The sequence below is a fragment of the Peribacillus sedimenti genome (genome assembly GCF_046237635.1).
Classification (GTDB): domain Bacteria; phylum Bacillota; class Bacilli; order Bacillales; family DSM-1321; genus Peribacillus; species Peribacillus sedimenti.
Genome location: NZ_CP143547.1, coordinates 700,001 through 930,686 on the forward strand (window position 1 = coordinate 700,001; position 230,686 = coordinate 930,686).

General features: G+C 42.6%; 214 protein-coding genes, 17 tRNA genes, 3 rRNA genes, 2 pseudogenes, 2 riboswitches and 1 other annotated feature (2 of these 239 cut by a window edge). Of the genes and pseudogenes, 171 read left to right on the forward strand and 65 right to left on the reverse strand.

What is annotated here, in order from left to right; all coding sequences use genetic code 11:
• From V1500_RS03560 to V1500_RS03590, 7 genes are all read left to right on the forward strand, one after another.
• Positions 1 to 1,128, forward strand: partial view of an MATE family efflux transporter gene (locus V1500_RS03560; RefSeq protein ID WP_409304232.1) — the 3' portion only. 276 nt of this gene lie to the left of the window's left edge; the window shows 1,128 of its 1,404 coding nt (coding positions 277–1,404); its start codon lies beyond the left edge, outside the window; the stop codon is at positions 1,126 to 1,128.
• A 180-nt stretch (positions 1,129 to 1,308) separates the two neighbouring features.
• Entirely contained in the window at positions 1,309 to 2,343 is a 1,035-nt protein-coding gene (locus tag V1500_RS03565) for a LacI family DNA-binding transcriptional regulator (protein WP_409304233.1), read from the forward strand.
• Positions 2,344 to 2,641: 298 nt separating this feature from the next.
• Positions 2,642 to 4,738, forward strand: coding sequence for a glycogen debranching N-terminal domain-containing protein (locus tag V1500_RS03570; RefSeq protein WP_409304234.1), 2,097 nt, complete (start codon positions 2,642 to 2,644; stop codon positions 4,736 to 4,738).
• A gap of 72 nt (positions 4,739 to 4,810) precedes the next feature.
• Entirely contained in the window at positions 4,811 to 6,070 is a 1,260-nt protein-coding gene (locus tag V1500_RS03575) for an ABC transporter substrate-binding protein (protein WP_409304235.1), read from the forward strand.
• 163 nt (positions 6,071 to 6,233) lie between these two features.
• The gene (locus V1500_RS03580; RefSeq protein ID WP_409304236.1) at positions 6,234 to 7,133 is read left to right on the forward strand and encodes a carbohydrate ABC transporter permease; all 900 of its coding nucleotides are present in this window, start codon (positions 6,234 to 6,236) and stop codon (positions 7,131 to 7,133) included.
• A 17-nt stretch (positions 7,134 to 7,150) separates the two neighbouring features.
• The gene (locus V1500_RS03585) at positions 7,151 to 7,978 is read left to right on the forward strand and encodes a carbohydrate ABC transporter permease (protein ID WP_409304237.1); all 828 of its coding nucleotides are present in this window, start codon (positions 7,151 to 7,153) and stop codon (positions 7,976 to 7,978) included.
• 269 nt (positions 7,979 to 8,247) lie between these two features.
• Positions 8,248 to 9,804: a glycosyl hydrolase family 28-related protein gene (locus V1500_RS03590; protein WP_409304238.1), complete on the forward strand. Its 1,557-nt coding sequence runs from the start codon at positions 8,248 to 8,250 to the stop codon at positions 9,802 to 9,804.
• 152 nt (positions 9,805 to 9,956) lie between these two features.
• Here the strand turns inward: V1500_RS03590 and cspD are convergent, their stop codons facing one another.
• Complete coding sequence (gene cspD, locus V1500_RS03595) at positions 9,957 to 10,157, reverse strand: cold-shock protein CspD (protein WP_409304239.1); 201 nt, start codon at positions 10,155 to 10,157, stop codon at positions 9,957 to 9,959.
• A gap of 166 nt (positions 10,158 to 10,323) precedes the next feature.
• Positions 10,324 to 11,775 carry a DHA2 family efflux MFS transporter permease subunit gene (locus tag V1500_RS03600; protein WP_409305906.1) on the reverse strand — a complete coding sequence of 484 codons (1,452 nt, stop codon included), beginning with the start codon at positions 11,773 to 11,775 and terminating at the stop codon, positions 10,324 to 10,326.
• A gap of 421 nt (positions 11,776 to 12,196) precedes the next feature.
• Here V1500_RS03600 and V1500_RS03605 point away from each other — a divergent pair, with 421 nt between their 5' ends.
• The 14 genes from V1500_RS03605 (at position 12,197) to V1500_RS03670 (ending at position 26,648) form a co-directional block, all read left to right on the forward strand.
• A complete protein-coding gene (locus V1500_RS03605; protein ID WP_409304240.1) occupies positions 12,197 to 12,949 on the forward strand; it encodes a nucleoside phosphorylase in 753 nt (250 codons plus the stop codon).
• A gap of 17 nt (positions 12,950 to 12,966) precedes the next feature.
• On the forward strand, positions 12,967 to 13,572 hold the full coding sequence (locus V1500_RS03610) for an ECF transporter S component (RefSeq protein WP_409304241.1): 606 nt from the start codon (positions 12,967 to 12,969) through the stop codon (positions 13,570 to 13,572).
• A gap of 74 nt (positions 13,573 to 13,646) precedes the next feature.
• Positions 13,647 to 14,414, forward strand: a complete 768-nt coding sequence (locus tag V1500_RS03615; protein WP_409304242.1) for an energy-coupling factor transporter transmembrane component T family protein — start codon at positions 13,647 to 13,649, stop codon at positions 14,412 to 14,414.
• Positions 14,411 to 15,253 (forward strand): energy-coupling factor ABC transporter ATP-binding protein, encoded by an 843-nt coding sequence (locus tag V1500_RS03620; RefSeq protein WP_409304243.1) that lies wholly within the window; start codon positions 14,411 to 14,413, stop codon positions 15,251 to 15,253. The genes V1500_RS03615 and V1500_RS03620 overlap by 4 nt, the downstream gene beginning before the upstream one ends.
• Complete coding sequence (locus V1500_RS03625) at positions 15,250 to 16,047, forward strand: energy-coupling factor ABC transporter ATP-binding protein (RefSeq protein ID WP_409304244.1); 798 nt, start codon at positions 15,250 to 15,252, stop codon at positions 16,045 to 16,047. The genes V1500_RS03620 and V1500_RS03625 overlap by 4 nt, the downstream gene beginning before the upstream one ends.
• Positions 16,048 to 16,206: 159 nt before the next feature.
• Positions 16,207 to 17,157, forward strand: a complete 951-nt coding sequence (locus tag V1500_RS03630; RefSeq protein WP_409304245.1) for a heme-dependent oxidative N-demethylase family protein — start codon at positions 16,207 to 16,209, stop codon at positions 17,155 to 17,157.
• Positions 17,154 to 17,630, forward strand: coding sequence for a dimethylamine monooxygenase subunit DmmA family protein (locus V1500_RS03635; RefSeq protein ID WP_409305907.1), 477 nt, complete (start codon positions 17,154 to 17,156; stop codon positions 17,628 to 17,630). The genes V1500_RS03630 and V1500_RS03635 overlap by 4 nt, the downstream gene beginning before the upstream one ends.
• A 14-nt stretch (positions 17,631 to 17,644) precedes the next feature.
• Positions 17,645 to 18,607 carry a PDR/VanB family oxidoreductase gene (locus V1500_RS03640; RefSeq protein WP_409304246.1) on the forward strand — a complete coding sequence of 321 codons (963 nt, stop codon included), beginning with the start codon at positions 17,645 to 17,647 and terminating at the stop codon, positions 18,605 to 18,607.
• A 1,236-nt stretch (positions 18,608 to 19,843) separates the two neighbouring features.
• Positions 19,844 to 21,211 (forward strand): N-acetylglucosamine-specific PTS transporter subunit IIBC, encoded by a 1,368-nt coding sequence (gene nagE / locus V1500_RS03645; protein ID WP_409304247.1) that lies wholly within the window; start codon positions 19,844 to 19,846, stop codon positions 21,209 to 21,211.
• 171 nt (positions 21,212 to 21,382) lie between these two features.
• The gene (locus V1500_RS03650) at positions 21,383 to 22,297 is read left to right on the forward strand and encodes a haloacid dehalogenase-like hydrolase (protein ID WP_409304248.1); all 915 of its coding nucleotides are present in this window, start codon (positions 21,383 to 21,385) and stop codon (positions 22,295 to 22,297) included.
• Between the two features lie 206 nt (positions 22,298 to 22,503).
• Complete coding sequence (gene pepF / locus V1500_RS03655) at positions 22,504 to 24,318, forward strand: oligoendopeptidase F (protein ID WP_409304249.1); 1,815 nt, start codon at positions 22,504 to 22,506, stop codon at positions 24,316 to 24,318.
• A gap of 202 nt (positions 24,319 to 24,520) precedes the next feature.
• Positions 24,521 to 24,994 carry a MarR family winged helix-turn-helix transcriptional regulator gene (locus V1500_RS03660; RefSeq protein WP_409304250.1) on the forward strand — a complete coding sequence of 158 codons (474 nt, stop codon included), beginning with the start codon at positions 24,521 to 24,523 and terminating at the stop codon, positions 24,992 to 24,994.
• 77 nt (positions 24,995 to 25,071) lie between these two features.
• On the forward strand, positions 25,072 to 25,830 hold the full coding sequence (locus V1500_RS03665) for a hypothetical protein (RefSeq protein ID WP_409304251.1): 759 nt from the start codon (positions 25,072 to 25,074) through the stop codon (positions 25,828 to 25,830).
• Between the two features lie 20 nt (positions 25,831 to 25,850).
• On the forward strand, positions 25,851 to 26,648 hold the full coding sequence (locus V1500_RS03670) for a CPBP family intramembrane glutamic endopeptidase (RefSeq protein WP_409304252.1): 798 nt from the start codon (positions 25,851 to 25,853) through the stop codon (positions 26,646 to 26,648).
• A 55-nt stretch (positions 26,649 to 26,703) separates the two neighbouring features.
• Here the strand turns inward: V1500_RS03670 and V1500_RS03675 are convergent, their stop codons facing one another.
• Both V1500_RS03675 and V1500_RS03680 read right to left on the reverse strand, forming a co-directional pair.
• Positions 26,704 to 26,808: a methionine/alanine import family NSS transporter small subunit gene (locus V1500_RS03675; protein WP_409304253.1), complete on the reverse strand. Its 105-nt coding sequence runs from the start codon at positions 26,806 to 26,808 to the stop codon at positions 26,704 to 26,706.
• Positions 26,805 to 28,319 (reverse strand): sodium-dependent transporter, encoded by a 1,515-nt coding sequence (locus V1500_RS03680; protein WP_409304254.1) that lies wholly within the window; start codon positions 28,317 to 28,319, stop codon positions 26,805 to 26,807. The genes V1500_RS03675 and V1500_RS03680 overlap by 4 nt, the downstream gene beginning before the upstream one ends.
• A gap of 270 nt (positions 28,320 to 28,589) precedes the next feature.
• Here V1500_RS03680 and V1500_RS03685 point away from each other — a divergent pair, with 270 nt between their 5' ends.
• From V1500_RS03685 to V1500_RS03700, 4 genes are all read left to right on the forward strand, one after another.
• Positions 28,590 to 29,339 (forward strand): sugar phosphate isomerase/epimerase family protein, encoded by a 750-nt coding sequence (locus V1500_RS03685; RefSeq protein ID WP_409304255.1) that lies wholly within the window; start codon positions 28,590 to 28,592, stop codon positions 29,337 to 29,339.
• A gap of 182 nt (positions 29,340 to 29,521) precedes the next feature.
• The gene (locus V1500_RS03690) at positions 29,522 to 29,728 is read left to right on the forward strand and encodes a hypothetical protein (protein ID WP_409304256.1); all 207 of its coding nucleotides are present in this window, start codon (positions 29,522 to 29,524) and stop codon (positions 29,726 to 29,728) included.
• 250 nt (positions 29,729 to 29,978) lie between these two features.
• Positions 29,979 to 30,905, forward strand: a complete 927-nt coding sequence (locus tag V1500_RS03695; protein WP_409304257.1) for a lysylphosphatidylglycerol synthase domain-containing protein — start codon at positions 29,979 to 29,981, stop codon at positions 30,903 to 30,905.
• Between the two features lie 43 nt (positions 30,906 to 30,948).
• Entirely contained in the window at positions 30,949 to 31,803 is an 855-nt protein-coding gene (locus V1500_RS03700; RefSeq protein WP_409304258.1) for an amidohydrolase family protein, read from the forward strand.
• A gap of 180 nt (positions 31,804 to 31,983) precedes the next feature.
• Here V1500_RS03700 and V1500_RS03705 read toward each other — a convergent pair.
• From V1500_RS03705 to V1500_RS03720, 4 genes and pseudogenes are all read right to left on the reverse strand, one after another.
• Positions 31,984 to 32,907: pseudogene (locus tag V1500_RS03705) on the reverse strand (S8 family peptidase); the annotation flags it as partial.
• 201 nt (positions 32,908 to 33,108) lie between these two features.
• Entirely contained in the window at positions 33,109 to 33,951 is an 843-nt protein-coding gene (locus tag V1500_RS03710) for a DUF1206 domain-containing protein (RefSeq protein ID WP_409304259.1), read from the reverse strand.
• A 467-nt stretch (positions 33,952 to 34,418) separates the two neighbouring features.
• Positions 34,419 to 34,925, reverse strand: a complete 507-nt coding sequence (locus tag V1500_RS03715) for a YndM family protein (RefSeq protein WP_409304260.1) — start codon at positions 34,923 to 34,925, stop codon at positions 34,419 to 34,421.
• A 178-nt stretch (positions 34,926 to 35,103) separates the two neighbouring features.
• Positions 35,104 to 35,442 carry a DUF3862 domain-containing protein gene (locus tag V1500_RS03720; RefSeq protein WP_409304261.1) on the reverse strand — a complete coding sequence of 113 codons (339 nt, stop codon included), beginning with the start codon at positions 35,440 to 35,442 and terminating at the stop codon, positions 35,104 to 35,106.
• A gap of 291 nt (positions 35,443 to 35,733) precedes the next feature.
• Here V1500_RS03720 and galT point away from each other — a divergent pair, with 291 nt between their 5' ends.
• From galT to galE, 3 genes are all read left to right on the forward strand, one after another.
• On the forward strand, positions 35,734 to 37,251 hold the full coding sequence (gene galT / locus V1500_RS03725; RefSeq protein WP_409304262.1) for a UDP-glucose--hexose-1-phosphate uridylyltransferase: 1,518 nt from the start codon (positions 35,734 to 35,736) through the stop codon (positions 37,249 to 37,251).
• Between the two features lie 162 nt (positions 37,252 to 37,413).
• Entirely contained in the window at positions 37,414 to 38,592 is a 1,179-nt protein-coding gene (locus V1500_RS03730) for a galactokinase (protein ID WP_409304263.1), read from the forward strand.
• Between the two features lie 12 nt (positions 38,593 to 38,604).
• On the forward strand, positions 38,605 to 39,594 hold the full coding sequence (gene galE, locus V1500_RS03735) for a UDP-glucose 4-epimerase GalE (protein WP_409304264.1): 990 nt from the start codon (positions 38,605 to 38,607) through the stop codon (positions 39,592 to 39,594).
• Between the two features lie 195 nt (positions 39,595 to 39,789).
• On the opposite strand, the gene V1500_RS03740 is transcribed toward galE, so the two are convergent.
• The gene (locus V1500_RS03740) at positions 39,790 to 40,824 is read right to left on the reverse strand and encodes a family 43 glycosylhydrolase (protein WP_409304265.1); all 1,035 of its coding nucleotides are present in this window, start codon (positions 40,822 to 40,824) and stop codon (positions 39,790 to 39,792) included.
• Positions 40,825 to 41,226: 402 nt separating this feature from the next.
• Here V1500_RS03740 and V1500_RS03745 point away from each other — a divergent pair, with 402 nt between their 5' ends.
• From V1500_RS03745 to V1500_RS03760, 4 genes are all read left to right on the forward strand, one after another.
• The gene (locus V1500_RS03745; protein ID WP_409304266.1) at positions 41,227 to 42,501 is read left to right on the forward strand and encodes an ABC transporter substrate-binding protein; all 1,275 of its coding nucleotides are present in this window, start codon (positions 41,227 to 41,229) and stop codon (positions 42,499 to 42,501) included.
• Positions 42,502 to 42,596: 95 nt separating this feature from the next.
• Positions 42,597 to 43,484, forward strand: coding sequence for a carbohydrate ABC transporter permease (locus tag V1500_RS03750; RefSeq protein WP_409304267.1), 888 nt, complete (start codon positions 42,597 to 42,599; stop codon positions 43,482 to 43,484).
• A 6-nt stretch (positions 43,485 to 43,490) separates the two neighbouring features.
• Complete coding sequence (locus V1500_RS03755) at positions 43,491 to 44,321, forward strand: carbohydrate ABC transporter permease (RefSeq protein ID WP_409304268.1); 831 nt, start codon at positions 43,491 to 43,493, stop codon at positions 44,319 to 44,321.
• A gap of 24 nt (positions 44,322 to 44,345) precedes the next feature.
• Positions 44,346 to 46,109 (forward strand): glycoside hydrolase family 2 protein, encoded by a 1,764-nt coding sequence (locus V1500_RS03760; RefSeq protein WP_409304269.1) that lies wholly within the window; start codon positions 44,346 to 44,348, stop codon positions 46,107 to 46,109.
• Between the two features lie 87 nt (positions 46,110 to 46,196).
• Here V1500_RS03760 and V1500_RS03765 read toward each other — a convergent pair whose 3' ends face one another.
• Positions 46,197 to 47,435, reverse strand: coding sequence for an ROK family transcriptional regulator (locus V1500_RS03765; protein WP_409304270.1), 1,239 nt, complete (start codon positions 47,433 to 47,435; stop codon positions 46,197 to 46,199).
• 214 nt (positions 47,436 to 47,649) lie between these two features.
• Between V1500_RS03765 and V1500_RS03770 the strand changes: the two genes are divergently transcribed.
• Positions 47,650 to 47,802 carry a hypothetical protein gene (locus V1500_RS03770; protein ID WP_409304271.1) on the forward strand — a complete coding sequence of 51 codons (153 nt, stop codon included), beginning with the start codon at positions 47,650 to 47,652 and terminating at the stop codon, positions 47,800 to 47,802.
• A 32-nt stretch (positions 47,803 to 47,834) separates the two neighbouring features.
• Here the strand turns inward: V1500_RS03770 and V1500_RS03775 are convergent, their stop codons facing one another.
• Complete coding sequence (locus V1500_RS03775; RefSeq protein ID WP_409304272.1) at positions 47,835 to 48,956, reverse strand: NAD(P)/FAD-dependent oxidoreductase; 1,122 nt, start codon at positions 48,954 to 48,956, stop codon at positions 47,835 to 47,837.
• Positions 48,957 to 49,115: 159 nt separating this feature from the next.
• Between V1500_RS03775 and V1500_RS03780 the strand changes: the two genes are divergently transcribed.
• On the forward strand, positions 49,116 to 49,577 hold the full coding sequence (locus tag V1500_RS03780) for a GNAT family N-acetyltransferase (RefSeq protein ID WP_409305908.1): 462 nt from the start codon (positions 49,116 to 49,118) through the stop codon (positions 49,575 to 49,577).
• A 56-nt stretch (positions 49,578 to 49,633) separates the two neighbouring features.
• On the opposite strand, the gene pssA is transcribed toward V1500_RS03780, so the two are convergent.
• Complete coding sequence (pssA, locus tag V1500_RS03785; RefSeq protein ID WP_409304273.1) at positions 49,634 to 50,374, reverse strand: CDP-diacylglycerol--serine O-phosphatidyltransferase; 741 nt, start codon at positions 50,372 to 50,374, stop codon at positions 49,634 to 49,636.
• 736 nt (positions 50,375 to 51,110) lie between these two features.
• On the opposite strand from pssA, the gene V1500_RS03790 reads away from it, so the two are divergent.
• The 8 genes from V1500_RS03790 to V1500_RS03825 all read left to right on the forward strand — a co-directional run bounded on the left by V1500_RS03790 (position 51,111) and on the right by V1500_RS03825 (position 59,129).
• Entirely contained in the window at positions 51,111 to 52,523 is a 1,413-nt protein-coding gene (locus V1500_RS03790) for a M20/M25/M40 family metallo-hydrolase (RefSeq protein WP_409304274.1), read from the forward strand.
• 222 nt (positions 52,524 to 52,745) lie between these two features.
• On the forward strand, positions 52,746 to 53,600 hold the full coding sequence (locus V1500_RS03795; protein ID WP_409304275.1) for an S-adenosyl-l-methionine hydroxide adenosyltransferase family protein: 855 nt from the start codon (positions 52,746 to 52,748) through the stop codon (positions 53,598 to 53,600).
• A 118-nt stretch (positions 53,601 to 53,718) separates the two neighbouring features.
• A riboswitch (SAM riboswitch) is annotated at positions 53,719 to 53,824 on the forward strand.
• Between the two features lie 105 nt (positions 53,825 to 53,929).
• Complete coding sequence (locus tag V1500_RS03800) at positions 53,930 to 54,943, forward strand: methionine ABC transporter ATP-binding protein (RefSeq protein ID WP_409304276.1); 1,014 nt, start codon at positions 53,930 to 53,932, stop codon at positions 54,941 to 54,943.
• Positions 54,933 to 55,598: a methionine ABC transporter permease gene (locus V1500_RS03805; RefSeq protein WP_409304277.1), complete on the forward strand. Its 666-nt coding sequence runs from the start codon at positions 54,933 to 54,935 to the stop codon at positions 55,596 to 55,598. Before V1500_RS03800 ends, V1500_RS03805 begins: the two co-directional genes overlap by 11 nt.
• Positions 55,599 to 55,674: 76 nt before the next feature.
• Complete coding sequence (locus V1500_RS03810; protein WP_409304278.1) at positions 55,675 to 56,499, forward strand: MetQ/NlpA family ABC transporter substrate-binding protein; 825 nt, start codon at positions 55,675 to 55,677, stop codon at positions 56,497 to 56,499.
• A gap of 360 nt (positions 56,500 to 56,859) precedes the next feature.
• Complete coding sequence (locus V1500_RS03815) at positions 56,860 to 57,690, forward strand: transporter substrate-binding domain-containing protein (RefSeq protein WP_409304279.1); 831 nt, start codon at positions 56,860 to 56,862, stop codon at positions 57,688 to 57,690.
• Between the two features lie 63 nt (positions 57,691 to 57,753).
• Positions 57,754 to 58,410: an amino acid ABC transporter permease gene (locus tag V1500_RS03820; RefSeq protein WP_409304280.1), complete on the forward strand. Its 657-nt coding sequence runs from the start codon at positions 57,754 to 57,756 to the stop codon at positions 58,408 to 58,410.
• A complete protein-coding gene (locus tag V1500_RS03825; protein WP_409304281.1) occupies positions 58,407 to 59,129 on the forward strand; it encodes an amino acid ABC transporter ATP-binding protein in 723 nt (240 codons plus the stop codon). The genes V1500_RS03820 and V1500_RS03825 overlap by 4 nt, the downstream gene beginning before the upstream one ends.
• Positions 59,130 to 59,199: 70 nt before the next feature.
• Here V1500_RS03825 and brnQ read toward each other — a convergent pair whose 3' ends face one another.
• A complete protein-coding gene (gene brnQ, locus V1500_RS03830; protein ID WP_409304282.1) occupies positions 59,200 to 60,522 on the reverse strand; it encodes a branched-chain amino acid transport system II carrier protein in 1,323 nt (440 codons plus the stop codon).
• Positions 60,523 to 60,618: 96 nt separating this feature from the next.
• Positions 60,619 to 60,864: a binding site (T-box leader), on the reverse strand.
• Between the two features lie 203 nt (positions 60,865 to 61,067).
• Positions 61,068 to 61,328, reverse strand: coding sequence for a DUF3892 domain-containing protein (locus V1500_RS03835; RefSeq protein ID WP_409305909.1), 261 nt, complete (start codon positions 61,326 to 61,328; stop codon positions 61,068 to 61,070).
• A gap of 230 nt (positions 61,329 to 61,558) precedes the next feature.
• Here V1500_RS03835 and V1500_RS03840 point away from each other — a divergent pair, with 230 nt between their 5' ends.
• The 5 genes from V1500_RS03840 (at position 61,559) to V1500_RS03860 (ending at position 67,147) form a co-directional block, all read left to right on the forward strand.
• Positions 61,559 to 62,716 (forward strand): acyltransferase family protein, encoded by a 1,158-nt coding sequence (locus tag V1500_RS03840; protein WP_409304283.1) that lies wholly within the window; start codon positions 61,559 to 61,561, stop codon positions 62,714 to 62,716.
• Between the two features lie 268 nt (positions 62,717 to 62,984).
• Positions 62,985 to 63,605 carry an exonuclease domain-containing protein gene (locus V1500_RS03845; RefSeq protein WP_409304284.1) on the forward strand — a complete coding sequence of 207 codons (621 nt, stop codon included), beginning with the start codon at positions 62,985 to 62,987 and terminating at the stop codon, positions 63,603 to 63,605.
• A gap of 67 nt (positions 63,606 to 63,672) precedes the next feature.
• Positions 63,673 to 63,903, forward strand: coding sequence for an excisionase family DNA-binding protein (locus tag V1500_RS03850; RefSeq protein WP_409304285.1), 231 nt, complete (start codon positions 63,673 to 63,675; stop codon positions 63,901 to 63,903).
• 79 nt (positions 63,904 to 63,982) lie between these two features.
• Positions 63,983 to 64,150, forward strand: coding sequence for a hypothetical protein (locus tag V1500_RS03855; RefSeq protein WP_409304286.1), 168 nt, complete (start codon positions 63,983 to 63,985; stop codon positions 64,148 to 64,150).
• A 276-nt stretch (positions 64,151 to 64,426) separates the two neighbouring features.
• On the forward strand, positions 64,427 to 67,147 hold the full coding sequence (locus V1500_RS03860) for a dynamin family protein (protein ID WP_409304287.1): 2,721 nt from the start codon (positions 64,427 to 64,429) through the stop codon (positions 67,145 to 67,147).
• A gap of 82 nt (positions 67,148 to 67,229) precedes the next feature.
• Here V1500_RS03860 and V1500_RS03865 read toward each other — a convergent pair whose 3' ends face one another.
• Positions 67,230 to 67,595 (reverse strand): hydrolase, encoded by a 366-nt coding sequence (locus V1500_RS03865; protein WP_409304288.1) that lies wholly within the window; start codon positions 67,593 to 67,595, stop codon positions 67,230 to 67,232.
• 418 nt (positions 67,596 to 68,013) lie between these two features.
• On the opposite strand from V1500_RS03865, the gene V1500_RS03870 reads away from it, so the two are divergent.
• A complete protein-coding gene (locus V1500_RS03870) occupies positions 68,014 to 68,169 on the forward strand; it encodes a hypothetical protein (protein ID WP_409304289.1) in 156 nt (51 codons plus the stop codon).
• A gap of 44 nt (positions 68,170 to 68,213) precedes the next feature.
• On the opposite strand, the gene V1500_RS03875 is transcribed toward V1500_RS03870, so the two are convergent.
• Positions 68,214 to 68,411, reverse strand: a complete 198-nt coding sequence (locus V1500_RS03875) for a ChaB family protein (RefSeq protein ID WP_409304290.1) — start codon at positions 68,409 to 68,411, stop codon at positions 68,214 to 68,216.
• 186 nt (positions 68,412 to 68,597) lie between these two features.
• A complete protein-coding gene (locus V1500_RS03880; protein ID WP_409304291.1) occupies positions 68,598 to 69,944 on the reverse strand; it encodes an amino acid permease in 1,347 nt (448 codons plus the stop codon).
• Between the two features lie 226 nt (positions 69,945 to 70,170).
• Between V1500_RS03880 and V1500_RS03885 the strand changes: the two genes are divergently transcribed.
• A complete protein-coding gene (locus V1500_RS03885; RefSeq protein WP_409304292.1) occupies positions 70,171 to 70,443 on the forward strand; it encodes an IDEAL domain-containing protein in 273 nt (90 codons plus the stop codon).
• A gap of 91 nt (positions 70,444 to 70,534) precedes the next feature.
• Here the strand turns inward: V1500_RS03885 and V1500_RS03890 are convergent, their stop codons facing one another.
• Entirely contained in the window at positions 70,535 to 71,125 is a 591-nt protein-coding gene (locus tag V1500_RS03890) for a YdcF family protein (protein ID WP_409305910.1), read from the reverse strand.
• A 320-nt stretch (positions 71,126 to 71,445) separates the two neighbouring features.
• Between V1500_RS03890 and V1500_RS03895 the strand changes: the two genes are divergently transcribed.
• On the forward strand, positions 71,446 to 71,703 hold the full coding sequence (locus V1500_RS03895; protein WP_409304293.1) for a hypothetical protein: 258 nt from the start codon (positions 71,446 to 71,448) through the stop codon (positions 71,701 to 71,703).
• Between the two features lie 75 nt (positions 71,704 to 71,778).
• Here V1500_RS03895 and qoxD read toward each other — a convergent pair whose 3' ends face one another.
• The 5 genes from qoxD to V1500_RS03920 form a co-directional block, all read right to left on the reverse strand.
• On the reverse strand, positions 71,779 to 72,063 hold the full coding sequence (qoxD, locus tag V1500_RS03900) for a cytochrome aa3 quinol oxidase subunit IV (RefSeq protein WP_409304294.1): 285 nt from the start codon (positions 72,061 to 72,063) through the stop codon (positions 71,779 to 71,781).
• Positions 72,064 to 72,066: 3 nt separating this feature from the next.
• Positions 72,067 to 72,663: a cytochrome aa3 quinol oxidase subunit III gene (gene qoxC, locus V1500_RS03905; RefSeq protein WP_409304295.1), complete on the reverse strand. Its 597-nt coding sequence runs from the start codon at positions 72,661 to 72,663 to the stop codon at positions 72,067 to 72,069.
• A complete protein-coding gene (gene qoxB, locus V1500_RS03910; protein ID WP_409304296.1) occupies positions 72,663 to 74,609 on the reverse strand; it encodes a cytochrome aa3 quinol oxidase subunit I in 1,947 nt (648 codons plus the stop codon). The genes qoxC and qoxB overlap by 1 nt, the downstream gene beginning before the upstream one ends.
• Before the next feature lie 69 nt (positions 74,610 to 74,678).
• Positions 74,679 to 75,593 carry a cytochrome aa3 quinol oxidase subunit II gene (gene qoxA, locus V1500_RS03915; RefSeq protein ID WP_409304297.1) on the reverse strand — a complete coding sequence of 305 codons (915 nt, stop codon included), beginning with the start codon at positions 75,591 to 75,593 and terminating at the stop codon, positions 74,679 to 74,681.
• Between the two features lie 502 nt (positions 75,594 to 76,095).
• A complete protein-coding gene (locus tag V1500_RS03920; protein WP_409304298.1) occupies positions 76,096 to 76,227 on the reverse strand; it encodes a BA3454 family stress response protein in 132 nt (43 codons plus the stop codon).
• A gap of 225 nt (positions 76,228 to 76,452) precedes the next feature.
• Between V1500_RS03920 and V1500_RS03925 the strand changes: the two genes are divergently transcribed.
• From V1500_RS03925 to V1500_RS03940, 4 genes are all read left to right on the forward strand, one after another.
• A complete protein-coding gene (locus tag V1500_RS03925) occupies positions 76,453 to 77,397 on the forward strand; it encodes an ABC transporter permease subunit (protein ID WP_409304299.1) in 945 nt (314 codons plus the stop codon).
• Positions 77,394 to 78,347: a hypothetical protein gene (locus V1500_RS03930; protein ID WP_409304300.1), complete on the forward strand. Its 954-nt coding sequence runs from the start codon at positions 77,394 to 77,396 to the stop codon at positions 78,345 to 78,347. Before V1500_RS03925 ends, V1500_RS03930 begins: the two co-directional genes overlap by 4 nt.
• A 274-nt stretch (positions 78,348 to 78,621) precedes the next feature.
• Positions 78,622 to 79,563, forward strand: coding sequence for an ABC transporter permease subunit (locus V1500_RS03935; RefSeq protein WP_409304301.1), 942 nt, complete (start codon positions 78,622 to 78,624; stop codon positions 79,561 to 79,563).
• Positions 79,560 to 80,540 (forward strand): hypothetical protein, encoded by a 981-nt coding sequence (locus V1500_RS03940; protein WP_409304302.1) that lies wholly within the window; start codon positions 79,560 to 79,562, stop codon positions 80,538 to 80,540. Before V1500_RS03935 ends, V1500_RS03940 begins: the two co-directional genes overlap by 4 nt.
• Before the next feature lie 35 nt (positions 80,541 to 80,575).
• Here the strand turns inward: V1500_RS03940 and V1500_RS03945 are convergent, their stop codons facing one another.
• The 3 genes from V1500_RS03945 to V1500_RS03955 are packed head-to-tail and all read right to left on the reverse strand — an operon-like array spanning position 80,576 to position 82,845.
• On the reverse strand, positions 80,576 to 81,322 hold the full coding sequence (locus tag V1500_RS03945) for an amino acid ABC transporter ATP-binding protein (protein WP_409304303.1): 747 nt from the start codon (positions 81,320 to 81,322) through the stop codon (positions 80,576 to 80,578).
• 12 nt (positions 81,323 to 81,334) lie between these two features.
• Positions 81,335 to 82,015 carry an amino acid ABC transporter permease gene (locus V1500_RS03950; RefSeq protein WP_409304304.1) on the reverse strand — a complete coding sequence of 227 codons (681 nt, stop codon included), beginning with the start codon at positions 82,013 to 82,015 and terminating at the stop codon, positions 81,335 to 81,337.
• 14 nt (positions 82,016 to 82,029) lie between these two features.
• A complete protein-coding gene (locus V1500_RS03955; RefSeq protein WP_409304305.1) occupies positions 82,030 to 82,845 on the reverse strand; it encodes an amino acid ABC transporter substrate-binding protein in 816 nt (271 codons plus the stop codon).
• 423 nt (positions 82,846 to 83,268) lie between these two features.
• Between V1500_RS03955 and queF the strand changes: the two genes are divergently transcribed.
• Positions 83,269 to 83,766: a preQ(1) synthase gene (gene queF, locus V1500_RS03960; RefSeq protein ID WP_409304306.1), complete on the forward strand. Its 498-nt coding sequence runs from the start codon at positions 83,269 to 83,271 to the stop codon at positions 83,764 to 83,766.
• 133 nt (positions 83,767 to 83,899) lie between these two features.
• Here queF and V1500_RS03965 read toward each other — a convergent pair whose 3' ends face one another.
• Entirely contained in the window at positions 83,900 to 85,396 is a 1,497-nt protein-coding gene (locus V1500_RS03965; RefSeq protein WP_409304307.1) for a LuxR C-terminal-related transcriptional regulator, read from the reverse strand.
• Positions 85,397 to 85,628: 232 nt separating this feature from the next.
• Between V1500_RS03965 and V1500_RS03970 the strand changes: the two genes are divergently transcribed.
• The 17 genes and pseudogenes from V1500_RS03970 to V1500_RS04050 all read left to right on the forward strand — a co-directional run bounded on the left by V1500_RS03970 (position 85,629) and on the right by V1500_RS04050 (position 103,058).
• On the forward strand, positions 85,629 to 86,207 hold the full coding sequence (locus tag V1500_RS03970) for a DUF6230 family protein (RefSeq protein ID WP_409304308.1): 579 nt from the start codon (positions 85,629 to 85,631) through the stop codon (positions 86,205 to 86,207).
• A gap of 19 nt (positions 86,208 to 86,226) precedes the next feature.
• Positions 86,227 to 86,610 (forward strand): DUF6114 domain-containing protein, encoded by a 384-nt coding sequence (locus V1500_RS03975; protein WP_409304309.1) that lies wholly within the window; start codon positions 86,227 to 86,229, stop codon positions 86,608 to 86,610.
• A 15-nt stretch (positions 86,611 to 86,625) separates the two neighbouring features.
• Positions 86,626 to 88,110, forward strand: a complete 1,485-nt coding sequence (locus tag V1500_RS03980; RefSeq protein ID WP_409304310.1) for a hypothetical protein — start codon at positions 86,626 to 86,628, stop codon at positions 88,108 to 88,110.
• A gap of 483 nt (positions 88,111 to 88,593) precedes the next feature.
• Positions 88,594 to 89,580, forward strand: coding sequence for a BMP family protein (locus tag V1500_RS03985; protein ID WP_409304311.1), 987 nt, complete (start codon positions 88,594 to 88,596; stop codon positions 89,578 to 89,580).
• Positions 89,581 to 89,594: 14 nt separating this feature from the next.
• Positions 89,595 to 91,247, forward strand: coding sequence for a methyl-accepting chemotaxis protein (locus V1500_RS03990; RefSeq protein ID WP_409304312.1), 1,653 nt, complete (start codon positions 89,595 to 89,597; stop codon positions 91,245 to 91,247).
• Positions 91,248 to 91,469: 222 nt separating this feature from the next.
• Positions 91,470 to 92,873 carry an aspartate kinase gene (locus tag V1500_RS03995; protein WP_409304313.1) on the forward strand — a complete coding sequence of 468 codons (1,404 nt, stop codon included), beginning with the start codon at positions 91,470 to 91,472 and terminating at the stop codon, positions 92,871 to 92,873.
• 266 nt (positions 92,874 to 93,139) lie between these two features.
• The gene (locus V1500_RS04000; RefSeq protein ID WP_409304314.1) at positions 93,140 to 94,888 is read left to right on the forward strand and encodes an ABC transporter ATP-binding protein; all 1,749 of its coding nucleotides are present in this window, start codon (positions 93,140 to 93,142) and stop codon (positions 94,886 to 94,888) included.
• On the forward strand, positions 94,863 to 96,680 hold the full coding sequence (locus V1500_RS04005) for an ABC transporter ATP-binding protein (protein ID WP_409304315.1): 1,818 nt from the start codon (positions 94,863 to 94,865) through the stop codon (positions 96,678 to 96,680). The genes V1500_RS04000 and V1500_RS04005 overlap by 26 nt, the downstream gene beginning before the upstream one ends.
• 111 nt (positions 96,681 to 96,791) lie before the next feature.
• A pseudogene (gene rpmE / locus V1500_RS04010) lies at positions 96,792 to 97,036 on the forward strand (50S ribosomal protein L31).
• A 255-nt stretch (positions 97,037 to 97,291) separates the two neighbouring features.
• Positions 97,292 to 99,343, forward strand: coding sequence for a carbon starvation CstA family protein (locus V1500_RS04015; protein WP_409304316.1), 2,052 nt, complete (start codon positions 97,292 to 97,294; stop codon positions 99,341 to 99,343).
• Between the two features lie 45 nt (positions 99,344 to 99,388).
• Complete coding sequence (locus V1500_RS04020) at positions 99,389 to 99,592, forward strand: YbdD/YjiX family protein (protein ID WP_409304317.1); 204 nt, start codon at positions 99,389 to 99,391, stop codon at positions 99,590 to 99,592.
• Positions 99,593 to 99,807: 215 nt separating this feature from the next.
• Positions 99,808 to 101,031, forward strand: coding sequence for an ammonium transporter (locus V1500_RS04025; RefSeq protein ID WP_409304318.1), 1,224 nt, complete (start codon positions 99,808 to 99,810; stop codon positions 101,029 to 101,031).
• An 11-nt stretch (positions 101,032 to 101,042) separates the two neighbouring features.
• A complete protein-coding gene (locus V1500_RS04030) occupies positions 101,043 to 101,405 on the forward strand; it encodes a P-II family nitrogen regulator (protein WP_409304319.1) in 363 nt (120 codons plus the stop codon).
• A gap of 33 nt (positions 101,406 to 101,438) precedes the next feature.
• Complete coding sequence (locus V1500_RS04035; protein WP_409304320.1) at positions 101,439 to 101,609, forward strand: hypothetical protein; 171 nt, start codon at positions 101,439 to 101,441, stop codon at positions 101,607 to 101,609.
• 154 nt (positions 101,610 to 101,763) lie between these two features.
• Positions 101,764 to 101,889 carry a hypothetical protein gene (locus V1500_RS04040; protein WP_409304321.1) on the forward strand — a complete coding sequence of 42 codons (126 nt, stop codon included), beginning with the start codon at positions 101,764 to 101,766 and terminating at the stop codon, positions 101,887 to 101,889.
• A gap of 48 nt (positions 101,890 to 101,937) precedes the next feature.
• Positions 101,938 to 102,201 carry a CD3324 family protein gene (locus tag V1500_RS04045; RefSeq protein ID WP_409304322.1) on the forward strand — a complete coding sequence of 88 codons (264 nt, stop codon included), beginning with the start codon at positions 101,938 to 101,940 and terminating at the stop codon, positions 102,199 to 102,201.
• Positions 102,202 to 102,407: 206 nt separating this feature from the next.
• The gene (locus tag V1500_RS04050) at positions 102,408 to 103,058 is read left to right on the forward strand and encodes a FusB/FusC family EF-G-binding protein (RefSeq protein ID WP_409304323.1); all 651 of its coding nucleotides are present in this window, start codon (positions 102,408 to 102,410) and stop codon (positions 103,056 to 103,058) included.
• Positions 103,059 to 103,188: 130 nt separating this feature from the next.
• On the opposite strand, the gene V1500_RS04055 is transcribed toward V1500_RS04050, so the two are convergent.
• Positions 103,189 to 104,604 carry an NAD-dependent succinate-semialdehyde dehydrogenase gene (locus V1500_RS04055; RefSeq protein ID WP_409304324.1) on the reverse strand — a complete coding sequence of 472 codons (1,416 nt, stop codon included), beginning with the start codon at positions 104,602 to 104,604 and terminating at the stop codon, positions 103,189 to 103,191.
• Positions 104,605 to 105,319: 715 nt separating this feature from the next.
• Between V1500_RS04055 and V1500_RS04060 the strand changes: the two genes are divergently transcribed.
• Positions 105,320 to 106,204, forward strand: a complete 885-nt coding sequence (locus tag V1500_RS04060) for a hypothetical protein (RefSeq protein WP_409304325.1) — start codon at positions 105,320 to 105,322, stop codon at positions 106,202 to 106,204.
• A gap of 30 nt (positions 106,205 to 106,234) precedes the next feature.
• On the opposite strand, the gene V1500_RS04065 is transcribed toward V1500_RS04060, so the two are convergent.
• Complete coding sequence (locus V1500_RS04065; RefSeq protein WP_409304326.1) at positions 106,235 to 106,807, reverse strand: 3D domain-containing protein; 573 nt, start codon at positions 106,805 to 106,807, stop codon at positions 106,235 to 106,237.
• A 319-nt stretch (positions 106,808 to 107,126) separates the two neighbouring features.
• Positions 107,127 to 108,200 (reverse strand): M20 family metallopeptidase, encoded by a 1,074-nt coding sequence (locus V1500_RS04070; RefSeq protein ID WP_409304327.1) that lies wholly within the window; start codon positions 108,198 to 108,200, stop codon positions 107,127 to 107,129.
• Between the two features lie 296 nt (positions 108,201 to 108,496).
• Here V1500_RS04070 and treP point away from each other — a divergent pair, with 296 nt between their 5' ends.
• From treP to treR, 3 genes are all read left to right on the forward strand, one after another.
• Positions 108,497 to 109,921 (forward strand): PTS system trehalose-specific EIIBC component, encoded by a 1,425-nt coding sequence (gene treP / locus V1500_RS04075; RefSeq protein WP_409304328.1) that lies wholly within the window; start codon positions 108,497 to 108,499, stop codon positions 109,919 to 109,921.
• 313 nt (positions 109,922 to 110,234) lie between these two features.
• Positions 110,235 to 111,917 (forward strand): alpha,alpha-phosphotrehalase, encoded by a 1,683-nt coding sequence (treC, locus tag V1500_RS04080; protein WP_409304329.1) that lies wholly within the window; start codon positions 110,235 to 110,237, stop codon positions 111,915 to 111,917.
• Positions 111,918 to 112,132: 215 nt separating this feature from the next.
• The gene (gene treR / locus V1500_RS04085; RefSeq protein WP_409304330.1) at positions 112,133 to 112,843 is read left to right on the forward strand and encodes a trehalose operon repressor; all 711 of its coding nucleotides are present in this window, start codon (positions 112,133 to 112,135) and stop codon (positions 112,841 to 112,843) included.
• 86 nt (positions 112,844 to 112,929) lie between these two features.
• On the opposite strand, the gene V1500_RS04090 is transcribed toward treR, so the two are convergent.
• On the reverse strand, positions 112,930 to 113,934 hold the full coding sequence (locus V1500_RS04090; RefSeq protein WP_409304331.1) for an N-acetylmuramoyl-L-alanine amidase: 1,005 nt from the start codon (positions 113,932 to 113,934) through the stop codon (positions 112,930 to 112,932).
• A gap of 427 nt (positions 113,935 to 114,361) precedes the next feature.
• Here V1500_RS04090 and V1500_RS04095 point away from each other — a divergent pair, with 427 nt between their 5' ends.
• Positions 114,362 to 114,730, forward strand: coding sequence for a VOC family protein (locus tag V1500_RS04095; RefSeq protein ID WP_409304332.1), 369 nt, complete (start codon positions 114,362 to 114,364; stop codon positions 114,728 to 114,730).
• 162 nt (positions 114,731 to 114,892) lie between these two features.
• Complete coding sequence (locus V1500_RS04100) at positions 114,893 to 115,507, forward strand: general stress protein (RefSeq protein WP_409304333.1); 615 nt, start codon at positions 114,893 to 114,895, stop codon at positions 115,505 to 115,507.
• A 514-nt stretch (positions 115,508 to 116,021) separates the two neighbouring features.
• Here V1500_RS04100 and V1500_RS04105 read toward each other — a convergent pair.
• A complete protein-coding gene (locus V1500_RS04105) occupies positions 116,022 to 118,103 on the reverse strand; it encodes a molybdopterin oxidoreductase family protein (RefSeq protein ID WP_409304334.1) in 2,082 nt (693 codons plus the stop codon).
• A 416-nt stretch (positions 118,104 to 118,519) separates the two neighbouring features.
• Here V1500_RS04105 and putP point away from each other — a divergent pair, with 416 nt between their 5' ends.
• The 6 genes from putP (at position 118,520) to ribE (V1500_RS04135) (ending at position 126,402) form a co-directional block, all read left to right on the forward strand.
• Positions 118,520 to 119,992 (forward strand): sodium/proline symporter PutP, encoded by a 1,473-nt coding sequence (putP, locus tag V1500_RS04110; RefSeq protein ID WP_409304335.1) that lies wholly within the window; start codon positions 118,520 to 118,522, stop codon positions 119,990 to 119,992.
• A 213-nt stretch (positions 119,993 to 120,205) separates the two neighbouring features.
• Complete coding sequence (locus tag V1500_RS04115) at positions 120,206 to 121,342, forward strand: DEAD/DEAH box helicase (protein ID WP_409304336.1); 1,137 nt, start codon at positions 120,206 to 120,208, stop codon at positions 121,340 to 121,342.
• A gap of 250 nt (positions 121,343 to 121,592) precedes the next feature.
• The gene (megL, locus tag V1500_RS04120; protein WP_409304337.1) at positions 121,593 to 122,792 is read left to right on the forward strand and encodes a methionine gamma-lyase; all 1,200 of its coding nucleotides are present in this window, start codon (positions 121,593 to 121,595) and stop codon (positions 122,790 to 122,792) included.
• 851 nt (positions 122,793 to 123,643) lie between these two features.
• Positions 123,644 to 123,779, forward strand: a riboswitch (FMN riboswitch).
• A 317-nt stretch (positions 123,780 to 124,096) separates the two neighbouring features.
• The gene (gene ribE, locus V1500_RS04125; protein ID WP_409304338.1) at positions 124,097 to 124,735 is read left to right on the forward strand and encodes a riboflavin synthase; all 639 of its coding nucleotides are present in this window, start codon (positions 124,097 to 124,099) and stop codon (positions 124,733 to 124,735) included.
• Between the two features lie 17 nt (positions 124,736 to 124,752).
• The gene (gene ribB / locus V1500_RS04130; protein WP_409304339.1) at positions 124,753 to 125,922 is read left to right on the forward strand and encodes a 3,4-dihydroxy-2-butanone-4-phosphate synthase; all 1,170 of its coding nucleotides are present in this window, start codon (positions 124,753 to 124,755) and stop codon (positions 125,920 to 125,922) included.
• Between the two features lie 12 nt (positions 125,923 to 125,934).
• Entirely contained in the window at positions 125,935 to 126,402 is a 468-nt protein-coding gene (ribE, locus tag V1500_RS04135) for a 6,7-dimethyl-8-ribityllumazine synthase (RefSeq protein WP_409304340.1), read from the forward strand.
• A gap of 286 nt (positions 126,403 to 126,688) precedes the next feature.
• Here ribE (V1500_RS04135) and V1500_RS04140 read toward each other — a convergent pair whose 3' ends face one another.
• Positions 126,689 to 126,958: a hypothetical protein gene (locus V1500_RS04140; RefSeq protein WP_409304341.1), complete on the reverse strand. Its 270-nt coding sequence runs from the start codon at positions 126,956 to 126,958 to the stop codon at positions 126,689 to 126,691.
• Positions 126,959 to 127,136: 178 nt separating this feature from the next.
• Between V1500_RS04140 and V1500_RS04145 the strand changes: the two genes are divergently transcribed.
• Positions 127,137 to 128,324, forward strand: coding sequence for a DHH family phosphoesterase (locus tag V1500_RS04145; protein WP_409304342.1), 1,188 nt, complete (start codon positions 127,137 to 127,139; stop codon positions 128,322 to 128,324).
• Positions 128,325 to 128,359: 35 nt separating this feature from the next.
• Here V1500_RS04145 and V1500_RS04150 read toward each other — a convergent pair whose 3' ends face one another.
• The 4 genes from V1500_RS04150 to V1500_RS04165 form a co-directional block, all read right to left on the reverse strand.
• Entirely contained in the window at positions 128,360 to 129,220 is an 861-nt protein-coding gene (locus tag V1500_RS04150) for a YihY/virulence factor BrkB family protein (RefSeq protein ID WP_409304343.1), read from the reverse strand.
• 216 nt (positions 129,221 to 129,436) lie between these two features.
• Positions 129,437 to 129,991, reverse strand: a complete 555-nt coding sequence (locus V1500_RS04155) for a thioredoxin family protein (RefSeq protein WP_409304344.1) — start codon at positions 129,989 to 129,991, stop codon at positions 129,437 to 129,439.
• Positions 129,992 to 130,308: 317 nt separating this feature from the next.
• Entirely contained in the window at positions 130,309 to 131,316 is a 1,008-nt protein-coding gene (gene mreBH, locus V1500_RS04160) for a rod-share determining protein MreBH (protein WP_409304345.1), read from the reverse strand.
• A 141-nt stretch (positions 131,317 to 131,457) separates the two neighbouring features.
• Positions 131,458 to 132,738, reverse strand: a complete 1,281-nt coding sequence (locus V1500_RS04165) for an MDR family MFS transporter (protein WP_409304346.1) — start codon at positions 132,736 to 132,738, stop codon at positions 131,458 to 131,460.
• 269 nt (positions 132,739 to 133,007) lie between these two features.
• Between V1500_RS04165 and V1500_RS04170 the strand changes: the two genes are divergently transcribed.
• Positions 133,008 to 134,102, forward strand: coding sequence for an AbrB family transcriptional regulator (locus tag V1500_RS04170; protein WP_409304347.1), 1,095 nt, complete (start codon positions 133,008 to 133,010; stop codon positions 134,100 to 134,102).
• Between the two features lie 156 nt (positions 134,103 to 134,258).
• Positions 134,259 to 135,902, forward strand: coding sequence for a M20/M25/M40 family metallo-hydrolase (locus tag V1500_RS04175; protein WP_409304348.1), 1,644 nt, complete (start codon positions 134,259 to 134,261; stop codon positions 135,900 to 135,902).
• Between the two features lie 124 nt (positions 135,903 to 136,026).
• Here the strand turns inward: V1500_RS04175 and V1500_RS04180 are convergent, their stop codons facing one another.
• On the reverse strand, positions 136,027 to 136,476 hold the full coding sequence (locus tag V1500_RS04180; protein WP_409304349.1) for a C40 family peptidase: 450 nt from the start codon (positions 136,474 to 136,476) through the stop codon (positions 136,027 to 136,029).
• Between the two features lie 317 nt (positions 136,477 to 136,793).
• Between V1500_RS04180 and V1500_RS04185 the strand changes: the two genes are divergently transcribed.
• The 8 genes from V1500_RS04185 (at position 136,794) to map (ending at position 143,834) form a co-directional block, all read left to right on the forward strand.
• Complete coding sequence (locus tag V1500_RS04185) at positions 136,794 to 137,162, forward strand: DUF1992 domain-containing protein (RefSeq protein ID WP_409304350.1); 369 nt, start codon at positions 136,794 to 136,796, stop codon at positions 137,160 to 137,162.
• A gap of 208 nt (positions 137,163 to 137,370) precedes the next feature.
• Complete coding sequence (gene motA / locus V1500_RS04190; RefSeq protein ID WP_409304351.1) at positions 137,371 to 138,162, forward strand: flagellar motor stator protein MotA; 792 nt, start codon at positions 137,371 to 137,373, stop codon at positions 138,160 to 138,162.
• Positions 138,155 to 138,913, forward strand: a complete 759-nt coding sequence (gene motB, locus V1500_RS04195) for a flagellar motor protein MotB (protein ID WP_409304352.1) — start codon at positions 138,155 to 138,157, stop codon at positions 138,911 to 138,913. Before motA ends, motB begins: the two co-directional genes overlap by 8 nt.
• Positions 138,914 to 139,228: 315 nt before the next feature.
• Positions 139,229 to 139,516 carry a late competence development ComFB family protein gene (locus V1500_RS04200; RefSeq protein ID WP_409304353.1) on the forward strand — a complete coding sequence of 96 codons (288 nt, stop codon included), beginning with the start codon at positions 139,229 to 139,231 and terminating at the stop codon, positions 139,514 to 139,516.
• Positions 139,517 to 139,851: 335 nt separating this feature from the next.
• Positions 139,852 to 141,189 (forward strand): FAD-dependent oxidoreductase, encoded by a 1,338-nt coding sequence (locus V1500_RS04205; RefSeq protein WP_409304354.1) that lies wholly within the window; start codon positions 139,852 to 139,854, stop codon positions 141,187 to 141,189.
• On the forward strand, positions 141,186 to 142,175 hold the full coding sequence (locus tag V1500_RS04210; RefSeq protein ID WP_409304355.1) for a class I SAM-dependent methyltransferase: 990 nt from the start codon (positions 141,186 to 141,188) through the stop codon (positions 142,173 to 142,175). The genes V1500_RS04205 and V1500_RS04210 overlap by 4 nt, the downstream gene beginning before the upstream one ends.
• An 82-nt stretch (positions 142,176 to 142,257) precedes the next feature.
• Entirely contained in the window at positions 142,258 to 142,773 is a 516-nt protein-coding gene (locus V1500_RS04215) for a type 1 glutamine amidotransferase domain-containing protein (protein ID WP_409304356.1), read from the forward strand.
• Between the two features lie 314 nt (positions 142,774 to 143,087).
• The gene (gene map / locus V1500_RS04220) at positions 143,088 to 143,834 is read left to right on the forward strand and encodes a type I methionyl aminopeptidase (RefSeq protein ID WP_409304357.1); all 747 of its coding nucleotides are present in this window, start codon (positions 143,088 to 143,090) and stop codon (positions 143,832 to 143,834) included.
• 136 nt (positions 143,835 to 143,970) lie between these two features.
• On the opposite strand, the gene V1500_RS04225 is transcribed toward map, so the two are convergent.
• The 4 genes from V1500_RS04225 to V1500_RS04240 form a co-directional block, all read right to left on the reverse strand.
• Positions 143,971 to 144,174: a DUF2164 domain-containing protein gene (locus tag V1500_RS04225; protein WP_409304358.1), complete on the reverse strand. Its 204-nt coding sequence runs from the start codon at positions 144,172 to 144,174 to the stop codon at positions 143,971 to 143,973.
• Positions 144,175 to 144,241: 67 nt separating this feature from the next.
• The gene (gene mobB, locus V1500_RS04230; protein ID WP_409304359.1) at positions 144,242 to 144,772 is read right to left on the reverse strand and encodes a molybdopterin-guanine dinucleotide biosynthesis protein B; all 531 of its coding nucleotides are present in this window, start codon (positions 144,770 to 144,772) and stop codon (positions 144,242 to 144,244) included.
• Positions 144,760 to 146,025 carry a gephyrin-like molybdotransferase Glp gene (gene glp, locus V1500_RS04235; RefSeq protein WP_409304360.1) on the reverse strand — a complete coding sequence of 422 codons (1,266 nt, stop codon included), beginning with the start codon at positions 146,023 to 146,025 and terminating at the stop codon, positions 144,760 to 144,762. Before glp ends, mobB begins: the two co-directional genes overlap by 13 nt.
• Before the next feature lie 169 nt (positions 146,026 to 146,194).
• Positions 146,195 to 146,419, reverse strand: coding sequence for a DUF1128 domain-containing protein (locus V1500_RS04240; protein WP_409304361.1), 225 nt, complete (start codon positions 146,417 to 146,419; stop codon positions 146,195 to 146,197).
• 233 nt (positions 146,420 to 146,652) lie between these two features.
• Between V1500_RS04240 and V1500_RS04245 the strand changes: the two genes are divergently transcribed.
• On the forward strand, positions 146,653 to 147,036 hold the full coding sequence (locus V1500_RS04245; protein WP_409304362.1) for a YtxH domain-containing protein: 384 nt from the start codon (positions 146,653 to 146,655) through the stop codon (positions 147,034 to 147,036).
• Between the two features lie 51 nt (positions 147,037 to 147,087).
• Positions 147,088 to 147,921, forward strand: coding sequence for a YihY/virulence factor BrkB family protein (locus V1500_RS04250; RefSeq protein WP_409304363.1), 834 nt, complete (start codon positions 147,088 to 147,090; stop codon positions 147,919 to 147,921).
• Positions 147,922 to 147,992: 71 nt separating this feature from the next.
• Here V1500_RS04250 and V1500_RS04255 read toward each other — a convergent pair whose 3' ends face one another.
• From V1500_RS04255 to V1500_RS04265, 3 genes are all read right to left on the reverse strand, one after another.
• Complete coding sequence (locus V1500_RS04255) at positions 147,993 to 148,490, reverse strand: hypothetical protein (RefSeq protein WP_409304364.1); 498 nt, start codon at positions 148,488 to 148,490, stop codon at positions 147,993 to 147,995.
• 218 nt (positions 148,491 to 148,708) lie between these two features.
• Positions 148,709 to 150,634, reverse strand: coding sequence for a heavy metal translocating P-type ATPase (locus V1500_RS04260; protein ID WP_409304365.1), 1,926 nt, complete (start codon positions 150,632 to 150,634; stop codon positions 148,709 to 148,711).
• Between the two features lie 210 nt (positions 150,635 to 150,844).
• Positions 150,845 to 152,035 carry an MFS transporter gene (locus tag V1500_RS04265; RefSeq protein WP_409304366.1) on the reverse strand — a complete coding sequence of 397 codons (1,191 nt, stop codon included), beginning with the start codon at positions 152,033 to 152,035 and terminating at the stop codon, positions 150,845 to 150,847.
• A gap of 188 nt (positions 152,036 to 152,223) precedes the next feature.
• Between V1500_RS04265 and cax the strand changes: the two genes are divergently transcribed.
• Together cax and V1500_RS04275 are read left to right on the forward strand one after the other, a co-directional pair.
• A complete protein-coding gene (cax, locus tag V1500_RS04270) occupies positions 152,224 to 153,291 on the forward strand; it encodes a calcium/proton exchanger (RefSeq protein ID WP_409304367.1) in 1,068 nt (355 codons plus the stop codon).
• Between the two features lie 437 nt (positions 153,292 to 153,728).
• Positions 153,729 to 154,514, forward strand: coding sequence for a YfkD family protein (locus tag V1500_RS04275; protein WP_409304368.1), 786 nt, complete (start codon positions 153,729 to 153,731; stop codon positions 154,512 to 154,514).
• 30 nt (positions 154,515 to 154,544) lie between these two features.
• Here the strand turns inward: V1500_RS04275 and yfkAB are convergent, their stop codons facing one another.
• Positions 154,545 to 155,669: a radical SAM/CxCxxxxC motif protein YfkAB gene (gene yfkAB, locus V1500_RS04280; RefSeq protein ID WP_409304369.1), complete on the reverse strand. Its 1,125-nt coding sequence runs from the start codon at positions 155,667 to 155,669 to the stop codon at positions 154,545 to 154,547.
• Between the two features lie 263 nt (positions 155,670 to 155,932).
• Here yfkAB and V1500_RS04285 point away from each other — a divergent pair, with 263 nt between their 5' ends.
• From V1500_RS04285 to V1500_RS04320, 8 genes are all read left to right on the forward strand, one after another.
• On the forward strand, positions 155,933 to 156,121 hold the full coding sequence (locus V1500_RS04285) for an SE1561 family protein (protein WP_409304370.1): 189 nt from the start codon (positions 155,933 to 155,935) through the stop codon (positions 156,119 to 156,121).
• Between the two features lie 343 nt (positions 156,122 to 156,464).
• Positions 156,465 to 158,045 (forward strand): fumarate hydratase, encoded by a 1,581-nt coding sequence (locus tag V1500_RS04290; protein WP_409304371.1) that lies wholly within the window; start codon positions 156,465 to 156,467, stop codon positions 158,043 to 158,045.
• A 462-nt stretch (positions 158,046 to 158,507) separates the two neighbouring features.
• Positions 158,508 to 158,705 carry a hypothetical protein gene (locus tag V1500_RS04295; protein ID WP_409304372.1) on the forward strand — a complete coding sequence of 66 codons (198 nt, stop codon included), beginning with the start codon at positions 158,508 to 158,510 and terminating at the stop codon, positions 158,703 to 158,705.
• Between the two features lie 96 nt (positions 158,706 to 158,801).
• Positions 158,802 to 159,596, forward strand: a complete 795-nt coding sequence (pdaA, locus tag V1500_RS04300) for a delta-lactam-biosynthetic de-N-acetylase (protein ID WP_409304373.1) — start codon at positions 158,802 to 158,804, stop codon at positions 159,594 to 159,596.
• Between the two features lie 114 nt (positions 159,597 to 159,710).
• On the forward strand, positions 159,711 to 160,589 hold the full coding sequence (locus tag V1500_RS04305; RefSeq protein WP_409304374.1) for a DNA-3-methyladenine glycosylase family protein: 879 nt from the start codon (positions 159,711 to 159,713) through the stop codon (positions 160,587 to 160,589).
• A 2-nt stretch (positions 160,590 to 160,591) separates the two neighbouring features.
• The gene (rlmD, locus tag V1500_RS04310; protein ID WP_409304375.1) at positions 160,592 to 161,971 is read left to right on the forward strand and encodes a 23S rRNA (uracil(1939)-C(5))-methyltransferase RlmD; all 1,380 of its coding nucleotides are present in this window, start codon (positions 160,592 to 160,594) and stop codon (positions 161,969 to 161,971) included.
• 85 nt (positions 161,972 to 162,056) lie between these two features.
• Positions 162,057 to 162,257: a hypothetical protein gene (locus tag V1500_RS04315; RefSeq protein ID WP_409304376.1), complete on the forward strand. Its 201-nt coding sequence runs from the start codon at positions 162,057 to 162,059 to the stop codon at positions 162,255 to 162,257.
• An 87-nt stretch (positions 162,258 to 162,344) separates the two neighbouring features.
• The gene (locus tag V1500_RS04320; protein ID WP_409304377.1) at positions 162,345 to 162,509 is read left to right on the forward strand and encodes a hypothetical protein; all 165 of its coding nucleotides are present in this window, start codon (positions 162,345 to 162,347) and stop codon (positions 162,507 to 162,509) included.
• A gap of 76 nt (positions 162,510 to 162,585) precedes the next feature.
• Here V1500_RS04320 and V1500_RS04325 read toward each other — a convergent pair whose 3' ends face one another.
• Positions 162,586 to 163,752: a trans-sulfuration enzyme family protein gene (locus tag V1500_RS04325; RefSeq protein WP_409304378.1), complete on the reverse strand. Its 1,167-nt coding sequence runs from the start codon at positions 163,750 to 163,752 to the stop codon at positions 162,586 to 162,588.
• 195 nt (positions 163,753 to 163,947) lie between these two features.
• On the opposite strand from V1500_RS04325, the gene V1500_RS04330 reads away from it, so the two are divergent.
• From V1500_RS04330 to V1500_RS04390, 13 genes are all read left to right on the forward strand, one after another.
• Positions 163,948 to 164,883, forward strand: a complete 936-nt coding sequence (locus V1500_RS04330; protein ID WP_409305911.1) for an aldo/keto reductase — start codon at positions 163,948 to 163,950, stop codon at positions 164,881 to 164,883.
• Between the two features lie 338 nt (positions 164,884 to 165,221).
• Positions 165,222 to 165,863 carry a protein kinase family protein gene (locus V1500_RS04335; protein ID WP_409304379.1) on the forward strand — a complete coding sequence of 214 codons (642 nt, stop codon included), beginning with the start codon at positions 165,222 to 165,224 and terminating at the stop codon, positions 165,861 to 165,863.
• 55 nt (positions 165,864 to 165,918) lie between these two features.
• Complete coding sequence (locus V1500_RS04340) at positions 165,919 to 166,368, forward strand: DUF6376 family protein (RefSeq protein WP_409304380.1); 450 nt, start codon at positions 165,919 to 165,921, stop codon at positions 166,366 to 166,368.
• A 218-nt stretch (positions 166,369 to 166,586) separates the two neighbouring features.
• Positions 166,587 to 168,266 (forward strand): acyl-CoA dehydrogenase family protein, encoded by a 1,680-nt coding sequence (locus V1500_RS04345; protein WP_409304381.1) that lies wholly within the window; start codon positions 166,587 to 166,589, stop codon positions 168,264 to 168,266.
• Positions 168,267 to 168,518: 252 nt separating this feature from the next.
• Positions 168,519 to 169,091 carry a hypothetical protein gene (locus tag V1500_RS04350; protein WP_409304382.1) on the forward strand — a complete coding sequence of 191 codons (573 nt, stop codon included), beginning with the start codon at positions 168,519 to 168,521 and terminating at the stop codon, positions 169,089 to 169,091.
• 202 nt (positions 169,092 to 169,293) lie between these two features.
• The gene (locus V1500_RS04355) at positions 169,294 to 170,100 is read left to right on the forward strand and encodes an HD domain-containing phosphohydrolase (protein ID WP_409304383.1); all 807 of its coding nucleotides are present in this window, start codon (positions 169,294 to 169,296) and stop codon (positions 170,098 to 170,100) included.
• A gap of 166 nt (positions 170,101 to 170,266) precedes the next feature.
• Complete coding sequence (locus tag V1500_RS04360) at positions 170,267 to 171,034, forward strand: 3-hydroxyacyl-CoA dehydrogenase (protein ID WP_409304384.1); 768 nt, start codon at positions 170,267 to 170,269, stop codon at positions 171,032 to 171,034.
• A gap of 117 nt (positions 171,035 to 171,151) precedes the next feature.
• Positions 171,152 to 172,675 (forward strand): class I adenylate-forming enzyme family protein, encoded by a 1,524-nt coding sequence (locus V1500_RS04365; RefSeq protein WP_409304385.1) that lies wholly within the window; start codon positions 171,152 to 171,154, stop codon positions 172,673 to 172,675.
• Between the two features lie 30 nt (positions 172,676 to 172,705).
• Positions 172,706 to 173,851, forward strand: a complete 1,146-nt coding sequence (locus tag V1500_RS04370; protein ID WP_409304386.1) for an acyl-CoA dehydrogenase family protein — start codon at positions 172,706 to 172,708, stop codon at positions 173,849 to 173,851.
• Between the two features lie 49 nt (positions 173,852 to 173,900).
• Positions 173,901 to 175,049 (forward strand): thiolase family protein, encoded by a 1,149-nt coding sequence (locus V1500_RS04375; protein ID WP_409304387.1) that lies wholly within the window; start codon positions 173,901 to 173,903, stop codon positions 175,047 to 175,049.
• A 27-nt stretch (positions 175,050 to 175,076) separates the two neighbouring features.
• The gene (locus V1500_RS04380; protein WP_409304388.1) at positions 175,077 to 176,633 is read left to right on the forward strand and encodes a fatty acid--CoA ligase; all 1,557 of its coding nucleotides are present in this window, start codon (positions 175,077 to 175,079) and stop codon (positions 176,631 to 176,633) included.
• A 191-nt stretch (positions 176,634 to 176,824) separates the two neighbouring features.
• The gene (locus tag V1500_RS04385; protein ID WP_409304389.1) at positions 176,825 to 177,016 is read left to right on the forward strand and encodes a hypothetical protein; all 192 of its coding nucleotides are present in this window, start codon (positions 176,825 to 176,827) and stop codon (positions 177,014 to 177,016) included.
• A 506-nt stretch (positions 177,017 to 177,522) separates the two neighbouring features.
• Complete coding sequence (locus tag V1500_RS04390; RefSeq protein WP_409304390.1) at positions 177,523 to 177,975, forward strand: Crp/Fnr family transcriptional regulator; 453 nt, start codon at positions 177,523 to 177,525, stop codon at positions 177,973 to 177,975.
• Positions 177,976 to 178,017: 42 nt separating this feature from the next.
• Here V1500_RS04390 and V1500_RS04395 read toward each other — a convergent pair whose 3' ends face one another.
• The 3 genes from V1500_RS04395 to V1500_RS04405 form a co-directional block, all read right to left on the reverse strand.
• Positions 178,018 to 178,191, reverse strand: a complete 174-nt coding sequence (locus tag V1500_RS04395) for a YfhD family protein (RefSeq protein ID WP_409304391.1) — start codon at positions 178,189 to 178,191, stop codon at positions 178,018 to 178,020.
• A 92-nt stretch (positions 178,192 to 178,283) separates the two neighbouring features.
• Entirely contained in the window at positions 178,284 to 178,409 is a 126-nt protein-coding gene (locus V1500_RS04400) for a YfhE family protein (RefSeq protein WP_409304392.1), read from the reverse strand.
• A gap of 83 nt (positions 178,410 to 178,492) precedes the next feature.
• On the reverse strand, positions 178,493 to 179,410 hold the full coding sequence (locus V1500_RS04405; RefSeq protein WP_409304393.1) for a TIGR01777 family oxidoreductase: 918 nt from the start codon (positions 179,408 to 179,410) through the stop codon (positions 178,493 to 178,495).
• 68 nt (positions 179,411 to 179,478) lie between these two features.
• Between V1500_RS04405 and recX the strand changes: the two genes are divergently transcribed.
• The gene (gene recX / locus V1500_RS04410; RefSeq protein ID WP_409304394.1) at positions 179,479 to 180,285 is read left to right on the forward strand and encodes a recombination regulator RecX; all 807 of its coding nucleotides are present in this window, start codon (positions 179,479 to 179,481) and stop codon (positions 180,283 to 180,285) included.
• Here recX and V1500_RS04415 read toward each other — a convergent pair.
• Complete coding sequence (locus V1500_RS04415) at positions 180,282 to 180,509, reverse strand: hypothetical protein (protein ID WP_409304395.1); 228 nt, start codon at positions 180,507 to 180,509, stop codon at positions 180,282 to 180,284. The two genes, recX and V1500_RS04415, sit on opposite strands and share 4 nt — an antisense overlap.
• Before the next feature lie 168 nt (positions 180,510 to 180,677).
• Here V1500_RS04415 and V1500_RS04420 point away from each other — a divergent pair, with 168 nt between their 5' ends.
• Entirely contained in the window at positions 180,678 to 181,016 is a 339-nt protein-coding gene (locus V1500_RS04420; protein ID WP_409304396.1) for a YfhH family protein, read from the forward strand.
• A 32-nt stretch (positions 181,017 to 181,048) separates the two neighbouring features.
• On the opposite strand, the gene V1500_RS04425 is transcribed toward V1500_RS04420, so the two are convergent.
• Positions 181,049 to 181,210, reverse strand: a complete 162-nt coding sequence (locus tag V1500_RS04425; protein WP_409304397.1) for a small, acid-soluble spore protein K — start codon at positions 181,208 to 181,210, stop codon at positions 181,049 to 181,051.
• Positions 181,211 to 181,331: 121 nt separating this feature from the next.
• Between V1500_RS04425 and V1500_RS04430 the strand changes: the two genes are divergently transcribed.
• Positions 181,332 to 181,598, forward strand: a complete 267-nt coding sequence (locus V1500_RS04430; RefSeq protein ID WP_409304398.1) for a YfhJ family protein — start codon at positions 181,332 to 181,334, stop codon at positions 181,596 to 181,598.
• A gap of 60 nt (positions 181,599 to 181,658) precedes the next feature.
• Here V1500_RS04430 and V1500_RS04435 read toward each other — a convergent pair whose 3' ends face one another.
• Complete coding sequence (locus V1500_RS04435; RefSeq protein WP_409304399.1) at positions 181,659 to 182,639, reverse strand: metal-dependent hydrolase; 981 nt, start codon at positions 182,637 to 182,639, stop codon at positions 181,659 to 181,661.
• A gap of 162 nt (positions 182,640 to 182,801) precedes the next feature.
• Here V1500_RS04435 and mutY point away from each other — a divergent pair, with 162 nt between their 5' ends.
• Positions 182,802 to 183,875, forward strand: a complete 1,074-nt coding sequence (mutY, locus tag V1500_RS04440; RefSeq protein ID WP_409305912.1) for an A/G-specific adenine glycosylase — start codon at positions 182,802 to 182,804, stop codon at positions 183,873 to 183,875.
• 28 nt (positions 183,876 to 183,903) lie between these two features.
• Here the strand turns inward: mutY and V1500_RS04445 are convergent, their stop codons facing one another.
• On the reverse strand, positions 183,904 to 184,128 hold the full coding sequence (locus tag V1500_RS04445; RefSeq protein ID WP_409304400.1) for a hypothetical protein: 225 nt from the start codon (positions 184,126 to 184,128) through the stop codon (positions 183,904 to 183,906).
• A 92-nt stretch (positions 184,129 to 184,220) separates the two neighbouring features.
• Here V1500_RS04445 and fabL point away from each other — a divergent pair, with 92 nt between their 5' ends.
• From fabL to V1500_RS04475, 6 genes are all read left to right on the forward strand, one after another.
• On the forward strand, positions 184,221 to 184,970 hold the full coding sequence (fabL, locus tag V1500_RS04450) for an enoyl-[acyl-carrier-protein] reductase FabL (protein WP_409304401.1): 750 nt from the start codon (positions 184,221 to 184,223) through the stop codon (positions 184,968 to 184,970).
• 81 nt (positions 184,971 to 185,051) lie between these two features.
• Entirely contained in the window at positions 185,052 to 187,055 is a 2,004-nt protein-coding gene (locus tag V1500_RS04455; RefSeq protein ID WP_409304402.1) for a gamma-type small acid-soluble spore protein, read from the forward strand.
• A gap of 274 nt (positions 187,056 to 187,329) precedes the next feature.
• The gene (locus tag V1500_RS04460) at positions 187,330 to 187,584 is read left to right on the forward strand and encodes a YgaB family protein (RefSeq protein ID WP_409304403.1); all 255 of its coding nucleotides are present in this window, start codon (positions 187,330 to 187,332) and stop codon (positions 187,582 to 187,584) included.
• Positions 187,585 to 187,939: 355 nt separating this feature from the next.
• The gene (locus V1500_RS04465; RefSeq protein WP_409304404.1) at positions 187,940 to 188,467 is read left to right on the forward strand and encodes a DUF402 domain-containing protein; all 528 of its coding nucleotides are present in this window, start codon (positions 187,940 to 187,942) and stop codon (positions 188,465 to 188,467) included.
• A 99-nt stretch (positions 188,468 to 188,566) separates the two neighbouring features.
• A complete protein-coding gene (locus V1500_RS04470; protein WP_409304405.1) occupies positions 188,567 to 190,315 on the forward strand; it encodes an ABC transporter ATP-binding protein in 1,749 nt (582 codons plus the stop codon).
• An 83-nt stretch (positions 190,316 to 190,398) separates the two neighbouring features.
• Complete coding sequence (locus V1500_RS04475; RefSeq protein ID WP_409304406.1) at positions 190,399 to 190,866, forward strand: MarR family winged helix-turn-helix transcriptional regulator; 468 nt, start codon at positions 190,399 to 190,401, stop codon at positions 190,864 to 190,866.
• A gap of 61 nt (positions 190,867 to 190,927) precedes the next feature.
• Here the strand turns inward: V1500_RS04475 and V1500_RS04480 are convergent, their stop codons facing one another.
• From V1500_RS04480 to V1500_RS04490, 3 genes are all read right to left on the reverse strand, one after another.
• On the reverse strand, positions 190,928 to 192,004 hold the full coding sequence (locus V1500_RS04480) for an FUSC family protein (RefSeq protein WP_409304407.1): 1,077 nt from the start codon (positions 192,002 to 192,004) through the stop codon (positions 190,928 to 190,930).
• Positions 192,005 to 192,388: 384 nt separating this feature from the next.
• On the reverse strand, positions 192,389 to 196,861 hold the full coding sequence (locus tag V1500_RS04485; RefSeq protein ID WP_409304408.1) for a glutamate synthase-related protein: 4,473 nt from the start codon (positions 196,859 to 196,861) through the stop codon (positions 192,389 to 192,391).
• Positions 196,862 to 197,211: 350 nt separating this feature from the next.
• Positions 197,212 to 198,513, reverse strand: coding sequence for a glutamate-1-semialdehyde 2,1-aminomutase (locus tag V1500_RS04490; RefSeq protein WP_409304409.1), 1,302 nt, complete (start codon positions 198,511 to 198,513; stop codon positions 197,212 to 197,214).
• Positions 198,514 to 198,647: 134 nt separating this feature from the next.
• On the opposite strand from V1500_RS04490, the gene V1500_RS04495 reads away from it, so the two are divergent.
• From V1500_RS04495 to perR, 9 genes are all read left to right on the forward strand, one after another.
• Positions 198,648 to 199,655: an ATP-binding cassette domain-containing protein gene (locus V1500_RS04495; protein ID WP_409304410.1), complete on the forward strand. Its 1,008-nt coding sequence runs from the start codon at positions 198,648 to 198,650 to the stop codon at positions 199,653 to 199,655.
• Positions 199,656 to 199,703: 48 nt separating this feature from the next.
• Entirely contained in the window at positions 199,704 to 200,495 is a 792-nt protein-coding gene (locus V1500_RS04500) for an ABC transporter permease (RefSeq protein ID WP_409304411.1), read from the forward strand.
• 4 nt (positions 200,496 to 200,499) lie between these two features.
• Positions 200,500 to 201,285 (forward strand): ABC transporter permease, encoded by a 786-nt coding sequence (locus V1500_RS04505; RefSeq protein ID WP_409304412.1) that lies wholly within the window; start codon positions 200,500 to 200,502, stop codon positions 201,283 to 201,285.
• A gap of 76 nt (positions 201,286 to 201,361) precedes the next feature.
• Entirely contained in the window at positions 201,362 to 201,496 is a 135-nt protein-coding gene (locus V1500_RS04510; protein ID WP_409304413.1) for a hypothetical protein, read from the forward strand.
• A gap of 17 nt (positions 201,497 to 201,513) precedes the next feature.
• Positions 201,514 to 202,362 carry an aldo/keto reductase gene (locus tag V1500_RS04515; RefSeq protein ID WP_409304414.1) on the forward strand — a complete coding sequence of 283 codons (849 nt, stop codon included), beginning with the start codon at positions 201,514 to 201,516 and terminating at the stop codon, positions 202,360 to 202,362.
• A gap of 76 nt (positions 202,363 to 202,438) precedes the next feature.
• A complete protein-coding gene (locus tag V1500_RS04520) occupies positions 202,439 to 202,852 on the forward strand; it encodes a potassium channel family protein (protein WP_409304415.1) in 414 nt (137 codons plus the stop codon).
• A 61-nt stretch (positions 202,853 to 202,913) separates the two neighbouring features.
• Complete coding sequence (bcp, locus tag V1500_RS04525) at positions 202,914 to 203,378, forward strand: thioredoxin-dependent thiol peroxidase (protein ID WP_409304416.1); 465 nt, start codon at positions 202,914 to 202,916, stop codon at positions 203,376 to 203,378.
• Between the two features lie 216 nt (positions 203,379 to 203,594).
• On the forward strand, positions 203,595 to 204,554 hold the full coding sequence (locus V1500_RS04530; protein ID WP_409304417.1) for a D-2-hydroxyacid dehydrogenase: 960 nt from the start codon (positions 203,595 to 203,597) through the stop codon (positions 204,552 to 204,554).
• A 141-nt stretch (positions 204,555 to 204,695) separates the two neighbouring features.
• Positions 204,696 to 205,139 (forward strand): peroxide-responsive transcriptional repressor PerR, encoded by a 444-nt coding sequence (gene perR / locus V1500_RS04535; protein ID WP_409304418.1) that lies wholly within the window; start codon positions 204,696 to 204,698, stop codon positions 205,137 to 205,139.
• Between the two features lie 44 nt (positions 205,140 to 205,183).
• Here perR and V1500_RS04540 read toward each other — a convergent pair whose 3' ends face one another.
• The gene (locus tag V1500_RS04540) at positions 205,184 to 205,531 is read right to left on the reverse strand and encodes a YgzB family protein (protein ID WP_409304419.1); all 348 of its coding nucleotides are present in this window, start codon (positions 205,529 to 205,531) and stop codon (positions 205,184 to 205,186) included.
• A 152-nt stretch (positions 205,532 to 205,683) separates the two neighbouring features.
• Here V1500_RS04540 and V1500_RS04545 point away from each other — a divergent pair, with 152 nt between their 5' ends.
• The 19 genes from V1500_RS04545 to V1500_RS04635 all read left to right on the forward strand — a co-directional run bounded on the left by V1500_RS04545 (position 205,684) and on the right by V1500_RS04635 (position 213,669).
• Complete coding sequence (locus V1500_RS04545; protein ID WP_409304420.1) at positions 205,684 to 206,547, forward strand: nucleotidyltransferase-like protein; 864 nt, start codon at positions 205,684 to 205,686, stop codon at positions 206,545 to 206,547.
• A 347-nt stretch (positions 206,548 to 206,894) separates the two neighbouring features.
• Positions 206,895 to 208,444, forward strand: a 16S ribosomal RNA gene (locus V1500_RS04550).
• Between the two features lie 391 nt (positions 208,445 to 208,835).
• Positions 208,836 to 211,781 (forward strand): 23S ribosomal RNA (locus tag V1500_RS04555).
• A 301-nt stretch (positions 211,782 to 212,082) separates the two neighbouring features.
• Positions 212,083 to 212,199, forward strand: a 5S ribosomal RNA gene (gene rrf, locus V1500_RS04560).
• The 16S, 23S and 5S rRNA genes sit together here with 15 tRNA genes alongside, the layout of an rRNA operon.
• Positions 212,200 to 212,208: 9 nt before the next feature.
• Positions 212,209 to 212,283 (forward strand) — tRNA-Asn (locus V1500_RS04565).
• A gap of 4 nt (positions 212,284 to 212,287) precedes the next feature.
• Positions 212,288 to 212,379 (forward strand) — tRNA-Ser (locus V1500_RS04570).
• 8 nt (positions 212,380 to 212,387) lie between these two features.
• Positions 212,388 to 212,462, forward strand: a tRNA-Glu gene (locus tag V1500_RS04575).
• 13 nt (positions 212,463 to 212,475) lie between these two features.
• A tRNA-Val gene (locus V1500_RS04580) sits at positions 212,476 to 212,551 on the forward strand.
• A 160-nt stretch (positions 212,552 to 212,711) separates the two neighbouring features.
• A tRNA-Met gene (locus tag V1500_RS04585) sits at positions 212,712 to 212,785 on the forward strand.
• A gap of 3 nt (positions 212,786 to 212,788) precedes the next feature.
• Positions 212,789 to 212,864, forward strand: a tRNA-Asp gene (locus tag V1500_RS04590).
• Positions 212,865 to 212,873: 9 nt separating this feature from the next.
• Positions 212,874 to 212,949, forward strand: a tRNA-Phe gene (locus V1500_RS04595).
• Between the two features lie 11 nt (positions 212,950 to 212,960).
• A tRNA-Thr gene (locus V1500_RS04600) sits at positions 212,961 to 213,036 on the forward strand.
• A gap of 20 nt (positions 213,037 to 213,056) precedes the next feature.
• Positions 213,057 to 213,141 (forward strand) — tRNA-Tyr (locus V1500_RS04605).
• Positions 213,142 to 213,148: 7 nt separating this feature from the next.
• Positions 213,149 to 213,222: transfer RNA gene (locus V1500_RS04610), tRNA-Trp, on the forward strand.
• 15 nt (positions 213,223 to 213,237) lie between these two features.
• A tRNA-His gene (locus V1500_RS04615) sits at positions 213,238 to 213,313 on the forward strand.
• A gap of 29 nt (positions 213,314 to 213,342) precedes the next feature.
• Positions 213,343 to 213,417 (forward strand) — tRNA-Gln (locus tag V1500_RS04620).
• A gap of 4 nt (positions 213,418 to 213,421) precedes the next feature.
• Positions 213,422 to 213,496 (forward strand) — tRNA-Gly (locus tag V1500_RS04625).
• A 6-nt stretch (positions 213,497 to 213,502) separates the two neighbouring features.
• Positions 213,503 to 213,577 (forward strand) — tRNA-Cys (locus V1500_RS04630).
• Positions 213,578 to 213,587: 10 nt separating this feature from the next.
• Positions 213,588 to 213,669 (forward strand) — tRNA-Leu (locus V1500_RS04635).
• Positions 213,670 to 213,799: 130 nt separating this feature from the next.
• On the opposite strand, the gene V1500_RS04640 is transcribed toward V1500_RS04635, so the two are convergent.
• From V1500_RS04640 to V1500_RS04650, 3 genes are all read right to left on the reverse strand, one after another.
• Entirely contained in the window at positions 213,800 to 214,153 is a 354-nt protein-coding gene (locus tag V1500_RS04640; RefSeq protein ID WP_409304421.1) for a spore coat protein, read from the reverse strand.
• A 26-nt stretch (positions 214,154 to 214,179) separates the two neighbouring features.
• Positions 214,180 to 214,449 (reverse strand): ferritin-like domain-containing protein, encoded by a 270-nt coding sequence (locus V1500_RS04645; RefSeq protein ID WP_409304422.1) that lies wholly within the window; start codon positions 214,447 to 214,449, stop codon positions 214,180 to 214,182.
• Between the two features lie 97 nt (positions 214,450 to 214,546).
• A complete protein-coding gene (locus V1500_RS04650; protein WP_409304423.1) occupies positions 214,547 to 215,212 on the reverse strand; it encodes a YitT family protein in 666 nt (221 codons plus the stop codon).
• 214 nt (positions 215,213 to 215,426) lie between these two features.
• Here V1500_RS04650 and V1500_RS04655 point away from each other — a divergent pair.
• The 3 genes from V1500_RS04655 (at position 215,427) to V1500_RS04665 (ending at position 217,813) form a co-directional block, all read left to right on the forward strand.
• A tRNA-Leu gene (locus tag V1500_RS04655) sits at positions 215,427 to 215,508 on the forward strand.
• 340 nt (positions 215,509 to 215,848) lie between these two features.
• Positions 215,849 to 215,922: transfer RNA gene (locus V1500_RS04660), tRNA-Gly, on the forward strand.
• 139 nt (positions 215,923 to 216,061) lie between these two features.
• The gene (locus V1500_RS04665) at positions 216,062 to 217,813 is read left to right on the forward strand and encodes an ABC transporter ATP-binding protein (protein WP_409304424.1); all 1,752 of its coding nucleotides are present in this window, start codon (positions 216,062 to 216,064) and stop codon (positions 217,811 to 217,813) included.
• 38 nt (positions 217,814 to 217,851) lie between these two features.
• Here V1500_RS04665 and V1500_RS04670 read toward each other — a convergent pair whose 3' ends face one another.
• The gene (locus V1500_RS04670) at positions 217,852 to 218,514 is read right to left on the reverse strand and encodes a B3/4 domain-containing protein (protein WP_409304425.1); all 663 of its coding nucleotides are present in this window, start codon (positions 218,512 to 218,514) and stop codon (positions 217,852 to 217,854) included.
• A 133-nt stretch (positions 218,515 to 218,647) separates the two neighbouring features.
• Between V1500_RS04670 and queG the strand changes: the two genes are divergently transcribed.
• The 6 genes from queG to V1500_RS04700 all read left to right on the forward strand — a co-directional run bounded on the left by queG (position 218,648) and on the right by V1500_RS04700 (position 224,759).
• Complete coding sequence (gene queG, locus V1500_RS04675) at positions 218,648 to 219,793, forward strand: tRNA epoxyqueuosine(34) reductase QueG (protein ID WP_409304426.1); 1,146 nt, start codon at positions 218,648 to 218,650, stop codon at positions 219,791 to 219,793.
• A 125-nt stretch (positions 219,794 to 219,918) separates the two neighbouring features.
• Positions 219,919 to 220,797 carry an amidase domain-containing protein gene (locus tag V1500_RS04680; RefSeq protein ID WP_409304427.1) on the forward strand — a complete coding sequence of 293 codons (879 nt, stop codon included), beginning with the start codon at positions 219,919 to 219,921 and terminating at the stop codon, positions 220,795 to 220,797.
• 64 nt (positions 220,798 to 220,861) lie between these two features.
• Positions 220,862 to 221,353, forward strand: coding sequence for a tRNA (uridine(34)/cytosine(34)/5-carboxymethylaminomethyluridine(34)-2'-O)-methyltransferase TrmL (gene trmL / locus V1500_RS04685; RefSeq protein ID WP_409304428.1), 492 nt, complete (start codon positions 220,862 to 220,864; stop codon positions 221,351 to 221,353).
• Between the two features lie 97 nt (positions 221,354 to 221,450).
• Positions 221,451 to 222,200, forward strand: coding sequence for an oxygen-insensitive NADPH nitroreductase (gene nfsA, locus V1500_RS04690; RefSeq protein ID WP_409304429.1), 750 nt, complete (start codon positions 221,451 to 221,453; stop codon positions 222,198 to 222,200).
• A gap of 402 nt (positions 222,201 to 222,602) precedes the next feature.
• The gene (locus V1500_RS04695; protein ID WP_409304430.1) at positions 222,603 to 224,501 is read left to right on the forward strand and encodes a PrkA family serine protein kinase; all 1,899 of its coding nucleotides are present in this window, start codon (positions 222,603 to 222,605) and stop codon (positions 224,499 to 224,501) included.
• Between the two features lie 102 nt (positions 224,502 to 224,603).
• Positions 224,604 to 224,759 (forward strand): hypothetical protein, encoded by a 156-nt coding sequence (locus V1500_RS04700; protein WP_409304431.1) that lies wholly within the window; start codon positions 224,604 to 224,606, stop codon positions 224,757 to 224,759.
• 113 nt (positions 224,760 to 224,872) lie between these two features.
• On the opposite strand, the gene V1500_RS04705 is transcribed toward V1500_RS04700, so the two are convergent.
• A complete protein-coding gene (locus V1500_RS04705; RefSeq protein WP_409304432.1) occupies positions 224,873 to 225,082 on the reverse strand; it encodes a heavy-metal-associated domain-containing protein in 210 nt (69 codons plus the stop codon).
• Between the two features lie 130 nt (positions 225,083 to 225,212).
• Here V1500_RS04705 and V1500_RS04710 point away from each other — a divergent pair, with 130 nt between their 5' ends.
• From V1500_RS04710 to V1500_RS04720, 3 genes are all read left to right on the forward strand, one after another.
• A complete protein-coding gene (locus V1500_RS04710) occupies positions 225,213 to 225,386 on the forward strand; it encodes a hypothetical protein (RefSeq protein ID WP_409304433.1) in 174 nt (57 codons plus the stop codon).
• Between the two features lie 300 nt (positions 225,387 to 225,686).
• Complete coding sequence (gene yhbH / locus V1500_RS04715; RefSeq protein WP_409304434.1) at positions 225,687 to 226,859, forward strand: sporulation protein YhbH; 1,173 nt, start codon at positions 225,687 to 225,689, stop codon at positions 226,857 to 226,859.
• 281 nt (positions 226,860 to 227,140) lie between these two features.
• Entirely contained in the window at positions 227,141 to 227,752 is a 612-nt protein-coding gene (locus V1500_RS04720) for a YitT family protein (RefSeq protein WP_409304435.1), read from the forward strand.
• A gap of 26 nt (positions 227,753 to 227,778) precedes the next feature.
• On the opposite strand, the gene V1500_RS04725 is transcribed toward V1500_RS04720, so the two are convergent.
• Both V1500_RS04725 and V1500_RS04730 read right to left on the reverse strand, forming a co-directional pair.
• Positions 227,779 to 229,020 carry an MFS transporter gene (locus V1500_RS04725; RefSeq protein WP_409304436.1) on the reverse strand — a complete coding sequence of 414 codons (1,242 nt, stop codon included), beginning with the start codon at positions 229,018 to 229,020 and terminating at the stop codon, positions 227,779 to 227,781.
• 48 nt (positions 229,021 to 229,068) lie between these two features.
• Positions 229,069 to 229,569 carry a DUF3231 family protein gene (locus V1500_RS04730; protein WP_409304437.1) on the reverse strand — a complete coding sequence of 167 codons (501 nt, stop codon included), beginning with the start codon at positions 229,567 to 229,569 and terminating at the stop codon, positions 229,069 to 229,071.
• A 152-nt stretch (positions 229,570 to 229,721) separates the two neighbouring features.
• Here V1500_RS04730 and V1500_RS04735 point away from each other — a divergent pair, with 152 nt between their 5' ends.
• Positions 229,722 to 230,686, forward strand: partial view of a sulfonate ABC transporter substrate-binding protein gene (locus V1500_RS04735; RefSeq protein ID WP_409304438.1) — the 5' portion only. 34 nt of this gene lie beyond the right edge of the window; only the first 965 of its 999 coding nucleotides appear in the window; the start codon lies at positions 229,722 to 229,724; its stop codon lies beyond the right edge, outside the window.

Here is a 230,686-nt window from a genome sequence, read left to right on the forward strand (position 1 = left end):
GCTGCAAAAATATCAGCTCTTTCAGTAATACTTAATTTAATTGTCGGTTTAGTGATGAGTGCTGTGTTTTTAATTTTCTGTGGACGTATGTTAGAGGCGCTAAATCTTCAGGGAGAGATTCTCACTCATGCCCAAAATTATCTTACTATAGTTGGCGGTGCCATCTTCCTGCAAGCTATTATTAATTCACTTGCTGCTATCATACGTGTGCACGGGTTTACTAAAGAAGCAATGCTTGTTTCTTTAGGTATGAACGTTATTCATGTGATCGGAAATTATGCCCTGATATTTGGTAAATTTGGGCTTCCGGAGATGGGTGTCCAAGGTGCTGCTATATCAACGGTGGTTAGCCGATTCTTAGCATTGCTCGTATTTTTCTGGCTTCTATACAGGGTGTTGGAGGTAAAAGTCAGAGTCAAATATTACTTCTCTTTATCAAAGGAATATGTCGGGAAAGTATTAAAAATCGGCATACCTTCTGCTTTTGAACAGGTGATGTATCAGGCGTGCCAGATTGTATTCTTGTACTATGCTACGTTTCTGGGTGCTTCCTCCTTGGCAGCAAGGCAGTATGCCCAGAATATATCCATGTTTATCTTCTTGTTCGCGATAGCTATAGGAGTAGGAACCTCGATTATCGTAGGCCGCCTGGTTGGCGCAAATCGAAGTGATGAAGCATATCAAAGGGTCTGGAAAAGTTTATACGCGGCTATTAGTGTTACTGTAGCAATGGTAATGGCAGTCATTATTTTCCGAAAGCCTTTAATGGAGCTGTTTACAAACGATCCGGAAATCATCCATCTGGGAACAAGTGTATTGCTGCTGAGTGTCCTTTTGGAAACGGGCCGTACGTTTAATATTGTTCTTATCAATTCATTACGTGCCTCGGGCGATGCTAAATATCCCCTTTGGATCGGTATTTTCTCAATGGTATGCATGAGCTTGCCATTAGGATATTTTCTCGTATTTCATTTGGATTTGGGACTCCCGGGAATTTGGATGGCCATTGCGGCGGACGAATGGACACGTGCCGTAATCATGGCTTTCCGGTGGAGGAGCAGGAAGTGGGAAAAATATGCCCTGGTAAAGGATGGTATGGCAGAGGAAGGCTTGGAAGTGCAGGCATAGGTTTATATGTGGAAACAATAGCAGACAAAAGGTTGGCTTTGCCTAAGGGCAAAGCTCTTTTTTTATTAATCGGTAAATTTAATACGTTTTTATTTTTTTAATATAATGATTGAAATCGTTTTCATTTTAAGTTATGATGTTTTCATAAAGGTATCGGAAACGTTTCGGGAGGACATAAATATGGTAACAATCAAAGATATTGCTAGAGTTGCTAATGTTTCAGTCACTACCGTTTCCAGAGCGCTAAATGGCTATTCTGACGTAAATGAAAAGACACGCCAGAAGATTGTCAGGATTGCTAAAGAGATGAATTACAGCCCTAATACCCTTGCAAGAGGACTTGTAACAAATAAATCACAAACGATAGGGTTTCTGGTTTCAGGCATGAATCGTTCCGCCAATAAGGACAACTTTACATTTGAAGTACTTTCAGGAGCGAATGAATGTATCTCGAAAAGAGGGTATGATTTAGTGCTGTTCAACACCACCACCTCTAAACAGAGGGAGAAGACATACTCTCAGCTGTGCAGGGAAAGGCGCGTTGACGGGGTGATCATGCAAGGGATGAAGATTGATGACCCCTACTTGAAAGAGGTTATTGAAAGTGATATTCCCTGTATGCTTATCGATATACCAATACAATCGAAAACTGTAGGGTATGTTACAACTGACAATGTCCTCGGTGCAAAAACAGCAGTAAACTATCTGATCGGGCTCGGACATAAAAAAATAGCCCTGATTAATGGCCATGATGATGCCTATGTCAGCTTGAAAAGGAAAGAAGGATATGTAAAAGCCCTAAAAGAAGCCAATCTTCCAATACATAAAGAGTGGATCCTGGATGGGGGATTCTTGGAGGAACAAGCTCAGCTTGCGGCTGCAAAACTGTTAAAAAGCCATCCTGATATAACAGCAGTCTTTTGTGCAAGCGATTTAATGGCGCTCGGAACTATTAAAGCGGCAAGGGCAATGGGGCTGGATGTCCCGCGGCAGCTTTCTGTAGTTGGCTACGATAATATATTGCTGGCTTCCTATTCGGCTCCTGCAATTACAACGATAGCTCAGGATAAGTTCCAGCTTGGGTATCAGGCGGCCGACCATCTAGTAGACATGCTGGAGGGGAAGGATGTCTCACATGTTTCGACATTAACAACGGATTTAATTATCCGTGAATCAGCTTGCCCGCCACCCATAACGGTTGCTTATAAAAAATAGACGAAGCGTCTGAATTTTTCTTTAAGTATTTTTACATAAAACCGAAACGTTTTGGAATGGGAACTAATTCTAAATTAAATATAAATGCAGCGTGAAACAGCCCAAGGAAAATAGGAATGTTTTTGGAATAAAAAGGCCTGCTTTTTTGAAGTGTGTTGAAGTACAGGTGTGTTTTCCAAAACGTTTTGGATGTTTAAAGGGTAAATAAAAGAAAGAAATTTCCGAAACGTTTTGAAATATGTTATCGCTTTTATTCGAAACGTTTTGGTTACCCGCTGGATTTGATAGGAGGAACAACATGGATTACCGTGTTATTAAAGAGAATGATTTATTTCTATTAACAGATGATAAAGGGAATATACCGGAAAATCATTCATATGGATTGGGGCTTTATACAAAGGATACCAGATTTTTAAGCAAGCTGGATCTGCGCATTAATGGCCAGGAACCAATTTTGCTATCATCGGATGCAGAAGAAAACTATATGGCCAAGATTTTATTGACAAACCCGCATATGGAAAAAGACAGCGAGCTTATCCTTTGGCGTGAGTCGGTTGAAATAGAGCGTACTAGATTTATTTTTGAAGGCGCTTTATTTGAAACTATTAAAGTAAAAAACTATTTTCCTAAGCCCGTCCAATTTGAACTGAGTGTACATATGGATGTAGATTTCACAGACATGTTCATCGTCCGTGGATTCCAGAGCGGCACGATCGGCAGGCGTACAGGCCAGACAATAGATGGTTCATCCCTTGCATTCCATTATGAAGGCGCTGACAATGTGGAACGCTCAACAACAGTTTCCTGGGACAGAGAAGCAAAATCGGTTACGGAGCATGGAGATATTACTTTTGATTTTAGCCTGTCCAACGCAGAACAAAATGAAGTCACCTTTGTAATCAAGCCTCATATCGGTACCGAAGAAATGAAGGCGGTTCCAGGCAAAGAAGAGGCACTGGCAAAATTAAAAGCGTCTTATCAGGAATGGAGTGAAAAAACAACCAAAGTGCAAACGGATTTTGAGCCGCTGCAGCGCCTGGTTGATCGAGGTATAGATGACTTAAGGGTATTGCTGACAGATGTGGGCTATGGAAAATTTCCAGTTGCCGGATTGCCATGGTTCGGAGTTCCATTTGGACGCGACAGCTTAATTGCGGCTCTTCAAATGATGGCATTTAACCCGGAAGTGGCGAAGGGCACACTTTTGACAATGGCTGCTAACCAGGGACAAAATGTCGATCCTTGGCGAGATGAACAGCCTGGCAAAATCATGCATGAAATTCGCTATGGAGAATTGGCTACAACAGGTCAAATTCCGTTCACACCATACTATGGAACAATCGATGCAACACCTTTGTTCCTGATGCTGCTTACCGAATATGTGAAATGGACTGGAGATCTTGATATTGCCACAGAGCTTGCAAACAATATCGAAGCTGCACTTGACTGGATTGACCAGTATGGCGACCGGGATGGCGACCTTTTCGTTGAATATCATCAGGAATCAAGCAAAGGGATTGCCAACCAGGGATGGAAGGATTCAGGAGATTCCGTTGTCCATCGAAACGGGGACTATGCAAAGACTCCAATTGCTTTAGCGGAAGTTCAAGGTTATGTATACCAGGCAAAAATGGGAATTGCCGGTATCTTCGACAAACTGAAAAAGCCTGAACAGGCAGCAAAACTGAGGGAGCAGGCTTCTCAATTAAAGGCTAAGTTTGATGAAGAATTTTGGATGGAAGACGTCAATTTCTATGCGATTGCACTGGATGAAAACAAAAATCAGGTTGGCACAGTCACATCTAATCCAGGACATATCCTTTTCTCTGAGATGTTGGATGAGGATAAAGCAACTGCCGTCATTGACACTCTTTTATCGCCAAAAATGAATTCCGGCTATGGGATTCGTACGATGGGTGAAGGAGAAGCGGGCTATAACCCTATGAGCTACCATGATGGAAGCATCTGGCCACATGATAACAGCATGATCCTGCTTGGAATGAGCAAGCTTGGACAACAGGGATCTGCCAATGTAGTGATAGATGGACTGATTGAAGCAGCAGCCTACTTTGAATATGACCGGCTTCCAGAATTGTTCTGCGGATATTCCAAAACATTGGGCAAAGCAGTCAAATATCCGGTCGCATGTTCGCCACAGGCTTGGGCTGCAGGAACACCGCTCGTATTTATCCAAACTTTGCTGGGCCTTTTCCCTGACAGTCTGGAAAAGCAGATTGTCCTTTCACCGTCATTGTTAGATGGAATGAATGAACTGAGAGTTCAAAATATCTCCATCGGAGACGGCGTGCTATCTGTTTCTGTATCCCGCAAAGAAGGAAGCCTTGACGTAAGCATTCTAGAAAACACAACAGGCTTTGAAATCGTTCAGAAGTAATATTATTCCTGGTCTCTAGGAGTTTACCTCCTTCAGATATATAAAATGTAAACATTGAAAGGGGATTTTTCGATGAAATCAAAAAAATGGTTGGCATCACTTGGAGTTACTTCTTTGTTGGCTGCTAGCATTTTGTCAGGCTGCAGCAGTGATGATGCAAGTAAAGGGGACTCATCATCAAGCGGCGACAAAAAGGTAACAGTAACTCTTGCTGGCTGGGGCGGCAATCCAACTGAGGAAAAGCTGTTGAAGCAGACGCTGGAAGACTTTGAAGCAAAGCATAAAAATATTGACGTTAAGTATGAAGTGATCTCTGAGCAATATATGGATGTCATGAAAACTCGCTTGATTGGCGGAAAAGGTCCGGATGTATTTTATCTGGATGCATTCGAAGCCCCTGCTTTAATCGAAACAGGAGTAGTTGAACCGCTTAATGATTATGTGACTGATGATTTTGATGTAGAAGATTTTGAAAAACCTTTGTTGGATGCTTTCCAGGTAGATGGAAAAACTTATGGTTTCCCGAAAGATTATTCCACACTAGCACTTTTCTATAACAAGAAAATGTTGGCTGATGCAGGTGTTGAAGTTCCGAAAACATGGGATGAATTCCAGGCAGCTGCAAAGAAGCTTACTAAAAATGGAGTATACGGCTATGGTGTTGCTCCAGAGCTTGCCCGTATGTATTGGCTTGCACAGTCCAACGGTGGAGATGTAGTTAAAGACGATAAAGCGAACTTTGCTTCTAAAGAAGTGGTAGACTCCTTGCAGCCTATCATCGACATGCACAACAAAGACAAATCAGCTGTTGAACCAAAAGAAGTTGGCGTTACATGGGGCGGAGAAATCTTCGGCCAGGAAAAAGCTGCAATGGTTATCGAAGGAAACTGGGCAATCCCTTTCTTGAAGGATACATTCCCTGGTGTGGATTACGGTACAGCTGAACTTCCTACAGTCAATGGAAAGAAATCAACAATGGCTTACTCTGTGGCATATGTTATGAATGCAGCATCCGAGAAAAAGGAAGCAGCATGGGAATTGCTATCTTACCTGACTGGCAAAGAAGGAATGGAAACTTGGACAAGCAAGGGATATGCGCTTCCGACACGTAAGAGCGTAGCAGAAAAACTTGGCTTTGATAAAGATGAATTGCGCGGTCCGCTTGTTGCTGGTGCATCTTATGCGACAGTATGGTCTGAAGGTACAAACCTGCCAATCATCACAAATAACTTCAACAACCAATTCTTAAGTGCTTTCTTGGGAGACCGCCCGCTTGACGAGGCGCTAAAAGAAGCTGAAAAGCAGGCCAATTCCGAGATTCAGTCTAAATAAGCAAATTGATTTTGGTTTGGGAAGGGACTTGGTCCCTTTCCTGCCGTTTCAAGTAATATCCTGTAGAACTCGTTGTGCCTAAGTGTAAAGAACGACTTCAGCAGAACGAGTTCTGACAGCATAGAACCAACATAATTTGATTTTCAATGGGGAGTGAATACAGATGAAGAGCAGATTTTCCAGAAAGGCTCTGCGTGAAGCTGGCCAGGGATATACCTTTATGAGTCCAGCTATTTTTGTATTATTAGTTTTCATAATCGGCCCGATCTTTTATACTATTTTCCTTTCCTTTCATAAAGTACAGCTCCTTGGAAATGCGAGCTTTGATTTTGTCGCTTTTGATAACTTTACTAGAATCCTGGACGATACCAGAGCAAAAATCGCCTTATGGAATACCTTAAAATATGTAATTATAGTTGTTCCCTGCCAGACTCTTTTGGCGTTGATATTGGCAGCAACGCTTAATGCGGGATTAAAAGGGCAAACTTTTTTCCGGATCGTATACTTTTTGCCGACCCTGACATCGTCTGCTGTGTTAACACTAATATTTATGTGGATGTATAACAAGGAGGGGCTTATCAACCAGGTGTTGGATGTGATCGGGCTGCCTACATACAACTTCCTTGGCGATCCTGACATTGCCCTGAATGCAATTATGTTCATGAATATTTGGGCTACTGCTCCATTCTTCATGGTTATATATTTGGCAGCTCTCCAGGATATACCGGATTCTCTGTACGAAGCAGCAGAGCTTGATGGAGCAAACGTATTTCAAAAGTTTTGGCAGATTACCGTGCCTAATTTGCGTCCTGTTACCTCATTCGTTGTTATCATGGGCCTTATCGGGACTTTCCAGTTGTTTGATCAGTCATATATCTTCTCCGCTGGATCCGGCGGTCCGGATAATTCTACGTTAACTATCGTTCTCTTAGTGTACCAGTATGCGTTTAAAACCTTGGGAACCATGGGCTATGCAGCAGCGCTTGCCTTCTTGCTTGCACTTGTTATCCTGGTTGCAACCCTGATTCAACGCAAATTCTCTAAGGAAGAGTCCTTGTACTAATTAAGGAGGGGAATCAAGTGAAGAAAAAACACAGCATCGGAAAGGTTTTTCTATACGCCATCCTGGTGATATACGCAATTACAACCCTTATCCCATTTTTATGGGCACTGTCATCGTCATTTAAAACCTTGCAGGAAATTGTGGGCGGTACTATAAGCCTTTTCCCGAAGAACTTTACACTCGATAACTATAAACAGATTTTCATAGAGCAGGAGCATTTTCCAAGATGGATGTTTAACAGCTTGTTTATCGCGGTAGTCGGTACTGTCTTAAATCTGCTATTTAACTCTATGGCCGGATATGCTCTAGCCAGATTGACGTTTCCGGGCAAAAAAGCGATGTTCATTATTATCCTTGGTGTATTAATGATTCCGGTTCAAGTAACGATGATTCCTAATTATTTAATCTTGAAGGAATTAGGCTGGCTCAACTCCTATCAGGGGATGATCGTGCCGGGCATGATCAATGCAACATACATCTTTATGATGCGCCAGTTCTTCATTAACTTTCCGAAGGAATTGGAAGAAGCAGCTGAAATTGACGGGCTTAGCCGTTTCGGAACCTTCTTTAGGGTTGTACTGCCGCTCGCAAGGCCAGCCTTGGCTGCACAATCAATTTTCATATTTATGGGATTCTGGAACGATTTCATGAGACCATTAATTGTTATGACCGATATGGAAATGTTCACTCTGCCGCTCGGATTGAACACTTTCAAAGGACAATTCGTCAGCTATTGGAACTATATCATGGCAGCTTCCATGGTATTCACGCTTCCAGTTCTATTGATTTACGCTTTCTTTAATCGCTATTTCATTAAAGGAATATCGTTTACGGGCGGAAAATAATTGGACAATCCATAATAAGCAGCCAGTACGAAAGGAGTAACTTTCACAGAACTGGCTGCTTTTTTTGTGTCGTTTATTTTTGTAACACACAGCGTTTATAAACGCACAGAAATTGTCAATCATTTAAGGAAACCTATGTCCTGCGCCAGCCTTTTTAGATGAAGCCGAGTAAATTTAAGATTCGATTGTGAGTCTCTAAAGGTCAGGTTACTTCATTGCTGGACAGGGAATAATACCATAAATACAAACATCCTGTCTGAGGTGGTCAAATGTTATATCTTGATAGACAACACAATCCGGAAATTAATGGAAAATTTATTACGGAGCTTCTAGATCATCGAATGGATTTGAGAGAGGCAATCAGGGAGACTGATTCCCTTTTTCGCCAAAATGCTTCAAAATGGGAAGCCGTTGATCACAGCCTGCCGGGCTCTTTTTTAGAAAATATGGTGATGGCTGTTCCCCGGCTGATACTATCGAAAAAGGCATTTGGGGTATTTGACCTGCCGGATACGCTTCTTGATCAGAGGTCCAATGTGTTTCCGGACTGGATGCCAGTGTTAGATGAACAGTATGATAAATTGCATGATAAGATTGATAGAATTGTGAATGTTAAGGATTTCGGTGCTGCCGGCGATGGGGTGACCGATGACACTCGGGCATTCGCAAAGGCTATTGGGAATGGGAGGGTAAAGGTGCTCGTTCCGGAAGGTGTGTATATTACAAAGGGCATCAGGCTGCCGTCCTGGACTTGCCTTGTGGGCGAGGGAAAAGGTGTGACGGTGATCCGGCTTCATGAGCAGGCGCCAAGGGGAACCAGGCTGGTTTCGAATAGAAATTATAGGCGGGGAAACCGCAATATCCTTGTGGAAGGCATGACATTGGACTGGAATGTCGAAAGGCTGGGAGATGTTCCAAAAACCAGTACATGGGGCAATCACTCCAGCTGTTTGCTTTTTGCCAATGTAAAATATGGCTGGGTGAGGAATGTGGAGGGGATCAACCCGGGACTGCATTGCTTCGATATTTCCTCAACCCTTTATGATTATTCCGGCGACGGATACAGGGCCAAAGGCGGAAGCAATTATATATGGCTGGACAAGCTGAATGGGTATGGGTTTGGGGATGATGGAATTACCACCCATCACAGCGACAATATTTTCATTTCCCATTGCCATATGTGCGACCCGAGCGGCCGAGCCCATAAAGAAGGGTTTTCAAATTCAAACGGGATAGAGGTGGATGATGGTTCACGGAGCGTATTGCTGGTCAACAACTCGACGACCAGATGCTTCGGGGGGGTGGAAATTAAAGCACACCACAATTCTTCCGCTGCCAACAATGTACAAATCATCGGGCATATTTCTGTTAATGATAATCGTTCTTTTAATTTTCGGCATATCGGGCATCACAAAGTCAATGACCCAGAATCTCGCACTGCCCACAACATAAGGGCAACAAACCTTGTGGCAATCGCTCCTGTCCACACTTCCCTGTACGAACATTCATCGCCCCGCGGCATGGTAGTCTCTGCATACAAAAATGTGGTGATCAACAATTTTACTCTAATCGGCGATCCAGAATATGATTTCGGTGAAAACCCGGTCATCGCCATCCAGTATCGAGCAAGAAACGTGATTCTACGAAATGTCTCGATAAGGGACTTCAAGAACGCTAACAGCAATATTAAGGTATTTGGCGGTGAACAATGCGCCGATGATATCCAGATTAGAAATGTAAGGGTGAAGAATGCCGCAGCAAAAGCTGTGGATGTAGGAAATGGTATACAAAATATAAAAATAGATAATGTGGATGCACTGGCATAAGGCAGTCAGTTGGGGCTGTCGTATTTCAGCCGGAACCTAGAGCCAAAATTAATCCAGGAATGCTGCATTCAATTTAGCCTGCACGAGCAGGGATGAAATGAAAAAGAATCCGCTGAATAAAAGCGGATTCTCCCTAAATTTTTACGATTAAATTAAAGCTTCTGGACATTAGCAGCTTGTGGTCCCCGCTGGCCTTCCACTATTTCAAAGGATACTTCCTGGCCTTCTTCCAAAGATTTGAAGCCTTCGCCCTGGATCTCCGAAAAATGGACGAATACATCATCTCCGCCTTCACGTCCGATAAATCCAAAGCCTTTTTCTGCATTAAACCATTTTACCTTGCCTTGTTCCATTTTGTTTTCCTCCCTGTAGCTGTTAGTTCGATTCTTGCTCACGTTTTTCAATCGGAAGCATTGTTTTCACTTACGGACACTACAATTTTTCCAGCGAATTTTGTAATGTATTACAGTAGCACTAAAGTTTTATCCATTCCTGCAGTTTTTCATTACATATGGCTATTTAACGGGTTGGAATCAGCTTTGCCGGACGGTCTTTGGCACCTCCGGGAATCTTGTCCCCGGCAGGATTTGCGGGTGTGATAAAAAAAGATAAAAAGAACGCTGCAATGGATAAATATGTGGCTACCATAAAAGCATCATTGACTCCCATGGCAGTGCCCTCGTTGATAGCGGCAGCCATTTGTTCCTGATCTGCAGGCGATATGTGGAGCTGATGTATGATATTCTGCACGTATTCCGCCCCGTTATTCGTCATAATTGTTACGAAGAATGCCATTCCAACCGCTCCAGACACCATTCTCAGAGTATTGACCATGGCTGTACCATGCGTGTTAAGGGCCAGTCCCAAAGCATTCAGCCCTGCGGTAAAGATGGGCATCATGATCAGGGACATGCCTAACATTCGAATTGTATAAATCCATAAGACATATTGGAAGCTGGTATGTGTTCCAAGCTGGGTCAATCCGTATGTAGTGACAATTGTAATGCCAAGCCCAATAATGGTCAGCCATCTTGCACCAAACTTGTCAAATAGGCGTCCTGTGATAGGGGACATAATGCCCATCAGGATTCCGCCAGGCAATAACAGCAGGCCCGACATTAATGGAGAAAAACCGCGTACGTTCTGCATGTATATTGGCATCAATATCATCCCTGAGAACATGGCCATCGTTACAATTACATTGATGATAGTGGTTAACGTAAATATCCGGTTTTGAAAAATGCGAAATTCGAGAATTGGTTCATCAATGGCCAGCTGGCGCCATACAAAAAGAAATATACTGATGATTCCGCCGATTAAGCTAATGATCACCTGGAGATTGCTCCAGCCGGCTGTCCCAGCTGTTGCAAAACCGTATAAAATGCCTCCAAATCCGAATGTGGATAATATGACACCTAAAACATCCAACTTGGGTCTTGAGGTCTCAGTCACATTTTTGACCAATACAGTGGCAAGCAGTAAGTCTATTAATGCAACAGGAAAGATGATAAAGAATAGGACGCGCCAGGAGTAGGACTGGACCACCCATCCGGACAAGGTAGGACCGATCGCCGGAGCGAAATTCATGGCGATGCCGAATATCCCCATTGCATACCCGCGGCGTTCAGGAGGAAATAAAGTGAAAATGACATTCGTAATTAGCGGAAACAATATTCCGGCTCCCGCGGCTTGAATAACTCTTCCTATTAAGATGACCGAAAAACTAGGGGCTATGCCACAAATGATGGTGCCTAATGTGAACAATCCCATTGAGGTCAAATAGAGCTGTCTGGTTGTAAACCTATTCATCAGAAAAGCGGTGATTGGAATCACAATTCCATTTACGAGCATAAAAATCGTTGTAAGCCAGTTTGCTGTTGCTGCGGTAATCTCAAATGTCTTCATGATCTGGGGCAATGCTATGTTAATCAGAGTCTGATTCAGGAAAGCCACGACCGCCCCTGCAAGCATAACGCCGAAGATAGGCCGAATACGTATAGAGCTACCGGATGGATTAGTTGTCAATGAGCACTTGCCTCCCTTTAGAACATTAGATGGAAGTCTCCATTCTACCCCCTATATTGTTTACATTGGAGCTTGGATTATTCCCATATTGGTTGCGACCAGAACCATACTCTAGCTCGTACGCATATTTTGCTGCTTGTACTTTTCTATATTTAAATTGTTAATTTTTCAAAATAATCCATTTTCAGGAACTTAGTTTTTGTGTATAGTAATGAATAGAAGGTATATGTTTTTAAAAAAGTTAATTAATTTGTGAAATAATGCACATACTTTTCGCCGTGTGCAATTATGTAATTTTTTTAACCAAAAATGAGAGCACTTACATATTGTTGCGTATCAATAAATTCTTTGTAAAGGAAGTTGCCAAATGCATGACAGCCTGCAGCCGCATTTAAGAATAACAGCCAATTTTCATACCAGGTATGCGCTTCTGCCGGGTGACCCGGCGAGGGTGGAAGAGGTGGCGAAATATTTGGAGCAGCCAAAGCACCTTGCTTTTAATCGTGAATTTAAAACGATATCCGGCAGATACAAAGGAATTCCTCTTTTAGTCACTTCGACAGGTATAGGGGGCGCATCTACCGGTATTGCTGTTGAAGAACTGAAAAATGCCGGAGTCAATGTAATGATTCGGATCGGAAGCTGCGGAAGCCTGCAGGAGGACATACATATAGGTGAACTGGTGATTGCATCGGGTGCGGTCCGTAATGATGGAGCGTCGGATGCCTATATCGAAAGGGCCTATCCTGCCATACCTGATGCCGAATTGCTGTTCCACTTAATCCACGCCGCAAAGAGTGCTGACTATAAGCATTATATTGGCAGGATCCGGAGCCATGACAGCTTTTATACTGACCGGGAGAACGAGATCGATGCATACTGGTCCAAGAAGGGCATATTGGCAGCCGATATGGAAACGGCGGCACTGTTTGTGATTGGTGGATTGCGCGGTATAAAGACCGCTTCCATATTGAATGTTGTCGTTGAAAAAGAAGGCAGTCTGGAAGGGGGGATCAATGACTATACAGACCAAAGAACAGAAAGCAAACAGGGGGAACATAAAGAAATCCATACGGCATTGGAAGCGATAGCATCCTATCATGATTCAATTAACAGGTAAGGGGAGGATATATTTTTATGGAAAAACAAAGTATGTGGTCATTGCGTTTTTCTACTTCTGCTTTGGTATTAATACCTACTGCGGTAGGGATTAATTACATCGGAAAACTATTGGCAGGTGTCTTGAAACTGCCGCTCTGGCTTGATTCAATCGGTACCATTTTGGCAAGTATGCTTGCAGGTCCTATTATTGGGGCACTGGCAGGCGCTGTGAATAACATTATTTATGGGCTCACTGCAGACCCCATTTCCTTTGTATATGCGATCACCAGTGTGGCAATCGGCCTTGCTGCGGGGATTTTATTTAACAAAGGCTGGGTTTCGAGCTGGAGTAAGGCGGTCATGGCTGGTTTGATCATTGGCCTGGTAGCGACAGTGGTATCCACGCCGCTCAATATCCAATTCTGGGGAGGCCAGACGGGGAACGTCTGGGGTGATGCGTTGTTTGCAACGGTACTTGCCAAGACCGATTCAGTCTGGCTGGCATCCTTTCTTGACGAAGTGGTAGTGGATGTGCCGGATAAGCTCCTGGTTACCTTGATTAGCTTTGGAATTTTTAAAGGATTGCCAAAGAATATTACCCATTTGTACGACAACAGCAGCAAAGTGGAAACCCTCGATTAGCCTATAGAACCGAAATCTGAAATTAAGCATCCAAGACCATGGCGTAAGCTTTGAAAGAAAGCTGGTGAACTAGCGTGAATTCAATCAGTCTCTATACGGAAAGAAAATCTTTCGTACATGACATAGACCCTATAACTAAGCTATTTTATATTCTTTTTTCTATATTGATACCCATCATTTTGCCCTCGTTCACCATCTCTTTCATATGTATGGGGATTAGTATTGTATTGCTTGCCCTTGCTAAGGTATTCAGGAAATCGCTGCCGATTTTTGGATTTGTGTTTCTGGTGCTCGTTACCATAGTCATCATTCAAGGGCTTTTTATGCCGGGAAATAAAACAGCTGTATTCGGGGCCGGACCTTTTACCTTGTACAGAGAAGGTCTGTTATATGGATTCCGGATTACTCTGCGGGTGATTGGCATAGTGGCTGCCTTCATGATTCTGGTACTAACAACGAAGCCGTCTGAACTGGTTGAATCGCTTGTCAGGCGCGGCATGTCACCAAGAATTGGATATGTGGTCATATCCGTATTCCAAATCGTCCCCGAAATGATGGCTGCAATGGGGACGATCACAGATGCACAAAGGGCACGCGGCATGGAAACCGAAGGAAGGCTATTAGTGCGGATCAAAGCGTTCCTGCCTTTACTTGGGCCCGTTATTCTGGGGTCTCTCATAAATACGAAGGAAAGAGCCATGGCCTTGGAGGTACGGGGCTTTAATGCGCGCACCCCCAAAACGTTTTTATATGAAGAAAAGAAGTTTCGCCACAGCAAAATGCTGCAATCGCTTTTAGTCCTGCTTATATTGAGTGCGGCGGCCTGGAGGATATTTGCATGAGGAAGATAACCGTAGAAAATCTTAAATACAAGTACCCAATGTCCGACAGGCTGGCGCTTGATGGGGTGTCATTTGCAGTGGAGGAAGGCGAGTTTATTGGTATAATCGGCAGGAATTCTGCCGGAAAATCCACCTTATGTCAATCCATCGTGGGCCTGGTCCCCCATTTTTATAAAGGGGCATACGGGGGAAAGGTAATTGTTGATGGGATGGAAGTAAAAGAGCATACAATCAGCGATATATCTGCCAAGGCGGGGATTGTATTCCAGAACCCATTTACACAGGTAACCGGATCAAAAGTGACCGTATATGAAGAAATTGCTTTTGGCCTTGAGAATACAGGGGTCCCGAGGGAAGAGATGAAGGAGAGGATTGACCAGGTGCTGCAGCTGTTGCAGATCCAAACGCTGGAAGACCGGAATCCTTTTGAATTGTCAGGAGGGCAAATGCAAAGAATGGCGCTTGCCAGCGTCATAGCCATGAATCCAGAAGTCCTTGTATTGGACGAGCCGACATCCCAGCTTGATCCGGCGGGTTCCGAAGATGTATTTCAAGCCATACGGACACTGAGCAGGCAGGGGATCACGATCATGCTGGCAGAGCACAATATGGAGAAGATGGCAGAATATTGTGATCGCCTGATTTTATTGGATGAGGGAAGGATCATCGATTTCGATGTTCCGGAAAAAATCTTCTCGCGCGATGATCTGGAGTCATACGGAGTGGCTCCCCCTGTCTATACGAGGGTATGTAAATCACTGAAGCTAAAAATGCCTGGCACAGATTATTATCCCATTACACTTGCACAGGCAGCCCAGGTGCTGGGAGGAGAATCATGATAAACATCAAAAACCTGGCATTCTCCTATGGGGAGGGTGCATCTGCGCTGTCTGGCATCACGCTGGATTTTGACGAGCGGACAACAGCCATCATAGGCCAGAATGGGGCCGGTAAAACGACTTTTGTCAAACTGCTTAAGGGATTGCTGAAGCCATATTCCGGTCAGATCCTCATTAATGGCAAAGATGTGAAAAACCATACCGCGGCCCAGCTGTCTAAGGAAATAGGGCTTGTTTTTCAAAATCCCAATCATCAAATTTTTAAGAGCAAGGTGTTGGACGAGGTCTTATTTGGCCCCCGAACCATTAAGATGAATGAGGCAACAGCCAAAATGAAAGCACTGGAGGCAATTGAATTAGTGGGACTTTCAGACAGACTGGATGAAAATCCCCAGGATTTAAGCCTCTCTGAAAAAAAGCTCCTGTGTATAGCTGCAGTACTTGCGATGGATACGAGTATCGTCATCTTTGATGAGCCCACCATTGCCCAGGACTATTCCGGCAAGCAGAAGATCAGGAGAATCATACAAGAGTTAAAACAAAGAAATAAACTTGTATTGACCATCATTCACGATATGGATTTTGCAGCGGAGAATTTTGAGAGAATCATAGTGTTTAATGAAGGAAAGGCTATTCTGGATGGGACGGCACGAGAGGTTTTCAGCCAGTCTGTAATCCTCGAAAAAGCCTATGTCGAAGCTCCCTCTATTACAAAACTCGGAGAAGAACTGGGATATTCAGAAACCTTCCTGACAGTAGAAGAGTTTATTCGAAGGAAAGAGCAGAAACGATAAATTTTCAACAGGGCCCGATCAAGTGCGGCTGTGGTTTTACAGCAGCTGCTATTTGGGGCCCCTTTATTATTCGGCCGGATTTTCGAGTTGTTCTTTTCAATAATTCAGATATATCTTACAATTTTGATAGAAACTATATTTGGAAAAAAGGATGATCATATGACCGGGCTTCTTACTGATTTCCCCTATCCATTTAAAGAGGATGTATACCGCTATTCCAATAATTCCATTCCGTTAGAAACATCAAATAGTATCGAGATCACCCAAGGCTATAAGGCAGATATACAATTAAAACGAAGACTTCTCACTCATAGCCGGGAGAGGTGTTATCAGTCCCTGCCGCATACGCTGGCGGGCCAGTGGGAAATTGTCGAGCTGGTAATCGAGCATTTGACGGTCCATTATCCGGAATATTTTACTGTGAATAAAAACGGCAGCAGCTGGACTTTTGCTAACCGTATTCTGGGAGAAGAACAGAGTTTTATCTTTGGTGACGAATCGACTCTCCCATGTGAGCCTCTGGAATTTATCGGAAAGCATGTACAGGAAGATGTCATTTACATGAAGCAGAGGGATGGGGATTTATTTTTGGATGCAGGCCAGCTATGCTTCCCGGCAAACTGGTCACTCGCATTTGATTTAGGCATGAGCTTTAAAGAGATTCATAGCCCAATCCCCGGCTTTAAAGAGGAGGGATTGGACGACCGGATTCTTAGATTTCTTCTAAAGCTGGAGTCTGGCAGCCCTTGGTGGAGGAAGAACTGGTCTTTAATGGCGGGCAATCGGATGGATACCTCTCTGGAAACCTTCGATGTTTGGGGACAGGAGAGAAAAAAAGTAACGAAAGAAAATGCGGGGAAGCTTGTCCATTTGCGGGTGGAGGTACAGAAGCTGTTTCGCCTGCCTCGTACCATGGGGATTCTTTTTACCATTCATACACATTTACTTCCGCTAGAAGAATTGTGTTCAAAGCCGGAGTGGCTTTTCCAATTTTATGAGATTCTTAGAGGACTTCCTCCTCATATAACAGAATACAAAGGATTATCTTTATTTAAGGATCAGGTAATAGAGTATTTGCAAGACAGAATAGGAGAGCGGAATTGGCAATGACAAACATAAAACAACCTGCTTTCATCGAAGGAAAAAGAAAGTATCTGTTTTGCGCCGACGAGAAGGGGATTGGGCGGTTACAGCAGGTCATTCAACAGGCGGTGAATAATAATGCTTCTTTTGAGCTGGTTTATGCCGGGGGCGACGTCGATATGGAAAGGATTTCCTGCTGGCTGCACGGACAAAAGATGGGCACCTATCTATATATTGCAGCCGCATGGGGTACGCAAAAATTAATAAGAGAGCTCGCGGAAGAAATAGGTTTTACTGATGAAGAAATACAGGGCATCAACCTTGGCGATAAGCCTCAAAGGGTTTATTGCTGCCGATGCCATTATATAAGCGAAACTCAGCAGCCTGCAGCAGAGCCACCCTCGCTTGCTGCCTGTTCTAGCTGCGGCCTGATGCTTGAAATTTCGGATCACTATTCATCGCTGCATGATGCCTATCTCGGCCATGTGGCAAAACTGTGAAAAGAGAGGGCGCTATGTATAAAGAACAAACATTATCTGTATTTGTGAAATCGATCCATCAGGAAACTAAGACAGTCAAGCGATTCATCCTTGCACCTGCTGATGGTGAGGTCCTTCCTGCGTTCAGCGCTGGTTCTCACATCACAACCTATTTAAAAGGGCTGAACGGCCCAATCCAAAGGCAGTACTCATTGATAAATCATTCCGAAACCAGGGATGAGTATCATATTGCTGTCCAGCTGCATCCGTCGTCAACAGGCGGGTCCGAATGCTGGCATAAGACAATGCGTGCTGGCGATTTACTTAATATCAGCTATCCGAACAATCATTTTCCCCTTAGCTTTGCGGCAAAACGCCATGTATTTTATGCGGCTGGAATTGGAATCACTCCGATCCTATCAATGATGGCAGAATTAAAGGGAAATAAAACCCCATTTGAACTGCATTATGCGGCAAAGTCTAAGGATGACTGTGCATTTTATGAATATTTACGAAAACAATATCCTGGACATTGTACATTCTATTTTTCTAGAGAAGAAGGATCACGCCGGCTCGACGCCGCGTTACTTCTTCAGCATCCGATTGGGACACATGTATATTTCTGTGGTCCTGGATCATTCATTTCCACTTTCACTGAAACGGCAAAAGGCTATGGCTATCCGAATGGAAGCATACATTATGAACGTTTTTCGGCACCAAGGCCCTTCAATCCGAAACCGTTTGAAGTCAGGCTTACAGATGGGAATACCATAAATGTTACTGCAGAACAGACTTTACTTGAGGCACTGCAAAAAGCCGGCATCAAGGCGCCATATTCATGCAGGGTGGGCCGCTGCGGCACCTGTGAGCTAAAGGTTTTGGAGGGTAAAATCATTCACTACGATTCATTCCTGACCGAGGAACAAAAGTCATCACAAAACTGTATACTCACTTGCGTGTCCCGTGCAGAATCCGAAAGGCTAACCATTTCCTATTAAAATGAAAGGGCGTACCTGCGCAGTACGTCCTTTATCAGGTTGTCATCTGCTAAATAAAGCGAGTAGGTGTGCACATTTTGGCCTGGAAAATAACAAACCTTAAGAAAATACTACAAGATAAATGATACCTGTAGCGGGACTTAGAACAAAGTAGGCCAAATTATTTCGCGGCGGGAAACAGAATAAAAAAGTTTGGCGCTGTATCACTGCTCACGCCGTAAAAATAACACATCAGAGTTTAAGACCGAGTTCGCTGAGGACAACAGGTCAGAGTTTAAGGTAGGTTCGAGTGTGCTTAAAACAACAGGTGAGAATTTAAGAATGAATGACGGTGCAAAATCACCGCATCAGTCATTAAGAACCGCGTAAAAAAGAACAGCAGGCAGTTCGGGACAAACCGATTGAACCCATTTATCATCTGAGCAAGCAAATACTAGAGATATGCAGTTGTGGGACCTGGGCGATTTTGATGATTAGATTAGCAATACTACAAAAGAATTAAGCGGAAAAATAGGTTTTTTTATCAAAACTAATAAAAACAATAATCAAAGTATGCATTATAACAGATTCAGCACTTCATGCTCGAAATCTATAAACTTATGCTCGATAAATCGGATTTTAGGAGCGAAATCCGTAATTTTTGAGCGCTATTCCAGATTTATGATCGAAAGCCTTAATTTATGCTCGACTACATTTTTAAATTTCCTATTAACTGGTATTTCTCTGCACATCATATAAAGTATAATTTTGAATTTTCAATCGAATGATCAGGGTTAGTTCAGCATACGACCACGAGAAAAAATATCTATTATCCCCCAGAACCAGATTATGGACCTATATTTAATGTAATGGACTGTACACGTTCAGCCATCAGATATAAAACTTCCAAACAAAAATTCCTTACAAAACCAACTATAATCTACCTTTCACGCAAGTAACGTAAAAAAGGAAACAAAAAAGTATGGATTTTTGAAGATAAATATAATGAACTTTTATTGATTGGGGGCCATACATAGCTTCCAGTTCTTTATTAGTGCATGTCAACGCTTAATATATAACTTGGTCTAACTATGAAAATACATACATATCATATTACGGGCAGGCTATATGTAATGTAATTAGATTGGGAATTTTGTTACTTTTTTACAGTTTGTAGTTTAAAATTAAAATAGCTTGTCTTTCTGTCATTTTTTTCTATATTTTTTTATCCACTATTAAGAAAAGAGAGGTGTTAACATGTTAGGGTTTTTGCAACGCATTGGGAAAGCGCTGATGCTTCCGATCGCCGTCATGCCTGCTGCAGCGTTATTGCTTCGTTTGGGGGACTTGTGGAAGATTGATTTCATGGTGGCAACAGGTGAAGCGGTCATTGGAAACCTGGCCATCCTATTTGCAATTGGTGTAGCCATCGGCTTGGCAAAAGACAGCCACGGGGCAGCGGCCATTGCTGGTGTCGTCGCTTATTTTGTGCTGAAAAATGGAACCGCTGCCATTAATGAAACGATCGACATGAAGGTTCTGGGTGGTATTATTGCGGGGATTGTGGCGGGATTGCTTTACAACAAGTACCACTATACCAAACTTCCCGATTGGCTCGGTTTCTTTGGGGGAAGGCGCTTTGTGCCAATCATAACAGCGTTTGTAACATTGGTGCTTGCCTTAATCTTTGGCTATGTATGGCCGCCGATTCAAGAAGCAATTAATAATGTCGGTGAATGGATCATCGGTGCAGGTGCAGCGGGTGTGGGTATTTTTGGATTCCTGAACAGGCTCCTCTTGCCGTTGGGATTGCACCATATTCTGAATACGATGGTGTGGTTTGATTTCGGCAGCTTTACAAATGCTGCAGGCGATGTGATTAAAGGGGATCTGTCCCGCTTCCTGGCGAAGGATCCATCCGCGGGGATTTTCATGGCTGGATTCTTCCCGGTCATGATGTTTGGTCTCCCGGGAGCGGCGCTCGCGATGATTATGACTGCGAAAAAAGAAAGAAGAAAGGCTACAGCCGGAGCATTGATCGGGGTTGCATTTACGTCATTCCTGACAGGGATTACGGAACCGATTGAATTTTTATTCATGTTCCTTTCGCCTGCACTGTATTTTATTCATGCAGTGCTGACAGGTGTATCAATGTCCATTGCGTACGTTTTGGATATCCATCATGGTTTTGGGTTTTCTGCAGGAGCCATCGACTATTTCCTGAATTATAGTATCGCTCAAAAACCGCTGCTGCTGGCAGGAATTGGGGTCATTTACTTCCTGTTATATTTCGTAATCTTTTACTTCCTGATTAAAAAGCTCGACTTAAAGACGCCAGGACGCGAAGACGAAGTGGAAGGAGAATTTGATAAACCTGCCTCGAACGGCAATTATACTGAACTGGCGAGCGGTTATCTAGCGGCTCTTGGAGGCAAGGAGAACCTGGCAAATATCGATAACTGTGTTACGCGGCTTCGATTGAAGGTGAAAGATACAGACCAGGTTGACGAAGCGCAATTAAAGAGACTGGGAGCGAAAGCTGTACTCAAGCTCAGCAAGACCGATTTACAAGTAGTTGTTGGAACAGATGTAGAATTTGTAGCCAATGAGCTGAAGAAAAAATAAAAATGATAAATACCTGGCGGAAAAGTTTTTGCCGGGTATTTTTTTATGGACACCGTACATTATGCGTTTTTGCGTGAACATTAATTAATAAAACCTGGATAAGTTTTCAATTATTTTCATCAGCCTATTGCCTTGATTTCAGGGTTTTCATTATGTAGAGGAGGATGGCAAGTGAAACGATTATTGGATTGTACAGCATCTGATTTTGATCAAATGAATGGCCAGCAATTAAAACAAGCGATCATGGCATCGGAAGGAAGGACCATACTCGCGGAGGTTATATGCAGTCATCAGCCGTTTTATCCTGCTGTAACAAATGCAGAGTTGGCAGCGGCGTTTGGGGCGGACATGATTTTGCTCAATCTGTTTGATGTGGACCATCCCCGCGTCGAAGGGGTGAAATCAGAAGGCGGGGAAGCGATCAGGAAACTGAAGCAATTAGTGGGACGGCCGATCGGCTTGAATCTTGAACCAGTAGACACGGAAGCCCTCCATTTGGAACAACTCCAAAGTCTGCCGCAGGGGAGGATTGCAACCAAAGAAACACTTAGAAAAGCCAAAAACCTGGGGTTTGACTTTGTTTGCCTGACCGGGAACCCAAAAACCGGGGTATCCAATCGGGAGATTACAAAAGCCATAGGGATGGCACGCAGCGTATTTGGACAGGAGGGACTCATCCTGGCAGGGAAGATGCATGGTGCCGGAGTGAAGGGAGAGACTGGAAGCAGCATGATGTCGGAAGAAGTTATATCCTCGTTTGTTGAGGCAGGGGCAGATGTCATTTTAATCCCTTCTCCCGGTACAATACCGGGTTTCACTGTTGAAGTTGCAGCAGCGCTCGTTGACAGGGTCCACGCTAACGGGGCAATTGCCATCCTAACGACAGGCACGAGCCAGGAGGGAGCTGATGAACAGACGATTAAGCAGATTGCATTAAACAGCAAAATGGCTGGTGCAGATGTGTATCATATTGGCGATGCAGGCTTTACCGGCATTGCGATTCCCGAAAACATAATGGCCTATTCCATTGCGGTAAGAGGAAAGAGGCATACATATGTCAGGATGGCCACTTCAATCAGGAGATGACTGTAAATGGGCATGGAGCAATGGCTTCGGCCTATTTTTAGCTGGAATCACCCTTCTGGAAAATAGACAAAACGTATAAAATCGAGTTGACAAAATTTTCTCATAATATAAAATAAACCGTACAGTCTGTTTTATTTTCAACCTAAAAGTATTAAGGAAGCATACATAATTTACTCGCAGGTAGGCCCATATAAGGAGGATATCAAATGCAAAAAACAATTGAGAAACGCTTGACTCGCGCTGAAGTGCCTTTGGAATTGACCTGGAACCTGAAGGATCTGTTTGAGACGGACCAGGCATGGGAAGCAGAGTTGGAGGCAATTTCTGCCGAAGTGGAGAAATTCACCGAGTTCAAAGGAACATTGGATACCGGTTCAAAGGCATTACTGGCATGCTTGACTGCTCAGGAAAAATTGTATGAAAAGCTTGTAAGAGCCGGTTCCTATGCTTCATTAAGAAGATCTGGAGATGGCACGGACCCTGTTAATCAGGCTGACGCCTCCAAGTTTTCCTCATTGCAGACAAAGGTGAGCGCTGCGCTTTCCTTCATTGATTCTGAAATCCTTGCGCTGCCAGAGGGAAAAGTGGAAAGTTATTTACAGGAAGAGGCAGAGCTTAAGCCGTTCAAAAAGAATCTTATGGAGTTATTGGAATCCAAAAAGCATAAGCTTTCACCGGAAACAGAAGAAGCACTTGCCGCACTTGGCGAGGTCCATGGGGCTCCTTATAAAATTTATGAATTTAGCAAGCTTGCTGATATGCAATTTGACCCTATCCACGATGCTGAAGGAAATGAACTTCCGGTTTCCTTTGCTTTATTTGAGGACCGTTATGAGTTTTCTACAGATACAGACGTGCGCCACAAAGCCTACGACTCTTTTGTGAACACCCTGCAGCAGTATAAGAACACATTTGCCGCAACTTATTCAACAGAAGTTACAAAGCAAGTCGCACTTTCGCGCCTGCGCAGCTATGAATCTGTGACCCATGCGTTATTGGATTCCCAGCAGGTAACGGTTGAAATGTATAATAATCAATTGGATATCATCCAGGAAGAATTAGCGCCTCATATGCGCCGTTTTGCACAGCTTAAGAAAAAAGTGCTGGGCCTTGAAAAAATGCGTTTCTGTGATTTAAAAGCGCCTTTAGATCCTGATTTTAATCCAAAAACAACCTATGAAGAGGCCAGCAAGGTTATCCTTGAAGCACTGAAGGTCATGGGACCGGAATATAGCGAAATTATGAAAAAAGGCTTGACGGAAAGATGGGTCGATCTGGCCGATAATGTGGGTAAAGCGACCGGAGCTTTCTGTGCAAGCCCATACGGTTCACATCCATACATTTTGATTACATGGCAGGATACAATGCGCGGCGCGTTCATTCTGGCACATGAATTGGGACATGCAGGCCATTTCTACCTGGCAAACAAAAATCAAAGGGTCATCAACACAAGGCCTTCGACTTATTTTGTAGAAGCTCCGTCGACGTTAAATGAGCTTCTTTTAGGCCAGCATTTGCTTGCAGGTACGGATGATAAGCAGATGCGCCGCTGGGTGGTACTTCAATTGCTTGGAACATACTATCATAATTTCGTCACTCACCTGCTTGAAGGGGAATTCCAACGGAGAGTTTACAGTCTTGCAGAAGCCGGAAAGGCCTTGACTGCCAAGTCGCTATCTGAGGTGAAAGGAGCCGTCCTTTCTGATTTCTGGGGAGATTCAGTTGAATTGGATGAGGCAGCCAGCCTTACTTGGATGCGCCAGCCGCATTATTATATGGGACTTTACCCATATACTTACTCAGCAGGCCTTACTGCATCAACCGCAATGGCACAGAAAATCCAGGAGGAAGGGCAGCCGGCAGTTGACAGATGGCTTGAGGTATTGCGTGCGGGCGGGACTATGAAGCCGCAGGAGCTGTTGAATCATGCGGGAGTTGATATGACAAATCCGGATACGATCCGCAAAGCTGTAGCCTATGTTGGTTCACTGGTTGATGAATTGGAACGGTCTTACGAATAAGTAGATGAGACACGAAACGGCTGAAGATATTTCAGCCGTTTTTTTGTGGCATTTTTGTGAAAAAGGCAAAATAACAGTTCAAAAACTGGGATGGTTTTCCTGTATGTAACCCAGATTATGGTATAATATAGTTAAGTTAACTGAAGTGTTTCTAGTGCTTAATATTTAAGGTGAATTAATTGCTGAAAAGGGATGATCATACATGGACTTGATGCAGAAATTAATCGAGGCTCAACAATATTCCGAGGTTATAAGGTCTGTGTTTGTACAGGATTATAAAAATCTGTTTGACGAGCATGAGTTAACATCGAAACAGACCCTTGTGTTGGATGTGCTGGAAAAAAGAAAGCTGCTCAATATGCATGAGATAGCCGAAATTATCTGCGCTACGCCAAGTGCTGCCAGCCAATTTGTTGCAAAGCTGGAGAAAAAAAACTATGTAAAAAGGGAAATTAATCCAAATAACCGAAGAGAAATTCTTGTGACCGCCGATATAAAAGCGCAGCAATTTTTTCAGCAGCTGGAACAACTGGAGAAAGAATTGTTTGAAAAATATTATATGCAGCTCCCTGAACGGGATATCCTGGATTACCATAGAGTCCTTAAGAAGCTAGCTGAAATCGTGACACGCAGCACAGCTCAAAATCCACATATTGATAGCAGGGATGGTCAATGATCGTAAGTAAACCGCATTCTAGCACAGGATCCGGATTGAAGGGCGGTATGCTTTAATTATTGAAAGGAGTGGGGACAATGGGCATTCAGTTCCAATGGTTACTCATATTGGAAGGGATTTTGATCTTTTTTGCAGGATGGAGGATATTGCGGTTTATAAACCATTACAGACAGACCGACAAAACAAAGGATTTCGGGGATAGGCTGGCATATGCCGTAAAACAAGAAATCAAAAATAGGATTCTCTCCACTTTAATAATCAGGGAAATCATGATGTACCATATTCTCTTTTTAAAGGATAAGCAAACAGGAAATGAAAACGCTTACTCATACCATAAAAAAATAGGATATGGAGGGATTCTCGGAGCGTTCATTTTTGTTTTGGCTCTTGAAGGAACAGGGGTCTCCATGCTGCTCCATAACTGGAATACACCAATTGCCATCATCCATCTTGTCCTCAGTATTTATATGATTGTATATCTAATTGCCGATTATAAAGCGATCAAAAAGAATCCTGTGCAGCTGGATGACGAGCGAATCATCATTAACTTCGGCTTGCGGCTGAAGGCAAATGTCATGCTCCAAAATATTGCTGCCATCCGCAGCGGGAAATTGCATTATGAAAATGATAAACGAAGAAGGGATATACTGGATCTCACACTGCTTGGGCTATTTGACCCGCCGGACTTTGAAATCGTTTTGGAAGAACCTGTAATTGTCACAGATTTTTTAGGTAGAGAAACGCCTGTCACCAAGATATATCTTTCCATTGACGACAGTATCCGTTTTTTAAACGAAGTAAATAGCTTGTTAGAAAAAAGAACGCTGTGCTCATAATGTAATAAAAGGAGAGATACATGATGTTTTTCGGTATTTGGATAGTGATCATCTTCACTTTATTATACGAGCCGGTTTTTGGATACATGGGTTTCCAAAAGTTCAAGAACAGGGCTGTTTCAGGGGAACTGGAAGCAAGGCTGAATTATTATAAGGACTCCATTATTGGATTATGGATACCGGTGATTTTCATCCTTCTGCTTGCGGTATTTACTGATATGACCTTCAAATACATAGGATTGCAATCCTTGTCCATAAATACAGAGACCTTGGGATCGGTCATTACTTACACGGCAATCGGGCTGGGCTGCGGGTTTTTGCTTCTGTTGTGTGTATACACGGCCGGATATAAATGGAATGATCGAATAAGAAAGCAAATCGATGAAGCAAGGAGCAAAGAACTAGTTCAATCAGGATACCAGGCATTTTTATTGCCAAAAACGAACAAAGAGAAAAAGCGTTGGACCTATGTATCTGTAACAGCAGGGATTACCGAAGAAATTATTTATAGGGGATTTCTCTTATTCGCACTAGGATATATATTCCCGGGCCTTTCTGTTTGGGCAACAATCATAATTGCCAGTATGATATTCGGCCTTGCCCACACGTACCAGGGGATAAGCGGTGTTATTAAAACTACGATTATCGGCATTTGGCTGTGCCTGATTTATATCGGAACCGGCTCCCTCATTCCTTTAATCGTGTTCCACGCGTTTATTGATTATTTTGGAAAGCTTGGAATTGCTTCAGCGGAAGATGAAAAAGTGGGCAGCAAGTCAATTCCTGAGATGTTTCAGAGTAAGGATGTTTCATACTGATTTATGCCGTTGACTTGCCGCACAGAAAAAGGGCCGCCGGCAGGCAGCCCTTGTGTCAGCTTCTTTTACTCTTAAAAACGGCATTTACGATGCTTGCTGCAAGTCCTCCCCATATCAGAAGCATGCCGACGATCATCATAGTTATAGCACTTGCACTCATAGACGTACACCCTCCTTGCTGTCACCCTTTAGATCAACGCTTTTGTGCCATTTGACTGCAATAAAAACAAAAGCCAGAACCAGCGCTAACAAAGCTACTCCCCAGCCGGAGAAAAGAAGGAATTGCGTTGGATAACCTTCATAATTGCTTTTTGTATTGCTGATAAAGTTCTGGATCGTCATGTACCCTAATATGGCTGGTGTCACTACTCCCAGACAAAATCTCCACCATGCTCCAAGCTTTATATCAGACATACTGTCAGCATGATTCTGCAATGACTTCAATTCTCTTGCAATCCAAGCAACCAAAACAACCTCAACCAAGCCTGCCAGTACAATCCCGAATTGATTGATGAAGTTATCCGCTGCATCCAGAAGGTAAAGGCCGCCCTTTGTCGCAAATATGATGGAAATTAATGCAGCCAGACCTCCACCGACAGTAACAGCCTTACTCCGCGAAACATTAAATTTATCCTGCACACCGGCAACGAAGGTTTCTACGATTGAAATCAAGGAGGTTAACCCTGCAAGTACAAGGCATCCAAAAAAGGCGAAGCCAAATAGTCCATTAAATGCAGGAAATTCACTGATGATTTTCGGGAATACAATAAATGCAAGCCCGATTCCTGAGCTGACTACATCTTTTACTTCCACTCCCTGTTGGGCAGCCATGAACCCTAGTGCCGCAAATACACCAATTCCCGCAAGCAGTTCAAAGCCGGAATTAGCAAACCCTGTGATAAACGCATTATTTGTTATATCAGTCTTCTTTGGAAGATAGCTTGAATAGGTAATCATTATTGCAAACCCGATGGATAGGCTAAAGAAAATCTGGCCATAGGCCGCTATCCATACTTTGCTGTTACCAATTTGCGACCAATTAGGTTTAAAGAATGCTTCCAGCCCCTGGGCTGCCCCATCAAGTGTAAGTGCCCTAACCACGATGACCAGGAAAAGAGCGACCAGGGTTGGGATCATGATTCTGTTAGCTCTTTCAATCCCCTTTTTTATCCCCCGAAGCAAAACACCAAGTGTTACGATCCACACGATGATGATCGGAATCAATACACCTGGAACAAATCCTCCCAATTCTCCAGGCTTTCCTGCAATATGCAAATAATCATTAAAGAAGAAGCTTTCGGGATCTTTTCCCCACGATTGCTTAAGCGAAAAGAAAGCGTAAGATGAAGCCCATGCAATTATTGCCGCATAATAAGTAGCTATCACAAATGATATTGCAACCTGCCACCAGCCTAGCCATTCCGATGTTCTCCTAAATCGGGCAAAGGTTAAAGGAGACGAACCCCTGAACTTGTGCCCCAGCGTGAATTCCAGTATTAATAATGGAATACCTGCTGTAAGCAGTGCGAATAAATAAGGAAAGAAGAATGCCCCGCCGCCATTTTCATATGCCACAGCAGGAAAACGCCATATATTTCCCAGACCGATTGCGGAACCTACGGCGGCTAAAATAAACCCGGCCCTTGTTCCCCATTGTTGTCGATTTTCCATGAAAGCCACCTCGAAAAATTATTTGTGAATATTTTTTAATTTTCTGTAAATATGAAAAATATTATATCTGCAAAATAAAATCTTGTCAAAGTAATTTTCGGCAAACTCGTTGAATTTCATTGAATGGTATACACGGTGTAAGATGCTTGAAGCTTCCCCCACATTTTGTTAATAAATATCTAAACAGGGATTATAGAAGGGAAATCAGAAGCTTTAAACGAATACCTTAAGAGAAATACGGCATAAGTACATATAAAAAGGAGAGTAGCTATGAAAAAGCTTCCTATTGCACTACAGATGTATACACTTAGGGAACAGGCTTCTAAAGATTTTGCCGGGACTTTAAATGAGGTGGCACGCTTGGGTTATGATGGTGTAGAATTTGCCGGCTTTGGAGGGTTGTCTGCTTCCGAAGTCCGGAAGGTACTGGATGACGTCGGTTTGCGTGCAGCATCAAGCCATATTCCAATCCCAGTATTGGAAAGTGACCTGGAGCAAGTCATCGAGGAACAATTATTAGTGGGGAGCAAATATATAGTGTGCCCTTATGTGCCAGAAGAAGATCGTAATGAAAAATACTATATCCGGCTGATCAGTCTACTGAATAAGGCTGGAGAGAGATGCAGCCGCACAGGGATTACCCTTTGTTATCATAACCATGACTTCGAGCTTGACAGGATGAGTGATGGGCGAACGGCACTTCAGATGATATTGGAGGAAACAAATCCTGACTGGGTCAAAGCTGAATTTGATGTCTACTGGCTCACGTATGCGAATGAAAATCCGACAGAATGGCTGCAGAAATATGGCAGCAGGACACCGATCGTCCATCTGAAAGACATGACGACGGATGGGGAACGGTTCTTTGCTGAATTGGGAACCGGTGGCGTCGACATCGAATCAGTCCTGCAACAGGGAGTTGGCTCAAACATCGAATGGTGGATTATAGAACAGGATGAGTGCAGAAAAAATCCTATCCAGAGTGTGGCAGAAAGTCTACAGTACTTAAAAGGAAAATAGATCCAGCTAGATATACGACATACTTTGTTATTTGTTGATTTTTATCAATATCACTTTAGAAACCTGCCATTAAAAGTATTTGCCCGTACAAATTTTTCTTCCAAAACAGATGGACTTTCCATTTAATCTTGGTATAATAATGGCTGTTACAATACATTATAATGTTAAAAAGGTGGGCAAATATGGGGAAGTCATCGTGCAGATATGTAGTAAACGCTGTTGGAAAAGGCGGAGAGACATATTTAACCCATTGTCAGGATAAACAGGAATTAAACAAATGGATTTGTGAACACCGTGAACGCCTCCACATGAACCAAATCAAGATTGTGGATAAGAAAAGGCATCCTTTTTTGAACTGGCTTTTCAATCTTATATTATATAAAAAATAATATAGGCTCTACACATAGACGTCATAACCATGGCGTTTTTTTATTGCATTTTTGTGTCAGCCGTTTTTTATCATAAGCTGAAATGAGTTTTAAGCATTCAGGTTTTTAGGGCAATTCCAGGAGTGCCGCTGTTTAAAGAAAGATATGGGAAATCATCAATCAGAGTGTATTTGTGGGATATGCCGATATGATATGATTAGAAAGGGTTTTACAATAGAAGATGCTCAAGCATCACTGAGGTGTGCCGTACTTGAAAATACAGCGGGAATGGTTTATGAAGTCTTTGAGGATCATACTGCCTTTGCTGATCCTATTTTTTATTTTTTATAAATCAAATGATTATTTTCAGAAGTTAGATTGGTCATTGGCAATCAGTCAAATTCCGAAGATAGGATTTTGGGATCTATCCATTATATTGCTTCTTGGTTTCATTGCGGCGAGCTTTATGATCTACTATGATATTTTATTTAATAATAGGTTAAGCTTGAACATTCCAATAAAAAAGCTGGTCAAATACTCGTTGATTGCGAATACTTTCAACAATGTGCTTGGATTTGGAGGATTAGCGGGCGCCAGCATCAGAAGTACTTTCTTCAAAAAGCACCATGCCAATTTTAAACAGCTGCTAAAGACAATTGCGTGGGCCACGCCGCTTATGTTTGCTGGAGTTTCTGCATTGCTGATTTTTGTTGTGATGTCTGATATTCATACGTTTATTGACTTTAAAGGTGATCATTTGTTAAAACCGGTGCTATGGGGCATCGTGCTTTTTTTGCCTGTCTATCTCCTTATTCTATTTGCAAAAAATAAGTTAACAAATAAGACAGATAGGGAATTTATCATTAAAATGCTTGCCGTTTCAGTTGTAGAATGGTTTTTATGCTTTTTTGTATTTTACGCTATCAGCGAGCTTTTGAACGTATCTGTATCATTTCCTTTTTTATATGGACTTTTCTTCGTGGGTAAATTCATTTCTGTGGTCAGTATGACTCCCGGTGGTATAGGAACTTTTGACCTTGTGCTCCTGGAAGGGTTTGACCAGCACGGGGTTGTCAAGGAAACCGGCCTGCTAATTGTCGTGCTGTACCGCATTTCTTACTATGCGCTTCCATGGCTCATAGGCATCGTATTGGCTATTTCGGAAATGGTGCCTGCTTCCTTAAGGAAAAGGGCGTAGGGACTGCAGCTGAAACTTTTGTTATCTGCTGAAAGGAGACTTTATGAAAATCATTGATGCGCATATGCACTTATCCAACATCCAATCATTTCGTGAAACAGCAGCTTCTTTGTCCCATGTGGATTATTCGAATTCGGGCATCATACAAGAATACCGGCATAGTGGAGTTGTGTTGGGGATTGGCATGGGGCTTACAGAGACAGCTCAAATGGGATTCCCTGACTATCATGCAACAACACCAATGTGCTTGGATTTAGAGAGTGCAATCCCTCCAATGATTGTATATTGTGCAGGGGTAAATCCATTTGATTTGAATAAGGAGTCATTAAAACGGCTTGAAGCCGAAGTACAAAAGCCCAATGTGGCAGGCATCAAGATTTATTTGGGCTATTATCCTTTTTATGCTTATGATGATGTTTATGAACCGGTGTACGGCCTTGCAGCGGAATATGGGCTTCCGGTAGTTTTCCATACAGGGGATACTTATTCTGAACGCGGATTGTTAAAGTATTCGCATCCTCTTGCAATCGATGAAGTGGCTGTGAAACACAGGCAGGTCAATTTCATAATGGCCCACTTTGGCGATCCGTGGACATTGACCGGGGCGGAAATCATTTATAAAAATCCTAATGTGTTTGCGGATCTGTCCGGTCTGGTAGTTGGAACAGAAAAGGAGCTGGAGCAGCGAAGCGAAGGTATATTTCTGGACCATCTGCGGCATGCCCTGGTATTTGCCGACTCCTATGATAAATTGATCTTCGGTACAGACTGGCCGCTGGTTCCAGTCGGTCCCTATATAAGGTTTATTAAAAGTCTTATACCTCCAGCCTTCCATGAGCAGGTATTCTTTTGCAATGCATTAAGGGTCTTTCCAAAAATTCAGAGATATATAGAATAGCAGAGAAAATGGCTATCCGATAATAGATAGCCATCTTTTATATCTTCGCATATCCATGCTTTGTAAAAACTGATTGGTTTTTTCTTAGCTGAATTAAAGCAAGTCCCTCTTTAACAAATCCAGTCCAGACAAATCCCTTCCCAGCAAATCCCGAAGGCGTGAGTGCAGCAATTCGCGACGTTCGCGATTTAGCCTTAGCAATCCTTCCCCTTCAAGAGTTTCAGGATAGCCTAAGGACACTGTATTATCAATCAGCTCTCTATAGATTTGCGGCTCTGATAATCGGCGTTTTCGCAGTGTTTCATGTTTATTTATAAGAAGTGCCACAGCACCCGAGACATGAGGGGCGGCCATAGAGGTACCGGAAAGGAGGGCATACTGGTTTATGGGAAAGGTAGAAACAATATGTTCCCCTGGAGCCAATAAGTCGATTTGGCTGTTCGAATTGCTGAACCTGGAAATCCGCCTAAGCAAATTTACCGATCCTACCTCGACTACTTCTGGATAAGCACCCGGATAGCTTAGCTCGGTGGTATCTGGATTGCCATCACCTAAATTGCCTGCTGCACAAACGACAGAAATATCATTCCGGACAGCATGAATAATTGCGGAGTGCATGAGCGGGTCGTCTTCAGCGGCGCCTAAGGACATCGATATAACCCTAACCTTCTCTCCGTCAGGGCCTGTCCAATCCACAGCATAATTTATAGCATGAATGATACTCTCTGTCGTTCCTTCCCCGGAACCATTCAATACCTTCAGCACCAGTAACTTGGCCTCAGGGGCGACGCCTATTACACCTGAACCATTTTCTGCTGCAGCAATAATCCCGCTCACATGGGTGCCGTGACCGTGATTGTCACGAAAATCCTTAACTTTTCCATTAAAGTCACTGGTAAAGTTACAGCCTCCAATAATTTGTCCCCTTAAATCAGGATGGTCGGGCTGGCAGCCGGTGTCAAGCACTGCTACGACTACATTCTTACCTTTAAAGCCCTCTCTCCATAGAGATCTTGCCCCAATCATTCTTACCCCTGGAGGTGTTTCGAATAAGCTCTCTTTAATACGAATTAAAGAGAAAGGAGTTAGATGAACCTTTGGCAACTATGTCATCTCCCATCATTACATACAGCATTCGACAATCCACTAATTTCTCCATAGTGAATTTAGAAAATGCGATTACTACATGTTATGAAGAGAGACAGGCAATTGATATGATTGTTTGTCCCATTTAAATAAATGAAACGTTTTTCAATCGAATATATGCTGTAAACAAATAAAAAACCTCCCGGACATGGAGGAGCATTATATAATGATGTTCTTATTCTTTCCTTTCAATATTTCATACAATCCATAAAATGCCAGACCGATCGATACGGCTCCCAGTAGCCAGGCACCATACCGCTGCTCCAGGATCTTTTCAAGCGCTCCATCAAGGCTCAAGGGGTTATTTGGATTTACAGTGATGGCCATTCGAACAATGAAATACCCAAGAATGATAAACACTACTCCTCGTGACATCAGCCCAATTCTGCCGGCACTTATGGCCGCCTGTACTTCGGGTTCGCTCATTTCAGCTGTTCTGAATTCAGAAATGAAGGAACCTGTCAATCCCTCATATATATGATAAACTCCAACGCCCAAAACAATCGCACCTACAATCCCCACGACCCATGGTCCATAAGAAGCGGCTAACAGTCTGGCGGTCCAAGTCTCTTTTGAATTGCCGGACTGTCCCGCATGTATAGCAATTGAAAGCGCATTGGCAGCCAAACCGATGTAAATCGCACATTTGATGATGCTGGCAACTTTCCTTCCATACCTTTTCAATGGTTTATCTTTCGTTGATGGTCCCCTGAAAAACTCTAAAAGCAGCCAAAGGATATAGCCGATCAATCCAATTCCGATGATCCAAAGCAGAACCTCACCAAAAGGTTTGGCAGCCACCGAGTGAAATGCTCCGTTTGTGCCCTTTGCCTTGCTGCCGTAGCCGCATGCAGTTAATAAAGAAAAGATACCGACGAGAATGAAAATTGTCCCTTTAGCCATGAATCCAAATCTTGCATATTTCCTTACCCATGGTTTTAGCTGAGAGGAAGCTTGATGGACGTTTTCTTTCATCTCTTTATTGGGGGAATGTGGAAGCATATAGATTCTCCTTTCCTGCTTACTCAATTAATTCCCGTTTACAGGCTTTGGGAAACTAAATTGAGTTACATGGCAATAGTGACTATATATGGGTAAATTAGTTGATTTCATAGGGCTGGCTTGGGCATAAGGGCGACTATGAAAATCTGATTTTCGAAAAAAAAACGTCCCTATATAATTGGAATGCAGGGGAGAAACCAGTAGAAGCGCGGCAATGGAGACTTTAAAAAATTACACTGAGGACATAAATTTCAGTCGCTAAAGTTTTTCGCAACATAATAAAGCACAAAACTTAGTAAGTAAGAGCTAGAGGATTGCAAGGCTGAGTTTGCGGCTGAGTGAGGGGAAAGCGGGGCTTCATTAAGATATGCCAATTTGTTTTATTCCCCAAGCTGTTATTAAGTGTTATCTTGATTGGAAGCGGGGCAGAGTAATGCATACGCTTTATGACCTGCCCATTTTTCAGATTAGTTGTTATTTTTTCTGTTCTTATTTTTGTTTTTGTTGCGTTCGTTAGTTACAGGATCTTTTGGACTTCTGACATCCTGTCTAACAGGTGCTAACTCTTCTGAAGCCTCGGTCTGAAATTGAGCACGATTTGTACGGTTATTCTGACCGGCTTCTTCTCTAAGCCCAGGAATCAATCTGGAGATGAATGAATGATAGAAGTATTCGGTAAAGGCTATGGCTGCCGCAGAAAGGAAGGACGCAGTGAACAGTCCATTAGCAAAAGCCATATTCCTGCTTAGCAGGTAAATGATAATCAAGGCCAAACCAAAGTCCGCCAGAGAAGCCGATAGATTATTGGTTCGCCTTAATATGAATAAATCACCCAGTATATAGCCGGCCAGAGTTAACACCACTGCAATCATCAACACCTCGGTGAAGGCCAGATTGTAAAATAAACCCAGGATTATTCCGAGAACAACAAGAGTTGAAATAAATTTAATCGAAAGCGCTAATCCGTGTCTCAATGGCTCCATCTCCTTTTTCCTATTTTGTTTGTTTTACATAGGAAATATTCGTTGAAGGAGGGCCATTGAAAGAGGGAACTGCCAAATATTTATTCGGCGTTATCCGCAAAGTAAACAAACATCTATACCGTTCTTTTTACCAAAAGAAAACCCGGAGAGATTTTCTCCGAGGTTCGGTTTATTCTAAGCCTTCCTGTTCTTTGCCTTCTACCTTACCGTCCTTAAAATAAATGTGTACATCAGCTCCAGCCTTACCGGCACCTTCAAATCTGTATACCTCCGCTTTTGTATCAGGTTCATCCTGATCTGTAGCTTCCACACCCTTAGAGCCGATAATTTCCGTGACCTCTTCATATGTCATTCCATTTTTGATCTTCTCATATTCCGCTTTTGTTATTCTCTGTTCTGTGTCGCCTGCTCCAGTTGTTTTGGAATCGCCTGTAGAATCAGAAGAGCAGCCGCTAATAAATCCAATCAAAGACATTGCAAGGATACAAGATGACAATTTATTACCCATTTCTGCGGGATCTCCTTTCTGGAAGATGCTTACATTTGGCATTTACCCGATTATTGAAAGGAAAACCCCTATCGTTTATAAGAATTTACATGAAATGGAGTTAGGGTGGCAGGAAAATGGTATATATAAATATACAATTAAAGTCAGAGAAATGAAGACATAGCATTAAAAAGCGTTGTAAAACCTTTTCTAAAGTTTTATGATAATTTTGGTAATTAATTAAATTAATTAAGTTTTAATTCTCTTATCCTATGGAGAAATGACTAAAAAATACGAGCCGAGGTGTTGATTGTGACTTCCATATTTGAAAACATTCAAAGGTTACTCAACTACGGAGTCCAGGAAAAATTGTTAAGGCAAGAAGACGTGCTATATTCACGGAATCGCATTTTGGCTGTGCTCGGCATATATGAATGGAAAGAGGTGAACGAAGAACAACCAGCGGGGGCCCTTGCAGAAATCCTGGAAGAAATACTGGATTGGGCATTCGATAACCAAGTGATTACAAACAATACCATTACGGAACGTGATATTTTCGACACAGAAATTATGAATTGTTTGATGCCGCGCCCCTCAGAAGTAATCGATGTATTTAACCAGAAATTCAGCAAAAAACCTAAAAACGGCACGGATTATTTTTATCACTTGTCCCTGGCATCCAACTATATTCGCCAAGACCGAATTGAAAAAAATATTCAATGGAAGACCAATACCCCTTTTGGAAACATTGATATTACCATTAATCTTTCAAAACCGGAAAAAGACCCCAAAGAGATCGCACTTTTAAAAAATGCACCGGCAGCCTCGTACCCAATCTGTCTTTTATGTAAGGAAAATGAGGGCTATAAAGGGAATCTTAGACATCCGGCAAGAGCGACCCATCGCATTATACCGCTATATCTGAACAAGGAAGACTGGTATCTTCAATATTCACCTTATGTCTATTACAACGAGCATTCCATCATTTTTAGAAGAGAACATATCCCAATGAAAATATCCAGAGAAACATTTATACGTCTTCTGGATTTTACTGAACAGTTCCCCCATTATTTTATAGGCTCTAACGCGGATTTGCCGATTGTAGGGGGATCCATCCTGTCGCATGACCATTTCCAGGGCGGACGATATCAATTTGCCATAGAAAAGGCTGAAATAGAGGAAACAATTACCCTATTAAACTATCCATCTGTATCGATAGGCATAGTAAGATGGCCTATGTCTGTTTTGCGTGTTTGCGGCCCTAAGCATGACGTAGCGGAGGTTTCGCAATTTATATGGAATATTTGGAAGGGGTACACGGATGAACATGCAGGCATCTTCGCCTTTAGCGGAGATACTCCCCATAATACGGTGACCCCCATATCGAGAAGGAACGGTGAGCTTTTTGAGATGGATATCGTATTGAGAAATAACCGCACATCCGAAGAGTTTCCAGAAGGAATTTTCCATCCTCATCGGGAGTTGCATCACATTAAAAAAGAGAACATTGGCCTTATAGAAGTAATGGGACTGGCTGTATTGCCGGGAAGGTTGGGGGACGAGCTTAAAAGAGTCGCTGAAAATATAATAACTGCAAGGCCAAAAGAAGAATGGGAAGAGATGATCTTAAAACACTGGGAGTGGGCTCAAAAGATAATAGTTAAGAGAAAGAATATCCACAGGGATAATGTAATGAGTATTATTCAAGAAGAAGTAGGCTATACCTATTTGACCGTCCTGGAGCACGCGGGCGTTTTCAAGAGGACAGCAGAAGGAAAGCAGGCATTCCTGCGATTTCTCGAAGCACTGCAAGGGCAGGGAGTGACATAACGGTCTTGTAAAAGAGGATGCAGGAATTTACGGGAGTGGTTCTATCATATGGTATGTCCTGACTATTCTTTCGATTATTCACTATAGTCACAAGATAGCTGTTTAATAAACAGTTTTTTTAATAATGTTTTACCAGATTAAACGTGAAAGCAGGTAAAATATATGAATAGCTCTGAACTAAAACATTTATTCCGTGAATATTTCGGATATGACGATGGAGTAAGGGTCTTTTTTTCTCCCGGACGTGTCAATTTGATAGGAGAACATACGGACTATAACGGTGGTTATGTATTTCCGGCCGCACTGACATACGGTACGTGGGCTGCGGCAGCCCCCAGGGACGACAGCACCTACAACTTTGCATCCGCTAATTTTCCAACACGTGTTTCGGTTTCGTCATCAGAAAAACTGACTTGCAAGAAAGAAGATGATTGGGCTAATTACCCTAAGGGTGTACTGAGCGAATTATTGGCTCTCTCAGAAAAGGATGCTCCGATGTACACTGGAGCTGATATCCTGTTTTACGGCAATATTCCTAACGGGGCAGGATTGTCTTCTTCAGCTTCTCTAGAGCTGGTCACAGGCCTTGCATTTAGCAGTTTGGCCGGTCTGGAAATTCCGATGATTGAGCTTGTGAAGCTTGGACAGCGTGCCGAAAATAACTTTATTGGAGTCAATTGCGGGATCATGGACCAGTTCGCGGTAGGGATGGGCAAAGAAAATCATGCCATGATGCTTAAGTGCGATACGCTGGATTTTCAATATGTACCGGTGAATATCGAAGGATATAAGCTGGTTATCACAAACACAAATAAACGCCGCGGCCTGGCTGATTCAAAGTATAACGAACGGAGAAGCGAATGTGAGGCCGGGCTTAAAATCATTCAGCAACATCTGCCTCATGTTCGCTCGCTTGGAGATGTGAGCTATGAGGAATGGATGGGTGTCAGCCGGTTCATAGAAAATGAAACCATTCGCAGGCGTGTTAAGCATGTGATCGCAGAAAATGAACGGGTCCTGGCTGCCGCTAAGCATTTAAAGGAAAATGACCTGCTGGCCTTCGGCAAAATGATGAAGCAATCACACGAATCCTTAAGGGATTTATACGAGGTAACAGGATTTGAGTTAGATACTTTGTATGAAGCAGCCTCAAAAGTTAAGGGCTGTATCGGTACCCGTATGACAGGTGCCGGATTTGGAGGCTGCAATGTCAGTCTTGTAAAGGAAGAGGAAGTAGAGAATTTTAAGCGGGAAGTATTTGAAAAGTATGTTGAAAAGACCAGTTTACATCCAGTCTTTTATGTGTGTGAAATTGGCGATGGAGCGAAAGAATTGATCTAAGGAGGAATGGACATGGCGATATTGGTAACCGGAGGAGCGGGATATATCGGAAGCCACACAGTGGCAGAGCTTCTCGTACGGGGAGAAGAGGTTGTTGTCATAGATAATCTTAAAACTGGACATACAGGCTCTGTAACAGGCGGTATCTACTATAACGGAGACCTTCGCGACAGCAGCTACCTGGATCAAGTTTTTACAAAGCATGACATTGAGGCAGTTATTCACTTTGCAGCCAGCTCCCTTGTCGGTGAGAGTGTTAAGAACCCGCTGGAATACTATGAAAATAATTTAATAGCTTCTCATACCCTTGTATCAGCTATGCTGGCCCATGATGTTAAAAAAATAGTCTTCTCCTCAACGGCTGCAACATATGGAGAACCAGAACAAATCCCTATCCAGGAAGAGGACCCTACAAATCCAACAAGTCCTTACGGAGAAACGAAACTTGCCATGGAAAAAATGTTTCGTTGGTGTGATGTTGCTTACGGGCTGAAATCAATTTCCTTACGGTATTTTAATGCAGCCGGAGCACATCCCGACGGCATGATAGGTGAAGACCATAGTCCAGAAAGCCATCTTATACCCATTATTCTCCAAGTGGCATTGGGGCAAAGGGAGTCCATTGCGATTTTTGGGGATGATTATCCGACAGATGATGGAACTTGTATACGTGATTATATCCATGTTATGGATTTGGCAAATGCGCACTGGCTGGCACTTGAACATTTACGGAACAATAATGTCAGTGATTTGTTTAACCTTGGCAACGGATTAGGGTTCTCTGTTAAGGAAGTCATTAACACCAGCCGAAAGGTGACTGGACATCCGATTCCCGAAATTGTCGAACAAAGGCGCGCTGGAGATCCTGCCGTGCTGATTGCGAGTTCGGAAAAAGCCCAACAGGTATTAGGCTGGAAACCAAAGTACAACGATTTGCAGACAATCATTGAAACTGCATGGAAATGGCATAAAGCTAATCCGAAAGGATACAGTGATAAATGAAGAAAAAGCGTTCCGGCATCTCCCGCAAAGGCTTATTAAAGGGAATTTCTCAGAAGTGCTCATTGGCCGGGATTTTTTCGCACGCAGATGCATTAGAACAAGAGGGAAAGAGCAGCACTGTCATGATATATTAATATGGCAAACAAAGAAAGCGCATGGAAGGCATGCGCCTTCTTGTATTTCTTTGGATTTGTCCTAAAGCTCAGGCGCCGCCTGAGCCGCCTCGCCTGGCTGCAGATCCTTGATTATTGGCCATCCATCTTTCCATTCAATTGGATCTATCATGAGCGGCCTGCGGGTTGCCCCGCTGTTTAACTTAGGCTTATTTCTTTCAATGGCATGATATACGATCCAGTCGGTTCCATTTTTATCTGTGATGATTGCATTATGTCCCGGACCGGCAAATTTCTTGCTGCCTGTAAGGATAACGGTACCATTGCTTGAGATGATGTCGTTCCCGTTCCTATCGAGGTAAGGGCCAGTAATCTTCTCTGAGCGTGCCACTGCTACATGATAGGTGCTGTTTTCCCCATCACAGCAGGATCCCGATGATAAAAACATATAATAATAGCCAGTTCTTTTTACTACGTAGGGCGCTTCGAATGCGTTGCCGGCAACCTGAAAAGGCTTGCCTGCTGTCTTGAATCCATCCTTGGTCAGCTCTATCCCAAATATGCCATGAAAGCTGCCCCAAAAAAGATAAGGTGTGCCATTGTCATTGTAGAATTCCGGGTCGATCGAGTTTTCTACGCCGATGCTTTTGCTTCTAAAGAGCGGTCCCATATCTTTAAATGGGACATCGGGCTCACTGCTTGTAGCAACACCTATGCTTGGATCCTGGTCTCCCCAGGTCGAAATAGAATAGTAGAGATAATAAGCATTATTATAATAATTAATATCGGGAGCCCAAATGCCGCCTTCCTTCCAATTTGGCTTATCAACAGCCTCAAAAGCCTCCCCAAAATAATCCCATTCAGTCAGATTTTTGGAACGTATGACTGGCACATATCGGGGACCATTGCCGTCACCCCAATTTTCTTCCGTTCCATACACATAATAGTAACCATCCTTGCCTTTGATAATTGAAGGATCTGCTATGACTGGTTCGAATACCGGATTCTGATATTCTGATGTGCCTGCTTCATGGGGTTTAGATAACTTATCCGCGGAAGAACATCCAGGTAGAGCCAATATTCCGATTAATAGTGGAATCAAGGAGAATTTAGGCATGTTTTTTCATCCTCTTTCTCTGGGAATTGGGATAATAACAGCACACTTCGTTAAATAATTTAATTTAGGTAATTAAATTTTATCTTATGCCTTTGTACAATTCAATTAATGACCCCAGGCTGAAGGAGAGATATTAGTGGGTTCGGATAGTGGTAAAACCTACCCTCCATGCAGTGTAGGTTCTTGAAAATATAGTGTGGTATTTCTAAATTTTGAAATACTGATAGAATATGAAACCGGAAAGTGTAAGCGTTGACAAAAGTGGGTAAATCAAACTATCATGAATTTACAAAATAAATTAATTTAATTAACTCCCATGAATAGCTAAAAGGATTGCAAATAACAAAAAGTCAAAAAGTGGGTCATGTTGTCTTTTTATTTCTAATCCAGGGAGGAATATTCATGAAGAAGAAAAAATGGCTTGGCATTGCAATGACAGCATTGCTTGCAGCTGGCTCTTTGGCTGCATGCTCCAGTGATGAGTCGAGCAGTTCTGACGGCGGCGGAAGCGGAGATGGTGAGAAGATTACTTATTGGGCGCCTTTCTCAGGTGCTGATGGCCCGCGGATGAAGAAAATAGTGGAAAACTATAACAAGTCTCAATCAAAGTATAACGTAAACCTCCAGATTGTTCCCCAAACTGATTATTACAAAACAATTGATCTTGCATTTTCTGGACAGAAAAATGCACCGGACCTCATGATTGCACATACGGACCAGCTTGTGAACTATGCTGAGAAAAATCTATTGAAAGATTTAACAGACACAATAGAGGAAACAGGTGTGAAAGAAGAAGATTATTCAGAAACTGCCTGGCAAGCTGGGTCGATCGATGGAAAGCAATACTCCATTCCTTTGGATATCCACCCACTGATTCTGTATTACAATAAAGACATGTTTAAAGACGCTGGTCTTGATCCCGAAAAACCCCCTACCAATCGTGATGAATTCGTAGCGGCAGCTAAGAAGCTTACCGATTCTTCCAAGAACCAATATGGCTTTGTAGTTCCAACACTATGGCCAAACCAATTCATCTATCCTACGGTGTTTTTCCAAAACGGGGGAGAATTGCTTAAGGATGGAAATCCCAACTACAACAGTCCGGAAGGTGTAGAAGCCTTAACCTTTCTCAGGGATTTAATAGAAAAAGAAAAAGTATCACCGGCCAATGTTCAACAGGATGGCGAAGTCACTCTGTTCCTTCAAGGCAAGAATGCAATGCAGCTAAACGGGCCCTGGATGATGGAACAATGGGACAAGGCGGGAATTAACTACGGAGTGGCGGAAGTTCCAATGCTGGGGACGGAAAAGCAAGCGGTATATGCTAACGGACATAATTTCGTAATACCGGCCTCCGTTAAAGACGAAAAAAAATTGGCGGGAATCTCTGATTTCCTGAAATACGTTGCCGAGAACACAATGGAATGGGCCAAGTCGGGCCAAGCACCAGCCTCAAAGGCCATATATGAACAAAACGAAGAATTTAAGAAGATGACTCAGCAGCCAAAAGTGGCAAAAGAATTTGAATACGCCCAGTTCGCACCCCGCGTACCTAACTGGGGCCAGTTATCCGAGCCATTATGGGCGGAAGTGAACCTCGCTTTGTTAGGTAAAAAGGATCCTCAAAAAGCATTGGACGACGCTACTAAAAAAGCGGAACAAATAATGAATAAATAACAAATCGAGAAGACGGGACAGATGTTAAACTTCATCTGCTCGTCTTGTTTTGATGGCTGTTATTCCTTTTAATTCTTGGGAAGGTGGAGGCGGGAATGAATACAAGCTGGAAATCAAAACTCACATCGAGTCTGTTTGTACTTCCGTATTTGCTGCTGTTTACGATTTTTCTCTTGGTGCCCATCATATATGGGGCATGGATGAGCTTGAATAACTGGGATTTGCTCAATCCTGTTCATGAATTCGTGGGATTGAAGAACTATGTAAAGATTTTTGATACCGATTCTTATATTAGTAAGCTTTTTCTTGAAGGGCTGCAAAACACACTGCAGTTTGTTCTTTACAGTGTCCCTTTATTAGTGGCTGTAGGGCTGGCGTTGGCACTGTTGATTAACAGCCTTCCGGGAAAGTTCAAGGGATTTTTCAGAACGGTTTATTTTATACCGTACTCTGTATCGGTGTCCGTTGTAGCGATCGTCTGGCTCTGGCTGCTAGACACCAACAGCGGGCTTATCAACCAGTATCTTCTTAAGGCAGGCATATCAGGAATCCCTTGGCTGACTGATTTGCCCTGGGCGTGGATTTCGCTTGTTATCGCTACATTATGGTGGACGATTGGCTTTAATATGGTGATTTTCATCAATGCACTAAACGATGTTCCTGAAGAATTATATGAAGCGGGCGCACTTGACGGGGCATCACGCTGGCAGCGCTTCGTCCACATTACCCTGCCCAGTATCAGACCTACCATGCTTTTTGTATTGATTACATCTACGATTGCTTCCTTTAATATCTATGGCCAGCCATTCTTGATGACAAGGGGTGGTCCTGGGACAGAAACAAAAGTGCTGTTAATGAATATAGTTGATGAAGCTTTTGAGCAGCGGCAGTTAGGAAATGCGGCAGCCATGTCCCTGATGATGGCGTTAATTATGATCATAATTTCCATTATTCAATTACGAATCACAAATAGAAGGGAGTAGCGCCGGATGAAGAATAGGGGATTCAACATTCTCATGGTCATAATAGCAGTCATTATTGCTTTGATATTCATCATACCAATTTTTTGGATGCTTGCTACATCCTTTAAAACGGATCAAGAAGCCTTTACCGCAGGCTTAAAATGGCTCCCGGAAGTATTCACAGGTGAAAATTATCAATATGCCATGAACGGTGAAGGGGAAACCCCTGTATTGAAATGGATGAGCAATTCCCTTTTTGTAGGCATAACTGGAACATTGATCGTTCTTGTGGTGGATACACTTGCAGCATATGGCCTGGCGAGGCTGGACGTCCCGTTTAAAAAGCTGCTTATCGCCATTTTCATCGGTTCATTGACCATCCCGTGGGTTATAACCTTCCTGCCGCTGTACATGGAATTTAACAAGATGGGTCTGCTTGATACCTATGCTGTTTTGATACTTCCATACTCCGCAAACGCGTTTGGTGTATTTCTTTTGTATCAATATTTCAGGGGGTTCCCAAAGGAACTGGAAGAGGCTGCTTATCTTGATGGCGCTAATAAATGGCAGGTATTCACGAAGGTTGTCCTGCCCGCGGCCCGCCCGGTCATTTGGACATTGGCAATCTTCACGTTTATGGGTATCTATAATGATTTCCTCTGGCCTCTCGTAACGACGAGTTCACCTGAGATGAGGACCATTACAACTGGGATCGCCATCATGCAGCAGGGCAGCTTTGTATCCTCGCCAGCAAAGCTTATGGCATTAACCTCCATTGCTACCATTCCTGCCGTGCTCCTTTTCATCTTGGGTCAGCGCTCATTTATTAAAGGCGTGACACAATCAGGGATAAAATAGATTCGTAAGGAAGGATTTGAGAGAATGCCGGTACCTCGCAATGAATATCCCAGACCTCAACTTATCCGGAATGAATGGCTGAATTTAAACGGTCAGTGGGATTTTGCATTTGATGATGACAATCAGGGATTGAATAAAAAATGGTATGAAAATTTTCCGGAAGCCCTGACTATTACAGTTCCTTTTGCATTTCAGACGGAGATGAGCGGAATACATGATCCTGGCTTCCATGATATCATTTGGTATCACAGGAAGGTGAGTATTCCGCAAGAATGGGAAGGCAGGCAAATAATCCTCCATTTTGGTGCCGTCGATTACCGATCGTGGGTATACATTAATGGAAACCTCTGTTTTCAGCATGAAGGCGGAAATACCCCTTTTTCAGTAAATATTTCGCATTTACTGAATCAGGGGGGACAAGAGGATGAAATCACTGTACGTGTTGAAGATCCATCCGAGGATGTCACGATTCCAAGGGGAAAACAATACTGGCATGAACAATCAGAATCCATATTCTATACAAGAACCACAGGTATTTGGCAGACCGTCTGGCTTGAGCCTATCTCGGAGACAGCGTTAACTTCGATCCGGTGGACTCCTCAAATTGACAGAGGGGATATTGAACTGGAATTTGAAGTGGACGGCAAACGAACCCAAGAAATGACTTTGTCAGTGGATATTTCATTTAATGGCCATCCGGTTATTGATGACCATTCAAGCAGGCTGGAACAGTACAATAAACGCAGTTATCACCTAAGGAACCGTTTTACGGATCGGAGCAACATCCACGGACCGGGATGGTATTGGTCACCGGAACACCCCAATCTTTTTGACGTGACTTTGACTCTGAGAGAGGGAGAGAAGGTTGTTGACCAGGTCCAGTCGTATTTTGGGATGAGGAAGGTTTCTATTGAGACTGGCATCTTTATGCTGAATAATATGCCATTCTATCAAAAGCTCATTTTAGATCAAGGGTATTTTCCAAAATCTCTTCTTACTGCGCCTACTGATGATGCCTTGAAGCAGGATATCGAACTCGCAAAGCAAATGGGGTTTAATGGGGCAAGGAAGCATCAGAAGGTTGAAGATCCTCGATTTCTGTATTGGGCAGATAAGCTGGGCTTCTTAGTCTGGGGAGAGATGGCAAATGCATCGGAATATAGTGAAGAAGCGGCACGCCGCCTCGCGACTGAGTGGTTCGATGTAGTAAAGCGTGATTATAGCCATCCTTCTGTTGTCGTCTGGCTGCCGCTTAACGAGAGCTGGGGCATTTCAAGGGTAGCCTATGACAAGCAGCAGCAAGCACATGCTACATCAATGTATTGGCAAACAAAATCAATCGACCAAACGAGGCCTGTCCTGTCTAATGATGGATGGGAGCATACCATTTCAGACATTTGCGGCATTCATAACTACCGCAGTGCAAAAGAGATCGAGCAGGCTTATAAGGATGTGGAAACGGCTATCACTGCCACACCTGCAAATCGAGTTATTTATGCACAAGGATTTTCCTACCGGGGCGAGCCCATTTTAATCACGGAATTTGGCGGGATTGCCTACAAAGCGGATCAAACGGAGGGATGGGGATATTCCGCCGTCAAGTCTGGCGAGGAATTGGTGGAAGAATATCGGAAAGTAACAGAGGCTGTCATAAAAAGCCCTGTTGTCCAAGGATTTTGTTACACTCAACTGACAGATGTAGAGCAAGAAATAAACGGATTATTAACATATGATCGCACTCCTAAATGTGAGCTGGACAAGATAAGAGAAATCAACAGCCAAAGGTAAATCTACGCTTAAGGAATCTGGTGTTATTTCCTGCATGCTGGCCGATCAGGAAAAGGTTCAAAGTGAAAAGAAAAAACAGCTGCCATTTCAATAATTGGCAGCTGTTTCTGTTCCCCTGGATGTAAATAATTCTGCCAGGATTAGGGCTACGGCTCCCATTGAAGTCGCATCCGAGCCGAATTTTGATATTATAATGTCGGTCTGCTTTGCGGCCTCTGTGAGTGCCCGCTGGTTTATCGTCTGTATCAAGCTGTGCAGCAAAAGGTCTCCTGCATTTGATACTCCTCCGCCAAGAATGATTCTTTTTGGATTTATCGTATGGATTAGATTTGTAAGTCCTACTCCAAGGTAACGTCCCGCTTGTTCCAGAGCAGCTTTGGATAATTCGTCACCATCCAGGGCAGCACGATGAATCAATCCCCCTGTAATAAGTTCAAGATTATTTCCTGTCATTTCAGAAAGCTTGCTTGGATGTCCAAGGCGGATTTCTTTTTTTACGGTGTCAACCAGCGCTGGCCCTGAAGCAAATGTCTGCAGACAGCCATAATTTCCACAAGTGCATTGAGGCCCGTTGATGTCTATAACCATATGGCCGATTTCACCAGAAATGTAATTGTTGCCATGAAATAGCTTTCGGTTGATGATGATTCCTGCCCCTATACCGTAGCCTACATTGATACAAACAAAGCTGTCCACTCCTGCACCATTCCCAAACCATAATTCCCCGAGGCTCATTGCCCTTGCGTCATTTTCCAGTTTAACAATCATATTGAACTGTTTTTCTAGTACTTCCTTAATCGGGATATTATGAAGGTTTAAATTAGGCGCGAATATTGAAACTCCGCTTTTAACATCTACAATTCCGTGCATGCCAATGCCGATGCCCACTATCTTTTCTTCATCCACTTCTTCGTTTTCCAGTAACAGGCTGATGGATTCAATGATCAACGCAAGCAGTGTTTCATTCGTAATATCTTTTGGAATAGGTAGAGCATTCCTTTTAATGATTTTTCCCATGATACTTGTAAGAATGAGTTTTATATCATGCGAGCCGATATCAACCCCGATTACATGGAACATCTCGCCATTCAGGGTAAGCAGTGTAGGCTTTCGTCCACCGCTTGATTCCCCAAGGTTCCTTTCGATGACAATTTCCGCTCTCAACAATTCTTTCACAAGATTGCTTACTGTGGGTGGCGTAAGATTCGTTAACTTCGCTATATCCGCCCTTGAAATAGGCCCCTTTTCACGAATCAAATTCAATATTAAGGATCGATTGATCGATTTCATCAATTGAAAGCTGCCTGTCATCAGTTGATTGCCCATTGTTATTCCTCCTGCTGGAAGTAACTTAATTAAATTTAATTATAAACTAAATAACGAAACGATAAAACCGCGTTTTATGCGGTATGCTTTCTCACTGGCGTTACGGAGGAGAGGTTTTGTAGTCCCAGCTTTGTGACATTTTCTGGTACAAAAAAACAAAATTTACCTGTTTCAATCGGCTGACTTTCATAAATGCTAATATTGGGAGGTGGCTATGATGCGCTATACAAATCAAACAGAGTACGGGAATCTGGACAAGAGAAACGATCTCACTGGCCCGGGGGAAAGGAACAGGCGAGGCTATCCTAAAATACCCCACGATGTTTCTATCGAGCAGAAGAACTCCTCTCAGAACAAGTCAAAATGAGGTATCCCGAAAGGGAAAAGCAATGGGGCGGCTCACCCCATTGCTCCTCGAACATCATAAAGATTCAGATCTATATCCAACTGGCATCCCAGGGCAAGCTTTGCCATCTGCAAGCCAATATAGGGGCCCATTGTTAAGCCGGAAGCCCCCAGTCCATTTGCAACAATGATGCCATCCCAATCTGGAATTGTACCCATAACCGGAAGAAAGCCGGGGGTAAATGGGCGGAAGCCTACACGCGCCTCGATAAATGTGCTGTCTGCCAGGCCTGGAGCAATGCCAAGGCCTTTATTAAGTACTTCCTGCATGCCGCTGGCTGTCGCACGAATATCGTAACCATCCACTTCGTTTTCATGGGTAGCCCCGATTACGATCCGCTGATCCGTAAATGCCAAAAGATATTGGTCAGTAGGAGGCATGACAACAGGCCAAATGCTTGTATCTGCTTCGTCGGGAATCTGTAAATGAACGATTTGCGCCTTTTGGAAGCTTACTTGGAAATGTATGCCCAGTGGCTCGAGGAGTTCGTTTGCCCAGGCACCTGCACAAACCACGACCTGGTCGGCTTTAATAATTTTGTCTCCTACAGCTACCCCGTTAACTCGCTTCGCATCATAGTGAAGGCTGGCATCTCCGTAAATTAAAGTCGCTCCGTTTCTTACAGCGGACCTCAATAAACAATCCCTCAAAGCACGTCCATCCACCCGTGCAGCGCCACTTATATGAATGGAATGGTATCCTTCTGCCAAAGGAGGGAATAAGTCTCTCGTTTTTCTGTCATCCAGTTTGGATATTTGGCCTATTTCAGGAGCAAGGTCCTTGCGAGCTTCAGCACGTTCTTGCATTTTATCAATTTTATCCAGATCATTATGAATGCTGATTGCACCAACCTGGCCGTAACCGGTTTCCGTTTCTCCTTCCCGCTCAAGTTCAGCTATCAAAGCAGGATAAAATCGTGCTCCTTCTTTGGCCAGATGATACCATGCCTGATTTCTCCGCTGCGACAGCCAGGGGCATATAATGCCAGCTGCTGCATCTGTTGCCTGTCCTTGATCTTTGCGGTCCACAATGACTACTTCGGCGCCCATCTTTGCCAGTTGGTAAGCCGTGGAAGCCCCAAGAATACCCGCGCCAATTACGATAATCTTTTTCATGTACGTGACCCTTTCAACATTTCTTATTACCTTATTATAACTTGAACAAGGAGGTTATAAATGCAAACAGAATAAAATATATAAGAACAGCGGTCTTTGGAAAAGGCACCATTACATTTTGCTCGTGTTAATAATTTTAAATGAGAAGGGGGAGGGATGATGGGCGTTGAGCTGAGACCAGTAACAAGGGAAAATTGGCAGGAAGCGATGGAAATGCGGGTTAACAAAGAACAAAAGAAGTTTGTCCCGGAGGTTGTAGTCTCCTTGGCTAAAATTTACATCAAGCCGGATGGGGATCATGTTACCTATATTCCATATGCCATTTATGACAATGAACAAATGGTTGGCTTTATCATGCATGCATACGAAAGCAACACTACAAATATGTACTGGATAAACGGCTTCCTGATTGATGTGAGATACCAGGGTAAAGGTTACGGCAGGAAGGCTCTAATGCAAATGGTTAACTTGATTACAAGCACATTCCCGAAATGTGAGGAAATCCGGCTAACAGTTCACAAAGAGAATCGTGTTGCTTCAAAGATGTACCTAAGCTTGGGTTTTATTTCATTGGAAGAAGATCTTGGGGAAGAAAGTGTTTTAACTTTGAGAGTCAAATAAGAAAATACATGAAAAGACCGTGTGGCAGTACACGGTCTTTTTCATGGCAGCAGTTGTCACCTTTTTCTTCTGTAAAACAGGCGCTTTGGCAATCTGAAGTTTCTTCTTCTAATTTTGGTCCGGGGTTCCTTCTCGTTAAAGTATCTGACTATTATAAAAATAATATAAGCAACCAAGGCAATGTAAAAGAATTCCGGTACATTTTCAAAGCGGGACCTGGCAACAAGATAAAACATATAGAATAGAAACAAGGTTATGAGGACGCTGTGTTTTGGCAGTCCAAATTTTTTGAAGCTGGGAATCTTTATGGTGCTTACCATGAAAAAGCAAAGGGCATAGAATAGCAGGATGAATAGCCAGAGCGTGATGCTGGCATGAAATAGCGTAAGAAACGTAACAATCCCTCCGGCCAGTGTGATCGGGATCCCTTTAAAATGCTTGAGCGACTCGGCTTGTGATGTAATATTGAAGCGTGCCAGGCGGTAAGCGCCAAACAATGGGAATAACCCGGCAGCATATATGCCGTACATATCAAAATCAATGAAATAAGTATAAGCAACAAGGAATGCAGGAGCCACCCCAAAAGAAACTATATCAGCAAGGGAATCGAGCTCCATCCCAATTCTGCTAGAGACGCCAAGGATCCGGGCAACCCTTCCGTCAACCACATCCAACATGATTGCAATAAATATCAGAATCGTGGCGTTTCTTAAATCTCCATTAATCACATATGATATCGATAAAAAACCGCAAAATAAATTTCCAAATGTGAATAAATTGGGTATATGCCTTTTCATATTACACGTCCCTTTAGAATCGAAATTGGTGTAGTAAGTATATCTTGTGTTTATATACCCTGTTTATTTTATCATAGGCATTAAAATGTTGCCCGTTTACAATATGTATATTCTGTTGCCCGCTTTCCGGCTCTTTGTCCTGTGTCACGGTCTGTCTATTATATACGTTTCCTGATTATAAATTGTTTCAACGCCTAAAAACTTTTTTTATTTCACATGAAACATTTTCAGTCAAACTACCCTAAAATAAGCTGTCTCGTATGGGCAGTCTTATTTTTTTGGCTTTGAAAAAAAGCAACTGTCTCTTTTGGCAGAATTACATGTAAGCCTGTTCCTTCAATGAAAGTGTTGTTTACAGCCCGTATACTTTTTTGACGCTTCATCATATTTCGTCCGCGCTGATCCATCTTTGTGTCCTTCATTGACATCATGAAAGATCACTTTGCCAGCTCCATCATGGCTTTGTAACCTTTATTGTCCCGATGAAGATTATTTGTCCAGCTCCGGGCCGGCTTTGTGACCTTCAGTACCTTAAGAAGGTAAACACTATTACTTGGGCGCCATGCTAAGAACCCGGTCTGAAATATGTAGTCTGTAATCTTCAGGTTTGTTACGTATATAAAGAAGAAAATCCAAAAAGGGACATAAAACTATTAAAAAAATTTCTCGAATGTAGAGGAATTTTCTTTCGTATGTCGAAATACCTCTACATTAACTGATAAAGGGGTTTTGTTACATGACAGGTTCCAATCTGCAGGAGTTAAAAAACTATGCAAAGGAATTGCTTCCATCTGCAATCGACACGTTAAAGGAGTACTTGCGTTTTCCGACTATTTCGGCACAGGGGACTGCTATCCCTGAAACGGTACAATATGTAGAAAAGATGATTTCAGAGGCGGGAGGGCACTCCACCGTCCTTGATGATCTGGGCGGGAATCCTGTTGTCTATGGTTTTTTTGCTGCCGGACCAAAGGGTGATTCATCGAAGACATTGCTGTTCTACAATCACTATGATGTACAGCCGCCTGAACCATTGGATGAATGGAATTCAGAGCCTTTTAATCCATCTGTCATTGACGGGAAGCTTTTTGCAAGAGGGGTTGCGGATAATAAAGGAGACCTCGTGGCAAGGCTTACAGCAATAAACGTGCTGAAGCAAGCGGAAGGCGGTCTTCCTTGCAATATTAAGTTTTTGATTGAAGGCGAAGAAGAAATAGGAAGCCCAAATCTTGCTCCTTATTTGAAAAAGTATAAAGAACTTTTCCAGGCCGATGCCTGCATCTGGGAATTTGGCGGAAAAGACGAGGAAGAAAGGATCAGCATGGTGGCGGGAATAAAGGGAATGGCTTATTTAGAGCTTACCTGTGTGGGAGCGGATATCGACATGCATTCCTCTGTGGGAGCATATGTAGACAATGCTGCATGGAGGCTTGTCCAGGCCCTTGCCACAATGAAAAATCAGGATAACGAGATATTAGTGGAAGGTTTCTACGATGGAATTCAGGAGCCGAAGGAATCTGAGAAGCAGGCTGTAAAAGCACTGCCTTTCAGCGAAGAGGCAGTGTCGAGAATCTATGGCCTTAAGCGCCCGCTGATTACAGCAGCAAGAGGCTCGGACCCAAGAGACGCCATGGTATTTGAACCAACCATGACAATCTGCGGGCTTGTAAGCGGCTATACAGGACCCGGGGCAAAAACGGTGCTTCCAAAGTCTGCGAGCGCAAAAGTAGATTGCCGCCTGGTACCGGGACAGGATCCAGATCACATCCTTGAGTCGGTGAAAAAACATTTAAAAAAGCATGGCTTTGATGATATTGAAGTCTCCATGGTAAACGGACAAAAAGCATATCGTTCGGATTATAACCATCCATTTGTTGCCCATGTGATGCAAACGGCAAGGGATGTATACGAAAAAGAGGGGATCCTTGCGCCGAATTCTGCTGGAACAGGGCCAATGTATGATTTTGGTGAACAGCTGGAGCTTCCAATTGTAAGTACGGGCGTGGGCTGGGTGGAATCAAAGGCGCATGCTCCAAATGAATCCATTCGCCTTCAGGACTTTGAACAGGGCATTGTTCATATGGCATATATGCTTTCCGGCTTTCCGGCTGCCCTGAAATCTGCAGAGGAAGAAACGAATGCTATTTAAACCGTGTCGCAAAATGAATTTTCCAAACACCCCATTTGCAGTATTGGCTGCAGTGCTCCATGGTGGGATCACGAAATAATTATTAATCCGCCTGTTCTAAAAATCAGGTGCCGGTGTAATACCCCATCCTTATAAATCTAAGGATGGGTGTTTTATATATCAATCCATTCCAATTACGAGAAGGCATATGATCCTTCTAAAAACCAGAATAGGAGGCATAAAGTGGCTGGCTCTTTAGTTATACAATCTGACTTCGGTATTAGCGATGGTGCAGTAAGTGCAATGTATGGCGTGGCCATTTCTGTGGACCCGCTGCTTCGGGTATTCGATCTGACCCATGATATCCCTCCTTACAATATTCGGGAGGCATCCTACCGTCTTATCCAGACCATTTCTTATTGGCCGGAAGGAACCGTTTTTGTCTCCGTAGTAGATCCGGGTGTCGGTTCAGAACGGAGGAGCATTGCGGTAAAAACGGCAGGCAACAGATACGTCATTACTCCTGATAATGGAACGTTGACCCATGTGAATGAAAAGATGGGAATCAGCGAAGTGAGGATAATTGACGAAACTGTAAATAGGCTCCCGAATTCCGGAGAATCCTATACTTTTCACGGAAGAGATATATATGCATACACAGGTGCAAGACTTGCTTCCGGTATTATTTCTTTTGAAGGGATTGGACCTGAAGTTCCTGTAGATTCATTGACTGCACTGCCTCTTCACAAAGCTTGCATTGTCAAGGAGAATGTCATTGGAATGATCGAAGTCCTGGATGTCAGGTTCGGGAATTTATGGACTAATATTCCAAGGACCCTATTTAAGGATTTTGAAGTGAAATACGGCGATACAATCCAAGTCACGATCATGCATGATGCATCAAGGATTTATAAGAATATCATGACGTTTGGCCGTTCATTTGCTGACAGCCGTGTGGGAGAGCCCCTTGTGTATGTCAATTCTCTAGACTGCCTGGGAATTGCAATCAATCAAGGTTCATTTGCGAATGCTTATAAAATTGGAACAGGTACTGCCTGGAAAATCATGATATGCAAGGCTCCTAAAATAGTGTATTAGAGATTCCTGCATGACGGTGAAAATATAAACAATGAAATAGTAAAAAAGTAATGATTTAGGTTGACAAATAATTTGTCGAAATATATTATATTATTTATTGAATTCGAAAAATAACATATGCTTATCAAGAGTGACTGAGGGATCAGGCCCAAAGACGTCCGGCAACCTCCCCGAAAGGGAACGGTGCTACTTCCTGCAGAATCTTGCATTCTGGAAGATAAGTCGATGATAGATTTGGCTTCTTTCTGGATGAAAGAGCCTTTTTTATTGTGTAAAACAGAAACTGGCCGCATATAGCGCAGGCAGCGCATCATCAAGGGGGTGGACTTATGATTGAAATACGATCATTAACAAAAGAGTATAAAACAAAAAAAGGCACTGTCATCGGTGTCGATGATGTCAGCCTTACGATCAAGAGGGGAGAGGTTTATGGAATAGTCGGGTATAGTGGAGCAGGAAAGAGCACCCTGCTGCGCTGCCTGAACCTAATAGAAAGGCCAACCAGCGGCAGTGTCCGTATTAATGATGCTGATTTAACGACATTGTCCGAGAAGGAGCTACGCAAAGCAAGGCAGAAGATCGGGATGATATTCCAGCATTTTTCTCTGGTAAGCTCGAAAACTGTCTTCGAAAATGTGGCTTTTGCTTTAAAGGCTGCGGGACAGACAAGAGAATTCATTCAAAAGCGTGTAGGCGAGCTGCTGGAGCTGGTAGGCCTTGAAGATAAAAAAGACGTTTATCCAGCCCAGTTAAGCGGCGGGCAAAAACAACGGGTCGGGATTGCGAGGGCACTGGCAAATGATCCAACTGTCCTGTTATGTGATGAAGCAACTTCGGCATTGGACCCGACGACCACAAAATCAATTCTTCAGCTGCTGAAAAAGATTAATCATGAGCTCGGTATAACCATTGTTCTGATCACGCATGAAATGGAAGTGGTGAAAGAGTTGTGCCACCGGGTGGCTGTTATGCAGCATGGGAAAGTAATAGAAGAAGCCCCGGTATATACGATATTTTCCAATCCGCAGCAAGAGCTTACGAAACAATTTATCAGCAGTATCCTGCAATTTGATCTTCCTGGGCAGCTGATCACACAGAGCAAAGGGTCAATCATCAAAATCCAGTTTGAAGGCGATAGGGCGGGAGAAGCAGTGATATCCGACACGCTTCAAAAGTTCAAGATAAAAGGCAATATTCTGCATGGAAAGATAGAATATATACAGAACGACCCACTAGGCATTCTTGTGATCGAGATCATTGGGGAACCCGGCGAGACTGCGGCGGCCATTCAATATATCAAGGAACGGACTGGTTCTTTGGAGGTGATAGCAAATGGTTCTTAATACAATTACATCCCTGCTTCCAGACCTTAATAAAGCATTTTTTGAAACGATTTATATGGTTGCTATTTCGTTGTTCATCGCGGTGCTTTTTGGTCTGCCGATAGGAATCATTTTGTTTATTACTGGAAGAAATCTAATGTTGGAAAATACCCTTTTGCATTCTGTTCTTGGTTTTATCGTAAATATGGTACGTTCGATTCCCTTCATCATTTTAATGGTAGCGCTGATTCCATTGACTAAGCTCATTGCCAGTACTACCATTGGGCCTGCTGCAGCATCTGTTTCGCTTTCAGTAGCAGCGATTCCGTTTTTTGCAAGACTGGTAGAAACATCTTTAAGGGAAATAGATAAGGGCGTTATTGAAGCTGCAGTTGCAGTGGGAGCTTCCAGGTGGATGATCATCAAAGATGTACTGATTCCCGAAGCACGCCCAGGCATTCTTCAGGGCCTGACAATTACGACTATTTCATTGATTGGCTTTTCGGCAATGGCGGGCATTATTGGCGGAGGCGGCATTGGCGACCTCGCTATCCGCTTTGGTTACTATCGATATGATAATACGGTCATGATCGTCACGGTAATCATTCTCATCTGCCTGGTACAAATCATTCAATTAGTTGGAGACAAGCTGTCCCATCTAGTAGACAAGAGGTAGAATTATTGCTATTTGGCATTAATTATAAAAAGCATTACAACAATCGTACATAGCTGTACAACATAGGGGGATAACAATGAAGAAACTAGTATTATTGGCTTTAACACTCGTACTTGCTCTTGGATTAGCTGCATGCGGCAAGGAGAGCAGCTCTGGTTCAGCTTCAAAGGAAAAGAAGGAAATCAAGATTGGGGCAACAAGCGGTCCATACGCTGACATGGTGAAAAAGGCCATTGCGCCACAGCTGGAAAAAGACGGATACAAAGTAGAAATAGTAGAATTCAGTGATTATGTACAGCCTAACATTTCTTTAGGGAATGGATCCATAGATGCTAACCTGTTCCAGCATAAGATTTATATGGAAAACTTTGCGAAAGAAAATAATCTTGAACTATCAGAATTAATCAGCGTTCCTACTGCTCCGATGGGAATCTACTCCAATAAGTTGAAAGATTTAAAGGAAATTAAGAAAGGCACTACTCTTGCTCTGCCCAATGATCCAACAAATATGGCAAGGGCGTTAAAAATTTTGGATGCTGAAGGAATTATCAAGCTTGACCCTGCAGCCAATCCGCTGACTGTTTCAGAAAAGGATGTTAAAGAAAACCCTCATGGAATTCAGTTTAAGCCCCTTGAGGCAGCCCAGCTTCCAAGAGCTGTGGAGAGCGTAGATTTATCAGCAGTTCCCGGAAACTTTGCACTTGCGGCAAAAATGGACCTTCTTGATGCGCTTAAGCTTGAAGAAATGGAGGATGAATATAGAAACCGTGTGGTAATAAATACAAAGGATCTGGATAAGGATTTTGCAAAAGCCATTAAAAAAGCAGTTGAGTCGGATGAGTTTGAAAAGACAATTGACAGCGAATTTAAAGGCTTTGGAAAACCTGAGTGGATGAAGTAAGGTTTTTCATTGGAATGCCGTATCGACTTATTGTCGATATGGCATTTTTTTTGGGATAAAAACATCCTTGGCCACGTATTAAAAATCCGCCAGTTTTAAAAAGCGTACAGAGCCAGCATACATTCGAATTCTTTATCTATCTATCTTTGTTTTTGAGTTAATACTGAGCAAGCAACCAACCCATACAATGCCCCATATTATTTGTGAATTCTAGTAAAGCAGTTCAAGGGATATAATTTAGTACGTTATTTAACGAAAGTTTTTTAATAAACTATTGCATGAAAAAATAGCTTACTGATAATATAAATATATTAGAAAATTTGAATAGTTTAAAAAATAAAAGACGAAGGGGTCGTAAATATGAAGAAGCTCACTGTTATACTGTCAGCGTTTTTGATGATCATGTTGCTGGCGGCATGTGGTTCGGAAGCCGGTAAAGAAGAAAAGGCCAATGGTTCGGCAACTGATTCGGAAGGAGGGGACAAAAAGTCAATACGGGTTGTGACGGATGCTGCCTACGCACCATTTGAATACCTGGAAGGAGATAAAATCGTCGGTTTTGATGTCAACTTCCTGAATGCCGTTGCTAAGGAAGCCGGCTATGAGGTGAAATTGGAGCACGTAGGCTGGGATCCATTGTTCGTTGAGTTAAAAAGCAAACGTGCTGATGCAGGAATCTCCGCAATAACAATAGATGAAGACAGAAAGCAAACGTACGATTTTTCCTCCCCTTATTTTCTATCTATCAACAAAATCCTTGTTCCCGAAGGAAGCGATATTAAAACTGCAGAAGACCTGAAAGGCAAGGTCGTTGCAGTACAAAGCGGCACAACCGGACAGGCGGCAGTTGAAAAGCTTTTAGGCAAAAACAATAAAAATATCAAAAAATTTGAAAACAACAACCTCGCCATTATGGAGCTGATCAGTAAAGGTGCGGACGCTGTTGTTGCTGATAATGCGGTTGTGGAAGAATACGCAAAGAACAATCCGCAGCAAAAGCTTAAGGTGGTAGATGACCCTGATACATTCGATGCAGAGTTTTACGGGATTATGTTCCCGAAGGGCAGTGAGTTGAAAGCGGATTTTGATAAGGCGATTGAGACCATCCTGGATAACGGCACCTATGCAAAAATCTATAAGGAAAGGTTTGGGACAGACCCGGATATTGAAAAGCTAAAGCAAGCAAAGTAATACTTGATAAATTGCGCAGCACCCCATAGTGTTGCGCAATTTTACCTATACGGAGGAATTTAGATGGATTTTCGTTTTGACATTATTATGGATTATGCACCCTATTTGTTACAGGGGACCCTGATTACAATAGGATTATCGCTGGCTGGCATAGTTATTGGAACTATTCTTGGCTTATTTATTGGCTTGGGGAAAATGATGCGCAATAAATATCTCGCCTTTCCTTTTACGGTCTATATCACTATATTCCGGGGTACACCGCTGCTTGTTCAAGTATTATTGATTCACTTTGGAGTAGTGCCATTATTTATAGGGGAAACAAATGCTGTGGCGGCAACTATTATAGCACTGTCGTTAAATGCTGCTGCATATATTGCGGAAATCTTCAGGGCGGGGATTGCGTCGATTGATAAGGGACAGATGGAAGGGGCAAGGTCCCTTGGACTGAGCCATGTGCAGTCGATGAGATATATCATATTGCCGCAGGCTTTTAAACGAATGATTCCTCCGCTGGGAAATGAATTCATCGTACTGCTCAAGGACTCGTCACTTGCTTCAGTGATTGCTGCTCCGGAATTAATGTATTGGGGCCGGGCCATGAGCAGCCAATATTTCAGAACTTGGGAGCCCTATCTTTCCGCTGCAGCGATCTACCTGGTTTTGACCCTGGTCATAAGCATATTATTACATCGTTTAGAAAGAAGGCTGACAACTGAATGATACAAGTCCAATCTTTAAGAAAATCGTTCGGGTCACACGAGGTTCTAAAGGATATCAATGTCAGCATTAAGCCCCAGGAGGTAGTAGTAGTCATTGGCCCGTCAGGATCGGGAAAATCGACCTTCCTGCGCTGCATCAATTTATTGGAATCCATTACCGCCGGCCATATAATGATCGAAGGAAAAGATATTACGGATAAACAAACAGACATAAATAAAATAAGGGCTGAAGTAGGAATGGTGTTTCAGCATTTTAATCTGTTCCCGCATAAAACGGTCCTCGAAAATATCATGCTGGCTCCTTTGAAAGTAAAGAAAGCGGACAAGGATCAGGCCAGGGAAAAGGCATTGCGGCTTTTGAAAAAAGTAGGGCTGGAAGACAAGGCCAATGTATATCCCGACTCCTTATCAGGCGGCCAGAAACAACGCGTAGCGATTGCCAGGGCTCTGGCGATGGAGCCAAAGATCATGCTTTTCGACGAGCCGACATCAGCGCTTGATCCGGAAATGGTTGGAGAAGTTCTGGAAGTAATGAAGGAGCTTGCCAGAGAGGGCATGACAATGGTTGTAGTGACTCATGAAATGGGTTTTGCACGTGAAGTGGGCGAACGAGTCCTGTTCATGGATGGAGGCTATATCGTCGAAGAAAACACACCAAACCTGTTATTCGAGTCACCACAGCAAGAACGGACAAAAGCCTTTCTCAGCAAAGTGTTATAAGGAAGAAAAGAAGCAGGCGTGTGCTGCCTGCTTCTTTTTTTGCTTTATTAGGTTAAAGGAGGACTGACCCTTAAGCTGATTGTTCAGTTTGGGCCGCGCTTTTGCCAAATTGGCTTAGCGATAGGCCGATCGCTGCTCCGGCTACTGCAGGAACAATCCATTCGAGGCCAACCGATGCGAATGGAAGTACTTCTTTAAACGCCTGAACCGGACCAAGGTTAAGTCCAAAGGTTTGAAGTCCGCTGATCGCTGCGAACACCCCTGTAAAAAGGATCGTGCTTCCATAAACGATACGGGAATTCTTGAAGTATCGGTTAAAGAAAGTTAATACAATCAGTACAATCGTTAGCGGGTATGCCGTTACAAGGAACGGAACAGATACCTTAAGAATCTGGGCCAAGCCTAAATTAGAGAGTGTGAATCCGATCAGGGTTACCGCCAGGACCACCATTTTATAGCTGGCACGCGGAATCAAGTTAGAGAAATATTGGCCGCAGGCAGTTGTCAAACCAACCACGGTAGTAAAACATGCAAGAGTGAAGATAAAGCCAAGCAATGTAACTCCACTTTGTCCCAATAGCATTGTAGATGCAGCTGTCAGGATTTCAGTTCCGTTTGTGAAACTGCCTTCCCCGGCCATTTTTCCGCCAATCAAGCCTAGGCTTACATACACAAGAGCAAGTAAGGCACCAGCGATTAGGCCGGCCTTTAAAGTATAGCTCGTCAGTTGTTTTCTCTCCTTAATTCCTCGCTGCTGGATCGCCGTAAGAATGACAATTCCAAAAGCTAATGCAGCCAGTGCATCCATCGTGTTATAGCCTTCAAGGAATCCTTTGGAGAAAGCCCCGGCTTGATATGCTTCGGTTGGTGCCTGAAGCGGCGCATCCAGCTTCAAAAATCCTGCAGCGCACAAAACGACCATTGCCAGTAACAGAGCCGGAGTGATCCAGCGTCCCATGTACTTTTCCATCTTGTTTGGGTTTAAGCTGATAACAAAAACGAGTGCAAAGAATACAACTGTGAATATAAATAAAGCCACTGATACATTCGTTGATTGATGTAAGAATGGTTTGACTCCCATTTCAAAAGCAACATTCGCATTTCTTGGAATGGCTAGGAAAGGTCCGATGCTAAGATAGATAACGACCATGAAAATAGTGCTGAAGACAGGATGAACTCGATTGCCTATGGTCTGGGCGCCGCCTTGTACCATTGAAACAGCAATCAATACGGCGAAGGGAAGCCCGACTCCTGTCAGGATGAAGCCAGCCATCGCGGGCCAATATGAGTTTCCTGATTCCGCACCAAGGAATGGAGGGAAGATCAGGTTACCTGCACCAAAAAACATTGAAAATAACATAAATCCGATAAACAAGGTGTCCATTTTTTTCATTTTGAATCTCTCCCGGTTGTTAAAATAGTGAATCAGAGAAGTTGAACTGCCTGCTACATAAATTGTCGGCCAACAAAAATAAAAAACCCGCCCCTAAAAAGGGACGAGTTTGCGCTCGCGTTACCACCCTAATTCCACGGATAAATTATTATCCTGCGGCTCTCTGCTCAACGTACTATCATACGTGTTCCATGTAACGGGGGAATGGCCGTCAAAGCTTACTGAACTTCGGCTTTGCATCTCAGAGATGATCTTCGGATAAGGACTGAACGCCGGCTTTCACCATATGCTGGCTCTCTTTGGAACAGCGGCCCATCTTACTCTTCTCTTCACTGATTTTTTAATATACAGTTAATTTACCAGACAGAAAATATTATGTCAATATATTTTGATAATTAGTAGAATTCCATATATTACTGTTGAAATTATTACATTATTATTAAATCGGCAGAGAAACATTATATTGATACGATATATCCAAGAGTATGGTTCTCTTTGTAACGAGAAGAGCAATTCCCGCTGTGTTCACTGGGATACATCTGTTATTAAAACTCTGGAAGTTCATCCAAATTGTTTTCCTTGATTCCATCAGGTTCACTGCGCAAAATCTCGCGTCCATATCGATGAAAAACATCTACGTGTGCAATCATGCCGCCTTTTGCTTCCGATAATACCGTTGGGTAATCAAGCTCTCTGCCTGAGCTTGTTCGCACCGCTATGATATTTCCCTCTTCATTCTTCCTGACTGCCACAATCTCATCCTTTTCCGCGTTTAACCGGTCGACGCCATTCATAGGAATGTTCATCTTGCCTGTCTGCAGTCCTTGTTGCCGGTAACGCCCATAGGCATCTTCGAATTGGTCCAAAACGTTGCACCTCCTTTATATGTAACATGGCACGAATGGAATAAAAGAATTCATCGGGTCTGCACTTCCGTACATTTTGACACAAATATTCACCTTTGGATGTATAGTAAAATTTTCCTATCAGGCGTATGATTGGTACTAAGTGGTAAATACTTTGGGGAGTACATAATATGACGGAAAATAATGTGTCGAAAAGGTATGTTGATTTGGATTATATACGAGTGATCGTGACCGTGCTTGTAGTTTTATATCATTGTACGATGTTTGTTAATCCTTTCCCATGGCATATAAAGAACAACGAGCTCGATTCCTCTTATATCCTGGGCTTTGGATTGATGGTAGGCACCTGGTTCATGCCGATTTTCTTTGCCATATCGGGAATCAGTACATTTCATGCGCTTCAAAAAAGAAGCAGCAAAGAGTTTGTTCTGGAGAGGATTGTTCGTTTAGGTCTGCCAATCATTTTTGGTGCGCTCATTCTTGCTCCTCCACAGGTATATATTGAGAGGGTTTCCCATCATCAGTTCAATGGTACGTTCCTTGATTTCTTGCCTCATTACTTTGACGGACTGTATCTAGAAATTGGGGGAACGGGGAATTTCGCTTTCATGGGCTTGCATCTTTGGTATTTGCTTGCACTCCTTACTTTTTCCTTGCTTACATTGCCGTTTATAAAATGGATCGAAAAATCATCATCTTCATCATTCGGTTTTCGGCATTATTTGCTGCTTCCGTTGGTTTTGTTGATTGAAGCCGTTTTTTTGAATGCTGTTAATCTAGGCGGCTGGGGCCTGCTCTTTTACCTTGTCATTTATATGTATGGATATATATATTTTTCTCATCCCTCCTTCAGGGATTTTATAAGGGGAAGAGGAATCATTTTTGGTGCGGCTGCCTTGTTTACTTCTACAGTCTACATTGGCTGGTTCATGAGCGGTGTGCCTTTCCATTCCGGCATATTCTCAGCAGTGTTTACCCTTGTGAAGGTTTTGAATTGCTGGAATTGGCTGCTCTTTATATTTTGGCTGGGAGATAGGTACTTTACTGCTTCAAACATACTTGTTAAGTACGGCAATAAAGCATCATTGCCAATCTATATATTACATCAGCCGGTAATAGTCATTCTTGGATTCCTAATCTATCAAATGCAATGGCCCATTATCGTAAAACTGCTGATTTTATTTGCTGTTACATCTACGTTAGTTATTGCTGTTTATCATTTTATGATCCAGAGAACAGAATTCATGGGCTTGCTTTTTGGTATTCACAACAAACAGGTGAAGGCCTGCAAGGAACCGGCTGTTCTGATCAAGCAGGAAGAGCTTTGACTGGAGGGGTGCAACAGGCTTAGACCCTCTTTTGATAGATAGCTAAAAGCCGTAACTAGTTCGAATCTCATTCATTAATCCTCTCCCAAAATATTTATGCGAGTATCCTATACCGGGATAAGGAAGAAGCATGTCGTAAGCTCGGGCAAATCCTTTGCGCGGATTGGTGGAATCAATATAAGCATTTTCATGTACTTTGGCTATTTAGAGGTTGCAGGATGGCAGGGCTGCAAGATATAGTATGGATAGTAACAATAGGGAGATGATTGTGATTCAACAGAAAAAGGTAGGTTTGCTTGTTGATGTTGAGACAACAGGTCTGGGCCCTTCCAGTGATGAAATTATTGAACTTGCTGTTAAACTGTTTTCATTTGAAGAGGAAACAGGTGAAATATTGGAGATTTTAGAAGAGGACTCGTTTTTAAGAGAGCCGCTTTCTTATTCAGCCAAAAGAAATTATAGCAACGCTTTCCGTATACATGGAATTCCCTACGAAATGGTAGAAGGGAAGAGCTTTTATGATAATGGAGTAAAGTACTTCTTTGATCAGGCTGATGCAGTCCTTGCGCATAATGCTTCTTTTGACAGGAGCTTTCTTTATCAGATGTACCCGGAGGTCAACGATTTGAAGTGGTATTGCACGATGAGGAATGTACCCTGGAAGCAATATGGATTTCCTGACGGCAAGCTGCTTACCTTGCTGAAATCGCATTCGATTACCAACTATCAGAGCCACAGGGCAATGGACGATATTACATATCTGATGGAGCTCCTTAAAAAGTCCAATCCGGAAGGGGAGCTCTACCTGAAGGAAGTAATCTCCTATGGCCACATGAGAAGGTATCAGCCAGCAGCAAAAAAGGAACGCTGGACAAGAAGAAAAGCCTGAGCTGAGCACTTAAAGGGATTAAATTGCATCAGCTATCAGGATCATTTTGTGTAAGAGGGGGGCCAGGGTGTATCTTACAGTAAAAGAGACGGCAGAGTATCTATCTTTGCCGGAAGCATACATTGAAGCCTTGATATTGCAGCGTAAAATCCGGGCGCATCATGATGGCGAACAATATTTGATATATAAGGACCAATTCAATACTCATCTTGAACAAATGGAGAGATACAAAAAAATGATGGATGAGTATAACAGCCAGCCGCTTCCCGAGGACATCGATGTCAAGGATGAGGATTAACAGTGCAGCTCTCTACCTGCATGGTCATGTCCAAAAGTATGGAGGCAGCACTAGTTTTAATTGAAAGGAGGGCGTTAACATGGCGGATAAAAAATTAAGCTTTGCCGAAGCGGTCAAGCAAAAACTTGCTCAAAAGCAGGGCAGCGGAAATGGCAAGCAAGATAATGGGCTGGTCAGAAAGACACAGCCGTTAAAGAATCAAATGACAAAGAAACCTAGCAATACCCGAAGGAAGATGGGGGTGTAAATCGCATCTCATCCATATAAACCAGCCAGCTATATGCAGGATTCTGACTATCCGGAATGATGTATGGCTGGCTTTTTTTGTGTTTGAAAAATTCCAAAAAAGGGAAAAAATCCGAAGGTGCTTCTGACCTGTAAATATCACAAAACTGAAATCTCTGTGAAATAAAGTTTTGGTAGAATAATAAGTTAGAGGTTATATATTTTTTCATGAATAGAGAGTATGGAACTCTCTTTCCGTATACATATTACTTTCAAATTGTATTTTGGAGGAAGGCAAATGGTGAGCGATAATCTGTTGATCAATAAGAAGTTTTATGAAACCTTGATTCAGGAAGAAGAAGTCAAGCATCCTATACAAATCCTGGGCGAAGCCTTCTTGGAAGAGCAAAAGAATGATATACCGAAATTATCGGAAATTCGATATGCACAGGGAGAAGTTTATTTCCATTATAAGGACTATGAAGCCGCCATATTTAAATGGGGCAGCATAGAAGGAGAACTGGAGCCCTGGGCGAAAAAAGGGAGTGCAGATGCCTACTATGAACTGGGTCTTTCGTCGACAGCAGAAGAAATTTATAAAACCATCATCAGTGACAATCTTGTATTGAAAGCCGAAACAGCCTTGCAGCTTTTTGCTTTATATCTGGAAGAGCAGCGATTCGATCTGGCTTCACGGACAATCAAGGATGTCGTATCATTCAATCCGGATTATGAGAATGTGACTGATGTGGCGAGAGCTTATTTCGAAGAAAGACACGATTGGAGAAGCGCGATAGACTTGGCCATTCAGGAAGGCATCCGGACGGGATCTGTTCATTGGTTCGACATTTTACAGAGTTATGTGGACAACGGACATACTGATTCCCTGCTGCCGGGATATTTTGCGCCTGCCTTTGAACCTTTATTTAACGCAGATCAGGTCAAATTCGAAAGGCTTGTACTGTCTCTTTGGAATATTTATAAGGGTAAGGAATGTTACTTTTCTTGGCTTGAGACTGTCAACAGTTTCTTTCGCAATACGGAGATAGAATCTTTCTATACCTGGCCGGGGTTATCGGCTGCCTATAAGGATACCTTTCTGGAACTGATAGACGGCAGGTTCTATATTAAAGAGATAGAACATATCATCCCTATCACGCTGGAAAACTGGCTGAAGCTTGCTGATGCGGATTATTCATTATTTGCCGCTGCTGCTGTACTATCATGGGCGGAGATCTTCCCGGATAGCATTAACTCTCTTGTAATCAATGATGCTGAAGTCAAATTGGTTAACTCCAGAAATACTCATCAGAGACTGGAGGAAAGCATTGGCCTTTATGACACAGCTATAAACTGGGGAGAAAAGATGGATCTCCAAACAAGTGAAAAAATGCGTTATTTGGCCAATGAACTGCTGCAGCTACACACAAGAACAATACTGATAGCAGGCACAGATGGAATCGGCAAATCTTCCTTTATCAACATGCTGGCTGGTGAGGAAGTGATCAGAGAGGGTGTGACTGCTTTCGTCAAAATCAAAAATGGTGAACAGCCTTCCATTCACGAGATTACTTCAAGTGATGTCACGCTGCTTCCAGACCTGGAAAGTATGTCCTTGCATCGCTCCCAGAGAGATTCCCTGTTCGAGATTGTTTTTCCATCCAGCTTTCTGGAGCAAAATAGACTTGCTTTCACAGATTCACCGGGCTTGAACAGTAATTTCCCGGCCAGTGAATTATTCCATCACCTTCATGCTTCTGATGGAGTCTTATTCATTTTAGATGCACAGACGCCGTTTACAGACCGCGAACGTGATATCCTGCTTGAAATGAAAAAACAGGTGCCATATTTGCAAGTTCATTTTATCTTGAATAAAGTGGATAAAATATATAATGAACAGGATGCCTTCCGGATCTTGGAGGATACGCAGGCTAGAATTCATGAGTTTTTCCCGAATGCCGGGGTGCTGGCTTTCTCCGCTGACAGCCCGAGCCTCGATCAGATCAAGGATGCAGCAGCATTTATAGAAGGAAATTTCCATTTTTCGCATGGAGACGAAGAGCGGACTGAGAAAATCCTTTACTTTATCAGACAGACGTTAACTGCATTATTGGAAAGACGTGTCGATATTGAAAAGAATCTGACGGATTCCATCAAGTGGAATGAAGAGATGGTTGTGAAGCTAAATGGAGCCATTAATCAGGTAAGTGACATGGAAAATGAGAAGAGCAAAATCATAACCCAGTCATTCCGGAAGATTAAGGATGAAGTGTCGAAGGACCTTAAAGAAAAAATTCCGGAGCTGCTGAAAGAAACAGCAGAGCTTGTCGATGAAGACAGTGATTTCAAGCGCGTCCATATCGATTTGAACCAGCTCATGAATGAGCGTATCCAGAACTATGTAAACCGTACGGTGCTGCCTGAATTCTACCAGTCGCTTCAGGATTGGATTGCTGAATCAGAGCATGAATTCGGGCAGAGCCAATTCTATCTGCAGGAGATGGGAGACGGCTTCAATACGATGTATGGGGAAGAGAGATTGGATCTGCAATGTGATTTCAAGGTTCTGGACGATTGGAAAAGGGATGCTGACAGGATGACAAGCGGAGTCCATATCGATGATGTTAATATACTGCTTCGCCACACTCCATCCCAATTACTGCTCAAGGGAACGGGCATGCTTTTAGGATCTTTTTCGCAAAACAAAACCGTTCTGATGACCCGTTATAAGAGGTTTTTAGAAACCGAGGATTATAGTGAGGTTGCATCAACGATTACGAAGAAGTTTCTCTCCCAATTTGAGCTCTTTGAAATATCCCTTGACCGGGACGTGGTAATGTTCTTCAGAAATCCAGCCTCGGAGCTGGAGGCAGCAGTGGCCCAATCCCAGCAAGAGATTCAGGACAGTCAGGCTGCCCTCAATAAGATGAGGGAAAAGCCGGAGGTTTATCGCGACCCTATTACTTTATTCGAAGTAAGGCTGCGCCAATATGAGTGGATGCAGCATGCAGGAAAATAACGAATCATATTCATATAGAAACGCAGCCCGCAGGCTGCGTTTTGCTTTGCTATAAAATATCCCCGGGAGGCACAGGCCGGCTTTATAGATTTTGCTTGAAATTTTCGGTTATCCGATTTGTATCATCTTTCGTATCGAGGATGCCCATACTTTCTATGTGGCGCCTTGCTTCGGCATCGCCTAACTCATAGATCATCGAATACAATTTGATAATCGTTTTATCATAATGCTCGTCAGCAGGATCCTTATGATATTCTACGTATGGAACATGAGCCCGAAAATAGGTTTCCAGGTCGGATGAATAGTTTTCAGACAAGTAGCTTTGCAGACGACGCACTTCCTCATCGGTTGCCTGGATTTTAAAGCTTGGATTTTCCTCGGTTCCTGGCGCCTGTATTACGTCCCCTGCTACAAGATCCACATAATAGGTTTTCTTCATGGAATCCATTCAATCATCTCCTAAAGAATGTCATTTAGTATGATTTACCACCATACACATTATGTTAATCTTACAAAATCCCGTTTAATCAACTAAATAAAGACTAAAACCGGCCGGGCAGAGGAAAAAGTAGAATCGGATCATTACGGTTGTACCTAATACCATTTAAAAGGGGTCAGGGGAAATCGACTGGTGTTTTATAATTTGTTATTATGGGTAATTATCCATAAATAGTTAATGAAGCTGTTACACAACGGGGACATTTTACGACGTTTTGAATTTACCTGAGGAAAGTTATCTAGATTTCTATAAAAACGAGCATTATGACCTCCATTTTGTATGTAATGGCTCGTTAACGGAATGGACATTGTCCTTTCTATTTTCCATCCTGCAATTTTATCAGCTTAATTAATAAAGAGGGGAGATTATGACTAACAACTACGATTACTATGAATATGAATTGTTTGCTAATGAACTTAGACGTTTGAATAGGGAATACGAGCAATGCAGCCATAGAGGAGTTAAACAGCAAATATATAAGGACATTCAATTGTTAAAGACTGCCCTTAATTTATATATATAATGTTAGAACGCCTGCGAAAGCAGGCGTTTTCTTGCAGTTGATACCTATTTTGTCACCCAGGATCCATCGTCATCCTTTTTATATTTCTTTTTCACAGCATTCCATGCGACTTTAAACGCAGTTTCTTCTTCCTTATATTCTTCACTCGCTGCGTTGAAAGCTTCTTTGAAGATTTCCTGGGCATGATGCGGTAAATGGTCTTTTACTGCATCAGGGAGTTCATTTAGGGATTCATAAGGCATTTTATCTCCTCCTTTTATATTTTCTATTTCCTGTTACTATTCAGTTTAAACCCATATCCAAAACATCGGCATTCTTCATAGTTCACTTCGCCTGTGGAGTTTCCCCATGTAGAAATGCCAGAATAGAAACAAAAGGCCAACATCCCTGATGCTGGCCTTTCCTCTTCTAATTTTGAAGAATGTACACTATTGCATTGATTTCTTCTTTTTTACAATAAATGCAGAAATGATTAATATTCCAACAATGGCAAGGCAAATGGTAGTGCCAATGACATTATTTTTATTGAGTATAAATGATATAAAGATGATGGCTAGTGAAATTGCTGCAAATAGGCTAGAAAAAGGTGCCCATTTAAGCTGGAATTCTGGTCTTTGCGGGTAATGGCGGCGCAGTTTTATTTGCGCCAGGCAAATGGCAAGCCATAGTAAAATGATTGTGAAGCCAGGAATGGACATCAAATACCCGATGATCTGTCCCGGAGTCAGATAAGCCAGGAATATGCCTCCTGACAAAAATAGCGTCGTCAGCATGATTGCATTGGCTGGAATCCCTGTTTTCGAAGTTCTTGCCAGTGCTTGAGGAGCTTCCTTGCTTTGTGCCAGGCTGAATAATGTGCGGGATGTAGCGTATATTCCCGAGTTTGCAGCTGATAAAACTGCAGTAAGCAATACGAAGTTCATTACATCTGCTGCTCCAGGAATTCCTGTCAAACTAAAGACCTGTACAAAAGGACTATCTTGCTTGGATACAGTATCCCAAGGCATAATGCCGCAAATAATTAATATTGGCAGGACGTAAAAAAGGATTACACGCAAAACGGTTCCTTTTATGATTTTTGGCAAAACCTTCTTCGAATCCTTAGTCTCTGTTATGGCAACTCCAATTAATTCTGCCCCGCCATAGGAGAACATCACGATTAGAAACGCACTGAAAATGCCGCTTGCACCATGAGGGAAAAAGCCTCCATGCGCCGTATAGTTCGATAATAGATTTTCGGATGGACCGGGTATAATGCCAAACAGCATGAGAGCCCCTAGTATTATGAATGAAGTCAGAGCAATTATTTTTATGCCTGCAAACCAAAACTCCATTTCCCCGTAGTATTTTACCTGGCACAGGTTTATACCTACTATCAATGCTCCGCAAAGCAGGCTTAGGAACCAAAGCGGAGAATCAGTGAACCAATATTGCAGAAAGCTTCCGGCCGCTAACAATTCTACAATAATAACAAGAATCCAGTTAATCCAATAAAGCCAGCCGACGATAAAGGAAACTTTAAATCCAAACGCTTTATTTACAAGATGCTGTACATTTAATCCCGGGTATGCCGAAGCCATCTCCCCAAGTGCGGCCATTACGATGAACAGCAGCAGCCCGCCTATCAGATAGGCTATGGCTACGCTGGGTCCAGCCATATTTAGTGTGTCGGAGCTTCCTTTGAATATACCTGTCCCAATCATGCCAGCTAAGGCAATGAACTGAACATGCCGAGGAAGCAATCCTCTTTTTAAGTCATTCTGTTTATTCTGCATGGGGTACCTTCTTTCTATGAGCACTGCTTTACTTTTATGCTTTTTAGCACTAAAGTAACTTTATATCAATATAACATAATTGCGAAGCTTTTAAAACAAAATCTAGGAAACAAATAAATTGGTTATTTTTGAAAACTCATAATATGAGCTTTTCCTGTTATTTTTCTGGATTTTCGGGTAATTAAGTAGTAACCATTACCTAACCAATCTAGAGGAGGAAATTGATATGAATCCCGATTATAAATCCAATGGATTTAACAAAGATCAATATGTAACGTCTATCTTGGAAGGGCTGACAGACAAAGAGGCTTTGAAGACTAAAAGAATTCTTATGCAGGAACATACGGAATATACAAACGGTGCAAATGAAATCATCAAAAAGGTGCAGGCAGCATTACTGGAAAATAAGAGATACGCCGAAATTGACAAAGCTCTGGACGAAAAAGATAAATCGCGTTTTATCGCCTTAACCTCAGAAGGGTGGGAACAGGCATTATAAGCGCAGTTGAAAAATAAGTGAAAACACCTTTTCTGTTCCAAATTTGACGGATGGGTGTTTTTTTCTGGTGTCCCTTAATATGGTGGTCATCCTATTTCAAAACACTCATTAGATAATACTTTGTAATTGCCAGGTATTCCCGGATATATGATTTAAGAAGGGCAGATGCAGGTGTTTTTGCAGGCAGCCCAGATACGTCCAGATTTTCATTTTTTGCAATATGCAATGCGCGATACATGTGAAAATCATTTGTGGCTATAATTCCCTTTGCCGATGGATCAGACAGCAACTCTTTTGAAAATCTGATGTTTTGATATGTATCTGTAGAATTGTCTTCCAGAATAATGCGGGATTCTGCGATACCTTGCTTGACCAATTCAGCTTTAATGGCAGCGGCTTCTGATATGTCTTCCCCGGTCCCTTTGCCTCCCGATGCTATGGCAATCGTCCTTTTATTGTGTTTAAGATATGCTGCAGAAGCATTTATACGATACTGTAAAGCCAAAGAAGGTTCGGCGCCTCTTACTCTCGCTCCCAAAATAATTAAGTACTCCGCACTCTCCGGTGTTTGAACATGTGCATGCTGATAAATCTTCACATGAAGCACTCCTATATACAATGCTCCAAGGATACATATGAAACCAAGAAATATTGGGAATCTATTCAATCTCTTTTTACGCATGCATTTTGGTGAAGTTTCCATGACTAATCCCCCGTTTTTTAAACGATTTTCAGTAAGAATGCCATTCTAAGGATTGCGATTGACAGGGTTAGTATGGCAATTTTGTTCCCTGTCAGCGGACAATCAGGCCAATGTCATACCAAATTATGTTACCATTATAAGACGATTTGCACGATAGGACATTTTTCTCTGTAAAATGTCAAATTTATTTAATTTATTCACCCTGAAAAATTAAGAAAATATGTCAAAAATGTGAAATAGTATTTGACAATTTTGTGAACAAGGGGAATAATGGAAATAAGACAAAGGAGATGAGAGTAATGGAATCCTATGGCAAAATTGTAACTGCTGTTAGCTTTGTAGGTGTTATTATCTTAGCAATCGGGATTGGTCTCTTTTCATTCGGTTTTGTAAGCGATTACAGTAATGTGACGGGTGTTGGAATTGGCACAGTTATGGGTGCGGTATTTATTTTCCTGATGGGCATGTTTTTTGCGGCTACTGGAGAAATGCTTGAGAAAAGATATACAGGAATTAAAGTGGATACAATTAAAGTGAAAAGGGGAGCGCGGTTATAAATGCTCTTTTATGTACTAAAAAAAGGGGTGGTTACTTTTGTAACTACCCCTTTTTGGTACCTTGTCTTATTTGTCTTATACATAACCCCAAATCATACATAGCAGTGTTCCAAAGATAGTGACCAGCGCTACAAACACTCCATAGTAGATGTTTGTATAGATGGCGCCTTTATCTTTTGTTTCACCTGCGTGCATAAATACGATAAGCTGAAGGCCTGCCTGTATAAAAGCCGTGATCAGCAGGACTGTCATGCCTGCTGCAAAAGACATATCCATGTAGTAGACTAGAAGAGCTACAACAGTCAAGATCAGGGAGAATACAAATCCCATCACTTGTTTGGCTGGAAATAGTTCTTTCATTTTTTACATCAATCCTTTCAGGTAGATGAAACTAAAGATGAAGATCCAAACTACGTCAAGGAAGTGCCAGTAAAGAGAGAAAATGAATGATTTATTGGCTGTTTCAGGAGTCAATCCACGCTTTCTTACTTGCAGAAGGATGAACAAGCCCCAGAAAAACCCGAGTGTCACGTGCGCTCCGTGTGTTCCTAATGTAGTAAATAGGATAGCGGTAAACGCACTTGTCTGAATGGTAGCCCCTTCATGAATATAGGTAACGAAATCGTAAATTTCAACACCTAAGAATACGAGTCCCAGAATAAGAGTGATGCCAAAGAAAGCTAACATTGCGTTCTTTCTGCCCAGACGCATGGCATGAATTCCAAGGCCAATGGTGAAACTGCTTGCCAGAAGCACAAATGTCTCGATAAGAACCGGAGCCATTTCGAAAAGCTCCGCTCCGCCCAGACCGCTGCCGGTGCGATCCACCAATGTGAAATATGATGTGAAAAGAGTACCGAACAGCATGATTTCTGCGCCAAGGAAGATCCAGAAACCTAGGATTTTTAAGCGATTTTCTTCAGTACTATATTCAAGTGGGAGCGAGTTATCTATTTTCATTATTTAGCACCTCGCAATTTTGTTTCAGTTTCTTCTATTTCCTCAACAGAAATATAATGGCCGTGATCTTTTTCAAATGAGCGAAGGGCCATGCAAATAAAGAGGCCGATTGTTGTAAGAATCAAAGGAATCCATAAGCTAAATACAAAGGAGAAGCCCCATACAAAGAAGATACAGCCCATGATAAACGGCATTCCGCTGTTATTTGGCATATGGATCTTTTCGTATTTGCCTTTGAAAAGCGCATGGCCTTTCTTCTTGGCATCCCAGAAAGCTTCGATCGATTCAACATGTGGTACGTGGGCAAAGTTATATTCCGGTATCGGAGTATGAGTTGCCCATTCAAGCGTACGTGCATCCCATGGATCTGAACTGATGTCCCGTGAAGCGTAACGGATGCTGTAATAAATATTATAAACGATTACTGCAAATCCGACTGCCATGATAAGTGCCCCGATGAATGAAACCATATTCAATGGACCAAAACCAGTGGACTCAGAATACGTGTACATACGTCGTGCCTGGCCGTCGAGACCTGTAATGTACATTGGCATAAAGGCTAAAATAAAGCCGATAGAAAGCAGCCATGCTGCCCATTTGCCAAGCTTCTCATTTAACATGAAGCCGAACATTTTTGGCCAGTAGTAAGTCAAACCAGCAAGCATAGCGAATACTACACCTGGAATAATAACGTTGTGGAAGTGAGCGACTAAGAACATTGTATTATGGTACTGATAGTCAGCCGCTGACATCGCAAGCATAACGCCGGTAACACCGCCGAGTGTAAATAGCGGGATGAACAATAATGAGTATAGCATTGGCGTTGTAATTTCAATTTTTCCTTTATAAAGCGTAAACAGCCAGTTAAAGATCTTAACCCCTGTTGGTACGGCAATTGCCATTGTTGTAATAGAGAAAATACTGTTAGTCAGTGCTCCCTGGCCCATTGTAAAGAAGTGGTGGGCCCATACCAGGAATGAGTAGGCTGCAATGACAACCATAGAGAATACCATTGATTTGTAGCCGTATAGGTTACGTTTAGCAAAGGTAGAGATAATCTCACTGTAAATACCGAATGCAGGCAAGATCAAGATATAAACTTCAGGGTGACCCCAAACCCAGAATAGGTTGGCCCAAAGCATATCCATACCGCCGTTGTCAGTTGCGAAGAAGTGTGTGCCAAAAAGGCGGTCCATTGTACCCATCGCAAGTGCCACTGTCAATACAGGGAAAGCGAAAACGATGATAACGTTAGCCACAAGGGAAGACCAGGTAAACATTGGCATCTTCATCAAGGTCATGCCAGGTGCTCTCATTTTTAAGATAGTAGTCATAAAGTTGATACCAGTCATTAATGTACCGATACCGGCAATCTGAATAGCAATCATATAATAGTTCGTACCGACTGTTTCACTGAAGTCATTTCCTGCAAGCGGGAAGTAAGAAGTCCAGCCTGCATCAGGAGAACCGCCGATTACGAAAGAAATGTTAAATAGCATAGCTCCCATGAAGAAAAGCCAGAAGCTCAATGCGTTCAAACGAGGGAATGCTACGTCACGTGCTCCAATTTGTAAAGGAACAACAACGTTCATTAATGCCATTATGAATGGCATCGCCATAAACAGGATCATAACAACCCCGTGTGTTGAGAAAATTTCATTATAGTGCTGCGCATCCAGTAGCTTAGCTTCAGGAGTAGCTAGCTGGGCACGAAGCATGATAGCATCGACGCCGCCGCGGAATAACATCAGCAATGCGGAAATTAAGTACATAATACCGATGCGTTTATGGTCAACTGTTGTCAGCCATTCACGCCATAGATAACCCCATTTTTTAAAATAGGTTAACCCTGCGAGTATCGCAATGACAGTAAGGCCGATCGCAACCATCGATGCGTAAATCACAGGACTGGGATGTGGTATGGCAAATCGTTGGAAAAATTCCATACTGTTTGACTCCTTTCGGAAATATATTGCTTCGAAAATAAAACTGGTCTTTAAAAAATTTGAAATATATTAATCGTGGGATTCATGGTCCGCATGTTCTTCGTCGGACTCATGACCCTCATGCTCTTTGTCAGAGTTGCCATGTTTATGACCGCCATTTTCAGCAGTTGGCGGCTTGCTGAATTCCAAATGTGTGCCAGTGTATGTGGATCTGCCAAGATGGCCTGGCTTCAATAGCTCATCAAATTTTTCTTCGGTAAGCGGTGCAGCTGTTTCTTTAACTTCTTTCACCCAGTCTTCAAATTCTGCCGGGGACATCGCTGTTACGTCAAATACATTTTCAGCAGTTCCTTTACCACTGAAGTTGGCATTGCGGCCCATGTATTCTCCTGGAGTATCAGCAGCAAGATGAAGAGTAGTGACCATATCGTTCATTGCGTACTTTTGGCCTCCAAGCTGTGGAATCCAGAAGCTTGTAATCGGTCCGTAAGAGTAAAGCTTGAATTCAATCGGACGGTCTGTAGGAATATACAGGTAGTTAACGGTTTCAATATTCTCTTCCGGATAACTAAAATGCCATTTCCAGTCAGATGACGACGCGTACACTACCAATGGCTCTTTACCTTCATAGCCCTTCGGTGTAGCCTCTACTTCATAATTGGATTTAACTGACATAATGGAAAGGAATGTTACAATTAGAACCGGTATCCCGATACAAAGGGCTTCAACCCATTTGCTTCCTTCGATGTGGGGTGGTTCGTAGTCTTTGCTTTGTTTTGATGCACGGTATTTTATTAACATGAATACCAAAAGTCCGAAAACGACCAGGACAATAAATGACATGATCCAAATCGACATCATAATGTCATCGGCTTGTGTTTTCGCCTGTGGCCCTTTAGGATCCAATACCAACAATGGTTCACAACCAGTTAGCACAGTGGCAATAGTAAAAACTAAAGTTAATAAAGCCCACTTGAGTTTCATAGTTTACCCCTTTCTATTCACTTGGAAATATTAAGATAATTTATTGGACAATTTGTTAATTATTTCACAAGATTAATAAGAACCGTAATCCAATGTTATTATCCTATTAAACTACCCGTACTTATATTAGTACCGCGGGTGCCAAAATACAAACAATATTGCACTATGTCACAAAAAGTTCATTAATTGTCTAGGGGATCGGTGGGAGGGAAGGGTGAATGTGAAACAATTTCTAGTCTTTGGGATTTAATTGACTCTTTTTGAAAAACAGTTTGCTTTAATTATTCTAAGATATTAACAGTTATGTAAAACTTTTGTACCATGACTGTAAGAGGGATTGATAATAGTTTGTGAAAAAGTTAAACGGTTTGTCCCAAAACAAGTTTTCAATCTAAGATTCTTAAAAGAGAAGAATTGTGATGTTAGCAGAAGGAAGATTTACGCGGCAAAGCCGCGTCGTCTGTGAATAATTAGCGTTATTATATAACCAGGCAATTATTCATTACTTCCATTGCTGTTTAACTTGTGCCAAAGCCTTTTGAAAAATCAATTCTTCTGTTTCTTCCTGCCTGGCTATTACATTTGTTTGATAGTTCTTTCCTAAATATTCTACATTAACGGTTACTTGTACCATAGTAAGCTTCCTCTCTTCTAGGTTTCGATATATTCTTTACCTGAAATCAACAACATATAAACCTCTGATTTGTGAAGATGCTGTATTTTTCTTTGCGCCTTTAATAGTCGCTCTTCCAAACGGACTCGAAATATTCCGAATTATTTGGTATTATTTGGTTTGTGGCCTCTAAAAGATAAAAATCAAAAGGCCAATATCAGGTACATCAATATAAGGGGGCATCATATGAAACTGATAGGGAAAATGGCGGGAAGCCTGTTATTGTGGAGTTTAGTGGCATTTGTATTTACGCTGATCGTGCTTCTTCCGCGGGAAAATACTTCACATTATGATAAAGAATATAATTTTATTACAGATACCGGCATCGACTGGGAGACATACAAAGGAAACATTTCTAATTACTGGAGCAGCGTGGCAGAGAACAAAAGCCTTGGAATGACCAAATATGAAGAGCCTGTAGAAAAAGAGATGGTCTATTATGGATGGAATAGCCTGAAGATCTTGGTACCTGCTTTCATATTAAGTGTGGCCGCTGGCATTTCAAAAGGTGTCTTTGATTACAGGCATTCATCCGGGAAACGCAGATTGCTAGGCAGAGGGCTTACTTCATTCGGGCAGTCAATGCCGGAATTCATATCGATCATTTTTCTTCAAACAGCTATCTTTGAGCTATCAAGAAGATTCTTTCCCAAATTTGACATTTACGGGGACGAAAATTGGTATAGCACGATTTTGCCAACCGTTTTCCTTGCTGTTTATCCAGTTTTTGTGATTGCCAGGTATACATCTGAGGCACTGGATGAGGAAAATCGCATGGATTATATCAAGACAGCCAGGTCAAAGGGGATTGGAGAGAAGGCAGTGCTCTGGAAACATGCCTTGCTTAATTGCTTGCCGAAACTGATTCACCACAGCATGCCGATCGTCATGACGCTGCTTTCGGGAATGTTTGTTGTTGAATATTTGTCATTATATAAAGGCATAGGGTACAGAATTATCAAGGCGATCAACATTGATGCCGCGCTGCTTCCGGGGTATGACATGTCGATTGACACGGTAGCGGTCATTGGCTTTAGCCTGCTGTTTATGAGCGTATTGCTGGTGTACCAATGGACCATGCAAATCATTTCTTATTTTCTGCTTCCCGTTAAAGGAGAGGAACAGCTATGATGAAAGGTCTATCGTTTAAGATGGGGTTGGCAGGCGGATTGTTTTTCCTGTTTTTAATTATTTGCGGTCCATTCCTGCCCGGTGTGGATGAACATCTTACAACAAGAAGCTATTATAAATCTTTTTTTAATCTGCCTCCCTACGAACCTTCCAGTGACTTCTGGCTTGGCTCCGACAGGGATGGAAGAGACCTGTACAGCGCCCTGATATTGGGTGCCAGGCATACCCTTCTTACCGTAGTGGGAATAAGCGTTTTAGTGTTCTTATTGGCGTTCCCGTTAGGTATTGGGGCAGCGCATTTACCTTTTGTACGCTGGCTGCTCCGTGGATGGAATTATTTCTTTTCCAGGATTCCACTTATATTTTTTGTCATTTTCATAGCCACGATCCCTTATTTTGTTTTTTCGCCGCATCGTTTCATTTTTTTACTGACATTGATTGTGGCCCTGGAGGTAGGGAAAGTGGCTGAAGTCATGCAGGGGAATGTTTCGGCCATTCAGCGTACTCCCTATTATGAAGCCGCCATTGTATCAGGAACAGGCATTGTCGGGCTTTGTAAGTGGCATTACATCCCTGCTTGCTTTCAGCAATGGCTGTCGCTTTTCTTTTCCCATATTGGCAGCATGCTGTTTTTGATTGGGCAGTTAGGGATATTTAACATCTTTTTATCACATACATTTGTACTTGGATACGGCTACGAAATTGTAAATAACATTCCCGTATGGCCGGTATACTTATCAAATATCATCAACGATATCAAATGGGCACCCTGGATTCCTCTATCCGCTGCATGCATGATGATGGGTGCAATGCTTTCGTTTTTTGCGTTAGGAGAAGGCTTGAGGCAAAGGTCGCTGGCAAGGCAGGAGGAAGGAGATACAGTAAGCCGAAAGGGAGTCATCCGGGTTTTATTGTCACGAGCCTTGATCATAAAAAGAGAAAATATCTAACAAAAACATTCTATTTGGAGTAATGCTTAATCCGCTTGATCCTAGAAATGGTAATGGATAGAAGTGAGCATGAAATCTAAACATGCACATGTGGGAGGTCAGCTAAGAGTGCCACAAGTGGAAGGCCAGCTAAGTGCGCCACGTCCTGTGGCAACGCTGTCAGACCTCACCTCCTACGAGGCCTGGCAACGCTGGCGGACCCCAAATTTTATTTCGAAATAAGTAAATTTTTTGATAACAGGAAAACAGCCTAGGAAAAGGGGGGGCTAATTCGGTGAAGCTTTTATGGAAGCTTGTGGGCAGTTTGCTGTTATGGGTTACAGTAGCAGCAGTCCTCGTTCTTTTGGTACTCTTGCCGAGAGATACCCAGTCACACAGGGACGGTTATAAAGACATCATGAGTTACAAATTTACATGGACAGCATATAAAGAAAATATCGTTAATTATTGGGAGGGGGTAAAAGAACATAAAAGCCTGGGGATCACCCGGTATGAACTCCCTGTAGAAGAAGAGCTCGTCCATTTTGGATGGCGGAGCGCCAAAATTCTCATTCCTGCATTATTCTTAAGCGTTTTAGCCGGTGTTTACAAGGGAATGTTTGACTATCGGAGGCAGACGGGCCTATGGCGGTTCTTTGGCAAGCGGATGACCTGGCTTGGACAGGCCGTTCCAGAATTCATTTTAATTATCTTCATACAGACGATCGTCTTCGAAGCGGGGAAACGAGGTTTTCTTGAAATTGATATTTATGGAGATGAAAAACTTGAAAACCTTTTCCTTCCTATCTTATTCCTTAGTATGTATCCGGCTGCCATAATCGCAAGGTATACAGCAGCAGCCTTAGAGGAAGAGGACAGTCAGGATTATATTAAAACAGCACGGTCAAAGGGTATCGGAGAGAAAGCGGTGCTTTGGCATCATGCGATGCGCAATAGCTGGCCAAAGTTATTGCAGCAAAGCATGCCGATCTTTATGACATTGCTGTCAGGCATGTTCATAGTAGAATTTATGTCGATTTATAACGGTATTGGCTATCGATTAGTGGTAGCGCTTCAACTTAAGGGTGTAATCTCTCCCGGGCAGTCACTGCCGATAGAAACTCCTGCCGTTATTGGTTTTAGCTTACTATTTATGGCATTGCTGCTGATAGTCCAGTGGATTGTTGCAATCCTTGAGTATGTTCTTGTACCTGTAAAGAGGGGGGACGGATCATGACAAGGAATTGGAGCTTAGCTTTTGGGCTAACAGGTGTAGGGCTTTTAGTATTTCTGGCTATATTCGGCCCCTTTTTGCCGGGGATTGATGAGGACCTCGCCACGAGGAGCTATTATAAGTCTTTTTTTAACCTGCCTCCATTGGAGCCTTCTGCAGACTTCTGGCTTGGAACAGACAGGCAAGGCAGAGATCTTCTCAGCGCCCTGGTCATGGGAACAAGGACCACGTTGCTGATGGCAGGGGCGGTGAGTGTTCTGGTGTTCTTGCTGGCTATTCCGCTGGGAATATGGAGTGCTCATTCCTCTTCGGTGAAGTGGATGCTCCAAGGCTGGAATAACTTCTTTTCACGGATTCCATTAATATTTTTTATTATCTTTTTGGTTACAATTCCGTTCTTTGTTTTTTCGGCACACCGTCCATTCTGGATGCTGGCGCTGCTGGTGGTGCTGGAGCTGGGTAAAATTGCGGAAGTTGTTCAGAAAGGCGTAGAGAGAGTACATACACAGACATATTATGAGGCGGCCATCATATCCGGGACCGGTATGGCTGGGCTCTTTAAGTGGCATTATCTCCCCATTAATTTACAACAGTGGATTTCAACATTTTTCACGCATATCGGTACAGTTTTATTTTTATTTGGCCAATTGGGGATATTTAATATTTTTATCGCCCAGAAACTTGTGCAGCTGCCGGGGGCTCCAGGCGGGCCGACTATGTACGCAATCACGAATACGGCTAATATCTGGCCGATATATTTATCAAATATACTTGCAGATATAAAAACTGCACCATGGATCCCCCTTTCGGCTGCAGCGATGATCATTTTCTCCATGATCTCTTTTTTAGCACTGGGAGAAGGAATCCAAAAGCAATCCATGCTGGTGCGTGACGGTCTGGCTAAATCACCCGGGCTGATCGTCAATAAAATCCGTGACAGGATCCATGGCAGGAAAGAAAGCCGAAATCTTAATATCTAATTAAAAAAATGACGGCGCTGTATGCCGTCATTTTTTTATCTGTCAATCACTTTATTCAAGAATTGAAGTGTACGCTTATTTTGAGTATTAATTAAAACCTGTTCAGGGGAACCCGTTTCAACGACAACTCCCTGATCCATAAATATCACTTTATCAGCTACATCCCGGGCGAACTGCATTTCATGGGTGACGATGACCATTGTCATTCCTTCTTTTGCGAGATTCTTAATTACCTTTAAAACATCCCCGACCAATTCTGGATCGAGTGCAGAGGTAGGCTCATCAAAAAGAATAACCTCAGGATCCATAGCCATCGCCCTGGCTATCCCGATTCGCTGCTGCTGCCCGCCTGAAAGCTGATGGGGATACATATCCGCCCGGTCTCTTAAACCTACCTTTTCTAAGAGGGAGAGTGCTTTTTCACGTGATTCCTGTTTCGAGCGTTTTAAGACAATTACTTGCCCCTCCATTATATTTTCCAATGCTGTCAGATGGGGGAAGAGGTTATAATTCTGGAACACCATCCCTGTTTTATGGCGGAAATCAATCACTTTTCCAGCAGGAATTCTTGTGCTGCGGCTAAAACCAAGCTTCTGGTCCCCCAGCGTGATTTCGCCGGCGTCCGGCATCTCAAGCAAATTTAAACAGCGCAAGAGGGTCGTCTTCCCGGAACCAGACGGCCCAATAATGACAGCTGTCTTTCCTTTTTCAATCGCTAAATCGATTCCCTTTAATACTTCAAGTCCTTTAAAATGTTTCTGCAAACCCTTTATTTCTATCACATAGATCCCTCCTTATTTTGCTATACCTTTCTCAAACTTTACCTCGAGTCTGGCCTGTAAATAAGAAAGAACGGTACTGAATATCAAGTAAATAGCTGCAACTTCTATATAGAGCCAAAGCGGTTCATACGTAACGGCAGCTATTTGCTGTCCCTTCTGGAAAAGTTCAGTAACAGTAATGGTTGCTGCCAGGGATGTATCCTTGACAAGACTGATAAAGGAGTTCCCAAGCGGCGGGATGGATACACGCACAGCTTGCGGCATGATAATCCGGCGCATGGCTTGAGCCTTTGTCATTCCTATGGAATAAGCTGCTTCCCATTGCCCCTTGGAAATCGAAAGGATTGCTGCACGGATTATTTCAGAACTGTACGCCCCTTTATTCAAAGTGAAGGCAATAATGGCTGCAGGAAACGGATCTAGTGTAATGCCTACGCTTGGCAAGCCGTAAAACAGGATGAATAATTGCACAAGCAGAGGTGTTCCGCGGAATATCCATACATAGAACCGGGCTACTGCGGATAATGGACGGAAACCTGAAAGTCGCGCCACCGCAGTGAAGAAAGCAAGAATCAGTCCCAAAATAAAAGTTATTAATGTCAGTGGAATGGTGAAATATAAGCCGGCCTTTAGAATAGGAAAAAAGGAATCGCTAAGGATTCCTATAATTCGTTCTGTACGTTCATCAAACATATCTTTTCATTCCCTTATTTCGATACGTCGGTATTAAACCATTTTTTGGATATTTTAAGATACGTACCATCTTCCTTCATATCTGCAAGAGCTTTATTTACATTGTCAACAAGCTCTTTATTGTCTTTGCGGAATAAGAAAGCATTGCTGGTCGCATCTTTTTCTTCGTATACCTTCTTGATTGCCAATTCAGGGCGCTGTTTCACTAAATCAAGATATGAAAGGCTGTCATTTAAAGTTGCATCTACACGCTTGGAAGTAATAAGGTCAATGGATTGGTTAAACCCTTCTACAACTGTGTTTGTTGCACCGTGTTCTTCTGCAATTTTACGATAGTTGCTGTCCAGTGATTGAGCCACTTTCTTGCCCTGTAAATCATCCAGATTCTTAATATCTTTATTGTCTTTATGAACAATCAAAACAGCTTTTGAAACGATATATGGATCTGACATATCATATTTTTCAAGTCGTTCAGGACGGATCGCCACTTCATTGGCTACCATGTCATAACGCTTGGCATCAAGGCCGGCAATCATTCCATCCCATTTTGTTTCCACAAACTTTGGCTTGATATCAAGACGCTTGAATACTTCTTCGGCAATTTCAACATCAAAGCCAGTCAATTTCCCTGATTTATCATGGAAAGTGAATGGGGCATAGGTACCCTCGGTGCCAATTGTGATTTCGCCTTTTTCCTTAATCGTGTCATAGGAGCTTTTGCCTCCCGCAGACTCTTTGTTTCCTTCTTCTTTACTGTTTCCATCATTGCCGCATGCTGCCAGAGCAAGAAGCATCACGATAGAAACCATTGCATATATAAGTTTCTTCATGCAGTAAACCCCCAGTAGTTTTATCGGAATAAATTTTTACAAAGCTTCTAAAGAATATAAAATTGTCGCTAAATTGTCAATGGATTAAGCTCCATATTAGTATTTGTTATTACAAGGAATGTTTATACTGCAATCCCAGCTGTTAAACATGTGTACGGCTCTTATTTTTATGTTGTTTAAACGAATATGAATGAAATATATTTATTAAAGTCGGTTGACAATAAAGGAATCATTCACTATATTTACTTAGGAAAACTAATTATATAAGCTTCGTGATGAGAGGTTCATAGCTTCACCCTCTATAAAAAACTATGGCTTTGATAGTGATGTCTTATCAACCATATCTTTATAGAAGATATGGTTTTTCTATTTTAAAAGCCTGTTAAGCCTCTTTCACCAGCATCAGATCAGGGAGGGATTTACATGTCAGGAAGAAAAGACGAAGAATTGCAGGATATAAGCTTGCTGGGTAATCAAGGAACTAAATACTTATTCGAATACTCACCGGGAATACTAGAGGCTTTTGATAATAAACATCCAAACAGGGATTATTTTGTCAAATTCAATTGCCCGGAATTTACCAGCCTTTGCCCGAAAACAGGCCAGCCTGATTTCGCCACCATATATATCAGCTATATACCTGGAGAAAAAATGGTGGAAAGCAAGTCGTTGAAGCTTTATCTATTCAGCTTCCGCAACCACGGGGATTTCCATGAGGATTGCATGAATATCATTATGAATGATTTGATCGAGCTGATGGATCCCAAATATATCGAGGTATGGGGCAAATTCACGCCAAGGGGAGGAATCTCCATCGATCCATATACAAACTATGGAAGGCCTGGAACGAAGTATGAGAAGATGGCAGAGTACAGGCTTATGAACCACGACCTTTACCCTGAGACGGTTGATAATAGGTAGATTGTAAGCATGCTGCTCTATATTTTAATGCGGCATTTATCGGCCTTATTATCTTACAATATCGCATGCACAGAATAACGGGGGCCTTACACTCCGTTTAAGAAGCTAGCAGGGCCAGCATACACGCTGGCCCTCATATTATTTTCATTTTTACAGCTTTTACCGCTGCTTCCGTCCGGTTGCGGGCATTCAGTTTATGAATGATGGCAGAAACATAATCTCTTACTGTATAGGAGCTTAGATAAAGCCTTGAAGCTGCATCACTGATGGATGCACCTTCGGCCATCAGCTTCATTACTTCAATTTCCCTCGGAGATAATATCGTTTCGTTTACACCGATGTGCTGCATAGCTTCATCCCAAAATCTATTCAAAACTTCTCCTGCATACTGTCCAAACTTAATTAATGCCGTTAAGGTCTGCGTTGAAACCTCGAAGTACTGTCCTTCCCCTTTATCTAATAGAGCGATTCCAATAAGCCTATTTTTTGTCGGTACGAAAATGGGAACCACAATCAATGACTTCAGATTAAATCTATTTATGTATGTCTCCGGCAATGCGTTCATGGCATGGGGAATGTGGATTGGCTTGGAATAATTCAATTGGCTTAAGTACTTTTTCAAAAGAGGAAATTGGTCGATTTCTTCTTTAATATCCAGGATATATTCTCGCTCGATATTACAGCCTGATACACCGACACCTGAATGCTGCCCCGGCGAATAAATAAATAGTGCACATCTGTTGAACGGGAGATAGTCGACAAGGCCATCGGTAATCAGCTGAATCGCTTCAGCTGCTGTATCTGAGCGAACCAGGCTTTGCAGGAACAACAGGGCTGAATCCTTCCATACTACTTCGTTCTCAAGATGCTTCAGCTTCATATGCCGCAAATAGCTTTTCTTCAATAGCTCCTTGTTTTCCTCACTGATGAAGGAGTGGGCATGCTTGGTGCACAGCAAAATATATTCATTTACAAAAGGGATTGTCAGTATTTGTTCGTGACCGCTTCCCGGATTAAGGAGCCTTATTAATATAGTCTGCAAATCAGAAACACTTTTCGCTTCGATACCTTCACAAACCTGTATAAATTGGTTATGGGTCTTAGATTCAGGAGAACACACCACTTTGTTGATTTTCAGATTGTTTTCCTCCATTGTGATTGAGGCGATCCATTTCGCAGGTATAGCATTCATGGAAATGACCATATTCAGCCATTTTTCAGTCTGGTCTTCCATTTTCCTGACCATCAGTATTTGATCGATCAATCTGGTAAAAAAGGCTTGTACCGCCTGCCTATCAAGAAAAGAGATATGTGAGCTGTTCATTAAAATTTTTTGGAACAAGCTTTCGACGATCGATAATAAGAAAATCGCATCTGTATCTTCAAATTTTTGGTATCTATTATTCCATTCAGCAAAAAGGGAAGAGCAGAATTGCTTAGGAGGATGATCCGGATTATTAAACAGGATTGTCAGGGAATGTTGAATCATATCATCAAACTCATGTACCAGCGGTGTCTGTTTTTTAATCAGATGTGCTTTTGTATGGTTCCAGTGTTTCAAGAATAAATTTGAATGCGCTTTCATGATTGAAATGCCTCTGCAAACAAGTTGATCCATTTTGTGTTCCATCTGGTTTTCCTCCGGTTTATTGTTAATAGTCACACGCTACAAACATCATGACTCTCATGGTTATAACATAATACGTTGCAAAGTTGCCGTATATGGAGGTAGTTGAAAATTACCCGACATTTGTCGGGTGCCAAACCTCATTTAGCGACATATTACGTGATTGAGGAATTAACGACGCGGATATATGGTTAAAGAAATATTTTTTATATTTTGCAAAATATGGAGGTGCCATATGATTCAGCAAGCGCAGCAAGTGAAAAAAGCAAGGGGGATGAATAAAAAAGCATTTTGGACATCAATGGCTTCGGGTTTTCTTCTTCTGGGCCTGTTACTGGTTTCTTTCGGGATTACGGGCGTTGCATACGCAGTCCCTATAGCTGGGGTAGGTGACTTTTACGTAGAATTCGATAAGCTGGAGGGTTCAGGCTATAAATTTTATCCTAAGCTGGGCGAGACCAGCGCCGAGGATTCAGCGCCACAAGGAACAAATTTAATCGAAAAACTGACTATTACCAATCTGCAATTATATAAAGATTTTAAAGCCGGAGACGGTTGGATCAGAGTGAAAATTACAGCATCAAAGCCAGTTCAAATATCAGGGCTCCAGCATGATGCGGGATTAATTGAGGCGAATGCAAAGTTCTCAAACCTTGCGCTGGCAGAAAAGCACAGCGACGATTGGCAGAAACAATTCCAGCAGACATCCTCTACCATCATACTCGAAAATGCAAAGCTCAAAACTCATTATCTCTTCCAGGAAACCATTAACATGGCTGGCATGAAACTGACAGTAGAGAGAATTAAAAAGTAAAATCTGTGAGGTGTTATGCATGAAGCAATGGAGAAAATCTCGCCCATTTTGGGGAGCGCTCGTTACGATTATCAGCGGTTTTATGATTCTATGGGTCCCCTTTAATTTATACTTAAGTACGTTTTTGCCAGGCTCTGTTGCAATGATCGGGTTGTTATTCGGCGGCTTAATCATCTTGCTGGGAGTGCTGTCTGCGTTCTTTCCATTTTCCTCAAAAATTCTGGGGATATTAACCATCTTCTTGTCTGTCTTATCAGTGATAGGAGCTCTAGGAGGATTTCTGTTCGGCACGATTTTCGGAATCGTGGGAGGATCGTTGCTGATTGCCTGGAAATCGGTAATAGATGAAACTCCGCCTCATATTAATTCTGATATTACGGAACAGCCAGCGAAGATAGGATAAGGGAGACTTGGTACTATGTTGAAAATCCCCAGGGGAAACATATTCATTGTAATGCTTAGCATTCAGATTTTCCTGATTTCATTTCCGTTTGGGCATGCGGGTTTTGCTCAAAATACTGACATGGAAGGGTTTATTATTGAAGCAGACCGTGTCATTGGGGAAGATATGACAGCATCATTGGTTTATACAGAAACATCGAAAAAGGATAAATCACCTATGCTTCGCTTCCGATATAAGCAGGCTACGATTTATGGAATGAGACTCACTAAGCAGTTTAGCAGCCCGAATGGCGTTGTCAGTCTGACCATGCATGCACAGGGACCGGTAACGATGTCGGGCATGACGGTCGATGCAAGTGCCATTTCCTTTAAAGGAGCTTGTATTCACGCCGCAAAAACAGTACCCCAGGCCGGACTTAATCATGTGACAATGATGGTTCACTATATGCATGCGGACTCGAGCAATCTCGAACAGTTGAAAATGCAGACAGTTTCTGGAGAAGTGGGACCGAATAGCCTGCCGCCGGCAAAAATTATTCAAGACCTGGCTCTTCTTCCGGCAAGCCAGATTCGGGACGAAATCAATAAGATTATGGAAGGCAAGCTGCCATTAACCTGCTCTGATGAAACAGCAAAGATAAAAGATAATCTCCTTAATGTGGGTGGAATTCCGGGAATCGGAAAAAACCCGCTGGTTAAGATTTTTGATAAGTTTGCGGGTAACACATCCCCTTTGGATGGTACTGTAGAAAGTGCAACCGGACCATTAGACAGCATAGCCAACCCATTAACGGAGCCGCTAACAAGTGAATTGCAGCCCGTACTGGATACATTAAAACCTGTTACACACGTGCTGAAGCCGGTCACAGACAGGCTTAAACCGGCAACAGGCGAGCTAAAGCCGATAACGGACCAGCTCAAACCAGTGACAGATCAGCTAAAGCCGGTAACTGACCAGCTGAAACCAGTGACAGATAAGCTTCATCCGATTACAGGCAAACTTCAGCCAGTAAGAGATACACTGAAGACTGTTAAAGATCAGGCTAAGCCTCTTACAGAAAAGGTGAAAAAAACAGCGGATAATGCTAAATCAGTGGAAAAAAAGGTTGAAGCAGCTGTTAAGCCTGCAGAAAAAACAATAGTGAGTGCGGTCGAGGAAACAACAAGCGCTATAGTTAAAACAGGGGAAAAGAAAAAAACAGTGAAGGACGACGACGCCTGTACAAGGTTTCAGGAAGCGGATGAAACAGTTACAAAAGAAGTAGCGAGCGAATTGATGGAAAAGGCGTTAAAGGAAAATAAACCATTAACGGATGTCTGCGGGAGCAATAAAGCAGTACAGGAAAAATTAGATAGTTTTGGGAAGGAGCTTATACAAGAATTAGGATTAAACAAATTGCTGGTCAACGTTCTAAACCCGCCTAGCCAGGAAGAGAAACTAACAGCTATCATAGATAACCTGGAGAAAAAACAGGATGGAGCGCTGCTTCCATTAAAATAACACGATGGAGAGAAGAGGTATTCTTCTCTTTTTTCTGTAAATGACCTGCTTTATGTCACTTGACTGAGAAATCTGTTTTTTATGTGAATATTGTCGAATTATTTCCCGAAAAATAATAAATGCTATCAGGCAATGTTTGGATAGTTTCATTTCGTGGTTCTGAGATTTGAAATATAATAAGCTGAGCATAGTCGAATTGCCGCATCTCGGCTATCTGTGCCTTGCAAACAGTTATATGGAAAGACAAATTTCATTTAAATGATACTTTAGCTCCGTAAAATCTTTACGGGGTTTTTGCTGTTTTATGAACAAGGGGGGAAATTCAGGTGGTAATTACAATTTTAAACAGGAAATAGACTGGTTTCTCTGTCAATTCCGGCAGAGATGAAAACAGAATATTCGAACATCATACAAATTCATAAATATTCGACAAATTTTGCCGTTATATACAATACATAAAACTATGGCAGGGATGGAGAAGAAATGAACAGAAGAATATTGTTTTTGCTAATGTCAGCATTATTGCTGGCGGCAAATGGATGTTCCATGAGCCAAAAAGCTAAAGAAGCCAACAAAGACAGGGTGAAAATCGGCATTATGCTTTCCGATGCGGGTTTGGGAGACCAATCATTTTCTGATGCAGGTTTTGCAGGTCTGGAAAAAGCGCGTGAGGAATTAAATATCGCATTTGATTATAGAGAGCTGGAAGAAAGCAAGTCTTATGAAAATGGATTGGAAGCTCTTGTTAAGGAGCGCAACGATTTAGTGATTGGGCTTGGATTCTCGATGCAGGAAGCGATAGAAAAAACGGCAAAGAAGTATCCTGAACAACAATTCTTGCTCATAGATTCCACTTCAAAATTACCAAATGTGCATTCTATAACATTTAAAGAGGAAGAGGGCTCATATTTAATAGGAGCGATAGCGGGAATGAATACCAAGAGTAATATTGTTGGCTTCATCGGCGGAGTCGATGTGCAGCTGATCAGGAAATTCGAAAAAGGGTTCATCGAGGGAGTAAAAGGGGTCAATCCAAAGGCTAAAGTTGTATCCCGATTTGCTGGAAGTTTTGGTGACGACAAACTGGGAGCTGAATTGGCCCGTAAGATGATTAAAGAGGGAGCGGACCATATTTATCCTGCGGCCGGTTTTACTGGAGTCGGCGTACTGCTGGAATCGCAGCGTGCCGGAATATATTCATTCGGCGTGGATTCTGATCAATTTTATCTTGCTGAAAAGGCAGTTGTCACATCTATGATGAAACAAGTGGATGTTGCTATATATAATGCAGTGAAAGAAGTAGTCAACAAGAAGGAATTGACACAAAAGAATTCCCAATTAGGTATTAAAGAGGATGGTGTCGGCCTTGCTCCTATCCGGGTCATCAGTTTAACACCCGAACAGGAAGACAAATTGAATGATTTAAAGGAAAAACTTTCTGACGGATCCATTACAGTTTTACCTAATTAGGGAGGAACCACCATATGAAACTCGGTCAAAAAATCTTAATCATTTCCATATTGCCATTACTGCTTTCAGTCGTAATTATTGGATACAATATTTTAGGTCTCAAGTCATTAAAGTCATCGACTCAGGAAATCGTCAAGAGTTTAATACAAGTAGAAGAATTGAATAGTACGGCGAAAAGCACACAGAAGTCCCTTAGTGCCTATTCATCAAATATCACGGCCGGAAATACAAACGATGTCAATAGCGATCTAAAAAGGCTGCAATCCATATTCAGCCAATTAAACAGCAGGCTGGCCGATAAAGAGCAGCTGCAATTGGCCAATAGAATAGCCGGAAAAATTTCTGCTTTGAAGCAGGAGTCCCTGGCGGCCGTCGAAACAGGGAACCAGGCAGAAATTAAAAGGCAGTCCCTGCGTACAAAAGGGGCCATGAACGATATTTATGAATTAAAAAGAATGATTAATGACGAATATGATGAAATGCAGGCAGGCTTGCAAAATCAGATAGGCAGTATTGTGGCCTTCTCAATCATAGCATTAATTGTTTTAATAAGTGGAAGTTCCTTTTTATCGATTATTGTTACAAGGCGCATTGTTGGCCCTATTAAACAAATTACAGCCAGTGCACAGGAGATAGCACGCGGAAATCTCGCCGCTACGCATGTGAAACGTAAATCGAAGGATGAGATTGGGGCATTAGATATCGCCTTCCATCAGATGGCCGAAAATTTGCATGAAGTTATTAAGCATGTAGGAAATAGTTCAAACCAGGTTGCAGCTTCTGCTGAAGAGCTCATGGCGAGTGCAGATGAAACCATGAAGGGATCAGAGCAAATCGCATATTCCATACAGCAGGTTTCGGCAGGAGCGGAAAACCAAACTGTTATGTCAGAACGTTCGGTTCGCGCCGTTGAACAAAGCAGGCTTAGGGTTACCCGTATTGCGGATAGTGCTGCGATTGTATATGACCTGACCGAAGAAGCCAGTACCAAGACGGTCGAGGGCTCAAGCCTCGTACAGGATACTTTGCTGCAAATGGACTATATCAATGAATCGGTTGAAGAAACAGACAGGGCACTTAAGATTTTAAATCAGAAATCCGAAGAAATAGGCACTATTCTCACCTTGATTAAGGACATAGCGGACCAAACCAATTTGCTCGCCTTGAATGCAGCCATAGAAGCTGCGCGTGCAGGAGAAGCTGGAAAAGGCTTTGCGGTAGTTGCGGATGAAGTTCGTAAACTCGCTGAGCAGACACGGAAATCAGTTGCAGATATCTCTGTGATTACGAATGACATTCTCTCAGATACCGTACAGACAGTTGTATCAATAGAAAATGTGAAGACAAAAGTGGGATCTGGATTGAAAATTGCTCACCGGACAAAGGAAACATTCAGCTCCATCATGTCCTCAATAGACAAGGTATCTGATCAGATTAAAGAAATTACGGTAATATCCCAGCAGATTAATCATGAGGTAATGGATGTATCGGAGCATGTAACCGAAATGTCGTTGGTAGCGGGCACAACATCAGTGAGCTCTGCTGAAGTAGCTACAGCTTCGGAACAGCAGCTAGCCTCTATGGAAGAAGTACATGCAGCGGCAATATCGCTGGCAGGCCTTGCTGAGGAACTTCAGAATGCCATTTCAAGATTTACGGTAGAATAATATCAGGAAAAAGAAGCCATGAATGATTACAGGAGGCTCCCGTAAAAGGGAGCTTCTTTTTTAATTATATCCCATGAAATAAATATCTGCTAAATCGCTAACTGTCTATGTATGAAGAACATTTGTCTTTATTATGCGGAATTTTTTCTTGATTGTTTGAACAAAAACCGTGATAATAAAAGGTAATTTTTATTGAGTTTATACAAATAGGGGATGTGGCAAATGAAGGTTGTAAAATTTGGCGGGACGTCTTTGGCCTCGGGAGAACAGGTAAGAAAGGTATTTGACATTGTTACATCGGACCCTGACCGGAGGATTGTCGTTGTTTCCGCACCAGGGAAGCGCTATCCGAATGATGTCAAAGTCACAGACCTGTTAATACAATGTGCAGAACAGTATTTGCAATACAGGGCACAGGAGCATGGATCGGAAAATGAATTGCAGCGAATGGCCATGCCCGAATCAGTGGCTGCCATCGTCAAAAGATATGAGGAAATCGCCGACGAATTAAAAATGGATGCAGCGGTTATTTCAGAAATTGAACACAACCTTCTTTCCATTCTTGAAGGAGATATATCTAACGAAGAGCGTTTTTTTGATTCTGTAAAGGCGAGTGGTGAGGATAGTAATGCGCGGCTGATCGCTGCTTATTTTCAGAGCAGGGGCGTAGATGCTACATATATTAATCCGAAGGATGCTGGCCTGATTGTAAGTGATGAGCCAGGACAAGCGCAGGTTCTGCCAGAATCGTATGACCGTTTATATAACCTGCGTGAACAAGACGGAATTGTTATTTTTCCAGGTTTTTTCGGCTATAGCGAAAATGGGGAAGTTATTACCTTTTCACGCAGCGGATCAGATATAACAGGGTCTATCCTGGCAAACGGGGTAAAGGCGGACCTATACGAAAATTTCACCGATGTGGATGCCGTGTATTCTGTAAATCCTTTTATCGTCTCCAATCCAAAGGAAATAAAGGAATTGACTTACCATGAAATGAGGGAGCTCTCATATGCGGGTTTTTCAGTACTGCATGATGAAGCGCTTATACCTGCCTTCAGGGCTGGAATTCCTGTCCATATAAGAAATACAAATAATCCTGATGCACCTGGGACCAGGATTCTAAATGAACGGGAACAAACAAATGGGCCAGTCATAGGGATTGCAAGCGACAGCGGCTTTTGCAGCATTTATGTCAGCAAATATTTAATGAACCGGGAGCTAGGATTCGGCAGGAGGCTATTGCAAATTCTAGAAAACCATCATCTGTCCTATGAGCATACTCCTTCCGGCATTGATGATATTTCGGTCATCTTGAGACAAAATCAATTTAGCCAAAGGGAAGAAGATCAAATAGTATCAAGGATTTATGAAGAACTGCAAGCCGACGAGGTCAAAGTGGAAAAAAACCTTTCGCTGATCATGATAGTGGGAGAGGGAATGCGGCACAATGTAGGAACCACTGCGCGGGCCTCAAAGGCTTTGGCTGAAGCCGGAGTAAACATCGAAATGATTAATCAGGGATCTTCAGAGGTGAGCATGATGTTTGGTGTGAAAAATAAGGACGAAAAGAAGGCTGTTCAGGCCCTGTATCGTGAATTTTTTGCGGGAGTGGCCGTTTTATAAAAAGACATGAAAGAGGCGCTAAGAGGGATATTTCCTTTTTAGCGCCTTATTTTTATCTTTAGGTTCGGTTTAAGTCTGAAAGTAAATAAAATTCTAAATGGGCATATCGTCATTATCAAACTATTTAAAAATTTAAATAAAGAATGTATGATAATATAAAAGTATTTCGATTGTCTAAGTTTCTTGAGTGCAGCAAGTGATTCGTTTAAAATGGATGTACTTATTACAGGCTTGCATCAAAATTGAAGGGCTATCAGGTGATGTTTATGACTAAATTCTTTTCTTTTTTTAGGCCATACCGGTGGCCAATGTCGGTCGCCATATTTTTTATGCTTCTGGAGCTGGCTGTTGAACTTCTTCAGCCTGTATTGATGGCGAAAATTATTGACGAGGGAATCCTGAAGAACGATTTAAACACCGTATATATCCTTGGAGCTGTAATGCTTGGAATCTCACTGATAGCATTCGCGGGGGGAATGTTCAGCTCGTTTGTAGCATCCCATGTCAGTCAAAGCGTTGGATTTGATATACGGAAGAGCTTAATTCACAAAATCCAGGCCTTCTCTTTTACAAATCTTGATAAGTTCCCTGCTTCTTCATTAATCACAAGAATGACAGCCGATGTCCAAGTCCTTCAATCGACGGTCTTTATGGGATTGCGGATTATGCTTAGGGCTCCTCTTTTGGTTATCGGAGGAACCATAATGGCTGTTTCTGTAAATTTCAAGCTGGCCTTCATACTTCTGATAGCAATTCCAATTGTTATTTTTTTTCTGTTTTGGGTTATGCAGAAAGCTGGGAGAATGTTTAAGTCCGTACAGGGAAGGCTGGATAAGGTCAATTGTGTTATGAGGGAAAACCTTACCGGCATGCGCCTTATAAAGGCTTTCCTCCGAAAGGATCATGAAATTGGGCGATTTAAGAATGCCAGTGAGGATTTGCAAAATATAACTGCGTCTTCTTTACGGCTGATCGAAACATCCATGCCTATACTGCTGCTAATCATGAATATCGGCCTTGTAATAATTCTTTGGTCTGGCAGCATACAAATTGATACCAATAGCATAAAAGTAGGGGAAGTAGTCGCAATCGTAAACTATGCCACAAGGATAACAGCATCATTCTCAATGTTTTCTTGGCTGATCATGTCACTATCGAGAGCGCGAGCTTCAGCACAGCGGATCGAGGAAGTGTTGGGGACAGAAATTGATCTTCTTGAAACCAACGAGGTTGATCCAAACGCTTCCATCGTACGTGGAAAGATAGAGTTCAAAGGGGTATCCTTTCAATATCCGCTTACAGACGAACCGGTCTTGTCTGATATTTCATTTACAGCTCTGCCTGGAGAAACTGTTGCAATCATGGGTGCCACAGGTTCAGGCAAGAGTTCACTGTTTCAATTGATTCCGCGACTTTATGATACAGATAGGGGCGAGGTTTTAATAGACGGAAATAATGTACGGCATATCAAGCTGGATGCACTCCGAAAGCAAATAGGCGTGGTACCCCAGGCGGCCCTCCTTTTCTCTGGTTCAGTAGCCGATAATGTGGCATGGGGAAAGGAAGAAGCGACTGAGGAAGAGATTATAGAAGCGGCTAAAAGTGCCCAAATCCATGAAACAATAATGGACCTCCCTAAACAATATAAAACAGCTCTGGGTCAAAAAGGAGTCAATTTATCAGGCGGCCAAAAACAGCGTCTGTCCATTGCCCGGGCTTTAGTAAGGAAGCCTAAGATTCTTCTTTTAGATGACAGTACAAGCGCTCTGGATTTAAAAACCGAAGCCAAACTGCTTGAAGCGTTAAAGCGATACTCATGTACAACATTAATCATTACGCAAAAAGTCAGTACTGCAATTGAGGCTGATACCATCTTGTTAATGGATGAAGGAAGGTTAATAGCATCAGGGAAGCACGAGGAGCTGCTGGCTGAAAACAGTCTTTATCAGAAAATTTATCAATCTCAATTTGGAAGGGAGGCACTCAAGATTGCGGCGCATAACACCTCCTACTAATTCCCGTAGACATGGCAGTGATAAGAAAGAGAAAGAAAAAGGACGGAATTGGGTTCCCACATTGAGAAGAATATGGGCATATCTTATTTCCAATAAACTTCTATTAATCCTGGTTTTGGCCATGATCATAATCAGCTCGGCTCTTGGGCTTTTAGGGCCTTACCTGGTAGGAGTGGCAATTGATGAGTATATTGTAAAGAGGGAAACCGAGGGGTTTGTGAAGCTGATATTTGGTTTGCTTATAGTTTACATGTTTTATTCATTATCTACATGGCTTCAAAATTACTGGATGATTGGAATTGCACAGGATACTGTAAAGGTGATGAGAAACCAGCTGTTTGAGCATTTGCAAAAACTTCCGATTCCTTTTTTTGACAGACGGCAGCATGGTGAATTAATGAGCCGGGTAACCAACGATATCGAAAACGTAAGTTCCACTCTTAACACATCGGTTATTCAGATTTTTTCAAGCGTTCTTACACTTGTCGGCACGGTATCTGTAATGATTTGGCTCAGTCCATTGCTTACACTTGTTACACTGTTGATAGTTCCGTTAATGTTTATGGGAATGAAGTGGATTACTTCACGCACTGGAAAGCTGTTCAAAGAACAACAAAGAAACCTTGGAGAACTTAATGGCTTTATTGAAGAAACCATTTCAGGGCAGAGGATTGTAAAGACATTCTCGCAGGAACCAAGAGTTATAGAAGAGTTTCTTGATCGCAGTGACCGCCTTAAGCAATCCGGCTATTTTGCACTGGCCTATTCCGGATTTATCCCAAAGCTAATGAACTTTTTAAACAATTTCAGCTTTACGATAGTGGCGGCCATAGGCGGGCTTCTCGCACTTCATCATCACATTACAATCGGTACCATTGTTGTATTTGCTGAGTATTCCAGACAGTTTACCCGGCCGTTGAACGATTTGTCCAATCAGTTTAATACCTTGCTTTCTGCGGTGGCGGGTGCGGAAAGGGTATTCGAGATCTTAGATGAAGAAGTAGAAGAAAAGGATGAACATAGCGCAGAACTGTTGGTTAAAATATCTGGTATTGTAGATTTTGAAGATGTTTCATTTTCGTACGAAAAGGGCGGGAATACGATTAAGAATGTAAGTTTCCATGTATCCATGGGTGAAACAATAGCCTTGGTTGGTCCGACCGGGGCAGGTAAGACGACTATTGTCAATCTGTTGTCCAGGTTTTATAATCCTGATCAGGGGAGAATCCTGGTTGATGGAATAGATATCAGCCAGGTAAAGAGGAGCAGTTTGCGTAAACATATGGCATTTGTGCTTCAGGATTCTTTTCTCTTTGAAGGGAGCATACGGGAAAATATTCGGTATGGACGGCTTAATGCAAGCGATGATGAAGTGGAACAGGCAGCAAGGCTCGCTAATGCGCATTCTTTTATAATGAAGCTGCCCAAGCAATATGACACAGTGCTGAAACAGGATGGGACCGGCATCAGCCAGGGGCAGCGCCAGCTCCTCTCCATTGCGCGCGCCATACTGGCTGATCCAACCATATTGATTCTTGATGAAGCAACAAGCAGTATTGATACCATTACAGAAGTGAAAATCCAAGAAGCGCTTCAAAGGCTCATGGAAGGAAGAACAAGCTTTGTTATCGCTCATAGACTGAATACCATTCAGCAGGCAGATCAAATTCTTGTACTGCAGGAAGGCCGAATTATTGAAAAAGGCACACATCAATCATTGATGAAGCAAAAAGGTTTTTATCATGGTTTAAATCAGACCTATCGGAAAGATTCGGGATCTATGACTGGATAACACAGGAGGAGAACTCTAAGGGTTCTCCTAAAACTGGTGTAAGTAATATTTTTTGGTAAATCGTAATTATTTTGTTTAATATACTATTGTAAATCTGAATGAGGTTATATTTTGATAGCAACAAAACATCCACAATATCGTAAAGTAGTGGTAATGGACGTGAGTACTGGCTTCCCGTTCCTGAGAGGCTCGACCTGGGTATCATCTGAAAAGATAAAGCGGAAACGATGGAAATACGTGTCTGCTTCTAAAGGCAGAGGTAAGTTCCGACACCCATCCATTCTATACTGACGCCAGAAGTACGTTGATAGTCGCGGAGGGCTGAGCGATTTCTGCAAAAATATAATATAAGATAAACTGAATAGTAAAAGCCTGTATCCATTTATTGCGATACAGGCTTTTTTGCTTCTGTTCCTCTTGAAGGGTAAACGTTTTTTATATATATCTTCCAGAAATAAATTGCTATTTAAAGATAGGTTATTTTATAATTCAAAATAGATAGAATATTTTAACAATATACTTTGGAGGTGTTTCCTGTTCAATAAAAAAATTATCCGCAGAGTTTTTTATTCAATGAAAATAGGGGAGATCTACAGGAGGAAGATACAAGGATGAAAGCAATTAAATCGATACTTTTATGGGGCGTCATTTCAGCATTTGGGGCAATCAGCTTCGGTTACATCGCTTTAAAGCGCGGTGAGAGCATTAATGCTGTCTGGGTTTTGACAGCTGCAGTGTGTGTGTATGCTGTTGCATATCGCTTTTACAGCAAATTCATTGCGAATAAGGTTTTTCAGCTGGATGATAGGCGCAGGACACCAGCCGAGCTACATAATGATGGGAAGGATTATGTCCCTACGAACAAATGGGTCCTTTTCGGACATCATTTCGCTGCTATTGCAGGTGCAGGGCCGCTTGTTGGGCCAATCCTCGCAGCACAGATGGGATATTTGCCGGGAACCCTTTGGATTGTTGTAGGGGTCGTTCTGGCAGGGGCCGTCCAGGACTTTATCATTTTGTTTGCTTCGATTAGAAGAAACGGAAAATCACTCGGAGAAATGATCAAGGAAGAAATCGGACCGATCACCGGATTAATATCAATGGTTGGTATTCTTGGTATCATGATAATTTTATTGGCAGTTTTGGCATTGGTAGTTGTGAAAGCGCTTGTAGGAAGTCCGTGGGGCATGTTCACAATAGCTGCGACCATACCGATTGCAATATTTATGGGAATCTACATGCGTTATATAAGGCCGGGACGTGTCGGAGAAGGATCAATCATAGGTATCATACTACTATTACTTTCTTTATATGGCGGCCAGTATGTGGCTGAGCATCCGACACTTGCGCAAATGTTTACCTTCAAGGGTGAAACGATTGCCCTTATGATGATTGCATACGGATTTATTGCATCCGTTCTTCCAGTTTGGCTGCTGCTCGCCCCGAGGGATTACTTGAGCACCTTCCTGAAGGTTGGTACGATTGTGGGCTTGGCTATTGGAATATTAATTGTAGCACCTTCACTGGAAATGCCGGCTGTGACGAAATTTGTTGACGGAACAGGCCCGGTGTTTGCGGGAAATCTGTTTCCATTTTTGTTCATAACAATAGCTTGTGGAGCAGTGTCCGGTTTTCACTCTCTGGTATCTTCCGGAACGACTCCTAAAATGATCGAAAGGGAAACTCACGCCCGCCCGATTGGTTATGGTGCCATGCTTACAGAATCCTTTGTAGCTGTGATGGCGATGATTGCAGCCTGTGTATTGACACCAGGGATTTACTTTGCGATTAACAGCCCTCCAGCAGTAATCGGTACAGATGCTGTAGCAGCCGCGGCTGTTATCTCAGATTGGGGCTTTAAGCTTACGCCTGATGATCTTACAACACTGGCCGACAATGTGGGTGAGGAAACCATTATTTCCCGTACAGGAGGAGCTCCTACACTTGCAATTGGGATGGCGGTTATTTTCTCAAAAGTAATCGGTGGAAATGCATTGATGGCATTCTGGTATCATTTTGCGATCCTGTTTGAAGCTCTATTCATTCTGACGACAATCGATGCGGGAACAAGGGTAGGAAGATTTATGATCCAGGACATTATTGGCACCGCTTACAAGCCGTTTGCAAGGACTGACGCTTGGGTTCCGAATATTATCGCTACCGCTTTATGTGTTCTTGGTTGGGGATATTTCTTGTATCAGGGAGTCATAGATCCGCTGGGAGGAATAAATACACTATGGCCGCTATTTGGTATTGCTAACCAAATGCTTGCAGGGATTGCCTTGTTGTTAGGCACAACTGTCCTGTTCAAAATGGGAAAGAAAGCTTATACATGGGTAACCCTTGTGCCGACAACGTTTTTGCTAATTGTCACCATGACTGCAGGATGGCAAAAGCTATTCCATGAAAATCCGAGGATTGGATTCCTGGCACATGCGAAAATCTTTCAGGATGAATTGGATAAAGGAGGGATTCTTGCTCCGGCTGCATCTGTAGCACAAATGAAACAGGTCATCATAAATGATTATGTAGATGCAACACTGACTGCCATCTTCATGCTTGTTGTGATTACCGTACTTATTTCAGCAATCAGATTGTGGATAAAAGTGTTGCAGAATCATAAGGTTACACTCCACGAAACAGCCTATATTTCGCGCAGCTAAGACTATCGAAGCCGGGGATTGACCCAGTGCAATGGAGGTGATATTTTGTTCAAGAAAATTGCCGAGATTGTTAGACTAAGAAACCAATTCATCAGCTTGCTTGTAGGGGTGCCCTCTTATGAGGCGTATGTAGAACATATGAAGGCTCACCATCCCGAACAGGAAGTAAAGTCCCGCAAACAATTTTTCTGTGAAGCACAGGAGGAAAGGTATAACGCCAAGGGCGGGAAAGTCTCACGGTGCTGTTGAGGGCACGTTCAATAGGAGAAGATATAAAAGGCATCCGATTATGGATGCCTATTTTTTATGAAGAAATCCACTTAATGTTAGGAAACCTAACATAAATTTCAATAATTTTCTAAATTGTTCTTGAAATTATTAAACTTTGAATATATGATAAGTGTATTAACTAAGTATGTTAGAAAACCTAACATATAAAAGGGTACAGAGAAAGGGAGATGAATATGCAGATCGGTGATGCAGTATTTATGTTTTTTGCAACTTTGCTCGTATGGATAATGACCCCTGGTATTGCGTTATTTTATGGAGGAATGGTCAGAAGCAAAAATGTGTTAAGTACTGCAATGTACAGTTACATGCCTATGGCCATTGTTTCTATCCTTTGGGTATTGGTTGGGTACTCCATTTCCTTTTCAACAGGAGGAAATGCCTTTGTGGGGAATCTTGATTGGGCTGGCCTAAAGGGGGTATCCTTTGACCCAAATCCTGATTACAGCGCTACGATTCCTCATAATTTATTTATGCTTTTCCAAATGACTTTCGCTGTGCTGACGGTCGCCATTATTTCGGGAGGCATTGCTGAAAGAATGAGGTTTTCCGCTTTTGTGATTTTTACGATAGTATGGTCTGTTGTGGCATATGCTCCGGTTGCACACTGGGTATGGGGAGTCGGCGGATGGCTGAGGGAATTGGGGGCATTGGACTTTGCAGGAGGAAATGTTGTTCATATATCTTCCGGAGTCACAGGTTTGGTGCTTGCGATCATGCTTGGCAAACGCAGGGATGGAAGTGAGAGTACGCCGCATAACCTGCCGCTGACTTTTCTTGGGGCTACCTTAATTTGGTTTGGCTGGTATGGATTTAACGTTGGAAGTGCACTTACAATCAATGATGTTGCAATGGTGGTATTCGTAAATACGGCGGTTGCGGCCGGGGCGGGTATTATTGGCTGGCTGGCTGTGGAATATTTTATTAATAAAAAACCTACAATGCTTGGTGCCCTCTCAGGAGCCATTTCAGGATTGGTTGCAATTACACCGGCCTGTGGATTTGTAACACCAGCTGCCGCGATTGTGATTGGTTTGATAGGTGGGGCGGTTTGTTTCTGGGGAGTATTTTCTCTTAAGAAAAAGCTCGGTTATGATGATGCATTGGATGCATTTGGCCTGCATGGCATTGGTGGAACATGGGGTGGAATTGCCACAGGGCTTTTTGCGACTACAAAAGTAAACTCTGCAGGTGCTGATGGATTATTCTATGGTGATTTCAGTTTACTGTGGAAACAGCTGGCCGCAATTTTAGCTACTTATATCTTTATTGCCGTTATCACTTATGTGACGGCCAAAGTGATTGATTTCTTTGTACCAATACGGGTGAACGAGGATGAGGAATCCCTTGGGCTGGATATCACACTTCACGGAGAGAAAGCCTATCACGAGAACTTTTAGGGGGAATGGGAATGGCTGAAAAGCTTACAAAAATAGAAATTGTTACACGCCCAAGCAAATTTGAGGATTTCAAGCGGGAGCTTGCTAAAATTGGGGTCAGTGGCATCACTGTATCGGACGTCAAGGGAACAGGACTTCAAAAAGGTTTTACTGAAACCTATCGAGGTGTGACACGTGAAATTACGTTACATGACAGGATTAAAATAGAGATTGTTGTCTGTGAGGTTCCGGTACAGGATGTGGTCGATGTAGCGAGGAAATTTTTTAATACGGGAAAACCGGGGGACGGGAAGATCTTTATATATGAACTGGAAAATGTGATAAAGATACGTACAGGTGAAGAAGGTCATGCAGCATTGAAAAATGAAAAGTGAATGGATAGATAGAATTGCCGCAGGAACGAAACAATGGTTGGTGAGCCTATGGGAAAGCTGATTAAACTTGTTGCAGCAAAGAAAGAAAAAATTATTCTTCAGCTCCTTTCATCAAAAACCTATCTTCCATCTGACCGGGATTTTTTGGTAAACTTGCCTTTAAAGGACCTGGAGGACATGTTGAAACGAGAACTGAAAAAATGAATAATTACCTTGGCGGAAGCGGGACCATAACCCGTTTCTTTTTTTTACTTTGTGTGCAGGATGGATATTTTTATTTTATAATACAGATAGCGGCAAATGTTAAAGAGTGGAAATTGAGCTTGTCATTTCTGCTGCATTACAGGAGGTGGTTATCGTGGCCAATCGTTTTGGATTGCCGGAATCCGCAGCGCCTCATGCAAAGCCTGGTAATGGAAAGGCGATACTTTGCATGGGAAGGAACATTATACGATATCGCCATGAAAAGCTAGTTCATTTCTGATTACCGGCTTTGCACCTTATTTAAATTTAAAAATAAGGGGCGGGCAAAATGAAATATATTAAAGCTTCAACAGTGCTACCTGAATACCTGATACAAGAAATCCAAAAGTATGTTCAGGGAGAAACAATTTATATACCCAAACCGGAAGCATCCTACCAGAAATGGGGAACACGCTCCGGTGGAAGAAAGATGATTGATGAAAGAAATGCCATGATTAAGCGTTCTTTTAAAAATGGGAAGCAGATTCCGTGTTGGGCAGAAGAATATTTTCTTTCGATAGAAACCATAAAAAAAATTGTCTATTCTAATTAAAATGTAGGAAGCATTGATAATGAACACTGATTTATCAGTGCTTTTTCATATGTAAAGTTTGATTCCGAAACATATTTTACATATATAAAACGGGTATGCTGCATTAACCTGAAAGGGAAGATTTTTTTGCAAACAGCATCAAGTCTGGCAAGGGAAGCTGGCAGAGCAAAAATTCTTAGCCTGATTTAGGTAAGGAGGTACAAATTGTGGCTGAAACATTACTAAAAAACCATGAATTTAATTTTATAAAGAAACAAGTACATATAATCAAGGACAGTTATAAAAAGGGCTTGGACCCGAATGTGCTCAATGCGGTCAAGGATAGCGCCATATACAAGATACAAGAGTTATTGTCAGAAGAAGCTTTCGTACGATTGGAGATGCTGGAGCTTACAACACTTAGGACTGATGATCAGTTTGACCAGTATATCGAAAAATTGGCCGGCTATAAACTACCTTTTCCAAAGGTTTCTGAGCAGCAGTTGAAAAAGTTGTTTCCCAAAAACAAGAAGTTAAAGGTCCCGAATCTTTCTGAATTAAATGAATTTGTGACGTATTTGGGCTGGAATGACATCGGGACGAATAAGAAATTTATTGTTTATGAGCTGGATGGAAAGCTGACCGGACTGGAATGCAGATTTACTATGGCTACCAAGGATAATATTTGCTCCTTTTGTAACACATTTGGAAAGGTTGCCTTCCTTTCTACTGTAACTAAAGCTAAAAGGTCCAATAACCCAGATTACTACAAGTCCATTGGCAACTATATGTGTTTTGACAGCGATGCATGCAATAGCAAGATATCCGATGTGGGATCTTTGGAAAGATTCATTACAGAATCACTGCGAGAAAGCTGACTTCTTGAGGCTGGGAGATACAATTCATCAGCACATGTGCGCATCAGGTCTCGGGATCGTAGGGTTTTTGCGCGGGGAAGATGATGAGGATAACAGCAAAAAAGCCCGTATTACACGGGCTTTTTGATGCTCACAGGCCAAGTGAAATATATTTTATTTCAAGGAATTCTTCTATTCCATAATGGCCGCCCTCACGTCCAAGACCACTTTGCTTAAATCCTCCGAACGGTGCCTGAGGAGTGGAAGGCAAGCCATCGTTTAGGCCGATGATTCCGTATTCAAGACTTTCCACAACACGAATACCTTCTGAGATATTTTCCGTGAAGACATAAGCAGCAAGGCCATAAATGGAATTATTGGCTCTCTCAATAGCTTCTTCAACGGTCTTAAAAGGTGTGATCGGCATGACTGGACCGAAGGTTTCCTCCTGCATGCACAGCATGCTGTCATTTACATTAGAGAGTACAGTAGGTTCTATAAATAAATCGGAAGCTGTTCCGCCAGTTTCAAGCTTTGCCCCTAATTTAATTGCATCATCAATATGGGATGTGACTTTTTTGACAGCCCTGTCATCGATCAGCGGCCCTATATCGGTTCCTTCTTCCAGTCCGTTACCGACCTTTAGTTCATTTACTTTAGGAATAAGCCGGTCTATAAATTGCTGGTAAATGGATTCATGAACATAAACCCTGTTCGAGCACACACAGGTTTGGCCGGCATTTCGGAATTTAGATGCGATAACTCCGTTGACAGCTTTGTCTAAATCAGCATCAGCAAGCACAATGGAGGGCGCATGTCCTCCAAGCTCCAGCGATATTTTCTTTACTGTATCTGCAGAGCCGCGCATCAGCAGTTTGCCCACAGGAGTCGATCCAGTAAAGGTCAATTTTCTGACTCGATTATCTGCGAGCCAGGCATCGCCTATTTCTTTTGCCGCTCCTGTCACTACATTGATCACACCCTTTGGAATACCCGCTTGATCAGCAAGCTCTGCCATTTTATAGGCAGTAAGGGGTGTGAGCTCTGAAGGCTTGATGACCACCGTACATCCGGCAGCTAAGGCTGGTGCGACCTTTCTTGTAATCATCGCAGCCGGAAAGTTCCAAGGTGTGATGACCGCAACGACGCCAACTGGCTGTTTCGAAACAAATAAACGCTTGTTGCGCTGTGTCGCAGGTATTGTCTCCCCATAAATTCTTTTGCCTTCTTCGGCATACCAGGACAAAAATCCATTAGCATACGCCATTTCCCCGAGCGCCTCTTTAAGAGGTTTGCCCTGTTCCATAGTCATAGTACGGGCTAGATCATCAATATTATCGTTGATCAAATCAAACCATTTGCGGATTAATTCTGAACGTTCATACACACTGTATGAGGACCAATGCTTGAATGCTTCATATGCAGCATCGGTGGCAAGATTGGCTTCGCGGGCTCCTCCATTCGGAATAGTAGCGATGATTGCTCCTGTAGCCGGATTAGCGACCTCAATGGTTTCGATGCCTTCATCAATCCATTCGCCATTGATAAACAATTTGTAGCGTTCCATGTAATTGCCTCCTTCAGGTTCATGTAATAGTAGTTTCGAGCTTTAAATCAGCGGTAATGTGAAAGTCATTCTTTTATTATTTTTTCATTAACTAAATTGTAATCTACTTTGTTTTTATGTAGAAATCATTTGCCTATCGGCAATATGCAACACAGGATCCGATAGTTAAGGTAAGCGGGTTATTTAGGTGAACGTGAACTGGTTCGAACATAAAATTTGGAGTTCGAGCATAAAAATGCAGATATCGTTCATAAACTGCATATACTGAGCATAAAAAACGGATGTTCGAGATTAGGACGGGAAGTATCGATCATAAGATAAATATAAACCATGATATTTTTATAACCGAAATAAAATTTCGAAGAACTTCGATGGTTTATATCTTATTTTCTTTCAAAAATACAAAGGTATTGGAAAAAAAGAGAAACTAGAACTCGATGGAGCTGACAACCGGGAATTCATCGCAGGTGATGAAACGAATTGGACATGGACAAATACTATTTTATCTCCCATGTATCTTATGGATTGCTGGTTGAGAAATAATTAATATGGATAATTGGATATAAACGTGTGCTACACAGAACCTCCTCCCATAAACCTGTAACGTATTTTTGCTAACAATAAGTTTATGATACTATTATAATGCGAATACTCCGAAAAATCTTTTAATTGTAATTCGTTTTATTTATTCGATGGCAGTTAGGAGCAAATAGAGATGAAAAAGCTGAGCAAGGAAAACTATCAAGCTGCAGTCCAATGTATAAAATCCATGGCGAGACCTTTAGAACAATCCCTTTTTTCATTCGAGTTCGAAGGAGGCGGGAAAGAAGCGGTCTTAAATGAACTGGAGAAATTCCAAAATAAAGATGGTGGATTTGGCAATGGGCTTGAACCAGATTTTCGCTGTCAAGAATCTTCGGCCATTGCGACAGCTGTTGCATTGCTTCATTTATCAAGAATTAAGGCAGAACCTTCCCACCAAATGGTACAAATGGCATTTCAATACTTAAATATTTCGTATGATAATAAGACGTTAGGCTGGGCACAGGTACCGAAAGAGGTAGAGGAGGCACCCCGGGCACCCTGGTGGAATTATAAAGAACTGAATGAGGATTGGGGGAACCCAAATGCTGAATTAATAGGTTTTTTATTGGAGTTTAAACAGCAGCCGCCGTTTCTGCAAGATTTGAAAGCATATGCGATCAATCGTATAAATTCTGTTGAAAATATAGAATTTCATGAGGTATTGTCTTATATAAAATTGTATGAGAGATTGCCGCAGGAAGAGCGGATTCAGATGGAGATACCGTTAAAGAGGGCGGTTAAATGCTCGGTAACATACCGTTCAGAAGCCTGGGACAGCTATTGCCTTCAGCCAGTACAAGTAGATCCGGCAGGGATTAATTTTACAGATAAAGAAGTAATGGACAAGAATCTATCATACTTATTAAGTAAGCAATGTCCGGAAGGGTATTGGAATCCAACCTGGGAATGGGGGCAATTTGAGAAGGAATGGCCAAAAGCCCGGGATGAGTGGAGAGGGATACTGACACTGGATTATCTGCGAATTTTGAAGGTGTATGATCGTATTGAAAGATAACAGAAAATCTCCGGCAGCCGCCGGAGATTTTTATTTTTTGTATACTTTAACTTTTACAGTTTTAACTCCCCATTGAATCGCTTTGCTTTTTGAAGGGACGAATACATCGATTTTATTTCCTTTAATGGCACTGCCTTTATCAGCGGCAACCGCATAGCCGTAGCCTTCTACGTAAACCTTGCTGCCCAGCGGGATAACCCTTGGGTCAACAGAAATGGCCTTAACGGAAGGATTCTTTTTCAAGTTTAAGCCGGTTGCTGTAATTCCACTGCAGCCTTTGCAGTTTGCTGTATAAGCTGTCGCTTTAACACTGATTGTTTTATATGCTGCTTTTTTTACAGAGGCTTTCTTCACAGCTGCCTTTTTCGCAACTGCCTTTTTAGCAGCAGATGCATTTAATTTTAGAACTTGTTTTGGCTTGATTGTGTCGCTTTTTAGTTTATTCCATGTCTTAAGTTGACTAACGGTAACTTTGCTCTTTTTCGCGATTCCCCATAAAGTGTCACCGCTCTTTACCTGATATGTGCCGGCCGCCGAAGCAGCTCCAGAAAATCCAAACATAAGTACTGCGGATGAAGCTATGTAAAATAGTAATTTTTTCAAAATACTAATCCCCTTTAACGATTTCGTATAAATAGAATAACAGGTAAATATAACATTCGTGTTTCAGAGAGTTGCTATTTATATTACAAAACTAAGACATGTGTTTTTAGCATGTAATAAACGAGAAATAAAAGATGAGCCGGCATTTTTTTCAAGCAGAGGGAAATGCGGATGGTTGCCGCTCAAAAATGTAAAAGAAGACTGTCAGAATTCGATGAATGTTGTTTAGCGCAGATAGGAGTTATTAGAAAGTGGGCTTACAATTTTTTTATTGGTATTTAAAAAGCCAGACCACTCACTAGCGGCTGGCCTTGTTGTATCAATGAAGCGGAGGTGGAACGAACTCCCTGATATAATCTATTAGCATGTCTTTGTATATTTCCACAGATTCAGTGACAATATATTCTTCATTTCCATGCCAGCCGAAACCGCATGGTCCGAATTCTATGACAGGTATGCCCAATGCAGAGAAATATACAGTATCTGCTGTTCCATGCTGGCCAAATACCAGTGGCTCATAGCCTGTGTATTTCTGGATGACGGGCTTTAAGAGGCTGATATACGGATCATCAGGCTTAGTCTTAACAGGGACTGTGGAGAATCTGACAAGTATATTTCCATCTGTTATGCTCTCTATCTGCCTGATTATTTCATTTCTGTCCTGTTTCGGGAGATAACGAATATCAAACGAAACGATACATTTATCGGGAACTTTATTATACACTTCACCGGCATTAATTTTTGCAAGGTTAATGGAAGGACAGTCATAAAAATCCGATGTCTCCTTTGCAAAAGGAAGGTTTAAAATGTTCAAATAAACTCCATATGCCTTTTCAATCGCATTCACTCCCTCCCATGGCCGGCTGCTATGTGCTGGCTTGCCATCTATATCAATGTCAAAATGCATTAACCCCTTTGCCTGCAGCCCGATTCCCAGCTGTGTCGGCTCAGAACATATGACAAAATCGCCGGTGAATCCATTCTTAACCAGGTAACCTGTACAATTGAGGCCGCCTATTTCCTCGTCTGCTACAATTTGAAGCTGTACCTTGACTCCAATGGGAAGCTTTTTGAGCTCAGTTAATGCGACCATCATAGCAGCAACGCCAGCCTTCATGTCGGCAGTGCCTCGCCCATATAATTTGCCGTCCGCTTCGTTTGGAAAAAATTGATCCGGCCTGCCGCTGACTACATCGACATGGCCATTGAATATGATGGTTTTATTTCCCGAGCCTATTTCGCACACCAGCATTTTATAACCATTGTTATTCAAGACCTTTGCTTTCAGATCGTTTTTCGATAACCAATCAGCACAGAATTCCACGGCACGATTGGCTCCTGTTTTAGTAGAACTGTCTATTGAAACTAAATCTTTTATTAACTCAATCAGCAATTCTATGGTCCTCCTTTTTGTAATTCTAGCTCGCCTGAACTGCATTTAAACTACTATACCCCGTTTTGTCATGTCGTAAGAGCGATATTTTTGCTGTCGATTTATCGGGTATTACACAGAACATTTGGAAATAATAAGTGGCAGAAAGCGATTCCAATTTCAATTGACAAATATGTATATACAAGTTACACTAATCTCACATCATGTATATACAAGTTTGACCGGGAAGATGTATTTGCTGCAATGTTTTATTTTTTGCATGAAATGAAAACGGTCACAGGTAGGGGGAATTCACTATGGCGGATAAATATCGTCAATCTGCCGAAGACATAGTAAAAGCTGTCGGAGGCAAAGAAAATATTGCTTCAGCAACGCATTGTGTCACCAGGCTGCGTTTTGCTTTGCAAGATGAAGGAAAGGTAGATAAAGCTGCTTTAGAAAATATAGACTTGGTTAAAGGTTCATTCTCGGCCAACGGTCAATTCCAGGTAGTGATCGGACAAGGGACTGTTGACAAGGTGTATGGAGAAATGGTTGAGGCCGCTGGTTTAGGCACAGCCTCAAAGGAAGAGACCAAGGCAGCAGCTGAGAAAAATCTTAATCCTCTGCAGCGTGCAATAAAGACGCTTGCCGATATTTTTATTCCGATCCTTCCAGCTATCGTTACTGCTGGTTTATTAATGGGTATCAATAATATTCTTACAGGACCTGGCATCTTTTTCGACGATAAATCCGTTGTAGACGTCTATACTCAATGGAAAGACTTTGCCGGAATCATAAACCTGATTGCAAATACAGCGTTTACATTCCTGCCGGCTCTTATTGGCTGGTCAGCCGTAAACCGTTTTGGCGGAAGCCCGCTGCTGGGTATTGTTTTAGGTTTGATCCTTGTGCATCCGGAGCTTTTGAATGCATGGGGTTATGCCGACGCCAAAGCAAAAGGAGAAATTCCTTATTGGAACTTATTTGGTTTCCACGTTGAGAAAATCGGTTACCAAGGACAAGTATTGCCTATCCTTGCCGCATCATATTTGCTGGCTAAAATCGAAACATTCTTGAGAAAACGGGTACCAGATGCTATTCAGTTACTAGTTGTTGCCCCTTTAGCTCTATTAATAACAGGATTCCTTGCATTTATCGCCATCGGACCTATTACGTTCGCAATTGGTAATGCCGTTACTTCATTATTTACCGGCATCTTTGATAACGTCCCTATAATCGGCGGACTCATCTATGGAGCATTATATGCACCATTGGTTATTACTGGTATGCATCATACATTCCTTGCGGTCGACTTCCAGCTGATCGGATCCATTGGAGGAACATTCCTATGGCCAATTGTTGCCCTTTCTAATATTGCACAGGGCTCATCTGCACTTGCTATGCTGTTTGCATCAAGAGATGAAAAGGTAAAAGGCTTGTCCCTTTCTTCCGCAGTATCGGCATATTTGGGAATCACTGAACCAGCCATGTTTGGGGTAAACCTGCCGAATAGATTTCCGTTCTTTTCTGCTATGATTGGTTCTGCTTTGGCGGCAATCTTTATTACAATGAATAAAGTAATGGCACCTTCCATCGGTGTCGGGGGACTGCCTGCAATCTTCTCGATTGTACCTGAAAAATGGGGACCGTTCGCAATTGGAATGGTAATTGCAATTGTTGTTCCGTTCGTGCTTACTTTCATTGCAGCTAGAACAAGGAAACAAAAAACAAACGCATAATAAAGGACATTACCATTGGCAAAGACGGTCTGTTATAGTCTTCTTTGCCGATGGTTTCACTTTTTTATAAAAATTACTTGAATGGATTGTTGATTGCTATACAAGAGTTAGAGATCGTCGGCTAAAACTGCCACAAGAGCAAGGCCAGCTAAGAGCGCCACGTCCTGTGGCAACGCTGCCAGACCTCACCTCCTGTGAGGCCTGACAACGCTGACTGACCAAACGTGGTGTGGGGCCTGGCAATGTCGATATTAGCACATACCTGTGCGTCATAATTACATCATTAAAAAGTATTGAATTAGGCGGTGTTACCATGAAGGAATGGTGGAGAAAGTCAACGGTTTATCAAATTTATCCGAAGAGCTTTAATGATACTACAGGCAACGGTACCGGGGATATAAATGGAATCATTGAAAAGCTGGATTATCTAAAGGAGCTTGGGGTTGATGTCATTTGGCTGACACCGGTTTACAAATCCCCCCAGCGAGACAATGGGTATGACATCAGTGATTACTATTCGATCCAGGAAGAGTATGGAACGATGGAGGACTTTAAACGATTGCTTAATGAAGCACATGACAGGGGGATAAAAATCATCATGGACCTGGTGGTTAACCATACCTCGACAGAGCATGAATGGTTCAAGCAGGCAAGCTCCTCAAAGGATAATCCTTATCGGGATTATTATGTTTGGAAGGACGCAGCTGATGGAGCGGAACCGAATAATTGGATTTCAAAATTCGGCGGATCGGCATGGCGTCTGGATGAAACATCTGGACAATATTATTTGCATCTATTCGATGTATCGCAGGCAGACTTAAACTGGGAAAACGAAAAGGTTCGCAAAGAGGTGTATGACATGATGCACTTCTGGTTTGAACAAGGTATTGATGGTTTCCGCCTGGATGTTATTAACCTGATTTCCAAAGACCAGGACTTCCCGAATGATAATGGAGAAATTCCTCCTGGTGATGGAAGAAGATTTTATACAGATGGCCCTCGGGTGCACGAGTTCCTTCGTGAAATGAATAAAGAGGTTTTGTCCAAGTATGATACGATGACAGTCGGTGAAATGTCATCGACGACCATCAAGGACTGTATAAGATACACTAATCCTGAAAGCGAAGAACTAAGCATGGCCTTTAACTTTCACCATTTGAAGGTAGATTATCCTAACGGACAGAAATGGGCGATTGGTGAATTTGATTTCCTTGCTTTGAAGGATATCCTGTCAACATGGCAGGTTGAAATGCAAAAGGGCGGAGGCTGGAATGCTTTATTCTGGAATAACCATGATCAGCCACGTAGCGTCACCCGCTACGGAAATGATGAGCAATATCACAAAGAATCCGCTAAAATGCTTGCGACGGCGATTCATATGATGCAGGGTACTCCGTATGTATATCAAGGTGAAGAATTCGGGATGACCAATCCTAAGTTTGACAGCATCATTCATTACCGTGATGTCGAAACATTGAACTATTATCAAATCATGAAGGATCTGGGGAAACCAGAACAGGAAATCATGGAGATCATAAAACAGAAGTCACGTGATAATTCCCGTACCCCTGTTCAATGGAATGCAAGCGAAAATGCAGGCTTCACTACTGGGAATCCTTGGATCAGCGTTGCTTCCAACTATGAAAAAATCAATGCGGAGAACGCCCTGAAAGATAAAGATTCCATCTTTTATCATTATAAGAAGCTTATCGCCCTGAGGAAGGAATATGACATTATCACCTACGGCGATTATGAACTATTGGATCGCGACCACAGCGAATTATTCATATATAAAAGGGAATACAATGGTGAAATTCTTTTGTCAGTTAATAACTTTTACGGAAAAGAGGCTGTTTTCGCTCTTCCAGAAGGAATCAATCTTGAGCAGTATGAAATTCAGCCATTGATAGCAAATTACGCTGATATACCTGAGATTAGCGAGCAAGTACGATTCCGGCCTTATGAATCAGTTGTTTATCTTCTGAAAAGGAAGTAATCTATTAGAGTCTGCTGCTTGCCACGAAAAGGATAACTAAATTTTTGTATTGGTATACTAATGTATGAATTTGTACCGCCAAAGCCCGGGTTCATGAATTTTGCACCCGGGCTTTTTTTTTACAGTAATCTCCAAGAAGCAGAAGTTGAATGATCTATAAATATTGTTCTTCCTAAACTTTACTTGTAAGTGATACACTTGGAATGGTGATATAAGTGAATAATAAATATATGAAAATATATGAACAAATTGCTGAACAAATTCTTGATGGGAAATTGAAGACAGGTTGCCTGTTGCCCTCAGAAAATGAATTGACCACTCAATACCAGACTTCCAGGGAAACCATCCGTAAAGCTTTGAAAATGCTTTCAGAGGAAGGTTATATCCACAAGGTGAGGGGAAAAGGCTCCATAGTGCTGGATGTAAAAAAATACGATTTTCCTGTTTCAGGGCTGACAAGCTTTAAAGAATTGACACAAAAAATGGGGAAGCGTGCCAAAACGCATGTTGTTTATTTCGGACAAAGGAGTCCGGATGAATTTGTGGCAGAACAGCTGGAACTGAAATCAAATGAAATGGTTTGGGAAGTTCAGCGAGTGCGGGAAATTGATGGGGAAAACATCATTCTTGATAAGGATTATCTTGCTGAAAAGTATGTGGACGCGCTGAATGAAACAGTCTGTAAAAATTCCATATATGAATACCTGGAAGGAGAATTGGGACTTTCCATCAGCTTCGCAAAAAAAGTAATCACTGTTGAGGAACCATCTGAAGAAGATCATAGGCTCCTTGATATTGACGGTTTTCATAATATGGTGGTCGTCAAAAACTATGTTTATCTCGATGATGCAAGCCTGTTTCAATATACTGAATCCCGGCACCGTCCGGACAAGTTCCGTTTTGTCGATTTTGCCCGGAGAAAGTAGTTATAAAGCTGTATGTTACATTGGATAATTTATGTGTGCTCTGTTACAATGCAAAAAGCTCCTTCCATACGAAGGAGCTTTTTGGCTTACTTGTACACAGAAAAATACTTGTTTACCCCGATGAATATACCTCTGGAAACGTTTCTTTGATAGGTGATTGTTGCAATCTTTTTTTCTTCCGTCGGATTTGATAAGAATCCAAGTTCGAGCAATACAGAAGGACGGCTGTTTTCACGAAGTACGTAGAAATTTCCGTACCTCACACCCATATCCTTCATTCCGGTTTCCTTGACCATGCCCTCCTGGATATACTTAGCCAGTTCCTGGTCCTTAGATGAGTCGTAATAAAAAGACATAACCCCGCTTGCAGTAGAGCCAGCTGAATTATAATGGATGCTGATGAAGGCATCGGCATTATATTTTTCACTAACGTCCACGCGTTCCTGAAGGCTTAAGTATCGATCGTCTTCACGTGTCAAAATGACGGTGGCCCCAGCCTGGCGGAAAAGGATTGCCAGTTCCTTAACAGTCCTGAGATTCAGTTCTTTTTCCAAATGGGTTGATCCGCTGGCACCGCCGTCGACACCCCCATGGCCCGGATCAAGTACAATGACCTTTCCTTTAATCCTGACCTTCGTGATATAAGAAGAGGAGACCCAGCCCCTTAAACCTTTGCTTGGAACATATACCTTCAGCCAGCCAATACCCTGCTGCTCGACATTTACAAATGTACCTTTAGGCAGCGTAGCGATAATGGTACTTGTCGTGCTGGCAGATTTTCTTAGATTGAGAGCTGAAGCACTTACATAGCCTTTCCATGTAATATGGGATAAATACTGTGATGCTACCCACCCAGTTCGGGATCCATAGGTAATCTTCGACCAGCCATTTTGCTCCTGGGCAACATTTACGATCTGGCCCTTCTTTAATTGATAGATGACGGAGTAACCGGTACTTGGACCAGAACGCATATTCAATACGTCCACACTCACTTTTTTCTGGATTGTCGCGGCTTCGGTTGACCGAGGCATTATGGAGAGTACAAGCATCAGGACAGCAGCCACAACGACAAGTTGGTACTTATTTTTCAATTTCTTTTTCCCCACCTTTTCAAATGTCTAAGTTGTCGAAGACAACACATGTTTCTTATCATAAGTGACCAATTATGGAAAAGGCAGGGGATTAAGAACTAATAAAGAAATGGTACAATTTAGTATATTATTTTAGTTTTCTCATGAATTGGGACTTATAGGATACGCAATTTAAGATGAAGTTTAAAATTGTTAAGACAATGCATCTGAGGTAATGCCACCATCGTCCTGAGAGAATTACAAATTGTACAAACGAGAAAATGAGAGACTATGAAAAGTAACAAAAATTATTTCGTCCAATTTATTTCAAAGCTACTGCAATCATTCGTAATAATAAATCCTTATTGTAATGTATAAATTAAATAGAATTTTCTTATCAAAAAGCTTGAAATACAATTAATCTATAAAACGTAGGGAGGATTGTGGAATGAGTTTTATGTTTGAATCTATCCATCACATTCAGCTTGCAGCTCCTAAAGGATCAGAAGAAGCGGCAAGGAAGTTTTTTGGGGGAATTCTAGGTTTCAAAGAAATTGAAAAACCAGATTTGCTAAAAGCTCGAGGCGGAGTATGGTTCGGGTTTGGTGCATATCAAATTCACATAGGCATTGAAGAACCGTTTTCTCCTGTAAAAAAAGCTCATCCAGGATTTTCAGTTAAAAATTTAGAGAGTTTGAAGCTTCACTTAAAGCATCATGATATACCATTTATTGAAGATGATAAGTTGCCTGGAACTAACCGGATCTATGTCAGCGATCCGTTCGGAAATAGAATGGAGATTCTGGAATGGATTTGATAAAGTCTCGTAAAAAATGAGCTAATGTGTGACGGTTTTCATAAGATATGTCGAAATTAGCAACTCCTATTGGGGGAAAAGGAAATCTTTTCACGTTAATTTTCCTCTACAGCGGGTATGTATAGATTAGAAACACAATACCTTTGATAGGAGGAGATTTACATGGATAACATGGATAAACGAGTTGTAGGAGTTTATGATACTGGAGAAGAAGCGATTCAAGCAGTAGAGGATCTTAAAGCTCAAGGCTATCATAGGGACGATATTTCTGTAGTAGCAAAAGACCGCGATGAAGTGGATGCAGTCAATGAAGAGACAGGCACTAAAACGGAAGAAGGTCTGGCTGCGGGAGCAGCAACCGGCGGTATTCTTGGTGGAGCCGCAGGACTGTTAGCCGGTGTAGGTGCGCTGGCCATTCCTGGAATAGGTCCAATTCTTGCGGCAGGACCAATTGCGGCAACTCTGACAGGCGCAGCGGTAGGAGCAGGAACTGGCGGTCTGGCTGGAGCTTTAATAGGTATGGGTATCCCTGAGGATGAGGCAGAACGCTATGAAGATGACGTCAAAGCAGGCAAGCTGCTTGTGCTAGTTGACCCTGATGCACGAAGAACTGTCGCAGGAGATACGAATTTTACCACAGCTGATGATGGTTTTATCGATACAGACCGAAGCGGCACAGGCGCAGGTATGGTCAGCGATACGCTTAACCGGCGTGACAATGTAGTAAATCCCGACAATCCTTATCCGCGTTCGAATGATAATTTAAGAAGATTATAATAAAAATGGCTGCCAATAATGGCAGCCGTTTTAATTTACATATAGGAAAAATCAGTACCGCGAACACAGTACACTAAGAAAAAACGGGCCAAGGTCCTAGACTGAGAATTAAATCAATTAGGGTAAATATAGGCCAATGCCTTAAAAATCTAAAGATTTGATGTGAAATTTTTCATTCCTGTACACAAACACTTACTGTTAGGCTTTAGGAAGGTTTGAAAGTTGATATGTTCATAGACCGAACAGAAGTTTATGATCGATTTTTAAACTTTTATGCGCGGGATACGTAATTTTGTGAGCGAAATTCTAAATTTATGCTCGACTTGGAGATTTTATGCTCGAATTACATCATTTATGCTCGAACTGCTTATAGTTAAAGCCCCTATATAAAACAGTTAAGGCGGCAGGGGAAAAATACGGCTTTGACATGCAATGGAAGTTTGCATGTGCAGCATGACATCTTTATAAAAGGGAGCACCTTATCAGTGCTCCCAAACAATTCCCGCTTCTAAATTTATGCCTGCTGTGCGTGCACTGGAAGGTCAGCCATTTGTACCAAGACTTTTTCTGCCTGTACCCGGCCGGAGAAGAAGACCGCTCCTCCGCCCATATCCGAAATCCGGTCCGGGGTTAGGGCATTCACAAGCTGTTTGGCCCCTGGACGGTCTGCCCATAAGCCTTGGCTGACAAGAACACCCTGCAGAACATTATCACCTACTGCTGCTTTCAGCTCACATTCACCACGTCCATTCCAGATCCGAACCATATCCCCATCCTGGACTCCTAACTTCAGAGCATCATCGCTGTTCATATGGAGTTTCGGTTCTTTTTCTAATGACACATGCTTGTCATTATTGGAAAAAGTCGAATTCAGGAAATTGTGGTTGGGCGCCGGGATGAATAGGAAAGGCAGGTCGCTGTCTGTTTCAATCTCTCTATAAGTAGGAAGAGGATCATATCCATCCCTAAGCATTCTTTCGGAATACAATTCGATTTTCCCACTTGGTGTAGGCAATTTTCCAGGAAAAATCGGCTTTGCCTTTGCTTTCACAAATTGATTTTCCAACAGACTCTCATACGTGATGCCTTCCAGATAAGGATTCGAAGGATTATCAAGTGCCTGTCTAATCATGTCTTCATCTGAGTCTTTAAAGGCTTGTTCAGCGAAGCCCATGCCTTCAGCCAGAAGCCTGAACACGTCAGCATTCGACTTTGCTTCTTCAAATGGCTGGGTGACAGGAAGCTGAATTTGCATGTAATGATGCCAGTACGACGCAAAAAAATCCGTCGTCTCAAAGGACGAGGTCGCAGGCAAGACGATGTCGGCATATTGTGCCGTCTCTGTAAGGAAAAGGTCATGGACAACGGTAAACAAATCGTCCCTCATTAAACCCTCGCGCACTTTATTAGCGTTCGGTGCGATTACAGCAGGATTGGAACTGTATACAAACAGAGAACGGACAGGTTTTTCTTCATCCATAAGGGCTTTTCCTAAAGCATTCATATTTATGACTCTCGTATTCTTATTCTTTAGAAGGTCCGGCCGCTGGAGGGCTGCTGCATTATGGGCAAGGAATGCACTATTTCCTTTCATGGCCCCGCCGCCTTCTACAAGCCATTGTCCGGTTAAGGCCGGCAGGCACGCAATGGTCCTGATACACATGCCGCCGTTATCATGATGCTGCAATCCATTTCCAATCCTGATCATGGATGGTGACGTCTGGGCATACATCCTCGCGAGCTTATAAATATCTTCAGCTGGTACTCCTGTTATTTTTGATACACTATCCGGGGCGTATTGCTTCACATGCTCTCTTAAGTCTTCGGCTCCCACCGTATAATTCTTTAAAAATTCTTCGTCTGTTAAGCTTTCGGCAAACAGGATATGCATGATGCCAAGTGCAAGGGCAGCATCAGTTCCAGGCAAAACTGGAATGAACCAGTCCGCCCACCTGCCAGTTTGATTTTTGTGAACATCGATTACGACAATCTTGGCTCCATTTTTTCGGGCCTGCTGAGCGATTGCGACTTGATGCATATTTGTGCTTACTGCATTTACTCCCCAGAAAATGAACAGCTTCGTGTGAATGGTAGCTTCGGGATCTGTTCCAAGCGCTGCTCCCATCGTATATTTATAACCCGTGGTTCCTGCGGCATTGCAGATCGTGCGCTCAAGCTGGCTTGCACCTAGCCGGTAAAAGAAACGGCGGTCCATTCCTTCAGCACTCAGATTGCCCATATTGCCATAAAAACTGTACGGCAATATACTTTCCGGACCGTGCTGTTCAATCAATTCGTTCCAATTAGCAGTGATTGTATCGATCGCTTCTTTCCAGCTGATTCTCTCAAAAGAACCGCTTCCTTTAGGTCCAACACGTTTTAGCGGATATTTCAGCCTTTTCGGATCATTTATTCGTGCAGTCATATTCCTGACTTTATTACAAATATTACCTTTTGTGACCGGATGGGAGGGATCGCCCTCTACCTTGATGATTTTTCCATCCTTTTTATGCAAGAGAAGGCCGCACTGGTCTGGACAATCCAACGAACAAACAGATTGAAAAATGCCATCTGGCTGATCGATATATGATTTCATCTTTTTTGGCTCCTTGTTATATGGATACAGCTCGTCTGTTAGCTGTAATTTACATGAATTTTATAAAAGTTACATTAAATAATAGAATAATTGAAGGAAACTATCAATACATGAGTTCTTCCAAATGCATTTTCCATAACTGGCGCAATAATCCGTACCGTATCTGTAAACCATTATAATAAAGAGAATTACAATATGATTGGGTAGTGGCAGTTTCATAAGCGTTTCGAATTATTTCGTAAGCATTGCTTTGGCATTAAGATATAAAGGCATTCAGTTCCTCCAATGCCTATTGGAGATGAAACTGCAATAGCATGACATATTAAAAAAGTTAACTTATGTCGTTTTTTTTGCTAATGTAGACAGAAGCATAATTTTTTTAACGAAAATTTTTTTGAATATCGAGGGGGCACTATATGGAACAAGGTGTTTTTATATCTATTGCCATTTATATGATTGGTATGCTGGCAATTGGGTACGTGGCGTACCGCCGTACGGCGAACCTTTCCGATTATATGCTGGGAGGCAGGGATCTGGGGCCGGCTGTAACAGCCTTGAGTGCCGGGGCCTCTGACATGAGCGGCTGGCTCTTGATGGGCTTGCCTGGAGCTATGTATCTTACTGGGTTAAGCAGCGGCTGGATTGTTGTCGGATTAACAGCAGGGGCTTATCTGAACTGGCTTTATGTAGCGCCAAGACTAAGGACTTACACGGAAGTGGCCAATGATTCAATTACGATCCCGGATTTCTTGGAGAATCGCTTCAAGGATGGTTCACGAATATTGCGCATTTCATCTGCACTTGTCATCCTTGTTTTCTTCACTTTTTATACTTCTTCGGGAATGGTCTCAGGCGGCCAGTTATTCGAAACAGCTTTTAATATGAATTATTCAACGGGCATCTGGATTACAGCAAGTGTAGTCATTCTTTATACATTATTTGGCGGATTCCTGGCTGTCAGCTGGACTGATTTTGTCCAGGGCACCATCATGTTTATCGCTCTGATCACGGTACCGGCAGTAACTGTCATGGATATAGGGGGTCTCGACCGGACTTTAGATGAGATTTCCTCGATCAATCCCGATCTATTAAAGGCATTTAATGGAGAGGCCACCATCATTGGGATTATCTCCTTGCTTGCCTGGGGTCTTGGATATTTCGGACAGCCCCATATCATCGTGCGTTTTATGGCTATCTCTTCGGTTAAAGAAATGAAGAGCGCAAGGCGGATCGGAATGGGATGGATGATTTTTTCAATCGTAGGTGCCATGATCACAGGACTTTTCGGGATTGCGTGGTTTAATATCAACGGGCCGGCATTGGCGGAAGGGCAACATGAAACCGTATTTATTGTGCTTGCTGAGAAACTGTTTCCATCCTTAATAACAGGATTCCTTCTGGCTGCAATCCTTGCTGCCGTTATGAGCACAATCGCCTCACAGCTTCTGGTGACATCCAGTTCATTAACAGAGGATTTTTATAAGGCATTTATCAGACGCTCTGCTTCCGACAGGGAATTAGTGCTTGTTGGACGTTTCGCTGTACTCGCTGTGTCCATGATTGCACTCCTGCTTGCCCTGCATCCTAATAAAACCATACTCGATCTAGTGGGATATGCCTGGGCCGGTTTCGGAGCCGCGTTCGGACCTGTCATATTGCTGAGCCTCTTTTGGATACGTATGAACAAGTGGGGAGCTTTAGCAGGAATGGTCTTTGGGGCAGTAACCGTCATTGTATGGGAGCAGGTAGAAAAGCTCGATAAAGTATACGAAATTATTCCCGGTTTCATCGCCGGAGTGATCGCTATTATCATTGTCAGCCTGGTTACCGCAAAACCGGTGCCTTCTATCGAGGCTGAATTTAAGGAAGCGGTCGAGCGTTTACCTTAAAAAAATCATCCCCGTTTTGCCAGGGGATGATTTTTTTTGTGGAGGGTTTTGTTTAATTTTTATGGATATGCTAGAAAAGTAATCATGCATATAAGGATATATTCGGAATCAAATATTTGATTTATTTTTTCTTAAGGTATGTGCCTCTATGGTAACATGATAGAATAAAGGGATTGCTAGAAAAGAAAACCGAAGTTATTTAAAGGAGACATTATGGCTGATACACCACAAATATTATCTGAATTGAAACCGTTTATTAAATCATCCTGGGAAAAGTCCGGATTTGAGAATCCCACTCCTATTCAGCTGAATGCAATCCCGGCTATTTTAGAAGGCAGGGATATAATTGCTGAGTCACCGACAGGTACGGGGAAAACATTGGCATATTTACTGCCCCTCCTTGAAAAAATCAATCCAGATCAAAAATCCGTTCAGGCCGTTATCCTGGCATCCTCACGTGAACTGGTTATGCAAATTGCGGAAGAGGTTCGCGTCTGGGCCGCAGGAAGCGGAATTACTGCAGCAGCCTTTATTGGCGGGGCAAACGTCAACAGGCAGCTTGAAAAGTTGAAAAAGCGTCCCCAAATAGTGGCAGGCACCCCTGGAAGAATTAATGAATTAATTAATATGAAAAAGCTGAAGATGCATGAGGTTAAGATTATTGTACTGGATGAAGGCGATCAGCTCATGGTTCCGGAGCACATGAACACGGTCCGCAGCATTGTGAAGAGTACAAAGAAGGATAGACAGGTTGTCATGTTTTCGGCGACACTTCCACCCCATACAGAGCAGGCTGTGCAGGAGATTGTGTCAGAGCCCGAGCTAATCAGAATAGATAGAAAAGAAAATGTGAATGATAAGGTCGACCATATTTATTTTGTTTGTGAGAAAAGGGATAAAATCAAGGTTCTTGAAAAAATTATCAGACTTCCGGAAATAAAAGCGCTGGGTTTTGTCAATGATATTGCGGAATTAACAATACTAAGCGAAAAACTTCAATATAAAGGTACTGAATTTGGAGTATTGCATGGTGAGTCAGATAAAGTACAGCGTGAAAAGGCTATAAAGAATTTGCGTTCGGGCCAATATCCCATCCTGCTTGCGACTGATGTAGCGGCCAGAGGACTGGATATAAAAGGATTGACGGCAGTAGTACATATTGATCTGCCTATCAACTCAGAGCAATATGTCCATAGATCAGGCCGGACTGGAAGGGCAGGCGCTTCTGGCACCGTTATATCTATTGTCAACCAAAGAGAAGAAAAGGATTTAAAGCGACTTGCGCGAGACCTTGACCTTGAAGTGAAACGGAAAGAGTTTTACAAAGGTGAAATAGTGGATGAACGATAATGGGGACCTTTCTTAGGTCCTCTTCTTTGTATATGAGTAAAAAATGCCGGGTTCCGCAATAAGTTAGTGAACATTTTTAAGAATACCAGGATAACTAATAAAATCTGCCATACAGAAACTAAAAAGCCAGGAAGAATTCCTTTCCTTCCTATTTCATATTTGTATCCATTAAGGAAACATTGAAAACGCTTACACTTTTTGGGTTTCCTGCGTATTATAATAGAAATAGAAAAATGCCAGGAGGGGAATCATGGATAAAAGGTATGAACACATGGAAACTGCTGTCATTCATGAGGGATATGATTCAAAGCATCATCTGGGCAGTTTGGCCACTCCAATCTTTCAGACTTCAACATTTACATTCGAAACAGCGGAACAGGGAGAAAATCGATTTGCCGGGAAAGAGGATGGCTATATCTATTCCCGTCTCGGAAATCCGACTGTCCGAGCTCTTGAAGAACGAATTGCGCACCTCGAAGGAGGGGAAGCCGGCCTAGCATTTAGTTCAGGGATGGCTGCTGTTTCCGCTGTATTGATATCATTGACAAAAGCAAATGATCACATCCTATGCTCGCCTGGATTATATGGCTGCACGTTTGGCTTTCTGCAGATGTTGAGAGAGAAATATAAAATTTCCCACGATTTCTGTGAAATGAGTAATGAACAGCAGATCCGGGAGATGATCCGTCCTGAGACAGCCTGTATCTATGTGGAAACTCCGATCAACCCTACCATGAAAATGATCGATCTTGCTTTAGTGGCCAGAGTTGCGAAGGAAAATAACATACCTGTTGTAGTAGATAATACTTTTGCCACACCGTATTTACAGAGACCATTAGAACTTGGCTGTGATATTGTGCTGCATAGTGCCACGAAATATATTTGCGGCCATGGCGATGTGATTGCCGGTCTGGTAGTTGGCAAAAAAGAATTTATATCCAGCATGGCCATGACTACCCAGAAGGATATTGGCGGAACTATTTCTCCTTTTGATGCGTGGCTTTTATTGAGAGGCCTTAAAACATTGCATGTCCGCATGGACCGCCATTCTGAAAATGCAGCAAAGATTTTTCAGGAGTTAAAACAACATCCGATGATTGAGGCCATATACTATCCGGGCGATATTGCGCATCCGGATTACCATATAACCGAAAAGCAGCTAAAGCAGGGCGGAGGGCTGATTTCATTCGAAATTAAGGGCAGCAAAGAAGATATCCAAAGGTTTTTAAACGAACTGAAGTTAATAAAAATAGCCGTAAGCCTCGGGGATGCTGAAACATTGATCCAGCATCCAGCAACAATGACCCACTCCGTCGTTCCGGAACCAGCCCGATGGAAAATGGGAATTACGAACCAGCTTGTACGGCTCTCCATTGGGTTAGAATCATGGCAAGATATTTGGGCAGACCTTGATCAGGCCATTTCGAAATTAACGGTGAAAAAAGTTTAATAAATAAAGAAATGTGATCCTGGTTCACATTACTTAATTTCAGCTTTAACAGGCTATTTTTTTGAAGATCACTTTATGTGAATATCACCTGTATATTTTCCGTCGTGGGAACGCTTGAATGCCAGTATGGCAGCTTTCCCGTCACTTGGGCTCCCATCTGAGAAATGCATCGGAAATAATGAAAAGAACAGCACATAAAAGGAAAAATAGTGAAATTGGGACCAAAATAAAGATGTTTGCAGAATACCGTTTTGTTGAAGTAAATATACAGCTAACATACTGGCAAGGTTAAATAGGGCACCTCCCAGATAAATGAAAATATTGGTAAACCGATTGTCATATTTTAAAGAAGTAAACTCACAGGAGCCGTTCCAAAAGTAATATTTTCTTATTTCGACTTTCCGAAAAGAAATGATTGTGCTTCCACAGCCAATAACGACGCTCCTTCGGCCACCTCCGAAGAGGGAAACGAAAAAAACATGTCCAATCAAATGGATGACTGTTACTAATGGGAATATCAGAAAAAAGGAGAAGAGAAATATAACGACATCAGCAGCTGTAATCAAGGCGAGCCCTCCTTAAATCTGATATATTTTGAATGGGACTCTATCCTGATACCCGCCATATTCGTAATATAACATCTTTTATTTTCCACCTAGTTTAGATAAAGGGTGAGAAATAACAACGGGTTTAGTTAAAAGTAAAAGTTCTCTGAATGTAGTGAGCTAAAAATTCACACCTTATATTTTTACTTTGATATAATTACTTGGAAGTGATAAAATCCAAACAATCGGACTTATTTTGCCGGTTTGATTTGTATGAGATTGGCTTGTTTGTGAGATAACTGTATATTTGTCCTTCGGGGTCGGGTGAAAGTCCCAGCCGGCGGTAAGGAGTGCAAAGCTTCGCAGCCCGCGAGCCGATAAAACGGCAGGATTTGGTGAAATTCCAAAGCCGACAGTACAGCCTGGATGGGAGAAGGACATATGGAACATATATATAAAGAGCCTATATTTGTATAGGCTTATTTGGATATATTTTTAAGACCATATTCTCCCGTAAACACAACCCGCCAGGACCATTGTCCAGCGGGTTTTTAGTATACATTGGAAGAAAACACATCCTGATAATGGAATTTTCCTTGGGCTATTTAAACATCTATGCCAGAGTGTTTTCTCTAAGAGGAGGCTGGTAGTCCGCTTTCAATTATATGTAATAACGGTTTCAATGATACATCAATGGACAAACGGGAACTATAAATTTATTAATTCATATTCCAACGTAAAAAGAAGTAAGGTGAAAATATGTTTACAGGAATCATTGAGGATATTGGGACTGTTTCTTCTATCAGCAGCAGCGGGCAAAGCATGCAGCTTACAATCAACAGTGAAAAAATCGTGGAAGATGTCCATTTGGGCGACAGTATTTCGGTTAACGGAGTATGTTTGACCGTGACGCATTTTACAAACCATGCTTTTACTGTGGATGTTATGCCTGAAACGGTTAAGGATACCTCGCTTAAGATGTTGAAATCAGGTTCTCCAGTGAATCTGGAGCGCGCCATGAGTCCATCTGGAAGGTTTGGCGGCCATTTTGTTTCAGGTCATATCGATGGTACAGGAACCATCGTCAAGAAAGAGCGGAAGGACAATGCTGTATATTACAGCATACAACTGGATGAGGATCTTATTAAATACTGTATACCAAAAGGTTCCATTGCTATAGATGGGACGAGCCTCACAATATTTCGTATTGAAGGCGGCACTGTTACAGTTTCACTTATTCCTTTGACCCATCAGGACACAGTTCTTGGCCGAAAAAATGCTGGGGATATTGTAAATATCGAAAATGACATGATAGGAAAGTATATTATCCATCAAGCGCAAGGGAAAACTCAAAACAGCAAGATAACCCTGGATTTCCTGACTGAGAATGGATTTTAAAAAAGGCGGGTGGAGACATGTTTAACACTATTGAAGAGGCATTAGAGGATTTAAAAGCTGGCAGGGCTGTCATTGTCGTGGATGATGAAGACAGGGAAAATGAAGGTGATTTTGTTGTCCTTGCCGAAAAGGCAACACCGGAAGCAATCAATTTTATGGCGACCCATGGGCGGGGCTTGATCTGTACCACCATTACTGAAGAGCTTGCTTCCAAATTAGATTTGCACCCTATGGTCGACAATAATACTGATAATCATAGTACGGCTTTTACGGTAAGTATCGATCATAGAAATACAACTACGGGCATCAGTGCATTCGAACGGTCGACTACGATCCTGGAATTATTAAATGATAAATCTGTGCCTTCCGATTTCAGAAGGCCTGGCCATATCTTTCCAATCGTCGCAAAAGAAGGAGGCGTTCTTAGGAGGGCTGGGCACACAGAAGCCTCTGTAGACCTTGCAATCCTGAGCGGTGCAGCCCCTGCCGGCGTAATATGTGAAATCATGAAAGAAGATGGCTCTATGGCCCGGGTACCGGATTTAATAGAAATTGCCAAAAAGCACGATCTAAAACTTATCACAATTGCCGAATTGATTCGTTTCCAACATAAGCATGAGACATTGGTAAAGAGGGAAGTCGAAACTGCATTTCCCACTCCTTTCGGTGAATTTAATTTGGTAGCTTACTCCAATCCGCTTGACAGCCGTGAACACCTTGCGTTAGTAAAAGGCAATTGGAGCTACGATGAGCCTGTGCTCGTCCGGGTCCATTCAGAATGCCTTACTGGAGATGTGTTTGGTTCGTATCATTGTGAGTGCGGTCCGCAGCTGCACGCAGCACTCTCCCAGATCGAGCAGGAGGGTAAGGGTGTCCTTGTCTATATGCGGCAGCAGAAACGGGGGCACAGTCTCCTGAATAAATTGAAGGCTGATAAAGAAGGGCAGGGCGTGGACAATTCCTACGAGAAGCCTGAATTTCCGGCGGAACTTCGCGATTATGGTTTGGGAGCACAAATACTAAGAGATCTTGGCGTCAGAAATATGCGGTTATTAACTAATAACCCCAAAAAAATTTCCGGGCTTACCGGCTACGGGTTGGAGATTATAGAAACTGTCCCTATTCAAATTCCATTTGAAAAGGAAGCTTCTGAAACAAAACATTCAAAGACGGGACATTTATTTTAGGAGGAAAACAACATGGGAAAAATTTTTGAAGGAAATTTAATAGGTACGGGTTTACGCGTTGGGATCGTAGTTGGAAGGTTCAATGAATTCATCACAAACAAGCTCCTCAGTGGCGCGCTCGACGGACTGAAGCGTCACGGTGTAGACGAGGATAATATTGATATAGCATGGACACCAGGCGCTTACGAGGTTCCAATGATCGCAAAGAAACTGGTTCAGACCGGAAATTATGACGCGGTGATAGGGCTGGGAACTGTGATCAGGGGAGCTACGACCCATTATGATTATGTTTCAGGTGAAACAGCGAAAAATATTGCATCTGTTTCACTGGAAACAGGAGTACCGGTCATCTTTGGTGTGCTGACAACAGAAAACATCGAACAAGCTATTGAAAGGGCAGGAACAAAGGCAGGAAATAAAGGCTATGAAGCTGCCGTATCGGCAATCGAAATGGCCAATCTTGGCAAGATGATTGGTTAAGAATAAGAATATCGTCAAACAGACATAGATATGTGCTGGATTGGCTTTCTGCTTAATTCATGTAAAACCATACTTAATTACAGTGTGTAGGACTCTATATCCATAGGATGTCAGCAATGGCACCATAAAATGAACCGCATGCACAAATACAAAAAGACTGTAGGCAAGCTCGATTTTATCGCGTTTGCCCACAGTCTAAAAATCCGGAGGGAATGCCCTGCCGGATTTTTTTATATTGCTCCAGATTGATGAAAGTCTTACTTTTTGTCCTGGAAGAATTACTTAATTAGCGGTACGATTGGATGGCCTGGTCCAAAGCACGAAATGCCTGGCCGAATGCCATGGAAGATGACACATCTCCCGCTATATCAAGTTGTCTTTGTGCATGATGGGCCTGTGTAATTGATGTGATAATATTTTCAATCATTTCCCGCTTTTCACCGGCTGTTTCTTTTGCCTCTTCTAAAGCCTCGATACATCTCGCTAAGTCGTCGGATTCAGGATGGTCATATGTATATTCCAGGATTTCCTTTGCATGCTCGAGAATTTGCTTCATAAATAGCTCCCTCTTTTCTCAATCGATAGTTTTTAAGGTTATTTTTGAACATCTTATCAGTGTTTATTCACTGGGCATTTCAGGACAATATATAGAGAGCGGATGAAAAAATAAATCAATATCATTTCTGACTGGAGTACCGGCAGGATAGGCTCCCGAGTGTATAAGGAGGATATATATGTATAAGCTTTTGTCACATAATGATTTAGACGGGGTAGGATGCGGAATTTTGGCAAAGATTGCCCTGGGGGACCAGACTGAAGTGTTTTATAATTCTATTTCAGGGCTGAACCATCAGGTTGAAGTGTTTCTTGAGCAAGAAAACAGAAATAATGTGACTCTCCTGATCACCGATTTGTCCGTAAGTGAAGATAATGAAAAGAGAATATCCAAATTTGTTGAGGGCGGAGGTGTGGCCAGGTTAATTGACCATCATAAGTCTGCTGAACATCTTAATCAGCACGAATGGGCCTCTGTGCAGGTTGAACATAGGGATGGAAACCTTGCGTCGGCAACTTCGCTGTTCTATGAGTTTTTGCTTGAAAATGAGTTTGTGGACCAGTCACAAATACTGGATGAATTTGTAGAACTTGTTCGTCAATACGATACCTGGGAGTGGGACCGGAACAATAATTTGAAAGCCAAGAACCTCAATGACTTGTTTTTTATGTACTCCATTGACGAGTTTGAGGAAAAAATGATGGCGAGGCTGACAACGCAAACTGAATTTGCTTTTGACGAAATCGAGAAAAAGCTGCTTGAAGTGGAAGAAGACAGAGTGGAAAGATATATCAGAAGAAAAAAACGTGAGGTATACCAGATGGAGATTGGAAATCAATTTGCCGGTGTGGTACATGCGGAATCCTATCATTCCGAGCTTGGCAATGAATTATCCAAGGAATTTCCCCATCTGGATTACATAGCAATCGTCATGGTCGGCAGTAAGCGCATTAGCCTCAGGACGATTCACGATGATGTGGATGTATCTGAAGTGGCTGCCAGATATGATGGAGGTGGCCATCAAAAGGCATCAGGATGCAACCTTACACCAGATGCATTTCTTGAATTCGTAGAAAAGACATTTCATTCTGAACCTCTAAAACGTGATGCATTCCGCAATAGATTCAATGAAAGGGAGTCGCCAAAAGGATGCTTATATCACGGCAAGCATGATGAGTTAATTTTTGTTTCTTATGTTGAAGGCTCCGGGTGGATGCTACGAATAAATGAAACGAAACAGGAACAGGTTTTTGAGAGCTTTGCTGAGGCAGAAAAATTCATTAAAAGAACTTATTATGCTTATTTAGTTCGAGATGATAAGTTTTTCAATTATCTTCTTACATTTTATAATCGGCATCAACAGTAAAAGAACCTGGCGTATTTGCCAGGTTCTTAAAACAATTAAGTGGAAACGGTTTGTCCTGTTGTACTGTCTTGGACTGCTGCTGCATTTCGATGATTCAATGCATTGATTTCGCCGCCGATTACCAGTGCAAGGCCCGTCAGATAAAACCAAAGCATCAGTACGATGACTCCCCCAATGCTGCCATACGTAGACGTATAGTTGCCGAAATGGTTTACATAAAACGAAAATGCCAGTGAAATCAGCTGCCAGAGGACTGTGGCCACAATGGCTCCAGGAATAACCTGTCTGAAGGGGTAATGTTTGTTTGGTGCAAAACGGTACATGAATGCGAGAACAATAGATATTACCACGATGGCAATAACCCAGCGAAGGATGCTGAATAAAAATTCCAATTGCTGCGGCACGGGGATAATATATTTAATTAAATCGATAAGCACATTCCCGAAGACCGGCAAAACAAGGGCTACCAAAAATGCGACGATCAGCCCGAAGGTAAGAGCTATTGATACTAATCGGGTTTTAAAGAAGCTTCTTGTTTCCTCTACATCAAAGGCGACATTCATGGAGTGAATAAAAGCATTCATTCCGTTGGACGCCGACCAGATGGTCCCGAGGATACCAAAGGTGAGGAGACCGCCGTTCCGCTCACTGACAATCTTTACTACATTTTCCTTGAATATATCAGAGGTATCAGAAGGCATTATTGAGCTCATGAAATTGAGGGCCTTCTGCGGATCAATATTAAAATACGGTACTATTGAGAGCAATAGTATAAGAAGGGGGAAAATAGCGAGCATATAATAATAGGACTGCTCGGCAGCCAAGCCAGTTGCCCGGTCCTCTTTGATTTCGTTGCCTAACTGTTTTCCAAACCGGATAAATCTTTTTTTCCTCATAATGCCATCAACTCCTGAGAAATGACTTTTTACTTATTGCCCTTTTCCCGGAATAACGGAAGTTTAACCCTGTAAATAGGCTATGAAGTATAAACAGGGAAATGCCCCTTCCAGATTCCCTCCATAAAAAAAAGATGCTCGAGCCGAAAGGCCAAGCATCTTTTCATTGGTATAATGCCCATATATTACTACATTTGGAATGGCATAAGATATCCGTCATTTCAATGTAGCTATAATGTCTTTCTTGATTTCAACCCATAAGTCTTCATCTGTAGTAAAGCGAGTGGTTACCGCATCGATGAAAAGCTTGAAGGCAGCATCAAAGCTTGGATCTTCTTTGGCTGGCATCGTACTTCGCAATTCGTCCACAAAGGATTGAACCACTTTTGCCCGTGGACCCCATTTACCGACTTCATTTCCATCAGAGTCGATAAAGATAAAAATTGGAATCGAGCGCGCTGTTCCATTTGTCAGATATTGATCCATTAATTCGAGGTTTTCGTCCCGAACCAAATAGCGGATTTCGATGCCTGCCTCCTCAGCGATTTTCATCAGGATTGGAATGTTTACCATCGCATCTCCGCACCAGTCCGCCGTTAGAACAATCGTGCGCAAGCCTTTCGATTTCAATTCTGATAATACTTGCTTATCCTGTTCTGTCAACTGGAACTTTTCATATACACCTAGCAGGTTTTCTTTGTGAGTCTGCATATATGCCAAATATTGTTCATTATTCATGCCTTTTTGAAACCAGGTATTTAAAGAGCTCATAAACTGCATTCCCCCATCCTCAGAGTATTGGTTCTTTTAACATCATAACCTGCTTAACGGGGAGAATGAAAGCTTTTTGCAATGCATGCAATAATAGCAAGGTGAACCCTGCCGGAGTTTGATTACAATTTGTTTGGTTAAAAGAATGTGTGAACTGAAACATTCTATATACTAATAACGCGTTGGAACAAAGGAAAATAAAAGGGCATGATCCCGGTCCAATACCGGTTTCACGCCCAACAAGATATCTAAAGAAACAACCTGTCTAAATTAATTCCTGGTTTCTGCCCAGAATTGGGAATTCTTTTTGCCACTTCTTACTTTGCAGCTTTTTGAAGCTTATGGATGACTTGCAGGGAACGGCCAGTACCAATTGCAACCGATTCTAGCGGATTTGGAGCAATATGCACTGGAACGACAATTTCTGTGCTCAGCCAATCCACCATGCCATTTAGCAATGCTCCGCCTCCAGTGAGTACAACGCCCTGGTCGACAATATCCCCGCTTAGCTCTGGCGGCGAATCTTCCAGAGTTGCCCGGATTGCTTCAAGAATATGAAGCAGCGATTCCCGGATTGCCTCCTGGATTTCGTCAGAATGGAGGGTTACCGTTTTCGGCAGGCCAGTGACCAAATCACGCCCTCTTACATCCATGGACATACGTTCATGGTCTATGAGTGCATAGCCGATTTCCATCTTGATTTGTTCAGCAGTTCTTTCACCGATAAGCAGATTGTATTTTTTTCTGACATATTGCACGATGTCCTCATCCAGCTGGTCGCCGCCGATTCTGATTGAGTTGCAGGATACAACCCCGCCAAAAGATATAATGGCAACTTCTGTCGTCCCGCCTCCAATATCCACTACTACATTGGCGATTGGCTCATCAACAGGCAAATCCGCCCCTATAGCAGCCGCAACAGGCTCTTCAATTAAGTGTACTTGTTTGGCTCCGCAGCTTTTCACTGAATCATGGATGGCCCGGCGCTCTACTGATGTTGAGCCAGAAGGTGTACATACCACTACATTTGGCTTTCTAATGGAAAAACCAAGCTTTTTACCGGCCTTTTTCATGATTTGTTTAAGCATTTGGGTTGTAATATCAAAGTCAGCAATGACACCATCCTTCAATGGACGCACTGCGACGATATTTCCAGGAGTTTTACCAATCATGCTTTTTGCGTCTGTTCCAACAGCCAATACCGTATTGGTTTCCGTATCAATCGCCACGACGGATGGCTCATTTAACACGATTCCTTTATTTTTGCTGTACACGAGCGTATTGGCGGTACCTAAATCAATTCCAATTTCCACATTTGATAACATACAGTCACTCCTTTTTCAGAGTTTGACCCCCATATAAGATTCTACATAAAGATGTCGATTTATGGGGGTAGGAATTTGTGGAAATTTGATTTGGGCTATTTTGCACAATAACTAGCCAAAATAACAATTGGACTCCTCGACTTATTGATGAACCGGAAGCTCAGTTTTTTGTCTATCCATTCGATTGAACATTAAGATATAGATAAATACACTTAGAATGGACAAAACAGCCAGCGATAAAAAAGTCCATTTGTACCCGACCCATTCACTCATTGGAATCGCGGCAGGCGCAATCATCCTTCCGAACGTATATCTGAGGCTTGCAGCTGCAAAATACTGGCCGCGCATTTCTTCCGGCGCCAGCTGGGAGATAAACCCTTGTTGGATTCCTGCTGTCATTAGCTCCCCGAAGGTGAACAGGGCCATTGCGAATATTAATCCCCAAATCCAGCTTGTTTGGCTGAAAGCAGCCATAGCGACTGCATATACCAGCGATGAAAGAATGAAAACATTTTTTTCTCTATACATCGTCATCCATTTCGTTACTGAAATCGTCAGCAAAGCTACGAAAAAACCATTTTCAGCAAGGAGGAAGCCAAAGGCTTGTTCCCCCGAAATGTTAAAAGACCAGTGACCAATTGAAAACAGGGACTGCTGTGCTACTATGGAATCCTTGACATAGACCGGAATCAGCAAGTCCAATTGCATAAAAGTCTGGCCGACCAGTACACCAGCCAATATAAAAAGAAGGAAGGTCCTATCTTTTATAATGACATGATAGTCACGAAGCTGAAGCATCAAAAAACGATGCCAAGAGGTCTTTAAATTGCCTTGGGCAGTTTTAAAAGCCGGAGCCGTTTCAGTTATCCACTTCTGAAGAATCAATCCTAAAGAGATATTTAGGATCGAGGCAAGAAGGAGAAGTTGGAATCTATGTTCAGCATAAAAAATCCCGCCAATAATCGGTCCGATTACTACCGCTATATTGATGGAAGTATAAAAGACCGCAAATACATCGCTCCGATCCTTTTCATCTGTTACATCCGCTACCATGGCCTGGCTTGCAGGCCAGTATAGCGATCCGAAGATACTTACTAATGTAAAGCAAAGAAAACCTATGATAGGGGAATGAAGCCATGGAGAACTTGCGGCTGCAAAAAGTATGAAGGAAAGGCCCTGTCCAATGGAAGAAAGCACCATCATTCTTTTTCTGCCAAACCTGTCAGCGCAGTATCCGCCAAGCAAATTAGCTGCCACCGAAAACATCTGGGAAAAGATGAGCAGCAATCCGGCCTCTGTTTTTCCAAATGATTCGGTAAAGTAAATAGCAAGAAAAGGGAAAAACATCCAAAAGGTGATGTTTACTATTGATTCCCCTGCCAGTCTAATCTTCAAATTGTTATCCCATTCTCTAAGACGCATGTTTCACTCTCTCTTTCTATGATCAACCTTTCTAATGATACCTTCTTGAAGTGAGACATAACAAGAGGGGCTAACGGCGTAAGCAAGGAATATTGTTACAAGAGGTCGATATTTCCCGGATAATAGTTTCTGGATTTTACCCTGGCAAAATCAGCAGGATAATATGTAATGGGGGTCCATTCAAGCAATCAATCATATATTTCCAGCCGTCTTAAAAAATATGATACGATTATTATATAGATACAAAAAGATAAAGAAGGTTTGATTGAATGAATGTGCGGTTCAGGAAAAACAATTTGAAAGCCCTCTGTATTACGGGAGGGTCAGCTGCTGTTGGCGGTTCCATCTTTTATATATCGGGTATGTATTTACCTTGGCTGCTCGGCCCGCTTCTTGCTGTCATGGTCCTAAAATGGAAATTCCCGAACTATTTGCACTGGCCTGGAAAGCTTAGGAATGCTGGTTTAATCGTACTCGGGCTCCAGTTGGGGAGCTCCTTTACGAGGGAAGCTGTGGGACAAATGATCGCCAACCTTCCCATCATGCTGATTACAACTGTCCTCATTATACTTTTCACAGCCTTGACTGCAATTTTCCTTTCAAAAAGAGTGGGGCTCACACTAAATACGGCTCTATTAGGAAGCTTTCCTGGGGGGCTTTCGCAGATGGTTATTCTAAGCGAAGAAATAAAAAATGCCGATGAAGGCATTGTTGCTTTCATGCAGACATTACGAATACTCCTGGTCATATCTATCGTGCCCTGGCTGGTGGTGCATGTACTGACAGAACATGCTTCCAACCCGGTACAAACAATAATTAAAAAGGGCCATTTTTTTATAATAGAATATGATTGGAGAATGGCTGCTTTATTAGGTGTTATGTTGTTTATTGCAATATTTGCGGGCAGGAAGCTGCATTTTCCTCTTCCATTCATGCTTTGCCCATTGCTGACAGCGGCTGTTTTTAACCTTTCAGGCTGGGGAGCACCGAGCATTCCCGGGTTTTGGCTTAATACAGCTCAATTATTGATTGGTGCTCATCTGGGCGCCACACTGCGGGCAAATAATCCGGGGTTGTTTAAGAAATTATTTGGAGTAATTTTGATCGGAAACATTCTTTTAATAGGTTTTTGTTACGGGGTAGCTTCTATTCTCGTAAGATTTCTTTCCTTCCCTATAAATGATCTATTCTTAAGCCTGGCACCTGGTGGGGTAGCTGAAATGGCGGTAACTGCAATGTCGGTGAATGCTGACGTATCCATTGTCACCGGCTTCCATTTATTCAGGATTTTCTTCATATTATTCTTGTTGTCTCCTGTGATCAAGTGGCTTGCGGTAAAAAGCTTTTCTAAATCAGGATTGTAATGCTTTTTGTTAGATAATTTTTAATCATACTGATGTTTTTTATTTTCTCTCGCTGGTCATTTACAATTACAGGATGTCATATCTTACAAGTAGACTTGCCATGTTGTTTTATCCCAATTTACTAGAATAATGTTCGCAAAGGAGATGGAGGGCAACGTGCATTGGAATAACAAGGATGCAATCTTGACGCTCATAAAAAGGCTTGTAAAGATTCCAAGTGTTGCGGGGACGGAACAAGAAAATGACATGGCTGACAAATTAATTGATATCTTAAAAGAAATCCCCTATTTTGCAGAGAATGAAGGCTATATTTATCAACAAGCAATAAAAGGAGATTCATTAGGCAGAAGGGCCATCGCTGCTCTCGTCAAGGGAACATCATCACCAGCCTCCAAAACGGTCATACTAATGAGTCATTATGACGTTGTAGGGGTGGATGACTATGGTTATCTTAAATCATTTGCTTTTGATCCAGACGAATATACTGAAAGATTAAAACAGGAAACTTTGCCGGTAGATGTAAGGGAAGACTTGGAATCAGGCAACTGGCTTTTTGCCAGGGGAATCATGGATATGAAGGCAGGTCTTGCAGTTCAAATTGCCCTTTTGTCAGAACTATGCCAGGACAGGAACTTTGAAGGGAACGTACTGCTTTTGTCTACACCTGATGAAGAGAGAAATTCTGAGGGCATGTTGGCTGCTGTAAAGCTTCTGAGGGAGCTTCAGCAAGAAGCGGGTTTACAGTATGAACTTGCTATATGTTCAGAACCATCCTTTTCCAGGTATCCGGGCGATGATTCGAAATATCTTTATCTAGGCTCGGTAGGAAAGCTGCTTCCCTTATTATTTTGCAGTGGAAGAGAAACACATGTCGGGGAACCGTTTGAAGGGCTTAATGCAGCCTGGATGGCAGCTGCATTCGTCAACAACATGGAACTTTCAGACCAATTTATCGAAAAGGCTGGCACTTTGAAGAATCCGCCGCCAATGGCTCTTAAGCTGATGGATCTGAAAGAGCATTATAATGTACAAACGCCGAAGCACAGCTATGTGCTCTACAATGTACTGACACTCTTGCAAACTCCGCAAGATGTCATGCAAAAGCTAAAAGATGTAGCTGATAAAAGTGCGATGGATATTTTGGCAAAGCTTAAAAGAGCATATTTACATGCCGAGGGAGCCCCATATTTGGAGTATATTGAAAAATTAAAGCCCAAAACCTACACCTATTCAGAACTTTATGACCTGGGGATGGAGAGGCATGGGGACGTGTTTGTCAAAGAAATGGATGAAGCATTGCTTAAATCTACCGCGATGGATTTCGATTACAGGGACCTTACAGTAGCTATGGCTAAAACTATAAGCGGATATTTTCAGGATTTGGAGCCTTTTTATTTGCTGTTGTTCGCACCACCCTTTTACCCCCATGTTTCACTCCAAAGTGGAAATGTACGTGATGATAAAATAATCAGGGTCACCGAGCAAATCATTTCCTTATCGTTAGAAAAGTTTAATCAGGAAATTAAACTGCAGCAATATTTCATGGGACTGTCTGACGTAAGCTATTGCAGGCTGCTCGAAGCAGATCAAGTAATACCCGCATTGAGCAGGGAGATGCCGCTGTATGGAATACGGTACAATCTTCCTCTTCAGGATATTAATGAATTGGATATCCCAACTATTAATCTAGGCCCATATGGAAAAGATGCACACAAACGTACCGAGAGATTGGAATTGACTTTTTCTTTACAGCAATTTCCCCATTTATTGAAGGAAGCAGTCACCGCTGCCCTGCAATAATGTTAGAAGCAGGGCCGGGTATTTAATGCCGGGCCTTTTGCTGTGTTCCATCGGTTTTAGTTGTCTGTGGGAGGGTAAATATAAAAAAACAGACTGCCAATGCAGCCTGCTTGGATAAAATCTATTATAGTCTTTGTCCTCGAATAAATTTAGGCTTCCAATAAGAGTCGTTTAATGATGCGATACTTACCCCTTTTGAAGAGGAAGCATGAATGAACTTATTATTTCCGATATAGATTCCTGCATGTGAAACCCCATTATGGGCCTTCGAAGTCCTGAAGAACACTAAATCTCCTTTTTTAAGCTGGCTTTTGGTTACGGTCTTCCCCCTGGTTGCCATTTGGGCGGAGGTACGCGGCAGACTTATTCCAGCAGCTCTTTTAAAAGTATATTTTATAAAGCCGGAACAGTCGAATCCATTTGGTGTCGTGCCTCCATATGAATACCTGACACCTATGTATTTTTTGCCGACACTTATTACCTGATCTGGTGAAGCAGCCTCTGTATGGTTGACAGGAAAAGCAAAACTAAATAACATGCCTAGTATAAAAAAACAAATTAATCTTTTCTTCATTCGGGACCCCCATATAATAAGAAAGTCTCAAAGCTTTATTTTTTATAGGTATAATATACCAAAAGAATAATGTTACACGGTTACAGTGTCGTTACTTTTTATTACAAAAATATTACAAATGCGACAATTTTGTTATTAATTCGACAAGGTTGAAACGAAATTTACGATGATAAATCAACTTAGCTCCCCATTTTGAAAGTGTCGTGGTCTTTGTTTGACTGATATTATGTCAGCATCAGAAATAAACAATCATGACATATTGTTCTTACCTGAGAGGGCAAACTTATAGTTGAGAATATAGAGGGGAGTGATATTTTATGGATTTTATCAATATAGCGGAAGATAAAATAAAGCAGGCAATAAAGGATGGGGAATTCGATAACCTGCCAGGCAAGGGCAAACCGTTGAATCTCGATGATATGAATGGCATCCCGCCAGAATTGAGAATGGCGTACAGAATGCTGAAAAATGCCGGGATGGTAGAAGCGGAGGCTTCGTATCGAAATGAATTAATGCGAATAGAAGACCTGATTGCAAATTGCGAAGATCAGGAGGAAAGACAGAAACTGGAGAAGCAATTAAACGAAAAACTGCTTGCTTTTAACAAAGTATTGGAGAAAAGAAATACAACCAACAGCAAAGCCTTTAAACAATACCAGTCTAAAATAGATAAGCTGTTCAGGTAACGGCAAGTCCGGCATTTCAGATGAAATGTCTATTTTTTTTGAAAACACTTTTGAAAACATCTATTTCCCGCTGTGTAATGTATCTTTTTAAAAGGAACTGCCAGACTCAAGGAAGCCTAAATAGTTTTTCTGGAAAAACACTCATTTATTGTGATTTCTGTCCGATATAACAAAGAGATTAGAAATTTAATGAATGGGTGAATCAAAAATGGATAAAACATCAGTGGTTGGATTATTGCTGGGCATAGTTGCATTAGGGGTCGGCATGGTATTAAAGGGTGTAAGTCCGTCGGCATTAGTAAATCCCGCTGCTATTTTGATCATTATAGCGGGAACTGCGGCTGCGGTTATAACAGCTGTACCAGGATCTGAGCTGAAAAAGGTCCCTAAGCTTTTTAAGATCATTTTCACAAGCCAGCAATTAACTAAACCTGAAGAATTAATAAAGACATTCTCCGAATGGGCTGTCATAGCGAGAAAAGAAGGATTGCTTGCATTGGAAAGCATTGCTGAACAAGTAGATAACCAATTTTTGAAAAATGGATTAAACCTTGCTGTGGAAGGACAAAGCGCAGATTATATAAGAGATATACTGTCCGAGGAAATAGAGGCAATGGAAGAAAGGCATCTTGCCGGTGCCGCCATATTTACACAGGCAGGAACTTATGCGCCAACATTGGGAGTACTGGGAGCGGTTGTCGGATTGGTAGCTGCCTTGGGCAATATGGATAACACTGATGAGCTTGGGCATGCGATTTCCGCTGCGTTCATCGCTACACTAATGGGTATCTATACAGGATACGTGCTATGGCACCCATTCGCAAACAAGCTCAAGCGTAAATCCCAGGAAGAAGTCCGCCTTAAGAACATGATGATAGAAGGAATCCTTTCTATTATTGAAGGCGAGGCTCCAAGAACGATCGAACAAAAGCTTACTTCATATTTGCCCGCAGGCGAAAGACAAAAAATGCTCGAAGGCAGTGTGAAGCAGGATGGCTAAGCGAAAGAAGCATAAGAAGCATGAGGAACATATCGATGAGTCCTGGTTGGTGCCGTATGCAGACATACTGACACTGCTGCTTGCCTTATTTATTGTGTTGTTTGCAACTAGTTCTGTTGATGCCTCCAAATTCAAGCAATTATCCACGGTCTTTAATGAAATATTCAATGGCGGTACAGGTGTAATGGAATTCCAGTCACCAGTACCGGATACGAATCCGTCTAATACAGAAAGTAACATAAAAGTCTCTGGTGCTAAAACAGGGGGGGCAAATCACGAACAGGAAGAATTGCGTGAAATGCAAACAAAGATCAATCAATATATCCAGGATAAGCAATTAACCAATAAGTTGGGGACAAAGCTGAGCGATGAAGGTTTGCTGGTAACGATACGGGATAATGTCTTATTTGAATCAGGAAGTGCTGATTTGAGGCCAGAGGACAGAAAAATTTCAAAAGATATATCCAATTTGTTAAAAATGGATACGCCGCGTTCTGTGGTGATTAGCGGACATACGGATAATGTTCCCATACAAACATACCGCTATGATTCAAACTGGGATTTAAGCGTTATGCGTGCTGTAAATTTCATGAAAATACTGCTTGAGAATAAAAAGCTGGATCCGGAATTTTTCAGTGCCAAGGGCCATGGAGAATTTAAACCAGTAGCAAGCAATAAAACAAGCAAGGGGCGGGCAATGAATCGGCGTGTTGAAATTTTAATTATGCCAAGAGCTGAAGCTGGAAATTGATCCTTTTTGCCAGGCACAGACAAAACCTGTCGGAGTACAGGTTTTTCTATATATAGGATAGCTGATTTTATTAGGAATTATCTTCTGTCTCAGGGGCTTCCTCGGCAGTGGGCTTGCATAACTAGCCCATCAGCAAACCAGCGGCTGCGACACTACAATAGGTTTGGCAAAATTAAGGATATGGATGATCGTTACCGATATTCCTTCTTCGAAAAGTGAACCGGATATTCTTATTCCATCATAATCCACTTCATATTGTATAAACAGAATGGGAAATTAGGCTTGCGTGAAAGTTGTTCAGAAAGAGGGAGAGGTATGGATAAAGGATATATCAATGTCATGGAGGAAATGGTAGCTACACTTGTCAATTTCTATATGACGGGAAACGAATATCAAACGTTTTGTAAGTGCAAGAAATGCCGTAATGATATGATTGCTTTAAGTCTAAATAACCTGCCAAGCCACTATGTGACTACGGAAGAGGGCAGGGAACGGATTTATGACCAATTGAATACTGAAGAAAACCGGATGTGGATCAATAAAAGAATCATTAATGCCATCCACATTGTTGGGAAATATCCTAAACATGACAATACGGATTAACAAAGGAAGCACTATATATAGCTGCTTTCTTTTTTTATTCCCATATGTTTTGTTGCGGGCGCTTCGCTTTCCGCGGGGGCCTGCGGTGAGCGAAGATACACTCTCGAGGGGGCTAACCTGTCCCGCTGCTCCCGCAGGAATCCTGGCGTTTGCAAAAAAACAAAAGGCTTTTAAATCTTAGATGGAGTTAAGCCGCTATAGCCGGAAAACATATCGCAAAGTTTCAAGTGGACTTTCAGAGGATAATATTCTAAATAATAACAAAATTGGATATTTTATTGCCGTCACAAAGCCCACTATCTCTTAACACAATGTTAAACAAGGAGCGGATTTGGATGCAAAAAACAAATGTCTTGATAGTTGGAGGCGGTGTAGGGGGATTGACTTTGGGGATTAAGCTTGCAGCTTGCGGGATTGATGTTGTGACTATCGAGCGTCATGAAAAACCCGACTCCCTGTATAAAGGAGAACTGCTGCAGCCTAAAACGCTTCAAATACTTGATGAAATTGGCGTGCTGGACCAAATTTGCGACAATGGGCACGTTTTGCCAGCCATTGAAATTACGGAACTTAAAGGAGCGAATGATGGAGTATATCATAAAGCAGGAGAATCTGTAATGGATTATACGGTGCTTCCAGTCAAGTATAATTTTTCCTTGATGATTCCGCATGAAAAATTAAAGGATATCTTAAGGGAAAAAGCATGTTCCTACAAATCATTTCACTACCTGTCACCTGCAGCCTGCAAAGAATATAAAGAAAATGAAGCGATCATCCATCTTCCTGATACGAAAGAACAGATCGAGATAGAGGCTGATTTCTTCGTTGGAGCAGAAGGAAGAAAGTCGGTTACGCGCACGGCAATGGGCCTTGAAGTGAAGCAAGAGACCTACAATCATCATTTCCTGACTGTTACCTTCCGACGGCCAGAAACTATGGTCACTGGCAAAATCATCTCTACCCAGGACGAATTTTTGGGACTCTTTCCATTGCCTCAAAATGAAGTCAGGACAGTATTATTAATACCTGCAGGTTCTTTTAAAGATATGAAAACATTGGGCATAGAGGCAGTCCATCATGCATATGTAAAACTCTGTCCCGAATTGGATGGTTACGTCCAGCAGCTGGCAGATTGGAAAAGGATACAATTGATGATTCCTGTTGCTTTTCATGCTTCAAACTATGTAAAAGGCAGATTTGCCATTATTGGGGATGCAGCCCATGCAGTGCATCCTATGGCCGGAGAAGGAATGAATCTCGCCATGCAGGATGCAGACATTCTTGGTGAACTCCTGTGTGATATGTACAAGCACAACAGGCTCCAGCAAAATAACCTTCAATGGTATCCCAAGGTACGTAAGTCGAGAACGGACAAGATCCTGGAGCTGAGCCACATGTCAGCGCTTGCTTATTCTTATCCCTATAAGCCTGTTTCCTGGTTCAGGACCAAAACATTAAAACGGATGGAAAGAGATGGCCTCCTGCATTATAAACAGATGCTTAACATTTCAGGACTTGGTATTTGGGATGAGAACCTTTATGACCGTATGATACAAATTGGCGGTGCACCCATCAGAAAGCGTGATCTCGATAGTGATGAAAAACGATCGTATTTCTTCAATCGAGATGATGATTACCCATGGAAAGCCGATATTCCAAGGAGGCTGCTATGATAGGCGAGTATGCAAGGCTTTTAAATGCACGTAATTGGATGAAGAAGAATATCCCTTTTCTATATAGCTGGCACGCATACGTCGGTTATGAGCTGGATCTGTTTCAAAAGTTCTCAGAGCCTGCAACCGTTTCGGATGTTGCAAGAGATACTTCTTATGAAAAAGATCTCCTGGAACAGTGGGTGGATGTAGGGGTTGCGGTAAACCATTTAAAGAAGCTGTCCAACGGAAGGTATAAAACAGCAAAAAAATTCAGGATTCCTGCCAGCAAGAGGAACCCACGCTCCACCGGGATCATCCTTAAAGAAATGATGGAGCTTCATATCCCAACACTCCTCGCTTATCCAGAATTGATGAGAAATAATAGCAAACGTACATTTAACCATGAAATGCATGGGCAAACAGTTGCACAAACATCCTCTTTGCTTGAGCAGTTAGCATATCCCACCTTCCAAAAGCTTTTAAAAAAATATAATTATCATACAGTCCTTGACTTGGGGTGCGGGCAGGCGGGTTATATATCCAGGCTTGCTGAGCAATTTACAGATGTGGATTTTGAAGGAATAGAACTAAATGGAGAGGTTGCTGCGTCTGCGAAAGAAAGGTGTGCCGCCCAGAAAAATATAATGATCAGACAGGCGGATTTAATGGAGTTTGAACCCCAGAAAACGTATGACGTTATTATGATGAATAATCTTCTACACTATATAAGACCAGATCATCGAACCGAAGTGATGAAAAGAGTTTCCGGATGGCTGTCCGAAGATGGAAGGATAGCGATTATGACACCAATCAGCCATGACGAAAATGGTGCACAATTTTCCAGTGCTTTTAACAGCTTCTTTTCGGCATTTAACAACCTGTATCCGGTTCCATCGATTCGGCGTATGAAACTTATTGCGAAAAATGCAGGCCTTATAATTGATCAAAAGAAAGCGGTTATTAAAGAGGGCGGCTGGTATGTGATAGTGTTAAAGAAAAGGTGAGGCAGTTGTTCCACAGTAACTCATGTTTATGGAAGTTACAATCGGGAAAATAACTATGTACACAATTTAAGGAGGGAATAGTATGAGTAAAAAGATAGCATGCCTGATTACAGATATGTTTGAGGACTCCGAATATACAGAGCCTGCGAAAGCATTCGTAGAGGCAGGCCATACGGTAACGACAATCGAAAAAGAAAAAGGAAAAACCATTACCGGTAAGCAGGAGGAGGCTTCCATAACGGTTGACGAAAGCATCGATGCGGTGAGGCCTGAAGATTTTGATGCTTTATTCATTCCCGGAGGATTCTCACCTGACCTTCTGCGGGAAGATGGAAGATTTGTAAACTTTGCTAAATCGTTTATGGATGAGAAAAAGCCGGTATTTGCGATCTGCCATGGCCCGCAGCTCTTGATTACAGCGAGGACACTTGAAGGACGTAGTGCAACAGGCTATAAATCAATTAAAGTTGACATGGAATATGCAGGCGCAAACTATAAGGATGAAGAGGTAGTGGTATGCGGCAATCAACTGGTTACGAGCAGACAGCCAGACGACATACCGGCGTTTAGCCGTGAGGCGTTACAATTACTTAAGTAAAACCATATCCCGGAGCTTCCGGAATTTCATACTGTAGACAAACTCGATGTAAATCGAGCTTGCTACAGTTTTTTTATTTGCTTGCTAATGAAGAATGTTGGCTGCAGGGAGTGGAGGTTCAGGCGCCCGGGATTTTTTTGTTCTTTCCTCCATAAAATGGACAGTCGCATTGGAATGTTTTGAGCCGTATATTTACAACAGAAGACCTTATGCTTAAAGAATTGATACTCGGCTGAAAATCTTCATGATTCATATCATTCCTTTTTTGCAGTAAAATAGAATCAGCACGTAAGAAAAAAAGGAAGTGTCATAATTTGATCGTATTAAAGTCAGAAAGAGAAATACAAGCTATGCATGAATCTGGCAAGATTCTGGCTGGCTGCCATAGGGAAATTGCAAAGATGATTGCTCCCGGAGTTACTACCTGGGAAATCGAGGAGTTTGTTGAGAAGTATTTAAAACAAGCAGGTGCCAAGCCAGAGCAAAAAGGATATAAAGGCTATGAATATGCAACCTGTGCCAGCATAAACGAGGAGATTTGCCATGGCTACCCTCGAAAAACACCTTTAAAAAGCGGAGATATTGTTACCATTGATATGGTTGTTAATCATAACGGGGCACTCGCCGATTCAGCCTGGACATATAAGGTGGGAACTGTTTCAGAGGAAATAGAGCGCTTATTGTCAGTTACCAAAGAGTCGTTATATAGAGGGATTGAGCAGGCAGTCATAGGAAATCGTATTGGGGACATCGGGCATGCCATCCAATCGTATGCAGAGGGAGAAGGGTTTTCGGTCGTCAGGGACTTCATTGGGCATGGGATCGGCCCTTCCATTCATGAGAAGCCCGAGATTCCCCACTACGGACTGCCGCATAAAGGGGCAAGGCTAAAAGAAGGAATGGTCTTTACCATTGAACCAATGATAAATGTAGGTACTTATAAAGTAGTCCGCCATCCCAATGGCTGGACAGCATCCACTGCTGATAACAAATATTCGGCTCAATATGAGCATACAATAGCCCTTACGAAAAATGGGCCATTAATCTTGACAGAGCAGTGAAATGATAGATAACTCCTGGTTCTGTTAGTTACAGAAAAGCCATCCGGGTTGATTTGAACCGGATGGCTTTTTCTTTCTTATTAGTAAGCCCGCGTACAAAGCGGTGCGCTTTAATTAGGATGGGATCATTGATTATCTATAGCGGCCTTTCAAGGGATGCAATGTCTTCGTCCATGGAGTCCATCTTGCTTTGTATGACTTTTTTTGCATCCTTAATTGCTTCATTATAGATATAAGGGGCGATTTCCTCCAAAATGAACTCCAAATGGTTACCTGCCGCAAGCTCACCTATTTCTTTGCCTTCTTCTTTGTAGACATACTCCTGTATTTTGCTGATCATTGCCGATTTATCCTGTAAATTAAAAGAAAAAAACATAAGTATCGTACCTTTCTATAAGATTGCTTTTTCAAGAGTTTCTTATTTCAGCTATAATCCAGTCGAAGAAATCCTGAGAGTCCAAGCTAAATACTGGTAACTCTAAGCGGAGCGATTCAACGGTTTTTAATGTCTCCGTCCAGCAGACAATTGCCCGTATGTTGGAAAGGTTATTTAGCAGCTCAAGGTCTGATTCATACTTAACGATCACAACCTTGGGAAACTTTTCTTTTTTATATCCCTCAATCAAAATAACATCTGTTTCAAATAAACCAAGAAGCTGAAGGAGATGTTGAAGATGACCGGAGGACTCTCCTGATAAATCTCCATGAAGCTGGATTTGTCCGCTTCCTTCAACTAAAGAAGCAACAGCCCCTGCCCGGAAATGCCTGGCAGAATCCTTTTCGGGCAAATCGGGCGGGCCTCCATGCCCGTGATGCTTTAGCACAGAAACTGTCAAATTGACCTGCTGCAATTCAGTGATTAATCTTGAAATAAGCGTAGTTTTTCCTCGGTTCTGGTATCCGGCAATCTGAAAGATCACCGGTTTTACCATGGCCATTCACTGCCTTCCTGGTCTTCCAGGAGAAGGACTTTCACTTTATCTCCTTCCCCAAAACCGCGTGTACCTCCAGGAAGCACTGCCAAAGAATTAGCGCCTGCCAGGCTCATCACAATGTTTGATTTATCCATTCCGCTCGGAACCACTTTTAATAATCCCTGCTCATAGAACAGCTTTGTCCGTACAAAACGGGTGAAAGGGTTTGCCTTAGGAAAATCTGCACCTAAAACAGCCTGTACCTTTCGTAAATGAGGGCGGTCAGCAAACAGCATCGTTCTGACAATCGGCCTTACAAATAATTCAAACCCTACGTAGCAAGCGGAGGGGTTTCCCGATAGTCCAAATAAGAACTTGTTTTCTAGAACAGCAACTGTAGTTACGCTGCCGGGACGCATTCCCACTTTATTAAAAAGAACGTCCGCACCAAGCTTTTTATAAATGTCTGGCAGTAAATCATAGTCGCCAACGGAAACTCCGCCTGTGGTAATCAAAAGGTCGACTTTCTCCAGTGCCTGTTTGATGGCATTATGGCTTGTTTCCAGTTCATCAACAAGCTTGCCGAAATATATAACGTCCGCACCAGCACGCTGAATTTGAGAGGAAATCATATAAGAATTGCTGTTTCTAATTTTTCCTGGCTGAAGCGGTTCGGAAACGTCCAGCAGTTCTGAACCGGTGGCGAAAACACCAATAACGGGTTTTTTTGCAACTGGAACACTGTCATAGCCGAAAGTAGCAAGGACTGCCTTCACGCCCGGATTAATCAATGTTCCTTTATGTACAAGGACGTCACCCATTTTCGCATCTTCACCTTGAAATGAAACATTTTCACCCTTCTTTAGCGAGCGCTTGAAAGTGATGAATTTGCGCCCGTTTTTCTCCGATTCAGCGGATAACTCCAGCATTAAAACCGCATCACATTCTTTAGGCATTTGAGTTCCCGTCATAATCCTCACCGCTTGAAAAGGGCCTACCGCCTTTGTGGGAACCATGCCGGCACCAAGTTCTTCAATGACTTCAAAAGTTAATGGTTTGTTCGTTGAACCTTCTTCGGTATCAATAGAACGAAGGGCGAACCCATCATAAGGTGAACGGTCAAAATGGGGTACATCATGAGTAGCGACAATATCTTGTGCTAAAAATCGATTATCAGATTCCTCAATTGCGATCCATTCCATTTCTCCAGATAGTTTATGCATCATTACTTTTTCTACAGCTTCAGCAACGGTAATAGGTTTTCTGCGTTCCAGCAAAGCGATCACTCCCAATTTTGTTTTGCCGATATCTTATTATTCATTAATATGTATCCTATATAATCAGTAATCAACCATGTTCAAGATACACTTTGTCATCAAAATGGCTTTTAACAACAAAAAAATAACCCGGAAACCCGGGCTCTGTAGTCTCTTGTAACTAATGTTTTTATGTATTTCTGAGCCGCCCCAGCTCTTCGGCAATAGCCTGCATCTCACTTGGGCTGAAGTTGCTTTTTCTCATAACCATCTCATATATTTCAAGCAATTCTTCGTACATTTCGCCATTAAAATGAGAGGATTTTATTGCCCCTATATTCATGACTTTTAATTTTTCCTTTATAGCTTCAATCATGTATTCAACGTTCTCGGCTGAATTTTTGGTTAAATCCAAGACTGCACTTCCTTTCGTTCATTTATTGCCATCTTTTCATGATTATCAGCATAAGTCAACCAAAAGAGACGAACATGCAGCATCTATAGTCCAAGAAAAGCCATAAATTAAAAATCATTTGATGCAGTAAAAAGGGGAAGATTATTAACAGAGGTAGAATGCTGCCGAAGGATGATTATTATCCTTTCATATATTTATTATGTCATCCAATTTATGTTCAGGAGGAATTACAGATGAATAATTATATGGTAAGCCAGCCGCCAGGAAGAACAAGCAGGTTTATGCGGGCTTTGATGCTTGGTGCTCTTGCAGGCGCAGCAATCAGCCTTTTGGACAGAACCACCAGAAGGTCCGTCATGGACAACAGCATGCGGTATATGAATGACATGAGGTCCATTGTCGCCCATCCAGACAGTGCCCTTAACCAGCTGAAGGATATGAGCAGCAGGCTACGTACTACCATTGAGCAAATATCACAGGATGTGGCGTTTATATCTGCCAAGATGGAGGAAATGAAGGAAATTCCTCCGCAGGTTGCTCACATGGTAAAAGAAACGAAAGATGCGTTTGTGACCGATGGCGAAGTCCATCATGCTCAAAATTTACAAACACACTAACCAGTATTTGAGTTGTATTGACAATTTATATTTTAAGGTCAGGTGGCAGCTATGGGGGTACAGGGCAGGCTCAGGTCGTATATCAAAACAGTAATAAAACGGATTGACAATGACGATGTACCTGGCCTCTCTGCCCAGCTGGCCTATTTTTTTCTTTTATCCCTGTTTCCTTTGCTGATTTTTTTAGTTTCTCTTCTTCCATACCTGCCTATTTCCGTAACAGATCTCCTCAATACGGTCGGTAGCTATGCACCTCGAGAATCTATGGAATTGATTGAGGAAAATGTCCACAATGCACTCACCGATCATGGAAGGCTGCTTTCCTTTGGAATAATTGGGACATTGTGGTCAGGTTCGAATGGAATTAAGGGTTTGGTTGCTGCCTTTAATAAGGCATATGATGTCACCGAGAATCGCTCATTTTTCATAGCCAGAGGAATGGCCCTGATCTTAACTGTTGCGATGATATTTGTATTCGTCATAGCATTGCTGCTTCCAGTGTTCGGGAGGCAAATCGGCATACTGTTTACCGCAAAACTTGGATGGTCAGAAGAGTTCCTGCATATATGGAATGCTTTACGATGGATTATTAGTTCGATTGTGCTGTTTATTGTGCTGACCGCGTTATATTGGATTGCCCCCAATAAAAAAATTACATGTTTAAGTGTGATGCCAGGTGCGGTAGTTGCAACACTCGGCTGGAATATCGTTTCGCTTGGCTTTTCCTACTACGTTGACAAATTTAATAACTACAGCGCCACTTATGGCAGCTTGGGGGGGATTATTGTATTGATGATTTGGTTTTATCTTTCAGCTTTTGTAATCATTATAGGTGGTCAGATCAATGCAATAGCAGGTGTGAGAAAGGACCCTAATTGCGGATGAAGCTGTCGTTCAAAGCACAAACGCGCAGGTCACGACGTAATATTACGTGGCCTGCGCGTTTGTCATAATAATTATTGTACAGAAGTACTGATGCTTGGCTTTAATAATTCAGCCTCTTTGAATATTGTTCCGAACTTCTCTTCAGCTTGAGCCAGTGTTGCATTTGCAGCATCCAGGGAAGGAGCTGGCTTCTTCAATTCATCTGCTTTTGCCTGGTAAGAGGCGATTACGTCCTTAGTTGCTGCCTGCAGGTCTGATTTTTGGTCTTTTAATTCTTCTGGTACCTTAACACTGCCAAGGGCATCCACCACTGCAGCAGCTGAATTACTTGCGGCTGTCTTAATTTCTTCTGTCGGCTTCTCTTCAGAAGCCTCAAATGCATTAAGGTCAACATCATTATCATTAATCGCTTTTGTAATGCTGGACAGATATTGTACTAAAGAACGTTTAACATCATCTTTGGATACAGTTTTTTCTTCTTTGCTGCCTTCACTCTCTGTTTTGTTCGAGCAAGCTGCCAGCGCGAAAGCCAGTGCTAGAGCAGACATCAATACCCAGATTTTTTTCATCGTGAAACCCCCTTAAAATGTCTCTATATATATGTACTACGGGAAGTGGCCACTCCTATACCGGGTTTACATAATATGGTATGAAAACGCCACTTTGATATTATAATGGCTCATCTCTGTTTTTTCAACATTAAATTTTTCCCCCCATCTCTTTAGGTTACAAGTACAATTAAAAAAAGATGCGGTATAAGCCCGCATCTTGGCAATCATGACAGCCTCTATTTTTTTAACAGCCGAAGGCTGTTTAAAATAACAAGTATGGTGCTGCCTTCATGGCCAATAACCCCATAGGGGAGGTCTAGAAACTGGAGGAAATTAGTTGCAATCAATACCATGATCACGGAGATAGAGAAGATGATGTTTTGCTTTATAATCGTATTCATCTTCTTGGATAGCTTTACTGCTTCGGCAATTCGAGGCAAATCGTTTTTCATCAGCACTACGTCGGCAGTTTCCAGAGCTACATCAGTTCCTTCCCCCATGGCTATACCTACAGAAGCCGTTGCAAGAGCAGGTGCATCATTTATTCCGTCTCCCACCATTGCTACCGTCCCGTATCGCTGTTTCAGTTTCTTTATTTCATCTACCTTCGTCTCGGGAAGGCATTCAGAAATGTATTCATCCATATGGCTATCTGATGCGATGGCTCTTGCTGTATTTTCGCCGTCGCCTGTCAGCATCACGGTATATATGTTTTCCTTTTTAAGCTCTTCAATTGCTCGAATCGTTTCTTCACGTACTTGGTCTTTTAAAGCCATGATCCCGGCAATTCCCTTATGGTCTTTTGCGTATACCACGGTCTTCCCCTCTGCTGAAAGAGTAAGCGCAATGCCGTTTTGAAATTCTTCGGCGTCACGTCTTCCGACGAAATCCGCTTTCCCAATCTTCCATTCCACATTTTTAATGCGGGCGTTTACTCCGTATCCAGCTATGTCTTCCATGGTCTCCGGTTTTACTAAGATGTTTGAGAGTGATTTTTGCGCATGCTGCACAATGGCAGACGCGAGAGGATGATTTGAATATTTTTCTATACTGGCTACATGGAATAAAAAATCCTCTTCTGTGATGTCTTCACGGACAATGATATCTGTAACCTCAGGCTTTCCTTTTGTCAGGGTGCCAGTTTTATCAAGCGCAATGGCTTTTAAATTGCCTAGGTTTTCCAGATGGATTCCACCCTTAAACAGGATCCCGCTGCGGGCTCCGTTGGAAATGGCGGAGAGGGTGGCAGGCATAATGGATGCCACGAGTGCACAGGGTGATGCAACAACCAACAGAATCATCGCTCTGTAGAAAGTTTCTGTCCAGCTCCAGTCCAAAAGAAAATGTGGAAGTACCATCATTAACAGAACAACTGCCAAGACTACCTTGACATAGGTTCCTTCGAATTTCTCGATGAATAACTGTGAAGGTGATTTTTCGCTTTGGGCTGATTGAACAAGAATAATTATTTTCTGAAAAAGAGTTTCGCTGGCCGATTTTGTGATTTCTATCGTAAGAGTACCTCTAAGATTTACAGTGCCGGCAAAGACCTCTTCATTTACAGATTTTGATACAGGCAGAGATTCCCCAGTAATTGCAGATTCATCTAAATTAGAGCTGCCCTCTGAAATTTTTCCATCAGCGGGGACCCGTTCGCCGGGCTTAACAAGGATGAAATCTCCAATCTGTAATTTTGACACAGGGACTCGTTCTTCTATGCCGTTTGAGAGGATTCGCAGTGCTTCCTCCGGCTGCAGATCCATAAGTGCAGATATCTCTTTATGGCTCTTATTCATAGTATAGGTTTCAAGGGCGCCGCTGACGGCAAAAATGAATATTAAAATTGCCCCTTCAGTCCAATAGCCTATTATCGCCGAACCGATCGCTGCCAGCACCATAAGCATTTCAACATTCAGCTCTTTATTTTGGATCGTTTCTTCTATTCCTTCTTTTGCCTTGGCGAAGCCTCCAATTATAAAAGCAAGTATAAACAAAGTGATGGAGGGTGCTTCCATGCCATTTTTAGAAAGGAACCATCCAGCCAAAATGAGTACGCCGCTGAACAATGCAGCAATGAGTTCTGCATGGGGCTGTATTTGTTCAAGGAATGAGTGCTTTTGCTGATCTGATTGTCTGGACAATGCATTAGTTTGAGTTGCCAAATGATTCCCTCCCGGTTAGAAAATTGTAATAGAATCGTCTTTCTATAAATAATTGAGAAAGAAAATCAACATCAATACCCTAAAAAAAGGCGAAAGCTGCCATCGAAGCCGATGACAGCAAATGAATCTTTTAATCCAATATTCTACCATTTCTGTTTATTTAAGTAATGTCATACTACCATAAATATGAAACGGTTTAAAGAATGTTGCTTATTTTTGTGTATCTTTGGAGTAGGCATAAAAGGAAGCTTGTTCTTCACGGAAGCTTGCGATTGCAATCAAGATGGTCAGCAGAATAAAGGAAAGCATAAAGAATAAACTGCCGCTTTTCATATATTCAATTATAATGCCTCCTATAAAGGGACCGCTGATACTGCCGATGCTAAAGAAAATTCCGCACAAAAGATTGCCGGTTGGCAAGAGGCTTTTAGGCAATAAATCAGCCATATAGCTGATTCCCAGCGAGAAGGTTGAGCCAACCAGCATGCCGGCAGCCAAAAAGCAAACCAATAGGCCCATTGCAAGGCTTGTCAGGAATCCGGCAGCAAAGAAAATGGCCGAGCCTCCAGACAAGACAATTAACAATATTTTGCGGCGGCCGTATTTGTCACTCAAAACTCCCAAAGGGATTTGGGATATTAATGTCCCTGCAGAAAACGCAGGAATTATGATCGATACCATGTTCACATCTATTCCCGATCTTAAGGCGAGAACAGGGAAATTCCCATTTAGGACTGCCTCGAGGATGCCAAAACCCATTGGAGGAAGAAGGGCAACCCAGGCATAGCGGCTGACCTGTGAAAACCGCTTGATTGTCCCTAGAAACGAGGTTGTTTCAATACTGTGGTCCTCTGCAGGCTTTTCATTTTTTAATAGAAACACAAACAGCCAGGTAATAAGGCTGATAATACTTGTAACCATAAACGGCAGCGCTTCGCTTATTTCAAGTAATTTTGTCAGTAATGGTCCTATAGCAAAGCCGATACTGAAGAAAAGCCCGTAAATCGAAATATTCCTGCCCCGTTTATGGCGGGGGGAAATAGCAGTGATCCAGGTCTGCGTGGAAAAATGCAGTGCATGGTCCCCAATTCCGATCAGCAGCCTCAGTACAAACCAAAACCAATAAGACTTCCACACCGGAAACATGGCCATCGATACAATGACAGTGATGCCGCCCCACAAAATCAGAGGCTTATAGCCCAGCTTCCGCAGAGGGGCCTCCATAAGGGGGGAAGCCAGCAGGACACCTATATATAAACCTGTTGCATGTAATCCATTCAGTGATGAGCTTACTCCATCCCTCTCGAATATGACCGCAATTAATGGAAGCAGCATTCCCTGGGAAAGTCCTGATATGCCAACTATGCTGATTAATACCCCGAATAACAGTCTATGATTCATGTCTCTCTCCCAATAAAATCGTCTTATGTAGAATGGTACATGCGGCAACAAGGATTAGGCAAGTGATTTTCGGGTATATTTCCACCATGGGCTTGTCGGCTAGAATATCATAAGCCCGATTTTTAATAAAATTATGCAATAAATTATCATGTTACATACCAAATATAAATAGGGAAGGAATAAAAAAGATGGGGAACAAGGTATTTTTTATTTTATTGGCAGCCGGATTGCCTTTATCCGTAATTGGCTCACTGCTGCACTGGCCCAGTGTCATCATGTTCGGCATATACTGCCTTACCATTATTGCCCTGGCCAGCTTTATGGGAAGGGCGACCGAAAGTCTTGCTGTAGTTATGGGGCCGCGAATAGGCGGTTTGCTTAATGCTACATTTGGTAATGCAGTTGAATTAATTATTTCCATCTTTTCCTTGAAAGCCGGGCTTGTGGGGGTTGTCCTAGCATCTTTGACAGGGTCTGTGCTCGGGAATTTATTGCTTGTTGCAGGTCTGTCCTTTTTTATGGGGGGAGTGAAATTTAAACGCCAGAAATTTAATGTATTTGATGCAAGGCATAATGCAGGGCTGCTTATCTTTGCAGTTGTTGTAGCTTTTGTTATTCCTGAGGTATTTTCATTGGACATGAGTGAATCCGAAACAATGTCTCTCAGTGTTGGCATCTCCATTACAATGATCGCTCTGTATCTTGCGGCATTATTCTTTAAATTAGTCACACACCGCGGGGTATACCAGCCATCAGAAAAAGGAGGGGGTGCAGCCCACCATGACGAAGAGGAACCGGAATGGAGCAAAAAAGCGGCTATCGCAATACTGGCAGCCGCCACTGTCGCGGTAGCGTACGTCTCGGAAAAATTGGTCCATACTTTCCATGAAGTAGGGCAGGCATTTGGGTGGACAGAATTATTCATCGGGGTGATTATAGTTGCAATTGTGGGTAATGCGGCTGAGCATGCATCGGCAATCATTTTCGCATTTAAAAACAAGATGGATATTGCAGTAGAAATCGCAGTTGGTTCGACACTTCAGGTCGCAATGTTTGTGGCACCAGTCTTAGTGCTGGTTTCCTTGCTGTTTCCAACCAAGATGCCGCTTGTGTTTTCTTTGCCGGAGTTAATATCAATGGTATCTGCTGTATTTTTAATGATCATTATCTCAAATGATGGCGAAACCAACTGGTTTGAGGGGCTCACATTATTAGCTGCATATGTAATTATGGGTATAGGCTTTTACCTCCTTTAAAAATGAATGCTAAATAAAAAAATGACTCTGCCTATAAACTCGCAGGGTCATTTTATATTGTACAATGCGTATTTACATACATAATCTCATCCAAAATTATTATTAATCTTCTTACAACAACTTGAAGATATAATTCTAGGATTTCTCACCAGCCTTTTCTATAGGATGTTAGTAAGTAATTGTAGCTTTGCTGATTGGTTGGTTCACTAAGACTAATCGATAGACATACCTCCTTGTTTAATCGGGTATGAACGATTTCGCCTCCTTTGTTTAAAGTTACTTTATTCTAACACGTATTTTGATATTTGTAAATATTCTGAATTTTACATTTATGTTACATCAAAACCCTGCGCCTGGTGTAACAACAGCGAATAAAAAAACTGGGATTAGTTCATTTTAACAAATAAAGATAACACTTAAAGGAGTGTGACACCATCATGAAACGACTTATTACTGCTTTAGGTATATTTGTTTTGTTTGCCTTCTCTCCAAGTTATGCAAATGCAGTGGCCAGAATTCATATACCGCCTTCAGTGCTCAATGTGGCAAAGGAAAATACTTATCCAAACGCAACACAGGATTTACCGCTTCTTCAGCCGAGTAAATTTGCGAAGCAACTGCTGCAATCCTCAGATATCAAAATAGAAAATCCACAGCTGATCCATATGTTAAATGAATCGACAGTAGCTAAAGCGCCGTTTGCTTTTGGTTACCGTGCAACCATCTATATGGGGCACTGGGCATTGAATTATCAATCTGCAGAGACATCTCCAAACTGGGAATATCAAAAAATTAATACCAACTATTATGATAATCGGGGAGGAAATGTACCCTATAAGATCCATTACGTACAGGAGGCACAAAAAAATGTACGCGGCGGATTGACAGCAAGAATCCCTGCATCTGATGACGTTCAGAAAATGATGCTGCTAGAAGCCGCGGAAAAGACAAAGCTGCCATTGGCCTTTGAAACCATAATTGGCGGAGGGACAAAGAAAGACCACACTTACAACATTCCTGCAAAGAGAATGGGATACTTGCACGCTTATGCGTCCGCGGTAAATGAAAAAGGCAAGGTAACGTACGGGGAAGTATATCTGGTGCTAAAAGGGAATAAAAAAATGTTGTCGATAAAGAATGTGACTTCTCAAGGAATCGGTGCCTGGATTCCAGTCCAGGATCACCTGTCCTTCAGCTTCAGTGCATCTGAATTGCCGCGATAAAAAAATCCAGCTAAATAGCTGGATTTTCTGCTATATATTCGTTTTGCGCATAGTAAAGTCAGTATCACGGTAATAACTATTTTTTACAAGCAGGTTCGGCCCAAGACAATGTACGGAAGGGCAATGGCAATTGATCTGACTGGCAAGGGAAGAAGACATCCATGTGTCATAAGCTTCTTGTAATGAATGAGTTTGTATATTCCCAAGTGGAGGTGCGTCGCCAAAATCGGTCACGATGATTTCGCCGGAGAAAATATTTACATTTAAGCGGGACCTGCCATCAGGATCATTCCTTACTGTAACATTCCGCTCTGAATAAAGCCTTTGTAAAAGTTTCAGGTCTTCTGGTTCAGAATTACATGGGTAAAAAGGCAGTGTGCCAAATAACATCCAAGTATCCTTGTTTCGAATATCCAATAAGTGATGAATCGCTTCTCGTATTTCCCCAAGTGAAAGTGTTTCCAGATTTGAGGCAAAATCACTTGGATACATGGGATGCAATTCATGTCTCTGACAGCCCATTTCCTCTACAATTTGTCTATGTATTTTTTCCAAAAACGGCAGGGTACGTTTATTCAGCATGGTTTCTGCGGATACAAGGACTCCGATTTCTGTAAGTGCACGTGAGTTTTCGATTATTTTATCAAATAGCTTAGCCCGCTGCGTCCTTGATGGCTTTCGTTCCATCATTGCAAATCCGCCATCCACAAAGTCATCAATGGTTCCCCAATTATGAGAAATGTGCAGGACATCCAGGAACGGGGCTATTTCTACATACTTGTCTAAATCAAGAGTCAAGTTCGAATTTATTTGTGTTCGCACTCCTCTTGAATGTGCATATTTCAACAAAGGCAATACGTAGTTTTGCACTTGCTTTTTTGAAAGCATAGGTTCTCCGCCGGTTATACTCAATGAGCGAAGGGTTGGGATCTCGTCAAGCCGTTTCAGAATTAGATCCAGTGGAAGAGCGGCAGGGTCTTTTGGCTGTAAAGTATAGCCTACTGCACAATGTTCGCAGCGCATATTACAAAGGGTAGTTGTCGTGAATTCAATATTCGATAAAGTTATTTTCCCATACTCTTGAACATCCATGTATGATTCCCATGTGTCAAAGTTGGGTGATATAGGCTTGAGCCGTTCTATTTTAGTAGACATAGATGAATCTCCTTACTTTTTTGAGGGTGGATTGCCATGTTATTATCAGAAAAGACTCTGATAATGTCAAACTTTATAGGGCGATGATTGCACTCCGCAGCGATTTTTTGTAGGATGTATGTGGAATAAATTTTCAGGGACTAACGGTAATGATACATTTATATTCACGGCTGTACTGTATTAATACTGATAGGAACTTTCAACACGGTAAGGCAATGAATGGCAAGGCTTCAGGATGTTATTGCCGGAAAGGAGAACATAAAATGGGTAAATCCATCACCAACAAGGATGATCAATTAAAATATCTAAAAGAACGTTTATCCATATTTCTTGAAGTTTTAGATAGTATTGAACCTGAGAGCACCGAGGTTGAGGACATCGACAGGCTGATCGGCTTTATGGATGAGCTTGAAACAAAAGTGGAACAATTTAAGTACCGCAAAGAATTATAGCCTAACAATATTTTTAGAAATAAAATCCTGTATTTTACGGGATTTTTTATTTTTGAGCTTAACGAGCCTCCTGGAAATAGATTGTGGCAACCACAGAATACATTCGTATATCTTCAGGTGGACTTTTGCATAGTTTGCTCGTTTCGTTTAAAGCAATAATTTTTTTTGGAAACGGTTCCTAAGCATGTCTTTTCTAACACTCGTGATAGGAGTATAATAATACAGGTTCATATGATTTTTTAAAACTTTCCGAAGAATAAGGAAATTGCCTGTAAACTTCCAGGCAAGACAACTAAGGGGGAGGCTGGTGTTACTATACCAGCCCAAATAGGGGGAGAAGACCATGAATATTGAAAAATTTCAAGAAAGCATGTACAACCTGATAGTTGAAACATCAACGAATCTTCCAAGTGATGTTAGAAGAGCGATCAAGAGAGCAAAGGAACTTGAAAATGCTGGCACACGTTCTGCAATGAGCCTCGCTACTATTACAAACAACATAACGATGGCAGATGAGAATGTGTCTCCAATTTGCCAGGATACAGGATTGCCTACGTTTAAAATAAAAACCCCGGTAGGTGTAAACCAGATTCAGTTAAAAGAAGCGATCAGGAACGCAATGATCCAGGCAACGGCCGATGGCAAAATGCGCCCAAATGCTGTTGATTCATTGACAGGAAAAAACAGCGGGGACAACCTTGGATTCGGTGTTCCGGTTGTAAAATTCGAACAATGGGAAAATGATTATATAGACGTCCGCCTTATCTTGAAGGGGGGAGGCTGTGAAAATAAAAATATACAGTACAGCCTGCCTTGCGAACTTGAAGGACTTGGTAAAGCAGGAAGGGATCTGGACGGCATCCGTAAGTGCATTCTCCATTCCGTATACCAGGCACAAGGGCAAGGATGCAGTGCCGGCTTTATAGGAGTCGGCATAGGCGGTGACCGTTCGTCCGGTTATGATTTGGCTAAGGAACAATTATTCAGAAGTTCTGAGGATGTTAATTCAAATGAAGATCTTCGTAAGCTGGAAGAGTATATCATGGAAACTGCAAATGAGCTCGGAATTGGCACGATGGGATTCGGTGGGGAAACAACGCTCCTAGGATGCAAAATTGGAGTCATGCACCGGATACCGGCCAGCTTCTTCGTATCAGTGGCATACAATTGCTGGGCTTTCCGCAGACTGGGTGTTAAAGTAGACACGGAAACAGGAGCGATCCAGGAATGGCTCTACCAGGAAGGCGAAAAGGTAGATTTTGCTGCGGAAGCTGAAAAAGAAGCTGCGGCACTCCAATCGGCTGCTGCATTTGAAGCTGATACGAATAAAGAAACTTCCAGCCGTGAGGTAGTGTTGAATGCTCCAATTACCGAAGAAAAAATACGTGAACTAAAAGTAGGGGATGTAGTACATATCACTGGCAGGATGTATACTGGCCGTGATGCCATTCATAAGCACTTGTCCGAGAATGACTCACCTGTTGATTTAAACGGGCAAATCATATACCATTGCGGACCGGTTATGATGAAAGATGCGGAAGGAAACTGGCATGTTAAGGCAGCAGGACCGACCACATCTATTCGTGAGGAGCCTTATCAGGGAGATATCATGAAGAAATTTGGAATCCGGGCCGTTATTGGCAAAGGCGGTATGGGGCCTAAAACGCTGGAGGCACTTAAAGAGCATGGCGGGGTATATCTAAACGCCATCGGCGGGGCCGCTCAATATTATGCCGATTGCATTAAGTCGGTGGATGGAGTAGACTTCATGGAGTTTGGAATTCCGGAAGCCATGTGGCATTTAAATGTGGAAGGATTCACTGCTGTTGTGACAATGGATTCACATGGAAACAGCCTGCATAAGGATGTTGCCCAAAGCTCGCTTGAAAGGCTGGCTCAATTTAAGGAACCTGTTTTTAAATAATATTTAGAGTTCCAAGTATTGGGCGGTATAGACTGTAGACAACTCGAGAAAATCGGGTTGCTGCAGTCTTTTTTTTGGAGGTTGGCCGTTGACTGCCGCATGCTGTTTCGATTTGTTGGCTTTCCCGGGAGCTATGCACAGTGAACTTTACTGCCTTCATGATCTTCTTTCAACTAGCTTTTCCAACAGGGTGACATGCATCCTGAATAAAACCCAAAAGAAAGCGCCAATACATCCTGGAAGAAGTGTGGCGACTTACACTTAATTAGAAGTGGAAAATCATAAATTGTCTGCAATATTTGTGTGTCCGGCTGGGAAGGGGCGATCCGTTATTTCGGGCAATTTTGTCAGTTGAATAAGCATTTTGATTTTCTTTGAAAAATTTGTTTAAAGAAGGCGATTTCTGCCCTCACCGAATATTAATGTCACACATATGATAACTACGGAAAGGGGGGATCAGCTGTGGACTCAGCTAAGTTATTTTTTCTTGCCATACTTGCTGGTTTTGCACTAATTATTCTTCCTGGCCTTGTTGAGGCAGGTCCGGTGGCAGGTTTTGTCGCTTCTTTGGAGCCCATTCTTGTGACGCTCGGCCTTATAGTAGTATTGGTCTTTGCACTTGTGCTCATATACCACGCCATCAAAAAATTGTCTAATTAAATCTATAGCCATCGCGAAGGCCCTCGCTTTTGAAGGGTCTTCGTATATTTTCTCAACTCTTCCAAACAATAAAAAAAAGAAGAAGGAGGGGTAAAAATGAGAAATCTTTCTATACTGATTTCAATTCTGCTATTATCCTTAATTGTTAATAACCCTGCGTTCGCTGCTCCAAACACTCCGTATAATTGGGGGTTCAAGAGAGGCCAAAATGGACAGCCTGCTGAGGCTGGCGCTGAGCTAGATAATATGCTGAAAAAATATGACGCCATTTACAAAGGGGATACCACGAAAAAAGAAATCTACCTTACTTTTGATAATGGGTACGAAAATGGGTATACGGCAGGTATTCTAAATGTGCTAAAAAAACACAAGGTACCGGCCGCTTTTTTTGTAACAGGGCATTACCTAGAATCAGCGCCAGAGTTAGTTAAGAGAATGGTAAACGAAGGGCATATTGTAGGCAATCATTCTTGGCATCATCCCGACATGTCGCGTACTACCGATATGAAAATAAAACAAGAATTAGAAATGGTCCGCAAGAAAACACAGGAGCTGACAGGACAGAAAACGATGAATTATCTCCGTCCGCCACGAGGAGTGTTCAGTGAAAGAACGATGGAGGTGGCCAAACAGGAGGGCTATTTACATATCTTTTGGTCCCTTGCTTTCAAGGATTGGGAGGTAGACCGCCAAAAAGGAGCGCAGTATTCATACGAGCAAGTAATGAAACAAATCCATCCAGGTGCCGTCATTCTCCTCCACACGGTTTCAAAGGACAATGCGGACGCAATCGATTCGATTATCAGAGATTTGAAAAAGCAGGGTTATGTATTTAAAAGTCTCGATGATCTATTAGTTGCCCGCCAGCTTGCAGACTCGATGTTATACTGAGTGAATGCGGAATCAGGGTCCCTTTTAGGGGAACCTGATTCCTTCTTTGGTTTTTTAAAGTAAAATTAGGTGAAACATGCTATAATACGTGGAAAAATGCTAAGGATGATTGCGATGTGGACGGAATTATTGAAGGTTCAAGGGCCGTATAATTTCGAACTTGTTTTGGACAGGCTGTTGTTAGACCCGCTTCATGCGGTGGACCGCAAAAGCCGGACCGTAAGAGTCCCTCTTTATTATAATGGGGAACCTTTCATAGTCAGTGTACAAGGGACCGGAACAATAGACTCCCCGGAATTCTTGATTTCTGGTTCTTTCTACGAGTCAAAAGAATATGCAATCGAACGTGTCAAGCAGATTTTTCACCTGCATCTGCCGCTTCAGGATATCCAATCCCATTTCGAGGGAACTGATTTGAAAGATATTTTCCGGGAACATCGCGGCACGGCTATTGTTCTTGATTTCGATTACTTTGGCTGTCTCGTTAAGTGCATTATCCATCAGCAGCTGAACCTGGCATTTGCACACACATTAACGGAACGTTTTGTAAAGAATTTTGGATTTGATTTGGATGGTGTCTGGTTTTATCCGTCTCCGAGCACGACAGCTTCATTGAATGTCGAACAGCTCAGGGAGCTGCAATTCAGCAACAGGAAAGCAGAATATGTGATCGGCCTCGCAAAAGAGATTATAGGAGGACGGCTGGACTTAGATCAGCTAATACAAAAATCGGATCATGAAATAATAGATGAACTGGTCAAAATAAGAGGGATAGGACGCTGGACTGCAGAAAATTTCCTTTTGTTCGGTCTAGGCAGGCCAAACCTGTTTCCAATGGCGGATATAGGCATCCAAAATGCATTAAAAAAACTATACGGCTTGCAGCATAAGCCGACTATCGACGAAATGGAGACATATAGCAGGAGCTGGTCGCCTTTCTTAAGCTATGCTTCCCTTTATTTATGGAGAAGCATTGAAAAACGGAGTGAATGAAAATGACAAAACAGCAAGAAACAACATTGGATGTGGGACAAACCTTCCCATTAACGATAAAACGACTTGGTATAAATGGAGAGGGTGTTGGTTACTTCAAGCGTAAAGTAGTATTTGTGCCGGGGGCCATTCCGGGTGAGGAAGTGGTGGCAGTAGCTACCAAGGTGCAACCCAAATTCACGGAAGCCAAAATAAAAAAAATCCGCAAGGCATCGGAACACCGGGTTGCCCCTCCCTGTCCATTCTATGCTGAATGTGGAGGCTGCCAGCTTCAGCATCTGAAATATAGCCAGCAGCTTGTAGAAAAACGGGATATTGTGATTCAATCGATGGAACGGTATACTCGCTTTCCGATCGAATCACTTGATGTAAAAGATACTATTGGAATGGATGACCCATGGAATTACCGAAACAAGAGCCAGTTTCAAGTGGGTTTAAGAGATGGTAATGTCATCGCTGGCCTATATGGCCTAAACTCCCACAATCTCATAGATATCCCTAACTGTATGGTGCAGCACGCATCAAGCAACAGAGTGACCGGTATCATCAAGACGATCTTGAAAGAGCTCGGAATTTCAATCTATAACGAGAAAAAGAAAAAAGGCGCAGTACGGACTGTGATCACAAGAGTTGGGTTTCAGACAGGAGAGGTTCAGGTCGTTATCGTTACTAACACAAATGAGCTGCCAAAAAAGGAGAAGCTTATCAAAGCTATCCTAGAAAGGCTTCCAGAAGTAAAATCCATCGTGCAAAATGTAAATGAGAAGGCGACTTCCCTTATTTTTGGGGATCATACCTTTCATTTGGCGGGTGAAGAAGTCATTCATGAGACGCTTGGAGATTTATCCTATGAGCTTTCTGCCAGGACCTTCTTCCAGCTGAATCCGATACAAACAGTGAAGCTTTATGATGAGGTGAAAAAGGCGGCTGCATTGACTGGTACTGAAAAAGTGGTCGACGCTTATTGCGGAGTAGGAACGATCGGCCTTTGGCTCTCCGATTCCGCCAAGGAAGTACGAGGCATGGATGTCATTAAGGAATCCATCCTGGATGCAAGAAAAAACGCGCAACGGCATAAACGCAGCAATGTTAAATATGAGGTTGGGAAAGCCGAGCAAATCATGCCGAAATGGATTAAGGAAGGCTGGAGGGCTGATGTTCTAGTAGTAGACCCTCCAAGAACGGGCTGTGACGATGCCTTGCTGCAAACAATCTTAAAGACCAAGCCGAAAAAGATCATATATGTATCCTGTAATCCGTCCACTCTCGCCAAGGACCTGCAGGTGCTGAGCAGACTATATAAAGTGGAATATATGCAGCCTGTCGATATGTTTCCGCAAACCTCACATATTGAGGTTGTAACGAAAATTGCCTTGAAGTGACACGCAATTTCTCATTCTGCCGCATATTGGCAATAAAACCTTTTGCTGAAAAATGTTTAGTCTCTGGGTTTCAGGGGTAAGAAACATGGTTATAACTACTAAATTGAGGGTGCATATGAAAGGCGATTATGAGTACTTTTTATTTGCGAAAGAACTTGGCCGGCTGTTACTGGATTTTGATATGTGTGATGATGAAGAAATTAAAAAAGAGATTGTTAATGATATTCGGCTGCTCGAAAGCGCGCTTCAATGTTCCGGATATCGAAACTCTTGTCCAATTAATTAGTTAGATCATGTTGTCATCATTCGCCTCCATATTTTTTCAGGTTTATTGCAATTTGTTTATTGCATCCTATAAATAGGAGGTGGGAAAATGGCAAATCAAAATTCCAATAACAGGAATCAAAACAATAACAATGGCCATAACAATGGCAATGGTGATGGAATGCTGGGAAATATGGTACAAGCCGTTAAAAATGTTTTTACAGGCAATGGCGGCCAGCAGGGTTCACATAGACAAAGGAACAACAGGAAATAAAATAAAGAATACAGGTTGGCCGGTTCTCAGGTGGCCAACCCTTTTTATATCCAAGATGATTCGAGAAAAGATAGTATTATGCATTGAGTGCCTGTTTTATATCACCTATGATTGCATCAATATTCTCCAGACCGACAGAAAGGCGAATTAATCCAGGATTTAAGTGATCTTCTTGTTGAAGTTTATCTAGGTTATTTCCGTAGTTTGGCGAAATAACCAGGGATTCAAACGACCCCCAAGATACTCCGATCTTTATCGTGTTAAGACTGTTAATAAAAGCGGCAACCCTGTCAAATGTTGCATTTTTGAGTTCAAAACTCATCAGACCCGAAAAGCCGTTCATCTGTTTTTGTGTGAGTTCGTATTGAGGATGTGAACTATGGCCAGGATAATTTACCTTCGCTACAGCCGGGTGGTTATCTAGAAATTCAGCCGTTTTCAACGCGTTTTGTTGATGGGCCTTCATCCGAAAAGGCAGCGTTCTCAAACCTCGTAACAGTAAAGAAGCATCATATGGGCTTAACACTGCTCCAAATAAGAGAAACTCCTTTTTGAAGACCTGTGCAATGATTTCTTCTGAACTAATCATGGCACCCCCCATTAAATCGCTGTGTCCCCCAAGATATTTGGAGGCTGAATGTACAACAATGTCTATACCAAAGGTAAGGGGTTTTTGGAAAAGCGGCGTTGCCCACGTATTATCGACGATTGTCAGGATGTTGCGCTTTTTGGCCATTGCAGCAATTGTTTCAAGGTCCAGAATTTGAAAGCTCATATCCGTAGGGCTTTCAAAATAGATGACTGCTGTGTTAGCTCTAATGTTTCGCTCAATCTCCAGCGGATCCGTAGTCAAGACTATGGTATGGCTAACACCAAACTTAGATAGATAATTCAGTAGGCCTTTTGTCGAGAAATAAATATTGCCCACACATAATACATGTTCATCAGCCTTAATACTTGAAAGGATGGCAGCGCTAATGGCAGCCATGCCCGAGCCGAAGCATTTGCACGCTTCTCCACGCTCCAGGGCAGCCAGCTTCTTCTCAACAATTTCGACGGTGGGGTTCTTGCCTCTTGTATATACATAATGGCTAGGTTCATCCAAAACTGCATCAACCAGATTTTCAAAGGAGGAGAAGGTGAACAAGGTATTTCCAAAAATAGGAGGGATGGCTGCTCCCATAAAGTGTTCGACCTGCTCGGAGTATCCCATGCATATCTGTGTATCCTCCTCAAATGTCATAGTCTTATACTCCTTATAAAATGATGATAATTTAAGTATGGCAAATAGAAGCGTGTAACATTCCTGTTACAGTGGCCATTCCTGTTTAATCCAGACTTATAGGTAAGAATGTGCATTTCTTTCAAAATTTCCTAAATGAAATTATACTAAACTATAACAAGAAATTCCTGAAATGTTGGTGGCAGGAGGAACATGATGAAATATAGAAAGTTAGGCAAAAGTAATCTTGTTGTATCCGTGATAGGGCTTGGTACCTGGCAGTTTGGAGGAGAGTGGGGAAAGGATTTTTCGCAGGCTGAAGTAGATCGTATTTTAAACAGGGCAAAAGAATTGGGGATCAATCTCATCGATACAGCTGAATGCTATGGAGATCATCTTTCCGAAAAATTTATCGGGAATTTTCTCTCGCATGACAGAAGGGAAGATTGGATCATAGCGACTAAATTCGGCCACCATTACGATGATGCTAAAAGAGAAAGGACTGACAGATGGTCGGCCGAATCCGTTCTCAAGCAGCTGGACGATTCTCTGGCCGCATTGAAAACAGATTATATTGATTTATATCAGTTTCACTCTGGAAGCAATGAAGTGTTCAGGAATGATGGTGTATGGACAGTTCTGGACAAACAGGTCCAAGCGGGCAAAATCAAGAATTTAGGAATATCGATTGCAAACAATGAGAAAACTCATGAACAGACAGACTATGCCAGCTCAGTCAACGCTAGTGTGATCCAGGCTGTGTACAATCGGCTGGATCGGACACCAGAGGAAACAGTGTTTCCATCATGCATACGCCAGAATCTAGGGGTACTGGCTAGAGTACCTTTGGCAAGCGGTTATTTAAGCGGTAAATATAAGCCGGGAGCAAATTTTAGCGAGACGGATGTACGTTATAAACATATCCGTGAAGAGGTTGATCAAAAACTGAGATTGGTGCTTGAGATCAAGGAACAGGAAGTCCCTGAAGGTGTAAACATGTCCCAATGGGCATTAGCATGGTGTTTGCAGCATCCTGCTGTAACCAGTGTGATTCCAGGAACCAAGGATGTGGAACAACTGGAAGCGAATGCAAATGCGGCTAACCTGGACCTGGTTGTTGAGGATCATCCCCAGTCGGTGGAGTACAGATAGACAAGTAATGGCTGCGAGTCGCGTTTATTGACTATTGACACTGAGGATTATATAATTATCTTGTAAATGCCGATTTAAAAAATGAATATTTGCATCTCTGTCAAAGGGGAGTAGCTATACAATACGGCCGTCATTACGGGAATTTGTCCCCGGCTCTATTGGCAACGAAAGTTGTTTGCGAGACCTTGCCGATTTTTTGGTAAGGTCTTTATTGTTCTATTAAGACGTTATGACCGAAAATCGGTTGTAGCGTCTTTTTTGTAATGGACACTCACTTTTTGTGTTTTTACAGATGAATTGAAACAAGTAGGACATCTTGTTCTTAAAGGGGGGAGATTATGCAGAACTATAAACATCTTGCTGATAGTGTGAAAATATCAAGTGACACAGGCAACACAGCACTTCTTGGTTTCAGCAAACAACTGACGCTTATTGGACAGGGGCGAAGCGCCTATGTATTTAAAATCCAGGGGAGCAATAAAGTACTGAAGGTGTTTTTTCCTGAATTATCTTATATTGCCCATGAAGAGGCGGAAATTTATAAGCAACTAAAGCATCTCACGTACTTCCCTAAATTTTATGCTGAAGGGCCCAATTATCTGGTTATCGACTTTATCAAGGGCAAAACCTTATTTGAGTGTCTTTCTGAGGGGATTTTAATAACGGATCAACACATTAAGGAAATTGATATGGCATTGCGGCTGGCTAAGCTTGAAGGCTTGAATCCTTCCGATATCCATTTGAAAAACATCTTCCTTACCGATGAGGGAGAGATAAAGATCATTGATGTTGCGAGGTTTAGGCAAACCAAGGAATGTTATCAATGGAATGATATCAAGTGGGCTTTTTACCGCTGGTATATGAGGCGTTTCTTCCCCAAAAAAATTCCTGTTCCCGTGCTGAATGCCATATCAGCTATTTATAAAAAGAAACTCCAAAGCAAGTGGCATCTAAGGGCTCAAGTGGTTAAGCAAAAATAACCATGGGCAGAATAACAGTATGGATAAGATTCCAAATTCAGGAGGTATCATTTTTATGAGAAAAGCAAGACTTACTATCAGTGTTTTGTTATTAACGATCCTGCTTAGCGGATGTTCCTTCCTGGGAGAGGTCAACAATACTTTGCAATATGCAAACCAGGCAACAGATTATATCGATAAAACACAAAGGTTCGCCGATGAAATACCCCAGCTTGCTCAGAATGCCGTAAATAATGTTGAGGCACGGCAGGACTTAGAGGCTGAATTACAGGCGATGAAAGCAGAGATACAGAAATTTAACGGTGTGGAAGTCCCTGACATGGCCAGTGACATTCACAATCAGATAGAAAGTTATAATCAAAAGCTTGAAGAAGGAATCAACATCTACCTGAAAAATATAAAAGATGGCGTGTTCGATCCCGCAGTTCTTGAAAATTCGGGAATAATGACAACAGTTAATGAAATAACCAATCTCCTCAATCAAATTGAAAAGCTCGGCGGATAAAAAAGGTTTCGGAATTCTCTATATAAAAGGGATACAGTGTTACAGACTGTATCCCTTTTTTGTTATCCGTTAAAGTGGTTGAATACTTTTTGGGGAAATGTGGAAAAAATTCTATGCAGCTTGCGAGTAAACATGCTATGGTAATCAAAAAGGAGAGGCACTTTTCTTTAGCGGTAGGATTTTGCAATGGACTATGTATTCATAAGGAGGGACTTGGTATGAATTTTTACAAGGATGATACCCAACTCCAAGATTTGCTGAAAGAGCTTTTGGACCCAGCTTTCTATGAATTTGCAAACAGGGAACTTGCCCAATTCGGGGCAAAATGTGCGGCGGAAATCGATGAGAGGGCAAGGTTTACAGACCGGGAAGGACAGCCGAAATTAATAAAATATGATGCCTTTGGAGAGGATGTTTCCCGTGTTTGGGTAAACGAAGGATACCGAAGGACGGTAGAGGAAACCTACAATACAGGTATCGTTGGATATGTACATAAGGAAATCCCGGGTCTTGGCAAGAAAGGCAATTATATATATTCATATGCTCAAGGCTACCTTCTGTCACAGACAGAGCCCGGTTTTTATTGTCCTGTAACATTAACCATGGCCACTGCCTATTTACTGGACCAATATGCAGACGATCAAATTAAGGGAAAATTCCTTCCCCATGTTTGTTCGACGGGAGAAACAGCCTTATACGAAGGAGCTACATTTCTGACGGAGCGGCAGGGAGGTTCCGACGTTGGGGCAAATGAGACGAAAGCTATACCATTTGGAGACCATTATAGGCTGTATGGTGAAAAATATTTTGCTTCCAATGCGGGCATGTGCGGCGTAGCCATGGTACTGGCAAGGAGAGAAGGCGCACCCGGAGGGACGAAGGGGCTGACCTTATTTGCTGTTCCATGGTCACGTGAGGATGGGACATTGAATGGCATCAGGATACGCAGATTGAAGGACAAGCTTGGTGTACGGGCAGTGCCATCGGCAGAAGTGGAATTTGAGGGGGCCGAAGCTTACATGATTGGGGATGCTTCCAAAGGTTTTTATTATATGATGGAAGCGCTGAACCTTTCGAGGGTATGCAACGCTGTAGCTTCACTTGGCATCATGCGGCGTGCTTATCAGGAAGCTCGGAATTATGCTTCAAACAGGAGGTCTTTCGGATGTCGGCTTATCGAATTTCCGATGGTAAAGGACACGTTATCACATATGGCTGTGAAACATGAAATTGAAACCCGGACATTGTTCCGATTCCTGCCCCAGTTTGATTTCGTTATGAACAACCGTGAGTCAGCGGATCAAAAGGATATCATTTTGAACCGATTATATATCGCTATTCTTAAGAAAGAAACAGCGGAACAGGCTATCCATTTCAGCCATGAGGCCATAGAATTACTTGGAGGGAATGGATTTATCGAGGATTTCGTAACCCCTCGGCTACTGAGGGATGCCCAGGTTCTCACAGTATGGGAGGGAGCTGCTAATATTCTAGGGCTTGAGGTGTTGCGGTTATTCCAGAAATTCCAGGCTCATGAACTGTTTCTGGAAGAAATGCAAAGCAGAATTGAAAAAGCGGCTGTTGGAAACGAAAAATGGGGTGTCTTCGTCAATCAAGGCTTGGAGAAGTTTAAGCGGCTTTCAAGTCAGATCCTGGGTGCATCACCGGACCACCAAACCTTTCATTCTAAGAAGCTGGCCAAGCTGATGGTGGATATCCTCGAAAGTGTTACGGCGCTTGAGTATGCTAAAACGGAAAATTCACGGGCGCAAAAGGTGATGGAGATATTTATAGAAAGAACATGGCAAGAGGAACAGGAATTTGACGAAAGCATGAAGACTGTTGCCTACTTTGAGGACATTGTCCTGTCCGGCATGATGCAAGAGAGCAGGGAGTAAAAATAAACGGCAGAGAAAGCATGTAAGAAAGAGATTATGATTCCCTCATTCTACTAAAGATCCTGTATCTGCAGAATTCAAAAGGACAGACTTGACCGGTGCTCAGAGATTGGACAAGAAAGCGATATAATAGAGATATGGAATTATAGGATTATATAGTATATAATGGTAAAAAAGCAGAAAAATGGCGGCTTTTGTCAGGGGGATTTTTATTGCTGATTGGCCAGCCACGAAATCTTGGGGGAGATAAGAATGTTAAAGAAGAGTATTACAATGTTATTTACTATGTTCCTTGCATTGACATTCGGGACGGCAGCATTTGCTTCCGAAACGGAGGGGTACGAAACAGGCTTGCAGCTTATTGAGGATACCAATGCGGCAATTGATGCCGAAATCGCTAAAGCCGTAGCTGCGGCAGATGCCCTGCAAAGCCAATATTTTACTGATATTCAGTCTGTTGAGGGATCTAATGTAATTGTTGATTTGAGAGAAGAACAATCGAGCCTGGAAGCACAGTTACTAAACGAAACAAATGAGGAACGGGCAGCTGCTATCAGAGACGAATTAGCCCAAATTGAAACGGAAGTCAGCAATGCGGAAGCTGTCTTAAGTGAAGAATCTTCATTCTTTGCCGAGCGCACGGATGCCTTTAATGCAGACCTGGATCGGTTGATCAACGACCTTGATGTATTGACAAGAGAAATGACAGCACAAACTATTGCCAAGGTTGCAGAATACGGCATTACTGCAGAGTGCGTATGGAAACACGTCAAAATCGCTCACAGATGGGTTTGGATTGATCCCGTACAGGTAGTGGGTCACTAAGAACATATTGTCATATAATAGAATAATAGGTTAAAATAAGTAAAAAATGGGTTCTTCTAATTAGAGCCCATTTTTTACTTACTAAAAAGGAGAACACAAAGTGGAAGGTCTAAGAATTATAAAAAAAGGATCATACCTAGAAAATGTCTCAAACAATTCCACTAACATCAGTCTTCTGGCGCGAGGCGACGGTGTTGAAATAATGCAACAAACAATAATGCCAGGAAAGATGTTTTATATATATCCCAGTACAAACCCAGAAGTAATTGAATTTTTTTATATCTTAAAAGGTGTTATCAGGTATGAACACGAAGGTAAAGAAATTGTGTTGAAAGCTCAAGATGCCTTTTCCGTAAACGGATTAAAAGAACCAATTTATTTCGAAGCCAAGACTGAGGTAGAGTATCTCTGGGTGATAACTGAACCTGCTTTCCACATCGTTAGTGATGACATTCACAGTCTGCGTGACATGATAGCCGAGGCTGAAAAAAGGGATCCTTTCACGTTTAAGCACAGTGAGAGGGTAGCGCAATATGCAGTAAAAATTGCAAAAAAGCTCAATCTTTCGCAGAATCAGCTCAAGGATTTATATTTCGCATCAGAACTTCATGATATTGGGAAGGTAAGGGTCCCGGAAGAAGTTTTAAATAAACCTGGAAAACTAACGAATGAAGAATTCGATGTAATAAAAAAGCATCCAAGTGACGGAGCGGAACTGGTTCAAAACACAGGTTACAGGCATCTCGAAAGTATTATCATTCAGCACCATGAGCGTCTAAATGGCTCAGGATACCCATGTGGTCTTAAGGAGGAAGAGATCCTGCTAGAAGCAAAGATAATCGCTGTAAGCGATACCTTCGACGCCATGACTGAGGACCGGGCATACAGAAAAGCTTTCACAGCACAATATGCCATGGATGAGCTAAAGCGGCTGGCTGGAATTCAATATGATGAAAAAATAGTCAATGCCCTGGAAGAGATTCTAAGGGAAGAAGGAAAAATTGAATAGTTTTTATGATTTTCAGAGGGACTAATAAGTTTCTCTTTTTTTTTCAAAAAGTCCCAAGGAGTTTCTGTTAATTTTTTACAACAGTTGTGTTAGATTTAATTGTGTTTTGATATAATGAAATAGTACCGTAATCGAAATATTATGAATTTTTCCAGGGGGGCTGTAAATGCATATAAATCAAGCGGTTACCTTAGTGACCGGCGGTGCTTCCGGTCTTGGCGAAGCGACAGTAAGAAATATTGTAACCAAGGGCGGCAAGGCAGTGATTCTCGATCTTTCCGAGGAAAAAGGTAAGCGTTTCCAAAGAGAACTGGGGGATCAAGCGTTATTTGTAAAAACAGATGTAACAAAGGAAGAAGATGTGCAAAGTGCAATTGAACGGGCAGTGGAGGAGTTTGGTGTCCTGAATACTGTAATAAATTGTGCTGGGATTGCCATAGCCAGTAAAGTAATAGGTAAAAGTGGGATCCATGATCTTGGCAGTTTTTCGAAGGTAATATCGGTAAATTTAATAGGAACTTTCAATGTTATTCGGCTGGCTGCAGAGAAAATGGTACATAATGAACAAAATAAATCGGGGGAAAGGGGAGTTATCATCAATACAGCCTCGGTTGCTGCATTTGAAGGGCAGATTGGACAGGCAGCGTATAGTGCCTCGAAAGGCGGTATCGTTGGAATGACACTGCCTATAGCGAGGGAATTGGCCACCAGCGGGATAAGGGTGATGACGATTGCTCCCGGGTTATTCCATACCCCTCTATTTGATACGTTGCCGGAAGAAGCGAGACAGTCACTTGGCAAGATGGTGCCATTTCCATCGCGTCTTGGTTATCCGGAGGAATTTGCGAAGCTCACTCAAAGTATTATTGAAAACCCTATGTTAAACGGCGAGACAATCCGTCTTGACGGTGCTATAAGGATGCAGCCGAAGTGAATTATAAAAGAGTGATAGTTTTTGCACCTGGTTTTTCATAAATCGAAAAAGAATTTATCGTAATGTTCACGACATGATTTTACGAGCGATAATATGATTTTATGAGGAGGAAATGGTGTGGATATCGGTTCTTATTTAACGCAAAATGCAAGAAAGCTAGGTTCAAAGCTAGCGATAGAATGCGACGGAAGGACTTATACGTACTATGAATTCAACAACCAGGTAAACCGGCTTGCTAACGGGCTGAATCAGCTGGGAATTAAAAAATCTGATAAGGTTGCTCTCCTCATGAAAAATTCCGAGTACTTTGCATTTTCTTTTTTCGCTATAGCTAAATTGGGGGCTGTAGCCGTTCCGATTAACTTCAGGCTCACGTCATCTGAGGTCCAATATATTGTGGAACAGTCAAATGCAAAAATGGTAATCTGCGATGCCGAATTAGAAGACGTCATTGGTGAAGCAAAAGACAACACAGAAGTAAGATTCGTTGTAATTGTAGGAGAAAACAAGAGAGAAGAACATGTCAGCTATCATGACATACTTGCTGAAAATTCAGATGAGCCGGGAGTGGCTGTACTAGAACAGGATGATCTGGAAATTCTTTATACATCCGGTACGACCGGAAAACCAAAAGGAGCATTGTTTGATCACGGCCGGGTATTCAAGGTAGGCGTTAACATGATGGCAGGAATGGGTCTTAACCGCAAGGACAGGCTGCTTCACCTTGCTCCGCTGTTTCACTCGGCACAGCTGAATTTGTTCCTTATACCTGGAGTGGTTCTCGGGACTACTCATTTTATCAGGCCTGAATTCAACCCGCCCCAGGTTTTAAAGGATTTTCAGGAGAAAAAGATTTCGATTTTCTTTGGCGTTCCCGCTATGTATAACTTTCTCTTGCAGGTACCGAATTCAGGGGAGTTTGACCTGTCATCCGTGTCACGCTGCGGATACGGTGCTGCCCCAATGGCCCCCGAACTTGTACGGAAGAGCATGGAATTATTTAAGACAGACCAGTTTTATAATCTGTGCGGTCTTACAGAGGGAGGGCCAGGCGGCATCATGCTTGAGCCTGACGCCCATAAGGATCATTTGGGGAAGGGCGGTAAACCTATGTACCTGACTGATGCAAGGGTGGTTGATAACAGGGGAAATGATGTTCGGCCTGGAGAGACAGGAGAAATGGTTCTGAGTGGAGCCACAATGATGAAGGAATATTACAATAAGCCTGAAGAAACAAGGCAGGTCTTTAAAGATGGATGGCTGTACACCGGGGATTTGGCCACCATTGATGATGAAGGCTTTATAACCCTGGTTGACAGGAAAAAAGACATGATCATTACAGGCGGCGAAAATGTGTACTCTATAGAAGTCGAATCAGTACTGTATGAATACCCGGGCATACTTGAGGCTGCGGTGATCGGATTGCCTGATGAACAATGGGGTGAAACCGTTTGTGCAATCCTGGTACCGAAAGAAGGAGCAGCGATAGATGAAAGTAATCTCCTAAGCTTCTGCCGTAAAAAACTTGCCGGCTATAAAATTCCACGAAAAATCTTCTATGAACAAGCACTTCCGAGAAACGCCTCAGGAAAAATATTAAAATACCAGCTTAGAAAAAAACTGCAAACCTTTCATGTATAGAAATGATTACGTTAAAGAGGAGCAATGGAATTGAAGCATTTATATTTAACTGATGAACATGAAATATTCCGCAAGTCGCTGCGAAAATTTTTGGAAAAGGAAGCTTATCCATATTATGACCAGTGGGAGGAGGACCGTATTATTCCCAGGTCGTTTTGGGAGCGCATGGGCTCTCAAGGCTATTTATGTCCTGATATTGATGAGCAGTATGGAGGGTCCGGTGTCGACTGGGGATTCTCAGTAGTCATTAACGAGGAATTGGAACGTGTAGGGTCCGCACTTGTCGGGCTTGGGCTTCATAATGATATAGTTGTGCCGTACATCAGTTCATATGGCACAGAGGAGCAGAAGCAAAGGTGGCTTCCCAAATGTGCCACCGGGGAAATCATATCCGCGATTGCGATGACAGAGCCGGGCACAGGTTCGGATCTTGCAAACATAAAAACGACAGCTATCTTGGATGGTGACCATTACATCGTAAATGGACAAAAGACCTTCATAACCAACGGAATCCATTCGGATTTAGTGCTTGTTGCGTGTAAGACGGATCCTTCTGCTGTCCCTAAGCATAAGGGTGTAAGCCTGATTGTGATTGAAAGAGGGATGCCGGGGTTCTCAAGAGGACGAAAGCTGAATAAGGTAGGGTTACATTCACAGGACACAGCTGAGCTCGTTTTTGAGGACTGCCGGGTACCAAAGGGAAATCTGATCGGACAAGAGGGAAAAGGATTTTTGTACCTGATGGAGAAACTTCAGCAGGAACGGTTGCTTGTTGCCATCTCAGCACAGATAGCTTCCGAGGAAATGCTGAAGACTACCATTGAATATGTAAAAACAAGGGAAGCGTTTGGAACTTCCATCTCAAAATTTCAGAATACCCAATTCAAGATTGCAGAAATGGCAACGGAAGTAGAAATGGGGAGGGTGTTTCTTGACCACTTGATCGCAAGCCATATTGCGGGTGAGGACATTGTCACAAAGGTTTCCATGGCGAAATGGAAGTTTACAGAAATAGCCAGGAACATTGCAGTCCAATGTATGCAGCTTCATGGCGGTTATGGCTATATGGAAGAATATAAGATTGCCAGAAGATATCGTGATATCCCGGTAGCAAGCATATATGCCGGAACAAATGAAATTATGAAGACGATTATCGCGAAGAACCTGGGTTTATAAAGTGTTTGGCAAGCATCACAAATCAATATTTTAAGGGGTTGAGAATTCAATGCGGGAAGTAGTAATTGTAGAAGGCGTAAGAACACCTGTTGGAAGGCGCAATGGCTTATTGAAGGATGTACGTCCGGATGACTTGGCAGCAGAAGTGCTTAAGGCGCTTGTAAGCAGGGCAGGAATCGATTCTTCAATAGTGGAAGATGTGATATTTGGGTGTGTGAGCCAGGTAGGGGAGCAGTCAGGCGATATTGCGAGGATTGCTTCACTGATTGCAGGGTTTCCAATCGAAGTGCCAGGTACGACCATTGACAGGCAATGCGGCTCCAGCCAGCAGGCTGTCCATTTCGCGGCACAGGCCATTCTTGCCGGTGACATGGATGCAGTTATTGCCGGAGGTGTGGAAAACATGTCGAGGGTACCTATTGGCTCCAGCCTTCAAGGGGCAAAAAGAAGCGAGCAGCTGACTAATAAATATGACATCATTCACCAGGGAGTGTCTGCTGAACGGATTGCGGAATTATACGGATTTACCCGTGCAGAATGTGACCGGTTTTCGGTAGAAAGCCATCAAAAGGCACTAAAAGCACAATCAGAAGGATATTTTGATCGCGAAATCATTCCTCTGAATGTCACTCTTCCGGACGGATCAAAAATCGAGGTAACGAAAGATTCCGGTCCTCGGCAGGAAACCAGCCTAGAGGCGCTGGCAGGACTGAAAACCGTCTTTAAAGAAGATGGCCTTATTCATGCGGGAAATTCAAGTCAAATCAGTGATGGGGCAGCAGCACTTCTTCTAATGGAAAAGAGTAAAGCGGAGCAGCTGGGTCTTAAACCGCGCTTCCGTGTTCTGACCAGAGTTGTTGTCGGATCTGATCCAACGCTTATGCTGACAGGGCCGATCCCTGCTACACAGAAGGTTTTGGAGAAATCCGGACTGTCTGTAGAAGATATTGATATTTTTGAAGTGAACGAGGCATTCGCGCCTGTTCCATTGGCATGGTTAAAGGAAATCGGGGCAGATCCGAATAAATTGAATCCGAATGGCGGCGCCATAGCACTTGGCCATCCGCTTGGAGCAAGCGGGGCAAGACTGATGGTAACTATGATGCATGAACTTGAGCGGACAGGCGGCCGTTTTGGACTGCAGACAATGTGCGAGGGTTACGGCATGGCGAATGCTACGATAATTGAGCGTTTATAATCTATATAATTGGGTGGAGGAACCGAGATGTCAATCACAATAGGCGATATTTTTGATTTAACGGTAAAAAAGTTCCCCGACAAAGAAGCGCTGTATGATGTAAGAAGAGATGTGCGGTATACCTATAAGGAATGGAGCAGCAGAGTCAACGCGGTAGGACATGCATTATTGCAAGAAGGTGTAAAAAAAGGGGACAGAGTATCAACATTCCTATTCAATAATGAAGAGCTGGCCACCGCCTACTTTGCTTGTGCGAAGATCGGTGCGGTTTTCAATCCGATAAACTTCAGGCTGATGGGTGAAGAACTTGCATTCATCCTGCAGGATGCCCGTCCTAAAGTTGTCATCTTTGAAAGTGCGTTGGAGCAAGTGGTGGCCGGGATTGAAAACCGTTTTCCAGAAATCGCATTCTGGTTCATCGACAGGGATACTCCATCATATGCTCAAAATTTTCATGAAAAAGCAGATGCAGCTCCCAAACTGGATTTGACAGAACAAGTGAATGAGGATGATCTGTATTCCATTATGTACACAAGCGGGACCACTGGCCGCCCTAAAGGGGTCATGCATCGACACAGGGATATGTACGAGCAAAGCATGCTATGCATAAATGGCTGCAGGCTTACAAACAAGGATGTTGGCCTCATCGCAGCCCCTATGTTTCATTGTGCAGAGCTGCATTGTAACTTTTTGCCCCGTGTGCATGCAGGTGCAAAGAATGTGATACTGCATCAATTTCAGCCAAAACAGGTATTATCCATTACCGAGTCTGAGCGGATAACCAAATTCTTTGCTGCTCCTACCATGTGGAATATGTTACTGCAGGAGGATCTGCAGCAATATGATCTATCAAGTCTTGAATTTGGCTTATATGGCGCTGCTCCCATGGCTCCTGCATTGGTTATGGCATGCAAGGATAAGTTAGCTATTGCACTTGTTCAGGCGTATGGCATGACTGAAATGGGTCCAGCCATCACGCTGCTGTCTGATGAAGACCAAATCAGCAAAGCCGGTTCGGCGGGCCAGGCCTGCCTGAACCATGAGATCATCATTGCACGCCCGCGTGAAGACGGGCCCTCTGATCCGGACGACCGGATGGCTCCGGGAGAAACAGGCGAAATCCTGGTGAAGGGACCGTGCATGATGATGGGATATTACAATCGTGATGGGGCCAATCAGAAAGCTTTATACAAAGGGTGGTACCATTCCGGCGATATCGGTTATCTTGATGAAGAAGGTTATTTGTGGGTGAAGGACCGTGTGGACGATATGATTATAAGCGGCGGAGAAAATATATATCCTAGAGAGGTGGAGGACACACTGTTTTCGCACCCAGGTATATTGGACTGTGCGGTGATCGGGCAGCCTGACGACCACTGGGGAGAGACAGTAACTGCATTTATTGTCTCTAAGGACACTGCAATGACAGAAGCGGAATTAGAGTCGTGGTGCAAAAATAGTGATACTCTTGCAAACTATAAACGGCCGCGGAAATATATTTTCTGTGAGTCCCTGCCAAGGAATGCAAGTGGCAAGGTACAGAAATTCATGTTGAGAAAGAGGCTGGAAGAGCTATATTCATGAAATGAATCACACAGAGACTTTAGGTTATTTTTAATCCACATACGATAATTGCTAAGGCAAATGGGAGGTTATAAGTTGTCATACAGACCTCCCCGCCCCTTAACAATGGTCCGATATGGCCGATAAACATAATATGCTGCAAGACAATTATGAAGTCACCATAACTACAGAGCAGCAGGAGGGGATTAGCCGTGGATAAAACTTTTCGAATTACATGGCATGCCTTTTTAGAAGAAAATAATCTCTTTGAAGGCCGCAGTTTAGTGAAAGCAGAGAGTGAGCAGGATGCCGCACGAAGATTGGTAATGGAAAAAGCACGGGAATTTCATATTAAACCACATTGGATTCAAATTGACACATTATTCGAAATTACAAATGAATGAGTTACCGTCAGGCAGTATTTCGCCCTGGGAAGATGCAGGACGAAATACTTTTTTGGTTCATTTATAGGACTTTTTATCTACAAGCCTAAAATAACGTCCAAAAAGGATAGAGAAAAGATATCCACATACTCTTTGAAAATACATAAAATGGAATGTGAATAAAGTGAGTTGATAGGACGGTTTTGAAAGCGGTTATCAACATTATCCACAATATTGTGTATAAGTTCTGTTGATAAGTGACAATTTAATCAGAATATAGAGATAATTATGAACTAGTTGTGGCTTCTGTTGATATTGTTAGGTGCTGGAGCATTATAAGGTTGTAAAAAAGATTGAGAAACAACTTACAAAATAATATAGTCTTTTCTACCCAATCTGGCTGGCTGAGCAGTATATTTTTTTATCAGAATTTGTGAATTCACTCACAAACTTTTATCAAAATAGGTAAAATGAATGCAACCTGGAAAAATGGTCCCCTGACTTGAATGATATGGGCAGTATTAAGAATGTGGCTAGGTATACAATCGTTAGAGGCTGGCTGGCATAAAGTTGCGGACGGCTTCGATACTGCTGGCTTTTTGAAAGGTGCCATTGCGCAAGCTGGGGGTGAGCGTCCGGCGGTTGCGGGATGGTACACAGCAGTATTAAAACATGGCATCGCCAATGAAGAGGTAATTAATTTCATGATCACATGGGGTGAATTGTTAGTCGGAATAGGATTGGTCCTTGGAGCGGCTACCATCCCTGCTTTACTCGCAGGAGTGTTTATCAACCTGAACTTCACGCTTGCAGGTACTACAAGCACTAACCCGGCTCCAAATACTGTTGTTATGATTCTATTATTTGCGGGGACAGGAGAATACTATTATGGAGCAGACAGGTACATAATCCCATTCATAAAGCGTTACACAGACACGGGTCCTAAAAATAATGATAGCAGACCCGCAATGCATCATTGAAGCAGCTAGTACAGGGAGCAATTTAGTGCTCCCTGTTCTAACTTATTGATTTTGCTGTCTTTTTCTTGCTCGTTCGTCTGCAGCAGCAGACCGGGCTTGAGCCTCCACATCGTCTTGATCTGCAAATTCCTCTGAGAATTCAATATCGAGGCCATCCCGTTTGATGCTTCTATTATAAATGTCTTTCTTAGCCTCGTTCCGACTGTCATTTCCCATCGTAGTACCTCCCAGAAAAAAGTCGTGTTTCAGCTTTATTGTGTACTCTTATCTGCCTTCTATGTATGTAAGAATAGCTGTACGAACCTTAATCACTGTCTGCTTCTCTTATCCACATATCCTCCCGCACGGTCGGCGTTTCTAAATTCCCGATTGTAAAGTACCTCCTGGGTGCTTGTTAATGTCCTTGTAGTTTTATCTTTTTTCTTGTGCTCCAATTTAATTCCTCCTTTTATGATATATTTCCATTTTTCCCTTTTTGCAAATGTCCCATACCATTCACTGCAATCTTGCAGGGATATTATTGGCCCAGCAGCAAATCTTCAAGTGCAGTTGTAAGATGAGGATTTTTAAATTGGAAATTGCTGTTTAGCAGCTTGTTGGGAGACACATGCTGTCCTGCAAGTACAAGGGTACTCATTTCACCCAGGAATAATTTAAGCATGAAAGCAGGTACAGGCAGCCAATGCGGACGCTGCAAAACGTGGGCCACTGATTTGCCGAACTCTTTCATCCTTTCCGGATGCGGGGATGTTATATTGATGGGACCGCTTATAGAATTATTTTTTATACAATGGTTTAGTGCCCTTACCGCATCCTCGATATGTATCCATGATAACCATTGTCTTCCGCTGCCAATTGTTCCGCCAGCAAATAGCTTATACGGCAGCACAATATTGGGCAGTGCACCTTCATGTTTTCCAAGGATGACCCCGAAGCGTGCATATACCATTCGGGAGGTATATTTCTCAGCCCTATTAGCTTCGCTTTCCCAAATCCTTACGGTTTCGGACAAAAAATCATGTCCAAGGGAAGGGGATTCCTCCGAAAAGGAAGCTGTTTCGGACATGCCATAAAATCCTATTGCACTGGCATTGATGACGGTTTCCGGCTTCTTGTTTAACATAGCCAGAATTCGTACCATCTCTCTAACCGATTCTACCCGGCTATCGACTATTCTCTTCTTTCTTTCGTCTGTCCAGCGGCCGCTATTTAATGATTCGCCGGCAAGGTTAATGAATACATCGATTCCTTCAAGGACCGATTCAGGATGTGAGCCTGCGGTCAGCCATCCGACGTAGTGCAGGCTCCTTCTTTCCTTATACTTCTGCGGATTCCGAGTAAGGATATAGATAGATGGTTCCCTGTGATGCTGAAGAAGAAATTCGATTAAGGCAGTTCCTACAAATCCGGTGCCGCCAGCAATTGCTATTTTCATAATAAGCCTCCTTCATAAAAGCGAGATTAATGCAAATTGTGATACATTAAGTGTTAGGGGGTATATGTATGCCGCAGATTACAAAAATAACAACCCAAAAAAAACGCGCAGACCGGTTTAATATATTTATGGATTACGGCAAAGGCGAAGAGTATGCTTTTAGTGTCGATGAAGATGTACTTCTTAAATATCAGTTAAAAAAAGGCATGGAATTGGATGAATTGGATCTAAGTGAAATACAATTCCATGATGACATTCAAAAAACTGTTTCTATGGCGCTAAACTATTTATCGCATAGAATGAGATCCGAAAATGAAGTCAGGACGTACCTCGAACAAAAGGAAGTCGAGGCTCCCATTATCCAGGAAGCCATTCATAAGCTGTATCAATACAAATATCTCGATGATCTGGCTTTCGGGGAGGCCTTTGTACGTACACATATGAATGGCGGAAAAAAGGGCCCAATCATCTTAAGGCGTGAACTAAAGGATAAAGGGCTAAACGATATCCAAATCGAGCAAGCACTGTTGCAATACCCTTATGATATTCAAGTAGAGCATGCCAAAATCCTTGCGGAAAAAATGATAGTAAAGGAAAAAAATACATCAGCAAATCTTCTGAAACAAAAAATTGAACAGAGCTTATATAGAAAAGGCTTTTCTTCAGATGCCATTGCCAATGCCATGCAGGATATAGTTATAGAAAAACCTGAAGGAGATGAATGGCACGCTCTATCAATCCAGGCTGAGAAGGTTTCTCGCCGGCTAAACAAATATTCAGATTATGAATATCGGCATAAAATGAAGCAGGCATTGTTCCGTAAAGGGTTTCAAATAGATTTGATTGAACGTTATCTGGATAGACATGAAAATTAGACTATTTTTCGGTAAATCGTCTTCAGTAATTCCAGGTGCTGAGTGTGTTGTTCCTTCCTTAAGGTAAGATGGTATTGGAGATATGGTTCTTCGGAAATGTATGGTTGATTACTGCTTTTGCCATCCTTTATTTCCCTTTTGGCAAGATTGTTAAACGGTCTGAGTTCCTGGGCGGCCATCGCTGTTTTAAACAATGAAAAATGAATGCTTATAATATGCGGCATTTATGAGTTCCTCTTGCCGCGCTTTATAGTGCCGTATAATATATTAATTACGAAAGCCGGGCAGCCAGCTATGCTGAGTTTCCAAGCATGATGCTGGATTCCAGTGAAACCGGATGCGAATTGAACTTCCTATATATAAGCAGGATAACTTAAAATGAGGTGTGGCAAATGACTGAAAAAAGATATAGTACATTGACTCAACATGAATTACAGCAGGAGATAGCTGACTTAATGGAAAAGGCCAGGAAAGCTGAACAGATGGGGATGGTTAATGAATTTGCCGTTCTTGAAAGAAAAGCGGTAATGGCGAGAGCCTACCTGCTTAATCCGGAAGATTTTAAGCCTGGCATTTACCACATTAAAGGTGCACCTGGAACCCATTTTAAAGTAGAGTATTTAAAAGGTGTCTTTGCGTGGGGGTATAGGCTGAATGGAGATGGCAAAGAAGAAGCTTTGCCGATTTCTATGCTTTCTGAAAGCCTTGAAAAGGCAACGGAGAATCTTTGAATAGATTCTCCGTTAACGCGGTAAATTGCTTATCATTCTTCAAACTGTCTTTTAGTTGATTCACTCATTCTTCCCTTAGGATTAGTGTTGATTGAACCATCCGCCCGCTTGGATGCATATTCCGCTCTTGCTCTCGGCATTCCTTGAATTCTATGGTTTTCAGGGTACGGAAAATCATGTGCTTTATTTCTCATTGCCATCCCTCCAAACGGTATGAATCTTACGCGTTTCCGCGTATTAGTAGTATGGGTAAATGAAGACAGTATATGATAAAAACTGATTTAAATAAATCGAATGGACAGAGGTGGTGCAATAATGAATGAGTATCATGAGCCATTGATCAAGCGTTTATTGGAAAAGAATAAGGAACTGTCTTACGAGCAAGCCCAGACTAGTGTTGAGCTCCTGTGGGAGGATTTTGAAGCTACGTATGCAAAAGCAGGGCATGAATATGCGGGTGAAGCTATGACAGCAAAAGTCGTTACCCAATGGATTGAAAATTACGGTGAAAGGCTTCATGAGTTTTTGGGGAATAACCCCAAGTATAAACGATTAATAGGAGATAAGGGAAAAATCCACTGATATTCTGCGCAACAACAAGAAAGCCGGTTTGAATGAACACAATTTCATTCAAATCGGCTTTTAACTGGGCAATATATCGATTTTTTTTCGAAGCTTGGCTTCACTGAAAATCCAGCCAGTATAGGAGTTAGTTATCTTAAGGTTACGATCAAGCTGTACTACTGCCACAAATGGATAATACCCGTTGCTTCTGTATCGTAAATCAATAAACCGTACTTCAAAATGGTCTTCTGATTCTAGTATTTCCCACCTGTACATGGGGGAAAATGAGAGAAAGGCTGCCAGGTTTTTATCATGTTTTGCAGCATTTAATACAGGGCTTTCCGGGAGCGGCTTTCTTTCAAATTTATCCAGAATTGTCACGTATCCATTATTTGCACGGGCCACGTAGAATTGTTTGGGTGTTAGTACGGCAATTTTCCAATGATGGTACCTCATTGTAGGCGACATGATAATTTTGACTGCCTCCGGAATTTGTACCTTGACTGCCTGCTTAATGAGCCTTTGCTCTCGGAAGCGCGCAATATAGTATATAATTAATATGCCGTATATCGATAAAAACATGTATCCAGGCGGTGCACCGAAAGCCCATAAAATAAGGCCGGCAACATGTATGCCAAAAATAAAAGGATCGAATGTGTTAATAATGCCCAGGGCCACCCATTTATTCGATATAGGGCGGATTGCCTGTGTCCCGTATGCATTGAAAATATCAACGAATACATGTAGAAAAACAGCTAGAAATGTCCATAGCCACAGATGAAGTACATTTGTATAGGGAAAAATCAAAGATAGAACACCGGTTATCAATACCGGCCAGGCTAAAACAAATGGCAATGAGTGTGTCAGGCCGCGATGATTCCGAATATATACCGCATTATTACGTAATTTTAGGATAGTATCGATATCTGGTATCTGTGATCCCGCGATAGTGCCGACCATGACAGCCTGCGCTGTCAACGGACTATTTGCAATCGCAGGATCAAGGGTGGCGAGTCCTCCGAGTGCGATGCCCATGACGAAATGTGTGCCAGTATCCAAAGGGAGTAACCTCCTGTTCCTGCTTTGCGTGTTTTACGCACCAGTCTATCATTTATGATATGCCTGGGGTGCGTAAGCTATCTTATTAGTATATTCCCTTTTTTGATACTAATTTAACATCTAGGAGGAATAATCGTGACAGATGACTATAAAACTTCTTCCATGAATATTGAAGCATTTAGGAATGATCTCATTTCATGGTTTGAAAAAGAACAACGCGACCTCCCTTGGAGGAAGGATCAGGACCCATATAAGGTATGGGTTTCCGAAATTATGCTGCAGCAAACCAGAGTAGAGACAGTGATTCCCTATTTCAACAGATTTATTGAGTGGTTTCCCTCGTTAGAAGAATTTGCGAAAGCGGATCAAGAAAAGATTTTGAAGGCATGGGAGGGATTAGGCTATTATTCCAGAGTCAGGAATCTGCACAGCGCTGTTAAAGAAGTGCAGGAAAGCTATGGAGGAACGGTTCCCGACACAGCTGAAGAAATATCAAAATTAAAGGGCGTAGGACCTTATACTGCAGGAGCTATCCTAAGCATAGCATATGGAAAGCCGGAGCCTGCAGTCGACGGAAATGTAATGAGAGTACTGTCAAGGATATTGTTAATCAGCGAAGACATTGCCAAACCCAAAACCAGAAAAATCTTTGAAGCAGCTGTAAGGGAATTGATTGACTTTGATAACCCCTCTTTTTTTAATCAGGCCTTAATGGAATTGGGGGCGCTTATATGTACTCCGGGAGTCCCGGCATGTTTGCTGTGTCCTGTGCGAGAGCACTGTGCGGCGTTTGAAAAAGGGAAGCAGACAGAATTGCCTGTTAAGCATCTAAAGAAGAAAAGCAGAGACGTCTTTCTTTCAGCTGCCATCATACGAGATGAAGCTGGGAGATACCTTATACACAAACGTGCGGCAACAGGGCTGCTTGCAAATCTATGGGAGTTTCCAAGCTTTGAAATTCTGAATCATTTAATGAATAAAAGGGAATTGTTTAAAACAAAGTTTTATGAGGCATATGGAGTGAAGGTTGAATTGGGAGAACAGATTACAAGGATTCAGCACGTTTTTTCTCACCTGGTTTGGGAAATCGATGCTTTTAGCGGGGGCGTTTTAGAAGAGATTGATCCAGTCACCCTACATGACAACCAGCTTAGATGGGTAGACCAGCATGAGCTTGAAAGCTATGCATTTCCAGTCCCGTATCAAAAGCTGTATGATGCTTATCACAACAAATGAGGCATGCAAAATCTGCATGCCCTGAGTGTTAATCGAAGGTCACTTCTGTCCCGTTGGTATATGTTGCCTCATGCCTGTCCAATCCGCCGCGATTTTCAATTTCTTCGATGATTCCCTGGTGGATGGATAGGCCTTCCTGGTTTAAATATTGTGCCATTTGCTGCAGGGAGTGGTGGAAATAGGAAAGTTCACTGTCCTTCCATTCTGATCTTGGCAGCATCGAAAGTTCAGTCATATCACGGCCTACATACATATCAAACACTCCTTCAATTTGTTAGCTTCATTTTATTATTGCACGAACCGTATTTATAAATGTATTTCCACTTTGAAAGGATGAATAAACACATGACGAATAAAGTCGCATTAATAACAGGCTCAAGCCGCGGAATTGGAAGACAGACAGCGTTGCGATTGGCCAGAGAGGGATATGACATTGTAATTAACTATGCAAGGAGTAAGTCTAAGGCATTAGAGGTTGCAGAAGAAATTGAGGCTTTGGGGCGAAAAACGCTGGTAGTGAAAGCTAATGTTGGGGATGTAGCCAAGATAAAGACAATGTTTGAAGCAATAGAAGCGGAGTTTGGCAGACTGGATGTATTTGTCAGCAATGCAGCCTCGGGTGTTTTGCGGCCGGCTATGGAGCTCCAAGAATCGCATTGGGACTGGACAATGGAGATTAATAGCAAGGCCTTCCTATTCTGCGCGCAGGAAGCAGCGCGTTTGATGGATAAAAATGGCGGCGGGAAAATGGTGAGTATCAGTTCACTGGGATCGATCAGAGTTTTGGAGAACTATACTTCAGTAGGTGTTTCGAAAGCCGCTCTTGAAGCGTTGACACGTTACCTTGCTGTCGAACTTGCTACCAGAAATATTGCAGTAAATGCTGTATCGGGAGGAGCCGTAGATACGGAGGCTCTTAAGCATTTTCCTAATCGGGAGGAGCTGTTGGCAGATGCTGCCAAAGAGACTCCGGCCGGAAGAATGGTTGATGTGGAAGATATGGTAGACGCGGTCATGTTTTTAATTTCAGATAGTGCAGAAATGATTCGCGGGCAGACGATCATTGTTGATGGCGGACGCTCGTTGTTGATGTAAATAGGTGGAATGAAATACCATAAAAGTTTTTTGGATAGTCATGTAAACTCATGGACACATTACTATTGTGGAGGTGAGTAAATGATGGCAAAAAACTATAATAACATTACTCAAACTGGCACAAACATTCAACAGGTAAGACAACAAAACCAGCAGGCTCTTGCAGGACAAAGCCAATTCGGCACAGAGTTCGGAACTCAGTTCGGCCGTGTAAGCAATGAAAGGCAGACTGACGTACAGGAAGTAAGACGCCAGAACCAGCAGGCAGCAGCTCAGTCACCACAGCGGGTCGGAGGCCAATTCGGTACAGAATTTGGCAGCCAGTTCGGCACAGCCGGAATGACTCAGGCAGGCTCATTTGGGGCTGGTTTGACACAGGGCAGCCAGTTCGGTACAGAATTCGGCAGCCAATTCGGTGTGAGCAACGAAAGGCAGACTGACGTACAGGAAGTAAGACGCCAGAACCAGCAGGCAGCAGCTCAGTCACCACAGCGGGTTGGAGGTCAATTCGGTACAGAATTCGGCAGCCAATTCGGCGCAGCAGGAATGACTCAGGCAGGCTCATTTGGAGCAGGCTTGACGCAGGGCAGCCAGTTCGGTACAGAATTCGGCAGCCAATTCGGTGTGAGCAACGAAAGGCAGACTGACGTACAGGAAGTAAGACGCCAGAACCAGCAGGCAGCAGCTCAGTCACCACAGCGTGTGGGAGGTCAATTCGGTACAGAATTCGGCAGCCAGTTCGGCGCAGCAGGAATGGCCGGAATGACTCAGGCAGGCTCATTTGGAGCAGGCTTGACACAGGGCAGCCAGTTCGGTACAGAATTCGGCAGCCAATTCGGTGTGAGCAACGAAAGGCAGACTGACGTACAGGAAGTAAGACGCCAGAACCAGCAGGCAACAGCCCAGTCACCGCAGCGTGTGGGAGGTCAATTCGGTACAGAATTTGGCAGCCAGTTCGGCGCAGCAGGAATGGCCGGAATGACTCAGGCAGGCTCATTTGGAGCAGGCTTGACGCAGGGTAGCCAGTTCGGTACAGAATTCGGCAGCCAATTCGGTGTTAGCAATGAGAGACAGACTGACGTACAGGAAGTAAGACGCCAGAACCAGCAGGCAACAGCCCAGTCACCGCAGCGTGTGGGAGGCCAATTCGGTACAGAATTCGCCAGCCAGTTCGGCACAGCAGGAATGACTCAGGCAGGCTCATTCGGAGCAGGCTTGACGCAGGGCAGCCAGTTCGGTACAGAATTTGGCAGCCAATTCGGTGTGAGCAACGAGAGGCAGACTGACGTACAGGAAGTAAGACGCCAGAACCAGCAGGCAGCAGCCCAGTCACCACAGCGTGTGGGAGGTCAATTCGGTACAGAATTCGGCAGCCAGTTCGGCACAGCAGGAATGGCCGGAATGACTCAGGCAGGCTCATTTGGAGCTGGTTTGACACAGGGCAGCCAGTTCGGTACAGAATTCGGCAGCCAATTCGGTGTGAGTAACGAAAGGCAGACTGACGTACAGGAAGTAAGACGCCAGAACCAGCAGGCAGCAGCCCAGTCACCACAGCGTGTGGGAGGCCAATTCGGTACAGAATTCGGCAGCCAGTTCGGCGCAGCAGGAATGTCCGGAATGACTCAGGCAGCAGGCTCATTTGGAGCTGGTTTGACACAAGGCAGCCAGTTCGGTACAGAATTCGGCAGCCAATTCGGTGTTAGCAATGAGAGACAGACTGACGTACAGGAAGTAAGACGCCAGAACCAGCAGGCAGCAGCCCAGTCACCGCAGCGTGTGGGAGGCCAATTCGGTACAGAATTCGGCAGCCAGTTCGGCGTAGCAGGAATGGCCGGAATGACTCAGGCAGGCTCATTTGGAGCAGGCTTGACGCAGGGCAGCCAGTTCGGCACAGAATTCGGCAGCCAATTTGGCGGTGTGAGCAATGAGAGACAGACTGACGTACAGGAAGTAAGACGGCAGAACCAGCAGGCGGCGGCCCAGTCGCCGCAGCGAGTAGCCGGCCAATTCGGAACAGAATTTGCTAGCCAGTTCGGCGCGGCTGGAATGTCAGGAGGGGGCGGCTCTACAGGTTCCATGTCCTAATCAGGATATGGTGTAGATAAGTCCATGCAAGGCGAACCGTCCGGCGGCTCTCACTTGCATAATATTCCTTGATCACGAAAGGCAACATATTCGAAAAAAATACCGATAGGCATCCTTCTAGAGGGATGCCTTTTGCAGTTACATAATTTGACATATGAACAAAGAGTAGGCTTCCGACAAAACTTCCCTTTGGGTAACATATAAAGTCAAAGGAGATGAAATAGGAATAAAGAATACCTTAGCAGGCAAGTATATATTGGGTGAGGTGTTTTTTATGGAAAAGTTCGATAGTTTGATAAATGAACAAATGAAGACAATGGAACAATTATTATTTTTACAAAGTGAAATTGAAAGATGCCAAGAAATGGAATACCAACACTCTTCCTTGCAAGGGCAAACGAGTCAGGTGTTAATTAAAGAAGAAATCAAGAAAATGAAAGCAGAGCTTTTAGGAATTCAGGAAAAATTTGAACAGCAGACGGAAGAAGTGATCCGCTGCTACCAGGACGGCTATAGAACGATTACATAAAGGCTGGACATGATATATTCAGATGCTTCTCTATGCCAGCGGACCTGAACCTGTATGATTCTGCTCGTGTTCGACCTACTCTAGAAAAATTAAACTTTAAACATAATAAGATGAGAAATAGGCTAACCTGCAAATTGTGATTGCTTACATTCCAAGTTCAGGGAGAATTTGCGTGCAAACAACAAATTCACTCCGAAACATGGTTTTTTAGTAATTTCAATGCCAGGTTAGCCTCTTTTGTTTTAAATTTTTCAATAAATCGCTATAATAAAGTAATATAAGAAAAAATAGAACGAAAATTTATTTGTAAAAAATGTCAGCATGCAAACGTTCAGAGAAAGTAGGGAGACAGAACATGGGGAGTCCCAATGAAGGAGGAAAGATCCAAATCCATAGCTATAAACATAACGGGCATATCCACCGAATATGGGAAGAAACCACCGTTTTAAAGGGGACACAGAATTTAGTAATTGCGGCAAATGACCGCACTATGGTAACTGAGTCTGATGGGCGGACGTGGATTACGAGAGAACCAGCGATATGTTATTTCCATTCTAAATATTGGTTCAATGTTATCGGCATGCTACGGGAAGATGGAGTATATTATTATTGCAACATTAGTTCGCCATTCATCTATGACAGTGAGGCACTAAAATATATCGATTATGACCTGGATATTAAAGTGTTTCCGGATATGACGTTCCACTTATTGGATGAAGATGAATATGAGCGGCACAAGTCAGAAATGAATTACCCTCATGTTATTGATAAAATTTTGAAACAGAATGTTGATTATTTAATTTATATGATCCGACAGAGAAAAGGACCTTTTTCCGCAGAGTTTATCGATACATGGTATGAACGCTTTTTAACCTATCGTTAATAATGGAGGGAGCCTGTTGTATTGATCAACAGGTTTTTATTTGACCAGGAAAGATGCGATTCATATAAGACAAAATAAAGGGAAAACGGGGTATTTCATGTGAACAGCGTAAAGAGATATATGCAATTTGTAAAACCTTATAAATGGCAAATTACAGGAACCGTTATTATCGGATTATTGAAGTTTGCTATTCCGCTTTTGATTCCGCTATTGATAAAATATGTTGTCGATGATATTGTAGGTAATTCTGAATTAGAGAATGCAGAAAAAACGGCTAAACTTTATTGGGTAATGGGTATCATGCTTTTTATTTTTATAGTTCTCCGGCCTCCTATTGAATATTATAGACAATATTTTGCCCAATGGACGGGTACAAAAATACTTTATAACATTAGGAACCAACTTTTCACCCATATTCAAAAGCTGAGCTTTAAATATTATGCCAACACTCGGGCAGGCGAAGTGATATCGAGAGTCATAAATGATGTAGAGCAGACAAAGAATTTTGTCATCACAGGATTGATGAATCTATGGCTTGATATCGCCACGATAATAATAGCAGTCGGGATCATGTTCACAATGGATGTTACCTTGACGTTTGTTTCTCTGGCGCTTCTCCCATTTTATGCGTTCTCGGTCAAACATTTCTTTGGCAGGCTTAGGGAAATGACAAGGGTACGGTCACAAGCGCTTGCCGACCTCCAGAGCCATCTCCATGAAAGAGTTCAGGGGATGCCTGTCATCAAAAGTTTTGCAATCGAGGATTTTGAACAGGAACAATTCGATAAGCAAAATAGAAATTTTCTAGATAAGGCGCTGCAGCACACAAGCTGGAATGCAAAATCCTTTGCGGTCGTAAATACCATAACGGACATTGCTCCTCTTATTGTAATTGGCTACTCTGGTTATCAGGTAATACAGGGCGAGCTCACAATGGGGACGATGGTTGCATTTGTAGGGTTTATCGACCGATTGTATAATCCGTTGCGGAGGCTTGTCAATTCCTCTACCACGATGACCCAGACACTGGCTTCCATGGATCGTGTGTTTGAATTCACTGATGAAAAATACGATATCGATGACAAGCCTGGAGCGATTGAGCTCCGCGAGGTTGAGGGAGACATTTCATTTCAGGATGTCACTTTCAGCTACGATGAAAATGAGGATTCTGTATTAAAACATATTAATCTAACCGTTAAAAAAGGTGAGACGATAGCATTGGTCGGTATGAGCGGGGGCGGCAAGTCTTCCTTTGTAAGCCTTATCCCCCGTTTTTATGATGTGAGCGGAGGAAGGATTTTACTGGATGGGACTGATATCCGCGATTTTAAAGTGAGGAGCCTGCGGGATAAGATTGGCATGGTTCTCCAGGACAATATCCTATTCAGCGAGTCTGTTAAATTCAATATTTTAATGGGAAAACCGGGAGCTGCCGAAGAAGAGGTCATCCGTGCAGCCAAAGCAGCCAATGCGCATGAATTCATTACAAACCTTCCTCAAGGATATGACACCAAGGTCGGTGAAAGGGGAGTCAAGCTTTCCGGAGGACAAAAGCAGAGGATTGCCATAGCAAGGGTATTTTTAAAGAATCCCCCTATATTGATCTTGGACGAGGCCACCTCTGCACTGGATCTGGAAAGTGAGCATCTGATTCAGGAGGCACTTGAAAAATTGGCAAAAGATCGGACGACCTTTATTGTAGCACATAGATTATCTACCATAACCCATGCTGACCGGATCGTATTGATTGAGCACGGAGAAATAGCCGAGATTGGAAGGCATGAAGAATTGATGAATCTGCAGGGACATTACCACAGGCTCTTCCAGGTGCAGCTGCTAGAAACCTGAGGCAGGGACAATCGACGGGCATGGCTAACCCGGCTCATAGCGTAGTGTTTTCAAACGGATGTACAGACCATGGGAGAACGGTTTTGAAAGGAGGGAGAAAGCTGGACGTTAAATGGGATACAACCAATCAGATTGAAATGAGCATTTTTAGTATTCGAAGAAAACTGCGGGCCGTTGTGGAACGGAACCTGGAGCCGTATGGACTTACTCCGCCGCATTTTTATATACTGACGATTTTAAAGCAGCAGGGAACGGTAAGAGTGACGAAGCTCGCAGATTATATTAATGTTAAGCCCAGCGCAATCACAGTGCTTATGGATCGCTTAGTGGAAATGGAATATGTAACTAGAAGCCATTCAGTAGAAGATAGGCGAGTAGTAATGCTGGAGTTGACTCCAAAGGGCAATGATTTATTCGCAAAAGTTCTTGAAAAACACAATGAAACATTGGGAACATTCTTTAATGTTTTTGAAGATCAAGAACTGGAGGAATTCAAGGACAAATTAAATAAACTGGAGCAGGCTATGTCAGCTGCATCGGATAGTTTTTAAAATCAAGTTCAATAAAAAGGGCAGTTCCGTTTTTGGAACTGCCCTTTGTTTTTGTCAGAAACTACTCCTCAGATTCATCTGGTATGGATATTTCATTATTATGAAAGGACTGGAAGCTGTTAATCAACAAATCCAAATGCTCCAGCTGCTCATCATATTCAATGATCGCTGCAATTAACGGTACCAATCGCGGAGAAACTTCTGCATGTTCTTCAGATAGTTTTTCCTGCTGTGCAAAAAAGAAAGGCAATATATCTATTCTGCTAAGGCAATGATCGTTTAAATCCTCTTTGTATGCCGTTTTTATTTTTCCAGCATATTTTAAAATTGCCTGTTCATGCCTGTGTATCAGACTATCAAGCTGGTGCTGGATACTGGATTGAAACTCTTCAGGCATTAAGGAAATTTCATTTTCAAATTTATGAATCCTTTTCAGGGTTTCCAGAGCCGTTCTGGCAGTAACCAGCATCTGCCGGTATACAACAAGCTTTCTGGATTTCGTTAAGCTGTCTCTTTTAAGATAATAGCGTTCCTCTTTATACATCGAGTATATCTGCTCAAGCTTTAGCAGTTTATCCTTTAAACGATCTATATCTTTTTTCAGTAGTGTATGTTCAGATGCATGCCTTGTACTTATGCGGATCCATTTAAGTATATCTTCAGTAGTATCGGATATTTGGCTATAAAACTTTGTTTCATACTTCGGAGGAATAAATACAAGGTTCACGATAAACGAACTCATAATACCTAAAAGAATTGTACCGAATCGTATAGAAGCAAATTCTAGGAAGTTTTCTTGCTGGCTTTCCATAATTGCAATGACGGTAACAATTGCGAGGGTCATTGTATTTTGCATCTTTAATTTTAAATTAATTGTTATTACAATAATAACGGCTAGTCCAATGATAAAAATGTGATTTCCAAAAAGAAGGACAAACAAAACCGCTATAAACGCACCAACCAAATTTCCCTGTATTTGCTCCAGTACTGATTGGTATGAACGATAAATGGTCGGCTGAATGGCAAAAATGGCTGCAATCCCGGCAAAGACAGGTGATGGCAACTCTAATAACTGGGATAGATAAAGAGCTAAAACTATTGCGATTCCCGTCTTAATAATGCGGGCACCAAGTTTCATAAATATATTAAATCCTTTCGTATGTTATACAATAAATTAATTAATTTATTCCACTATATATTGTGCACAACTGCCTGTTTGTTAATGTTTATAGGCGGTGTCAATCTGTTAATAATTGTTCTACCCTTTCTTAGGGTAGAATAACATCGTTATTCCATGGAGATACAAATCTAATCCATCAAAACGATAAAGTAATCAATAATGTAATATACAGGGTTTATCTTCGATATTCAAGAAAAATATCAAAAAACGTCATCAAGTTTAAAAGCTTATCCAACAAAAAATCTGACCGTTGTAAACCCGGCCAGATTAGGTATGAAGGGACCCATTTTATGCTCGCATGCGATGCCTCCAATAAAACGCATAGATTTTTGCTTTTTTATATCACTCTGTTGAAACGGAGGGATCTGCCTGTTCCTTCACAGGTACAACTTGTAGGAAATGTTTAGAAGGATCTTGAAGCAGCTTCTCTAGTGAAGAAGCCTCTTCAGCCTGACCTTGCTGGAGCAAAAGGCCTACATATGTCCCAAGAAGCTCAGTGACATCCTGGATACCATGTTCTGAAAGTCTTTCAATAGAAACATTAGCACCTTTTGCAATCCTTCTTTGAACGGCTTCTTTTGTTAATCCTGCTTCCGGCTGGTGTCTTAAATATACGACTCCTCCTGTCATCCCAGCACAAATCCATGGACCTGGATCTCCCAAAACCATCCCCCTTCCGTTTGTCATATATTCGAACGCAAATCCTTTAATATTTGAGTTGACAGCTATGTTACCTTGTTCTTTGCTGTCAATAGGCTGCTTTAATAGTCCGCCGATGATCATATCGGCTCCTGACAGCCTGATGCCTGCACGTGCATCTGCATCTCCCTGGGCAACCAAGAGTCCTTTTTGAGCCCCGTATCCAAAACCTTTGCCAACAGAACCATTGTAGAACTTTCCATCCTTGCCTGGGGACTTAAAGATTAAAATGTTTCCGCCAATAGCTGTTTTGCCCGCGCCGTCCTGTGCACCGCCGCTGACTTTGATGGATATGCCTTCGCTATTATAAGCACCTAGACCATTGCCTGGGATAGATCCATCGAGATAAGAAAGATGTACAGGCGGCAGCGATTTATAGGAGCCATCCAGGCGGCCTCGAACCCTGTGGCAGGACACTCTGCTTCCCAGCACACGCTGTTCCGATGTAATAGAATGATATACTCTTGACTCATGCAGTTCTTGGACACGCGAATCCAGATACTCTGCTCCAACAGCTACCTGCAAGGCACCGTCATCAATTGAAGCCGCAGCTTCGCTATGGGAAAGCTGGCCAATATCCAGTGTTTTTAGCAGGAAAGTAAGGTCCAGGTTTTCTTTTCCTTTGTCCTGGACAAGCAGGTCAGAGCGTCCAACAATATCCTGCAAATTAGTAAAGCCCAGAGATGCCGTCAAGGCTCTTAATTCATTGCCGAATGCGGTAAACATGTTAGTCAGTCCCTGGACCGCCAAATCGAATTTACGCGGTACGAATCGGCGCAATCCATGCTCTTTAGCCTGAGCTTCTGTTTCAATTTGGGTGGCGATTCCAACATGGCATGTATCAAGGTGGCAGCCCCGGCAAGTTGTACAGCCAACCGCAATCATGGATAATGTTCCAAATCCGACTCTGTTAGCACCTAAAAGCATGACTTTTAGAACATCAAGGGAGCTCTTTAAGCCGCCGTCAGCCCAGATTTCTACATCCTGTCGCAACCCAGCTTCCAAAAGCGCATTGTGAGCTGCCTTTACACCGATTTCCACTGGCAATCCTACATGCTGAAGAGCATGAATCCTTGCTGCACCCGTGCCGCCATCAAAACCAGAAAGGGTAATAATATCCGCCCCGGCTTTTGCGATACCCACTGCAATTGTACCGATATTTGGGACTACTGGGACTTTGACGGCTACCTTAGCTTTATCGTTAGCCGTTTTCAGTTCATCGATCATTTGGGCTAAATCCTCAATAGAATATATATCATGGTTGTTAGAAGGCGATATTAAATCGGAACCGATAGTAGCATTACGGGCTTCAGCAATCTTTGCCGTAACCTTTGATCCAGGAAGGTGTCCCCCTTCACCAGGCTTTGCGCCTTGACCAATCTTGATTTCCAGTAAATTGGACGAGTTCAGCAGTTCAGCGTTTACCCCGAATCTTCCTGAAGCTACCTGCTGGCCTCGTGATTTCGGATATTTTCCAAGCATGTCCTTAATTTCTCCGCCTTCGCCATTCATACTAATCATATTAAGCCTGTCTGCTGCCTCAGCATAAGCGCGGAACGCGATTTCATTTTGCGAACCAAATGACATGGACGCAATAACGAAAGGGAGGTCATGGTCTCCCACTGCAATGCTTACATATTCAGGATTAAGCGGTGTCTCCGATGTTTTCAAAGCAGTTAAATGGCGAATGGTCGTTGGATTTTGATCTTCCTGCTCTGTGATCTTTTCACGGTAAGCCGCATAATCTCCAGTTGATGCCACCTCGCCAATAGCTTTCCATATTCTAGGGAATAGATGGAAGGTTTTGCCCATTCTTTCTGTTCCATTGTTGTAATCAATGGCCCGCTGTTTAGCATCCTCCTTAAGAGCTTCCAGGTCCTCCCTTAAATTTTTAGACCCAAAGAAGTTCACAACATTTAAATATTCACCTATTTCTTCGTGCAAGCCGATGCCGGAGAATAATCTGCCATAACCTCTGAGCTCATGTATCCCAATTGTGGAAATAACCTTTTCAAGCCCTTTATTCAATGCGTGGTATAAATTTTTGGATGGCACTGGGTTATCATCCGAAAGGGAACGGAACATATAATATGGACTAATAAGGTTTGCACCAAGACCATATGCAACAATCAAGTCATGAAGAGACCTAATAGCTGCAGAGCGAAGCAGTATAGAACAATCCCTTCTCTTTCCTGTCTTAACCAGTGCCTGGTCAACAGCAGACGTCACAAGATGTGGATCCAGCCACAACTGTCCATCCTGGTGGGCGGACGCGTCATCAAGGATGATCAATGATTTCCCGCTATCTACCGCTGCGACGGCGTCTTCTGAAATTCGTTGCAAGCTTGTGCTAATGCTTTCATGTTCGGTAAATGTAGCCGAAATAAAATGACAAAGCTGTTTTTGCTGGAAGAAATCGACAAGCTGATCATAGCTCGGCTGATAAACCAAAGATGAACACTCATACCCAGTCGTTCCTTCAATTAATACGGGGGAAAGCAATTCTACTACCTGGCCAGCTTGTTCCGCTTTAAATAGAGAAGGGCGCTTGCCGATAATTGTTCTTGTGGAAAAATGTTCAGTCTCCCTATCACGGTCAATCGCAGGATTGGTTACAACAGCAACGCTTTCTTTAATATAATCTGCAAGGTTCTTACGCTGAGGATTAAGAGCTGCCAATGGTGCATCATGCCCCAGAGAGCGGATAGGCTCTACGCCCTTTTCAGCCATTTGTTCGAGAAGCTGTACATGGTCACGTTCCCATCCGAATGCTTTATATTGCCCATTTTGGATTGGGGAAGCCTGATCCGCATTAATAATACTGTTTAATAAAGGCGGATTCAGTCTAGTATGGTCTGAGGAAAGCATGAACCTCTTGTTATAACGCTCGAAAACCTCGTCCTGATATTCCTTGTAGTTAAAAAGTTTGATAGAGTCACCGACCCATTTTAGGCCAATTTTTTCTCCGGGACCGATTGGCTTTGGGTCGCCCGAATATTCTGAAGCAGGAATGATACCGGGCTCAGAGGAAAACATAAAGGATGTTTCCGTCTGGATATTCCACAGAGGGCGAAGACCCAAGGCATCCACTGAAAATACCGCCTCATCTCCAAATCTCGAGATGATGCCTGCAGGTCCCTGTGCAAAATGGCCCCATGCTTCCCTCAGATAGGTATACAGATTCTGAAGATGCTCTGGATACAGTTTAATTTCATTAATAATAGGCGGGAATAACAAATCAATAGATTCAAATAATGAATACCCATGACGGGCGATAAAGGTCTCGATTGTCCTGTTTAAATCCTGGGAATCAGATCCATCCTTTACAAGCGGGACGCCTACCAGTTTAGCTTCATCACGAAGCTTTGCAATTGTGTTGATTTCCCCATTATGGCCAAGCACGCTGAATGGCTGAACCCGGAAGAAGCTGGATAATGTGTTGGTAGAATAACGGTTGTGCCCCAGAGTCATCGTCGACGCAACCAAAGGATCTGCTAAATCAGGATAATATTGAGGAAGAATATCTCCAGCGCCCATTACCTTATAGACAGCGTGATACTGGCTTAAAGAAGATACATGGACATGGTCGTTTTTCTCAATATCCACAGACAGATCAAAGAGAATGCCAGACAGCGTCTGCGGATCGTTAACTTCTGAAGACAGGGCAAGCTGCCAGAAAATCGAGTTTTCCTGGATTGCAATTGGTCCGAGGGCAGATGAATGATATGCTTCATCTGTTTCATATAACACCGTAATTCCATATTTCAAAAGCTTTTCTTGTATATCGGCTTTTAATTCAGCTGTATCAGTCTTTCTGCTTAAGAATAAGTGGGCGACGATAAACCGTTCGCTATCAGCTAAAGCAGGATCGACTCCTCCATCTTGCAATTTCTGTTTCCAGAGAGCTCTCGGTATATCTATATGGATCCCGACGCCGTCCCCTTCTCCATTTATGAAACCGGCACGGTGGTTCATCGTAGCAAGCGCATCAATGACAGCATATATATTATCACGTGTAGGAGTTTTCTTTTTTTCAATAGATGCAACAATTCCGCATGCATCATGTTCCTGCTTGTAAAATTCCTTAAATAAATTCGGACTCCATTGTTGTGTCATAATCAGGCATTAATAAGGGAATACCTTATTGGCAGCCTTCACCTCCTATATGTTAAATCTGTTTTGTGCATACAAGGGATACAGAGAAACTCACGGGGTTTAAGCTTCATGAAAAGAGAGAATGATAGAGAAGAATATCACTTAGATGAAATGTTAAGAATAGTAAGTAAATATTATCACTTAAATTTTCAGAAATCAATTAATATACATAATATTGGATATTACTAAAAGAGGATATTTGTTACCAAAAACCTTATAAAGGTTATTGTAAACGCTTTCAAAATGTAGCTTTAATAATAAAACAGGGTGGAATTCCACCCTGAATATGAATAAAAAATGTATATTTATTTTTATATTTCAGCATTCCCCAGTGCCTTGAATGCATGTTCAACCGCTTTAAGGGTATATGAGATATCCTCCTCAGTATGGGCAGTAGTTAAAAACCATGCTTCATATTTAGAAGGGGCAAGATTGATTCCCTGATGCAGCATAAGTTTAAAAAATTTAGCAAACATTTCTCCATCTGTATTCTCTGCTTGCTCGTAATTCTCTATCTTCTCGGTTGTGAAGTAGATGGTTAATGCTCCTTTTAAACGGTTAATGGTGATTGGAACATTATATTCTTTTGCGGACTTTGTGATTCCATCTTCAAGCATTGAACCCAATTTGTCTAACTTTTCATAAACGCCTTCTTGTTCTAACACTTCCAGGCAAGCAATCCCAGACAGTATGGAAGCGGGATTTCCTGCCATGGTCCCAGCCTGGTAAGCAGGCCCAAGGGGAGCAACGGTTTCCATAATTTCTTTTTTTCCTCCATACGCTCCGATTGGAAGGCCTCCGCCAATAATTTTACCTAGAGCAGTCAAGTCTGGCTGGATGCCGAGAAGATCCTGGGCACCTCCATACATGAACCGGAAAGCTGTAATTACTTCATCGAATATTACAAGCGCTCCGGCTTTATGTGTCAGTTCCAGCACATCTTCAAGAAATCCAGGGTTCGGCTCGACTATTCCGAAGTTCCCGACAATTGGCTCTACCAGTACGGCTGCAATTTGATCTCCCCATTTTGCCAAAGCTTGCTTAAACGGTTCAATATCATTAAACGGAACTGTGATGACTTCCTGGGCAATGCTTTTTGGAACGCCTGCGGAATCCGGTGTCCCCAGGGTGGATGGGCCAGACCCTGCGGCTACAAGTACCAGGTCGGAGTGGCCATGGTAACAGCCCGCAAATTTTATCACTTTGTCTCGTCCTGTATAAGCTCTGGCCACGCGGATGGTAGTCATCACTGCTTCTGTTCCCGAATTGACAAAACGGACCTTTTCCATGAATGGCATGGCTTCCTTAAGCATTTTTGCAAACTTTATCTCATGAGGGGTGGGAGTGCCATAAAGTACCCCAGTTTCAGCTGCATGTTTGATGGCTTCCGTGATATGGGGGTGGGCGTGGCCTGTTATGATCGGTCCATATGCAGCAAGGTAATCAATATATTTGTTGCCATCCACATCCCAAAAATAAGCTCCATTGGCACGTTCCATTACGACAGGGGATCCCCCGCCAACTGCCTTATAAGAGCGGGAAGGGCTATTTACGCCTCCTACTATGTGCTCCAGTGCTTCTTTATGTAATTCTTCCGATTTTGTAAAATTCATGATTTATTGCCTCCTAAAATAACTGCGATACTGCATAATATATTCTACCACTTCTTATGCGTTTTGTTTGTTTTGGGAACTTCGTTTGGATAAACTATAGTTTTGGAGAAACAACATTATCGGAGGCATAAAAAATGACAAATGCGGTGGAAGTAAAACAGCTGAGGAAGGAATATAAAACTTATTCAAGCCGCTCAGGCTTAAAGGGAGCCTTCCGGGATCTTTTGACGAGAAATTATAAAGTTATTCCGGCTGTAGATAGTATCAGTTTTTCTATTAAGCAAGGGGAAATGGTTGCCTATATCGGAGAGAATGGAGCCGGTAAATCGACGACCATTAAAATGCTCACAGGAATTCTTACACCAACCTCCGGGACGGTTCGCGTAAATGGAATGGACCCGCATAAAGAAAGGGAGAAGTTTACCCGGACAATTGGCGTGGTATTTGGCCAAAGGTCTCAGCTATGGTGGGATATTGCCGTCCAGGAGTCGTTTAAGCTTTTGAAGAAAGTATACAAAGTGCCTGACCAGCAATATAGTAAGCATATGAATGATATTATCGAAACGCTTGATATCGGACCATTGCTAGATAAGCCAGTCAGGAAACTGTCGCTGGGGCAGAGAATGAGGTGCGAGCTCGCTGCAGCTTTAATCCATAACCCTCCGCTTTTGTTTTTAGATGAACCAACGATTGGGCTGGATGTGCTTGTTAAGGTCAAGATCAGGAAATTTCTCAAAGAAATCAATGAAAAATACAACACTACCATTGTATTGACTACACACGACTTAGCTGATATAGAAGCCGTATGTGACCGGGTTATTATGCTTGATGAAGGCAGGATCATTTATGATGGCGGCCTTCAGAACTTGAAAAATAATTGGGCAGAAGAAAAGGAGATTCATTTTCAATTTATGGAGGAAGTCCGTATGGATGAACTTGATTCGCTAAATCTTCCGTTTAAGACAACATGGGAGCTGGATGATAAAAATCAGACGTATATCACTCATGTTAGTGAAGAGAGCGATCATATAACGCAGCTTATTTCGGCGGTGGTAAGCAGATACAAAATAAAGGATGTTAAAATCCACGAAACTTCTATTGAAGAGATAGTAAGAAATATATATGAACAGGGCATGAGCTGACCGGTGGAAGCTGTTATCATGCAATCCTGACGAAAGGACAACAGGACCGTGGATAAATACATTGAAATGATCCGTATCCGTTTTCTAATGATGCTCGCATACCGGACGGACTATTATACAGGCATTATCATATACAGTATAAATATCGGAGCCTACTACTTCCTTTGGAGTGCCGTTTATGGAGACAGGGGATCGATTGAAGGGCTCACTTCTCTTCAAATGACGACCTATATTGCGATCGCCTGGATGGCAAGGGCGTTTTATTTTAATAATCTTGACAGGGAAATTGCTTCAGAAATAAAAGAGGGTAAAGTAGCTATCGAATTGATCAGGCCATATAACTATCTTTTGATGAAAACGATGCAAGGCCTTGGAGAAGGTATTTTTCGATTCTTTTTCTTTTCTATCCCAGGAATGCTCATTGTTGCATTAATATTCCCTTTGGATATACCCGCTGATCCAGGATTATGGGGTTACTTTGCATTGTCGCTGCTTTTAAGTTTCATAATTAATACCCAGATCAACCTTTTAACAGGAATTACTACATTTTTCTTTTATAATAATACAGGTCTGATCAGGGCAAAGCGTGTGGTGATAGATTTGTTTTCCGGTCTGCTGCTGCCGATAAGCTTTTATCCTGTCTGGGCACAGGAAATCATGAAATATTTGCCTTTTCAGGGAATCAGTTATATACCAAGCATGATTTTTACCAAGGGATTCGTTCATGCAGAGATTTTTCACATGATGGCACAGCAGCTGCTTTGGGTCATTATTTTGTTTATCCCTATTCAAGTATTGTGGATAGCAGCAAGAAAACAGCTTATTATTCAAGGAGGCTGACACGATGTTTTATGTTTCGATGTTCTTTCAATATGTCAGCCAATATATGAAGACACGGCTCCAATATAGAGCCGACCTGGTAGTTGAAATTTTCTCGGATCTTTTGAATCAGGCTGTCAATTTGATTTTTATCCTTGTAGTATTTGGACATACGCAGTTTTTGGCCGGCTGGTCACGCGATGAAATCATTTTTATTTATGGATTCTTTCTCGTTCCATATGCAATCTTTTCAGCTTTTTTTAATATTTGGGATTTTAATGACCGTTATATAGTAAAAGGAGAGATGGATAGGATCTTATCAAGGCCAATACACAGTCTATTTCAGGTCATTCTGGAAAGGATCGAATTGGAATCCCTTTTTGGAATTGTAACCGGCCTTGTAGTGATATTTTATGCGGGTTCGTCATTGAATGTGGAAATCGCCTGGTATGATCCGTTTCTGTTTATTCTATTTGCAGTTGGCGGTGCGCTTGCATATGCCGCAATATTTATAGCTATTGCGAGTATTGGATTCTGGTCGGATGCCAAAACCTCCATCATGCCAATGATGTACAACATTGGCAATTATGGCAGATATCCGGTAGATATTTATAATCAGGTGATACGTTTTGTGTTGACCTGGATTCTTCCTTTTGCTTTTGTCGGGGTTTACCCTGCAGCATATTTTTTAAGGAAAGAAGAATGGTTCGCATATTCGTTCGCGACTCCTGTAATAGGAATCGGATTTTTTGCATTGTCCGTCTTGATTTGGAATCAGGGTGTGAAAAGGTATAGAGGCGCAGGCAACTAAGCAGAGGACTTCCGCTAGCCGGGAGTCCTTTAATCTTGTGCCGGGCAGCCTCTTACTCTTCGTTTGGAGATTATAAATGATGAATTTTTGTAATATTGAAATAGATGCAATTGACGGAATCCATTGTTTAGAGGTATTTTTACAGAGCGGAGAGTACTTGGAATCTCTAAGCCATTTGGTGGGCCATTCTATCCTAAACAAGCAAATTTGAAAAAGGGGAGAGGTTATATGATCTATCGGACATTAGGGGGAACGAAAGAAAAGATACCTGTGATCGGGCAGGGGACATTTAAATTCGGAGAGGACAAGGGCCAGGCAAAACGTGAGATTGAGGCTTTAAGGTTCGGTATAGAAAACGGAATGACATTAATCGATACGGCAGAAGGTTATGCGGACGGGGGGGCGGAACGCATTGTTGGAGAAGCGATTTCAGATGTCCGTAAAGATGTGTTTCTGGTTACAAAGGTATTAAGGAAAAACTGCACATATGAGGGAATTCTTCAGTCAGCCGAAGCAAGCCTGAAACGTTTAAATACTACATACATTGATTTATATCTGCAGCATTGGCCAAATCCTGATATCCCGCTCGAAGAAACGATGCGAGGATTTACAGAGCTATTGAGAACAGGTATGGCCAGACATATCGGCGTGAGTAATTTTTCTCCGGAATTATTGCAGGAAGCCCAAAGTTATTTAGGGGATCATAAAATAGTGTGCAATCAAATAGGGTATCATTTGAATGACCGTACCATAGAACTAAGCCTTGTCCCATATTGTACAGAGCATAATGTTACGATCATGGGTTATTCTCCGTTTGGATATGCTCCTCAATTATTTGGCAATAAAGGATTTCCGGAGCAGGGAACAAAAGAGAGAAAAATATTGGATGCCATTGCCTGTAAATATGGCAAAACCGCATACCAGGTAGCACTCAATTGGATTCTCCGGCTGCCTGGTCTTGTAACGATTCCCAAAGCATCAAGTCTTTCGCATATGAAGGAAAATCTACAGGCACTGGGATGGGAGTTGGATGCGGAGGATGTCGCTCTAATTGAAGCCGCGTTTCCGGTAAAATAACAGTCTTTCCCGTCATATAAAATGGGACCAGAGAGTAGAAATAGATATACAAGCTCTTATGAAAGTAGGGCATATCATGTTCTATTTCCTGGTTTCAGCCATTATTTTTTGTATGGGCATGAGTATTCGGACAATTTTTGTAGGGAACAAGACGGAAAAAAAGATGTCCGTGGAAATGCTCATGTGGATTGCTAATCTATATGGGACCATTCTCATTGGTTTTTCATTATTATATTTATTATTTGAGCTAAAGCAGTATTCGGTTATCCTCGACAATGGAATGCGGATTCAGGGAGGATTTTTCAAGCAGCTGGAAACCGCTTTTTATTTTAGTGCCATGACGATGTTTTCTGTTGGATATGGGGATGTAAGCCCGATTGGAATAGGCAGAATCATTGCTATTGTCCAAGCTTTTATAGGATATACTCTGCCTGCGGCATTTATTTTACGTACTGTAATCGATATTGACCAGCAGGACAATGAAGAATAAGATTGGGTGCTGAGGTGCAATTAGGTATGATAAACCAAAATTTATTAGGAGGACACTGCAAATGCCTGTAGAAATTGGAAAGGCTGCTCCAGACTTTACATTGAAAGCCAGCAACGGAGAAAATGTTTCTCTAGCTGAGTTAAGAGGGAAGAACGTAATTCTTTATTTTTATCCGAAAGATATGACTCCCGGCTGTACAGAGGAGGCTTGTAATTTTAGGGATGTGCACGAGCAGTTCACGGAATTGAATACCGTCATTATCGGGATAAGTCCAGATCCTGTCGCCCAGCATGAAAAATTCATCGATAAGTATGGCTTGCCTTTCCTGCTTTTAGCTGATGAAAATCATGAGGTTGCAGAGTTATATGATGTTTGGAAGTTGAAGAAAAATTTTGGAAAAGAATATATGGGGATCGAGCGTTCTACCTTCTTGATAGATACTGAGGGTATTGTAGAGAAAGAATGGCGCAAGGTAAAAGTAAAAGGTCATGTGGAGGATGCTTTGCGCTATTTAAAGGAAAAATAATACGCAGCTGGGATGTGGCAACTGGCGAGCTGCGTGCCTATTTTTTGGTTGTCAGGCTATTGTCCAACTCATTTATAATAGCTGGCGAATATGATTTATCAAGGGAATACCTCCTCAAAGTTTTCTTTAGCGGGCACTGAGCCCGCATTTTTTTATTGGAAGTACACTCGTACGACCTACAGTGTTAGAATCTTTTATGTAATTACTATTTGGAGGATGTGTGCATTGAATATACTAGCTACATTTTTGGCTGATACCAGCCAGCAAAAATATTTACAGAATAAATTTCCTGAAGTGAGCATTCTTTTCCACGATGGATTACATATAGATGATCCCGCTCTTAAAGACGCAGAGGTCCTCGTTACATATGGAGAGGATTTAACAGCCCTGCATATCCAAAGAGCTAAGAATTTAAGATGGATAATGGTTATTTCCGCAGGGCTGGAACTAATGCCGTTATCATCTATAGCTGAACGCAATATATTGGTTACAAATGCGCGTGGAATCCATAAGATCCCAATGGCGGAATATACAATTGGAATGATCCTTCAACATGAAAAACAGTTGAAAGAGTTTTTAAATAAGCAACAGCAGCGTATATGGAATCGAGATATCCAATTAGGAGAATTGCATGGTAAAACAATGCTGGTGATGGGCACAGGAGCAATCGGGGAAGAAATCGCACGATTGGCTAAGGCCTTCCGTTTACACACTGTTGGAGTTAACAGAACCGGCGGGAGAGTAGAGAACTTTGATGAAATTTATGCATTCGATGAAATTGCCGAATGTTTGCATAAGGCTGATTATGTAATATCTGTACTACCCAGCACACCTGAGACGGAAGGAATGCTAAAGGAAGAACATTTCAATAGAATGAAAAATGGAGCGGTCTTCATTAATATTGGACGGGGAAACTTATTTAAGGATACGGATTTGTTAAAGGCGTTGGAAAATAAGGTAATTGCACGTGCTGTACTGGATGTTTTTAATGTTGAGCCTCTGCCTGAGAATCACCCTTACTGGACTCATGAGAGCATAACAGTGACACCGCACATCTCAAGCCGCACAAAAGGATATATGCCTCGCGCGATGGAAATATTTGAACAGAACCTATTCGAGTATCTAAGTGGTGGAAAAAACTTTATAAATGTGATTGACCTTCACAGGGGATACTGAATAGAGAAAAAAGACACTTGACTATGCTGTATTTCTTATGTTTTGGCAGTAGAAATATTGACAAACTGGACATAAAGCAGGTACACTAATTATAAATATTATAATGTAAGAATATATATATTTTATTAACGAAAGAGGTGCATGGCGGTGTCTGAAATACAATTAAAAGAAGCGTTGCATTCGCTAAAGGATACTGGTGTGAGAATAACTCCCCAACGTCATGCGATACTTGAGTATTTAATAAGCTCGATGTCCCACCCTACTGCCGACGATATTTATAAAGCGTTGGAGGGTAAATTCCCGAATATGAGTGTGGCAACGGTTTATAATAATCTGCGAGTATTTCGCGAAGTTGGATTAGTTAAAGAACTAACATATGGAGATTCTTCCAGCCGATTTGATTTTGTAACAACAAACCATTATCATGTGATCTGCCAAAACTGCGGCAAGATTGTAGATTTTCATTATCCTGGCTTAGACGAAGTTGAACAATTGGCATCGCATGTAACAGGATTTAAAATTAGTCACCATCGCATGGAAATATACGGTGAATGCCCTGAATGTGCAGCCAAAGATGCACATTAAAAAAGTTCCGCCGCTAAAGGTTGGAACTTTTTGTTTTTGAGGTCTTATTTTATTTTCCGGTTATATTTTTCATCAAATTCTTGTCCCTCGAGGGTTTTATCCAGGGTCAGTGGTTCGTTGCAGTGCATACACATATCAACACGGCCTAAAATCTTTGTGGGCTTGTTGCAATTAGGGCACACCACCTGAATTGTTTTAGTGGAAAGCATCCCTATCCAGAAGTAAACAGCTGTACTTAAACCTATACATAGAAGTCCAAGTATCATGAATATGGTCATGATTATTGGAGAGTCTCTAAAAAAAATACCTCCATACATAATAATCATACCGAAGAAAACCAGTCCTAAAGCAAATGTGCGGATTTTGTTTATTTTACTTGAATATTTCGCCATAGATTCCCTCCTAAAATATAACTATAACATAATTGAAATGTTAAGAAATAAATAATATAGGTAATATGCAGTGTTTTTTTGTGTTCATTGAAGGAATTAGATAGTGTTTGTCGAACAATTGTAAATACCATAGCTTTTGGGGGAATTAAATCATGGAGGACCTGCTACGTCCCATATATCAAGAGCGTGCAAGCATGCAGTCAACGCTCGGAGTGTTATTAATTGAAAAGCGGCTGCATGCAACATCCATCACAGATACATTTGATTACATTTTATTCATTGTAACGAAGAATGAAGATGATGGGCTTTATATTAAGCACTATACTTATAAGCAACAGAAAGCGGCCTTACATATAGTACCTGAAACACAATTACAGGAATGGCTGTTGCTTGGTTCCAATCGAAAGGTGATCGACTGGCTGCAAAACGGGAAGATTGTTTTCGACAGAAACGAATATTTATCTAACCTTAAAACCGAAATTCAGGAATTTCCGTTTTATGGCCGAAAGATCAAGATTGGAATGGAATTTGCCAAACTTATACGCAGGTATATGGATGGAAAGTCTTTTTTCGAAAATGGTCATTATCTAGATGCGTATAACCATGTGGTTCATTCGTTGCATCACTTAGCACGGTTGGAAGTGATTGAACAAGGCTTTCACCCAGAAATAACAGTATGGAATCAGGTTAAGCATATGGAACCTGAAATTTTCAAGCTGTATGAAGAATTAGTTAATAGTGAGGAGCCATTGGAGAAACGTCTGGAGCTATTGTTCCTTGCAAGTGAATTCTTAATTTATTCACGTACTTTCTTAGGAGCCCAACATCTTCTGGAAATTATGGCTGATAAAGAAGGGGCGTGGAGTATAAACGATCTGATGCAGCACCCGGAGCTGCACTACTATTCTGTGGATTTAAGCGTTTTATTAGAATACCTAATCGATAAGAATATTGTCTCTGTTAATGAAGAGCAAACCAAAGGTAATGATATTTGTCATCGATATTATCTTTTGTAAAAATTATTTCAAGAAAGTTATTGACCTAGATTTGTTTAGGTGCTATATTTATATACGTCGCTGCGGGATGCTAAAACGCAGTTTAATAAAAACAAAAAACATGTTGACAGCATGGTTGTTAACATGTTAAGATGTAAAAGTCGCTTCTGAGAGAAATGACATTGAGATTGCTCTTTGAAAACTGAACAAAACAAGCGCCAGATTCTTATTTCTTCTATATGTAGAAATAAGACGTCTAATCAATAGTGAGTACACACTTTAAAAGTACATGAGTTAAGGATCATCGGCTAAGATCGTCACGTCCTGTGACAACGCCGATGTTAGCACATCCATGTGCGTCACAAATTCTATCGGAGAGTTTGATCCTGGCTCAGGACGAACGCTGGCGGCGTGCCTAATACATGCAAGTCGAGCGGACAGAAGGGAGCTTGCTCCCGGAAGTCAGCGGCGGACGGGTGAGTAACACGTGGGCAACCTGCCTGTAAGACTGGGATAACTTCGGGAAACCGGAGCTAATACCGGATAGGTTCTTCCCCCGCATGGGGGAAGATGGAAAGACGGTTTCGGCTGTCACTTACAGATGGGCCCGCGGCGCATTAGCTAGTTGGTGGGGTAATGGCCCACCAAGGCGACGATGCGTAGCCGACCTGAGAGGGTGATCGGCCACACTGGGACTGAGACACGGCCCAGACTCCTACGGGAGGCAGCAGTAGGGAATCTTCCGCAATGGACGAAAGTCTGACGGAGCAACGCCGCGTGAGCGAAGAAGGCCTTCGGGTCGTAAAGCTCTGTTGTCAGGGAAGAACAAGTGCCAGAGTAACTGCTGGCACCTTGACGGTACCTGACCAGAAAGCCACGGCTAACTACGTGCCAGCAGCCGCGGTAATACGTAGGTGGCAAGCGTTGTCCGGAATTATTGGGCGTAAAGCGCGCGCAGGCGGTCCTTTAAGTCTGATGTGAAAGCCCACGGCTCAACCGTGGAGGGTCATTGGAAACTGGGGGACTTGAGTGCAGAAGAGGAGAGTGGAATTCCACGTGTAGCGGTGAAATGCGTAGAGATGTGGAGGAACACCAGTGGCGAAGGCGACTCTCTGGTCTGTAACTGACGCTGAGGCGCGAAAGCGTGGGGAGCGAACAGGATTAGATACCCTGGTAGTCCACGCCGTAAACGATGAGTGCTAAGTGTTAGAGGGTTTCCGCCCTTTAGTGCTGCAGCAAACGCATTAAGCACTCCGCCTGGGGAGTACGGCCGCAAGGCTGAAACTCAAAGGAATTGACGGGGGCCCGCACAAGCGGTGGAGCATGTGGTTTAATTCGAAGCAACGCGAAGAACCTTACCAGGTCTTGACATCCTCTGACTTCCCTAGAGATAGGGCGTTCCCCTTCGGGGGACAGAGTGACAGGTGGTGCATGGTTGTCGTCAGCTCGTGTCGTGAGATGTTGGGTTAAGTCCCGCAACGAGCGCAACCCTTGATCTTAGTTGCCAGCATTCAGTTGGGCACTCTAAGGTGACTGCCGGTGACAAACCGGAGGAAGGTGGGGATGACGTCAAATCATCATGCCCCTTATGACCTGGGCTACACACGTGCTACAATGGATGGTACAAAGGGCAGCGAAGCCGCGAGGCCGAGCCAATCCCATAAAGCCATTCTCAGTTCGGATTGCAGGCTGCAACTCGCCTGCATGAAGCCGGAATCGCTAGTAATCGCGGATCAGCATGCCGCGGTGAATACGTTCCCGGGCCTTGTACACACCGCCCGTCACACCACGAGAGTTTGTAACACCCGAAGTCGGTGAGGTAACCTTTTGGAGCCAGCCGCCTAAGGTGGGACAGATGATTGGGGTGAAGTCGTAACAAGGTAGCCGTATCGGAAGGTGCGGCTGGATCACCTCCTTTCTAAGGATATACAGACGTCAGGCGCTTATGTTTTGTTCAGTTTTGAAGGAGCGATTCCTTCAAACTTATAGGCAAATTAGAAGCAAGCTATTCGAGGAAGCAACTGAATGAGCACCGGAGCGTATTAGGATACGCGAGGATGTGAATGAGGGCAGCTGACGAAGAAGAGCGCCGCTTATCATTTGCCGGTTGTTCTTTGAAAACTAGATAACAGTAATAAGGCAAATTTTTGCGTCAATTTTTTAAAACACCGAGATGTAAAACTGATAATTTGTCAGGACCGAGGGATTCGAGGAAGCAATCGAGCGAGCACCGGAGCGTATTACACATACGTGAGGAGTGAGCGAGTGAAGCTGACGAAGAAGGCCGACGGTCATCACAAATTAGCAATGGTTAAGTTAGAAAGGGCGCACGGTGGATGCCTTGGCACTAGGAGCCGATGAAGGACGGGACTAACACCGATATGCTTCGGGGAGCTGTAAGTAAGCTTTGATCCGGAGATTTCCGAATGGGGAAACCCGCTGCCCGTAATGGGGCAGTATCCTTACCTGAATAAATAGGGTATGGAAGGCAGACCCGGGGAACTGAAACATCTAAGTACCCGGAGGAAGAGAAAGCAAACGCGATTTCCTGAGTAGCGGCGAGCGAAACGGAATTAGCCCAAACCAGAAGGCTTGCCTTCTGGGGTTGTAGGACACTCTATATGGAGTTACAAAGGAACGGGGTAGATGAAGAGGCCTGGAAAGGCCCGTCAGAGAAGGTAAAAACCCTGTAGTCGAAACTTCGTTCCCTCCTGAGTGGATCCTGAGTACGGCGGGACACGTGAAATCCCGTCGGAAGCAGGGAGGACCATCTCCCAAGGCTAAATACTCCCTAGTGACCGATAGTGAACCAGTACCGTGAGGGAAAGGTGAAAAGCACCCCGGAAGGGGAGTGAAACAGATCCTGAAACCGTGTGCCTACAAGTAGTCAGAGCCCTATGGTCTTTTTAAGACAACGGGTGATGGCGTGCCTTTTGTAGAATGAACCGGCGAGTTACGATTTCATGCAAGGTTAAGTTGATGAGACGGAGCCGCAGCGAAAGCGAGTCTGAACAGGGCGAATGAGTATGAGGTCGTAGACCCGAAACCAGGTGATCTACCCATGTCCAGGGTGAAGTTCAGGTAACACTGAATGGAGGCCCGAACCCACGCACGTTGAAAAGTGCGGGGATGAGGTGTGGGTAGCGGAGAAATTCCAATCGAACCTGGAGATAGCTGGTTCTCTCCGAAATAGCTTTAGGGCTAGCCTCAGCGTAAGAGTCTTGGAGGTAGAGCACTGATTGGACTAGGGGCCCCCATCGGGTTACCGAATTCAGTCAAACTCCGAATGCCAAAGACTTATCGCTGGGAGTCAGACTGCGAGTGATAAGATCCGTAGTCAAAAGGGAAACAGCCCAGACCGCCAGCTAAGGTCCCAAAGTATACGTTAAGTGGAAAAGGATGTGGAGTTGCTTAGACAACCAGGATGTTGGCTTAGAAGCAGCCACCATTTAAAGAGTGCGTAATAGCTCACTGGTCGAGTGACTCCGCGCCGAAAATGTACCGGGGCTAAACGTATCACCGAAGCTGCGGATTGACACCGATGGTGTCAGTGGTAGGAGAGCGTTCTAAGGGCGTCGAAGCCAGACCGGAAGGACTGGTGGAGCGCTTAGAAGTGAGAATGCCGGTATGAGTAGCGAAAGAAGGGTGAGAATCCCTTCCACCGAATGCCTAAGGTTTCCTGAGGAAGGCTCGTCCGCTCAGGGTTAGTCGGGACCTAAGCCGAGGCCGAAAGGCGTAGGCGATGGACAACAGGTTGATATTCCTGTACCACCACTTCATCGTTTGAGTGATGGGGGGACGCAGGAGGATAGGGCAAGCGCGCTGTTGGATATGCGCGTCCAAGCAGTCAGGCCGGAAACGAGGCAAATCCCGTTTCCACAAAGGCTGAGCTGTGATGGCGAGGGAAATATAGTACCGAAGTTCCTGATTCCACACTGCCAAGAAAAGCCTCTAGCGAGATGAATGGTGCCCGTACCGCAAACCGACACAGGTAGGCGAGGAGAGAATCCTAAGGTGTTCGAGAGAACTCTCGTTAAGGAACTCGGCAAAATGACCCCGTAACTTCGGGAGAAGGGGTGCTTTTTAGGGTGAATAGCCCGGAAAAGCCGCAGTGAATAGGCCCAGGCGACTGTTTAGCAAAAACACAGGTCTCTGCGAAGCCGCAAGGCGAAGTATAGGGGCTGACGCCTGCCCGGTGCTGGAAGGTTAAGGGGAGAGGTTAGCGTAAGCGAAGCTTTGAACCGAAGCCCCAGTAAACGGCGGCCGTAACTATAACGGTCCTAAGGTAGCGAAATTCCTTGTCGGGTAAGTTCCGACCCGCACGAAAGGCGTAACGATCTGGGCACTGTCTCAACGAGAGACTCGGTGAAATTATAGTACCTGTGAAGATGCAGGTTACCCGCGACAGGACGGAAAGACCCCGTGGAGCTTTACTGCAGCCTGATATTGAATTTTGGTACAGCTTGTACAGGATAGGTAGGAGCCTTTGAAGCCGGAGCGCAAGCTTCGGTGGAGGCGTCGGTGGGATACTACCCTGGCTGTATTGAAATTCTAACCCGCGCCCCTCATCGGGGCGGGAGACAGTGTCAGGCGGGCAGTTTGACTGGGGCGGTCGCCTCCTAAAAGGTAACGGAGGCGCCCAAAGGTTCCCTCAGAATGGTTGGAAATCATTCGCAGAGTGTAAAGGCACAAGGGAGCTTGACTGCGAGACCTACAAGTCGAGCAGGGACGAAAGTCGGGCTTAGTGATCCGGTGGTTCCGCATGGAAGGGCCATCGCTCAACGGATAAAAGCTACCCCGGGGATAACAGGCTTATCTCCCCCAAGAGTCCACATCGACGGGGAGGTTTGGCACCTCGATGTCGGCTCATCGCATCCTGGGGCTGTAGTCGGTCCCAAGGGTTGGGCTGTTCGCCCATTAAAGCGGTACGCGAGCTGGGTTCAGAACGTCGTGAGACAGTTCGGTCCCTATCCGTCGCGGGCGCAGGAAATTTGAGAGGAGCTGTCCTTAGTACGAGAGGACCGGGATGGACGCACCGCTGGTGTACCAGTTGTCTTGCCAAAGGCATCGCTGGGTAGCTATGTGCGGACGGGATAAGTGCTGAAAGCATCTAAGCATGAAGCCCCCCTCAAGATGAGATTTCCCATGGCGCAAGCTGGTAAGATCCCTGAAAGATGATCAGGTTGATAGGTCAGGGGTGGAAGCGTGGTGACACGTGGAGCTGACTGATACTAATAGATCGAGGACTTAACCAAATATATATATCGGTTCGCTGGCTAATGGCGTCACATCCTGTGACAACGCCAGCATGACCCACATCCTGTGGGCTTGGCGACTGCTTAGCTTCGACAGACGTTGGAGAGCCGGACCGCAAATCCTTCGGATTTGTGAGGACGGATCGAAACGGCCGAGAAGTTAGGAGCCGTAGCTGGACAACATTCATTGTTTTGATACGCAAAAACCTTACCTGTTATCTAGTTTTGAAGGAATAATAAATTTCTTCTTGCAAAATTTCAAAAAGGCATTATAATAAAATAGTGTCTGATTGATAAACAGTTTGGTGACGATGGCGAAGAGGTCACACCCGTTCCCATTCCGAACACGGAAGTTAAGCTCTTCAGCGCCGATGGTAGTTGGGGGATCTCCCCCTGTGAGAGTAGGACGTCGCCAAGCTGGCATTATTCCGCAGTAGCTCAGTGGTAGAGCATTCGGCTGTTAACCGAACGGTCGTAGGTTCGAGTCCTACCTGCGGAGCCATAATGGAGAGCTGTCCGAGTGGCCGAAGGAGCACGATTGGAAATCGTGTAGACGGGTAACCCTGTCTCAAGGGTTCAAATCCCTTGCTCTCCGCCATTAGTATTGGCCCCTTGGTCAAGCGGTTAAGACACCGCCCTTTCACGGCGGTAACACGGGTTCGAATCCCGTAGGGGTCACCAATTTTTTATGTGTGGAGGATTAGCTCAGCTGGGAGAGCACCTGCCTTACAAGCAGGGGGTCGGCGGTTCGATCCCGTCATCCTCCACCATTCGTATTATATCTATTATCGCGGGGTGGAGCAACGAGCTTTACTTCACTGAATATCTGCGAGTTGTACGGATTGAGCTGCTGCTTGGTTTGGCCTTCTGAAATCCGGACAGTCTACAGTGCACTTAGTGCATAAATTAAAATTGCATCATTTATATTATCGCGGGGTGGAGCAGTCTGGTAGCTCGTCGGGCTCATAACCCGAAGGTCGCAGGTTCAAATCCTGTCCCCGCAATCTGGTCCCGTGGTGTAGCGGTTAACATGCCTGCCTGTCACGCAGGAGATCGCGGGTTCGATTCCCGTCGGGACCGCCATTAATTTGTGGCTCAGTAGCTCAGTCGGTAGAGCAAAGGACTGAAAATCCTTGTGTCGGCGGTTCGATTCCGTCCTGAGCCACCATTAAAAGGAATGCCGGTGTAGCTCAATTGGTAGAGCAACTGACTTGTAATCAGTAGGTTGGGGGTTCAAGTCCTCTTGCCGGCACCATTTGTTTGTTTTAAAATAGTGGAGGGGTAGCGAAGTGGCTAAACGCGGCGGACTGTAAATCCGCTCCCTCCGGGTTCGGCGGTTCGAATCCGTCCCCCTCCACCATTTTTACAGGGGCATAGTTTAACGGTAGAACAGAGGTCTCCAAAACCTCCAGTGTGGGTTCGATTCCTGCTGCCCCTGCCATTTTAATCAACAATGGCGATTGTGGCGAAGTGGTTAACGCATCGGATTGTGGTTCCGACATTCGTGGGTTCGATTCCCATCAGTCGCCCCATTTTATTGATTATAGATAATTTTTATTATTGGGCTATAGCCAAGCGGTAAGGCAACGGACTTTGACTCCGTCATGCGTTGGTTCGAATCCAGCTAGCCCAGCCATTATGCGGAAGTAGTTCAGTGGTAGAATACAACCTTGCCAAGGTTGGGGTCGCGGGTTCGAATCCCGTCTTCCGCTCCATTATAAGGCGGCATAGCCAAGTGGTAAGGCCAAGGTCTGCAAAACCTTTATCCACCGGTTCGAATCCGGTTGCCGCCTCCATAACTTCTTTGCCGGTGTGGCGGAATTGGCAGACGCGCACGACTCAAAATCGTGTTCCTCACGGAGTGTCGGTTCGACCCCGACCACCGGTATCATAAGGGTCGAAATATAAAAAACCAATGCTTTGAAAAAACAGAGCATTGGTTTTTTTCTATTCTTTCCATCATAAGTGCAAGGCTTGTCCCTTTATGTGTTATACTGCTATGCCCCTTATTTGTATTATCAGGAACTCTGGTAAGGATACTGGGAAGAGTAATTGCTAAATTGTTTATGAGCCTGGTCCAATTTTTGCTGTTCTTCTGCCTCCAGCTTGTACCAGCCGTTTTGGAACATTAAATTATACATCTTGCGGCAGCTCTCATGAGTTTCCTGCAATATTTCAAGCATATCGGAATACAATTGCTCATGACTTGCTTCACGCACTGCTATATTCAGGCTATCGGTTAAATATTTGCAAGTACTGAGCCCGTCGTTTATATAATCGCGATCATTCATTTCAGGAGTTTTTACCTTTGGGAGCTGTCCTGTTTGGGGATTTGCAATTTGCATGTTCTTTTGTGAGTTTTCACCTGGCATTATTCCACCTCCTCTTTCAATACCAATCAGGAAGTTGATCCCTGGCTTTGGCTCTTGTTTATTACTTGATTATTATCTACCTGCAAGTGGGCTAGCAGCTTTTCATAATGCCTTTGATGCATTTTTCCTGCGTCATTCAATGCGTTGGATATTGTCTCGTTCTCTGTTTGCTGAGCAAGAAAATGGAACTTCTTCATTGCGAGCAGTTCCCACGATAGTGCATCTTTTAAATATAACAAATCCTTTGTTGTTATAGCACGAGGAGGATTTTCAAACTTTAATTGTTGTTTGTCCAATTAATCGGCTCCTTTCAATAATGGATGTATAAACATAGAATGTGCTATATCAATCCTCAATATTCCATAGGTATGATATGATCCATCCACCGCGTTGTCATTTTCTTCTCCAGCCTGGACTGCTGAAAAATGGTAGTTCAATTTGATAATTATCAACGAAATCGATAATTTTAGTAGACAGGAATTGGCAAATCACTGAATAAATAACTATCTTTATATCGATTACTAAGGCGGTAAGCATAAAGATGGATATGTTTATCCAAAACATTGCCTTCCCGGGGGACCACTTCTTATACATGGCTACCACTAATGCAAATACCACCATACCACCGCTAGACGCACCATGTTTAATTAAAATGCCAACTCCTATTCCATAGAAAATAGCGCCACAAAGGATATCAGCGCCAATATTCCAATCAGGCATAGGCCAAAACAGTGTAACCCAGTTCACTGTGAAGGATGTAATGGAGACAGAATAAATCGTTCTAATAATCCATTCATATCCAAAGTACTTAATAGCCAAAGAAAGCGACATAAGATTAGCAAACCATAAGGATACACCAATGGACATATGAAGAAAATAGTTTAGCAGTACTGCAATTCCTGCGGCTCCGCCTGAGGGAATGGAGTTTGGAAACAGGAATAATGCCATCCCTATCCCTTGAATAATGGCACCAAAGGTTAAATAGCCATAGGAAGTAATTTGTGATACTAAGAGCGATCGAATCGAACGCTTGTTATTCATTCTTTGTTTCAGCCACACTATTCACTTCCCCCATCCCCCTGATTTTTCACCTTGTCCATTTTATGAAATTGAAGCAACAATTATGTTACAAACAATTGTAGCCGGGCTTCATAAGAGAACAAGGCTGTATTCGTATAGTAACGTTTGAGAAACGGACAGGGAGGAACGGGTAAACATATTTTAAAAGAGGCAAAAATATGTTACGATGCTAACAGAAGTATACTCTAATAGTGCCGGTGTGGCGGAATTGGCAGACGCACACGACTCAAAATCGTGTTCCTCACGGAGTGCCGGTTCGACCCCGGCCACCGGTATATTCATTTGAATGCGGATACAGGTGTTAAAAAAAGTGAACGTTTGAAAAGTAAGGGCACGCTGCTTTAATAGTTATCAGTTGTACTAAAATTCCATCGGAGTCAATCATACCTTTTTATGAATTCTTTGATGACCAAGAATTCTATGTAGGTTTAATCATGAACTATCTTATATTAAGATAATAAATTTTTGTCTTTTATCTGTGTGAAAGGCTTTGGAATATACGGAATATTCGTGTGATAAAAACAATAAAATTATGCTTGCATCCATTAGCATAATTCTATATAATAAATCATGTAAGAGAGATGCTTACATCATTGACAAAAAATCATATTATATGCGGGTGTAGTTTAATGGTAAAACCTCAGCCTTCCAAGCTGATGTCGTGAGTTCGATTCTCATCACCCGCTCCATACATAGTTACAACGCAGTGTTTCGTTACAGTGGAGAACGAGGCGCTGCGTTTTTCATTTCTTAGGCATACCTTTTAGTGTATGCTTTTTATTATGGACATTAATGGGAATAATTATATGAAAAGTATGGTGATGAAAAATGACCAAAAATACTGCAGCAAATGGCAAGACTCAAGTTAGGCAGTTCTTATCCATTGTCCTCTCCGAAAAACCATCGTGGTGGATGATTACCTTTATTCTTGGTTTAAGTCTGTTGGAAACGGTCGCTGCCCTGGCAGTTCCGCTGTTTACTAAAAGACTTGTGGATTTGATGGGGGGTAATGGCATTGAATTCAATGTAGCCCTTTTGCTGCTTGGGACATTTATTATCCAGACGGTGGCCGGAGGAGTTTCCTATTATTTTCTGATTTATATTGGAGAGAAAATGGTGGCAGGTATAAGGCGAAGGCTTTGGGACCATGTTTTGAAGCTGCCCATTCCGTTCTTTGATATGAATCAATCCGGTGAAACAATGAGCAGGATCACTCAGGACACCAATATGATCAAGAATGTAATTACGAATCATTTGGTAACATTCATTGCAGGCATTATTTCGATTATCGGTTCGGTCATTATTCTATTTATGCTGGACTGGAGAATGACTTCCATTATGCTTGGAGTTGTTCCTTTATCCATGCTGGTTCTGATACCGCTCGGCCGCAAGATGTATAGGGTGTCCAAGCTGACACAGGATGAAATGGCACGCTTTAGCGGCAACCTTGGAAGGGTATTGAGTGAGATTAGACTTGTCAAATCGCATAATGCCGAAATTGCCGAAAAGGAGAAAGGATATACAGGAATACATCAGTTATTCGGCTTTGGTTTGAAGGAAGCGAAGATACAGGCCGTTATTTCCCCGTTTATGACCACCATCATGATGGTCGTACTGGTGATTCTTATAGGGTATGGCGGGGTGCGCGTAGCGTCCGGACAATTATCTGCCGGTACATTGGTGGCAATTATTATTTATATGTTCCAAATCATTGTTCCTTTCAGCCAGATTGCTTCCTTTTTTACTGCCTTTCAGAAAGCGATGGGTGCGGCTGAGCGTATAGGACATATGCTTCAAGTTGAATCGGAAGAGTATCATGGAACAAGGCCAGATATCAGGAACAAGGATTTGATTTTTTCCGGCGTTACATTCTCTTATAAAGGATCTTTGCCTATATTAAAGGATGTCTCTTTTATTGTACCTGCAAATAAGACAATTGCGCTCGTTGGGCCAAGCGGAGGAGGAAAAACCACTATTTTCGCTTTAATAGAGCGTTTTTACGAGCCGGACAAGGGCATCATCCGCATCGGAAGAGAGCCCATATCCAGCCTGGATTTATCATTCTGGCGTTCCCAGATTGGCTATGTTTCCCAAGAAAGCCCTGTCATGAGCGGGACTATAAAGGAAAATTTATGCTATGGTCTTGATACAGCTGTAGCGGAAGACAAAATGATAGAAGCTTCAAAGATGGCCAATGCTCATGAATTTATTAAGAAGCTGCCTAATGGCTATGAAACAGAGGTAGGAGAACGCGGGGTAAAGCTTTCTGGAGGACAGCGTCAAAGAATCGCCATAGCAAGAGCCATGCTGCGCAACCCTAAGATTCTCTTGCTTGATGAAGCAACTTCCAACCTCGACAGTGAGTCGGAGCAGCTGGTTCAAAAAGCTATCAGCAAGTTGATGGAGGGGCGTACAACTTTGGTCATAGCGCATAGATTGTCTACAGTGATAGATGCCGACCAGCTGCTTGTCATAGAAGAAGGAACAATTACAGGACAGGGCAAACATAATGAACTCATACAATCACATGAACTATATAGGAAGCTTGCAGGCCAACAGCTGCAAATCGGTATGAGATAAAAGGCAGTGCGGGGCTTTCCTGACACTGCCTTGTGGTGCTAGATAATCCTGTATTGTCCTTCTCCTCCATGAATGCTTACAAACATATCCATAAGGGATTTTGTTAATTTGTCAGCTTCGCTCCTGCTAATTGACGGACGAAGATAAATAATTTGGAATGCCTCTTTGGTGGTAAAAGTGACCTTTGTACGTTCAGAATCGACAAACGGCGAGCCGAAAGGGCCTAATCCATCAGATGAAATGATCATATTTTCCATTGAATTATTTCTTCCATTCAAACCGATATATTCGTCCCCCTGAACTCCAATCCTGATAGATACATCACCTTGGATTCTGGATGAATCATAAATGCCAATTGGCACCTCGTACTGGAGCGAGAAGAAGTTATTAAGATCAATCGCCGAATGAACGGAAGAAAGATAATTTTGTTTTTTAATCCTTCTGTATAAGGCTTCAGCGGATGGGCGATACCGAGACGGGTCAGTGCCGGCGGCTTTAAAAACAGCCCTCCATTCTTTTATGCCAGCAAAATCCGATAACTCTTTTTCCATTAAATCAAAGAAAATAGATTCCTGAAAAAGCTGAAGACGTCCTTTAAGCATTTGGGGGGATTCGCCGACTTCGATTCCTTGGTACGTTATCATCCCAGCTTTAAAATCCGGTATCCTGTCATATAAATCCTTTTGTATGTATGTTTCCAACAGTTTCACCTCCAAAAAAAACAGTAAATAGGATATTATTAATTAGTATGTTATTGAAAAAGGCGGTAAGCGTAACTTTACTATTACTATAATTGAAACTTCTTTCATTTCAAAGCAGAAAGGAGGAAATTCTATGGATTATCAGCAATTGAAAGAAGAAATTATCATATACAGCAAGGAAATTGGGATAGACAAAATAGGCTTTACAACAGCCAGTACATTTGATGAAATGAAAAACAGGCTCATCCGTCAGCAAGAATTGAACTACCAATCCGGTTTCGAGGAGTCCGATATAGAGAAAAGGATAAATCCTGAACTCATTTTTACCCAGCCTCGCTCCATCATTGCCATTGCCCTTGCTTATCCTTCAAAGATGAAAAATGCACCGCAAAGCAAAAAGGGGGAGCGGAGAGGGATATTTGCCAGAGCATCCTGGGGAACGGACTATCATGTTATGCTTCGTGAAAAATTACAGCTTCTTGAGTCATTTATAAAAAGCAGGATTCCTGAGGCAGAAACCAAATCCATGGTTGATACAGGAGAATTAGTGGATAGGGCCGTTGCTGAAAGGGCTGGGATTGGATGGAGCGGAAAAAACTGTTCAATTATTACTCCGGAATATGGATCCTATGTTTATCTAGGAGAGATGATTACAAATCTACCGTTTGAACCTGACCAGCCTATCGAGGATCGCTGCGGCTCATGCAATAAATGTATAGAGGTGTGCCCGACAGGAGCCCTTGTAGCAGGCGGGCAGCTAAATGCACAGCGTTGTATCGCCTTCCTGACTCAGACAAAGGGCTTTCTGCCTGATGAATTCAGGGCCAAAATAGGCAACAGGATTTATGGTTGTGATACTTGCCAGACTGTATGTCCTGAAAACAAGGGAAAAGATTTCCACCTTCATCCAGAAATGGAGCCTGATCCTGAGCTTGCCAAGCCGCTTTTGAAGCCGCTGTTAAAAATGAGCAATCGCGAGTTTAAAGAGAAGTTTGGAAAAATGTCCGGTTCCTGGAGAGGTAAGAAGCCTATCCAGCGGAATGCCATTTTAGCTCTTGCCCATTATAATGATGATACGGCACTTCAGGATTTGATCGAAGTGATGAAAGAAGACCCGAGGCCAGTAATACGGGGGACTGCAGCATGGGCCATTGGCAAGATTGGCGGAGAAGGCGTGCAGGATGAATTAAAACAGGCATTACAAACAGAGCAGGATCCAGATGTGCTAAAAGAAATAAATAAGGGATTATTGTTACAGGAAATAGAAAGCGAATGTTGAACCCGGCTGAGCCGGGTTTTTTTGTGCAGTTCCAGAAAGTTAAATATGTACGTCCAGCATGTTTCGTCTACTGATACAAGCCATCGAATCATATATATGAAGGGATGGCCAAGGGAGGGTTGAACTTGAAAAAGCAGCTTGAAGCATTATTGCAGGAACGTGTAAATCATTATGTCTCCAGCCGCGACAAGACAACCGGCTGGTATGATCCGTCTGATATCCAGAGGCAAGTAGGTTTGTTAGGGAAAAGAGACACCGAGCTGCTTCAAGTGAAAGCGGAAGGACTGATAGAATCAATCCGCAGCCGCGACTTGTCGACTGAAGTAGATTATAACTTGCATTATCGGTTTTTATTGAAGCAAGAAGATGCATTTTTTATAGAGGAAAGGATCGAACGCAGGACAGCTTACTTCACAGAAGGACTTGTCATAGAAGATAAAGAGAGGGAAAGCCATACAGAACGGAATGAAGAGGAGATACCTCCCATTGCGGAGGGACATTATGAGCATAGATTGACTTACAGATATAATCGGTTAAAAGCTGTGCAATATGCAGAACGCTGGTGGAATCAGAGCAATCCCGCTTACAAGAGCTTCACTGATAATTGTACAAATTATATTTCCCAATGCCTCCATGCGGGCGGGATTCCTATGTGGGGCAGGCCGAATAAAGCCCAGGGCTGGTGGATGTCCGGCAATAGCTGGAGTTATAGCTGGACTGTCTCTCACGCTCTGCACAATTTGCTGGCCAGAGGAACCGCAATCAAAACTCAGGAGGTAAACTCCCCGAGGCAACTGTATCTTGGGGACATCATAACATATGATTTCCAGGGGGATGGGCGTTTTGACCATTGCACAATTGTTACAGCAAAGGATCGGAGAGGGATGCCGCTTGTGAATGCGAACACAACGAATAGCAGGAATAGATACTGGGCTTATGAAGACTCAACAGCCTATACTCCAAATATTAAATATAAATTTTACATTATTTTAGATCAGAGCTAGATTAATTATGGGAAATATATTTAATGCTATAATGGTTGTGAGTCATATTTTTGAGGTGAGTATTATGGCAATACATGTAGTTTTATATCAACCGGAAATTCCTTCGAACACAGGAAATATCGCACGGACTTGCGCAGCAACTGGTACGAAGCTCCATCTGATCAGGCCGCTTGGATTTTCAACGGATGACAAAATGTTAAAGCGGGCAGGACTTGATTACTGGGAGCATGTTGACATTACTTATTACGATTCATTAGATGAGTTTTTTGAGAAAAATAGGGGAGGGGAATTTTTCTACCTGACCAAGTTCGGCCAGAAGCCGCATACTTCTTTCGATTATTCCAATCATGAAGCGGAGTATTATTTTGTATTTGGCCGTGAGACAACAGGGCTGCCAAAGGACTTGATTCATGCAGAAAAAGACAGATGCCTGCGGATACCGATGACAGATAAGGTCAGGTCGTTGAATCTGTCAAATACGGCAGCCGTTCTGGTATATGAAGCATTGCGACAGCAAAATTACCGTGACCTTGATATTCAATGGGCGGAAAAATAAGAATGTAACAAAAAAGCTGGTGCCAGGGTTTAACATGCAGCAAGTTTTTTGCAATAATTCTGCAAAAAAAACGGAGATTTCAACAGGGGTGATAGAAATGAATGAAGTAATCGAGACGATATTAAACCACAGATCAATCAGATCGTTTAAAGACAAAGCCTTATCAGCTGAACAGGTACAAGCGATAGTGGAGAGTGCCCAGGCAGCTTCCACTTCGAGCTTTATTCAGGCATACACAATCATAGGGGTTACCGATCCCGTGAAGAAGGCTGAACTTGCACAGGTGGCAGGCAATCAACCATATGTAGAGAATACAGGCCACCTATTTGTTTTTTGTGCTGATTTACATAGGCATGACATTATTGCGGAGATGCAGGAAGTAGATTTGACGGAGCCGCTTGAAAGTACAGAAAAGTTTATGGTCGCATGCATTGACGCCGCGCTTGCTGCCCAAAATGCCTCAATTGCTGCGGAATCAATGGGACTGGGCATATGTTACATTGGTGGGATTAGAAATAGCCTCGATAAGGTAAGGGAAGTGCTGAACATTCCATCCCGCGTTATTCCACTTTTTGGCCTGACAGTTGGCTATCCGGACCGTATCACTGATAAAAAGCCAAGACTGCCTTTCAACAATATCTATCACGAAAACGGTTATCAGGCTGACCCTGAAGAATTTAAAGCGCAGCTGGAGCAATATGACGAGACAGTCTCCAACTATTATCTGGAACGAACAAAAGGTGCACGGGAAGATACCTGGACAGGCCAAATGGCAGCGATGCTCGGTGCCAAGAGCCGTATGTACATGAAGGATTTTGTACAGAAACAGGGGCTTAATAAACGGTAAAAAGCTGCTCATCAATGAGCAGCTTTATTTTATTTTACACTTTGTTTATCATTGTAGCCGCTTGTGAAAATGGCTGCTAAAAATGTTACAATCACTGCGCAAATCAGAACTGTACCCACTATGTAGGCCTCCTTTTGTAAGTGAAATGTCTTTTCTATCAATATATACCAGTAATTATACCGCAAGATTTGTATGCTGTGAATTAAATCAGTTATATTTTCTCCTTTTGTCCATATAATGGTCAGGACCGCACGCTTCCATATTTACGGTGCAAGGGTCTGGGGATAATCCATTCGAATGGACAACAAATATCTCCTTTTCATTTTCCATATACATGTTCAAGCAGGTCATGGCATAGAGTATAGTATCATCGCTGAATGAAATGCTAGGGGAGGTTCCTTAATGGATATATTGAAAAAGATTGAGAAGTACAGGGAAGACGAGCAGAGATTGAAGTGGGAAGGCACCTTCGCAGAATATCTAGAGATTGTAAAAGAGCAGCCATGGGTTGCCCAGTCAGCACATTCGCGGGTTTATAGCATGATTAAGGATGCCGGTATTGAAGAAGTGAATGGAACACGGAATTACAATTTCTTCAGCGGCCAGCTGTTCGGACTGGAAGAAGCTCTTGAAAGGCTGGTTGAGGAATATTTTCATCCAGCTGCAAAGAGGCTTGATGTCAGAAAGAGGATTCTTTTGCTTATGGGCCCAGTTTCAGGAGGAAAGTCGACGCTTGTATCGCTGCTGAAGCGAGGGCTGGAAACATACTCGCTGCAGTCTAAAGGGGCTATTTACGCAATTAAGGGATGCCCGATGCATGAAGATCCTCTGCATTTGATTCCCCAGCATCTCAGAGCGGATTTCCATGAGGAATATGGAATTCGCATAGAGGGGAATTTGTCGCCTTTAAATGTCATGAGGCTTGAGAAGGAATATGGAGGCAGGATTGAAGATGTATTAGTGGAAAGAATTTTATTATCAGAGGATAAGCGGGTCGGAATCGGAACGTTTAGCCCTTCTGATCCGAAGTCACAGGATATTGCTGACTTAACAGGAAGCATTGATTTTTCGACCATAGCTCAATACGGATCAGAATCCGATCCGCGTGCCTATCGCTTCGACGGTGAATTGAACAAAGCGAACCGTGGAATGATGGAATTCCAGGAGATGCTCAAATGTGATGAAAAATTTCTGTGGCATCTCTTATCCCTGACTCAGGAGGGCAACTTCAAGGCAGGAAGATTTGCTCTGATCAGTGCTGATGAATTGATTGTTGCACATACGAACGAGACCGAGTATAAATCGTTCATTTCCAATAAAAAGAACGAGGCACTGCATTCCAGGATCATTGTTATGCCGATTCCTTATAACCTGAAAGTCAGTGAAGAGGAAAAAATTTATGAAAAAATGATTCGTGAAAGTGATGTATCAAACGTGCATATTGCACCACACACATTACGTGTCGCTGCGATGTTTACCATATTGACAAGGCTGAAGGATGCAAAAAAGGGCGATATCGACCTTGTTAAAAAGATGAGGCTGTACGACGGAGAAAGTGTAGAGGGCTATAATTCAGCTGATATCACTGAGCTTAAAAAAGAGCATCAGGATGAAGGAATGAGCGGTATAGACCCAAGGTACGTGATAAATAGAATATCCTCGACGATCATTCGCAAAGAGGAAAACCCATCGATTAATGCACTCGATGTGCTCCGTTCTTTAAAGGAAGGGCTCGACCAGCATCCATCCATTACTTCTGAGCTGCGAGAAAGGTACCTGAATTTTATCTCCCTGGCCCGCAAGGAATATGATGCCATTGCTAAAAACGAAGTACAGAAGGCGTTTGTGTATTCATATGAGGAATCTGCGAAGACATTAATGGATAATTACCTGGATAATGTGGAGGCATACTGCAACAAGACGAAGCTGCGGGATCCATTGACAGGTGAAGAAATTTCGCCTGATGAGAAACTGATGCGTTCTATAGAGGAGCAAATCGGCATCTCGGAAAACGCAAAGAAAGCGTTCAGGGAAGAAATTCTTATCCGTATTTCGGCATATGCAAGAAAGGGCAAGCGATTCGATTATAATTCGCATGATCGTTTACGGGAAGCGATTCAGAAGAAACTATTTGCAGACTTGAAGGATGTTGTAAAAATTACGACTTCCACTAAGACACCGGATGAAAGGCAATTGAAAAAGGTAAACGAGGTTGTTGCTCGCCTGATAGAGGAACATGGTTATAATTCTACTTCTGCAAATGAGTTGCTTCGTTATGTAGGAAGCCTGTTAAACAGATAACTGGGAACCTGCCACCTGGCTGGCAGGTCTTTTTTTGATTTTTCTGTCCGATGCATATACGGCAGTTGCGTGGGAAAGGTATAGAAAAAAGGGGGGATATACTTGCCGGATAAGGAACCGAATAAAACAGATTTTACCATTGCTCCAGGTGTTGACGACGATGAGGAGCTACTCGCAAGAGCAACGCAGAAAGAAGTAGATAAAGGAGAATACACAAGGGTAACAACAGTCAGCTTGGATGAAAACGATCCTAGTTAAAACCCCCCTGCCGATTGGCAGGGGTTTATAATCAATTCGATTGCAGAGAAGTCCGGCGGCAATGGGTAAGAAAAGTAAAAGTAAAAAGCGTGTACGAAAACTGGCACTATGCCCTATACGACAACATGCAGCCCGTGCTGTTCGATTTTGGTAATGATTTGCTGAAATGATATTTTATTATGATCATAATCAATTTTAATCTCGCCATCATCTATGTCAACGAGAGCCCGCTCAATGCCATCTGTCTGATTTAAAAGCGATTCCACAGTCTGTATAGCATCACCTGATATAGCTTCCTTTACATAAATTGTGCTCGAATCCATAATGTTTCCCTCCTCTTTTCGCTTTTCTTAACTTTACCCTGTACGTAAATTCTATATGTATGGGAAGATAAAATTATTTTGCAGTTTGTTATCGCAAACATGCGGGTATTGGATAATCGGGGGTGATTTTATGGCTAAGGAGGTCAAGAAAAATGAAGTACCAGAAAACAGCTCGATGGCGAGCAACCTGGAAGAGATGAAAGATCTCGGAAAACAAATGGAAAATCTCCGGACCAACGAAGAACTAAAGGAATGGAATAAACGTCCGGGAACAGTACAGCACGAAGAAGTAGAAGAGAACTAGCAGCCTCCGAAACAGGGGCTTTTTTATTTACATAAAAAAGACGAAACATTGCATGAGTATTCATATTCATGAAAAAATATAAGCCTGTCCTTGTTGAGGGACAATCGCCTTTTTGATAAAAATGTTTGTCAATTATTCACACCTACTGCATAAGATAAAGTAATACTTTTCCACCAGATTTCAAAATGGCTCTGGAGAAAAGGGCTATCGCGGTCCATTATATGGTTCGCAATCGGCACTACCTTATCGTATGCTGCAGCTTGAAAAAAGTGCAACAAAATGAAAAGGAGGGGAATGAAAATGTCAGAAGAGAACAATCATCAGTTCGTGATATCAAAGGAAGATTGGTCCCTCCACCGCAAAGGCTATGACGATCAGCAGCGTCACCAGGAAAAGGTTCAAGAAGCCATCAAAAACAACTTGCCTGACTTAATTTCTGAAGAAAGTATTATTATGTCGAATGGTCGTGATGTCGTCAAGATTCCAATTCGGTCTTTGGATGAATATAAAATTCGTTATAACTATGATAAAAACAAACATGTGGGACAGGGTGACGGAGACAGTCAGGTAGGGGATGTCGTAGCCAGGGATGGTTCTCCATCAGAACAAAAAGGACCAGGCAAGGGACCTGGCGCCGGTGATCAGGCTGGTGAGGATTATTACGAAGCAGAGGTTTCCATGATGGAGATTGAAGAAGCGTTGTTTAAACAGCTGGAGCTTCCAAATCTTCAGAGGAAGGAACAAAACGAACATACCGTAGAACACATTGAATTCAATGACATCCGCAAGACGGGACTTATGGGCAATATAGACAAAAAGAAAACAATGCTGACCGCATTCAAACGAAATGCATTGACTGGAAACCCGGGATTTCATCCTATTTATCAAGAAGACTTAAAGTTTAAAACGTGGAATGAAGTTATTAAGCCTGACTCACAGGCAGTTGTGTTAGCCATGATGGATACCTCGGGTTCAATGGGCTTGTGGGAGAAATATATGGCTCGAAGCTTCTTTTTCTGGATGACACGGTTCCTCAGAACCAAGTATGAGAGGGTGGACATAGAATTTATCGCCCATCATACGGAAGCTAAGGTCGTCCCGGAACAGGATTTCTTTACAAAAGGAGAAAGCGGCGGCACTATATGTTCATCCGTTTACCGCAAAGCGCTAGAAATCATAGAAATCAAGTATGACCCAAAAAAGTATAATATTTATCCTTTCCATTTTTCCGATGGCGACAATCTAACATCTGATAACGCACGATGTGTCAAGCTTGTAGAGCAATTGATGACCGTTTCAAATATGTTTGGCTATGGGGAAGTTAATCAATATAACCGCCATTCCACACTGATGAGCGCCTATAAAAATATCAATAATGAAAAATTCCGCTATTATATACTAAAACAGAAGTCAGATGTGTTTCATGCGATGAAAAGCTTCTTTTCAAACCAAGAAAACAAGAAATATGCTTAAAAAGGCCGGGGTCTCCGGCCTTTTTTATTGGGGTGGGCCTAGATTGGGTTTCATGTGGAATCAAAACATAAAATCAGAACAACATAACGATCTGGTTTTTGACAGCGAGTACAATGTTACCCGTCATTATGCAGGAATACAGCATACCCCTATACACTTTATTCATTTATACCTATACAGAGCTTATCAAGTACATAATCATATTGTCCAGCTTTCACGAATAGAAATAAGGAGTAGCTAATCTAAAATACGATTTATTTTTCATAGTTAGGAATGGTTTCATGCGAAGATTTTGGAGAAAAAGTGGACTGGTTATTGCTGGCGCGTCAATCCAGGGTTTTGGCATGGGAATATTTTTGTTCCCGCATGCCATTCCTTCAGGTGGAGCAGGAGGGCTGGCAGTATTGTTGAACCATTTTTTTTATGTGAATATTGGACTTGCCCTTTGGGTCGTTAACTTCTCTATGCTATTATTAGCGATAAGATTTTTAGGAAATCGGGCCACTGTGTGGACAATGCTTTCTATGACAGTTACATCTTTTGCGATTTATATATTTCAGGAAACTCTCTTCGTCCCTGAAAATAATGTATGGATTGATTTGGGAATGGGTTCTATTTTCCTTGGCATTGGTGTAGGGATCCTGTTGAGGCAAAGTGTTTCGAATGGAGGGGTTGGAGTCATTGCTTTGATCATTTCCAACTCCAGGAATATCCTCCCGGGAAAGCCGCTGTTAATAATTAATGGATTTATATTTATTCTTACTGCTGCGATTATTGAATGGGAAATCATTATTCAGGCTCTTATCAGCCAAGCCATATCGACTATGATGGTAGATATCATCTGTAAAATGAATATATATCAACCCTCATTTATGGTTTGGAGAAAAAAATAGGAATGCGGTGAATAGAAGCGCATTCCTTAAATATAATTGTATCGTACCCGAGTCCTTTTTTCCTTTTCCCCTTTTTTGCCCTTGACGTGTATCATCGCCAGAGCAAGCAATCCGACTAATAGAGTAAGGGCCGCAATCGACAAAAACATCCCCACGGTTGACCACGAAATAAGACGCGTAAATATTGGCGGTCCAATCGCTACTCCCAAAAATCGGACAGAGCTGTAAAGGGAAGTAATGAAGCCCCTGTATTCTTTGCCCACTGAGCCAGTGATCATCGTATTTACACACGGCAATACGAGACCTGTCCCAAGACTGCTGATAACGAGTATGAACAGAAACAGCACCAATGAGTTGTTAAAGAACGCAAGCAGCGTGTAGGAAAAGGTCATGGCCAGGAATCCAATAACAATAAGCCTTTTCATTAATTCCAGGTTCTTGCCGATTTTGCTTCCCGTAATATAAGCTGTGGTGCACATTACCAGTAATGGAATCGCTAAGATCAACCCTTTATTTACACCGTTGATTTTATAGGTCTTTTCCAAAACGTCAGATAAATAAAACAGGATTCCAAACAGAGTGAACAGACAAGTAGCACCTGCCAAATATGTGGCGAACAGCCATCTGCCATCTTCTTTAAACACATGCTGGATTCCTTTAGAATATTCTGCGAATGGGGGTGGAGCCTGTTTATTTCTTTTTTCCTTAATGAAAATCCATGTTAATAAGATAGAGATTATGCAAAAGATTGGAAAAGCATAAAAGGGTGTATACCATGCAATGATGCCAAAAAGAGCGCCTAAAATTGGCGATAGCACCTTTCCTAACCCGTTGGAGGCTTCCACCACGCCCAGAACGCGGCTCTGCTCTCCGCCCTTGAATAAATCTCCTGCCAAAGCCATCGCAATGGGGGCAGTTCCGGCCGCTCCCATTCCCTGAAGAATTCTCCCTATGAGAATAAGGACGTAGGGGCTGTCGAGGGAGGTGGACGCAAAGCCGGCAAGTATGCCGCCGACACCGTAAAGGATCAGTGATGGGATAATGATAATCTTTCTGGATAACCGATCAGAAAGGTACCCCAGAATCGGAATTAATATGGCAGCTGCCACCGAGAAAACCGTAATAGTTAAACTTACTTGTAGAGGAGTAAGCTTCAATTCAGATTGCATAGCGGGCAGAACCGGTATTAACATGGAATTTCCCAGTGTCATGATAAGTGGAATGGAGCCTATGGCAACAATGGACATTCCTTTGCTTTGAGACGCCATGAACCAGTACACATCCTTCTATTACATATTTGTGTTTGCTTGATGTATTTATTTGTTCATTAATGGAGGCGGAACAATCCACCCTTTTTCTTTCATCATCTTTAGCAACTTCACGCCATATTCAGATTTCTGTGTATGGAATTCGCCATACATTTGGCCAATATCTTCTCTGATGGACAACCCCATTACCGTACTGGCCAATACAAGGCTGGCACTTATTTCTTTTCCTAACAGACTTGCGATTTCCGGGTCGTTGAACCGGGCGCCGGCTGGTATGTCCTGTAACTCGACGTTAGGACGTTCAGGAGGCGCGGGCGGGAGACGGACACCAGTTTCTTTCAATAATGTCTCCACCTGTTGTTCTTCCTGTTTAACGCAATTATCTTTTAAATCATTGATAAATGTTTTTAAATCATGGTCTCCTGTATGATTAGCCAATATCTCTAACGTAACCAATGTTTCTTTTGTAGCAAATAAATGGGACCAGAGGTAAAAAACTTCACCGGAATGCAATGGCTCGTCTTTAGGATTTCCGCTTAAAATCCCCATATATATCCCTCCTAAAAGTTCTTTTCTTATCTTTGCTCTGTCAGCAAAAAATATGTACTGGAAATTATATAAAGACAGGAACCTAGAATGTTTATCAACATACTCTACATTAGGGTTTGAAAAAACATTAAGGAAGGTAAGGGCAATTGGTAATGAATCAAAAAAGTGGATACGCGGTTTGGTTATGGTTGACTAGCCTGTTTTTAATAGCGGGTTTTTTACTGGCGGGATGCGGGATGGGTGAAAAAAATACCCAGGAAAAGAATAGAAACACGAAGAAAATAGTTAAGATCGGGTATCAAAAAAATGGCCCCTTAGTAATTTTGAAGTCACTCGGAACGCTTGAAAAAGCACTTGGACCGAAGGGCTACAAAGTAGAATGGAAGGAGTTCACTTCGGGTACCGCTCTATTAGAAGCATTGAATGCCGGAAGTATTAATTTTGGAAGGACGGGTGACTCACCCCCAATATTTGCTCAGGCAGCGAATGCTCCGTTCATATATGTGGCCGCTGGAAAAATGAAGTATGAAGGCAGTGCCATATTAGTGCCGGCAAAGTCGCCAATTAAAGAGCTGTCGGATTTGAAAGGAAAGAAAATCGGATTTGCTAAGGGTTCGAGTTCTCATTATCTGCTTGTAAAAGCGCTTGAAAAATCTGGAATATCGTACACAGATATCAAGCCATCCTTCCTGCAGCCAGGCGATGGGCGTGTAGCCTTTGAAAAAGGGAACATCGATGCCTGGGTAGTATGGGATCCATTTACAGCTGATGCGCAGATCCACTCAAAAGCAAGAATTTTAGTGAACGGCAAGGGACTAACTACAGATAGAGATTTTTTCTTGGCTACCCGTGAGTTTGAAAGTGATCATAATGAAGCAGTGGATATCATTGTGGACGAAATTCGAAAATCTTCACAATGGGCTAATGCACACCATAATGAGTTAGCTGCCATGCTGGCACCGCTTCTGAAAATTGATGCGAAATCCTTGTTCATGTCTGCCGAACGCCGGGAATATGGTATTGAACCTATGAATGTAGATATTATCGAAGAACAGCAAGCTATAGCAGACACATATTATATGCTTAAGATTATTCCTAAGAAGATAAATGTCAAAGA

Excerpts from the sequence above, each read along its gene's own strand:
- V1500_RS03750 (WP_409304267.1), top strand. The coding sequence starts at position 42,597 with ATGAATACAAGCTGGAAATCAAAACTCACATCGAGTCTGTTTGTACTT.
- V1500_RS04445 (WP_409304400.1), bottom strand. The coding sequence starts at position 184,128 with ATGTATGTAGGCCGTGATATGACTGAACTTTCGATGCTGCCAAGATCA.
- V1500_RS03880 (WP_409304291.1), bottom strand. The coding sequence starts at position 69,944 with ATGCAGAATAAACAGAATGACTTAAAAAGAGGATTGCTTCCTCGGCAT.
- V1500_RS03565 (WP_409304233.1), top strand. The coding sequence starts at position 1,309 with ATGGTAACAATCAAAGATATTGCTAGAGTTGCTAATGTTTCAGTCACT.
- V1500_RS04490 (WP_409304409.1), bottom strand. The coding sequence starts at position 198,513 with ATGAATTTTACAAAATCGGAAGAATTACATAAAGAAGCACTGGAGCAC.
- fabL (WP_409304401.1), top strand. The coding sequence starts at position 184,221 with ATGACGAATAAAGTCGCATTAATAACAGGCTCAAGCCGCGGAATTGGA.
- V1500_RS04350 (WP_409304382.1), top strand. The coding sequence starts at position 168,519 with ATGTTAAAGAAGAGTATTACAATGTTATTTACTATGTTCCTTGCATTG.
- mutY (WP_409305912.1), top strand. The coding sequence starts at position 182,802 with ATGAATATTGAAGCATTTAGGAATGATCTCATTTCATGGTTTGAAAAA.
- galE (WP_409304264.1), top strand. The coding sequence starts at position 38,605 with ATGGCGATATTGGTAACCGGAGGAGCGGGATATATCGGAAGCCACACA.
- V1500_RS03815 (WP_409304279.1), top strand. The coding sequence starts at position 56,860 with ATGAAGAAGCTCACTGTTATACTGTCAGCGTTTTTGATGATCATGTTG.
- V1500_RS04205 (WP_409304354.1), top strand. The coding sequence starts at position 139,852 with ATGCAAAAAACAAATGTCTTGATAGTTGGAGGCGGTGTAGGGGGATTG.
- treP (WP_409304328.1), top strand. The coding sequence starts at position 108,497 with ATGGCGGATAAATATCGTCAATCTGCCGAAGACATAGTAAAAGCTGTC.
- V1500_RS03765 (WP_409304270.1), bottom strand. The coding sequence starts at position 47,435 with ATGGGCAATCAACTGATGACAGGCAGCTTTCAATTGATGAAATCGATC.
- V1500_RS03800 (WP_409304276.1), top strand. The coding sequence starts at position 53,930 with ATGATTGAAATACGATCATTAACAAAAGAGTATAAAACAAAAAAAGGC.
- V1500_RS03605 (WP_409304240.1), top strand. The coding sequence starts at position 12,197 with ATGCATGACAGCCTGCAGCCGCATTTAAGAATAACAGCCAATTTTCAT.
- V1500_RS03575 (WP_409304235.1), top strand. The coding sequence starts at position 4,811 with ATGAAATCAAAAAAATGGTTGGCATCACTTGGAGTTACTTCTTTGTTG.
- V1500_RS04420 (WP_409304396.1), top strand. The coding sequence starts at position 180,678 with ATGACTGAAAAAAGATATAGTACATTGACTCAACATGAATTACAGCAG.
- rlmD (WP_409304375.1), top strand. The coding sequence starts at position 160,592 with ATGACAAAACAGCAAGAAACAACATTGGATGTGGGACAAACCTTCCCA.
- V1500_RS04390 (WP_409304390.1), top strand. The coding sequence starts at position 177,523 with ATGTGGCTAGGTATACAATCGTTAGAGGCTGGCTGGCATAAAGTTGCG.
- V1500_RS03740 (WP_409304265.1), bottom strand. The coding sequence starts at position 40,824 with ATGCCTAAATTCTCCTTGATTCCACTATTAATCGGAATATTGGCTCTA.
- V1500_RS03855 (WP_409304286.1), top strand. The coding sequence starts at position 63,983 with ATGGCGGATAAAAAATTAAGCTTTGCCGAAGCGGTCAAGCAAAAACTT.
- megL (WP_409304337.1), top strand. The coding sequence starts at position 121,593 with ATGGATAAAAGGTATGAACACATGGAAACTGCTGTCATTCATGAGGGA.
- V1500_RS04185 (WP_409304350.1), top strand. The coding sequence starts at position 136,794 with ATGGATTTTATCAATATAGCGGAAGATAAAATAAAGCAGGCAATAAAG.
- V1500_RS04210 (WP_409304355.1), top strand. The coding sequence starts at position 141,186 with ATGATAGGCGAGTATGCAAGGCTTTTAAATGCACGTAATTGGATGAAG.
- V1500_RS03620 (WP_409304243.1), top strand. The coding sequence starts at position 14,411 with ATGAGGAAGATAACCGTAGAAAATCTTAAATACAAGTACCCAATGTCC.
- V1500_RS03820 (WP_409304280.1), top strand. The coding sequence starts at position 57,754 with ATGGATTTTCGTTTTGACATTATTATGGATTATGCACCCTATTTGTTA.
- recX (WP_409304394.1), top strand. The coding sequence starts at position 179,479 with ATGCCGCAGATTACAAAAATAACAACCCAAAAAAAACGCGCAGACCGG.
- V1500_RS03610 (WP_409304241.1), top strand. The coding sequence starts at position 12,967 with ATGGAAAAACAAAGTATGTGGTCATTGCGTTTTTCTACTTCTGCTTTG.
- V1500_RS03665 (WP_409304251.1), top strand. The coding sequence starts at position 25,072 with ATGGGCATTCAGTTCCAATGGTTACTCATATTGGAAGGGATTTTGATC.
- treC (WP_409304329.1), top strand. The coding sequence starts at position 110,235 with ATGAAGGAATGGTGGAGAAAGTCAACGGTTTATCAAATTTATCCGAAG.
- V1500_RS04730 (WP_409304437.1), bottom strand. The coding sequence starts at position 229,569 with ATGGGGATTTTAAGCGGAAATCCTAAAGACGAGCCATTGCATTCCGGT.
- V1500_RS03980 (WP_409304310.1), top strand. The coding sequence starts at position 86,626 with ATGTTGAAAATCCCCAGGGGAAACATATTCATTGTAATGCTTAGCATT.
- V1500_RS03835 (WP_409305909.1), bottom strand. The coding sequence starts at position 61,328 with ATGAACATTCCTATGAATGGCGTCGACCGGTTAAACGCGGAAAAGGAT.
- V1500_RS03625 (WP_409304244.1), top strand. The coding sequence starts at position 15,250 with ATGATAAACATCAAAAACCTGGCATTCTCCTATGGGGAGGGTGCATCT.
- V1500_RS04355 (WP_409304383.1), top strand. The coding sequence starts at position 169,294 with ATGCAACAAACAATAATGCCAGGAAAGATGTTTTATATATATCCCAGT.
- V1500_RS04485 (WP_409304408.1), bottom strand. The coding sequence starts at position 196,861 with ATGACACAACAATGGAGTCCGAATTTATTTAAGGAATTTTACAAGCAG.
- V1500_RS03670 (WP_409304252.1), top strand. The coding sequence starts at position 25,851 with ATGATGTTTTTCGGTATTTGGATAGTGATCATCTTCACTTTATTATAC.
- mreBH (WP_409304345.1), bottom strand. The coding sequence starts at position 131,316 with ATGTTATCAAATGTGGAAATTGGAATTGATTTAGGTACCGCCAATACG.
- cspD (WP_409304239.1), bottom strand. The coding sequence starts at position 10,157 with ATGGAACAAGGCAAGGTAAAATGGTTTAATGCAGAAAAAGGCTTTGGA.
- V1500_RS04225 (WP_409304358.1), bottom strand. The coding sequence starts at position 144,174 with ATGATCAGCAAAATACAGGAGTATGTCTACAAAGAAGAAGGCAAAGAA.
- V1500_RS03690 (WP_409304256.1), top strand. The coding sequence starts at position 29,522 with ATGGGGAAGTCATCGTGCAGATATGTAGTAAACGCTGTTGGAAAAGGC.
- V1500_RS03790 (WP_409304274.1), top strand. The coding sequence starts at position 51,111 with ATGACAGGTTCCAATCTGCAGGAGTTAAAAAACTATGCAAAGGAATTG.
- V1500_RS04325 (WP_409304378.1), bottom strand. The coding sequence starts at position 163,752 with ATGACATTTGAGGAGGATACACAGATATGCATGGGATACTCCGAGCAG.
- V1500_RS03865 (WP_409304288.1), bottom strand. The coding sequence starts at position 67,595 with ATGGATTCCATGAAGAAAACCTATTATGTGGATCTTGTAGCAGGGGAC.
- putP (WP_409304335.1), top strand. The coding sequence starts at position 118,520 with ATGGAACAAGGTGTTTTTATATCTATTGCCATTTATATGATTGGTATG.
- V1500_RS03955 (WP_409304305.1), bottom strand. The coding sequence starts at position 82,845 with ATGAAGAAACTTATATATGCAATGGTTTCTATCGTGATGCTTCTTGCT.
- queG (WP_409304426.1), top strand. The coding sequence starts at position 218,648 with ATGGATTATCAGCAATTGAAAGAAGAAATTATCATATACAGCAAGGAA.
- V1500_RS04315 (WP_409304376.1), top strand. The coding sequence starts at position 162,057 with ATGGTTATAACTACTAAATTGAGGGTGCATATGAAAGGCGATTATGAG.
- V1500_RS03700 (WP_409304258.1), top strand. The coding sequence starts at position 30,949 with ATGAAAATCATTGATGCGCATATGCACTTATCCAACATCCAATCATTT.
- V1500_RS04115 (WP_409304336.1), top strand. The coding sequence starts at position 120,206 with ATGGCTGATACACCACAAATATTATCTGAATTGAAACCGTTTATTAAA.
- V1500_RS03985 (WP_409304311.1), top strand. The coding sequence starts at position 88,594 with ATGAACAGAAGAATATTGTTTTTGCTAATGTCAGCATTATTGCTGGCG.
- qoxD (WP_409304294.1), bottom strand. The coding sequence starts at position 72,063 with ATGAAAGAACTATTTCCAGCCAAACAAGTGATGGGATTTGTATTCTCC.
- brnQ (WP_409304282.1), bottom strand. The coding sequence starts at position 60,522 with ATGAAAAAAATGGACACCTTGTTTATCGGATTTATGTTATTTTCAATG.
- V1500_RS04000 (WP_409304314.1), top strand. The coding sequence starts at position 93,140 with ATGACTAAATTCTTTTCTTTTTTTAGGCCATACCGGTGGCCAATGTCG.
- V1500_RS04665 (WP_409304424.1), top strand. The coding sequence starts at position 216,062 with ATGACCAAAAATACTGCAGCAAATGGCAAGACTCAAGTTAGGCAGTTC.
- queF (WP_409304306.1), top strand. The coding sequence starts at position 83,269 with ATGTCAGGAAGAAAAGACGAAGAATTGCAGGATATAAGCTTGCTGGGT.
- V1500_RS04695 (WP_409304430.1), top strand. The coding sequence starts at position 222,603 with ATGGATATATTGAAAAAGATTGAGAAGTACAGGGAAGACGAGCAGAGA.
- V1500_RS04460 (WP_409304403.1), top strand. The coding sequence starts at position 187,330 with ATGGAAAAGTTCGATAGTTTGATAAATGAACAAATGAAGACAATGGAA.
- ribE (WP_409304338.1), top strand. The coding sequence starts at position 124,097 with ATGTTTACAGGAATCATTGAGGATATTGGGACTGTTTCTTCTATCAGC.
- V1500_RS03590 (WP_409304238.1), top strand. The coding sequence starts at position 8,248 with ATGTTATATCTTGATAGACAACACAATCCGGAAATTAATGGAAAATTT.
- V1500_RS03885 (WP_409304292.1), top strand. The coding sequence starts at position 70,171 with ATGAATCCCGATTATAAATCCAATGGATTTAACAAAGATCAATATGTA.
- V1500_RS04395 (WP_409304391.1), bottom strand. The coding sequence starts at position 178,191 with ATGGGAAATGACAGTCGGAACGAGGCTAAGAAAGACATTTATAATAGA.
- V1500_RS03920 (WP_409304298.1), bottom strand. The coding sequence starts at position 76,227 with ATGGTACAAGTAACCGTTAATGTAGAATATTTAGGAAAGAACTATCAA.
- V1500_RS04145 (WP_409304342.1), top strand. The coding sequence starts at position 127,137 with ATGTATAAGCTTTTGTCACATAATGATTTAGACGGGGTAGGATGCGGA.
- V1500_RS04455 (WP_409304402.1), top strand. The coding sequence starts at position 185,052 with ATGATGGCAAAAAACTATAATAACATTACTCAAACTGGCACAAACATT.
- ribB (WP_409304339.1), top strand. The coding sequence starts at position 124,753 with ATGTTTAACACTATTGAAGAGGCATTAGAGGATTTAAAAGCTGGCAGG.
- V1500_RS04255 (WP_409304364.1), bottom strand. The coding sequence starts at position 148,490 with ATGAAAAAAATCTGGGTATTGATGTCTGCTCTAGCACTGGCTTTCGCG.
- V1500_RS03890 (WP_409305910.1), bottom strand. The coding sequence starts at position 71,125 with ATGCGTAAAAAGAGATTGAATAGATTCCCAATATTTCTTGGTTTCATA.
- V1500_RS03995 (WP_409304313.1), top strand. The coding sequence starts at position 91,470 with ATGAAGGTTGTAAAATTTGGCGGGACGTCTTTGGCCTCGGGAGAACAG.
- V1500_RS04415 (WP_409304395.1), bottom strand. The coding sequence starts at position 180,509 with ATGCCGCATATTATAAGCATTCATTTTTCATTGTTTAAAACAGCGATG.
- V1500_RS04265 (WP_409304366.1), bottom strand. The coding sequence starts at position 152,035 with ATGAATCATAGACTGTTATTCGGGGTATTAATCAGCATAGTTGGCATA.
- V1500_RS04200 (WP_409304353.1), top strand. The coding sequence starts at position 139,229 with ATGGATAAAGGATATATCAATGTCATGGAGGAAATGGTAGCTACACTT.
- V1500_RS03720 (WP_409304261.1), bottom strand. The coding sequence starts at position 35,442 with ATGGGTAATAAATTGTCATCTTGTATCCTTGCAATGTCTTTGATTGGA.
- V1500_RS04380 (WP_409304388.1), top strand. The coding sequence starts at position 175,077 with ATGTCAATCACAATAGGCGATATTTTTGATTTAACGGTAAAAAAGTTC.
- V1500_RS03640 (WP_409304246.1), top strand. The coding sequence starts at position 17,645 with ATGTATAAAGAACAAACATTATCTGTATTTGTGAAATCGATCCATCAG.
- V1500_RS03710 (WP_409304259.1), bottom strand. The coding sequence starts at position 33,951 with ATGCTTCCACATTCCCCCAATAAAGAGATGAAAGAAAACGTCCATCAA.
- V1500_RS04285 (WP_409304370.1), top strand. The coding sequence starts at position 155,933 with ATGGGTAAATCCATCACCAACAAGGATGATCAATTAAAATATCTAAAA.
- V1500_RS04345 (WP_409304381.1), top strand. The coding sequence starts at position 166,587 with ATGAATTTTTACAAGGATGATACCCAACTCCAAGATTTGCTGAAAGAG.
- pepF (WP_409304249.1), top strand. The coding sequence starts at position 22,504 with ATGCAAAAAACAATTGAGAAACGCTTGACTCGCGCTGAAGTGCCTTTG.
- pdaA (WP_409304373.1), top strand. The coding sequence starts at position 158,802 with ATGAGAAATCTTTCTATACTGATTTCAATTCTGCTATTATCCTTAATT.
- V1500_RS04465 (WP_409304404.1), top strand. The coding sequence starts at position 187,940 with ATGGGGAGTCCCAATGAAGGAGGAAAGATCCAAATCCATAGCTATAAA.
- V1500_RS03685 (WP_409304255.1), top strand. The coding sequence starts at position 28,590 with ATGAAAAAGCTTCCTATTGCACTACAGATGTATACACTTAGGGAACAG.
- V1500_RS04165 (WP_409304346.1), bottom strand. The coding sequence starts at position 132,738 with ATGCGTCTTAGAGAATGGGATAACAATTTGAAGATTAGACTGGCAGGG.
- V1500_RS03580 (WP_409304236.1), top strand. The coding sequence starts at position 6,234 with ATGAAGAGCAGATTTTCCAGAAAGGCTCTGCGTGAAGCTGGCCAGGGA.
- V1500_RS04710 (WP_409304433.1), top strand. The coding sequence starts at position 225,213 with ATGGCTAAGGAGGTCAAGAAAAATGAAGTACCAGAAAACAGCTCGATG.
- V1500_RS03990 (WP_409304312.1), top strand. The coding sequence starts at position 89,595 with ATGAAACTCGGTCAAAAAATCTTAATCATTTCCATATTGCCATTACTG.
- V1500_RS04030 (WP_409304319.1), top strand. The coding sequence starts at position 101,043 with ATGGCTGAAAAGCTTACAAAAATAGAAATTGTTACACGCCCAAGCAAA.
- perR (WP_409304418.1), top strand. The coding sequence starts at position 204,696 with ATGGCGGTGTCTGAAATACAATTAAAAGAAGCGTTGCATTCGCTAAAG.
- V1500_RS03895 (WP_409304293.1), top strand. The coding sequence starts at position 71,446 with ATGGAATCCTATGGCAAAATTGTAACTGCTGTTAGCTTTGTAGGTGTT.
- V1500_RS03805 (WP_409304277.1), top strand. The coding sequence starts at position 54,933 with ATGGTTCTTAATACAATTACATCCCTGCTTCCAGACCTTAATAAAGCA.
- nfsA (WP_409304429.1), top strand. The coding sequence starts at position 221,451 with ATGAATGAAGTAATCGAGACGATATTAAACCACAGATCAATCAGATCG.
- pssA (WP_409304273.1), bottom strand. The coding sequence starts at position 50,374 with ATGAAAAGGCATATACCCAATTTATTCACATTTGGAAATTTATTTTGC.
- V1500_RS04540 (WP_409304419.1), bottom strand. The coding sequence starts at position 205,531 with ATGGCGAAATATTCAAGTAAAATAAACAAAATCCGCACATTTGCTTTA.
- V1500_RS03970 (WP_409304308.1), top strand. The coding sequence starts at position 85,629 with ATGATTCAGCAAGCGCAGCAAGTGAAAAAAGCAAGGGGGATGAATAAA.
- mobB (WP_409304359.1), bottom strand. The coding sequence starts at position 144,772 with ATGGCCATGGTAAAACCGGTGATCTTTCAGATTGCCGGATACCAGAAC.
- V1500_RS04155 (WP_409304344.1), bottom strand. The coding sequence starts at position 129,991 with ATGAGCTCTTTAAATACCTGGTTTCAAAAAGGCATGAATAATGAACAA.
- bcp (WP_409304416.1), top strand. The coding sequence starts at position 202,914 with ATGCCTGTAGAAATTGGAAAGGCTGCTCCAGACTTTACATTGAAAGCC.
- V1500_RS04180 (WP_409304349.1), bottom strand. The coding sequence starts at position 136,476 with ATGAAGAAAAGATTAATTTGTTTTTTTATACTAGGCATGTTATTTAGT.
- trmL (WP_409304428.1), top strand. The coding sequence starts at position 220,862 with ATGGCAATACATGTAGTTTTATATCAACCGGAAATTCCTTCGAACACA.
- V1500_RS04330 (WP_409305911.1), top strand. The coding sequence starts at position 163,948 with ATGAAATATAGAAAGTTAGGCAAAAGTAATCTTGTTGTATCCGTGATA.
- V1500_RS04720 (WP_409304435.1), top strand. The coding sequence starts at position 227,141 with ATGCGAAGATTTTGGAGAAAAAGTGGACTGGTTATTGCTGGCGCGTCA.
- V1500_RS03840 (WP_409304283.1), top strand. The coding sequence starts at position 61,559 with ATGACGGAAAATAATGTGTCGAAAAGGTATGTTGATTTGGATTATATA.
- V1500_RS04140 (WP_409304341.1), bottom strand. The coding sequence starts at position 126,958 with ATGAAGCAAATTCTCGAGCATGCAAAGGAAATCCTGGAATATACATAT.
- motB (WP_409304352.1), top strand. The coding sequence starts at position 138,155 with ATGGCTAAGCGAAAGAAGCATAAGAAGCATGAGGAACATATCGATGAG.
- V1500_RS03745 (WP_409304266.1), top strand. The coding sequence starts at position 41,227 with ATGAAGAAGAAAAAATGGCTTGGCATTGCAATGACAGCATTGCTTGCA.
- ribE (WP_409304340.1), top strand. The coding sequence starts at position 125,935 with ATGGGAAAAATTTTTGAAGGAAATTTAATAGGTACGGGTTTACGCGTT.
- V1500_RS04640 (WP_409304421.1), bottom strand. The coding sequence starts at position 214,153 with ATGCCAGGTGAAAACTCACAAAAGAACATGCAAATTGCAAATCCCCAA.
- V1500_RS03925 (WP_409304299.1), top strand. The coding sequence starts at position 76,453 with ATGAAACTGATAGGGAAAATGGCGGGAAGCCTGTTATTGTGGAGTTTA.
- V1500_RS03950 (WP_409304304.1), bottom strand. The coding sequence starts at position 82,015 with ATGTTTGATGAACGTACAGAACGAATTATAGGAATCCTTAGCGATTCC.
- yhbH (WP_409304434.1), top strand. The coding sequence starts at position 225,687 with ATGTCAGAAGAGAACAATCATCAGTTCGTGATATCAAAGGAAGATTGG.
- V1500_RS04480 (WP_409304407.1), bottom strand. The coding sequence starts at position 192,004 with ATGAAACTTGGTGCCCGCATTATTAAGACGGGAATCGCAATAGTTTTA.
- V1500_RS04035 (WP_409304320.1), top strand. The coding sequence starts at position 101,439 with ATGGTTGGTGAGCCTATGGGAAAGCTGATTAAACTTGTTGCAGCAAAG.
- V1500_RS04100 (WP_409304333.1), top strand. The coding sequence starts at position 114,893 with ATGGATAACATGGATAAACGAGTTGTAGGAGTTTATGATACTGGAGAA.
- qoxB (WP_409304296.1), bottom strand. The coding sequence starts at position 74,609 with ATGGAATTTTTCCAACGATTTGCCATACCACATCCCAGTCCTGTGATT.
- V1500_RS04015 (WP_409304316.1), top strand. The coding sequence starts at position 97,292 with ATGAAAGCAATTAAATCGATACTTTTATGGGGCGTCATTTCAGCATTT.
- V1500_RS04505 (WP_409304412.1), top strand. The coding sequence starts at position 200,500 with ATGTTTTATGTTTCGATGTTCTTTCAATATGTCAGCCAATATATGAAG.
- V1500_RS03870 (WP_409304289.1), top strand. The coding sequence starts at position 68,014 with ATGACTAACAACTACGATTACTATGAATATGAATTGTTTGCTAATGAA.
- V1500_RS03965 (WP_409304307.1), bottom strand. The coding sequence starts at position 85,396 with ATGGAACACAAAATGGATCAACTTGTTTGCAGAGGCATTTCAATCATG.
- V1500_RS03775 (WP_409304272.1), bottom strand. The coding sequence starts at position 48,956 with ATGAAAAAGATTATCGTAATTGGCGCGGGTATTCTTGGGGCTTCCACG.
- V1500_RS03675 (WP_409304253.1), bottom strand. The coding sequence starts at position 26,808 with ATGAGTGCAAGTGCTATAACTATGATGATCGTCGGCATGCTTCTGATA.
- V1500_RS04045 (WP_409304322.1), top strand. The coding sequence starts at position 101,938 with ATGAAATATATTAAAGCTTCAACAGTGCTACCTGAATACCTGATACAA.
- V1500_RS04510 (WP_409304413.1), top strand. The coding sequence starts at position 201,362 with ATGATGAATTTTTGTAATATTGAAATAGATGCAATTGACGGAATCCAT.
- V1500_RS04520 (WP_409304415.1), top strand. The coding sequence starts at position 202,439 with ATGTTCTATTTCCTGGTTTCAGCCATTATTTTTTGTATGGGCATGAGT.
- V1500_RS04025 (WP_409304318.1), top strand. The coding sequence starts at position 99,808 with ATGCAGATCGGTGATGCAGTATTTATGTTTTTTGCAACTTTGCTCGTA.
- V1500_RS04215 (WP_409304356.1), top strand. The coding sequence starts at position 142,258 with ATGAGTAAAAAGATAGCATGCCTGATTACAGATATGTTTGAGGACTCC.
- V1500_RS04095 (WP_409304332.1), top strand. The coding sequence starts at position 114,362 with ATGAGTTTTATGTTTGAATCTATCCATCACATTCAGCTTGCAGCTCCT.
- V1500_RS04425 (WP_409304397.1), bottom strand. The coding sequence starts at position 181,210 with ATGAGAAATAAAGCACATGATTTTCCGTACCCTGAAAACCATAGAATT.
- V1500_RS03635 (WP_409305907.1), top strand. The coding sequence starts at position 17,154 with ATGACAAACATAAAACAACCTGCTTTCATCGAAGGAAAAAGAAAGTAT.
- V1500_RS04150 (WP_409304343.1), bottom strand. The coding sequence starts at position 129,220 with ATGAGGAAAAAAAGATTTATCCGGTTTGGAAAACAGTTAGGCAACGAA.
- V1500_RS03825 (WP_409304281.1), top strand. The coding sequence starts at position 58,407 with ATGATACAAGTCCAATCTTTAAGAAAATCGTTCGGGTCACACGAGGTT.
- V1500_RS04725 (WP_409304436.1), bottom strand. The coding sequence starts at position 229,020 with ATGGCGTCTCAAAGCAAAGGAATGTCCATTGTTGCCATAGGCTCCATT.
- V1500_RS04275 (WP_409304368.1), top strand. The coding sequence starts at position 153,729 with ATGAAACGACTTATTACTGCTTTAGGTATATTTGTTTTGTTTGCCTTC.
- V1500_RS04245 (WP_409304362.1), top strand. The coding sequence starts at position 146,653 with ATGAATAATTATATGGTAAGCCAGCCGCCAGGAAGAACAAGCAGGTTT.
- V1500_RS03940 (WP_409304302.1), top strand. The coding sequence starts at position 79,560 with ATGACAAGGAATTGGAGCTTAGCTTTTGGGCTAACAGGTGTAGGGCTT.
- V1500_RS04545 (WP_409304420.1), top strand. The coding sequence starts at position 205,684 with ATGGAGGACCTGCTACGTCCCATATATCAAGAGCGTGCAAGCATGCAG.
- V1500_RS03810 (WP_409304278.1), top strand. The coding sequence starts at position 55,675 with ATGAAGAAACTAGTATTATTGGCTTTAACACTCGTACTTGCTCTTGGA.
- motA (WP_409304351.1), top strand. The coding sequence starts at position 137,371 with ATGGATAAAACATCAGTGGTTGGATTATTGCTGGGCATAGTTGCATTA.
- V1500_RS04335 (WP_409304379.1), top strand. The coding sequence starts at position 165,222 with ATGCAGAACTATAAACATCTTGCTGATAGTGTGAAAATATCAAGTGAC.
- V1500_RS04495 (WP_409304410.1), top strand. The coding sequence starts at position 198,648 with ATGACAAATGCGGTGGAAGTAAAACAGCTGAGGAAGGAATATAAAACT.
- V1500_RS03780 (WP_409305908.1), top strand. The coding sequence starts at position 49,116 with ATGGGCGTTGAGCTGAGACCAGTAACAAGGGAAAATTGGCAGGAAGCG.
- V1500_RS03600 (WP_409305906.1), bottom strand. The coding sequence starts at position 11,775 with ATGCTTGCAGGGGCGGTCGTGGCTTTCCTGAATCAGACTCTGATTAAC.
- qoxA (WP_409304297.1), bottom strand. The coding sequence starts at position 75,593 with ATGAAACTCAAGTGGGCTTTATTAACTTTAGTTTTTACTATTGCCACT.
- V1500_RS03680 (WP_409304254.1), bottom strand. The coding sequence starts at position 28,319 with ATGGAAAATCGACAACAATGGGGAACAAGGGCCGGGTTTATTTTAGCC.
- V1500_RS04290 (WP_409304371.1), top strand. The coding sequence starts at position 156,465 with ATGAATATTGAAAAATTTCAAGAAAGCATGTACAACCTGATAGTTGAA.
- V1500_RS04060 (WP_409304325.1), top strand. The coding sequence starts at position 105,320 with ATGAAAAAGCTGAGCAAGGAAAACTATCAAGCTGCAGTCCAATGTATA.
- V1500_RS04430 (WP_409304398.1), top strand. The coding sequence starts at position 181,332 with ATGAATGAGTATCATGAGCCATTGATCAAGCGTTTATTGGAAAAGAAT.
- V1500_RS03730 (WP_409304263.1), top strand. The coding sequence starts at position 37,414 with ATGAATAGCTCTGAACTAAAACATTTATTCCGTGAATATTTCGGATAT.
- V1500_RS04340 (WP_409304380.1), top strand. The coding sequence starts at position 165,919 with ATGAGAAAAGCAAGACTTACTATCAGTGTTTTGTTATTAACGATCCTG.
- V1500_RS04105 (WP_409304334.1), bottom strand. The coding sequence starts at position 118,103 with ATGAAATCATATATCGATCAGCCAGATGGCATTTTTCAATCTGTTTGT.
- V1500_RS03660 (WP_409304250.1), top strand. The coding sequence starts at position 24,521 with ATGGACTTGATGCAGAAATTAATCGAGGCTCAACAATATTCCGAGGTT.
- nagE (WP_409304247.1), top strand. The coding sequence starts at position 19,844 with ATGTTAGGGTTTTTGCAACGCATTGGGAAAGCGCTGATGCTTCCGATC.
- V1500_RS04405 (WP_409304393.1), bottom strand. The coding sequence starts at position 179,410 with ATGAAAATAGCAATTGCTGGCGGCACCGGATTTGTAGGAACTGCCTTA.
- V1500_RS03860 (WP_409304287.1), top strand. The coding sequence starts at position 64,427 with ATGGTGAGCGATAATCTGTTGATCAATAAGAAGTTTTATGAAACCTTG.
- V1500_RS04305 (WP_409304374.1), top strand. The coding sequence starts at position 159,711 with ATGTGGACGGAATTATTGAAGGTTCAAGGGCCGTATAATTTCGAACTT.
- V1500_RS04055 (WP_409304324.1), bottom strand. The coding sequence starts at position 104,604 with ATGGAACGCTACAAATTGTTTATCAATGGCGAATGGATTGATGAAGGC.
- V1500_RS03755 (WP_409304268.1), top strand. The coding sequence starts at position 43,491 with ATGAAGAATAGGGGATTCAACATTCTCATGGTCATAATAGCAGTCATT.
- yfkAB (WP_409304369.1), bottom strand. The coding sequence starts at position 155,669 with ATGTCTACTAAAATAGAACGGCTCAAGCCTATATCACCCAACTTTGAC.
- cax (WP_409304367.1), top strand. The coding sequence starts at position 152,224 with ATGGGGAACAAGGTATTTTTTATTTTATTGGCAGCCGGATTGCCTTTA.
- V1500_RS03770 (WP_409304271.1), top strand. The coding sequence starts at position 47,650 with ATGATGCGCTATACAAATCAAACAGAGTACGGGAATCTGGACAAGAGA.
- V1500_RS03875 (WP_409304290.1), bottom strand. The coding sequence starts at position 68,411 with ATGCCTTATGAATCCCTAAATGAACTCCCTGATGCAGTAAAAGACCAT.
- V1500_RS04250 (WP_409304363.1), top strand. The coding sequence starts at position 147,088 with ATGGGGGTACAGGGCAGGCTCAGGTCGTATATCAAAACAGTAATAAAA.
- V1500_RS03975 (WP_409304309.1), top strand. The coding sequence starts at position 86,227 with ATGAAGCAATGGAGAAAATCTCGCCCATTTTGGGGAGCGCTCGTTACG.
- V1500_RS04360 (WP_409304384.1), top strand. The coding sequence starts at position 170,267 with ATGCATATAAATCAAGCGGTTACCTTAGTGACCGGCGGTGCTTCCGGT.
- V1500_RS04170 (WP_409304347.1), top strand. The coding sequence starts at position 133,008 with ATGAATGTGCGGTTCAGGAAAAACAATTTGAAAGCCCTCTGTATTACG.
- V1500_RS04320 (WP_409304377.1), top strand. The coding sequence starts at position 162,345 with ATGGCAAATCAAAATTCCAATAACAGGAATCAAAACAATAACAATGGC.
- V1500_RS03930 (WP_409304300.1), top strand. The coding sequence starts at position 77,394 with ATGATGAAAGGTCTATCGTTTAAGATGGGGTTGGCAGGCGGATTGTTT.
- V1500_RS03630 (WP_409304245.1), top strand. The coding sequence starts at position 16,207 with ATGACCGGGCTTCTTACTGATTTCCCCTATCCATTTAAAGAGGATGTA.
- V1500_RS04375 (WP_409304387.1), top strand. The coding sequence starts at position 173,901 with ATGCGGGAAGTAGTAATTGTAGAAGGCGTAAGAACACCTGTTGGAAGG.
- V1500_RS04530 (WP_409304417.1), top strand. The coding sequence starts at position 203,595 with ATGTGTGCATTGAATATACTAGCTACATTTTTGGCTGATACCAGCCAG.
- V1500_RS04515 (WP_409304414.1), top strand. The coding sequence starts at position 201,514 with ATGATCTATCGGACATTAGGGGGAACGAAAGAAAAGATACCTGTGATC.
- qoxC (WP_409304295.1), bottom strand. The coding sequence starts at position 72,663 with ATGAAAATAGATAACTCGCTCCCACTTGAATATAGTACTGAAGAAAAT.
- V1500_RS03760 (WP_409304269.1), top strand. The coding sequence starts at position 44,346 with ATGCCGGTACCTCGCAATGAATATCCCAGACCTCAACTTATCCGGAAT.
- V1500_RS04705 (WP_409304432.1), bottom strand. The coding sequence starts at position 225,082 with ATGGATTCGAGCACAATTTATGTAAAGGAAGCTATATCAGGTGATGCT.
- V1500_RS03570 (WP_409304234.1), top strand. The coding sequence starts at position 2,642 with ATGGATTACCGTGTTATTAAAGAGAATGATTTATTTCTATTAACAGAT.